This window comes from Pseudomonas sp. H3_D04 (assembly GCF_054669175.1).
Genome location: NZ_CP162801.1, coordinates 1309853 through 1540538, shown reverse-complemented (window position 1 = coordinate 1540538; position 230686 = coordinate 1309853). Strand labels below are relative to the sequence as shown.

The window sequence follows — 230686 nt, the reverse complement described above, 5'->3', positions numbered from 1 at the left end:
TTTTCACGCTTGCCGTTCGGGCCGAAAACCCGCGTGGTGGCGTTGGTCTCATAGGCCGGCTGCTTGATCCGGAACACCGCAGCGGTCATGGCAAACGCGCCGGCGTCATACTTGGCGCCGACCTCGACCTGGCGGCTGATGAATGGCGGGAAAATCTCGTCTTCGTTGATCGAGGTCGACGGCGCGATCTTGCCTTGGCTCAGGCCTTCCATGTAGTTCGCGTACAGCGACAGCTTATCGGTGGCCTTGAACAGGATGCCGCCCGACGGCGAAACCTTTTCCTCGTCGTAGGCGGTGTCGCCTTTGACGTTATCCGACCAGTCGTCGACCTTCACCCGCTGCCAGCGGGCGCCCAGGGTCAGCAGCAGCCGGTCATCGAAGAATCCCAGGGTGTCGGACAAGGCCACGCCGCTGAAGCGGTTCTCGGTATAGACCTTCGGATCCTGGCGCGTCGGCCTGACCGGCGTCGGCGTTTCCACAGGGTTGTAGAGGTTGCTGGGGGCCGCCGCGTAACGTGCGCCGCCATTTTCGAAGTCCATGTAGAAATAACTGGCCGCCAGGTTCACCTCATGGCTCACCGGGCCGGTATGAAACCAGTTGCGCACCCCAGCCGTGGCCGTCCGGACGTTTTCGTCGCGGGTGAAATCACGGGGTTGAACGCTGAAATCGCCCTTGTCGTTGGTGACCGCGACGGCATGCCGGAGAAAATCATGATTGCTTTTGCGCGCGCCCACACCGCCGTAGAGCATGACGGAATCGTTGACGTCGAATTCGGCGTTCACCGTGCCGAAAGTGTCGTTGGTACTCGCCTTGCTCCAGGGTTGCGCATAGTTGTGACGCACATCGCTGGCATGTGGAACCTGCGCGTTGGCGTTGACCTGCACCCGCTCCTGCGGCGCGTCGGTATCACGCTCGGTACGGCCGACGTCCGTCGAGAGACGCAGGCGTTCACCGCGAAAATCCAGGCCCAGCACGGCCATCTCGCGGTCGACATTCTGCTGATCCCATTCGGTGTCACCGGACTGCTTCACGCCATTGAAACGAATGCCGAACTTGTTGTCTTCACCAAAGCGCCGGCCAACATCCACTGCGCCGCCGACCTGGCTGTCGGAAGCGTACATACCGGTAAACGAAGTAATGGGCTTGTCGGTGGCGCGCTTGGCCACCACGTTGATCCCGCCACCCACGCTGCCCCGCGGCGAGATGCCGTTGATCAGTTGGCTCGGACCTTTGATCACATCGACACGATCGGCCATCTCCATATCAATCGTATAAGTCGGCAACACGCCGTAGAGACCGTTGTAGGCGACATCACTGTTGAACAGACTCAACCCTCGAATGGTGAACTGCTCATAGCGCCCACCCGCCGGGTTCGTGGCACGAACCGATGGATCGTTGGCGATCAGGTCGCCCAAGGTCCGCGCCTGCTGGTTCTTGACCACCTCGCTGGTGTAGGTGGTCATGCTGAACGGCGTTTCCATGAAATCTTTGGAGCCCAGCAAGCCTTGCGAACCGCGACGCGCAACCTGGCCGCCGGCATACGGATCACCGTCCACCGGGTCGATGGAACCGAGAATCGAGGTGGCGCCGAGTTGCAGACCACTGCCTTCGGGCGCCGGGGTCAGGATGTAGGCCTGCTCGCCCACCGGTTGCAGTTGCAGACCGGAACCCTGCAACAGCCGCGCAAAGCCCTCCTCCACGGCGAACTCGCCGGACAGACCGGGGCTGTTGCGACCGCTCACCAGCGCCGGGTCCACAGACAGATTGACCCCGGCCAGACCCGCGAAACGGGTCAGCGCTGCACCAAGGCTGCCTGCCGGCACCTGATAACTGCGTCGAGGCGCGTCTTCGGCCCAACCGGCGGTGATAAACAACGGACAGGCACTGAGGCTCAGCAACAGGCTCAAGTGTATTAACGGGCGCAGGCGGGATGAAGCCAAACGCGGACTCGACGGGAACACTGCGGGCATTGAAGAAGCTCTCTTGATTCGTTCACTTGCCTTGAATGACAAGCGACGCGAAAAAAGGGGACACCCTTCAAACACTATTTTTGCGCGGCAGCAGCGTGACCCAATAACGCGTACGCGAATGCACCTCCAGCGGCAAGCTGGCCGCTAACAGCGTGAGGATACGATCGGTGTCTTCCAGGCGAAAACTGCCGGTGACACGCAGGGATTCCAGTTCCGGCTCCCAGCGCAGCACACCCGGGCGATAGGTGCTGAGTTCACGCAGGAAATCACCCAGGGGCTGGTTCTGTGCCATCAACACACCGTCTCGCCAGCCTGGAGCAAGCACGTCGAAGGGCTCCACGGCGCCGGCACCTGCCGCCTGAAGGCTGACTTGCTGGCCTGCGCGCAATGAAAAGACCGGTCCGCGCAAAGGCTCCAACTGCACCGCGCCGTTGAGCACCGACACCCGGCAACCCGTCGGCCACTGGCGGACACACACTTCGCTCTGACTGACGACTACCTGGCCGAAGTGAGTCTGGATCGTCAGCGGCGACGAACCGGGGACTTTCAGGGCTATTTCGCCCTCCACGAGCTTCAGTAGCCGAGTGTTCAGATCGATATCGACGGCGCTCGCGGTGTTCAATTGCAGCGAGCTGCCATCGGCCAACCGGACTTTCTTGCCCTCGCCGGTCGCCGTGCGCAGGTCGGCGCCCCAGACATCCAAAGGCAACTGCCGACTGATCAGCCAGGCAGTCGGCACCAACGCCACCGCTCCCACGGCGCGCTTGAGCACCGCACGCCGGCTCGGCTGCGGCCTATCCAGACTGGCCATCGCCAATGCTGACGGCAGGTCGCTAAAACGTTGACGCAAGCGTTGCGCTCTCTGCCAGGCTTGTTCGTGACTGGAATGGCTGTCGCGCCAGGTCTGCAACTCGGCACGGTCCTGCTCATTGGCAGTGCCCGATTCCATCAGCGCCAGCCACTGCGCGGCAGCCCGCATGACTTGGCGGGCGTCGGCCGAAGGGGCTGAACCGATCACAGGTCCACCAGCAGGCAGTGCTCGTAGGCTTGGGCCATGTAGCGCTTGATCGTGCGTTCGGAGACTTGCAGGCGCTCGGCGATTTGCTGGTAACCCAGGCCTTCCAGTTGGCTCCAGAGAAATGCCCGTCGTACCGGGGTCGGCAATCCATCGAGCAATTCGTCGAGGGCTTGCAGGGTTTCCAGCAGAATCCAGCGCTGCTCGGGGGATGGCACGCAGTCTTCAGGCAGCAGCGCCAGGGCGTTGAGGTAAGCCTGTTCGAGGCTGCGGCGCTTGTAGAAGTTGGTCAGCAGCCGTTTGCCCACGGTCGCCAGGTAGGCGCGGGGCTCTTGCAGGTCAGCAATGTGCTGGGAGCTGGCGAGCACACGCACGAACGTATCCTGGCTCAGGTCCGCCGCATCATGACCATTGCTCATGCGCCGCCTCAACCAGTTTTCGAGCCAGCCGCGATGGTCGCGGTACAAGTCATGGAAGGTTTGCTCCTCCGGCATCGCTGCATCGCTCATTTCAAGAAGCCCTGTGCCAAGGAGTTATCGTAAATGAGAGTGATTCTAATTAATGTCAGGCGTGCGAAGGAAGCCCTTTATGCATCGACTGAGCAGAAAGGTTCATTGGGGAGGGTATGGATGAGAGAAAAGCCAAATCGCAGACACAAAAAACCCCGGTCTTTCGACCAGGGTCTTTGCTATCGACTCGAAGATTGCCAGCGGCTTTCTTCGTAGCTCCAAGGCGTTCAGCGGGCCTTGAGGCAGATATGGCGCAGCGGACGGGACTCGAACCCGCGACCCCCGGCGTGACAGGCCGGTATTCTAACCGACTGAACTACCGCTGCGTATCGCTTTGAGCTGACGCTCAATTAACTCGTCTGACTGAAAGCTCCGAGACTTTTCAATCTCTCTTTCAATCTCGAATCAGGTCAAGCCTGACTCGGAAAATATGGCGCAGCGGACGGGACTCGAACCCGCGACCCCCGGCGTGACAGGCCGGTATTCTAACCGACTGAACTACCGCTGCGCGTCGGTGGAGGCTTTTAACAGCTTCCATCTTGCTCTCGCAAGACTCTCGGATTTGGTGGGTGATGACGGGATCGAACCGCCGACATTCTGCTTGTAAGGCAGACGCTCTCCCAGCTGAGCTAATCACCCGTTTGCATCTCCGAGGCCGCGAAATTTACGCAGGTAGCGAACCTAAGTCAATAGCAGGATTGAAGTTTTTTCAAAACAGCTCCAAGTACAAGCTTCAAGCGGCAAGTAAAAGCAGGATCGCGTATTCAGGGCTTGCACGGGCTCGCATTTACTTGCCGCTTGTAGCTTGAGACTTGCAGCTTCTACTTGTAGACCATCTTCTTGGTCATGCCGCCATCGACCACAAATTCCTGGCCCGTGACGAACCCGGCATTCTTCGACAACAGCCACGCCACCATCGCCGCGACGTCTTCGACAGTCCCGACCCTGCCCGCCGGATGCTGGGCATGGTCGGCATCGGTCAGGGGGGCTGCACGTCGTGCCGCCGGGTCTCGCGCGTCGATCCAGCCAGGGCTGACCGCGTTGACGCGTATTTCCGGCCCAAGGCTGATGGCCAACGCGTGAGTCAGGGCCAGCAGGCCGCCCTTGCTCGCCGCGTAAGCCTCTGTATCAGGCTCTGATTGCCCGGCACGGGTCGAGGCCAGGTTGACGATCGCACCGCTGTGAGCGCGCAGATACGGCGCACAGTGTTTGGCTAACAGCATTGGCCCACTGAGATTGACCGCCAGCACCCGGTTCCAGTAAGCAAGATCGAGGCTTTCCAGCGTGATGTTGTGCGGGTCGGCCACCGCCGCGTTGCACACCAGCGCATCCAGACGCCCGAATTGACCCAGCACCTCGGCAACGCCCAGCGCCACTTGCCCCTCGTTCGAGACGTCCATGGCGACGAACCAGGCGTTTGCGCCCAGCACTTTTGTCACCTTGGAACCACGCTCTCGATCAAGATCGGTCAGCACCACCTGCCAGCCTTCGCTGATCAGCCAGGCCGCGATCCCCAACCCGATGCCGCGTGCAGCACCGGTGACCAGTGCAACGCGGCCATGGGTGCCGGTACCCGGCGTCGCCAACTCGATCACAAGGCCGCCAACCCGCGCGCCAGATCGGCTTGCAGGTCTGCCACGTCTTCCAGACCGACCGCGATGCGGATCAGGCTGTCACGAATGCCCGCCGCTTCACGCTCTTGCGGCGCCAGACGGCCGTGGGAGGTGGTGCTCGGGTGCGTGATCGTGGTTTTGCTGTCACCCAGATTGGCGGTGATCGAAATCAGGCGGGTCGCATCGATAAAGCGCCAGGCGCCCTCTTTGCCGCCCTTGACCTCGAAACTCACCACGGCGCCGAAACCTTTCTGCTGGCGCAGCGCCAGTTCGTGCTGCGGATGGCTCTTGAGGCCAGCGTAATGGACTTTCTCGATGCCGTCCTGCTGCTCCAGCCACTCGGCCAGTTGCTGGGCGTTGGCGCAATGCGCCTTCATGCGCAGGCTCAGGGTTTCCAGCCCCTTGAGGAAGATCCAGGCGTTAAACGGGCTCAGGGTCGGCCCGGCGGTGCGCAGGAAACCCACCACTTCTTTCATCTGCTCGCTGCGACCGGCGACAACGCCGCCCATGCAACGGCCCTGGCCGTCGATGAACTTGGTCGCCGAGTGCACGACGATGTCCGCGCCCATCTTCAGCGGTTGTTGCAACGCGGGGGTGCAGAAGCAGTTGTCGACCACCAGCATTGCGCCTTTGGCATGAGCGATTTTCGCCAGCTCGGCAATGTCTACCAGCTCTGCCAATGGATTGGACGGCGACTCGACGAACAGCAATTTGGTGTTGGCCTTGATGGCTGCGTCCCAACCGGACAGGTCCGCCAAAGGCACGTAGTCGACTTCGATGCCGAAGCGCTTGAAGTACTTTTCGAAGAGACTGATGGTCGAGCCGAACACGCTGCGCGACACCAGCACGTGATCACCAGCGCTGCACAGGCTCATGACCACCGCCATGATCGCTGCCATGCCGGTGGCCGTGGCGACCGCTTGCTCGGCGCTTTCCAGCGCGGCAATGCGCTCTTCGAACGCGCGAACGGTCGGGTTGGTATAGCGCGAGTAAACGTTGCCCGGCACTTCACCGGCAAAGCGCGCCGCCGCATCGGCAGCGGTACGGAATACGTAGCTTGAAGTGAAGAACATCGGATCACCGTGTTCGCCTTCCGGCGTGCGGTGCTGACCGGCGCGTACGGCCAGGGTATCGAACGCTACGCCTTCGAGGTCGCTGTCCAGCCGACCGGCATCCCAATCCTGACTCATGCTGTCACTCCTTGCCTTGTTCTTTATAAGTAGATACAAAACCGGCCCCTCAGGGCCGGTAGTTACTCAGTTGTTGTACAGATCAATGATCGCGCTGACGGCCTGCGTCTTGACCTTGGAGGCATCGTTACGTGCCTGCTCGATCTTGTTCAGGTAAGCCTCGTCGACGTCACCGGTGACGTACTGGCCGTCGAACACCGCACAATCGAACTTCTCGATCTTGATCTTGCCGCCACCGACCGCTTCGATCAAGTCAGGCAAGTCCTGATAGATCAGCCAGTCGGCGCCGATCAGGTCGGCAACGTCCTGGGTCGAACGATTGTGGGCGATCAGCTCGTGAGCGCTCGGCATGTCGATACCGTAGACGTTCGGGTAGCGAACGGCCGGTGCTGCGGAGCAGAAGTAGACGTTTTTCGCGCCGGCTTCACGGGCCATCTGGATGATCTGCTTGCACGTGGTGCCACGAACGATCGAGTCGTCCACCAGCATCACGTTCTTGCCGCGGAATTCCAGTTCGATGGCGTTGAGCTTCTGGCGTACGGATTTTTTCCGTGCGGCCTGGCCCGGCATGATGAAGGTCCGGCCGATGTAGCGGTTTTTCACGAAGCCTTCGCGGAACTTGACGCCCAGGTGGTTCGCCAGCTCCAGGGCCGCAGTGCGGCTGGTGTCCGGGATCGGGATGACCACGTCGATGTCGTGTTCAGGACGTTCGCGCAGGATCTTCTCGGCGAGCTTCTCGCCCATGCGCAGACGGGCCTTGTACACCGACACGCCGTCGATAATCGAGTCCGGACGCGCCAGGTAGACGTGTTCGAAGATGCACGGGGTCAGGGACGGGTTGGTCGCGCACTGACGGGTGTGCAGCTTGCCATCTTCAGTGATGTAGACCGCTTCGCCTGGTGCCAGGTCGCGAATAAGGGTGAAGCCGAGCACGTCCAGGGAGACGCTTTCGGAGGCGATCATGTACTCGACGCCTTCGTCGGTGTGACGCTGACCGAAGACGATCGGGCGGATGCCGTGCGGGTCGCGGAAACCGACGATGCCGTAACCGGTCACCATTGCCACGACCGCATAACCACCGACGCAACGGTTATGCACGTCGGTTACAGCGGCGAATACGTCTTCTTCGGTAGGCTGCAACTTGCCGCGCTGGGCCAGTTCGTGCGCGAACACGTTGAGCAGCACTTCCGAATCGGAGTTGGTGTTGACGTGGCGCAGGTCAGATTCGTAAATCTCCTTGGCCAGCTGTTCAACGTTGGTCAGGTTACCGTTGTGCGCCAGGGTGATGCCGTAAGGCGAGTTGACGTAAAACGGTTGAGCTTCGGCCGAGGTCGAGCTGCCCGCGGTCGGGTAACGCACATGGCCAATGCCCATGTGACCGACCAGGCGCTGCATGTGACGCTGATGGAACACGTCACGCACCAGGCCATTGTCCTTGCGCAGGAATAACCGGCCATCATGGCTGGTCACGATACCGGCAGCGTCCTGGCCGCGGTGCTGGAGGACGGTTAGCGCGTCATACAGCGCCTGATTGACGTTCGACTTACCGACGATACCGACGATGCCACACATGCGACGCAACCCCTACTTAATGGATCTGAACTGAACACAACTCACTGAGGCGTTTTGGCCGTCGGCAAGAGGTGCTCCTTGAACGGTATCTCAGCGGGTACGCTGATACCGCTGGCAAGCCACTGACTGCTCCACCCGAGGATCAGGTTTTTGGACCAGTCTGCGACCAATAGAAATTTTGGCACGAGCTGTGATTGTTGCCACCACCCGTCCTGCTGTACCGGCCCCAGGCTCAACAGCCCGACCGCCACGACCACCAGCAACACGCCACGCGCGGCGCCGAAGGCCATGCCGAGGAATCGATCGGTCCCGGATAGCCCGGTGACGCGTACCAACTCGCCGATAAGATAATTGATCATTGCGCCTACGATTAACGTGGCGATAAACATGATGGCGCAGCCCGTGATCACACGAGCTGATGGCGTTTCGATGTATCCGGCGAGGTGCTCGGACAATGCACCACCGAACATCCAGGCGACGACTCCTGCGATGATCCAGGTCACCAGCGATAATGCTTCTTTGACGAAGCCGCGGCTCAGACTGATCAATGCGGAGATGGCGACGATTGCAACGATCGCCCAGTCAACCCAGGTAAATGGCACAGTGCAGCCTACAGACGGATAAGGCGGCGCATTTTAGCAGAGCGCATGGCTATCGGTAAGCTGCGATTGTCAGTGCATTTCAAATCGGGGCGATAGTTTTAGTTGCGCTCAGGCTGGAAACGCACCACAAAACCCTTGAGGTTCTTCTGGCGGCCCAACAAGTCGCGCAGGCGATCCGCTTCGGCGCGCTCGATCAGCGGCCCGACAAACACCCGATTCTTGCCATCGGCCGTGCGGATATAGGCGTTATAGCCCTGACTGCGCAGGTCTTTTTGCAGACTTTCTGCGCTTGCACGGCTCGACAGACTGGCCAGTTGCACCGACCAACTGACCGACAGGCCATTGGCATCGACGCGGCTTTGAGTCGTGTCTGGCTTGCCCGGCGCGGCCGTAATCGGCTGGGCAGGCGGCGTGGTCGGCGCAGCAGGCTTGACCACAGGCGCAGGAGCGACCGGTTTGGTAGCAGGTGCAGCCGCGGCTGGCGCACTCGGGGTGATCGGCGCCACCGGTGCTTCTTGCTGAGCGATCTCGTCATCGCTTGGCACAGGTTCCTGAGGCAGCGCTTGTGGCTCGGGCACCACCACTGGCTCGACCTGCACTGGCGGTACCGAGGGTGCTTGCGGCGCAGCCGGGGCTTCGACCGTCACTTGACGCTGCTCATCCTGGCGGGAAAACAGCATCGGCAGAAAAATAACCGCCAGCGCCACCAGAACCAGGGCGCCAACCATGCGCTGTTTGTATGCCTTATCCAGCAATGCCATTTGCCGCTTCCTCCGTGGAGCGCCGGGCCAGCCATTCAAGGGCCTCGGCGACACAATAAAATGATCCGAACAACAGAATCTCGTCGTCGCTCGTTGCCAGTGCGCACTGCCCTTCCAGGGCGGCGGCCACACTGTCATAAGACGTTACCGCAGCGCCAAGGTTCTGCAACGCCGCCTGCAAATCGGCCACCGGGCGCGCACGCGGCGAATCCAACGGCGCGACAGCCCATTGCTGGACACTAGCATTCAATTCACTGACAACACCATCCAGATCCTTGTCCGCCAACAAGCCAAACACCGCCAGACGCTTGCCGACCGGCGGACGAACGGCCAGACGGCGCGCCAGATACTCGGCTGCATGCGGGTTATGCCCCACATCCAGCAACAGGTTCAGACGCTTGCCCTGCCAGTCGATTTGACGGCGGTCAAGACGACCTACCACCCGCGTCGCTGTCAGCGCATTGATTACTTGCGAATCGACCCACGGCAAACCGAGCAACAGGTAAGCCTGCAAGGCCAGTGCGGCGTTTTCCATCGGCAGATCGAGCAACGGCAGATCATGCAACTCGACCACTCGCCCTTGAGCGTCAAGACCGCGCCATTGCCAATTGTGATCGGTCACACCGAGGTCGAAATCGCGCCCACGCAGGAAAAACGGGCAATTGAGCTCGCGAGCTTTATCCAGCAGAGGTTGCGGAGGATTCAGGTCACCACAGAGCGCAGGCGCGCCCTGGCGGAAGATGCCGGCTTTCTCAAAAGCCACGGATTCGCGGGTATCGCCCAGGTAATCGGCGTGATCGACGCCAATACTGGTGACCAGCGCCATGTCGGCATCGACCACGTTGACCGTGTCCAGACGCCCGCCCAAGCCGACTTCCAGCACCACGGCATCAAGCCCTGCCTGTTGAAACAGCCAGAACGCCGCCAGGGTGCCCATCTCGAAGTACGTCAGGGACGTGTCGCCACGGCCCGCCTCGACCGCAGCAAAGGCTTCGCACAACTCGGCGTCCGTCGCTTCGACGCCGTTGACCTGCACCCGCTCGTTGTAACGCAGCAGGTGCGGAGAATTGTAGACACCAACGCTCAGGCCTTGAGCCCGCAGCAACGAGGCCACGAATGCACAGGTGGACCCCTTGCCATTAGTGCCGGTGACCGTGATCACCCGAGGCGCCATCTTGCCCAGTCCCATGCGGGACGCTACCTGTTGCGAGCGCTCCAGGCCCATGTCGATGGCCGAAGGGTGCAACTGCTCTAGGTAGGCGAGCCACTCGCCAAGGGTACGTTCGGTCATAGGTTGGCAGGTACCGGTGGAACCACGATCGGCTCAATGGGTGCGGCAACGAATTTTGGCGTCGGCAGACCCATCATTTGTGCCAGCAGGTTGCCCAGGCGCGGACGCAGTTCCTGGCGGTGAATGATCATGTCGATTGCACCGTGCTCCAGCAGGAACTCGCTGCGCTGGAAACCTTCCGGCAGTTTTTCACGCACGGTCTGTTCGATCACGCGTGGACCGGCGAAGCCGATCAGGGCTTTCGGCTCACCGACAATCACGTCGCCCAGCATCGCCAGACTGGCGGAAACGCCGCCGTAGACCGGATCGGTCAGCACGGAGATGAACGGAATGCCTTCTTCACGCAGACGCGCCAGGACCGCAGAGGTCTTGGCCATTTGCATCAGGGAGATCAGGGCTTCCTGCATCCGCGCACCACCGGAAGCGGCGAAACAGATCATCGGGCAACGGTTTTCCAGCGCGTAGTTGGCAGCGCGGACAAAACGCTCACCCACGATGGCGCCCATCGACCCCCCCATGAAGGAGAACTCGAAGGCCGAGACCACCACTGGCATGCCCAGCAGGGTGCCGCTCATGGAGATCAGTGCGTCTTTCTCGCCGGTCTGCTTTTGCGCAGCGGTCAGGCGGTCCTTGTACTTCTTGCCATCGCGGAATTTCAGACGGTCAACCGGCTCCAGGTCCGCGCCCAATTCTGCACGGCCTTCGGCGTCGAGGAAGATGTCGATGCGCGCGCGGGCGCCGATACGCATGTGGTGGTTGCACTTGGGGCAAACGTCCAGGGTCTTTTCCAGCTCCGGACGATACAGCACAGCCTCGCAAGACGGGCATTTGTGCCACAGACCTTCAGGCACCGAGCTCTTCTTGACCTCGGAACGCATGATCGAAGGGATCAGTTTGTCTACTAACCAGTTGCTCATGCTTTCTTTCTCCAGTACCGGCGGCCCGAACGCTCTGGTTCGCAGCCCCGCGTATGCCCTTGAGCTAAATTCATGTGTGTGGCGATGATCGATCGATTGCCGGGTCATTGAACGTGACCGGCGTACAACCCCTCAATCCTCAGCCGTGCCTGCTTTGTGCAGCGCAGTGCATTTTGGGACGGCGGCAGTCTGCCAGCCGTCACATCAACTACGTGCTACTACGTACCGCCTTAATGAATGCCTGAATCTTTGCGTGATCCTTGATGCCCTTGCTCGCTTCTACCCCGCCGCTGACGTCCACCGCATAAGGCCGAACCCGGGCGATTGCCTCAGCCACGTTATCCGGCGTCAGGCCACCAGCGAGGATGATCGGCTTGCTCAAGCCCTGCGGTATCAGAGACCAGTCGAACGCCTCACCGGTTCCACCGGGAACACCTTCGACATAGGCATCAAGCAGGATACCGCTGGCACTTGGAAACGCATTGCAGGCCGCCGCGATGTCGTCGCCGGCCTTGACCCGCAACGCCTTGATGTACGGGCGGTGCCAGCCTTCACATTCGGCTGCGGTTTCGTCGCCATGGAACTGCAACAGGTCCAGCGGTACGGCGTCGAGCAGCTCGCCCAACTCGCAGCGGCTGCTGTTGACGAACAACCCCACGGTGGTCACGAACGGCGGCAGCAACTTGATAATGTCGCGCGCCTGCTGGAACGTGACGGCCCGCGGACTCTTGGCGTAAAACACAAACCCGATGGCATCGGCCCCGGCCTCGACCGCCGCCAACGCATCTTCTATGCGGGTAATCCCACAAATCTTGCTGCGAACGGCTGACATGTCGATAAAACCTCAGGGCAAATCCGAGAAAGTCCCGGATGGTAACAAATGCGTTCGAGGGCGTCAGCCGTCAAGTTCAGAGAAGCCGGTGAGGAAGTGTGGGCCGATGTAACGCTCAGGCAATTGGAACTCGTCGCGATACTCGACCTGCACCAGATACAGGCCAAACGGATGCGCCGTCACCCCGCCAGAACGACGGATCCGACTCTCCAGCACTTCCTTCATCCACTCCACCGGCCGCTCGCCGGCACCGATGGTCATCAAGACACCGGCGATGTTGCGCACCATGTGGTGCAGGAAAGCGCTGGCGCGGATATCCAGGACGATCATCTTGCCGTGGCGCGTGACACGCAGGTGATGCAGTTCCTTGATCGGCGATTTGGCCTGGCACTGACCGGCGCGGAATGCGCTGAAATCATGGGTACCGACCAGGTACTGGGCGGCCTCGGCCATGCGCTCGACATCGAGCGGACGGTGGTTCCAGGTGATTTCTTCGTTGAGATGCGCCGGGCGGATCTGATCGTTGTAGATCACGTAGCGATAACGGCGGGCGATGGCCTTGAAGCGCGCATGAAAATGCGCCGGCATGACCTTGGCCCAGCTGACACTGACGTCGTGGGGCAAGTTGATGTTGGCGCCCATGACCCAGGCCTTCATCGAACGCTCGACCTGCGTATCGAAATGCACCACTTGGCCGCACGCATGCACGCCCGCGTCAGTGCGCCCGGCGCAGAGCAGCGACACCGGTGAGTCGGCGACTTTGGATAAGGCCTTTTCGAGGGTTTCCTGCACAGTGAGCACACCGGAGGCCTGGCGCTGCCAGCCGCGATAACGCGAGCCTTTGTATTCAACGCCCAACGCGATCCGGAAAAAGCCGTCGGCCGCCATTTCGGCAGCCGGGTTATCTATATTTGCCAAGGAGTCACAGCCTGCTGATGTGCGCAAAGGCGGGCATTATAAAGCTGTCCGGCGGGGATACCAGCACAACAGAAAGTACGATATTGAATGTTGGAGCCCTTTCGCGGGCAAGCCCGCCCCCACAGTGTTTCGGGGTGTTCTCAGGTTATGTGACCGCCACAAAACCTTGCGGGAGCGAACCTGCTCGCGATGGCGCCCTGACAGACGCCGTCGGACAACCACTGAAACAAAAACGGCAGCTTCAATGGGCTGCCGTTCTGTTTATTGCCTACCGATCACTCAAGCCAGATGCGAAAGCATCTCCTTGGCCTCGCTCTTCTGGCCAGCATTCCCCTCGGCCACAACCTCATTGAGGATGTCCCGAGCACCGTCGTTGTCACCCATGTCGATGTAGGCCTGGGCCAGATCGAGTTTGGTGGCGACTTCATCGGTGCCGGAGAGGAAGTCGAAGTCCGGCTCGTCCGCCGCAGAAGCCATAGCGTCTTCTGCAGTAAAGGTCGGCTCACTCATGCTCTGGGACAAACGATCCAGCTCGGCGTTGACGTCATCCAGTTCAGCGGCAAAGGCGTCCTTGACCTCAGGCTCGGCCGGGGCGGCATCCATTTCATCAGCCAGCGACAGGTCGAAATCGGCCGGCAGCTCCAGATCGTCCTGAGGCACTTCAGGTTTTACAGGCTCCGCAGGCAGGTCCTTCACGCCTTCGTCCAGATCCAGCAGGAAGTCATCTTCAGCGAGGATGGCCGGCGATGTATCACCGCCCAAATCCATGTCCAGATCGAAGTCCGACAGGTCGTCGAGGTTTTCCTTGATTTCGGTCTGTTCCTTCAATACCGATTCAAAGCTCAGGTCATCGTCCAGCGGAAACTCGTCAAGGTCAGCCGCAGCTTCCGGCTCTGGCGTGACCGCTGCGGGTGACGCGGCTTCCAGGTCATCCAGGCTCAGGTCGAAGGCACTGTCCAGGTCATCGGCCGGTGCTTGCGGCTCGTCCAGCAACAGGTCCTTGACGTACTGCGCGTCCAGCTCGGCAGCGAGGGCGGCGGCAGCAAGACCACCGGCAGCCGCGATAGCCATTGCCGGGAAGCGGCTTTTAAGCTGCTCGACCTGGGCGAAGTTGTCACCGTTGGCGACCAACTGACGCTCTTGGGCAACAAATGCATCGCGATCGCCCTGCTGACCGTAGACTTCCATCAGTTTCAGACGCAGGTCGCTGCGCTGTGGCTCTTGCTTGATGCCGTCTTCGAGCAACGCAGCGGCCTGGTTCAGACGACCGGCGGCAATGTGCGACTGAGCCTTGGTCAGTACGTCGTCATTGCGCTCGGCCGCTGGCGACACCAGCGGCGCGGCGATCGGCGTCGTCATTACATCCGGGGCTGGAGCTGGCGCAGGTGGTGGCGTTGGAATCGGCGCGGTAGCGAGTTTCACGCTCGGCGGCGGAACTTCCAAACCTTCGAAGCTGCTTTCTGGCAGGTCCTGCTCGGCAGAGAATTCCTTCTCTTCTTCCAGGGCACGCGCCATGCGCAGGTGTTTCTCGGCTTCTTGCTGCGCCTTGCGGCGACGCGCCAGCAACAGCAGCAGAAGCAGCAGAACCACTGCCCCACCGCCTACCAGACCCAGCAGGACCGGATTGGTCAGCAGTTCGTTGAATTTCTGCTCGTCGGAAGCTACCGGTGTCGGCTCGATTGGCGGCTCGGCAGGCACGGGTGCAGGAGCAGTCTCAGGCGCAGACGTTTCCGGAGCAGGAACCACTTCAGTCGGTGCTGCCGCAGGGTTCGCGGCCAGTTCAGCAGACATTGCCGGTGGGGTCGTCGCTGGAGTCGAAGCCGACGCTCCCGCTGCGCCTTCAGCCTGCAACTTGGCCAGTTGATTGTTCTTCAGCTCGATCAGGCGCTGCAGCTTATCCAGCTGACTTTGCAGATCGGTCATGCGGCTTTTCAGTTCAGCGTTGTCACGACGGGTCGTGTCGAGGCTTTCCTGGGTCACCGCCAGTTTGTTGTTCAAGGCTTTAGCATCACCTGCAGCGCCTTTGCCCTTGCCGGTTTCGGCAGAAACCAGGCTCAGGTTGTCTTTCGCCGTTTGCGATGGAGCTGCGTCAGCGCGGCCACGCTTGGTGGCATCGAGTTGCTGCTGCCCGGTACCGGGCTTCGCCACATAACGACGACCCTGGCGCCATGCGGTGTTCTGGGCAGCGACCTCAGCGATTGCCTTGGGTTGCGGCAGGCTGGTGCTCTGCGCCTGATCCGGCAAGCGCAGCACCTGACCGGTTTTCAGCCGGTTGATGTTGCCGTCGATGAAGGCATCCGGGTTCAGCGCCTGGATGGCCAGCATGGTTTGCTGGACCGAACCGCCATTACGCGCCTTCGCGGCGATTTCCCACAGGGTATCGCGCGGCGTGGTGGTGTATTGGGACGGCTGGGTGGCACCGGTCACCGGCGCAGTGACCGTTTCGGTCGGCGCAGGCTGCGCAGCCGCTTCAGCGGTCTGCGGGGAGAATTTGGAAGGATCGAGCAGCACGCTGTAATCGCGCAGCAAACGACCGTTGGGCCACATCACCTGAACCAGGAATTTCACCATGGGTTCGGACAGTGGTTTGCTGGACGTTACACGCAGGATACTTTTGCCGCTGGCATTGAGCACGGGCGTGAAGGTCAGGTCGTTGAGAAACGCCTGGCGATCGACACCGGCCTTGGCGAAATCTTCGGGTGACGCCAGGCTCGGCACCACTTCTGCGGCGGTGAGGTCCTTGACGTCGAGCAGCTCGATTTCCGCCACCAGAGGTTGGTTCAGCGTCGACTTCAGGGTCAATTCCCCGAGCCCGAGGGCATGCGCCATACCGGAGGACAGCGCCGAGGCGGCCGCTATTGCTAACACCAGTTTGCGAACTTGAACCATAGCCTCATCCTTTGTTTGAACATTCCTCGGCCAGCGAGAAGGTGTTGATAGCCGCTGCCGTAAGGCATTGCGCGCGGCGACGAAGGGTCGTCACGCGCGATCATTTCATAAATGCCCCGGAAAGCCCCGAAGAGTGGCTCGCCATCAGCAATCCGGCCAAGCATAGCGCTCGACTGGACTCATTCGAAAAATTGTTGCCAAGTATCTTTTACAGCAGGTCTTTTATCAACAATTCAGCCACCTGCACAGCATTGAGCGCAGCGCCTTTACGCACGTTATCTGACGTCAGCCACAAATTAAGTTCCGACGGGTCGTCGATTCCGGTGCGAACCCGACCAACGTAGACCACGTCCTGCCCTACTGCATCGCCTACTGCCGTCGGGTAATCGCCGGCTTCCACCAGTTCGATACCCGGTGCGTCTTCCAGCGCCGCGTTGACTTTCGCCAGGTCCACAGCGCTCGCTGACTGCAAGGTCACGCTAAAGCTATCGCCAAAAAACACCGGGGCTTGAATGCAAGTGACAGAAATCTTTAATAAAGGCAGCGCCATGACCTGACGCAGCTCACGCACCAGGCGTTTTTCCAGCAGCGTATGACCCTGCTCATCAGGCTTGCCGACCTGAGCCAACAGGTTGAAAGCCATCTGCCGATCAAAGAAAGTCGGCTCCAGCGGACGCACATTGAGAAGCTCGGCGGTCTGCCGGGCCAGCTCGGTCACGGCTTCGCGCCCCTGGGCGGAAACGGCCAGGCAGGCGGTCAGGTTGATGCGTTGCAGGTCGAGCAAACCCAGCAACGGCGCCAGCACCACGGCCAGCGTGGTGGCCGACGGGCTTGGGCTGCTGACCTGGAACGGTTTTTTCAAACCGGCCAAGACGTCGGCGTTGGCTTCCGGCACCACTTGCGGCGCCTGATTGGCCGGCAGAGCGCCGGACAGGTCGATCAGCGAACAACCGGCAGCGGTCGCGCGCGAGGCAAAACTCAGGGTCACTGCCGGACCGGCAGCGAAAAACACCAGCTGAACCTTGCTGAAATCGAATTCGTCGACTTCACGCACCCGCACGTTCTTGCCGCGAAACGGCACCGAATGCCCGGCGGATTCGCTACTGGCCAGCAAATGGAGGTTGCCGACCGGGAAGTCGCGTTCTTCGAGAATCTGCACGAGCGTTTCGCCGACAGTACCGGTGGCGCCGATCACGGCAATATCAAAGGACTGGCTCATGGTTCTACCTCTGGCGAAACGGGGGGAGCGGCACTTTACCGGGTGGGTGGCGCGCAGGCAATTCGGCTGGGGTTTTGTGGTGTATGCGCCGGCTTCTTCGCGGGCAAGCCTCGCTTCTACGGGTTGTGTGTCGGTCGCGAAATCTTGAAACAACCGCGATACCTGTAGAAGCGAGGCTTGCCCGCGAAGAGGCCCTTCCTGACGACATAACTTCCCAAAAAAAACCCGCACCTCTTTCAAGGCGCGGGTTCTTTGATTACTTCAATCGATCAACGCTCAAGCAGGATCCGCAGCATGCGACGCAGCGGTTCGGCCGCGCCCCACAGCAGTTGGTCGCCGACGGTAAACGCGCCGACGTACTGCGTGCCCATGTTCAGCTTGCGCAGACGGCCAACCGGTACGTTCAGGGTGCCGGTGACTTTCGTCGGGCTCAGTTCCTGAATGCTGGCTTCGCGATTGTTCGGCACCAGTTTGACCCAAGGGTTGTGCTGGCTGATCAGCCCTTCGATGTCGGCGATCGGCACGTCTTTGTTCAGCTTGATGGTCAGCGCCTGGCTGTGGCAGCGCATGGCGCCGATGCGCACGCAGATGCCATCCACCGGGATCGGGCTCTTGAAGCGACCGAGGATCTTGTTGGTCTCGGCCTGGGCCTTCCATTCTTCGCGGCTCTGACCGTTCGGCAGCTCCTTGTCGATCCACGGGATCAGGCTGCCGGCCAGCGGAACGCCGAAGTTTTCGGTCGGGTACGCGTCGCTGCGCATGGCTTCGGCCACACGGCGGTCGATGTCGAGGATGGCGCTGGCCGGGTCGGCCAGTTGATCGGCGACAGCGGCGTGGGTCGCGCCCATTTGCTTGATCAGTTCACGCATGTTCTGCGCGCCGGCACCGGAGGCCGCCTGATAAGTCATGGCGCTCATCCACTCGACCAGACCGGCTTCGAACAGGCCGCCCAGGCCCATCAGCATCAGGCTGACGGTGCAGTTGCCGCCGATGTAGTTCTTGGTGCCCGCGTCGAGCTGCTGGTCGATGACCTTGCGGTTCACCGGGTCCAGCACGATCACCGCGTCATCCTGCATGCGCAGGCTGGAAGCGGCGTCGATCCAGTAACCCTGCCAGCCGGCTTCGCGCAGCTTCGGGAATACTTCGCTGGTGTAGTCGCCACCCTGGCAGGTCAGAATCACGTCGAGGGTTTTCAGCTCTTCAATGCTGTAAGCGTCCTTGAGCGGAGCAATGTCCTTGCCCACGGACGGGCCTTGGCCACCGACATTGGAAGTGGTGAAAAACACCGGCTCAATAAGATCGAAATCCTGCTCTTCCAGCATCCGCTGCATGAGCACGGAACCGACCATACCGCGCCAACCGATCAGACCTACACGTTTCATCGCAACTACACCTTCTTTAAAAAGTGGGCCGCTGCTTTCAAGAGTGAAAGTGGCAGCGGGCCCGAGAGATTACAGATTCCGCAGCGCGGCGACTACTGCGTCGCCCATTTCCTGCGTACCGACTTTAGTGCAACCGGCCGACCAGATGTCGCCCGTGCGCAGCCCCTGATCCAATACCAGACTGACGGCTTTCTCGATGGCATCGGCCGCGTCCTGCAGATTGAAGCTGTAACGCAGCATCATCGACACCGACAGAATGGTCGCCAACGGGTTGGCAATGCCTTTGCCAGCGATGTCTGGCGCCGAACCGTGGCAAGGCTCGTACATGCCCTTGTTGTTGGTATCCAGGGATGCCGACGGCAGCATGCCGATGGAACCGGTGAGCATCGATGCCTGGTCCGACAGAATGTCGCCGAACATATTTTCGGTAACGATCACGTCGAATTGCTTCGGCGCACGCACCAGCTGCATGGCGGCGTTGTCGACGTACATGTGGCTCAGTTCGACTTCCGGGTAATCCTTGCCCACTTGCTCGACGATTTCGCGCCACAGTTGGCTCGAAGCCAGCACGTTGGCCTTGTCCACCGAGCACAGCTTCTTGCCGCGCACCATGGCCATGTCGAAACCGACACGGGCGATGCGGCGGATTTCGCTTTCGCTGTACGGCAGCGTGTCGTAAGCCTGACGCTCGCCGTTTTCCAGGGTGCGGGTGCCGCGTGGCGTGCCGAAATAGATGCCGCCGGTCAGTTCACGGACGATCAGGATGTCCAGGCCCGAAACGATTTCAGGCTTCAGGCTCGATGCCTCGGCCAGTTGCGGGTAGAGGATCGCCGGGCGCAGGTTGCCAAACAGGCCCAGTTGCGCACGAATCTTCAGCAGGCCGCGCTCAGGGCGGATGTCACGCTCGATGGTGTCCCATTTCGGGCCGCCCACGGCGCCCAGCAGCACAGCGTCGGCTGCGCGCGCACGGTCGAGGGTTTCGTCGGCCAATGGCACGCCGTGCTTGTCGATGGCGGCGCCGCCGATCAGGTCGTGGCTCAGTTCAAAGCCCAGGCTGTACTTGTCGTTGGCCAGCTCCAGCACCTTGACCGCTTCGGCCATGATTTCCGGGCCAATACCATCACCTGGGAGAATCAGAATCTGCTTGCTCATGCTTTCCTCATGTCATCAGTCGGTGCGCCCTTGAGCACACCCGGAAAAATTCTATCGTTCGGCCATCAGCACCAGCACATCGGTACTGAACGAACCATCGGCCTCAATCTCAAAATATTCGCGTACTTCATTGCCCATCGACTGCTGCAACTCGCGGATCGCCGCGCGCATCACTTCTGGCGTGCGCATGCGTTCGACCCAGGAGTTGTACTCCAGCCGCAACCGTTGACGCGTAGTGCTACGGGTATGCAACCCCGCTTCGCTGACCTGACGCAACCACTCGCCGGCGGAATAATCGCGCACATGACTGGTGTCGCGCAGCACTTCGACGCTTTGCAGGTAAGTGTCAAACATCGGACTGCCCGGTGACAACACGTCGATGAACGCCGCCACCCCACCCGGCTTCAGTACCCGCCGGACTTCGCGCAGGGCCAGGCCGAGGTCGCTCCAATGGTGCGCCGAGTAACGACTGAAGACGAAGTCGAACTCACCATCGGCAAACGGCAGGCGCTCGGCGGCACCGTTGACCGTGGTCACATTGCTCAAACCACGGTCCACAGCGGCGACGGTAACCACGTCGAGCATCTGCTGGGACAAATCGTAGGCCACCACTTCCTTGACCAGCGACGCCACGTGAAAACTGACGTGACCAGCGCCACACCCCAGGTCCAGCACCCGAGCATCGCCCTGCCCGGCCAGTTCGGCCTGTAGCAGCGCAAATTCGGTGCCTTGAGCGTGTACGGCGCTGCTCAGATAGGCCGAGGCCTGTTCACCGAATTGCTTTTGGACTACCTGGTTGTGCTGGGCGGTGCGGGTCATGGGGGACTTCCTTTTGGGGTTTAGCCTTGTGTTGTCTGGGCGGGCCTCTTCGCGGGCGAGCCTCGCTCCTACAGGGAGACGTATTTCAGCCGCAGGAGCGAGGCTTGCCCGCGAAGGCGTCATCACGCCTTGCGCAAACTTACGCGTCGCGAAACAACCAAGGCTGGCTCGCCCGGTGCTTGGCTTCAAACGTCGCAATCGCTTCATGGTCCATCAACGTCAGACCGATATCGTCCAGACCGTTGAGCAGGCAATGCTTACGGAAGGCGTCAATTTCAAAGCTCAACACCTTGCCATCCGGACGGGTAACGGTCTGGGCCTGCAAATCGACCTGCAACTGATAACCCGGGGTCACTTCCACCTGCTGGAACAGCTCATCCACTTCAGCGTCGCTCAAGATGATCGGCAGCAAGCCGTTCTTGAAGCTGTTGTTGAAGAAGATGTCGGCGTAGCTCGGCGCGATGATGCTGCGGAAACCGTATTCCTCCAGCGCCCACGGCGCATGTTCACGACTGGAACCGCAACCGAAGTTTTCGCGGGCCAGCAACACGCTGGCGCCTTGATAACGCTCGGCGTTGAGGACGAAGTCCTTGTTCAACGGGCGCTTGGAGTTGTCCTGATAAGGCTGCCCGACATCCAGGTAGCGCCACTCATCGAACAGGTTTGGGCCGAAACCCGTGCGCTTGATCGACTTCAAGAATTGCTTCGGGATGATCTGGTCGGTGTCGACGTTGGCACGATCCAGAGGCGCGACAAGACCAGTGTGCTGGGTAAAAGCTTTCATGCTGCGCTCCTTTAGATCAATTCACGGACGTCGACGAAACGACCGTTCACCGCGGCGGCGGCGGCCATGGCCGGGCTCACGAGGTGGGTACGGCCACCGGCGCCCTGACGGCCTTCGAAATTGCGGTTGGAGGTCGAGGCGCAATGCTCGCCCGACTCCAAACGGTCCGGGTTCATCGCCAGGCACATCGAGCAACCCGGCTCACGCCATTCGAAACCGGCGTCGAGGAAAATCTTGTCCAGGCCTTCCGATTCAGCCTGGGCCTTCACCAGACCCGAGCCCGGCACCACGATGGCCTGCTTGATGGTCGAAGCGACTTTGCGACCTTTGGCGATCACGGCGGCAGCACGCAAATCTTCGATCCGCGAGTTGGTGCAGGAACCGATGAACACGCGGTCCAGCTGAATGTCGGTAATTGCCTGATTGGCAGTCAAACCCATGTATTTCAAGGCGCGTTCGATGGAGCCGCGCTTGACCAGGTCCATTTCCTTCGCAGGGTCCGGTACGTTCTGATCCACGGCCAACACCATCTCGGGCGAAGTGCCCCAGCTGACTTGTGGCTTGATCTGGGTGGCATCGAGCTCGACGACGGTGTCGAACGTGGCGTCTTCATCAGTCACCAGGTCTTTCCACGCTTCGACGGCCAAGTCCCATTCCGCGCCTTTCGGAGCGAATGGACGGCCCTTCACGTAGGCGACGGTTTTTTCGTCAGCGGCGACCAGTCCTACGCGAGCGCCAGCCTCGATGGACATGTTGCAAATGGTCATGCGGCCTTCGACCGACAGATCACGAATCGCACTACCGGCGAACTCGATGGCATGGCCGTTACCGCCGGCAGTGCCGATCTTGCCAATGACCGCGAGAACGATGTCCTTGGCGGTCACGCCGAACGGCAATTTCCCTTCGACCGACACCCGCATATTCTTCATTTTCTTGGCGACCAGGCACTGGGTGGCGAGCACGTGCTCGACCTCGGACGTGCCGATACCGTGTGCCAACGCGCCAAACGCGCCGTGGGTCGAGGTGTGGGAGTCGCCGCAGACCACGGTCATGCCCGGCAAGGTTGCGCCCTGTTCCGGGCCGATGACGTGGACGATGCCTTGGCGCACGTCGTTCATCTTGAACTCGACGATGCCGTATTCGTCACAGTTGTCATCGAGGGTCTGGACCTGCAAACGCGAGACCTGGTCGGCAATGGCTTCGATGCCGCCCTTGCGTTCCGGGGTGGTCGGTACGTTGTGGTCCGGGGTCGCGATGTTGGCATCGATGCGCCAAGGCTTGCGCCCGGCCAGACGCAGGCCTTCAAAGGCTTGCGGCGAGGTCACTTCGTGAATGATGTGACGATCGATGTAGATCAAGGCAGAGCCATCGTCGCGCTGCTTGACCAAATGCGAATCCCAGAGCTTGTCGTAGAGCGTTTTGCCGGCCATCAGACGGTTTCCTCATCAGCTTGTTTCTATGCCCCGGGCCGTTTGTATAACCCTTTGGCTTGTGAGGTCGATCCTAGGGGGTTACATTAAATAACTCAAATTCATATTTTTCATGCTTTGGATAACCAACTGGAATACCGCAATGGACCTGGCCAATCTTAATGCTTTCATCGCCATTGCCGAGACCGGAAGCTTCTCCGGCGCGGGAGAACGGCTGCACCTGACGCAACCGGCGATCAGCAAGCGCATCGCCGGGCTGGAGCAGCAATTGAAGGTGCGGCTTTTCGATCGACTGGGCCGTGAAGTCGGCCTGACCGAGGCCGGTCGCGCCCTGTTGCCGCGGGCCTATCAGATTCTCAATGTGCTGGATGACACCCGCCGCGCCCTGACCAACCTGACCGGCGAAGTGACCGGGCGCCTGACGCTGGCCACCAGTCACCACATTGGCTTGCACCGCTTACCGCCCTTATTAAGGGAGTTCACCCGACGCTACCCACAAGTGGCGCTGGATATTCAGTTTCTCGATTCGGAAGTGGCCTACGAGGAAATCCTCCATGGCCGCGCGGAACTGGCGGTGATCACCCTAGCACCGGAACCTCATACCTTGGTCAAAGCCACGCCGGTGTGGGACGACCCCCTGGATTTCGTGGTCGCCCCGGAGCATTCGCTGATCAGCAACGGCCCAGTCAGCCTGGCGGACATTGCCCTGCATCCGGCGGTGTTTCCCGGCGGCAACACGTTCACTCATCACATTGTCCAGCGCCTGTTCGAGGCTCAGGGACTGACGCCGAACATCGCCATGAGCACCAATTATCTGGAAACCATCAAGATGATGGTCTCGATCGGCCTGGCCTGGAGCGTTTTGCCGCGAACAATGCTCGACGATCAAGTTGCGCGAATACCTTTGCCGGGCATACAACTGACTCGCCAGCTAGGCTATATCCTGCACACCGAACGGACGCTGTCGAATGCGGCACGGGCCTTCATGGCCTTGCTGGATGCACAAATCGATCTGCCAGGGATTCAAGGCTAACGTGTGCTACTGCCATAGAGCCGCGAACCCCTGTGCCTAACGCCCAATTCAGCCCAAGGCCTGCCAATGCCGAAATCTGTTGACCGTATTCCGCCGATGCCACGTATACAGGCGCTTGACCCGAAACGGTCCGAGCAGAGCTGGGAAAGCGCACCACAGTTGCTGGCCGCCCTCAACGGCGCGCGCCTGGGCGCCTGGTATTGGGACATCGAGCGCGGACAGATCAGCTGGTCACGGGGCACCCAGGCGTTGTTCGGCTTCGATCCCCGACAGCCGTTGCCGACCGATCTGGAATACCTCGACTTGCTGCCTCCGGAGGATCGGGCAAAAACCATTCGCGCCTTCCATGCGGTGATCGCCGGCGCCCCGCTGGAGCAGGCGATGCACCACCGCATCCGCTGGCCCGACGGCAGCCTGCACTGGCTGGAGATCAACGGCAGCTTGCTTCCGGACAAAGACGGTCGGCCACGGATGATTGGGGTCATTCGCGAAATCACCCATCAGCGCCAGCGCGAACAGGCCCTGAGCAGCTCGGAAAAACGCTTTGCCACGCTGTTTCACCTGTGCCCGAACATGGTGCTGCTGACCCGCCAGGAAGATGGCCTGATTACCGAAGCCAATCAGTATTTCGAAAGCCTGTTCGGCTGGCCGGTGCAGGACGCCATTGGCCGAACCACTGTCGAACTGGGCCTCTGGGTGCACCCGGAACAACGGGACGTGCTGGTCAAGGCAACCAAGGCCAAGGGCGAACTGACCAGCATGGAGGTGCAGTTTCGCGCCAGCAATGGCCAGATCCACGACGGCATCCTCAGCGCACAGAAAGTCGAACTCGAAGGCCAGCCCTACCTGCTGAGCACTTTCCTTGACACCACGGAACGCAAGGCCGCCGAACTCGCGCTGAAAGACAGCCAGGAACGCCTTGACCTGGCCCTGGATTCGGCGCAACTCGGCACCTGGGACTGGCACATTCCCAGCGGCATGCTGTACGGCTCGGCGCGGGCCGCGCAGTTGCACGGGCTGGAGGCCATACCCTTCCATGAGTCCTTCGACGCGTTTTTCGAAGGTGTGCCCGACGAAGAACGCGGCAGCATGCGCGACGCTTATCGCAGCCTGCGCGAAGGACCGGCCGGCAATTATCAGCTGACTTATCGCGTGCAGTTGCCGGACGGCAGTTCACGCTACCTGGAAAGTCGTGCCCGCCTCTACCGCGATGAAAACGGCACACCGCTGCGCATGGCCGGCACCTTGCTGGACATCACCGATCAAGTGGAGCGCGAACAACGGCTGGTGGCCTCCGAAGAGAAATTCGCCACGCTGTTTCAAGTCAGCCCGGACCCGATCTGCGTCACGCGCCAGGACACCGGCCAGTTCATCGAGATCAACTCCAGCTTTACCCAGACCTTTGGCTGGAGCGCCGCCGAAGTGATTGACCGCAGCGCCGACGAAATCGGCCTGTGGGACGCGTCAGCGAAAAGCCTGCAACGAATTGAACAAGTCATCCGCGAACAGGGGCTGAACAATGTCGCGATCATCGCCCAACACAAAGACGGGCAAGCCCTGACCTGCGTGATTTCCAGCCGGCAGATCAGCGTGGGCGACCAGCCGTGCATCGTCACGACCCTGCGCGACATTACCCAGCAACAGCGTTCCGAAGCGGCACTCAAGGCGAGCGAAGAGAAGTTTGCCAAGGCGTTTCACTCAAGCCCGGACGCGATCACCATCACCGAACGCGATACCGGGCGCTACCTGGAGGTCAACGATGGTTTTTGTCGCCTGACCGGTTACCGCGCCGACGAAGTGGTCGGCCGCACGGTGTATCAAGTCGGCATCTGGGCAGAAGAGAAACAGCGCTCGGCGCTGCTGGCCGAGTTGCAGCTTAAGGGTCGTGTGCATCACCAGGAAATGCTGGGCCGCAATAAGCGCGGCGAACTGCTGACCGTCGAAGTCTCGGTGGAGCCAATCACCCTCAACGAAACCGCATGCCTGTTGCTGACTGGCCGAGACGTCAGCCTGTTGAAAAATGCCGAAGCGCAGATTCGCCATCTGGCCTACCACGACCCGCTGACCAACCTGCCGAACCGCGCCCTGTTGATGGATCGCCTGAGCCAGCAGATCGCCCTGCTCAAGCGCCACAACCTGCGCGGTGCGCTGCTGTTCCTGGACCTCGATCATTTCAAGCACATCAACGATTCCCTGGGTCACCCGGTGGGCGACACGGTGCTGAAAATCATCACGGCTCGGCTTGAAGCCAGCGTGCGCATGGAAGACACCGTGGCACGCCTGGGTGGCGATGAATTTGTGGTGCTGCTCAGCGGCCTTGAGGGCTCGCGCAACGAAGTCAGCGCCCAGGTTCGGGAGTTGGCGGACACGTTGCGTGAACTGTTGTCGGAGCCGATGTTCCTCGACGGCCAGCGCCTGCAAGTGACACCGAGCATCGGCATCGCGCTGATCCCCGACCACGGCTCGACCCCGACCGACCTGCTCAAACGTGCCGACATTGCGCTTTACCGCGCCAAAGACTCGGGCCGCAACATGGCGCAGATGTATCACAACACCATGCAGAAGGCGGCCAGTGAACGCCTGCGCATGGAAACCGACTTGCGCCTGGCCCTTTCCCGGGGCGAGTTTCATGTGCATTACCAACCCCAGGTCGACGCTCGGGGCAACCGTATTGTCGGCGCCGAAGCGCTGGTGCGTTGGGACCACCCGGAGCTTGGCCCGCAATCGCCCACCGAATTCATCAAGGTGCTGGAGGACAGCGGGCTGATTCTGGAAGTGGGCACGTGGATCATCGACGAAGCCTGTGGGGCCTTCAAAAAGCTGGTTGCCAAAGGCCTGGTGAACCCGCTCAGCTTCAGCCTGTGCGTGAACATCAGCCCGAGGCAATTTCGTCAAAACGACTTCGTCGAACGCATCGAATACAGCCTCAGCAGCCACGGCCTGCCCTGCTCGTTGCTGAAACTGGAAATCACCGAAGGGATCGTCATCCAGAACCTGGAAGACACCATCAACAAAATGCGCCGCCTGAAAAAACTCGGTGTGAGCTTTGCAATGGACGACTTCGGCACCGGCTACTCCTCGCTGACCTACCTCAAGCGCCTGCCGGTCGACACGCTGAAAATCGATCAGTCGTTCATCCGCGATGCCACCACCGACCCCAACGACGCCGAAATCATCCGCGCCATCGTGGCCATGGCCCGCAGCCTGGAATTGAAAGTGATCGCCGAAGGGGTGGAAACGGCGGAGCAGCTGGAATTTTTGCAGGGGCTGGGGTGCCATTTTTATCAGGGGTATTTGCACAGTCGGCCGCTACCGGTGGAGGAGTTCCAGAAACTCCTCAAATAACGGGTACAAAAAAGGGCGCCGAATGGCGCCCTTCTCATTGCTCTGACTCGTTACTGCAGAGCGGGTTTTTGCGTCCCGTTGATCGGGATGCGTTTGGCTTTTGCCTCTTCCGGTATCACCCGCAACAGGTCGATGCTCAACAAACCGTTGCTCAGGCCGGCAGCCTTGATTTCGATATGGTCCGCCAGACGGAAGGACAGTTTGAAGGCGCGCTGAGCGATGCCTTGGTACAGATAGGTGACGTCTTCATTCGCGTCACGCTTGCCACCACTGATGGTCAGCACCCCTTTTTCCACTTGCAGATCCAGGTCTTCTTCCTGGAACCCGGCGGCCGCCACGACGATGCGGTATTGGTCATCACCGTGCTTTTCAACGTTGTAAGGTGGGTAGGTGCTGCCTGGCTCGTTGCGCAGGGCGGTTTCGAACAAGTCATTGAAGCGGTCGAAGCCCACCGAGGAACGGAACAGGGGCGCCATCGAAAATGCAGTACTCATGATTCAAATCTCCTGAAAACAGATCAGCAAGTTTTTTTGTCTCCGCGACCCGAATTCGGCATCGCGTAATCCCTAGATAGGGATCGCCGATTGCTTTTCAAGAGATTATTTTCAGATTTTTTTGCGTTTTTTTCAGGCCGCTTCCGACACCTGTAGCCCCAACAAACGCGAGACTTGATCCAGTTCGGTCTCTCGACGCAACACGGTAAACAGCTCCACCGCCTCAGGATAATTGCGGGTCAGCATCGCCAGCCATTGCTTCAAGCGACCCGGCGACTGGCGGGCAGTCATCTGCGCCTTGGCTTGCAGCCAGAAGTCCTGGATCAGTGGCAGCAACTCTGCCCACGTCATCTCGACCACGGCTTCACCGGCCCGCGCCGCCGCGATCTGCCGGGCCAGGTCCGGACGCGACACCAGGCCGCGACCGAGCATGATGTCTTCCACGCCGCTGATTTCGCGGCAACGGCGCCAATCTTCAACGCTCCAGATGTCGCCATTGGCGAACACTGGAACCTTGACCACGTCCTGCACGCGGGGGATCCATTCCCAATGCGCAGGCGGCTTGTAACCGTCGGTTTTGGTCCGCGCGTGCACCACGATGTGCGCCGCGCCGCCTTCGGCCAGCGCTGTTGCGCAGACCAGCGAACCGTCCGGGCTGTCGAAGCCCAGGCGCATTTTCGCGGTAACCGGAATGTGCGCCGGCACAGCGCGGCGGACGTGTTCAACGATTTGGTTGAGCAGTTCAGGTTCTTTCAGCAGGACCGCGCCGCCACGGGACTTGTTGACAGTCTTGGCCGGGCAGCCGAAGTTCAGGTCGATCACCTCGGAACCCAGCTCGCAGGCCAGCGCGGCGTTTTCAGCCAGACACACCGGATCGGAACCGAGCAACTGCACCCGCAGCGGCACGCCGGACGCGGTGCGGGCGCCGGTCAATAATTCCGGGCCGAACTTGTGGTAATAGGCGGGCGTGAGCAGTTGATCGTTGATCCGAATAAACTCGGTCACGCACCAATCGATACCGCCCACTCGGGTCAGCACGTCCCGCAGGATGTTGTCGACCAACCCCTCCATGGGCGCCAAAGCAATTTGCATGAAAAACACACTCAACGAAAAACGTGCGGCAGTTTACTGGATTCTCTGTCGAAAGACTTGCATCTGCCTCTGTGGCGAGGGAGCTTGCTCCCGCTAGAGTGCGTAGCACTCTCCATTGCAAGGGACCGCTTCGCGCTCCAGCGGGAGCAAGCTCCCTCGCCACAGGATCGCGTCAACCTGGAACTTGCAACGCCGGGCCGTAGCCTTCGATGAACTCGGCCGGCATGCGCTTGGGCTTGCCGGTGGACAGTTCGATGCAGACGAAAGTGGTTTGCGCGCGCAGCAACGTGGTGTTATCGCTGGGGCGCTTCAACTGGAAGTGGCGGGTCATTTTCAGGCGCTGATCCCAATCGACAATCCAGGTCGCCAATTGCAACTCATCGCCCTCATAGGCGGCGGCCAGGTAATCGATCTCGTGCCGCACCACCGCCATCGCCCGATCCAGCCGACGATACTCGACCAGGTCCAGCCCCAGCCGCTGCGAGTGACGCCAGGCGCAGCGTTCGAGCCAGGTCACGTACACCGCGTTGTTCGCGTGCCCCAGCCCGTCGATGTCCTCGGCGCCGACTTCCAGATCAATGATAAATGGCGTTGCCCGATCCCAGCCCATGCCCCACTCCCGGTCAGATGATGTCGACCGGGGCAGTGTAACGGATGCTCAGGCCGATTGGCGCGATTGCAGGCTGCGGCCAGCCAGCAGTGATAACACGCCATCAATCACCCGAGGATCGGCCAGCACGCGTTGATGCCCGCCCTCCTCCAGGCGTAACAGCCGGCTGTCGAACCACGCCTCATTGATCAACTGGGACTCCTTGACCGGAACAAAGCAATCATCTTCGGCGTGGACGATCAGGCCCGGCATGTCGAGCTGATAGTGCGCAACATCCAGCGTTGCAGCGCGCATGCCGACGTCTTTCTCGACCTGGCGAATAAACGCCGAACGCGCTTTGGGCGGCAGCCGCACGTAACGGGCAAAACCGCGCAACACCCCGAGAATCCGCGCCGGTGCGGCGATGGTGACCAGGGTTTCGGTGCGCAAACCCAACTGCACGGCGAGCATCGCACTGGCGCCGCCCATGGAGTGGCCAATGACGGCTCGCAGCGGCGGCAACTCGGCGGCCGCTTCGAGCATGGCCCGGGCAAACAGCACCACGTTGGCTTCACTGCCCGGTGAGCGACCATGAGCAGGACCGTCGAGCGCTACGACGGTGTAGCCAGCATCGACCAGCGCCGTGATGAGACTCGCAAACTGTGTCGGCCGCCCTTCCCAACCGTGCATCAGCAACACGGCCGGACCTTGCCCCCAGCGCAGCGCCGAGAGGCCGAAGCGCAAGGTTATCCGTTCGGATTTCGCCAGCAGCGGCAATTCCCAGTCACGCGGTGGCAACTCTCGCGGCGTCATGAACGCCAGTCGCATTTTGCTCGCGACCAGTTTCGGTGCAAACCAGCCCAAGGTGCCATTAACGCCACGAACCCACTTCAACGTGCTCATCGCTCTCACTCCTCAGGCCAATGCCTTCAGGTCATAGCACCGCCGACTTGGCGGCGCGCAGCAATCGATCGGACAACTCTCCTGGCCCCAGCGCCCTAGCCAGAGCCAGACCCCCGACCATCAAGGCCATGTCGGCCAGGGCTTTGTCGGTGTCTTCCGGGCTGGCCGCCAACTGCGCGACCATCATTTCCACATGCTCATTCAGCGCCACGCGAAACGCGTCCGGCAGGCGACCCAACTCACCGACAGACGCCGGGATCGGGCACGCGGAATCCGAGGAATCACGGTGTTTGCGCGACAGGTAAAACGCAGCCACCAACGCGCGACGCTCTTCGCCGGTCAATTCGGCGTCCATGTCAGCGATCAAGCCACGGCGGTGACCGAGCAGTTGCTTGAATGCTTCCAGCATCATGGCGTCCTTGCTTTCGAAGTGCGCATAGAAGCCGCCAACCGTCAGGCCGGCTGCGCCCATCACTTCGCCCACGCTCGGTTCGGCCGGGCCGCGCTGAATCAGCGCTGCGCTGGCGGCCTTGAGAATGCGTTCGCGGGTTTGAGCTTTTTTATCGTTCATCGTTGCCTCCGAATATTACGACTAGAATATTATTCTCATAATAATTTTCCGCAAGTCGTTGATGTGACCGCTGGTCTGAAGAACAGTTTGAAAGAAATGGGGGATTTGGCCAAACGCCAGACAAACAAAAGGGCCATTCAATAATTGAATGACCCTTATAAAATCCCGCAGAGCGGGTAATCGTGGCGTCCCCTAGGGGACTCGAACCCCTGTTACCGCCGTGAAAGGGCGGTGTCCTAGGCCACTAGACGAAGGGGACGCAAAACCTTCTATACAACTGATCAGTGCTGAGAGCTGATCGATTCAAGGCCGGTGTGGCCAGACCTTGAACTGTAAAATTGGTGGAGCTAAGCGGGATCGAACCGCTGACCTCCTGCATGCCATGCAGGCGCTCTCCCAGCTGAGCTATAGCCCCGGATTTTTCGCCTCGCGGCGGAGCGACATCTTGCAACATCGCTTCTGTAAAACTGGCGTCCCCTAGGGGACTCGAACCCCTGTTACCGCCGTGAAAGGGCGGTGTCCTAGGCCACTAGACGAAGGGGACGCAAACCCTTCTATACAACAGATCAACGCTGAGTGTTGATCGCTTCAAGGCCGGTGTGGCCAGACCTTGAAGTGTAAATTGGTGGAGCTAGACGGGATCGAACCGTCGACCTCTTGCATGCCATGCAAGCGCTCTCCCAGCTGAGCTATAGCCCCTCATCGCTGAGGACGGGGCGAATCTTAATGGCGCTTCGGAAAGCTGTCAAACTTATTTTTAACAATTTTCAAAATTTTTTGTCGCCATAACAATCACTTACCGCCCTCCCCCCGGAAAAACGGGGGCGGCGCCGAAGATCACGATCAAATGATCGCCACCTCCGGCAGCCCCTACGAGGTCAAACGTCCTCAGGCGATGTTGCCCAGGAGTTTTTCCCACTCCTTGTTTTCCTTCTTCGACACGCCGCCCAGCAGGTCGATGGCCTGGCGCAGACGGAAACGGGTCAGGTCCGGGCCAAGGATTTCCATCGCATCAAGCACCGACACCGAACTGGCCTGGCCAGTGATCGCGGCGAACATCAGCGGCATGGCGTCACGCAGCTTCAGCTCCAGGGATTCGACCACCGCCTGAATCGTCGCGGTGATGCTGTCCTTCTCCCACTGACGCAGGCTTTCCAGCTTCCACAGAATCAGCTGCATCAACTGACGAACCTGGTCGCCCGAGAGCTTCTTCGATTCGAACAGCTTGGCATCCGGGTTCACACCACCGGCGAAGAAGAAACCGGCCAGCGGTGCAACCTGACTGAAGGTCTCGACGCGCCCCTGCACGTGCGGCGCGATCTTCATCATGTATTCCGGGTTCAGCGCCCAGGTTTGCAGGCGCGAAGCGAACTCTTCCACCGGCAAGTCACGCAGCCATTGGCCGTTGAGCCACGACAGCTTCTCGATGTCGAAAATCGGCCCGCCGAGGGACACGCGGCTCAGGTCGAAATTGTCGACCATTTCCTGCAGCGAGAATTTTTCGCGCTCGTCCGGCATCGACCAGCCCATGCGGCCGAGGTAGTTGAGCATCGCTTCCGGCATGAAGCCCATGCGCTCGTAGAACGTCACCGAGGTCGGGTTCTTGCGCTTGGACAGCTTGCTCTTGTCCGGGTTACGCAACAGCGGCATGTAGCACAGCTCCGGTTGTTCCCAGCCGAAGTATTCATAAAGCAGGATCAGCTTCGGCGCCGATGGCAGCCACTCTTCACCGCGCAGAACGTGGGTAATGCCCATCAAGTGGTCGTCGACCACGTTGGCCAGGAAGTACGTCGGCAGGCCGTCAGTCTTCATCAACACTTGCATGTCCATGCGATCCCACGGGATCTCGACGTCGCCACGCAGCATGTCCGGTACCACGCAAACGCCTTCGCTCGGCACTTTCATGCGGATCACATGAGGCTCGCCAGCGGCCAGGCGCCGGGCGACTTCTTCTTTCGAGAGCAACAGCGCACGGCCGTCGTAACGCGGGGTTTCGCCACGGGCCATTTGTTCGGCGCGCATCTGGTCCAGCTCTTCGGCGGTGCAGAAGCACGGGAAGGCGTGGCCCATCTCGACCAACTGCTGGCAGTACTTCTGATAGATGTCGCCGCGTTCGCTTTGACGATACGGACCGTGCGGGCCGCCAACGTCCGGACCTTCGCTCCAGTCGATGCCCAACCAGCGCAAGGCGTCGAAAATCTGCTGTTCGGACTCCCGGGTCGAGCGCAACTGGTCGGTGTCTTCGATCCGCAGGATGAACTCACCGCCATGCTGCTTGGCAAAGCAGTAGTTGAACAAAGCGATGTAAGCGGTACCTACGTGGGGGTCCCCGGTAGGCGATGGCGCGATGCGCGTGCGGACGGTGGTCATGGCAAGTCTCGAAATGAAGATAAAACAAAGGGCGAATGGTAACAGGCGATACCCGCCCGGCTCCAGTCAGCAGGGCATTTAAGCCAAGGTTGCGTCTACAACGGGCCTGAGCCGCGATGAATGACGGATTATCAGCCGATGGCATTTACCCACTATCGACTGTATGCAAGATTCACCTGCTGATAACTTTCCTTACAATTTCTCGACTACAGTCTGCCCCATGCCTGCCCAACTCAAGCGACGCCTGTTTATTTTCCTGCTGATCGTCCTGCTGATTGCCGGGGGCTTCTTCGCCCAATGGTTCTTCAAGGGGCGGTTTTATGAAAGCACCGACAACGCCTATGTCCAGGGCGAGATCACCCGTGTCTCAAGCCAATTGGGCGCGCGCATCGATCAGGTGCTGGTGCAGGACAATCAGCACGTTGAGAAAGGCCAGTTGCTGATCAAGCTCGAAGGCGATGACTTCCACCTCGCCGTCGACCGCGCCAATGCCACCCTCGCTACCCGACAAGCCGAACGTTTGCAGGCGCAAAGCAAACTGACCCAGCAAGCCAGCCTGATCGCCGCCAGCGAGGCGCAAGTCGCCTCCAGCCAGGCCAGCCTTGGGCGTTCGCAGATCGACTTGTCCCGCGCGCAAACCCTGCGCAAACCCGGCTACGTCTCGGAGGAACGGGTGACCACCCTCTCCGCCGACAACCACATCGCCCGTTCGCAAGTGACCAAGGCCCAGGCCGACGCACAAAGCCAACGCCAGCAAGTCAATTCCTTGAGCGCCGAGATCAAGCGCCTCGACGCGATGATCGCCAATGCCAAGACCGACCTCGCCCAGGCCGAACTGAACCTGACCCGCAGCGAAATCCACGCGCCGATCAGCGGCCTGATCGGCCAGCGCGCGGCTCGACAAGGCCAATACGTGCAGGCCGGCGCTTATCTGCTGTCGATCGTCCCGGACCAGGACATCTGGATTCAGGCCAACTTCAAGGAAACCCAGATCGGCCACATGCAGCCCGGCCAGAAAGCCACGCTGACCTTCGACGCCTACAGCGACACACCGATAGACGCACGGGTCGACAGCCTGTTCGCCGCCTCGGGCGCACAGTTCAGCCTGTTGCCGCCGGACAATGCCACGGGCAATTTCACCAAAGTCGTACAACGGATCCCGGTAAAACTGACGTTCGCTGCGGACAACCCGCTGCACGGCAAGATTCGCCCAGGGATGTCGGTCACCGCCAAAGTGAACATCAAAGACGCCCCTGACGATGGCCGGTGATCAACTGAACCGCCCGGCCGGCGAACCGACCCGGCGGGACTGGATTGCGGTGATGAGCGTGATGCTCGGCGCCTTCATGGCCGTGCTGGATATCCAGATCACCAACTCGTCGCTCAAGGATATTCAGGGCGCGCTGTCGGCCACCCTGGAAGAAGGCTCGTGGATTTCCACGTCCTATCTGGTGGCGGAAATCATCATGATCCCGCTGACCGCGTGGCTGGTGCAGCTGCTGTCGGCGCGACGCCTGGCAGTCTGGGTTTCATTGGGATTTCTCGCCGCCTCGCTGCTTTGCTCCATGGCCTGGAGCCTGGAGAGCATGATCATCTTTCGGGCGTTACAGGGCTTCACCGGCGGCGCCCTGATTCCGCTGGCATTCACCCTCACGCTGATCAAACTCCCGGAACACCACCGCGCCAAAGGCATGGCCATGTTCGCCATGACCGCGACATTCGCGCCCTCCATTGGCCCAACCCTTGGCGGCTGGCTGACCGAAAACTGGGGCTGGGAGTACATTTTCTACATCAACATACCGCCCGGCCTGATCATGATCGCCGGCCTGATGTACGGCCTGGAGAAGAAAGAGGCGCACTGGGAACTGCTCAAAAGCACCGACTACATGGGCATCCTCACGCTTGGCGTCGGCCTCGGCTGTTTGCAGGTGTTTCTGGAAGAAGGCCATCGCAAGGACTGGCTCGAGTCGAACCTGATCGTGACCCTGGGCAGCATCGCGCTGGTGAGCCTGATCACTTTTGTAATCGTGCAGTTTTCCAAGCCCAATCCGCTGATCAACCTCGGCATTCTGGGTAATCGCAACTTCGGTTTGTCGAGTATTTCCAGCCTAGGAATGGGCGTCGGCTTGTACGGCTCGATCTTCCTGTTACCGCTGTACCTGGCGCAGATCCAGAACTACAACGCCCTGCAGATCGGCGAAGTGATCATGTGGATGGGGGTGCCGCAGCTGTTTCTGATTCCGCTGGTGCCCAAGCTGATGAAATACGTGTCGCCCAAATGGCTGTGCGCAATAGGCTTCGGGCTGTTCGGGTTGGCGAGCTTTTCGTCGGGGGTGCTGAACCCGGACTTTGCCGGGCCGCAGTTCAATCAGATCCAGATCATCCGGGCGCTGGGCCAGCCGCTGATCATGGTGACCATCTCGCTGATCGCCACCGCTTACATCCTGCCGCAGGACGCGGGATCGGCGTCGAGCCTGTTCAATATCCTGCGCAACCTCGGCGGCGCGATTGGCATCGCCCTCCTCGCGACCTTGCTGGACGCGCGAACCAAGACCTACTTTGATTACTTGCGTGAATCCATCGTGCCGAGCAATCCGCAGGTGGCGGAGCGAATGGCGTCGATGACGGACCGGTTCGGCAGTGAGACGGCAGCGCTGGGCAAGCTGAGCGAGATTGCGCATCAGCAGGCGTCGATCATGGCGTACAACGATGCGTTTCACTTTGTCGGGATTGCGCTGGGGATCAGCATGATTGCGGTGTTGTTGACCAAAGCGTTGCCGGTGGGGCTCAAGGCTGGCGAGGCGCACTAACCCCGATTGCGGTGGTGACCTTTCGGACGCCTTCGCGGGCGAGCCTCGCTCCTACAAGGTTTGTGGCGCGCCAGCGAGATGTGAACGGCACAAAATCAGAAGGCGCGAGGCTCGTCCGCGAAGGCGCCCGCACATTCACCGCAAATCTCAGACAGTAATCAATCGATCCCGCAACTTGCCAATCTCATCGCGCATCTGCGCCGCCGCTTCAAACTCCAGATCCCGCGCCAGCGCGTACATCTTCTCTTCCAGCGCTTTGATGCGCTTGGCGATCTCGCCCGGCGAGCGCAATTCGGCTTCGTACTTGGCGCTCTCTTCGGCGGCCTTGGCCATGCCTTTGCGCTTCTTGCTGCGCGAACCGGGGACGGTGGCGCCTTCCATGATGTCGGCCACGTCCTTGAACACACCCTTCGGCGTGATGCCATTGGCGAGGTTGAAGGCGATCTGCTTGTCGCGACGCCGTTCGGTCTCGCCGATCGCCCGCTCCATAGAACCGGTGATGCGATCCGCATACAGAATCGCCCGGCCATTGAGGTTACGCGCGGCCCGGCCGATGGTCTGGATCAACGAACGCTCGGAACGCAGGAAACCCTCCTTGTCTGCATCGAGAATCGCCACCAGCGACACTTCCGGCATGTCCAGGCCTTCACGCAGCAGGTTGATCCCCACCAGCACATCGAACGTGCCCAGACGCAGATCGCGGATGATTTCGACCCGCTCCACGGTGTCGATGTCCGAGTGCAGGTAACGCACCCGCACGCCATGGTCGGCCAGGTAATCGGTCAAGTCTTCAGACATGCGCTTGGTCAGCGTAGTCACCAGCACCCGCTCTTCCAGCGCCACACGTTTACCGATTTCCGAGAGCAGATCGTCAACCTGGGTCAACGCCGGACGGATTTCGATCTGCGGGTCCACCAGGCCGGTTGGGCGAACCAGTTGTTCGACCACGCGACCGGCATGTTCCGCTTCGTAATTGCCGGGCGTGGCCGAGACGAAAATCGTCTGCGGGCTGATGCTTTCAAATTCGTCGAAACGCATCGGCCGGTTATCCAGCGCTGACGGCAAGCGGAAGCCGTATTCCACCAGCGTCTCTTTACGGGAACGGTCGCCCTTATACATGGCACCGACCTGCGGCACGCTGACGTGGGATTCGTCGATCACCAGCAAGGCGTCGGCCGGCAGGTAGTCGAAGAGAGTCGGTGGCGCCTGGCCGGATTCACGGCCCGACAGGTAGCGCGAGTAGTTTTCAATACCGTTGCAGTAACCCAGTTCGAGGATCATCTCCAGGTCGAAACGGGTGCGCTGCTCCAGGCGCTGGGCTTCCACCAGTTTGTTGTTGGTTCGCAGGTAATCCAGGCGCTCCTGCAATTCGACCTTGATCCCTTCGACGGCACCCAGCAGGGTTTCCCGTGGCGTCACGTAGTGGCTTTTCGGGTAGAAGGTGAATCGCGGCAACTTGCGGATTACTTCGCCGGTCAGCGGATCGAAAGCCGACAGGCTCTCGACTTCGTCATCGAACAGCTCGATGCGGATCGCTTCGAAGTCGGATTCCGCCGGGTGGATATCAATCACATCGCCGCGCACCCGGAAGGTCGCCCGGGCGAACTCCATGTCATTGCGGGTGTATTGCAAGTCTGCCAGGCGACGCAGCAACGCACGTTGATCGAGCTTGTCGCCGCGATCCACGTGCAGCACCATTTTCAAATAGGTTTCCGGACTGCCCAAACCGTAGATGCACGACACCGTGGTGACGATGATCGCGTCCTTGCGTTCCAGCAGCGCCTTGGTCGCGGACAGCCGCATCTGCTCGATGTGGTCGTTGATCGAGGCGTCTTTCTCGATGAAGGTGTCCGATGACGGCACATAGGCTTCTGGCTGGTAGTAGTCGTAGTAGGAAACGAAGTACTCGACGGCATTGTTCGGGAAGAACGCCTTGAACTCACCATACAACTGCGCGGCCAGGGTCTTGTTCGGCGCCAGCACCAAGGTCGGACGCTGTACCTGGGCGATCACGTTGGCGATGCTGAAGGTCTTGCCCGAGCCGGTCACACCAAGCAACGTCTGGTGCGCCAGCCCGGCTTCGATGCCCTCGACCATCAGGCGGATGGCTTCCGGCTGATCGCCGGCGGGCTCGAAGCGGGTGACTAGCTGGAATTCAGACATGTATACCTCTGATATCGCGCCAGCGCGGTCAAACCGGCAGCAACGAGAAAGACCGCAAACGACTCACGCCGCCCGAGGAAAAAACAGGATTGTGCTCAATGTGGAGCCGATTGCCTGCGCTTTCAAGGCAAACGTCCTACATCCCTTGAAGTCTTTGATGCCGGCATTCGACTAACGGTCGAAAAATAATCGAAAAAACTTACCTGAAAAGCTGATTCGTCTGTCGCCATCAATCGCAGATGGCCTCTATACTAGCTCCCCGTTTGTGCACCGCTCTAGTGCATTCGGCTGGAGCGCGACACGTCCCTCCACACTCCACTCAGAGCCGCCGCAAAAATGAGCCTGTTCTCCGCTGTCGAAATGGCACCACGCGATCCAATCCTGGGCCTCAACGAAGCATTCAACGCCGATACCCGTACCAACAAGGTCAACCTGGGAGTCGGTGTTTACTGCAACGAGGAGGGGAAAATTCCACTCCTGCGCGCCGTTGTCGAAGCCGAGACGATTCGCGTCGCTCAACACGCTTCCCGTGGTTACTTACCAATCGACGGTATCGCCGCCTACGACCAGGCAGTGCAGAAACTGCTGTTCGGCAATGACTCGCCACTGATCGCCGCTGGCCGCGTCATCACCACCCAGGCCGTTGGCGGCACGGGCGCCCTGAAAATCGGCGCCGACTTCCTCAAGCAACTGCTGCCGAACGCCGTTGTGGCGATCAGCGACCCGAGCTGGGAAAACCACCGCGCCCTGTTCGAAACCGCTGGTTTCCCGGTGCAGAACTACCGCTACTACGACGCCGCGACCCATGACGTTAATCGTACCGGTCTGCTTGAAGACCTGAACGCCTTGCCTTCCGGCTCGATCGTTGTGCTGCACGCCTGCTGCCACAACCCGACCGGCGTGGACCTGAGCCCGGCGGACTGGAAAAACGTCCTGGACGTGGTGAAAGCCAAAGGTCACGTGCCGTTCCTCGACATGGCCTACCAGGGTTTTGGCGATGGCATCGACGAAGACGCCGCTGCCGTGCGCCTGTTTGCTGAATCGGGCCTGACCTTCTTCGTCTCCAGCTCGTTCTCCAAATCCTTCTCGCTGTACGGCGAGCGCGTTGGCGCCCTGTCGATCGTCAGCGAATCGAAAGAAGAAAGCGCGCGCGTGCTGTCGCAAGTCAAACGCGTGATCCGCACCAACTACTCCAACCCGCCGACCCACGGTGCCAGCATCGTCGCCGCGGTCCTGAACAGCCCGAAACTGCGCGCCCAGTGGGAAGAAGAACTGGCGGAAATGCGCCTGCGGATTCGTGGCATGCGCACCCAGATGGTCGACCTGCTGGCGAAAAACGCGCCACAGCGTGATTTCAGCTTCGTCGGTCGTCAGCGCGGCATGTTCTCCTACTCCGGCCTGACGGTTGAGCAAGTCACCCGCCTGCGCAGCGAGTTCGGCATCTACGCCCTGGACACCGGCCGCATCTGTGTGGCGGCGTTGAATCAGAGCAACATTGATGCAGTGACCAAGGCCATCGTTGCGGTGATCTGAGTCTCGCGCAGTACGGAAAACGGGAAGCCTTGGGGCTTCCCGTTTTTTATTCGTCGCAGATAAGTGTCAAAGCGCTATCGGCGCCCTCTAAACTCCACACAACGATGCACCTGCAGGATCGCCGCACCGCTCGCTCCTGCAGGTTTTGTGTACACCTGAGAATTCTTACGAGAACCCACATGAAAAACGATGACCTACGCGCCGACCGTGACGAACTGGACCATTTTGTCCCTCGCACACCGGCCAAACGCGGTAACAACCTGGTGCTGCAAGTGGCCGCTGGCGTATTTCTCGGCGGCCTGGCCTTGTGGCTGGTGCAACTGGCCGCCACGATGCTGTACGCCAAGCTGATGCTCGCCACGGTCACCTTCGGCGGTTAAGCCAGTTCGGTCGCACGCTGACTGGCGGCATCGTCATAGGCGACGTAGAGCGATTCGGCGACCTGACTCTTGATCGCTTTGGCGCTTTCCAGACCGAGGACGAAGCCCTCAGCCTTGCCGCCCGCGCGGTTCAGATCGTCAGCGGTGCTGGCTTGGGTGATCGCGTCAAACAGCTTCTCGGCATGCGGGCCGACACCTTTGGGCAGGCTGATCTGAGCGATGCTCATGCGAACACCCCGTTGTCTTGAGGGGTGAGGATTGGGTGATTCATGGCACGTACCTTTTCGGCGAATGGCCGGCAGCGCGTGTAACCACTTCCGGGCGGCCATGGTAGACCTCTGAGGCGATTCTGGTAACCGCCCACTGCCGATAAACCACCGTCCGTCTCCATGAATCCATCAAGTTGCTAACAGATGCTTGACTTCTCTTTCTGAATCAGTAACATACGCGCCATTCCGCGATAGCTCAGTTGGTAGAGCAAGTGACTGTTAATCACTGGGTCCCTGGTTCGAGTCCAGGTCGTGGAGCCAGACAAGGTTCCAGAGAAGGCTTTCAAAATCTCTGCCCCCCCGAAAAACCCGCCTTATGGCGGGTTTTTTCGTTTTGGCGTTCTGTTGGACTCCGGAGGGGTACCAGCCATTTTAAAGGTAGAGTTTGGGATAAAGGTCAGTTCGATAAAAGGGAGTTCCCTTATGTCGCGCACTACTGCTCCACTCTCCGACGCCGCTTGCCGTTCGGCCAAGCCCACAGACCGCGCCTATAAGCTTTTCGACGGCGACGGCCTTTACCTCTAGTCCAACCCAATGGCCGCAAAGGTTGGCGTCTCAGATACGTCAAACCTGATGGCCGGGAAGGACTGACCTCATTCGGCAACTACTCCATCGTTGGCCTCGCGGCTGCGCGCCGCAAGCGCTTGGAGGCCAAGCGAATGCTGGCGGATGGCATTGACCCTATAGGAGCCAAGAACCAAGCCAAGACGAACGCTCTGGTCAAAGGCGCACCTTTGAAAGCGCTGCCCTCGGCTGGCACACGGAAATGTCAGCCAAGTAGGCACCGGACTATTCCAAGACAATGATGAGTCGCCTCAAAACTCACCTCTTCACACTGATCGGCGCCCGCGCCATTGTCGACCTTGATACCCACGATCTTATGCAGCCCCTGGAAGCGATTAAGAAGCGCGGAACGGTGGACATTGCTTTAAGGGCAAAACTACCTGCGGAGCATCATGCGCGAGGCAAAGCGCCTCCGGCTTATCACCGTAAACCCTGCTTACGACCTCGTAGGCTCGATCAAAGCCTCGCGGGTCGTCCACCGTCCCGCTTTATCCTTATCGCGCCTGCCTGAATTGCAGGAACGGATCGCCACCTATAAAGGCCGGGCACTTACCCGGCTGACGGTCTTGCTGTCGCTGCACGTGTTTGTACGCTCCAGCGAGCTGCGCTTCGCCCGCTGGAGCGAGTTCGACCTCAAGCGCGGCGCCTGGGAAATACCCGACACGCGACCAGCGTTGGAAGGTGTACCCTTTTCCACAAGGGGTACGAAGATGGCAAGCGATACCAAGTCTTGGAAACCAATCTCCGAAAACACGGTGAACAGCGCGCTTCGGAAGATGGGGTACGACACCAAATCCGAGATCTGTGGGCATGGGTTTCGTTCGATGGCCTGCAGCGCACTGATCGAGTCAGGTTTGTGGACGGACACAGCCATCGAGCGGCAGATGAGCCACAAGGAACGCGGTAATCTCTGAAGGTGGGACAGCAGAAACAACTATTGCGCTGAGTTCACTGCACGCCAGGTAAAAATCGCTACGGTCTGGCGAGCCCACAATCCAGCCATGCCTCAAACAACACCGCCTGCAATGACAGGCTCGAGATAGCCCGTCAAACACAGTTCTTCCCTGGAGCCAGTTGGCCGGAGCCACAAAGGGCGCAGCGGGATCAAACTGCTAAGTAATCTGGGCCAACGAGCTCATATCGATTTTCCTTTTTGAGACGATCCAGACACGCAGGTATCAAGCAACATGAGTGTTCGCTGCAAGCTCATGCGCGGGCTCAGGCTTGATCTTGAACCAGAGGGCGTACATCGCTGGCAGGAACACCAGGGTCAGCACGGTGCCAGCAAACGTACCGCCAATCAGGGTGTAGGCCAGCGTTCCCCAGAACACCGAATGGGTCAGCGGAATGAACGCCAGCATCGCCGCCAACGCCGTGAGAATCACTGGCCGTGCACGCTGCACAGTGGCTTCGACCACTGCGTCATAAGGCGACAGTCCGGCTTGCTTATTAGAGTGAATCTGGCCAATGAGGATCAGCGTGTTGCGCATCAGAATCCCTGACAAGGCAATCAATCCCACCAAGGCGTTGATCCCGAACGGCTGCTGGAACAGCAGCAGAATTGGCACCACACCAATCAGGCCCAAAGGGGCGGTGGCGAACACCATCATCATTGCCGACATTGAGCGCACCTGAATGATGATGGTCAGCAACATCAGCGCGATCATGATCGGGAACAACGGCAGCAATGCCTTGTTTGCTTTACCCGACTCCTCGATCGCGCCGGCAAACTCGATGCGGTAGCCCGCCGGCAGCTTTTCGATGATAGGTTCCAACTGCGTTATCAAGGCGTTGGAGACATCGGGGGGCTGAAGACCTTCAGCCACGTCACCGCGCACGGTTATTGTCGGCGTACGATCACGACGTCGCAGGATGGGCTCTTCCATGCGCACATCCACCGCCCCTACCTGGGACAGCGAAACGCGCTGGCCTTGGACGCCGTTCAGCGTGAAGGCGGCAATTTTCGATGGATCCAGACGCGTCTCACCAGCGGAGCGAGCGACCACCTGAACCGAACGAATGTCCTCACGCACCTCGGTGACAGGCACCCCCGTGAGCAGAAATTGCAGCTGTTGCGCGACATCGGTCGAGGTCAAGCCGAATGCTTGCAGGCGATCCTGATCCAGCGTGAGATGAAGTGCCGGCACGCGCTCGCCCAAGTCGGTGTTGACGGTTCTCATCATGGGGCTGGCGGTCATGACCTCACGCACCTGCGCGGCGATATCCCGCAACACTGCGGGGTCGGCGCCCATCACCCGAAAGGCCACCGGATACGGTGAGTAAGGACCAAATACCAACTGCGTCACCCGCACGCGGGCTTCAGGCGCCAAACCATCGGCCGTGGCTTGCCTGAGCCGAATCTTGAGCGCCTCACGCTCTTGCTGATTCGCCGTCAGGACGACGATTTTTGCGAACGATGGATCGGGTAGCTCAGGGGCCATCGCCAAATAGAAGCGTGGCGCGCCCTGGCCAATGTAAGCGGTGACGATCTTGGCTTCCGGCTGCTGAGCCAACCACGCCTCGACCTTGGCCGCCGCCACATCAGTCTGTTCGATAGAGGTGCCGTAAGGCATCTGCACCTCAACCAGCACCTCAGGTCGGTCGGATGTTGGAAAGAACTGCTTCTTGACCACGCCCATGCCCAGAATCGCAACTACAAACAAGCCCACGACGGATGTCGCCACCAGGCCTTTGCGGCGGATCACACTGCCCAGCAGGCGCCTGAAACGCTGGTAGTTCGGTGTACCGTAAATCGCCGTATGCCCGCCTTCAGGCACCTTGATCTGCGGCAGCAGTTTGACGCCCAGGTAAGGGGTAAACACCACGGCCACCACCCAGGAAGTGATCAGCGCAATGCCAACGATCCAGAACATGTTCGCGGTGTACTCACCAGCGGTCGACTTGGCAAAACCGTTGGGCATAAAGCCGATCGCCGTCACCAACGTCCCCGACAACATCGGCGCGGCCGTGTGGCTCCAGGCATAAGCGGAGGCCTTGATTCGGTCGTAGCCCTCTTCCATCTTCACCACCATCATTTCAATGGCAATGATTGCATCGTCCACCAGCAGCCCCAGCGCCAGAATCAACGAGCCCAGGGTAATTCGATCGAAGTCTTTGCCCGTGGCCGCCATGACAATGAACACGGCCGCCAGAGTCAGCGGCACCGCTGCGGCAACCACAACGCCGACACGCCAGCCCATGCTGAGAAAACACACCAGCAGCACCACGCCCAAGGCAGCAAAAAACTTCACCATGAACTCGTTGACGGATGCGCCAATATTCACCGCCTGATCCGTGACCTTGGTCAGGCTCATGCCCAAAGGCATCTGCTCATTGATCGCTGTTGCCTCAGCATCCAGCGACTTCCCCAAATCCAGGCCGTTCCAGCCATCGCGCATGACCACGCCGAGCAACAGTGCCGGCTCGCCGTTGTTGCGTACAAGGAATGTCGCGGGGTCCTCATAACCGCGCTTGACCTCAGCCACATCGGACAACTTGAGGGTTCTGCCCTGCACTGTCAGCGGGGTATCGCGAATCTTCTGCAGGTCATCAAACGCGCCATCCAGGCGGATGAAAACCTGTGGGCCCTTCGCTTCTACCGAACCTGCCGGGGTTATCATGTTTTGCGTGTTCAGCGCACTGAAGATGTCTCGTGCAGAAATGCCCAGTGTCGCCAGACGCTCGTAGGACAGCTCGACAAAAACGCGCTCGGCCTGTTCACCGATGATGTTGACCTTCTTCACCCCCGCTACATGCAGCAAACGCTGGCGCAAGCTCTCGGCTTCGCGCACCAATAGACGTTGCGGCTCGCCCTTGGCCTTGAGCGCATAGAGCGCGAAGGTGACATCGGAATACTCATCGTTGACCATCGGGCCGATCACCCCAGACGGCAACCCCTTCTGCTCATCCAGAATTTTCTTGCGCGCCTGGTAAAACTCCTCCTGGACCGCTGAGGGCGGCGTGCTGTCGAGCAGGTACACCGTAGTGAATGCCAAACCGGGCCGGGTAAAGGTCTCGGTCCGATCGTACCAACGCAGCTCCTGCATGCGTTTTTCCAGCTTTTCTACCACCTGGTCTTGCATCTCCTGGGCCGTTGCCCCAGGCCAGGCAGTGACCACCGTCATTTGTTTAATGGTGAATGCGGGATCTTCCGCACGCCCCAGTTTGAAGAAGGCGTACAACCCACCCACAGAAATCAGCAGGATCAAAAACAGCGTGATTGAGCGCTCGCGTACGGCCAGCGCCGAAAGATTGAAGCCGCTCATCGACTTACCTCAACCACTGAATTTTGCGGAGCATCGGCGAGTTCAGTCCTGACCTTCTCTCCCTCGCTCAGCAAGTGAGCACCCAATGCGACAACACGATCACCCACCTGCAGATCACCCGTCACGCGCACGCTGGCCTCATTATTCAGGCCACGAACCTTGATCGGGCGCCATGCCACCTGCTCAGGTTCCCCGCCCACCACCCAGACCCCCGGGCCTTTACCGGCGTCGTAGAGGGCCCCCATGGGCACCTGTAATTCCTTGGCATCAGCAACATCCGTGTCAGCGATAACCACTGAGATCGTCGAACCCAGGGTGGCGTTGGAGAGCGCCCCCTCCAGCACATAACGCGCTTCAAACGTTCGGGTCTGTCGGTCGGCAGAGTCGGACAACTGGCGTAAACGCGCATTACCTGCAGTCTGGTGCTGGCCGTACAGCTCAACCCTCGCCGCCGAGCCCAGCGCAGGACGTAACGTCTCGGGCAACTGGATCACCGCCTCGCGCTGCCCTGAATGGGCAACGCGTACCACCACCTGCCCTGCGCCAACTACCTGCCCCGGCTCCGCCAAGGTATCCACTACCACCCCGTCAGCATCCGCCAGCAACGTCGAATAACCGGTCGCGTTTTTCGCCACATCAGCCTGGGCCTGGGCAGCGTTGAGTTGGGCTTTCGCCGAGTCGGCAGCTGCTTTGAACCCTGCATAAGCTGAAGCAGATACCGCTCCGACGGACACCAGATCACGGTAGCGAAGCTCGTCATCGGAGGCCTGCCGAGCTCGGGCCATGGCGGCCAGTACCGCTTCCTTCTGTGCCCGCGCGGTCAGCGTCAGGTCGTTGGCATCGATTCGCATAAGGGGCTGCCCGCGCTTGACACTCTGTCCAGCATCCACCAAACGCTCCAAGACCTTCCCTGGCACCCGAAAACCGAGGTCGCTCTGAACTCGGGCCGCGACGATACCGGTGAATACCCGTGCCGCAGGCGCGGAGGGTTGAACCACGCCGATGCGCACCAAGGGCGTTTGAAGGCGAGGATCGGCAGGCGTGGCCTCGTTGCAGGCCGCTAGGGCAAACGGCAACAAGACAATGAAAATGGCTGACATGCGGTGGCGCTGGATCATAAAGACCTCTCGCTAGCGGATGCATCATGCTTATTCAAGTGACCATTTCTGTCAATAGTCACTACCGAGACGAATGAACATCGCCCACTTGATCAGAGCAGAGCAAAGAGGCTCGATATCTAGTTTTTTCAGGCGCACACGCTGATACGGATGCGCAGCGCATCCGTCAGCAGAGGTTTAAGGCATCAGGCTGCGCAGAACAAGATTGGAGATGAGAGAAGGGGCTTCTTCAACAAAATCGAGGTTGTACTGCAATAGCAGAGGATTCATGAAAGGCCGCAGAGCGAGATGAATCGACTCTACCGTCTCGTCCAGCGGAGTCTTGCGTTCAAACTCGCCGAGCTCTCGCCCCTCACGCACGATTTGCAACACGAAGCTCTTAATCTGAGCGTCATAGACTTGTGAGCTGGGCCATCGCTCCGACGCGGAGAACGCTGCGATGTCGTAGAGTTTACGGTCGTTAAAGAACAGGCTCACACCTGTAGCGATTAAGGTTTTGACCAGGCGCCGAAAACGTTCAGTCGGGGAGATGCCGTCTACATTGATGGCTTGCTCCACTGCCGCAACGATTTCAGTCAGGCAATTTGTACAGATTGCTTCACCAATCGCCTGCTTGGATTCAAAGAATTTGTAGATGTAAGCCTTGGAAAAGCCGATGGCCTTGGCTAGGTCAGAAACCGTTGTTTTGCCATAACCGTATTGACTGAAATGTTCGTTGGCCGCCGCAACAATCTGGTCTCGAATGTCGTGATCGGCTGGGCCACGGGCGCTGGGCGAAGAAACTGATGGCTGATTCATGCGAGCAGCTTACTCATCCCAAAGGTGGTTGACAACTTGTGACCAAATTGTAATATCGTCACAAATCGACCCTTTCGCAGGCATCGCATGCACCCTCCTCCTCGTTTCGCCGTCTTACTGTGTTTGGGTATGGTTGCAGGTTGCTCAGTGGGCCCCGACTACTCAGAACCCCGCGTGGAATTGCCCGAGCATTTCTCGGCGCAAACGTCCAAGGCACGGCAAGTGGACGCTGCAAATGCCGATCTCGCCGCTTGGTGGAATGCATTTAATGACCCGATACTCAGTCAACTGATAAATCGAGCACTTGAACAGAACCTCGATTTAGCCCAGGCAAACGCAAGGATCGAGCAGGCTCGCGCCGGTTTGGGCGCAGCTAACGCAGCCCTCCTGCCGTCGGCTACCGTCAATGGTCAGGCGGCCCGAGCCCGTCAGTCTTTGGAGACGCCGTTGGGCCAAGTGCTGAATTCAGCCCCTTCCTATAATCGCTACGGCAGCGCCTATGAGGCGAACTTGAATGCCGGCTGGGAGCTGGACGTGTTTGGCGGGCTGCGCCGAGGTAAAGAAGCGGCTTTCGCCGATTATCAGGCCTCGCAAGCCGGAGCGATTGCCACACGCCTGGCAGTGGTCGCGCAAACAGCCGACCTTTACATCAGCATCCGTGGCCTGCAAGCACGTCTGGAAATTGCCCGGCAGCAAGTAGACACACGACAACAACTGCTCACCACCATCGAACATCTCTACGCAAAAGGCCTGGCGGCTGAACTGCAGTTGAACCAGACCCAGGGCGCGCTGAACCAAGCGCAGGCCACCGTGCCGGTACTGCAAGCAGGCATTGACACGGCAATGAATGCGCTGGATGTCATGTTGGGCAAGGCGCCCGGCACTTACAGTGCGCAGTTGACTAAGCTGGCGCCCATCCCTGAGGTGCCAGGCCTCTCGGACATGGGCGCTCCAGCCGACCTGCTGCGTCGGCGTCCAGACTTGATCGTCGCGGAGCGCCGTCTTGCAGCATCCAGCGCGCGCATCGGCGAAGCCATGTCCGAGTACTACCCCAAACTGTCTGTGGCTGCGCTGCTCGGCAGTGCTACATCGGTATCCAGCGCAAACCTGTTCAGCAACGGCGCCAGTCAGGCTTCGGCGGCACTGGGTTTACGCTGGCGGCTGTTCGATTTTGGCCGCATCAACGCCCAGATTGATTTGGCAAAGGGCCAGGAAGCCGAAGCCTTGGCCGCTTACCGCCAGTCCGTTCTGCGGGCCTGCGAAGATGTGGAAAGCGCTGTTTCGGCACGGATCAAACGCGAGCAACAATCGACCCAGCTCGCCCAGGGCGAGTCGGCGTATGCGAAAGCCAGAGCGACATCGTTTGCCGCCTATGAAAAAGGCGTGGTCAGCTTGATCGAAGTGCTGGATGCCGATGAACATCTCCTAGCGGCATCTGATGGCAGAGCCCAGGCACAAACTGAATCGGCTCGCGCTGCAGTGGCCACGTTCAAAGCCTTGGGTGGCGGTTGGCAGCGAGATGACTCAGATGCTCGCGTTGTCTCAAAAAGAGCGGAAACTCGAATGTTTTTTCCTGATCCAGGGATATCGAAAGAACTCCAATAAAATACGGGCTGGATTAGGGTAATCGTAGGGATATATATACTAAAAAGCAGAATAATTTCATTGTAGAACAAATGCTTATTTTTCTGTTCGAGTCCAGGTCGTGCCAGACAGCAATATCGAAAAGCCCCTGAATCGAAAGGTTCAGGGGCTTTTTTGTGGCCGCTGGAAAAGCAAAAGGCCGATCTGTCTATTCAACAGATCGGCCTGGTTAGCAGGTGCCGCCGTCAGACATGCTCACTGCTTTTAGCATGAGCCGCTCGATGCTCGCTCGATTCATGGGCCGCTTCCACCACCGGAATCTCGTTCCCGTCGCAGTCACGCAGTTTACCGTCGCTGAAGTAATCCCCTTCACGCAACGCTGCCAGATCCTGATATCGAAGAACCCGCTCGGTACCGGCCGCGAACACCGATTGCTGATCCGAGTTACCGGCAGTGAGGTGGTTGAAGGCCAGGTTGAGCACGATGGCCATGATCGCCGAGGAGCTGATGCCCGAGTGGAAGATGGTCGCGAACCAACTTGGGAAGTGGTCGTAGAAATTCGGCGCGGCGATCGGGATCATGCCGAAGCCGATGGAGGTGGCGACGATGATCAGGTTGACGTTGTTGCGGTAATCAACCTTGGACAACGTGCGAATGCCACTGGCCGCCACGGTGCCGAACAGCACGATGCCAGCGCCACCCAGTACCGAGGTCGGTACTGCGGCGATGACCCGGCCCATGAACGGCAGCAGACCGAGTATCACCAGGAACAAGCCGCCGGTGGCGACCACGAAACGACTCTTGATGCCGGTCACGGCCACCAGCCCGACGTTCTGGGCGAAGGCGCTTTGGGTGAAGGAACCGAAGATCGGCGCGATCATGCTCGACAGCATGTCGGCGCGCAGGCCGTTGCCCAGGCGTTTGGAGTCGACCTTGGTGTCGATGATTTCACCGACAGCAAGGATGTCCGCCGAGGTTTCCACCAGGGTCACCATGACCACGATGCACATCGACAGGATCGCGGCAAAATGGAAGGTTGGCATGCCGAAGTGGAACGGGGTCGGGAAGCCGAACATCGGGCCTTGCGTGACCGACGAGAAGTCCGCCATGCCAAGGAACACCGCGAGGATCGTGCCGATGACCATCGCCAGCAGGATCGACAAACGGGAGATGGTCGCGCTGCCAATCTTGCTCAGCAGCAGCACCAACACCAGCGTCACCGCCGCCAGACCGATGTTGGCCATGCTGCCGAAATCCGGGGCATGGCTATTGCCGCCCATGGCCCAGCGTGCAGCCACCGGCATGAGCGTCAAGCCGATGGTGGTAATCACGATGCCCGTCACCAGCGGCGGGAAGAACTTGGTGATTCGCGAGAACACCGGCGTGATCAGTAATCCGATCAACGACGCGGCAATTACCGCCCCGAGAATTGACTGAAAGCCGCCCTCCCCGCCGCTGCTGACAATCGCCACCATCGTCGCGACACCGGAGAAGGACACGCCCTGTACCAGCGGCAACTGACACCCGAAAAACGGTAAACCGAGGGTCTGCAGCAATGTCGCCAAGCCCCCCGCAAACAATGAAGCAGCAATCAACAAACCGATGTCCGCCGGCGAAAGCCCGGCCGCCTGGCCGATGATCAAAGGCACCGCGACGATGCCGCCGTACATGGTCAGAACATGTTGCAGGCCGTAAGCCATATTCGCGCCGACCCCGAGGTTTTCGTCCTCAGGCCGTTGGTGTGAAACATGGGGCGTTTTCATGGTTGGGGGGTTCCCTGGTTTTTTGTTATGCGCACACTGTATGCAAGAGTCAGGACAAATGTCTATAGAGTTGTATACAACTCACCAGTCAGATAATGGACACATGTCCATATCGCCCTTTAGCTGCGCGCCTTTCCCCTCCAAAAATCTTGAAATACATCCTTCATCTGCCTGCTCCCCTGCCCGCTAGTCTTTTGCATTCCAAGCGACCGCCGGCACGGACGCCCCCTCGCTTATACATATAAAGTATGCATAATGAAGTCATTCGAAATTCAGTATCACAAGGCAAAAAACGCAGCCAACAAATTAAAGCATCGCGGCATCAGCCTCGCCGAAACAGAACCGGTGTTTTACGACGAACGAGCACTGACGATTCGGGACTACCATCACGATGAACAGCGGTGGATCGTCATGGGCATGGATGCCAAAGCTCGCTTGCTGGTCGTTGCGTACACCTATCGCGATCCGAATTTCGTACGAATCATTTCCGCGCGCCTCGCCAGCAAAAACGAGCGCCGTCGTTATTTGGAGAATTGAACGATGAAAGACGAATACGACTTCAGCAACGCCAAGCGTGGAGCAGTTGCCTCCAGCAAAGGCAAAACCCGAATTACCATCATGCTCGATGATGTCGTCATCGAAGCAGCACGCGCCATGGCGGAGAGCGAGGGGTATGGCTACCAAACAGTGATCAACAACACGCTGCGCCAGGCGCTGCTCAACACCAAGGAAAAAACCACCGCGCACGATCAGTACGCCACGGTGGCGAATGGCGGGCATTTCAGGGAAGGCGTTACTGCATCTGAACTGAAGAGCCTGGAGAAAAAACTCTCAGAGGTCTTGAGCGAGATCCATCGTGTGATTGAGCCTTGAGGGTGTGCCGTTTCAAGACCCAAGGGGGGAACGGAGCCTGCCCCACGCAAAGAAAAAGGGCAGATGTTTTGAATCTGCCCTCTCGGGACGATGGCTATGTCACCTGAATCAACCGCCCAAGCACCTGCCGCAGCCCCGCATGCTCCGGCACACGAATCCCGAACTCTCCCTCCAGTAACCCGATCAACTCCTTCACATCTGCAACCTGCCGCCGTTCGCTCTCGGCGCCCACCCGATGAATCGCAAAACTGCCGTTGTTCAACGTGCGCCTCCAGCCATCCCCGGTGCGCGCGACCAACAGTTGCTTGGTAAACGACGATTCCGGATGGGTCGAGACGTACCAGTTACCGAGGACGTAGTCGATGTCTTCCTGGCGTTGCAGATCGAAAATGTACATCGGCCGCCACTCGCCGCCGACGTTGGCGCGAAGGGTGTAGCCGTCTGCATGGCGCTCGATGCGATACGGATCGTGGGGCGTGAGTTGTGCCGCATCGTTGTCGAGCAGGAGCGGTGCGGTCGGCACCATGCCGCCGAAGCCGACGTCGGTGATGTAGCGCACGCCGTCCAGCGTGACCAGGCTCAAGCGGTGCGTGCGGGCAGTCCAGGCACCTTCGGGCTGACCCATGACGACTCGGCCGGTAATGCCGCATGCGTCAAAACCCAATTCCTGAAGCAAGGCTAGAAACGCGTAGTTGAGCTCGTAGCAGTAACCGCCGCGCCCCTCATGCAGGATTTTCCGCTCGATGGATGGCAGGTCGATGCGTACCGGCTCGCCGGACAGCGTGGTGAGGTTTTCAAACGGGAAGGCCCCGGTGTGGCGCAACTGGAGTTGGCGCAAGGTGTCCAGGGTCGGCGCCGGGGGCGCGTCGAAACCCAGGCGCTGCAGGTATGCCGCACGGTTCGTCAGGCGTGGTTCGCTCATTGCTCGGTCCTTATGCAGGGGCCGCGGATCTCTCCGCCGATGGGCGCCATGTATAAGGGAAAAAGCGGTTCGACTGACAATTGATTTAGCCAATCGCCCACCCTCTGAACATCAACGCTGTTTGCGCGAACTCAAGCGAATCCACGTCGGCGCATGGTCGCTGGCGTGCGGTTCGTTGCGCACCCAGGCATCGACCCCGGCCTCGTGCAGATAGGGGCTCAGCGCCGGGTTAAGTAGCAAGTGATCGATGCGCAACCCCGAGTTCTTCTGCCAGTGCTGGCGGAAATAATCCCAGAAGGTGTAGAGCCGATCCTCCGGGTACAGATGACGCAGGGAATCGGTCCAGCCCTGATCCAGCAAACGCTGGTAACACTCGCGACTTTCCGGTTGCAGCAACGCGTCCTTGAGCCACGAGCGCGGGTTATAGATGTCCAGGTCGGTGGGCACCACGTTGTAGTCGCCGGCCAGCACCACCGGATGCTCGCTGCTTTGCAGGTCCTTGGCATAGGCGATCAGCCGTTCGAACCACGCCAGTTTGTAGTCGAACTTCGGCCCGGGTTGCGGATTGCCGTTGGGCAAATACAGGCAGCCCACCAGAATTCCGTGCACCGCAGCTTCCAGGTAGCGACTGTGCGTGTCGGTGTCATCTCCCGGCAGACCGCGCCGACTCTCCAAAGGCTGCGCATCACGGGCCAGAATCGCCACCCCGTTCCACGACGACTGGCCTTGCCAGATAGCGCCGTAGCCAATGGCCTCAAGCTCGGCGGCCGGGAATGCGCTGTCGACCGACTTGAGCTCCTGCAAACAGGCAATGTCCGGTTTTTCTCGCTCAAGCCAGGCCAGCAAATTCGGCAGCCGGGCACGCATGCCGTTGACGTTGAAAGTGGCGATTTTCAGGTTTTTCATAGGCCGGGGCTCGCAACGGATGGACGATATCCAGTTGTGACCGGAGTGCGCCGTGGCAGTTGCGACGACAACTGAAGCAGGCGACTAAAGGTCCCCCTCACAAAGGATGCTCATCACGCGACGCCTTGAGCAATGGCAGCAGCGCCTGGTTTTCCATCGGCCGGCTGAGGTAGAAACCCTGCACCTCATGGCACTCGTCCGAGATAAGGAAGTCCAGTTGTTCCAGGGTCTCGACGCCCTCTGCGGTCACCGTCAGCCCCATGGCCTTGCCCAGGTTGATGATCGCCTGCACCACCGCACGGTCGTTACCGGTGCCGCTCATGGACGAGATGAAGCGCTTGTCGATCTTGATCCCGTCGAACGGATACGTGCGCAGATAACCCAGCGACGAATAACCGGTGCCGAAGTCGTCCATGTTCAGTCGCACACCCAGCTCCTTCAGCGAGTTCATGGTCGCGAGCGCGCCGTCGACATCGTTGAGCATCACGTTTTCGGTGATCTCCAGCTCCAGTCGACTGGCCGGCAAACGACTCTGGATCAACGCCTCCCTGACATCCTCCACCACGTCACTGCGAATAAACTGCACGGGCGACAGGTTGACCGATACCATCAGCTCACCCGGCCAGGTCAGTGCCGTCTCGCACGCCTCACGTAAAACCCAGCGCCCCAAGGGCACGATCAGATCGGTCTGTTCGGCCAATGGAATAAACGAGTCGGGCCCCAGCAACCCCTGCACAGGATGCTGCCAGCGCAGCAACGCTTCGACCGAGACGATCTGCTTGCCATCGACGTGATAACGAGGCTGATAGTGCATCACGAACTCATTGTTCTTGATCGCCTGACGCAGGTCGTTTTCGAGTTTGCGGCGATGCTGGATCTGGTCGTTCATGTGCGGCGCAAAGTAGCACCAGGTTTTCTTGCCGTCGGATTTGGCCTGATACAGCGCGATGTCGGCACATCGAATCAACTCCTCCGGCATGTGCCCCTGACGCCGGCTCAAGGCGATACCGATGCTCGCACCGATGTGCAGCGCGTGATGGTCATAGTGGATCGGCTGGTGCAGGCTTTGGAGGATGCGTTCGCATATGCGGTCGATTTCCGTGTGGATGTCCATGCCATTGAGTACCAGCACAAACTCGTCGCCGCCCAGTCGGGCGACCAGGTCAATGTCCCGCGTGCACTCACGCAAACGGGTAGCCACCTCCAGCAACACCGCATCGCCCGCCGGGTGGCCGAGGGAATCATTGATCGGCTTGAAGTTGTCCAGGTCGATCATCAACAACGTCAGCGGCGCCGAATGCTCCTTCAGCACCAAAGCGTCTTCGAGGTAGCGCGCCAGCTTGTTGCGATTGGGCAGGCCAGTCAGCGCGTCGTGCAACGACAGATGCTGGATCTGCGCATGGGCGGCGACTTCATCGGTGATGTCACTGGCCGTGCCGCGGTAACCCACCACCGCGCCTTTGCTGAGGATCGGTCGCGCCGATACCCGACTGATCCGTTGCTGCCCCGACTGTTCGCGATAGGAGCAACGCAGGTGGCTGACGCTGTGCTCTTCGTCGAGCTTGTTCAGCCACAGCGACAAGGGCGTAGTGTCGCAATACAACAACTGCTCGATGCCCTGCCCCAGCCATTGCTGATCGGAAAACCCGGTGACGGCGCCAAAACGCCCCGACAGATACGTGATGCGATGCTGGTCATCGATTTCCCATATCCAGTCAGACGCGGCCTCGGCCACTGCACGAAAACGTTCTTCACTGGCCTCCAGCGCCTGGTTCGACAAATCGAGTTTGATGTAACTGGCATCCACGTGCCCGGACGTGCGCAACACGTAACGAAAGAAGTAAGCCGTCAACAACGCGAGAATCAACAGCGCGCCGCCCAGTGGCGGCAGCAGTGACCAAAGCAGCTGATGGCCTGGCTGCTCGAGCTGCGAGACCAAACTATAACCGGTGCCCGTGAGTCCGACCGCAGGCTGACCGGGAGCAAGGGTGTTGTCAGGTGCGAGACTCAAGTCATGCAAACCATAGTCGGCACTCAAGGCGCTGAGCTTCTGCGAACTCAATTGATCGACGAACACCAGCACCGACGTGCTTTGGGGATCGACCGCCGGCCTTTCGTCATTGGGCACGATCGCCGCCGCCGTCAATAGCGCGGGCTGCCCCTCGAAGAGCGTGAACCGGCTGATGGGGGCAAGCAGGCTTTCCTGGCCCTGCACCTCCTCGATCAGTGCTGCCATCGCTATCGACAGCCAGGCTGCCGCGTCGTCCTGGACCTGAAGGCCGCGCACCACGGCGTATTTGGTTCGCTGAGGGTCGACCACAAAAACGCCGTCGTAATGATCCAGGGTGAACAGGGTTTTGCCCATGTTCTGCTCAACGTAAGCCCACTGCGCGTCAACTTCGCCATTCAAATGATCGTAGGCCGTGGTCCAGTTTGCATAACTGGCAACGTAGTTTTTCGAGGCTGAGATGCGGTTTTCCAGCGCGCGCTGGGTGTAGAACGTGGTCTTGGCCAAGTCCTGGGCATCGAGCCGGCCGGCAATGTTGAACAACGCAACCAGAGCAATCAGCACCCCCAATACAAATACCAGCCCGACAGACCAGACCAGGTTCCGTGTGATCGGTGTATGGCGCGCTGGTGCGGCGGCGGTCGTGGCGGTCAATTCCATGCATGGGATCCTGTCAATCGATTGCCTGCGTCCATTGACCATAGCAGCCAGGGTCCAACATCGCGCCACGACTATTGCCAATCGGCAGCCGCTAGGATGTGATGGCGCGCGTCACCCTCCCCGCCCCCCCCTTCAAGTCTAAACAGACAAGTGAGCCTGCTCCGAACCCGAGAGGCAACGCACCATCGACCATTCGTCATCCCGCCAACACCCATCGCCCGGGCAGTCACACCATCAGAGGTAACAACTCATCTTGGGAGACGTGCACTGATGAACATCAACATCACCACCCTGTTGTTGACCAGTTTGCTGGCAGCAACAGGCACCACTTACGCAGCCTCCGGCGATCACACCGACGCGACCGAGACCGGTTCCTGGTATCGCGGCGGCTCAATCATGACCCCCAACAACTATCCGGACCAACCCTCTGGGCGATATACCCCTGAGCGGGGCACAGGCGGAGACGGATCGTCCAGAGAGGGCAATGGTGGAAATGCCGGTGCCAGCGGCTCGGGTGCAGGCGGCGGCACGGGAGCTGCTGGTGGGGGAACCGGCGGTGCGGGAGGCGGGACTGGCAGCTGGACACGTAGAAGCAGCCAATGAGGTGAAATCGTCGGCGGCTTTCTATTGAGTGCACTTAACGTAACAGCCCTGAACGCCGAGGGTATCGGCGCTCATCGACCCGCCGTGACCACTGGAGCATGGATAGCGACCGGCTCGGCTTTTTTACCAATCTGCGACAACGGCGTCACGGTGTAGCCCGCCTGAATCCTGTTCACCGTCGCATAGTCAACCATCCCGCCGACGTCGGTGCGACCGACGACCCAGACAAAGGGCGTGGACACCGGCAAATGATTCAGCCCGGCCGGCACCGTTCCTGTCCATCCCGGTGGCGTCACCAGAAACTCACCGGCCTGTGTGCCCGTCGCATACCCACCCGGCGAGACGAGAACATCGCTCCACATGTCGAGCATCGGCAACACGTATAAACGCCCGGCGGTGTCCGGCGCGGTAATCACCAGCGGCTCCTGGGTCAAATCGAGCCAGGCAATGGAATACAACGTGTCGACGTTCGACTGCACCACCTCTTTGAAATCTTCGGATGGGTACTGCGGCACAGTCACAAAGGCGTTGGCTTCTTGCGGCGTGACTTTCGATTGAGCCTGGCTGACCTGCGGCCAAACAATGGAAACTGCGAGGGTTAAAGCAACGGCTGTCAATGCTCGAGTTATCAACATTTTGGCGATCGTCCGTGCTGTGGGGAGCCCCGCCGGGTTCGGCAGGGCTACCGGAACTCTAGACGATGAAAACAGACGGATCTGACAGGTAGACAGACGGACAAGCGACTGTTGCAGGGCTGAAACAACGGCGCAAAGTGTCTCAACGGTCTGAGCGCATCAACGCCTCCACACCGCCCTCAAGCGACAACACGGCCGAACGGTTTCGACCCGAATGCTTGGCCTGATAAAGCGCCGCATCCGCTCGTTCGATGAACAGTTCGATGCTGTCACGCCCGGTCGGCACGAACGCGTAACAGCCAAGACTGACCGTCACATATCCCGTGGGTGAACCGTTGTGGGTGATGTTCTTGTCCATGACGCTGCGGCGGATCTGTTCGGCAATCACCAACGCACCGTGAATGTCGGTGTCAGGCAGCAGCACCGCAAACTCCTCGCCGCCATAACGCACCGCCAGGTCTGCTTTGCGGTGGCAGCAACCCTTGACCGCACGCGCCACTTCCGCCAGGCAGTGGTCCCCTGCGACGTGGCCGTAAGCATCGTTGTAGCGTTTGAAGTAATCGATATCGAGCATGATCAGGCTCAGCGAACTCGACTGCCGGGCGCCTCGGCCAAACTCGATGTCCAGCGCCTGCTCGAACAGTCGGCGATTGGCCAGGCCCGTCAGGCTGTCATGAGTCGCGATCAGCTTCAGTGCTTCCTTGGCCTTGCGCAAATCGGCCTCGACCCGTACGCCGACGCGCACCTGGCGAACGAACACCCAACCGAACAGACCGACACCCAGCACCACCAAGGCAACGATGACGCAGGATTGAAATGCGGTGTCGTACCAATCCTTGAGAATCGAATCCCTGGACGATGCCGCCGAGACCACCAGCGGATAGGCGTCGAGTTGACGGTAGCCATACAAACGTACAACGCCATCGATCACCGAGCTGATCATCGCGTTGCCGGCGGGCGCGTTGGGCAAGAGTTTATGAAAGATTTCGCCCTTGGCCAGGGATGTGCCGATCTGTGATTCCACAAACGGCCTTCGCGCCAGCAACGTGCCGTCGGTCAGCGCCAAAAACATCGAGCCGTTGTCATCGATGCTGAAGCTTTTGAAGAACTGATCGAAATAGGCCATTTTGATTCCGGCCAACACCACGCCCTGGAAGTTGCCGTTCTTGTCGTTCACCCGTTTGGAGAGCGGAATGATCCACTCTCCATTTTCCCGACTGCGAACCGCCGGCCCTATGTGCGCGAGGGTGGATGCGTTCTGCTGGTGGAACGTGAAGTACTCTCGATCCGACACGCCCGGACCGCGGGTCAAATCATCGAACGACGTCACGACCCACTGCCCTTGCTTGTCGAACAGAAATATCCCGTGCAATTGGTCGAGCGCCTGCGCCCGCCGGGCAAAAGTTTTCTGCAAGCGTGGCTTTTGTGCCGCGCCGTAGCCATCGACCTGAATCCAGTCCACCAGACTGGTCAACACCAGGTCGGCTTTCATGAAGGTGTCTTCGGCCTGCTGTGCCATGGCGCGAGCCAGGTTCGAAGACGCGACTTGCGCCACGTCCAGCGCGTGGCGCCGCGATTGCTCCAGTTGCAGATAAAGCAGACCACAGAGACACAGGCACACCGTCGCGATAAACAGCACCGCTGCCTTGAGCAGAGATAACCGTTTCAAAGCGCCGCCAGGAGTTTGCTGCGGGTCTTGAGTGAGGATAGGCAAAAGCTCGTCCTGTAAGGGCAAGGCATGGGCAAAGGCCCAAAGCCCTTAATTTTTGTGAGCTTAGTCTACCCGCTAGTGCGGGGCAATTGTCCTTTGGCCAGCCGCCGCATCGCACTGTGCAAATGCACCCGAGCACTTTCGGCATCGCCCAGGCGCATTTGCTCGTAGGCCCGCCGGGCAATGTCGTGGGGTACCGGTTTGAGTTCGCGCTGGGTCGCCATGGCTATCAGTTGCACTTGCGCGGCACGCTCCAGGTAGTACAAATCATCCCAGGCTTCGGCGATGGTCGGCCCCGCGACAATCACCCCGTGGTTCTTGAGGAACAAGATGTCGGCGTTGCCCATGACACCGGCGATCCGGTCGCCTTCGGATTCATCGAGGGCCAGGCCGTTGTAGTTTTCGTCCACCGCCGTGCGGCCGTAAAATTTCAGCGCCGTCTGGCCCAACCACAACAACGGCGGACCTTGCAGCAAACACAACGCCGTGGCGTGAGGCATGTGAGTGTGGAACGCCACTTTCACCCTCGGCAGCTGTTTGTGCAGTCGGGCATGGATGTAAAACGCGGTCGCCTCGGGCTGTCCTTCGCCGTCCACGACATTGCCGTGGAAGTCGCACACCAGCAGATTCTGCGCCGTCACCTCGGCGAATGCGTACCCGTAGGGATTCACAAAAAACAGATCATCCCGGCCCGGCACCATCGCCGAAAAATGGTTACAGATGCCCTCCTCCAGGCCATGCAGCGCGGCCAGTTGAAAACACGCAGCCAACTCGGTGCGGGCGGTGATGACGGCATGTGAATCGAGGTTGAGATCGGCATAACGCGCGGAACGCGAACCGCCTGCAAGGGTGTGTGCCATGACGAGGTCTCCGTGTTTTGTTACCAGCCGAGGGATGTGAATAAAGGCACGACCTGATCCAGCGTGCTCAATATCTCATCGGGTCGGTAATCCGGCAGCAATTGCCGACCGGTGCCACGGTCAACCCATACACAACGAAAGTGCATGTCTCGGGCGGCGGTGTGATCCAGTGTCGGGCTGGCGCAGATGTGCACTACTTGATCTCGACTGACACCGAGCTGCTCATGAGCGTAGTCAAACAGGCGCGGATTCGGCTTGTACGCCCCGGCCTGTTGCGCAGTGATGACTCGATCGATATGCCCCCCGAGTTGCGCGACGTTGCCGGCGATGATGTCGTCGTCGGTATTGGAGACGATGCACAGTTTGAAACCCATTGCCTTGAGTTTCGCGAGGGTCTCGATCACCTCAGGGAACGGCGGCATCCGCGGAATCGCGCCGGCCAACCGCTGACTGTCTTCGGGCCGACTCGTCAGCCCCAACTCCTCCAGGGCGAGCTGCAACCCGAGCGTACTCAGTTGGCGAAACGAGCGATGCGGTGGAGTCTGCTCCAGCCGATGTTCATGCCGGTCGTAGACCTCGATGAGGCGATCGGCTTCAACGCTGTGGTCGCCCTTGTCGTGCAGGATGTCGGCGACCACGGCCTTGAGGCCTTCATCCCACTGGATCAACGTGCCGTAACAATCGAAGGTTAGCCATTCGGGACGCGGGGTATTTTCGAGTGTCATGTTTGTATCCTCTGAAGGGGGATCTTCAGATTACGAGCCGCTAGTGATAGTGTGAAATTAAATTAATGTCGATTAGTCAGTAGAAAATCAAATATCAAGGAGATCGCCATGCTTGATCTTGAATTGCTCAAGACCTTCGTCTGCGTGGTCGATGAAGGCAGCTTCACCCGCGCTGCCGAACGCGTGCACCGAACCCAATCCACGGTGAGCCAACAGGTTCGCAAGCTGGAAGTTTTGGTCGGTCATTCCCTGCTCCTGCGTGACCGAACTGGCCAGAACGTCACCGTCACCGAGCATGGCGAACTGCTGATTCACTATGCCCGACGCTTGTTGGCCCTGTCCTCTGAAGCCGTTGAAGCCTTGGCCAGCGACCTGGATCTGGAGATCCTGCGCATCGGCGTACCGGAGGACTTTGATGCGAGGCGTATGGCGCTGATCCTTGCCGGTTTCAATCGCGCCCGCCCGCACGCCCGGCTGGAAACCGTCAGCGGCATGAGCACGGATCTGAAGCAGAAACTCGCATCGGGTGAGATCGACATCGCCTTGGTCAAACGCGAACCGGACAGCGGACCGTGCTGGGCGGCGTGGCCGGAAGTGCTGGTGTGGGTCAAAGGCGCGGGGGTGGACTCGGCCAACGGCGTGTTGCCATTGGCGTTGTTTCCGCAAGGGTGCATTTATCGGCAGCGGGCAATCCGCTTGCTGGACGTGGCACAGCGCCCCTGGCGCGTGGCGTTTGGCAGCCATAGCTTGACCGGTATCCAGGCGGCAGTCGCTTCGGGGCTGGGGGTGTCCGTGCTGCCGGCTTCGGCGGTGTTGCCGGAGCACAGCGTGTGCACCGATTTGCCGGAGTTGCCACCGACGGAGCTGGCGTTGATCAGCCGCGGGGGCGCGTTGACCGGGTTGCAGCGGGATTTGGTGGAGTTTTTGCGGGAGGAGTTGGCGGTCTTGGGCAATTGAGTGTGAATAGAAATGATTTGTCACGCTTGTGTCGCTGACATGACGCAGGGCAAAGCGCGGATAGCAGTGAAGGAGCTACGATTACTCTTACATCACGACAGGGAATCGAAATGAGTAAGGCAGACGAACTCGCGGCGAAGTTGAAACAGACCCGGTCTACCAGCGCAGATCAGATGATCGACAGTTGGCCCGGCCAAGTCTACGAGTTATATGAGCAGATCGAGGCGTGGCTGAAGCCGCTGACTGAGGTAGGCCTGATTCTGCGACGCAATCCGACACATGTCTTCGAGTGCGATTCAGAGGGTGCGACTTTCGATTACGCGATCGACCAGCTTCTGATCGAAGGCAATGAGCACGGCATCACCTTCGACCCTGTTGCGCGCTTCACTGAAGATGGCGCTGGGCGTGTCGAGATTCACTCGACGGGCAAAGAACTCGCGCTGTTGCGCACAGTGGACGCGGATGGCGAGACACATTGGTGGTTGCAGGTGATTGAGCAGGCCGGACAGCAACTGGATGCGGTTGCGTTGACGGAGAACAATTTACTTTCGGTGGTGCAGGAAGGTCTGCAGCTTTAACACCCAGACGAACAACGAAGACAGATCACCCACACCGGAAAGGGGACGGACTTACTATCAAGTCCAATCCCCTACTGCCGCGCCGGTCCCGCCGCCACCACCGATCCCACCGCCGAATGCAAATCCAGCACTGGCATCGGCGACGGCCGATTCAGCGCCCGCAACACCGGCGCATCGTAGCCATACACATCAGGCTTGAACGCCACTCGCCCGTCGCTGCCCAAATCCACGGTCCAGTACGCCAGCAACACCGGCACTTTCACCGGAAGCCGAATGTTCTCGGTCTTGCCGCTGGCCAACTGCTTTTGAATACCTTCGCTGTTCCACCGGACCGGGTCGTTGAACAACAATTCCACAAGCTGCAGCGGATTCTCTACCCGAATGCAGCCCGAGCTGGTCGCGCGGATGGTTTTGGCAAACAACTCGCGGTGCGGTGTGTCGTGGAGGTAAATCGCATAGTCGTTGGGAAAGCGGATCACCACCCGGCCCAGCGAACTGTCAGGCCCGGCGTCCTGGCGCAACGTGAGGCCGCGTGGATTGGTCCAGTCCACACTCGATGGATCGAGCACATTGCCTTCGCGATCAAGCACTCGAATGCGATTGGCGGCGAGGTAGCCGGGGTTGCTCTGGATCTTCGGCAACACATCCTCCTTGAGGATCGTCGGCGGCACTGTCCAGGTCGGGTTAAACGTGATGTAGGTAATCTGCGCCTGGAAGACTGGCGTATTGCGCGCCGCTTTACCGACCTGCACCCGGGATCGCCAGATCGGCACGCCATCGCGGTACATCGCCACCTTGTAGCCGGCGATATCAACGATGACGAATGTGCCCTGGAGTTTGTAGAGCAGCCAACGTGCGCGCTCCATGTTCACGCGGACCTGGTCGATGCGCGCATCAACGGGCACGTTCAGCGCTGCCAGTGTTGTCGCCCCTGCCATGCCGTCCGCACTCAGGTATTGCTCGTTCTGATACTTTTTCACCGCGGCGGTGACGGCGCCGTCGTACTGGGTGCCGTGGATCAATCGCGGATCGAGAAAACCGGCCGCGACCATCCTCGCGCGCAATTGCGCGACCGCCGGTTCGTCCATGCCGGGTTTGAGCGAATGGTCGACAATCACTTTCGGCCAGCCGCCCCGGTCCCGAATGCCGCGCAATTGCGCCAGGGCCTGACGCAAACCGACGTACACCGCTTCTTGCGGCGGTGCCTGGGCAAAAGCCTTGGCCACGTCGTGATTGTCGAGTGCGGCGAAGAAAGCATTGAAGTCGTCACGTGGATCGACGCCATTCGAATCAAAATTCCAGTGAATGTCGAGCCGCGAAGGGTCGACCTTGCCCCGCCGCAACTGCAGCAGCGCGGTGATAAACGTATGCGTGGTCGCCAAATCGAAAGCCGCCCGCTGCTCGGGCGTCACCGGTGTCGTATGCATCGTGGTTTGTGACCGGACCAATTCATCGATATGAAAGTCCGCCGGGGTCAAGCCGTCGGCCTCAGTCGCGTTCAGACTGGCGATCAATTGCGCGACATCGCTGTCATTGGTCCACGCCGCGCGATAGGCACGATGGGTATAAAAATCCATGACCAGACGGCTGACATCCACTCGACGATTGCGTGGTGCGGTCAGCAGCGGCGGAAAAGCGGTTTTCAGCGGTTCAAGCGTGGCCTGAATCGCTTGACCGACGTTATCATCCGCTCCAGCCTCGATAATGGAGGTAGGCGCATTTAGCGGCTCAATCGACGACGTTTGCCCAAGTGCTGTGCCGCTTATCAGAAAGCCCATAAAAAATACGCGGCTTATGACGAATAACCTTGTTAAAAGCACCATGAATAATCCTTAATCCCCCGCATTCAACGCCCGGCTGGCAACGCACTGCTAGACTCGAACTTAACATGATGAGACATCTGTATGGCGCCACTACGTTTTGGCTATCTATTCTCGGCCCTGCTACTGACTGCAATGTCCGTACCGTCAGCCTACGCCGATTCGCTCGCGGCCGCCCTCATCAAAGCGGCCCCGAAAGCTAACGCCAACGTCATCAACCTCGCCGTTCGCGCCTCGCAATGCAGCATCGCTCAAGGCAAAGCGCCTGTCCAAAGACTTGCGGTTATTGATTATTCGCTGCCTTCGACCGAGCAACGTCTATGGGTGTTCGATTTAAAGAAGCGCAAGTTGCTGTTTCATGAACTGGTCGCCCATGGACGCAATAGCGGCGAAAACATGGCCGTCAACTTCTCCAACCAGAATGAAAGCTTCGCCACCAGCCTCGGGTTGTATCGCACCCAGCAGAGCTATGTCGGACAGAACGGTTACTCGCTACGCATGGAAGGCCTGGAGCCGGGTTTCAATGACAACGCGTTTGACCGGGCCATCGTGATTCATGGCGCGCCTTATGTGAGTCCGGTCCTGGCCCGTGCGAATGGACGTATTGGCAGAAGCCTCGGCTGCCCGGCGGTCAGACCCGCGGTTGCTCGTCGGCTGATTGATTCGATGAAGGGAGGCCAACTGTTGTTTTCCTACTATCCGGATCAGCGTTGGTTGAAGTCTTCTTCGTATATCAATTGTGGCAACGGCACGGTGGCTGATACATCCGCGCCAAAAAAACACCTTTAAGAACAGGCGCCCGTCCAGTGGCGCCTGCCTCCTGCTTCACCGCGCCTACATCGGTGAAACTGTCAAAACTGTAATCTCAGCCTCAGCCTTCTGAAAGGCACCGCTCGTTAGCCTCATCGTCAAGCTAGCTCCAAGCTGACGGACGGGGAACACAACGGCATGCATTCCAACACTACAAGACGCACCTTCGTGAAAGGGCTGGCCGCAGGCGGACTGCTGGGTGGCCTCGGCTTATGGCGCACGCCGGTCTGGGCAATCACCAGCCCTGGCGAACCTCAGGTGTTGACGGGCACCGACTTCGATCTGTCGATCGGCGAAACCCCGGTCAACATCACCGGCAACCCGCGCACCGCCATGGCCATCAACGGCGGCATTCCCGGCCCGCTGCTGCGCTGGCGCGAAGGCGACACGGTGACGTTGCGGGTGAGGAACAAGCTCAAGGTCGACACGTCCATTCACTGGCATGGCATCTTGCTGCCGGCCAACATGGACGGCGTACCGGGCCTGAGTTTTCACGGCATCGAACCGGGCGGCCTGTACGTCTATCAATTCACAGTCCGGCAGAACGGCACCTACTGGTATCACAGCCATTCGGGCTTTCAGGAACAGTCCGGCGTTTACGGCCCGCTGGTCATCGATGCCAAGGAGCCAGAGCCATTCCAGTACGACCGCGATTACGTGGTGATGCTGACCGACTGGACCGACGAAACCGCCGTCGGCCTGATGAAGACGCTGAAAAAGCAGTCGGATTACTACAACTATAACAAGCGCACCGTGGGTGATTTCATCCATGACGTCAGCGAAAAAGGTTGGGGAGCCACCGTCGCGGATCGAACGATGTGGGCCGAGATGAAAATGAACCCCACGGACATCGCCGACGTCAGCGGCGCCACTTACACCTACCTGATGAACGGCCAGGCGCCGGACATGAACTGGACCGGTGTATTCCGCCCCGGCGAAAAGCTGCGGCTGCGGTTTATCAATGGCTCCGCCATGAGCTACTTCGACGTGCGCATCCCCGGGCTGAAAATGACGGTAGTCGCAGCCGACGGTTTGCACATCAAACCGGTGAGCGTCGACGAGTTTCGCATCGCAGTGGCAGAGACGTTTGACGTGATTGTCGAGCCGACCGAAGCGGCTTACACGCTGTTCGCGCAATCGATGGATCGCACGGGTTTTGCACGGGGTACGCTGGCAACGAAGCCAGGTTTGTTGGCGCCGATCCCGGCCCTGGACCCTCGACCGTTAGTGACCATGGATGACATGGGCATGGGCGGCATGGACCACAGCAGCATGGGCGATATGGCAGGCATGGATCACAGCAGCATGGCCGGCATGCAGTCTCATCCAGAGACGGAAAAGGACAACCCGCTGGTGGACATGCAAGCCATGTCCACCTCGCCCAAGCTCGACGATCCCGGACTGGGCCTGCGCAACAACGGACGCCGAGTCCTGACCTATTCCGACCTGCGCAGCACCTTCGAAGACCCGGACGGCCGCGAACCCGGCCGCACCATTGAGCTGCACCTCACCGGCCACATGGAGAAATTCGCCTGGTCGTTCAACGGCGTGAAATTCGCTGACGCCGAGCCGCTGCGCCTCAAGTACGGCGAGCGCGTCCGGATTGTGCTGGTCAACGACACGATGATGACCCACCCCATTCACCTGCACGGCATGTGGAGCGACCTCGAAGACGAGAATGGCGAGTTCATGGTGCGCAAACACACCATCGACATGCCGCCCGGCTCCCGGCGCAGCTATCGGGTCACCGCCGATGCGCTCGGCCGCTGGGCCTATCACTGCCATCTCCTGTACCACATGGAAATGGGCATGTTCCGTGAAGTTCGCGTGGAAGAATGAGGCGCATCCCATGACCCGATTGACTCCAATATCTTTAGCACTCGTGACCGCGGGCCTGACGCTCTCTTCGGCAATGGCCGCCACTGACGACATGCAGGGCATGGACCATAGCCAGATGACCGGCATGGACCACAGCCAGATGCAAAGCATGGATGACGGCCAGATGCAGCCCGCCGCGCCGACTGAAAGCCGCACGCCGATCCCGACGCTGACCGACGCCGACCGCGCCGCCGTGTATGCCAGCCCGACCGGCCACGGCGTGCATGACACCGCACTCAACTATTATTTCCTTGCCGACAAACTCGAATGGCAGGACGCGGACAACGGCAGCGTCCTGGCCTGGGATCTGTCAGGCTGGATCGGCGGCGACATCGACCGTCTGTGGCTGCGCTCCGAAGGCGAACGCACCAACGGCAAGACCGAAGACGCCGAAATCCAGGCCCTGTGGGGCCATGCGATCTCCCCATGGTGGGACGTGGTGAGTGGCGTGCGCCAGGATTTCAAACCCGGTGCCCCACAAACCTGGGCCGCCTTCGGTGTGCAAGGCATGGCGCTTTACAACTTTGAAACCGAAGCCACGGCCTTCATCGGTGAGGGCGGCCAAACCGCTGCACGACTGGAAGGCGACTACGACATCCTGTTGACCAATCGGCTGATTCTGCAGCCGACCGCCGAACTCAACTTCTATGGCAAAAACGATCCACAGCGGGGTATCGGCTCCGGCTTATCCAACACCGAGGCCGGCCTGCGGCTGCGCTACGAAATCCGCCGGGAGTTCGCGCCCTATATTGGCGTGACCTGGAACCGCACTTACGGCAAAACCGCCGATTACGCCAATGATGAAGGTGAGGATCGCAGCGAAGCGCGCCTGGTCCTCGGCGTTCGGCTGTGGTTTTAAACGCTTCAACTCAAAAAACCAAAAACCAACCGTTGAAAACGGTAAGAGGCCTCGCATGCGCATGATCAAAACCACCGTTGTTGCCCTGGGACTGCTGCTGAGCACATTCGCTCAAGCCCATCCGAAATTACTGTCCTCCACCCCCGCTGAAGGTGCAGTAGGCGCAGCACCCGCCAAAATCGAACTGCACTTTTCCGAAAATCTCATGACCCAGTTTTCCGGCGCGAAACTGGTCATGACCGAAATGCCCGGCATGGCCCACGCCCCCATGCCGATGAAAGCCAAAGTCTCCGGCGGCGGCGACCCGAAAACCATGGTTATCACCCCGCTTTCGCCACTGCCCATCGGCACCTACAAAGTCGAATGGCGCGCGGTGTCTTCGGACACTCACCCGATTACCGGCAATGTTACGTTCAAAGTGAAATGATGAATGAGCGACTCGATCGGCATTGCCCTGCGGTTTGGCTTGTATGTGGATTTGATGCTGCTGTTGGGCTTGCCGCTGTTTGGGTTGTACAGCCTTAAAGGGCGGGAACGCGTGTCGGGCGCGGTGTTGCCGTTTCGGTTGATGCTGGCGGGAACGGCGGCGCTTGGGTTGCTGTTGTCTATTGCGAGCATGGTAGTGATGGCGGGCGCCATGAGCGGTGAAACGGACTTTGCCGAGTTACGTCCACACCTCGAGATGATGGTGTTGGAAACGGACATGGGCCTGGCCTGGGTCGTGCGTATCGTCGCACTGGTTGTTGGTGGATTGGCGGTGATGCTCAATCATCGTGCCCCTGGCGTTGGCTTGCTGGTTGCGACGATTGCTGGCGGTATCGCCCTCGCCTCTCTCGCCTGGAACGGACATGGCGCGATGGATGAAGGCATCCGCCGTGTCTGGCATTTCACCACCGACATCCTGCACTTGCTGGCCGCAGGAGTGTGGCTGGGAGCGCTAGTGGCGCTTGCGTTGATGGCGAAAGCCAATGTTCTGCAAACCGAAGAGCGCATCCGGCTGCTGGCCCGCGCAGTGACAAAGTTTGAACTGGTGGGCGCGTTGATTGTGGTCGTCATCACCGTCACGGGTGTTGTGAACTACCTCTTCATCGTTGGGCTGGAGCTTGATGACTTATTTCTAAGCACCTACGGGATTTTGCTGTTTATCAAAGTCACCTTGTTTGCAGGGATGCTGGTGCTCGCCGCGTTGAACCGGTTTCACCTTGGACCGTTTTTGCAGAGGTCGTTGCGCAACGGGCAGTATTGGGTAGCGGCGAATGCACTGCGGCGCAGTGTGGTGTTGGAGTTGGCTGCGGCCGTTCTGATTGTTGGGCTGGTGGCCTGGCTGGGGACGTTGAGTCCAGAGATGGAAATGGCCGCGGAGTAACGTAAAGGGCGCCACTTGATATAGATCAACGACAGCCCCCTACACAGGGCTACGCTCAAAATAACCCTCAGATCGGATACCAGACATGCACGGGCTCCGCACCCATCTACCGCTGCTGATCCGCCAAGTGCTCGCACTGTGGCTGTTAGCCTTTGCGGTAGCGGCGAGCCAGGGTTGTCTTAGCCTGCCGCCCCATGATCTGAACGCCGCCCATGAAATCACCAGCAGCGCTGGCCATGACAATAGTCATGAGCAGCATGCCAGCAGCTGCCTGCAATACTGCGAACACAGCGCCACAGCACTGCCCCCCGCACAGACCTTGCCCACCTTCGAACACGCCCTTTGGGCCGTCCTGTTTCTGCTGCCTGCGCTGATTCTGAGTGTCCGCTCCCAGACTCCGTTCGCGTTTCTCACCTTACACCGACCGGCGCCACCCCGGCCGCCAGCGCGCCTGCGCTTCGTTCGCTTCAACGATTAAAACCATTCTCCGAGCGTCCGGAGTTCCGGCCGCCCCTCCTTTGGCTTCGCCTCTTTAGCGCGGCTCAATAGTTCCTGTACGTCCCTGACTCACTGGAGATTGCCATGCATACGCACTTCAAAGCACTCGTCGCCGCACTGCTCATCAGTAGCCCATTGGTTGCTATGGCCGTCGAGGAGCATCAACCCGACACACCGCCAACCACACCGGCCACCGCCACCGCCGCCACCACCACGCAAAACAAGGCCATGAGCGAACAGATGGAAAAAATGCAGGCGGCCCACGAAAAAATGATCGCCGCCAAAACCCCGGCCGAACGCCAGGCCGCCATGCAAGAAGGCATGGCCACGATGAAGGACAGCATGGGCATGATGCACAACCATTGCCAAGGCATGGGCATGGGCATGGGTATGGGTATGGGCAAAGGCATGTCCGGCGACAAGAACCACTCAGAACAGATGATGGACATGATGATGAAAATGATGGAACAGCAGTCGAGCATGATGAAGATGCCGATGGCGCAGTAACCGCCTGAAAGAAGCACTTGACCTTGCCATCGTGGCAAGGTCAACCATCGAACCCTGTCATCACACCACCGCCACTCATGGCGAAAGAGGTTTACGCAATGAACGGTACAGAATTGCAAGTCGAAGGCATGAGCTGCGGCAGTTGCGTCAAACACGTCAACGCGGCGTTGCTGCCATTGGCCGGGGTTGGTGAAGTGACTGTCGACCTGGCGTCTGGCCGGGTCAAAGTGACCGGGGACATCGACAGCGATGTCCTGTTATCGGCACTGAATGAGGCAGGGTATCCAGCAAGCGTGTTGAAGGGTGAACGCCCCCAAAGCGTCGAGAAAAAGTCGGGGTGCGGCGGCTCCAGTTGCTGCTGTCACTGAGTCCGAACGGCCAGGATGACATCGAGGCCAGACCGCATTTTGCAAACACAACAATGGGCGCTCCCACAATGAGCGCCCTTTTTCGTCGTGGATAGCAGCCGGGAAACTGTTTCACTACACTCCACTTTTTCTAACCCACCCGGATAAAAGCCCGCCAAAAATGAAAACCATAAAATGCACAATGATGCTCGGTGGCCTGCTCGCTCTATCCTTCGGCGCTCAGGCACAGGACGGCCCTTCGCATCTGGACAGCATCATCCAGCAAAACCAACTGCGCGTGTGTACGACGGGCGACTACAAACCCTATACCTCCAAAGCCGAGAACGGCGAGTACTCGGGGATCGACATCGCCATGGCCCGCACATTGGCCGACAGCCTCGGCGTCAAGGTTGAGTGGGTGCAGACCACGTGGAAAACGCTGATGCCCGACATGCTGGCCGGCAAGTGCGACATCGGCGTCGGCGGCATCTCGGTCACCCTGGAACGCCAGAAAAAAGCCTTCTTCAGTACCACACTGGATGTCGACGGCAAAATCCCGTTAGTGCGCTGCGAAGATCAGGCCCTGTACCAGACCGTCGAACAAATCAACCAGCCTTCGGTTCGCTTGGTTGAACCGGCCGGTGGCACCAACGAAGCGTTTGTCCACGCGTTTCTGCCCAAGGCGCAATTGAGCCTTCACGACAACGTGACGATCTTCCAGGAGCTGCTGGATAGGAGGGCTGACGTGATGATTACCGATGCGTCGGAAGCGTTGTATCAGCAGAAACTTAAACCCGGGTTGTGCGCGGTTAACCCGAGCCAGTTCATGCAGTACGGCGAGAAGGCTTACTTGCTGCCCCGCGATGACATGACCTGGAAGTTATACGTCGACCAATGGCTGCACCTGGCCAAGGTGACCGGTAACTATCAGAAAGTCCTGAGCGAGTGGATAGCAACGCCCGCCCCCAAATAACCGCCACACATCGTTCCACGCAAGCGCTGGCGAAGCCGCGTCCAGCTGAGAAACAGTCCCTCATTCAGCACTCGCGGTACATCAGGTAACAACGCGCCCCGACGGAAACATCTTCCGTCGGGGGCATTACGCCTTAGTCGTCGCGGAGCAACCCTGAGCTGTACTCGCTGAAATTGCTACCGATAGCGCTTCCGCCAAGGTTCAACTTGTTGGCGCCATGGCCGTCGAACGATTGGCAGCCATCTGAAAAACAGGTGCTGGTGCTGACGCCTGAGCAGGCGCTTAACAGCAAGGCACTCGTGATCATCATGACTTTGAAGAGATTTGAGATCATTTTTCAGGTTCCTGGGGGGCTGGAAGCTTGGCAGTTCGACTACGCCTCATCCTAGGACGCCAATTCGTCAGACATTATGAAACTTGGCTGGGCGACAGGATTGGTTCAGCCAAGGCGGTTTCTTGAGGCAAAAAAGGCGCTCTGTTCTGCTGCAACGCCACCCCAGTAAGACTCGTCTCCACCTCAAAAGCCCATTCCTGATAAACTCTCCCACCTCCCAGCCCCATCGATTCCAGACCCCCAATGCCCCCAATCACCGCCACACCCGCCCCGCTCTCCCGCCGTTTCTCCGTGGCGCCGATGATGGATTGGACTGACCGCCACTGCCGTTTTTTCCTACGTTTACTATCGAAAAACGCCCTCCTCTACACCGAAATGGTCACCACCGGCGCGCTCCTCAACGGCGATCACGACCGCTTCCTCCGTCACAACGAAGCCGAACACCCGTTGGCCCTGCAACTCGGCGGCAGCGTCCCTCTCGACTTGGCCGCCTGCGCCCGTATGGCTCAGGACCACGGTTACGACGAGGTGAATCTCAATGTCGGCTGCCCGAGTGATCGGGTGCAGAACAATATGATCGGCGCGTGCCTGATGGGGCATCCGCAGCTGGTGGCGGATTGTGTGAAGGCGATGCGCGATGCGGTGTCGATTCCGGTGACGGTGAAACATCGGATCGGGATTAATGGGCGGGACAGTTACGAGGAATTGGTTGATTTTGTTGGCACGGTTCGGGATGCAGGGTGCACGAGTTTTACGGTACATGCGCGGATTGCGATTCTGGAGGGCTTATCGCCGAAAGAGAACCGTGACATTCCGCCCCTGCGTTATGACGTGGCGGCGCGGTTGAAGGCGGACTTTCCGGAGTTGGAGATTGTTCTTAACGGCGGGATCAAGACGCTGGAAGCCTGTCACGCGCATTTGCAAACGTTTGACGGTGTGATGTTGGGCCGTGAGGCGTATCACAATCCTTATGTGATGGCTGAGGTGGATCAGCAATTGTTCGGCAGTACGGCGCCGGTGATTAGCCGGGCGGAGGCGCTGGCGAAGTTGCGGCCTTATATAGCGGCGCATATTGATGCGGGCGGTTCGATGCACCATATCACCCGGCACGTGCTGGGGCTGGGCACCGGGTTCCCGGGGGCACGCAAGTTTCGGCAGTTGTTGTCGGTGGATATCCACAAGGCTAAAGAGCCTTTGGCGTTGCTGGATCAGGCAGCTGAGTTGCTTGAAGGGCGTTAATCCGTTTTATCTTTTAAATACCAGGCTGGTGGGTCCGCAGCCTGGTTCACGTGTCAGAGCGCTGCTGCTTCAGTCCAATTAACCCAACCGAATGCCCATGTGGCCAGGATCACCAGACCGAATGCAATTCGGTAACAGGCGAACGCGGCGTAGCTGTGGCTGGCGATAAACTTGAGCAAGCCGCGCACGGCGATCATGGCGAAAAAGAACGCGGTGACGAAGCCTAAGGTGAAGACTGGCAGGTCGCCAGCCTGGAACAGATCCCGATATTTGTAGCCTGAGTAGACGGCGGCACCGACCATGGTTGGCATGGCCAGAAAGAACGAGAACTCGGTGGCTGCCTTGCGCGACAGTCCAAATAGCAACCCACCGATAATGGTCGATCCTGAGCGTGAGGTGCCCGGTATCATCGCCAGGCATTGAGCGAACCCGACCTTTAACGCGTCGGTCCAACGCATGTCGTCAACATGGTCGACATACACCCTATGTTCCCGCCGCTCAGCCCACAACATAACGATACCGCCCACTACCAATGCCACCGCCACGGTGATTGGATTGAACAGATATTCGTGAATCTTATCGGCGAACAATACACCTAATACAACGGCAGGCATAAAGCTGATCAATAAGTTCAAGGTAAACCGTTGCGCATTACGTTGGGTTGGCAAGCCTGTGACGATCTCGAGGATCTTTCGCCGAAACTCCCAGACCACGGCCAGGATGGCCCCAAGTTGAATGATGATATTGAAAGCCATGGCACGCTCACCGCCGAAGCCGAGCAGGTCCGCGACAATGATTTGGTGCCCTGTACTTGATATGGGTAAAAACTCTGTCAGCCCTTCCACCACGCCTAAAATCAATACCGTTACGGTAGTCCAAAAATCCATTACCCCCCTCATCCACAAAAGCAAAACTGCTGACGAACTGACGATTTTATCGCCAACGAGTCAGTAAAACGCATTCAGACCTGCATTAAAACTCAACGTTAATAATTGTCCATGAATGTCAACATCAACCAGAACGTTACATAACAAGAAAAATCAGCTAGTTCCAAACAAAACACATACTAAAACCGGCACTTAAAGCAGCCTAGTTGTGGTAACTCATTAGGCCTCCATAAAAAATCCAACTAAGGCAGCTTCAACCGCCCACCCAGGCTTATTGAACTGGAAAAGCGGGACATTGCGCGAAAAGATGGCACAATGATGCCTATTTGCCACTGTGCATACCAAGCATCAGGGGCACAAAGGATCTCGCCAGATTGCTCAACAATGTTAAAAAAATTGTGACACCTGCTTGAAAACCCGGGAAATGTTACCAATTGTCAGTCACAAATGAGAATTGGTGCTTTAACATCCAAATGTCAGCACCCAGCCGAGTCAAAGCATGATGCTTACAGGGAAATTAACGAATACCAGCCACAGCCACACAAAGGAGGTGACGGGTATTCTCACCATTGGGCGGACCCATAGTTTAGCTGAGGGTTTCAGGGCATTAGTTGCAAGCTATGTAGCGCATGATATACCCGTTGACACTATGTGCTTCAACAACTTGTTTAGAAAAAATAAGGGTTCCCATTCATACCGTGCAGTATTCATTGTCATTGACAGCCCTCAGGCGTTTGATGAAAGCATCGCCTTGGTGGAAAATATGCGTGCCGATAACCAGGCCCTTATTATCTTTGTAGCCATCACCGGCAAAGGCACCTACAACAAGATGAGATACTATCTTGCCGGCGCCGACCACTGCATTAAATTCAGTACGCTTCCTGAAGATAACCCGGACGTACTTTCCGAGTTTTTTAATAGCGCAGAATGGCACAAGCAACACAGTTTACTCTTGGACCCCACGCGTATGTGCCTGATTGGAGACTATAAAAAACTGGATGTTTCGTTTCCGGAAATGAAAATCCTGGAAGCCTTTGCCGAAACAAGAAATCAAATACTGAGCCATGATGAAATCGCCAGAATCATGGGTCTGAATATAACGTTTTATGACCCAAGGGCCTTGGAAAAATCTATCAGTCGCCTGCGCGGCAAGATAAAAGGCATGTATGGCACCAACGCCATTCAAAGTATTCGTGGGCATGGATATCGTCTCGTCAGGGGTCTCATCTCGACCGCCTGATGATTAATATGCAGGGAGTTATTGCATTATGAACGCAACGATGAGCGCGTCACACATCTATCGTGCGAGTCATTATCTGTCTCGACAATTGATCCTTACTCGTGATGACTGCCCATTTGGCAGCGAGATCAGAATACAGTTTGACGACAGTCCGGCTCAGCCAGCCCACGCATCTTTTGCGGCATCCATGCAGCAGATGAGCGGCATCTACAGTGAAGTGCTCATGCAGACCCGGCTGATTGCCTTTTCGCTGAAAGACCATAATATATCCAGCAAAAACAAATACTTAAGTCGTAGATTTGTCTGCGTCGGACAATCAGACCTCGCCGATTCAGCACTCGCGGAAGAGTTGATACAGTCCAGCGACGCCCTGCACAACTTTGGTCAGACGCTGGTTATCGCTTTCAATGAACTGCCTCTTTCGGCGGTCAGTTTCAGTGAAAAAAAGAAGATTCTCAACAATGTGTATCTGTTGAAAGACCACGGCATAGAAATCGCGTTCGATGGTTACAACATCGACAATGAAAGTATCGAGATCTTTACAACCCTGAATCTTTTCGACTATATCAAGATCCCTCTTTCAACCCTAGACTTAAGCCTTAAACTCACGGGCAACCCCGAATTATTCAATCGTCTCCACGAACGCATGACCATGCTGACCCACACCACTAAAGTCGCCTTCATAGCTGACAGAGTGGAGCATGCCGCGAGCCATATACTGGCGCGCGCGCTGCCGTTTGAATACTTTCAAGGGAGCCATTACTCCCCTGCCGACAACCTTTTGAATTAAAAACTGAGTATGCCCTTCAGGAGAGAGACATGGAAAGCAGTACACCCCTCCCCAGAAAATATTTTGTCGTCGTTACTCACAGCCCGGCATTACAACTAGAGCTTGAGGCATTATTATCGAGCGAGCGATATAACTCATTTGGTACGTCGCAGGCAAAGATGTTTGTCGAGGGTGTTGCCCTACCCTCATCCGCCCCTAAACTAATGGAATTTATTTCCCCTCACCTGGACAGAATTGTCCCTCCCGTTATCAGACATGATACACAGCGCATTCTCTCTTCATTCGAATCCGAGTGGCGAGCGGCCCAGTCCGATACGCGGTTCAGCAACATATCCTCACGGGCAGATGAAGACCGGGAAAACACCCAGGATTCACTCCTCAACGAGGCGGTAAAACCGCATTATCCCTATACAGAAGCCTGGCGATTGAGTCATGGCAATGGTGCGTTGATCAAAGATGACGTAGAGGTTGTCTTGACCGGGCTAGAAGCCACACTGGTCAAGAAAATGCTGCACCATGATGAGCGAGTCGTAAGTAAAGATGATCTTATTCGGAGCATCGGCAGAGAACCCGAGCATTATCGAGGCCTGGAAATGTGCTTGAGCAGGCTACAGGAAAAGTTCAAGAGTGCCAGCAATGGTGAACGTTTGTTCCGGGCCGTGAGGAATCGTGGCTATTGCCTGATTCAAAAAATAGTACGGGGGAAAAGCCTCACCTGAATCAATAAGATTGATCGCAATGGTAGTGCATACAAAAACAAAAAAGCACCCCACCATTTCACCCTCAGCCCCCTCCCCCTCCGCAGACAATCTCGCTTGCCCCTCCTGAAATCAACTTTCATTATCGACTATTTCTAACACTTCGCCGCCTCAATATAACCAGGACACCAACTTACCACTCGTTAAAAGTCGTCAGACAGCTTTCTGCCCAATAAATTAATCTATTCACTGACGAGCACGCCGCACAGTGGCATTTCGATCGTCAATGTTTTGCCCTCTTATAAAAATAATAATGTTTACCACATCAACTTGGCTCTTGTCTGTCGACACGCGAATGGACGTATTTTGGGGATATCGCATGGTTAACAATCTTCGTATCAATCGAAATACCCACCTCAAAGGATTGACCTTCTGGGGACAATGGGCACTGGGTCAGGGCTTTGTTGTAGCCCTGTTGTTTCTACTGGTTTATTACCACACCGGGACGGTGGAGTTCTATTACCGAGTGTGCGCAATTCTAACGGTACTTGCCTCGGTGCCCGCCTATACCTGGTGTGGCGTCTATGCAAAGAAAGATAATTACCTGGAGGGATTGGGGCGTTTGTTGGTGGGCTGGACAATGACCCTGGCGGCATTGGCCTGTGTGGCGTTCATCTGCAAGGCCGATGGACTGTTTTCCCGTCAACTGATCCTGATATGGGCAGCCTGCGGTTATCTCGGGCAGGCACTGTTGTACGTGCCGCTGCACGGATTCTCGCAATACTATCAACGGTCACTTCAAAGCGAGCATAAAACCCTGATCGTCGGTACGGGCGAGTTGGCGCTGGGTCTCGCCCGGAAGCTGCGTAGCCTTGAACACTTCCCGCTGGTGGGGTTGGTCAGCACCGACACAACGCTCCCGCTGGCGATGGGCTCACCGCCGATCGTAGGCCCGCAAGAGCATCTGCTGGCGCTGATCAAAACCCATGACATCCGCCGTTTGTACATCACGCTACCCCTGAGTGAAGCGGCAAACATTGAAGCCATGTATATCGATTTGCTGGGGGCCAACGTCGATGTGGTCTGGGTGCCGGACTTGAACAGCCTGATGCTGCTCAATCACTCGGTAAGGGTCGTGGACGGCTTGCCGGCGATCTACTTGAATGAAAGCCCGTTGACCAGCCAGCCAACCGCCGCACTCAGTAAAAGCCTGTTGGAAAAGAGCGTGGCGCTGTTGGCCCTGGTTCTTCTAAGTCCGTTGCTGTTACTGATTGCCCTGGCCGTTAAACTCAACTCTCCCGGCCCGGTGTTCTTCAAGCAGGACCGCCACGGCTGGAATGGCAAGGTGATCCAGGTCTGGAAGTTTCGCTCGATGCGCGTGCACGATGACCTTGAGGTCAAGCAGGCCAGCCGTAACGATTCTCGGATCACTCCGGTGGGACGCTTTATCCGCCGTACTTCGCTCGACGAACTGCCGCAGTTGATCAATGTGCTGCAAGGCCATATGGCTCTGGTCGGACCACGTCCCCACGCCGTTGCGCACAACGATTACTACTCCGGGAAGATTCTCGCCTACATGGCTCGCCACCGAATCAAACCGGGGATTACCGGGTTGGCTCAAATCAACGGTTGCCGTGGCGAGACCGACACCATCGACAAGATGCAAAAGCGTGTGGAGATCGATCTCAAATACATCAATAACTGGTCGTTGTGGCTGGATTTGAAGATCCTGGTGAAGACGCCTTTTACCTTGCTGTCAAAAGACATCTATTGATCACTTGAATACCAGGCACCGCAAAATGACAAGGGGACGCAAGTCCCCTTTTTCATGGGCGTCTATCAGGCGCTGAGTCGCACTTACGCCCCTGCCACACCAGGCTCCCTGACACACGGCAACACTTGTTCAAGCCGGGAGCTGAGTCAGCCCCCGGCTTATCATTGCAAGTGTGTCGTTTTAACGCAGAGAACCCTGCGCAAGATGGCGCTGCTTACTAAAAGACCTTCGAGGTTGTTCCCTTCCAGTCGACCGCGATGCGATCTACAGCGCTAATCGCCCTGCAGATCGCCCGCGTTCACTCAGTGATCTTGTCGAAGTTACGGTAGAACAAGTCGCTGTCACGGCTATCGGTCATCGAGTGCAGCCAGTAGCTGCGATTGAGCCGTGCACCGCCGTCCCGGGTCAGCGGCGACCAGACGATATTGGCCCTACGCATGGTCGACATGCTCATCAGTTCATCGAACGGAATGGAGATGTAGATGCCCTTGTCGAAACTGCCTTCACCGTATTCCGCTGTTGTCGCGGTGGTCAGCGTGGCCCAGGCACCGAATCGCACGCCATTGCGGAACTCCCGTGACAGATCGACTGTGGCGCCCCAATCCCGCGCCAGGTAACGGCCGACACTGACGGCGGCCTGGGTATCGAAAGGCAAGTCGGTATAACCGGTGATATGGCCGGTCACGGTCGAGTAATCGCGCAAGCCAAAACCCTGGTTGAACTCGCGCTGACGCACGTAGTTCAGGTCTGCACCCACCGACCAACGCTGGCCTGCCGGACGGAACAGTACCTCACCGCCCACACCGGCAAACATCGACTCCAGATAGCCGCCGTAGACCATGCCATACAGGTCTTTATCCAGTTGCTCGGCGTGGCTGAACTGGAACGTGGGCATGGTGACGTCAGAGGTCGTCAGGTACTTGCGCAGGTCGGTCCGCACCCGGGGCAAACCACTTGGTGCGTCGTAGGTAAAGTTGTCGTAGTTGTTCACCAGGTTGGCGCTCAGCAGGCCGCTCCACCAGGTATTGCGCGTGAAACGATACTCGGCGTCCGCATCGGCACTCAGCTGATAGAGCAAACCATCAGGGCCGCCGACGTTCTGTTTGTAGCCCAGCCCGACACCATAGCTGAAGGGATCGCGCGCGGCAGTATAGAGCGTGGTCTCGGTATGCGGCATCGCCCCGTTGACCTCAGTGGTTCGGTGCAAGGTTTGCAGCGGCTCCTCATTGTTGACTACTTCGCGGAAGGTCTCGCGCGGCACGCTGGTTTCTTCCAGCGACATGTCGTAGCGCTTGTTCACCAGGGTGAACCAGTCGATATCGTCGTTGACGCTGTTGTCCAGAATCCGGCTGGCGCGGCCGACGGCTTTGGCCGAATGGAAATAGTTCGTCTGCTCGCCGTACACAAACAACTCGGGACCGCGCTGAGCAATACGTTCGACTTTATAACCCGCATTGTTCTGCAGGCGTTGCGATACGTTGGCCCAGTTGACCTGATCCGGCGGTGTGGCGGGTGCCTGTGTCGGCAGACGCTCCGCGGGCGGATCGTAAGTCTTGGCCGGCGCCTTGCGGCTGACGAAGTTGGTGTGCAGGGTGATGCCGAACATCGCAGTATTGCCGCGCTCCCAACCCGCGCTGAGATCGACCGAATCGGTCAGCTTGAACACGGCGCCGATGTTGATGGGCGAGTCCTGCTTGATGGCATTGTCTTTCGGCTCGTTTTTGTAGTCGTTGCCTTCGTACTCAAGCTTCAGGCTGAGCGGCTCCCAGGGGGTCTGGTAGGTCACGCCGCCAAACAATGAAGGTCGCCCACGAAAATAGGCATTGGTGTTGACGTCACCGGTGCCCTCGCCGTCCGGCCGGGTATTGAAGCGATCAGCCGCCCAGCCCAACGGGTTGTCGAAATCGCCTCGATTGCCGATGTATCCCCAGGCAATACCTGCACTGAAATCAAAGTCGTCATAGCGTTTGTTGGCGACCAGGAATTCGCTGGAGAACAGTCCGGTACCGCCGACGTCGCGAAAACCCAGGGCCAGTTCAGGTGCCCAGTGGCTTTCTTGCCAAAGGCGTAGCTTGAGGTCCACAGCCTTGTCTTTATAACTCTGGTCGCCACTCAACGACTCGGGGCCATACCGGCGGTTGGTGATCGCTGTATAGCGAAACGAGCCTTCCAGCCATTCAAATGGCTGCAATGAAACGCTGTAACGGGTATAGGGCTCGGTTCGACTGGCATTCACACTCAACTCGCCGGCCGGTGCCATTCGAGCCGTCGGCGTTTGCATCAAGCCCACCCCGCCGAAATCATTTTGAGTCAATCGCGGCTCTGCATGAGCCAAACCACACGGCAACAACAGCACTGCAGCAAAACGTAAATTCAAGGAACCACCTCAGCCAGTTGCGTGGCAAGAAATTCGGCCAACTGCTGATTCAGTTCAGGTATAGGCGGATTAAGATCATCGGTTTTGACAGGGACCAGGATTTTGCTGCCGGCGGCAGGCACCTGCCCGCTTTCACGATTCCACGGCGCAATGCCGACACGGCGGGTGACCCCGTCGGGCTGAACGATCCAGAGGTAATCGGCTTCGGCATCGGTCAGCGATGAACACCCTTGCAGGTAATCCCGCGCCTCTTGCAGCGGGCGAAAGGCGAGCCGGCACGGTTCGGCGACAGCGCCCAGCACTTCAACCACATCGGAACGCTTCGGGTAGATAAGGCTGTCGCCGTCATCGAGGCGGAAGTTGCGAGCGAAGCCGACCTCCACCGCGATCGGATCAAGGACCGCCACCTGGCGCCCGGTAACCGGCATGCGGCTGACTTGCTCGTACAACTGCAACGCCAATGCCGCCCGGCTGGGCCGATCGAAGAGCAATGCGGTGCGTTGCAGCACCTTCAAGTCAAACAGGACCCCGGTCTTGAGTCGGGTCTGCTCCTCAAGCAATGGTTGTCGCAGCCAGGCGGCCGCCAGCCAGTAGCTTTCAGGATTGGGTTGCGCCAAACGCATCACGTCCAGCACGCGCCCCCCGGATTGCAGCTCGACCGGCCCCGGATTGCGCACATCACCGCTGACGTTGACTGCCGCATTCACGCCACCGCAGATCAACAACAGGCACGTCCATAACACCTTGGGAAACTTCAACGGACAGCCCCGCGCTCAGAGGTCAACTGCACGATCTTCACCCTGAGTTGCCCTGTCAGTTGCTGTTCACTCTGGAGGATGAAACCGTTATCCGGATCGACCCAATAATGATTGGTCGCGCGCAGGCCAATAGCCGGTGCCTCTATCTGCTCATCGACACGCAGCACGGCGTATGCCTTGTCCAGGATCCTGAGGGTTTCCATGGGTTTTCGGGTAAAGCGGCTGCTCACGGCAACACCCACTTCGTAACCTCGATAGAGATCGATCCAGCGCTGGCTGGTGTATCCATCGGGCAATCGGTGAAGGCCTTGCTTGAACGGCGATTGCGCTTCGATACGGGTCCCGTCCAGGTCACCTTCAAAGCCCAGGCCGACAGTGCGAACCGCCAGGCCGTCGCGCAGCAACAACACCTGCTTGCCGGACGCGACCCAGTACTGCAAGTCACCTCGCTCACGCACCATCGCCAACACCCCTTCTCCGGAAGGGGTGGTCAGCTTGAGTTGCGGATACTGAACCTCGGCCACTTGCGCCGGAGTCAACTCCAGGTCGTCAGGCCCGGTGGCCACGGCTTTGAAGTTCGCCAGTGTGGCCTTCATCAGCGGATTACATCCACACAACAGCAATGCCGCCATCAAGCAGACGCTAACGTTCAACGTTCTCACAGTGGGACCAGACCTTATCTGCTGTTGGCTTCACTTAAGTTGTTTTGTGCCGCCGCGCCCATACCGAGAATCGAGGCCGATGGCACCAATTGACTGATGAAGCGGTTCCAGCGGGTAACGTTGGCAGGGCCTACATAAACAATGTCCTGAGGGCGGACATCGAAGTGAGTGGCGAGCGCCATGGCGGACGGCGACTCGGCGTGTAATTGATAGATTTTGGCGGGTTCGACATCGAGGTTTTCTACACCGCGAATGACGTACACGGCGTTGCCGTTCGAGGTGGTCTGGTTCAACCCTCCTACCGAACCAATGACGTCGGAAAGATTCATGGTGCGGGTCTTGAAGGTCAATGCACGCGGCTGATTGACCTCGCCCATCACGTAGATCTTCTTGCTGTCGTTGTAGGGCAAATACAACTGATCGCCGCCTCTGAGGTAGACCTTCTGCAACTCGGCATTCTGTTGATTAAGCGCGTCTAGATTCAGCGGATAAACCCGCCCGTTTCGCGTCAACAGCAACCCGGACAAGTCCGCATTCAGCGGATCGACACCGGCCGAACCCAAGGCTTCAACCACATTGAGCGGATTGGTTGAAATCGCTTGAGGGCCTGCTCTCAATACGGCGCCCGACACCACCACTTTCTGACTGGCAAAGCGCAACACGGCGACATCCACTTGCGGGTCCGAGATGAAGGTCGACAACTTCTCGGCAATATCGGATCGCAATTGCTGGATGGTCTTTCCGGCGGCCTGGACTTCTTTGATGTAGGGGTAATACAGCGTGCCATCGGACCGAACAAGACGGCCGTTTGCATCGATCTGCTGTTGCGCGCCAGAAGGTGCGGTCAGCTCGGGGTGATCCCATACCGTGATGTACAAGACATCGTTGTTACCGATGCGGTATTCGTCGGGCGTGGTCAACAATTCCGGGGGTAATGACTCATGTACCTGAGTGGCCCTGTCCATGGCGATAAGCTTGGGGGTAATCGGAATAAGCTCGACCCGACTGTTTTCGCTTGAGCCTTCGCGAGTGATATCGCTGGTGCTCATATGTTGGCCCGGCGAAAACATACAACCTTGCAAAGCAATACTTGCCAGCATTAAAAAAGGAACGCTACGAATCATAATGGCACTACGCTATTCAAGGGCAAACCCAAAACAAGATCACCCAGTGTTAGCCGGGCAATCTTGGATGACACCTGCGGTATTTATCAGTGTGTGCCGGTGGTACCGGTGGTGCCTGTTGTGCCGGTACTTCCGGTTGTTCCGCCGTTGGAACTTCCGCCGCTGCTGGAGGCAGCCACTGCGCCTGAAACAATCGCAGTGCTGGCCAATGCAGCTTGTGCCGCCGTTACATCACCCAGCACTTTTGTATCCAGCGAAAGAGGTACTTCTACTGCGAAAGCCCCGCTGCTCATCATGGACAATACGGCAATCACCATCATCTTTTTCATATCAAACTCCTTCCTGCGTGTTCTTTATATCTACGGACTTGCGGGACGTGTTTCCAGTCAATTTTCCCGACCATAATTAACATTGCGTCCTGATATAACAGTTCAGCAGAAAAACCAGGGGCTGACGGCCTGTTTCAAGCCCTACTCGACGTAACCCCTGGGATGATTCGATTGCCAACGCCAGGTGTCTGTCATCATCTCCTGTAGATTTCGCGTGGCCTTCCAGCCGAGCTCCTTCGCCGCTTTGGAAGGATCGGCCCAACACTCGGCGATGTCGCCCGAGCGTCGTGGCATCACGCGATAAGGCACTGGACGCCCCGACGCCTGCTCGAACGCCCGCACTACCTCCAGAACGCTGTAACCATCGCCCGTGCCCAGGTTCCAGATATTGATTCCGGTACGCGTCGAGATCGTCTGTAATGCCTTGAGGTGCCCGTCCGCCAGATCCACCACGTGGATGTAGTCGCGCACGCCGGTGCCATCGACGGTGGGGTAATCGTCACCAAATATCGACAACTCCTTGAGACTGCCGACGGCCACCTGGCTGATGTAAGGCACCAGGTTATTGGGAATCCCGCTGGGGTCTTCCCCCATGTGGCCACTGGCATGAGCGCCGATCGGGTTGAAGTAACGCAACAGCGCGATACTCCAGCGCGGCTCTGCCGCACACAGATCCTGCAGCACGTTTTCGATGAACAGCTTGGATTGCCCGTAAGGATTGGTTGGCGTGCCGGTGGGGAAATCTTCCCGGATCGGCATCTGCTCAGGCGCGCCGTACACCGTGGCCGATGAACTGAACACCAACCGGAACACGCCCGCCGCCGACATCGCCTGGCACAGCGTAATGCTCCCGCAAACATTGGCCTCGTAATACTCAAGCGGCTTGCGCACGCTCTCGCCTACGGCCTTGAGCCCGGCAAAATGCAGGACAGCATCAATGGAATGCTCCTGAAAAGTCCGGTCCAGCAATGCCCGGTCGCACACATCCCCGCGAATCATCGATGCGGACTTGCCGCAGAGGGCTTCAATGGCGTGCAGGGACGCGTCAGAGCTATTGCAAAGGTTGTCCAGCACAACCACATCGAAGCCCGCCTCAAGCAGCGCAAGTGTAGTGTGAGAACCGATATAACCGGTTCCACCCGTTACCAGAATCTTCATAGAGCGGTCCATAGTGGGGTATTGAAGTGCTCAATTACAGGCAATGTTAAATGTGCACATCACCCATTGACGCCAAACACTTATTAGCACTTCAGAACAACCAACACTATTAACAGACACCGACTAAAATTAACTAAAAGGCATCAGCCCAGACAACTAATAACATTTGCCCCACTCTACGCCTGCTAATAATTGCCAATAAAGCCTCACTCAGGTATTAAAGTACAACCTCAGTAATACTTCAAAACTCACAGCCACACTCGATATTGTTTTTGCGCGGATGTGAATAATGACTTTCCAGGATATATCTATGATTCGTAAATGCTTGTTCCCCGCCGCCGGTTATGGCACGCGCTTCTTGCCTGCTACTAAAGCCATGCCGAAGGAAATGCTGCCGATCGTCAACAAGCCTTTAATCCAGTACGCCGTTGAAGAGGCACGGGACGCCGGTCTGCAGCACATGGCAATTGTGACCGGCCGGGGCAAGCGTGCGCTGGAAGACCATTTCGATATCAGCTATGAACTGGAACACCAGATTCGCGGCACCGAAAAGGAAAAATTTCTGGCCGGCACCCGCGAGCTGATTGAAACCTGCACGTTCGCCTACACCCGCCAGGTCGAAATGAAAGGCCTGGGGCACGCGATTCTCAGCGGTCGCCCCTTGATCGGTGACGAACCGTTCGCCGTGGTGCTGGCGGATGACCTGTGCCTGAACCTGCAAGGTGACGGCGTACTGGCGCAGATGATCCAGCTCTACAAAAAATTCCGCTGCTCGATCGTGGCCATTCAAGAAGTGCCTCGAGATCAGACTCATAAATATGGCGTGATCGCTGGGGAGTTGATTTCCGAAGGGATCTACCGGGTCAACAGCATGGTCGAGAAGCCGGCACCCGAGGACGCACCGTCCAACCTGGCGATCATTGGCCGCTACATTCTGACCCCCGATATTTTTGATTTGATCGCCGACACCCAACCGGGCAAGGGTGGCGAAATCCAGATCACCGACGCACTGATGAAGCAGGCTCAAAATGGCTGCGTGCTGGCTTACAAGTTCGAAGGCCTGCGCTTTGATTGTGGCGGTGCAGAAGGCTATATCGACGCCACCAACTTTTGCTATGAGCATCTGTATCTCAACGGTCTTTGACCCACTCACTCATCCAGGCAAGCCACTATGACCACTGCAAAACGCTCGGTAGACATCGAACAGAAAGCGGGCAACGTCGGGGTGATGGCCTGGCTGTCAAAAACCCCGTCGTTATCCTCCACTTCGGCGGCCTGGTTTGGCACAGCCTTGTTGGTTGAGCGCATCGGGGTGTTCCCCTCTTCGGGCGATATCCATCGCCCGGCCAGGGACCCTTTTGCACTCTTGAACCATCTGAAAAGTCTGTACGCCCACCAGGCCCTGGATATCGATGAAAGCGACGGGCTTAAAGTGATTTTCAATGATTGGCGATTCCGGGTTCGCGTGCGCTATAGCGACCCGGCAATTGTTATCAATATTGAAACGCGATGTGATCCTGACTTGATGCCTGTGAAAACCGCAGAGCTGCTGAGCCATCTGGAACGCTTTGAACGGTGAATGATTATTTCAAAGCGGAACCACACTGGCCCGGCGACTCACCGCCCCCTCCGACAATCAGGCGATACACGTAATCGGCAATAAGCCGACCGCCCGAACCCGGGATAGGGTGGATTTTGTCCGGACCGATCATGGGCGTCGGCCCGTCATTGGCGTAGCGCTTGAAGTCGGGACCGAACGTGCACTGCAAACTCGAATACACGATGTGCTCCGAACGCGCCCAAGGCTCAAGCACCTGGGCGTACTCCGACATCGGATACGCACTGGAGCGCGTTGTGTCCTGACGCAAGATCACGTTGATGCTCGCCGCCGGATGAACTTCGCGAATCATCCGCACCAACCCTTTCATGTTCTCCAGATAGTCGTTGGGCTTGACGCCAAACCCTTGGTCATTACCGCCTAACATGATCAGGTAAACGTCCGCCGGTATCTTGGAAACGATGGCCTTCCATTGGGTTTGCCATGGACGGTCGTTTTTATAAAAGTCACCTGAGGCGCCACCGGAAGCGGCGAGTTTGGAGACCCTGACGCCGCCCTGATTATTGGCCAGCCACAGACCAAACAACGTCGGCGCACCTTTCACTACTTCGAGCTTTAACGACCATTCAGCATTGGCGGGGATACTGAGTTGCACTTCCTGAACCCCGGAACCGGCCAACGTCAAAGGCTGCCAGGTGCCTGAAGGTGTCCACCGATAGCGCATCTCACTGGTTTTTCCATTGCCCAGGTAAAGCAACTTGGCGTCGGTAATGGCTGTGTTGATGGATGCCGTTTCTTTGGAATCCACTTCAAGAAAAGCGCCCGTTTGCCCGGTCACGGTGCGGCTGTCCGGACTCGCCTGGCCAAGACTGGAAACGTCCCAATCTCCACCGAAGTACTTCTTGCTGCTGCGGGTGTATTTGAAATTCGTACCGCCGAGCGCGGCACCGTGATTGAACCCGACATAACCAGGCCCGGCAAAACCAAAATCTTTCGCCAAGTGCTGAGTGAGGGCATTGAGATAAAAATCCTGCCCCGCGCTGTAACTGTCGCCAATTACCGAGATGGCCAGCACCTCCCCCGCTTTACCCTTGGTCATTGCAGCAAGCCGATCGCGTGAACTTCTCACTTCGACAACCTGAGCAGGAACGGGGCGCACATCATCGACATCTACCACTGGCTCATTCCTCTATCAGTAAGCCGGCTGAATGGGCACTCAGGATTGAGGCACCTTCAACCCGACCGCTGGAGTCTTTTTGCGGGTAACTCGCTCGCCCAGGAACAGAATGGAAGTCAGGGTGAAGCGGCTGAAAATGTTCGACAACAGCACGGGCCCCAACAATCCGCACAGCACGCCGCCTGCGACCAGAACGCTGTCGTCCGTGACGCCCAAACGACCCAAGGCAAACCGCGAACTGGCAGCAAACAGCACGTGAAAAAGGAAAATGGCGTAAGAATATCCACCCAGCCAGATCAGGGCTTTAGAGCGCATGTCAGTCGACAGTAGCGCGACACAGGACATACAGCCAACGAGCAAACCGACAACGCTTCTACGATCGACAATGAGTTCGCGATCCACGGCGGCGACATACAGCAGCACAGCCGATATCAAGACGAACACGACCGGCCCGATCACTTTCAGCGATTGCTTCAAGGCACTGACCTTTTCGTGGCAAATCATCCCTGTCACGAAAAACGGCAGCAAATAGATCGCGCCATTGATGCCAAACGCGTCAACCGGAAAAGGCGGCAACAAGAACACCAGCGCCGAAAACAAGAACAGCAGATACAGCCGCGTCGCCGTCTGCAACAGACCGCGCCACTGCAGAAAACCGACAAACACAAAGATGATGAAGACGGCCTGCAAAAACCAGAAATGGTTAACCGGTATGTAGAACGACAACAAGGCGTCGATTAACCCGACCTCCTTGTTAACGCCAGGCCCTACAACCTGCAGCACCGAAAATGGAATACCGACAAAAAACAACGGCACGATCAACCGTCTCACCTTGCCAACGCAGTAAGCGGAGAAGTCATTGCCTCTGATCTTGTATATCGAATAGATGTAGCCCGATATGAAGGTGAACAGCGGCATCCTGACGTACACCATCGAATCCGCCAACACCCGAAAAGGTGACCCCAGGTCGATTTTCAGTCCGCCGCCCAGCGGACCTATCACGTGATAGAGCACCAGCAGCAGGCATGCCAGACCTCTGAGCGTTTCTATTTCCAACGATTTTTTCTTGCTTTGCATAGACCACAAACCTCAGCGCTGAACGCTTGATTCAACCGACTCGGGTTTCTTTGAGCGCAGCTGCAATCCCAGCCCCAGAAACAGCACCGGAACCACCATGGAGAAATGTCGGGCAAACGAGCCGAAGTCAGGCTCGAACAACCCCTGCACCAATAAAAAGGACAGAGGGATCGCAATCAGCTCTTTGACTTTCGGCTCGATGGTTGAGCCCTTGTAGTGACTCGACGTCATCATTTTGAACATCAGTAACGAGGTCATCATCATCAGGACGACGAATATGATCTGCCCCAGGCCGGAGAGCAGGATCAACTCCACCGGGAAAGACAGCCTGAAAAAGATGCTCATCGAGTCCACTGCCTGGGACACGAAATCTCCGCCGTTAATCCATGAAACGATCAATGACTTCGAACCTTCTTCACCCAAAGTCCGCTGTTCATTGTTACTGGCGCGAATGGATGAAACCGAATAGCCGACCAGCAACTGAATGGCCGTCGCGATCACCAGGTAGAACATGAACAACATCACGAAAAAGCTGAAACGCGATACATGCTTCTTCATCACGCACACACCGACCCAGACCAGCGAAAACAATATCCAGTAGGGCCGGATCAGCACACCGTAAAACAGCGCAGAGAGGAAAAAGCCCGCGCCGTAGCGTTTCGAAAAGGAGAAAAACAGAATGGCGATCACCGCCACCGAGACAATGATTTCCTTGGTCAGGTTATCGAGAAAAAACGACCTGACTACTCCCCACAGGCACAAGGTCAGGAAGATCGTTATCGGTATTCTTTTGAAGATGAAGATCGGGATAGAGGTCAGAAACAGGTTGCACAACATCCCGTAGGCCCACGCATTGGTCAGGTTGATCCCGGTGGGACGCAGCAGGTAAGCGGAGCACTCATAAGAGGACCGATCTGGTGAAAACGGATTCCAGAAATTGCAGTTGTCTGAACGAACGTATGACGTCCACAAGGTCATCGCATCCGGGCCAGGATCGCGGTGCATCAGCAGCGGCATCGCAATAGACAGAAAAAGACCACACAGCAGAATCAGGAATGAAATGGGTGAATCGAGTTTTCTTCCGCGAAACTCTATGGACGGTAGCGAGATGGCCATTACAAGGCCCCCTTTGACCGGGCAAACCTGGTCAGCAAAGCAATGACGGCCAACTGCACCGTGATCGAAAAGACATTGCCCCACGCCGCGCCATAAATTGAATAGTGCTTGATGAGCACATAGCTGACGGGCAGTGAAACCGACAAACAGATCGCTGCACTGGCTACCGAAACCCGACTGTTCTTCGAGGCAATAAGACCGCCCCAGACGATATCGCCGACGGCGCGCAGGGCAAAAGAGAAAATCAGAATCGCTAAAATCCGGTTATCCGGACGCGGGACTGCTGCGTCCACATAATCGAGCAAAATATTGAAGAAAGCATAAATCAGCACAGCCACCGCGCAGGAAACCATCAGGGAGCGCAGCACCCATTGATTAACGAACAATTGCCGGACCGTCAGCGCCTGCTGGCTATTTTTATAACGCTTGGCGAGCACGGGAATGCCCACCACTGCAACAACAGCGTAGGACAGTGCTTGCAACGTGTTGGCGGCAGACCAGGAGTAAACGTATTTGCCGAGGCTGGCATACGGTTCAATGTCCAGAATCAGAAAACGTTCAGCGTACTGACTTAATGCGATCAGCCCGCCTCCCAGATAAAAGGGCAACCCTGCTCTCCAGACCGAAACCGTGGTGACGGCACTGACGCCCCGGCCCTTATGTACGTCAACCACAATGAAGTAACCGGCCACGATGACCAACAGATTGGTGGCCACCCATAACCAAAGCACACTGGCGATGGTGGACACTACGCCGGTCATCAGTCCGCCCACGGCAAGGAGCGCCCAGAGGCCGGTCTTGATGAAAAACAACAACGCGCCCCAGTTGGCCTTTTGTGCGGAAAAGACAAACGAGTTTATTTCGAAGGACAGATGCTCGGTGAGCAGCAACAGCGTGACGCACGCGATCAACGCGGCACTCGCCTCAACATCACTGAACAGTGAGTAGAGCGCGACCGTGACCACCGATAACAGCAAACCAACGGCCAGGTACAGAATCAGTACCTTATCAACGACAAGCTTCGAACTGCCCCCCACGCTGATCAGCCGGTTGATTTCAGAACTGAACCCGACGCTGTAAAACTTGGAAGCGATCAATGAAGCGGCCACCACCACCCCGTAGAAACCCAAAGCCTCATAACCCAGGTAATGCGTGATGGCCAACACCAGCAAGAACTTTGCGCCTAAAGCACCTCCGCGTAGCAACAGCCGAAATATCATCGAACAATCCCTTTGATGATCGTGTCCATCAGCTCCGTTTTGGCTTCGATTTCTTTGCAGGTGTCCGTCAGTTTTTTACCGAATCTGGACAACGCATTCGGCGCGTAAACAGTGTCGATGATGGTGTCGACATTGATGTCCCCGCCGTTGATCACCCAATCTTCCACGCCCATATCCTGATAGGCGCCAAAACCTTTGCGTTCATAGCTGATATGAAACGCAGGCACGCCGGCGAGCAGAGACTCGATGGCTCCGTGCAGCCTTACGGAAATGACCAGGTCGGGCTGATACTTGGACAGGGTCGCCTTCAAGGGCAAGAGATCCTCGGTAATGCCAAGTTCCCGATAGAACGCCCCGTCATCGTTGCCACGAACGGCGCTTTGAACAGCGCAGACCACTTTGCTTTTCGCCCTTAGTCTCTTCAAAAGAAGCTTCAAGTTGGCAACGTAGGCGATCTTTTTCTCTTTGCTCCATTCCGGCGGCTTGCGTAAAACCACGCAGACCACGGCCGGCGATGACGCACAGCGGGTGAACTTGGGTTGCACCAGAATCTTTTTCGCCAACGCCTGGACCGCCAGGTCTGGCGCTCGATAGACATTTTCATTGGATTGGAAAATAGCCGACGACCTGTTGTCACGGACAAACACCGCATCGGCACTGGCGTAGTGTTTTACGATCGCGCTGCTCTCACCGTGGAACGGGCCGATACTTTGCGGCAGGTAAACCGACGGCACCTTACTCAAGATCGCCGTTTCGAGCTGTTTGGCATGGCCCAGTTTCAGCTTGATGTGTTCAAAGGCGCTCTTTGACCGCATGTACCCACCGCCCACCCCGACGATCAGATCGCTGGTGCTCAAGAGGTCGGCGAGTGGCGCGTAAGACTGTTTAAGGAAAACCGCTTCCTTCACGCGTCCCAATCCTTTAGCCGCCATGACCGGCGCGTCATACCGCTTATAGGGAAGGTAACTAAATGATTGGGGGTCTGACGCAACGACATTGATTAACGTGTCAGCACCAAAGTTTCGCAGCACCAAGGCGATTGCCAAATCCACCAGGAGGCCATCACCGGAATTGGATGCACTGTAGCCATGCAAAATAGTTACGTTCATATCTTGATATCTACTTAATAAGTTTGAGCGGAATACACGTCATAGGTTTTCTGGATCATCAGCGTAGCGCTGAACCGTTCGCGCACCCGCTTGCGGCTTTCGGTGCCGAGTTCCAGTAACTTCTGTTTCTTGATGTTCACTAAGATGTTACTGAGCGCCTGGTGATCGCCCGTCGAAAATATGTAACCCGTGACGTTGTGCGTGACCAGTTCAGGGAGCGAAGTGCAGTCACTGGCAATAACGGGCACGCCCATGGCCATGCCCTCAAGGGGAACCATGGCAAAACCTTCCCAGCGGCTGGGGACAATCAGGGCATCGGCGGTTTTATAGAGGGCATTGACTTCGGCCGGGGTCACCCAAGGCAGGTATTCAACAGCGTCAATGACGGGGCACTCTACCGGTTCCTCATTCACCGCACTGCCAACCACGGTCAGTTTCAAGTCGGTGCGCTCAACTTCCGTGAATGCCTTGAGCAAGACATCAAAGCCCTTCTGATAGTCCAGTCGACCCACAAATAAAAGTTGAATATCCGTGCACTGACTGGACAGGCTCTCATCGTTTTTATAATGAATGCCGTTGTAGATCAGTTTCATACGGCGGCGGTCGATACCAAACGAGGCCGCTTTATCCAGTTCATACTGGCTGACACAGATAATGACATCCGTGACTTTTTGCAAAAGCCGCTCAATCAGAGAATACACTTTCTGTTTGGCAGGAGAACTTTCCATCAAGAACGAAAACGCATGCGGGCAGTAGATGATTTTCGGAGACCGCCAAGGCCGCAAGATTAAACACACACATCGGCCAATAACCCCGGAAAACGTGCTGTGCAAGTGCACGACATCCGGTTTTTCCTTGAAGATCACTCGAATGAGTTGCCAGGCAAAGCGCAGCAGGGAGACGACATCTCTCTTGTTTCGGGAGAAGGTCCTGATGTCTTTTTCATCAATGCCATGCAGTTCTTTCTTCTGGTCGAACGGAATCAAATACACCAGTTCATACTGCTGGGCGTCGCCCTTGGGAGGGGTTGATATCGTCCGGATGACCGTCGCAACGCCACCTTTAATCGTTTCCGCCACATGTAGTATTTTTTTCACAGTTCACCCAACTCCATTATCGTAGTCGCAAGGCGACAGGGACCGGAGAATGGTGAGTCCACTCTCAGTCCATGACCTGGCAAATAGAACCCGCATTTACGACTTGTCAGAGGCGTACTCGTAGTTGTAATAGCCATAACTGCCATTACCGTAATAGCTGGACGCTCGCTTCTCGACACCGTTGAAAATCGCGCCTTTCAATTCGATGCCGTTTTGAGCAAACCGACGAATCGTCAATTCGATCTCTTTGGCCGGATTGACGCCGAAGCGCGTCACGATCAGATTAATGGCGGCTTCACGTCCAACGATGGCCGCATCTGTCACGGCCAGAAGAGGTGGCGTGTCGATGATTACCACGTCGTAGAGTTCACTCAGTTCAGCGAGGAGTTCTCTGAAGTTGGCATGCATCAACAGTTCGGACGGGTTGGGCGGTACTTGTCCCCGACTGATGAAATGCAGGTTATCGACTTCGAGTTTATTGATCGCTTGCTCGATGCTGCAGCGCTTGGTCAACAGATCGGACAAGCCATTGCTGATCGGTGTCGCCAAGGTCTTGTGCAGATGACCTTTGCGCATATCGGCATCGATCAGTACGACCGTCTGCCCACTTTGAGCGATGACCGCGGCCAAGTTGGAAGAGACAAATGTTTTGCCTACCTGGGGACTCGGACCGGAGATCATGATCCGGTTGTTGGTGGCATCCAGCCCTGCAAAATGCAGACAGGTCCGCAAGCTGCGGATCGATTCGATGGACAGGTCCGTGGGGTTACGCAGGGCCAATAGGAAAGACTGGCTGTTGGCTCCGTCGCCCTGTCTGACTTTTTTAGTATCTTCTTCTTGTTGCAGGGTGCTGTAAGGAATGGAGGCATAAACAGGCAGACCCAGTTGCTCGATGGCTTCCGGCCCTTCGAGTCCTCTGCTCAGCGATTTACGCACTAACACCAGCGCTACACCGACAAAGCCACCCAGCAACGTCGCAATCAATACGATCAGGGCTTTGCGCGGTTTGACCGGGGTGGTGATGTCGACGTCCGCCGTATCAATCAGCCGCGCATTGCCGACCGCCCCGGCCCTGACAATGTCCAGCTCCTGGGATTTGTTCAGCAACTGGGTATAAATCTGTGTCGCCACTTCCACATCACGGGTCAGGTTCAACAGTTCCTGTTGTGTCGCCGGAAGTCCTTGGACTTTCTTTTCCAACCCTTGTCGCTGTTTGTTCAAATCCCCCATCTGCGCCATCAATGCGCGGTAGGCCGGATGCTCCCGGGTGAACTTTCGGTCCATGTCGGCTTGCTGGAGTTTGAGATCCGAGATGCGCGTATCCAGCACCACCATCTGTTCCAGCACAGACTTGGTTTCGAGGGAGATGTTGACTGTATTTCCGTGGGTCTGATAGCTGTTCAGCGCGTTGCTGGCCTTGACCAGATCTTCTTTGACTTGCGGGAGTTGCGCCTGCAGGAACTCAAGGCTCTGGGCCGCCTCGGCAGAGGTGCGTTGCACATTCTGCTGCACATAAAGCCTTGAAATCTTGTTGAGAATCTTCACCGCCAAGGTGTAGTCGGTGCTGGCCAGGGCCAGACTTATAATGCCCGACTCTTTACCTTGCTCGGATACATCGAGGGCGTCCTGGTAATTCTGAATGGTGACAATGCGTGGATTGCGCACGACTTCGAATTTAGTGCCCGGATTCGCGGCCATGCTCGCGATAAGGACTTCGACACCCTCCTGTGCGATGGCTTCGCCTGTGGCACCTTCGGCCAACAAACCGCCGTTGTCATCGTAGAGCTTGAATCGATTGCGCTCTTCGGCGACCAACATCAATTTCTTGCCCAACAGTTCAGCCGGCAGATCGAGCTGTTCGATATAAAGGCGCTCGCCGCCCCAGGCATAACTGTTCATGCCAAAGCGCGGTGGCGAGACACTTTCCGCAGGGCTGCTTTTATAGCGCCGAGCAAGAAAGCCGCCGATAACGGGAAAGGTGTTGGGCGTAATCACAATATCAAGATGCAGATCATCGACCGTTTTACCGATAACCGCACGAGACTTGATAATGCCGATCTCGGTAGCCGCCGGTGATTGTCCACCGAGCATGCTGCTGATATCCGAGAACCCCAGCATGTCGTTCTTTTTCGGCTCGACCTGGACCAGGGCGTTCGCCAGATACACGGGCGGCGATAAAATCGAATACGCGGCACCGGTCACCATGAACGCCCCGGTGATGGCACCTATTAACCATTTATGGTCAATCAATGTGCCTAATAAACCGAGCAGATCAATCTCGTCTCTGTCTTTATCCCGGGTGCTGACTACTGACGGTAACTGCATAAGGTCTATTCTTTTACCATTATTACTAATCTGAAAATCATCCATCAACGTCCGAGGCGCTGCGCCCATGAGCAAACGGCATCTTCAATCAATGCATGGGCATGGACAAACGCAGCTTTTCCTTGACGATACGGGTCCTTTATTTCGCGTTCACTCTGCCACTTCCCCAGAAGAAACACTTTGCCCCTGGCGTGTGATGCAATCTTTAGTACGCCCTGTACATGCTCTTTTTCCATGACTAGGATGAGGTCTGATTCATTGACAATGGCAGGCGTAATCTGCCGCGCTTTAAACCCTTGGTCTTCGTGACCCTGTTCTTCAAGAACCCGAAGTGCATCGGGCTCCATAGACTCACCCACCCGCGCGTTCAATCCCGCGGAGGTCACTGAGATACCTGAAGGTTGCAGCGCATGGCGAAGCAACAGTTCAGCGGTCGGGCTTCGGCATATATTGCCGACGCAGACCACAAGAATCTTTCTGAACAAGGCTACTCTTCCCGTGTAGTGTCGATTCGGTCCACGTATAGCGAGGCTATAAGTGAGCCAACAAGACCGTCCCGCATTCAGAGTGGGATCCATCATGAAAATACTTTCGTATTAAATACCACGACACACAAAAAACGCCCAACCAGAAAACCGGACCATAAATAACACTCGCGATAGGAAAGTTATTTATCCGACCAATATTAACAATGGACGTCTGGGCGGAAAGATTAATGGTATCGCTGTATTAACTGACTAATGCTATGTTCCCCTGCCCTCTACTCTGGACGACTACAGGAACTGCCCGTTATGCCCTCCATGTGTTTTCGACTGATTGCCACTTCAACGCTATTTATACTTGGCGCCTTCAGCCCTGTTTACGCCAGTCAGGCTTTTTCAGCGCTGGCCCAGGACAACAAGACAATAGGCGTTCAGGTGAAGATCCAGAATTTCTCGACCGCCGACGCCCATGAGATCAAGGCGTCAGGGTTTGGATTCGTGCGCTTTGGCGTATGGACGAACAGCCTGGGTAACCCGGCGTATCAACAACACATCAGTGAAGCCTTCGCAGCGGCCAAATCCGCCGACCTGCCAGTATTGATGACCGTTCGCTCCACCAAAGCGTTAACCCACAAAACGCAAAGCAGTGGGATAGATCTCGCCGCTGCGGGAGATTCATTCGCCAACTCGGTGATCGGTCTGGAAAACGCCTTCAGTACGCAGCTTGTCGCCATTGAAATCTGGAATGAACCGGACTTGCCAAAATACTGGCCTACCCAGGATTTTGAAGTAACGTTTGTGCCGTTCATGAGCGCAGTGTGCAACGCGTTACAAAAGCGGGATCACTCAACACCCCTGATCGGCTTTGGATTCGCGAAGGCGCCCACCAAAGACTCCAAGGCGACCGTCGCACTGACTGAGATCCTGAGGGAACACCCACGGTGCCTCAGCGCTGTTTCTTATCACCCGTATGGCATGTCGGGCACCGAAATCAGCCGTACTCAAGCGTTTATCCTTGATAACTTCCATGTGCCGGGGGTCATTACCGAATGGGGAGTGCCATCGCTCAGTTCCATCGGAGGCACCGCCGGACAAGCATCACGCATTACAAGATTTATCTCGGACGTCAAAAAACTGAATATACCGCTGACGTCCCTTTACGAATGGAAAAACAGCGACTCTGGCAGCAATTATCGCGAGCGAAGTTTTGGATTAAAGTCGTCCGATGGAACATCAAAACCTGCGGAAGCTGCCGTCAAAATGTTATTGAAGTGACCCTGATGAATGACCGCGCCCACCATCAACCGGCGCTTTTATTAATCCACTCTGCATAACTTGCGGCGTCCATGGCCAGCGACTCTTCCACCAGCACCTCGAACAATACGGCTTGCGCTTCAAAACGCAGGTCATGTTTGGACTTCTGTGAGTCGCTCATTTGTTCCAGCAACACGCGAGTGACTTGGCTGGGCATGCTGTGTTTCACGCGATTGAGCCAAGCGGGAATTTTCTTTGCGGCTTTCACCCTTCCCATTTCAACCAGACCCGTCATATTGTCCGGATGGTTCTTCTTTGATGCGGCCATCAGCGCTTCAAATACTTCGGTCAATTTTTTCAAGACATAACCGAGAATAATGTCATCAAAGGCCTCCACAATTGCAGACACCCGCTCACCTTGTGAAGTCATTTCCCCATCCAATACCTACATTTATCCGCGCCACATTACACGCCATCCGAGTGGCACTAATTGACATCTTATAACGGCTGAACCCGACCCTTTTTAACACCCGTTGGCGTGCGAATGCAGGCATGCCAGCTCAGGCGCCAGAGTTGCCATAGAGCCGTCAACGGTCAGTTGCTTTGAACCTGCGCGCGGTTTTGGCATCGTATTTACCGAGACCCGCGCCCCACCTTTCAAACATCCGTTCTCCGGTTGTTGCCAACGGGGCCACCGATACGTACATGCGCCCTTGAGTGGCTGTCAGCGCTCGGGTAATGTCATTAGACCCATAGGACAGAGCACGCCCATGACTTCCAAGCTGGAACAACTCAAACAAATGACCACCGTAGTTGCCGACACCGGCGACTTCGAAGCTATCGCTCGCGTAAAACCCGTCGACGCTACCACCAACCCTTCCCTGCTGCTGAAAGCGGCGGCCATTCCCGGTTATGCCGAGTTGCTGAACGCCTGCGTCCACGACTGCAAGGGCGATGTGGGCCTGGCCAGCGACCGCTTCGGCGTGGCGGTAGGCCAGGAAATCCTGAAGGTTGTACCGGGCCGCATTTCCACTGAAGTGGATGCACGCCTTTCGTTCGACACTGACGCCGTATTGAAGCGTGCGCACCGTCTGATCGAGCTGTACGACAAGGCCGGCATCGGCCGTGACCGCGTGCTGATCAAAATCGCCTCCACCTGGGAAGGCATTCGCGCCGCCGAGAAGCTTGAAAAGGAAGGCATTCAGACCAACCTGACGCTGCTGTTCTCGTTTGCTCAGGCGGCGGCATGTGCTGACGCCGGGGTGTTCCTGATTTCGCCGTTCGTAGGCCGCATCTACGACTGGTACAAGAAAGCCAACGGCAACGACTACACCGGCGCGGATGATCCGGGCGTGCAGTCGGTGACGCGTATCTACAACTACTACAAGGCCAATGACTACAAGACCGTGGTCATGGGTGCGAGCTTCCGCAATCTGAATCAGATTGAGCAGTTGGCCGGGTGTGATCGCCTGACCATCAGCCCGGACCTGTTGGAAAAGCTGGCGGCGGACACTGGCAAGCTGGAGCGCAAGTTGGCCCCGGGGCATGCGGGTGAAGGGCGCTTGAGCCTGAATGAAGCGCAGTTCCGCTGGTTGTCCAACGAGGACGCGATGGCGACCGAGAAACTGGCTGAGGGGATTCGTCAGTTCGCTCGCGACCAGGAAAAACTCGAAGCACTGCTGCAAGCCAAGCTGTGATCTAGTCCAGCGCAATGCAAAAAGGGCGACCCCTTACAGGTTCGCCCTTTTTCATGCTTTGGATTCGGGGATTCGCGATGGAGCCCGCCTTCCCTACATCCCCCTCAGGGGATCAATGACGCTCTAAAGCATTCACCAGGTCATGGAAGGCTTCACGATTGGAGTCGTTCAGGCCCATGAGGATTTTGTGTGCCTCGAGCACTTTGATCCGCACGACTTCCTCGGACTGATCCTGGTCTGGCAGGTCGGTCAGGCATTCAGGGCACGGGATCGGGCGGTCAACGATGTTGAACACTTGCTCGAAGCCCATGGACTGCAGCAGACGGGTGATGTCTTCGTGGGTGGTGACGACGGTCGGCAGCAGGCCGACCTTTTGCCGCGACAGGATCGACAGTTTGGCCAGCAGGCCCAGGGTGGTGCTGTCGATGCTGCGGGTTTCGGTCAGGTCGATCACGATCGCGTTGAAGTTCAACGCGGTGAAGATCCGCTCAATAGTCGCATCCAACGCCGAACACAGGGTCAGGCGAACTTCACCGACGAACTTCAGGACGAAGGTGCCATCCTGCTCGGCGAACTGGATTCTACCGGTACTCATTAAAGATTCCTGCTCAACACCAACAGGGCGATATCATCCGGCATCTCCCCTAGCGTGGCCAATCCAAAAACCTGCCGCAGACCATCCAGGCTGCCGCCCGCTGCCTTGACCCGTTGGGGCAAAGCCGCTTCTTTTTCTTTGAGTGTAGGTTCTGGCAAAAGGTCCAGAATGCCATCGGACATCAGCGTCAGGCTGAACGTCGGCGGCAGTTCCAGCACGTGGTCTTCATAGGTGGCTTCATTGAAGAGGCCCACCGGCAGACCACGACCTTCCAGATAACGAACACTGTCTGGCGTGTACAACACAGGCAACGGCAAATGACCACCGATGCTATAGGTCAACAAACCTGTCTCCTCGTCGATGACACCACCGACCATTGTGACGTGTTTACCCAGCTTACAACTGATCAGGCCTCGGTTGATATGACCAAGGACCTCTGAAGGCTTGAATTCCGGCAATGTGCCGCTGCGCTTGGATTCGAACAGCAAGCGCGTGGTCATGAACTTCAGCAGCACGGTGACGAAGGCTGAAGAGGCGCCATGGCCGGAAACGTCGGCCAGGTAGAAGGCTACGCGACGCTCGTCGACCCGAAAGTAGTCAACGAAATCACCCGACAGGTACAACGACGGGATGATCTGGTGGGCGAACTGGAAGTCGTCGATGGTCCAGGGGCTGACCGGCAGCATGTTCATCTGCACCTGGCGACCGGCGTTCTGGTCTTCCTGGAGCAGGTTCAAGCTGGCGGCGAGTTCGCGGTTGGCCTTTTCCAGCTTCTCGCGGTAGCGCTGGTTCTCCAGCAGCAGGCGCGCACGATCCAGGGCACGGCGCACAGAGTGCTCGAGCACAGCCAGATCTTCGAGAGGCTTGATCAGGTAATCCGCCGCACCCAGGCGCAAGGCCTCGACCGCGTCGTTCATCACGCCGGCACCCGAAACCACGATCACCGGGGTTTGCGGCGACAGCTCGGTGACCTGGCGAATGAGTTCGAGTCCGCCCATCTGCGGCATGCGCAGATCGCAGATGACCAAGTCAGGCTTGTCTTGCTCGAATACCTGAAGACCCTGCTGGCCATTGCTGGCTTGCAGGACACTGAAACCACTGTCTTCCAAGTAGGCCGCGAGGCTCGCGCGCACTACTTCGTCATCATCGATTATCAGCAGCGTGGCACTGGTTTTTGGCATGTGGGCAAACGGCGCCAGAATTAGGTTGGCGTAGCAGGCACGGGGTTTAGCCCCGGCTCACACTACTGGATTCGCTTTCTAGCCTCTCTGTCGCACTGTTTTCGGGCGTTTGCCCTACACACAGGTACACCAGAGGTGCCCTTCTAAGGCGCAGACGGTACTCCCATCCGCGGGGCGTTTCAAGCTCACGCCGATGGTCGCTTGACGTCTTTACTTGTCAAATCACCGGGAGTTATAAGAACAGGCAAAACCGTAACCCAATGGAAGGATGAAGCCCATGAGTCAAACCGATCGGGACTACAGCGAAAAGCGCGATTTCATCCGCATGCGGGTCGATGCCGATGTGTCGCTGATTCACGAAGGCGATGAGGTGCCAGCCGTCTGCATCGACCTTTCCAGCAGTGGCATGCAGGTCGAGGCACCCCGCCTTTTCAAGGTCGGAGACCGGCTCAGCGTGCGCATTGATTCCGATCACGTAGCGCTCAAAGGCCTTGAAGCCGACACCGAAGTGGTCTGGGTGAAGGAACAGGACGGTGGCAGTCAGAAACTCGGGCTTACAATCTTGAAGATGAAATAAGCCCTGATCCAAACGAAAGAAGGCGGCCAATCGGCCGCCTTCTTCATTTCACGGGTAGAGATCAAAAATCGTCTTCGACCTGGCCGTCTTTGACCTTGAACTCGCGGTTCTGCAAATACGCATTGCGAATGAACGTGTATTTGTCGCCAGTGATCAACTTCTCGCTCGACAGCAAGCTGGCGCGGGTGTCGACGATGTTCAGGCCGAAGATCGAGTTACGCACGGGCACGTCGTTGATATAGCGATACGGGCCGGTGTAGCCGTCGACGTACTTGGATGGCGCATCACGCAACGTGCTTGGGCCCAACAGCGGCAACATCACATACGGGCCGCTGCCCAAGCCCCAGTAACCGAGCGTCTGGCCGAAGTCTTCGTCGCTACGATTCAGGCCCATTTTGGTGCCGACGTCGAAGAAGCCCAGCAGGCCGAAGGTAGTGTTGAAGATCAGACGCGCAGTATCGACGCCAGCCGCGGCCGGTTTAGCCTGCAAGACGTTGTTGGCAAGGTTGGTGACATCACCGACGTTGCGGAACATGTTGTGAATGCCGTCTTCCAGAAACTGCGGCGTCACGAACTGGTAGCCTTGAGCGATTGGCTTGAGTGCATAGGTGTCGACGAAGTCGTTGAACTGGAAGATTGGACGGTTGACGCTTTCCCAAGGGTCTTCTTCCGTGGCAGCCTGGGCTGCGAACGGAACCAGCAACACGCTGGCACACACACAAAGCTGAGCTAGACGATTGCTCCAGCGCATAGAAAACTCCTTGGATTGTACTGGCATGGGCACTTGGCCCAGGCGATAAGCTGGCTAGTATAAGACGGAAAAGCCGGTTTAGGGCAGCCTCGCGCGTGAGGACTTACAGATGATTCGTCCTGACTGAGCGCGCTTCACATCAGTGTCATGCAACTGTCACCGGCAACACATAGCCTTGTCGTTATTTCAGGGACGTTGATATGCCGCACGCCGAAGCCTTGCCCGTTGCCGCACCCAGCCTGACCGCCGTACTGTTCGGGCTCAGCGGTTGCCTGGTGGATTTCGGCGCCCGGATGCGCCAGCACGATACTCACACACCAGCGCATGCCGAGGTCACCCCCGGCGCGCTGGACAGTCTGAACAGCTTGCAGCGCCAGCAGATTCCTTGCGCCTGGCTCGACGAGTTGCCCCCCGCCCTCACCCATTCGCTGGCCGGCGCCCTGCCTGCGTGGATCAAACCTTCGCAACACCCCGCAACACTCAATCCATGGCCGGCGCCGAACGCTTGCTGGCAAGCCTTGATGGCATTGAATGTCGAACGACTCGATGGTTGCGTGCTGGTCAGTGGCGAACCGCGACTGCTGCAATCGGGACTGAATGCCGGGTTATGGACGATCGGCCTGGCGTCCTGCGGTTCGCTCTGCGGGTTGGCGCCCAACGAATGGCAGGCCTTGAGCCAAAAGGAGCGCGAACACCTGCGTGGTAAAGCGACCGTGCAGTTGTTCAGCCTGGGTGTGCATTCGGTGATCGATCACCTCGGCGAGCTCGACACCTGCCTGGCGGACATCAGCCTGCGTCGGCTCAAGGGCGAAAAGCCCTGATCGAGATCATGCAGGTTGCGCGGGAGTGGATTAATCTAAAGGCAAGCCATAGACCTTTGGCACGCTGCTGCGGTCTATGCCAGTGCCTATTGATAAAAGGAAGAACGCCATGCCTGCCCGCGAACTGCAACAACAGCTCAATACTCTGCGCGAGCAATTGGAACAGAATCCGCCGCTGACGGAAGCCGAGCGCGAAGACCTGCACGCGCTGATGCAACAGATCGAACTGGAGCTTGAGCTCGAAACCAAAACCCAGGATTCCAGCCTCGTCGACGGCGTCAACCTGGCCGTCGAACGCTTTGAAGTCGAACACCCCACCCTCGCTGGCACCTTGCGCAACATCGTGCAAGCCTTGGCCAACATGGGGATCTGAATACGCCAGATGCAAAAAAAGCCCCGCCAGTGATGGCGGGGCTTTTTCATACCCGGGAAGTGCACTGCAATCCTTGTAGGAGCGAGCCTGCTCGCGATGACGGCAGCACATTCAACATCGATGGTGCCAGACACTCCGCCATCGCGAGCAGGCTCGCTCCTACAGGAGTATTTTACTGACGGACCAGACGATGGTTCGGCAGCTGCACGTCTTCAGTGCTGCGATACGGGTTGATGTCCAACCCACCACGCCGCACATACCGCGCATACACCGTCAACCTCTCCGGTTTCAACAACCGCTGCAAGTCGAGAAAAATCCGCTCCACGCACTGCTCATGAAAGTCCGAGTGCTGACGGAAGCTCACGATGTACTCCAGCAAACTCGCGTGATCCAGGGCCGCGCCACGGTATTCCACCGCCACGCTGCCCCAGTCCGGCTGGCTGGTGACCGGGCAGTTGGATTTGAGCAGATGACTGTGCACGCTCTCTTCGACAATGCGCGAATCATCGCAACGCAACAGCTCCGGGCGCGGATGTTCGTAGTTGCTGACGCTGATCTCCAGATCATCGATACACACACCCGGCAACGCCACGACGCCTTCGGCTTCGACATCCTTGAGGCTGCGAATCCGCACGCCAACCGGCTTGCCGGCAGCGGCCGACAGGTCTTTGACCAGCGTCGCTTCAAGGGTCGCGCTATCGGCAAACGGTGTCTGGTTCAACGAGTTCAGGTACAGCTTGAACGACTTCGACTCGATGATGTTCGGCGAATCCGCCGGGATGCTGAATTCGCCAATCGCCACCACCGGCTTACCGGACGGCAACAGCCACGACAGCTCGAAGCAGTTCCAGAAGTCCACACCCTTGTAAGGCAGGGTTTGCGCCGTCAGGCCCAACTCGGCCCATTTCGCGGTGCGCGGGATCGGGAACAGCAAGGACGGCGTATAAGTGGCGATGTATTCGCTGGATTTGCCCAGCGGCGAGTGTTCGGCTGCGGGATGCATGGCGGAAACCTGACTGAAGAATCAGCGGATTCTACCAGCCTTTGCGCCCGCCTTTGAGTGCTTACTGACTGACAGTCAGTTTGCCGACCATGCCCGCCTGGTAATGGCCGGGAATGTTGCAGGCAAATTCCAGGTTGGTGGCCTTCGTGAAGGTCCAGGTCAGCTCGGCCGTTTTTCCCGGCTCGACGAGGACACTGTTCGGGTCATCGTGCTTCATCATCCCGTGATCCATGCCTGCCATCGAACCGTGGTCCATTTCCTTCATGCCTGTAGGCGTGAGCATGCCGCTCTGCTGCATCTTCATCATTTCCTGCTGATGACGGGCATGCATCGCCGCATCGCCGAGGTTGAATTCGTGCAACAACTGGCCTTTATTCACCAGCACAAAACGAATCGTCTCACCCGTTTTGATATCGATCGCCTTGGCCGTGAATGACATGTCATCCATCACCACCTCGACACTTCGGGTAGCCTTGGTTGCCGGGGCTGGCTGACCGAAATCCCGGGGCTGCGCCGACGAGGCCCACACTGGCGAGCTTAACGCCAACAAACACGCGGCCAGCCCCTGATATTTACGCAAAAACATAGTCGTACTCCAACAAGATAAGGTTCAGCCTGTGGAAAACTCTAAACTGTCGCCACTGCCCGCGACCTGACAGCCAAATTACAACTTTGTCAGGTTGGCCTGTATCAACGCTGCCCACGGTATAAAGCCTTCGTTCCACTTGCCTCGAGTTGCCCATGAAGCTGCTGATCGTCGAAGACCAACCGAAAACCGGCCACTACCTGCGCCAGGGCCTGACTGAGGCCGGTTTCAACACCGAACTGGCGGCCGACGGCATCACCGGCCAACAACTGGCCTTGAGTGGTGATTACGCGTTGTTGATCCTTGATGTGATGCTACCCGGTCGCGATGGCTGGCAAATCCTGCAGGCGGTGCGTGGCGCCGGTCTCGATACACCAGTCCTTTTTCTGACGGCGCGAGATGCGGTTGAGGACAGGGTCCACGGCCTCGAACTCGGCGCAGACGATTACCTGGTCAAGCCGTTCGCCTTTTCCGAATTGCTGGCTCGGGTCCGCAGCCTGTTGCGACGCGGCAGCGCTTCGCCTCAGGAAACCAGCCTGCAACTGGCCGACCTGCGCCTGGATTTGATCCGCCGCCGGGTGGAGCGCGGCGGTCAACGCATCGACCTGACCGCCAAGGAGTTCGCCCTGCTGGAAATGCTCCTGCGGCGCCAGGGTGAGGTGCTGCCCAAATCACTGATTGCCTCCCAGGTCTGGGACATGAATTTCGACAGCGACACCAATGTCATCGAGGTCGCGATCCGCCGTTTGCGCCTGAAGATCGACGATGAATTCCCCAACAAGCTGATTCATACCGTGCGCGGCATGGGTTATGTCCTTGAAGAGCGACCTGCCTGATGCGTCGACTCTCGCTGAGCAGTCGCCTGGCGCTGCTGTTTGCGGCCTGCACCGCCGTGGTTTCATTGTTTGCCGGAGTGTTGTTCAGTCGTGCCAGCGAGGCGCACTTCGTCGAACTCGATCAGCAGTTGCTGGACGGCAAATTGATGGGTTTGCGCCGCGCGCTGCATGACGTTCAGCCGAGTGAGAGCGAAGTCAGACTGGCGGATGAACTGAGTCGGCAGGCCGACCTGTCGCTGCGAATCACTGGCAGCGATGGCCAGCGCTGGTATGACAGTTCGCCGCACCTGCCCCGGGAATTACCTACCCAGGCGGGTTTGTCCACGGTGAGTAGCGAAGGTACCGACTACCGCGTCCTCAATGCTCCGTTGTATCTCGACAAACCTGACTCACCGCAATTGACCTTGCTGCTGGACATCACCCATCACCAGCACTTTCTGCAACGCATGCAGCGCCTGATCTGGATGACCGTCGGCTTGTCGGCGCTGGCCACCGCGTTGCTCGGTGCGTGGGCGGCACGCAGTGGTTTGCGCCCGTTGCGACGCATGAGCGCGATCGCCAGCGGCGTTTCAGCGCAATCGCTCAATGCCCGGCTGCCCGACGAGAATATGCCGTCGGAGCTCGAGGAATTGGCACACAGCTTCAACGCCATGCTCGGACGCCTGGACGACTCTTTTCAACGGCTCTCGGCGTTTTCCGCTGACATCGCCCATGAGCTGCGCACGCCGTTGTCGAACCTGCTGACCCACACTCAGGTCACCCTCACTCGCCCTCGGCCTATCGAGGACTACCGCGAAGCGCTGCACAGCAACCTCGAAGAACTGCAATGGATGGCGCAACTGGTCAACGACATGTTGTATCTGGCCAAGGCTGACCATGGGTTGTTGATGCCCAAGCGCGAACCGCTGGAGCTGGCGGGAGAAGTGGATCTGTTGCTGGAGTTTTTTGCGCCGTTGGCGGAGGACGCGCAGGTCAGGTTGAGTCGTGAAGGCAGTGCGCGCATGGAGGGTGATCGCAGCATGTTGCGTCGGGCACTTTCCAATCTGCTGGACAACGCGTTGCGGTTTACACCAGCCGAAGGCGAGGTTCGGGTGCGGATTGTCGATCAGGTCAAAGCCTTGAGTTTGACGGTCGAGAACAGTGGGGACGGGATTGACGGGGCGTTGCTGCCGCGATTGTTTGACCGGTTTTATCGGACCGATCCGGCGCGCCAGGAAGGCAGTAGTGAACATGCGGGATTGGGATTAGCGATCACTCAGTCAATCATCCGCGCCCATGGCGGACAGATTCATTGCGAATCGAATGATGGGTGGACGCGGTTTGTGATTGAGTTGCCAAAGGGAGATTAAGGCCAGCAGAGCCGGCCCCATCGCGAGCAGGCTCGCTCCCACAGTGACCGAGTTGAATCAGATCCAATGGGCGCGAGCCTGCTCGTGACGGCGGTGTAACGACTTACGAATACCGCAACGCGTGTGCTGGCTCGATCTTCGCCGCACGCCAGGCCGGGTAGACCGTCGCCAGGAAGCTCAGGACGAACCCCGCCGAGCAGATCAACAACACATCCCCACCCTGCAACTCCGACGGCAGGTTACTGACGAAATACACGTCAGAACTGAAGATGTGCTGGCCACTGACCCGCTCCATCCACCCCACCAGCTCGCTGACGTTCAGCGCCGCTATCACGCCCAGAACGCCACCGATCAAGGTGCCGACAACCCCGATCACCGTGCCCTGCACCATGAAGATCGCCATGATCTGCCGCGGTGTGGCGCCAATGGTGCGCAGGATCGCGATGTCCGCGCCCTTGTCGTTCACCACCATGATCAACGTTGCGATGATGTTGAACGCCGCCACGGCGACGATCATCAGCAACAGCAGGCCGATCATGGTTTTTTCCATCTTCATCGCACTGAACAGACTGCCCTGGGTGTGGGTCCAGTCATCAGCCTTGTAAGCGGTGCCCAGCCCGCCCGCGATATCGCTGGAGACCTTCGGCGCCGCGTACAAATCCTTCACCGCCAATCGCACGCTCTGCACCTGGTTCGGTTCCCAGTGCTGCATCTGCGCGGCATCGGCGACGTGGATCAGCGCCATCGAGCCATCCAGCTCGGCACCGACCTTGAACACGCCCACTACGTTCAGCCGCTGCATGCGCGGGGTAATGCCGCCCGGTGCGTTGCTGACTTCCGGCACGATCAGGGTGATCTTGTCGCCGACATTCAAGCGGAAACGCCGCGCGGTGATTTCGCCGATCACCACGCCGAACTCGCCCGGTTTCAACGCATCGAGACGGCCCTGAACGATGTGCTGGGCAACGATCGACACCTTGCCTTCCAGTGCGGGATCTACACCGCTGACCTGAATTGGCTGCATCGTGCCTTTATAGGAGAGCATGCCTTCCATCTCGGTGAACGGCACGGCGGCAGTGACTTCCGGGTTTTTCATCGCGGCGGCGGCCACGGGCTGCCAATCGTCGATCGGCTTCACGCCGACGATGGTCGCGTGCGGCACCATGCCGAGGATGCGCGAGCTCATTTCGCGCTGGAAGCCGTTCATCACCGACAGCACCACGATCATCGCCAGCACGCCGAGGGCGAGGCCGATCATCGAGGTCATCGAGATGAAGGAAACAAAGCGATTGCGGCGCTTGGCGCGGGTATAGCGCGTGCCGATAAAGATCGATAACGGTCTGAACATTCGCTGGGGCACCGTATAAAAATAAAAGACCCGACGTACTGTTCAGCACGCCGGGTTTCGGCCAATCAGATGGGCGTCAGGCAACCTTCCTGCAAATGCAGGACGCGATCCATCTGGCGAGCCAGGTTCATGTCGTGAGTCACCACCAGGAACGCCGTGCGCATCGAGGTGCTGAGTTCCAGCATCAAATCCTGAATGCCCTGGGCGGTGTGGGAGTCGAGGTTGCCGGTCGGCTCGTCGAGCATCACCAGGCCTGGCTTGTTCACCAGGGCGCGGGCGATGGCAACGCGCTGACGTTCGCCGCCGGACAGTTCAGACGGTTTGTGCTCCAGGCGATGGCCAAGCCCTACCCGCTCCAGCAACGCAGTCGCACGCTGGCGCGCTTCCGGAATCGCAGTCTTGCCGATCAGCAGCGGCATGCAGACGTTTTCCAGCGCGGTGAACTCAGGCAGCAAATGGTGGAACTGGTAGACGAAACCCAGCGACCGGTTGCGCAGCAGGCCGCGATTCTTCTCGCTCAGGGCCGACAGCTCTTCGCCATCGAGCCAGACGCTGCCCTTGGTCGGCGTGTCGAGACCGCCCAACAGGTTGAGCAAGGTACTTTTGCCCGAACCCGAGGTGCCGACAATCGCCACGCGCTCACCCGGATGCAACTCCAGTTGCAGACCGGCCAGCACTTCTACCGACTCCGGGCCTTCCTCGTAGGACTTGCCCAGGTTGCGGCAGCTCAAGATTGCTTTATCACTCATACCCAACTCACTCATAACGTAGCGCCTCCGCAGGCTGGGTGCGCGCGGCACGCCAGGCTGGATACAGGGTGGCGAGGAAACTCAGGACCAACGCGGCGGCGCAGACCATCAACACGTCCTGGCTCTGCACTTGCGACGGCAGGTAATCGATGAAATACACGTCGGCGTTCAGGAATTTGTGGCCGATCAACCCTTCGAGGGCCGAGATCGCAGCGCTGACGTTCAACGCGGCGAAGATCCCGACCACGGCGCCGATCAGCGTGCCGATCACGCCAATGACCGTGCCCTGGACCATGAAGATCGCCATGATCTGCCCCGGCGTGGAGCCCAGGGTTCGCAGAATCGCGATGTCACCCTTCTTGTCGTTCACCACCATCACCAGCGTGGAAATGATGTTGAAGGCCGCAACGGCGACGATCAGCAGCAACAGCAGGCCGATCATGGCTTTTTCCATGCGGATCGCCTGATACAGATTGCCGTGGGTACGGGTCCAGTCGCGGGCGTAGAAATGGTCCTCACCGAGTTGCTGGGCGATATTCCACGCCGTGCGCGGGGCCTGGAACAGGTCATCGAACTTCAGGCGGATGCCCTGGACCTGATCCGGCTTCCAGCGATGCATTTTCGCCAGATCCTGCAGGTTGGTGACACCCAGGTACCCGTCGATCTCACCGGCGCCGACATGGAAAATGCCGACCACGGTAAAGCGTTTCATGCGCGGGAACATCCCGGCCGGGGTCACCGTGACTTCCGGTGCCACGAATGTCAGCTTGTCGCCAACCGCGGCGCCAAGCTTGGCGGCCGCCTTGTCACCGATGACAATGCCGAAGCTGCCCGGCGTGAGGTCGTCGAGTTTGCCCTGCTGCATGAAGTTATCAATGATCGAGACCTGGCGTTCCAGCGCAGGGTCGATGGCATTGAGCAGGACTTTGGAGACCTTGCCGTTGTTGGTCAGCAAACCCTGCATCTGGGTGAACGGCGCAACGGCCGTCACCTGCGGGTTCTGCTTGACCTTGGCGGCCAGGCTTTGCCAGTCGCTGATCGGTTCACCGGACTCGATGGTCGCGTGGGGCACCATGCCCAGCACGCGGGTGCGCATCTCATGATCGAAGCCGTTCATGACCGAAAGCACGACGATCATCACGACCACGCCGAGGGCGAGTCCGATCATCGAGGTCAGGGAAATGAATGACACAAAATGATTGCGGCGCTTTGCACGGGTATAACGCGTGCCAATAAATACGAAGAGAGGTCTGAACATGTCGGGGCTTGTTCGGAGGGAAAAGGAACGTCCTTGTGGCGGGGGTCGATAACCAGCTTTACACTCAGACCACCGCCGCTACCATGGGTTCGCCATGTCGACATTAGATGAAGAAGATCGCCGCGAATACTACCGTATCGAGGACACGATCGCACTGGAAATTCGGCCCCTGTCCGCTCCCGAAGCCGCAGGCCAGGAAGTGTTGCAGGATGCTTCCCCACTGTTCAACTTGCTCAGCGAACTGCACCTGAGCGAATTCGAGTCGCAACACCTGCTGCGCCAGATCAGTGAGCGCGACCGCAACCTCGCTGCGTTCCTGAAATCCCAGAACAAACGCATCGATCTGCTGAGCCAGGTGATCGCCATCACCGTACTCGGGCAGATCGGCGAGCCGCAGCCGGTGATCATTTCCGAAGGCGGTATCGACTTCCAGCATCCGACGCCCATCGCCGTGGGCGCGCACCTGTCGGTCAAACTGGTGCTGATGCCACAAGCCCTCGGCCTGTTGCTGCGGGCCAAGGTCACGCATTGCGATCGCAAGGCTGGCGCCTACGACGTTGGCACCGAGTTCGAATACCCGACCGACGCCCAGCGCCAATTGCTGGCCCGCTACATTTTGCAGAAGCAGGCCCAGGAACGACGTCTGGCCCGCGAAAACGAATCAGGCATTTAATTTAAGGAAGAACCGTGACCCTCATCTACGGCCATCGCGGCGCCAAGGGCGAAGCACCGGAAAACACGCTGACCAGTTTCCAGCAATGCCTCAAGCATGGCGTGCGCCGCTGTGAACTGGACCTGCACCTGTCCATGGACAACGAGTTGATGGTCATCCACGACCCGACACTCAAGCGCACCACCGACCGACGCGGCAAGGTCGTCGAGCACACGGCGGCCGAGCTGGTGACCTACGACGCACGCAAGGGCGGGCCGGGCTGGATCAAGCCTTGCCCGATCCCCACGCTGGAAGAGTTGTTCGAGAAATGCGATTTCGAGCATTGGCAGCTGGAAGTCAAAAGCGCATCTCGCACCCGTGCCGCAACGACCGTGCTGGCGATACGCGAAATGGCTCAGCGTTTCGGCCTGCTCGACAAGGTCACGATCACATCGAGTTCACGCGAAGTGCTGAAAGCCGCGCTGGACCTGGTGCCGGACGTGTCTCGTGGATTGGTGGCTGAATATGCATGGCTCGACCCGTTGAAAGTCGCCCAGAGTTACGGCTGTGAGATTCTGGCGCTGAACTGGACCCTGTGTACGCCGGAACGCCTGCAGAAGGCGCAGCGTCAGGGGCTGCATGTGTCGGTATGGACAGTCAACGAGCCCGCGCTGATGCGCAGACTCGCCGACTTCGGCGTTGACAGCCTGATTACAGACTTTCCCGGTTTGGCCAGCGCCACCCTCGAGAATTGCTGAAATCGGTCTCCCCGGCCGGCTCAGGCCACCGGCCGGAGCCACTCAAAAAAGCCGGTTGAGGCCATCGTAAGCCGCTACCCGATAGGCTTCGGCCATGGTCGGGTAGTTGAACGTCGTGTTGACGAAGTACTTCAGGGTGTTCAGTTCGCCCGGCTGGCTCATGATCGCCTGACCGATGTGAACGATCTCCGACGCCTGATAACCGAAGCAGTGAACGCCCAGCACTTCCAGGGTCTCGCGGTGGAACAGGATTTTCAGCATGCCCTGGGGCTCGCCGGCAATCTGTGCACGCGCCATGCCCTTGAAGAACGCCTTGCCCACTTCGTAGGGCACCTTGGCCTGAGTCAGCTCCTGCTCGTTCTTGCCGATCGAGCTGATCTCCGGAATGGTGTAGATACCGGTCGGCACGTCGTTGACGAAGCGCCAGCTGTTGTTATCGACGATGCTGCCAGCGGCCGAACGACCCTGGTCGTGGGCGGCACTGGCCAGGCTCGGCCAGCCGATCACGTCACCGGCACCGTAAATGTTCGGTACGCAGGTGCGATAGGCTTCGTCGACTTCGATCTGGCCACGGCTGTTGACCTTCACGCCGATGTTTTCCAGACCCAGCTGGTCGGTGTTGCCGGTACGACCGTTGCACCAGAGCAAGGCATCGGCCTTGATCTTCTTGCCGGACTTGAGGTGCAGGATCACGCCGCTGTCCACGCCTTCGACGCGGTCGTAGTCTTCGTTGTGGCGAACCGTGATGTTGTTGTTGCTGAAGTGGTAGCTCAGGGCCTGGGAAATTTCCGAGTCCAGGAAACTCAGCAACTGACCGCGGTTGTCCACCAGTTCAACCAGCACACCCAGGCCACTGAAGATCGACGCGTATTCGCAACCGATCACGCCAGCGCCGTAAACGATGAGTTTGCGCGGGGTGTGGCCGAGGCTGAGGATGGTGTCGCTATCGTAGATGCGCGGGTGATGGAAATCGATGTCCGCCGGGCGATAAGGACGCGAGCCGGTGGCGATGATGATGTGCTTGGCCACCAGTTTTTCGACCACACCGTTGGCGCAGACCACTTCGATGGTTTGCTCGTCGGCGAAGCTGCCGGTGCCAAAGAACACGTCGACGCGATTACGGGCGTAGTAGCCGGTGCGCGAGGCGACTTGTTTGGAAATGACTTTTTCGGCGCTTTTCAGCACGTCCGGAAACGAGAACCAGCGCGGCTCACCAATGGCCCGGAACATCGGGTTGGTGTTGAACTGCATGATCTGCCGGACCGAGTGACGCAGTGCCTTGGACGGGATGGTACCCAGGTGGGTGCAGTTGCCGCCGACCTGGCGACGGCTATCGACCATCGCCACCTTGCGCCCTGCTTTGGCGGCGTTCATTGCCGCGCCTTCTCCCGCCGGGCCGGAACCCAGTACCACCACGTCGTAGTTGTAGACAGCCATGCGTACTCCTCAGAACAGGCCGCAGTGCCCTCGGCACCTGCGGCTAAATCACGCCGATCTGTGGCGTGAAGGAACAATTTGGGGCCAATGCAGAACCCGGACACAGTCTATAGAAGCGTCAACGCCGGGCACATTAACCCTTGGTCGCGTCGTAGGCTAGTTTTGCCTGCACTACAACGCCAGTCTTCGATGCGCGAACCGTCGCAATCATTCAGTTTTGCCGCCACTGAGGCGCTCAAAAGCCTGATTGGTTCGTGTGACGAAACCTGTATCGGCACGGATCACAAAAAATGCGCCGATATCGTGTTTTTCTGCGTAGTCCCAACCGCGCTCCGGTCCGAGAATCAGCAACAGCGTCGATAAGCCATCGGCCATTAACGCTGAAGGATTAATCACTGTGACCGACGCCAGGGTGTGTGAGACCGGCGCACCGGTGCGGGCATCGAAGGTGTGGGAATAGCGCCGACCGTCCTGCTCGAAATAGTTACGGTAGTCGCCGGAAGTGGACACTCCGTAGCCGTCGACAACAATCACACGCTCGGCCACTTGCTGATCATCCCGAGGCTCTTCCAGAGCGATGCGCCATGGCGAGCCATCGTGTTTCTTGCCGGCCGCCTTGAGTTCGCCGGTGACCTCGACCAGGTAGCTGCGGATGCCCATCGCTTCGAGTTTTTCGGCAATGGTATCGACGGCGTAACCGGCGGCGATGCTGTTGAAGTCGACTTCGACGGCTGCGTCCTTGCACAGCTGATCGCGATCGATGCGCAGGTGTTGGTAGCCAACCCTCTGCCTTACTTCGGCGAGCGACTGGGCGGTGGGGACTTTTTCCTCACGGGCTTGCGGGCCGAACCCCCAGAGATTGAGCAGCGGTTCCACAGTCAGGTCGTAGGAGCCTTCGCTTTGTTCCGACAGCAGCTGAGCAACGCGGATCAGTTTGAGGATCGACGCGGGCATTTTCTGACAGCGATTGGCGGGGAGATCGTTGAAGCGCTCGATGTCCGAATCGCTGCGGTAGGTCGAGAATTGTCGATCCACTTCAGCAAGGATATTTTCTACTTCAGCCTGCACCGCTTTCGGCCCGAGCGTGTAGGAATGCCTCACGTATTGAATGGAATAACGACTGCCCATGGCTGGGCCGTCGAAGCGTTCCAGACTGTCGCCGTTGCCACAACCGGACAAAACACCGACCAGCATCACAATCCCAGTCCACCGTCCAGTTAACAAATCTTCATCTCCCCCCAAAACCGCGCCCGCCATTATGGGCTTCAGAGCGCATGGGAGCCAGACCTGCCTCATCTGCCTGTCAGACGCAAAACCTGTGGGAGCCTCACTTCGCCACACAGGCTCGCGCAGGTGCAGCGCGTTCAAACAAGACTTACCAGAGTGAGTATCTACAAATGTCCTCCAACACGAGCAAAGGCAAGGCGATTTTTCGCGTTGTCAGCGGTAACTTTCTCGAAATGTTCGACTTTATGGTCTACGGCTTTTACGCCACGGCCATCGCGAAAACGTTCTTTCCTGCCGACAGCGCTTTCGCCTCCCTGATGTTGTCGCTGGCCACTTTCGGTGCTGGATTCCTGATGCGCCCGCTGGGCGCGATTTTCCTCGGCGCCTACATCGACCGTCATGGCCGCCGCAAAGGCCTGATCATCACCCTCGCAATGATGGCTGCCGGCACGGTGCTGATTGCCTGCGTGCCGGGTTACGCCACCCTCGGCGTGGCCGCGCCGCTGCTCGTGCTGTTCGGCCGCCTGCTGCAAGGCTTCTCGGCCGGCGTGGAACTGGGCGGCGTGTCGGTGTACCTGGCAGAGATTTCCACGCCGGGTCGCAAGGGCTTCTTTGTCAGTTGGCAATCCGCCAGTCAGCAAGCCGCGGTAGTGTTCGCCGGTCTGCTGGGAGTCGGTTTGAACCATTGGCTCAGCCCCGAAGAAATGGGTGACTGGGGCTGGCGTGTTCCATTCCTGATCGGCTGCATGATTGTGCCGGTGATTTTCGTGATTCGTCGTTCGCTTGAAGAAACCCCGGAATTCCAGGCGCGCAAACACCGCCCTACCCTGCGGGACGTCGTCCGCTCGATCAGTCAGAACTTTGGCATCGTCATCGCCGGCATGGCATTGGTGGTGATGACCACGGTGTCGTTCTACCTGATCACCGCCTACACCCCGACCTTCGGCAAAGCCGAATTGCACCTGTCGGATCTGGATGCGTTGCTGGTGACGGTCTGTATCGGTCTGTCGAATTTTTTCTGGCTGCCGGTCATGGGTGCCGTGTCCGACAAGATCGGGCGCAAACCCCTACTCCTGGCGGCGACCATTCTGGCGATCCTTACGGCCTACCCTGCCCTGTCATGGCTGGTGGCGAACCCGAGCTTCAGCCATTTGCTGATCGTCGAGTTGTGGCTGTCGTTCCTGTACGGCTCGTACAACGGCGCCATGGTGGTGGCGCTGACCGAGATCATGCCGGTGGAAGTTCGTACCACCGGCTTCTCCCTGGCCTACAGCCTGGCGACTGCAACGTTCGGCGGGTTTACACCTGCGGCGTGTACGTACTTGATCCATGTGCTGGATAACAAGGCAGCGCCGGGGATCTGGCTCACTGGCGCGGCGGTGCTGGGGTTGATTGCGACGCTGGTGTTGTTCAAAGGCAATCGGCATGAACTGCGGACTGCGCAAGCCGCGGTGGTCGGCGGCGCCTGACAAATCGCTTTCGCGGGCAAGCCTCGCTCCTACAGGTCATTTGCCAGTTTTGAGCGGGCGCATGCCCGCGTAAAGGCCGGCACAAACCACACCTCTGGAAACTGACAAATTGCACAAACAAAAACGCCCCGACCAAAGTCGGGGCGTTTCATGTGCAGCTAAGGCTTAGCGCGGGAATGCTGGCGGGTTTACACCGGCCATGTCTTCCATCACGCGAACCACCTGGCAGCTGTAACCGAACTCGTTGTCGTACCAGACGTACAGAACAACGCGGTTGTCTTGGGTGATGGTTGCTTCAGCGTCCACAACGCCTGCGTGGCGCGAGCCAACGAAGTCGGTGGAAACCACTTCCTGCGAATTGACGTAGTCGATTTGCTTATGCAGATCGGAGTGCATGGCCATCTGGCGCAGGTACTCGTTGATCTCTTCACGAGTGGTGGCTTTCTCAAGGTTCAGGTTGAGAATGGCCATCGACACGTTTGGCGTCGGAACGCGGATCGCGTTACCGGTCAGCTTGCCGGCCAGCTCAGGCAGTGCCTTGGCAGCAGCAGTGGCAGCACCGGTCTCGGTGATCACCATGTTCAGCGCGGCACTACGGCCACGGCGATCGCCTTTGTGGAAGTTGTCGATCAGGTTCTGGTCGTTGGTGTACGAGTGAACGGTTTCAACGTGACCATTTACGATGCCGAACTTGTCGTTCACAGCTTTGAGCACCGGCACGATGGCGTTGGTGGTGCAGGAAGCGGCGGAAACGATCTTGTCGTCAGCAGTGATATCACCGTGGTTGATGCCGTGAACGATGTTCTTCAGCTTGCCTTTACCCGGCGCGGTCAGAACAACGCGGTCGATACCTGGGCAAGCCAGGTGTTGACCCAGGCCCTCGGCGTCGCGCCATACACCGGTGTTGTCCACCAGCAGCGCGTCTTTGATGCCGTACTGGGTGTAATCCACTTCAGTCGGGTTCTTCGCGTAGATCACCTGGATCAGGTTGCCGTTGGCGGTGATGGTGTTGTTGGCTTCATCAATAGTGATGGTGCCATCGAACGGACCATGAACCGAGTCACGACGCAGCAGGCTTGCACGCTTGACCAGATCGTTCTCGGCGCCCTTGCGGACAACGATGGCGCGCAGACGCAGGCCGTCGCCACCACCGGTTTTCTCGATCAGGATGCGCGCCAGCAGACGGCCGATACGACCGAAGCCGTACAGGACAACGTCGGTGCCTTTGCGAGCGGAAACGTTCTGCTGACCAACGACATCAGCCAGTTCTTCGCGGACGAACTGCTCGGCAGTGCGGCCATTGCCTTCGGCTTTGAACTTGACCGCAAGCTTGCCCAGGTCAACCGAAGCGGCGCCGAGCTTGAGCTCGCTCATCGCCTTGAGCAGCGGGAATGTTTCGTGGACGGACAATTCGCTGTCATCGGACTGACGATGACGAGCAAAGCGGTGAGCTTTGAGAATCGCAATGACTGAACGATTGATCAGGCTGCGGCCATAGATCGAGCTCACCACGTTGTTATTGCGGTAGAGCTGACCGATAAGCGGAATCATCGCTTCTGCGAGTGCTTCACGGTCGATCCATTCACCAAGACACTGGTCGGGCTTCTGAGTCACGGGAACCTTCCACATGTAGGGGCAGAAAAAAGGGGCTACATTATGCCGCCGAGTGCCTCCCGTAGCAATGCGCGCCTGTCGTGCGATCCGTAACAAAATCAGGTTCAAAAAAATCACGCAGCGATGCAGCCCAGTAAAACCGGGGCTTTCAGCGCAGTCAATTTTTTGGAGATACCGCTGTCTTATCCGTAACCCTCCGTAACACTCGGTCGTTTTGCCACTACATAATCATCAATTTCCGGTAAAAAACCGGCGAATTTTGTCTTTACCACTACATTTCGCCAAACCTGCGTAATAGACACAGTCTGCAACTGACAGGCGGCACCCGGGGCCGCTACAATTACCGACTTTGTCGCAACGCTTGGAGCTCAACCTTCCGTGCCCGTTCTGCGTCTACCGCTTCTCCCTGCCGCGGCAGGTAAACAGCACTGGGGCAACCTGCCCGGTGCCGCCCTTAGCCTGGCCATCGCCGAGGCTGCCAGCGCTGCCAAGCGCTTTACCCTGCTGCTGACCGCCGACAGCCAAAGTGCCGAACGGCTGGAACAGGAGCTGAGTTTCTTCGCCCCGGATTTGCCTGTGCTGCATTTCCCGGACTGGGAAACCCTGCCTTACGATCTGTTTTCACCCCACCAGGACATCATTTCCCAGCGCATCGCGGCCTTATATAGGTTGCCGGAGCTGAGCCATGGCGTATTGGTCGTGCCGATCACCACTGCGCTGCACCGCCTCGCGCCGACCAAATTCCTGCTCGGCAGCAGCCTGGTGCTGGACGTTGGCCAGAAGCTCGACGTCGAGCAAATGCGCACCCGACTTGAAGCCAGTGGCTATCGCTACGTCGACACGGTGTACGAGCACGGCGAGTTCACGGTGCGCGGCTCGCTGATCGACCTGTTCCCGATGGGCAGCAAACTGCCCTTCCGTATCGACTTGTTCGACGACGAAATCGAAACGCTGCGTACCTTCGACCCGGAAAACCAGCGCTCCATCGATAAAGTCGACACCGTTCGCCTGTTGCCCGCGCGGGAATTCCCGCTGCAGAAAGATGCGGTCACCCGCTTCAAGGCACGCTTTCGCGAGCGTTTCGATGTCGACTTCCGTCGCTGCCCGATCTTTCAAGACCTGAGCAGCGGGATTACACCGGCCGGTATCGAGTACTACCTGCCGCTGTTCTTCGACGAAACCTCGACGCTGTTCGATTACCTGCCCCAGGACACACAAGTGTTTTCCCTGCCGGGCATCGAGCAGGCGGCGGAAAACTTCTGGAACGACGTGCGCAATCGCTACGAAGAACGCCGCGTCGATCCGTCCCGTCCGTTATTACCTCCGGCCGAACTGTTCCTGCCGGTGGAAGACTGCTTTGCGCGCCTGAAGAACTGGCCGCGGGTAGTGGCCAGTCAACAGGACGTGGAAACCGGCGTCGGTCGCGAGCGCTTCCCGGCGCGCGAACTACCGAACCTGGCCATCGAAGCCAAGGCCACCCAGCCGTTGGCGGCGCTGGCCGGCTTCCTCGACGAGTTTCCCGGGCGCGTGCTGTTTACCGCCGAGTCCGCGGGTCGTCGTGAAGTGCTGCTGGAATTGCTCGAACGCCTGAAGCTGCGACCGAAAACCGTCGACAGCTGGCCGGACTTTGTCGCAAGCAAGGAGCGATTGGCGATCACCATCGCGCCGCTCGACGAAGGCCTGGTACTCGACGACCCGGCCCTGGCGCTGGTGGCCGAAAGCCCGTTGTTCGGTCAGCGGGTGATGCAACGTCGTCGCCGCGAAAAACGCGCCGATGCCAACAACGATGCAGTCATCAAGAACCTTACCGAGTTGCGCGAAGGCGCGCCGGTGGTGCATATCGATCACGGCGTCGGTCGCTACCTGGGTCTGGCGACCCTGGAAATCGACGATCAGGCTGCCGAGTTCTTGACCCTGCAATACGCAGAGGGCGCCAAGCTCTACGTGCCTGTGGCCAACCTGCACCTGATTGCTCGCTACACCGGTAGCGACGATGCCCTGGCCCCGCTGCACCGCCTCGGCTCGGAAACCTGGCAGAAAGCCAAACGCAAAGCCGCCGAGCAAGTGCGCGACGTCGCGGCCGAGCTGCTCGACATCTATGCCCGTCGCGCCGCTCGCGAAGGTTATGCCTTCGAAGACCCGAAAGCCGACTACGCAACCTTCAGTGCCGGTTTCCCGTTCGAAGAAACCCCGGATCAGCAAACCACCATCGACGCCGTCCGCGCCGACATGCTGGCACCGAAGCCGATGGACCGCCTGGTCTGCGGCGACGTGGGCTTCGGCAAGACCGAAGTGGCGATGCGCGCGGCGTTCATTGCGGTGCATGGCGGTCGCCAGGTGGCGATCCTGGTGCCGACTACCCTGCTCGCCCAGCAGCATTACAACAGCTTCCGCGACCGCTTCGCCGACTGGCCGGTGAGCGTGGAAGTGATGAGCCGCTTCAAGTCGACCAAGGAAGTCAACGCTGCAGTGGCGGACCTCGCCGAAGGCAAGATCGACATCGTCATCGGCACGCACAAGTTGCTGCAGGACGACGTGAAAATCAAAAACCTCGGGTTGGTCATCATCGACGAAGAGCATCGTTTTGGTGTCCGTCAAAAAGAACAGCTCAAGGCCCTGCGCAGTGAAGTCGACATTCTTACCCTGACCGCCACGCCGATTCCGCGCACGCTGAACATGGCGGTGTCGGGCATGCGCGACCTGTCGATCATTGCCACGCCGCCAGCCCGTCGCCTGTCGGTGCGGACCTTCGTCATGGAGCAGAACAAGAGCACGGTCAAAGAGGCCCTGCTGCGTGAGTTGCTGCGCGGCGGTCAGGTCTATTACCTGCACAACGACGTCAAGACCATCGAGAAGTGCGCCGCCGACCTCGCCGAACTGGTGCCGGAAGCGCGGATCGGCATCGGCCACGGGCAGATGCGCGAACGCGATCTCGAACAGGTGATGAGCGACTTTTATCACAAGCGCTTCAACGTGCTGATTGCCTCGACCATCATCGAGACCGGCATCGACGTGCCGAGCGCCAACACCATCATCATCGAGCGTGCCGACAAATTTGGCCTGGCGCAGCTGCACCAATTGCGCGGCCGCGTCGGTCGCAGTCACCACCAGGCTTACGCTTATTTGCTGACCCCGCCACGCCAGCAGATCACTCCCGACGCCGAAAAACGTCTGGAAGCGATCGCCAACACCCAGGACCTCGGCGCAGGCTTCGTGCTCGCCACCAACGACCTGGAGATCCGTGGCGCCGGCGAACTGCTGGGCGACGGTCAGAGCGGTCAGATCCAGGCGGTCGGTTTCACCCTGTACATGGAAATGCTCGAGCGCGCGGTGAAGTCGATCCGCAAGGGCGAACAGCCGAACCTCGACCAACCGCTGGGCGGTGGTCCGGAAGTCAATCTGCGCGTCCCGGCGTTGATTCCCGAAGCCTACTTGCCGGACGTGCATGCCCGACTGATTCTCTACAAACGCATTGCCTCGGCCACCGATGAGGAAGGCCTCAAAGACCTGCAAGTGGAGATGATCGACCGTTTCGGCCTGCTGCCGGAACCGACGAAGAACCTGATGCGCATCACGGCATTGAAGCTGCAAGCCGAACTGCTGGGCATCAAGAAAGTCGACGGCGGCCCGCAAGGCGGCCGGATCGAGTTCGCCGCGCAGACGCCGGTCGACCCGCTGACCCTGATCAAACTGATCCAGGGTCAGCCCAAACGCTACAAATTCGAAGGTGCCACGATGTTTAAATTCATGGTCCCGATGGAGCGCCCGGAAGAGCGCTTTAATACTGTAGAGGCGCTGCTTGAGTGCCTCATTCCGAAAACTGCTTGAAGGACGCCGCATGCGCCTGTTTTGTTTACTGACCTTGCTGACCACCCTGGTCGCTCCTACGGCGTTTGCCGATGACCTGTACCAGGTTGAAATGATCCTGGTGCGGCAAAACGCCGTGCCAGCCATTGTCAGCAAAGCCGCACCGGAAGACTGGGCTGCCGGTGCAAAAAGTATCAGCAAGGACAACCTGCGCACGCCGAGCCTGAATAATGAAGTGCAAAAACTCAGCGCCAGCAGCGATTACACGGTGTTACTGCACAAGGCCTGGCAACAGAACCTGGGCGAAGATGCCCGCAAGATCGCCATCAGTGAGGGCAAGGAACAGTTCGGCCAGTTCCCGATCGAGGGCACGTTGAGCTTGAAACTGGGACGTTTCACCGACGTCGACGCGGATTTCTGGGTCAACCAGATCGACGCCAATGGTTTGGTCACCGCCAGCGAACGCCTGAAGCAGGAAAGCCACACCAAGAACGGCCAGCTGAACTTCCTCGACAACGGCCACCTCGGCCTGCTGATCAAGATCACCTCGCTCACCGCCCCTGCGCCTCGGCCAGTCCCCGATGAAATTCCGGACTGATTGAGTCCCTATGTCAGCGACCCTGAGCAAACCCCTGGCACCTTCCTGGGTCAGCCGATTCAAGGAACAGAGCCTGGAGCGTGGCCGTCGCTACGCGCTGGAGAACCGCGTCAGGATCGTCGAGGCTGGCGATGCCACGATCGTCGCCGCTTGCGAAGGCTCTGGCGGTAACGTGTACCGCCAGACCATCCGCCTGCGCGAGTCGGCCAAAGCGACCTTGCTGATGGTCGACGCCACGTGCACGTGCCCGGTTCACGTCAACTGCAAACATTGCGCGGCGGTGCTGCTGAAGGTGCAGGAAACCCTCGCCTACCCCGCCGCCGCACAAGACGCCGAACTGCTGGAAAAACTTCAGGCGGTATTGGAAAACCGCAGCCCAAAGGCGCCACCCCAAGTCCTTGTGGACAACGTGCAACCGATACCGCGCCTGTGGCTGGCGAGCATCGAGTTCAGCGCCTTCGAACCACGCAACGGCAAGATGCAGCGCTACATCCAGCATCGGGCGGCGCTGTCGTTCAGCTATCTGGATGAGTACGTTTCCGGGCAGAAGAACGCCGATGTACTGATTCGCCAGGAAACCCAGACGCTACGGATAAAACGCCACCCGGAAGTCGAACAGGCCTACCGGGAGCAGCTGCGAATTCTCGGTTTCAAGATCGCCACCCGACAAAGCAAGGCCTTGCCGGAAAGCGCTGGCGAACTCTATGAAATGGTCAACGACAGCGCCTGGCTGACCTTCACCCTCAATGAATTGCCGAAACTGCGCACTCAAGGTTGGGAGCTGCAGATCGACGAAGATTTCGGCTTCGACCTGACCGCCGTGGACGATTGGTACGCCACCGTCGAGCAGGCACCGGAGCGCGACTGGTTTGATCTGGAGCTGGGGATCATCGTCAACGGCGAGCGCTTGAGCTTGCTGCCGATCCTGCTGAACCTGATGCGCTCCCACACCGAAATCCTCAATCCGGAACGCCTCGCCCGCCGACGCGACGACGAACTGATTCTGGTGAACATTCCCAACCGCCCGAATTCCCAGCACGGCCCCTTGCAGGTCGCCCTGCCCTTCGGCCGCTTGAAACCGGTGCTGGCGACGCTTGGCGAGTTCTACCTGCAAGAGCCCGGCGAAACCACGCTACGCCTGAGCAAGGCCGACGCCACTCGCCTGAATCCGCTGGAAGGCATGCCGCTGCTTTGGGAAGGTGGCGAGCAGATCCGCACGTTTGCCCAGCGCCTGCGGGACATCAAGGATTACACCGCAACAGCCCCCGAAGGCTTGAACGCGACCTTGCGCCCATATCAGCTGGAAGGCTTGAGCTGGATGCAGTCGCTACGGCAACTGGAAGTCGGCGGAATTCTCGCGGACGACATGGGCCTGGGTAAAACCCTACAGACGCTGGCGCATATTCTTAGTGAGAAGAACGCCGGACGCCTCGATCGGCCGTGCATGGTGGTGATGCCCACCAGCCTGATCCCGAACTGGCTCGATGAAGCCGCGCACTTCACGCCACAGCTCAAAGTGCTGGCGCTGTACGGCGCCAGTCGCAAAAAACACTTTGATCACCTGGTCGATTACGACCTGATCCTCACCACCTATGCACTGCTGCCAAAGGACGTCGAACGCCTGGCCGCGCAGCCGCTGCACGTGCTGGTACTGGACGAAGCGCAATACATCAAGAACCCCAACAGCAAGGCCGCCCACGCCGCCCGCGAGCTGAATGCGCGCCAGCGCCTGTGCCTGAGTGGCACGCCGCTGGAAAACCACCTCGGCGAGCTGTGGTCGCTGTTCCACTTCCTCTTGCCTGGCTGGCTTGGCGACGTGAAAAGCTTCAACCGCGATTACCGCGTACCGATTGAAAAACGCGCCAGTGAAGTCAGACTTCAGCACCTCAACGGTCGGATCAAACCGTTCCTGCTGCGCAGGACCAAGGAGCAGGTCGCGACGGAATTGCCGCCGAAGACCGAGATCATCCATTGGGTCGAACTCAACGAAGCCCAGCGCGATGTGTATGAAACCATGCGCCTGGCGATGGACAAGAAAGTCCGCGACGAGATCACTCGCAAAGGCGTGGCGCGCAGCCAAATCATCATTCTTGAAGCGCTGCTGAAACTGCGCCAGGTGTGCTGCGACTTGCGCCTGGTCAACGATGCCGTGCCGCCGACTCGCGGCAGCACCTCGGGCAAGCTCGACAGCCTGATGGAAATGCTGGATGAGCTGTTTGAGGAAGGTCGGCGAATTTTGCTGTTTTCGCAATTCACCTCGATGCTGGCGTTGATCGAGGTCGAACTGAAGAAACGCGGTGTTGAATACGCGTTGCTGACGGGACAGACCCGTGACCGCCGCGCCCCCGTGAAGGACTTTCAGAGCGGCAAGCGTCAGATCTTTCTGATCAGCTTGAAGGCAGGCGGTGTCGGTTTGAACCTGACGGAAGCGGATACGGTGATCCACTACGATCCTTGGTGGAACCCGGCGACGGAAAATCAGGCGACAGATCGGGCGTATCGCATCGGCCAGGAGAAGCCGGTGTTCGTCTACAAGATGATTGCCCGAGGCACGGTGGAAGAGAAGATTCAGCACCTGCAAAAGGAAAAATCCGACCTGGCGGCCGGTGTGCTGGATGGGCGCAAGACTGGCGACTGGAAGTTGCAGAGCGATGATATTGAAGCGTTGTTTGCGCCGTTGCCGGATAAGCTCGAGAAACGCTGAGGTCTGCGGCGCCCGGCAGATCGATTTCGCGGGCAAGCCACGCGCCCACAGGTTCAGCGATCATCCTGTGGAAGCGTGTCTTGCCCGCGATAGGGTCAACTCGTTTTCAGTCAAGAGATCGGAAATCAGGACTTGAGATTTGGCAACGGTGCAAACAGCGCTTCAATGTCACTCTGCTCAAGCTTCCAGCCACCCGTCGCTCCACCTTCAAGCACCGCCCCGGCCAGCGCGGCCTTCTCCAACTGCAATGCCTGAATTTTTTCTTCTACGGTGCCACGGGCTATCAGCTTGTAGACGAACACAGGTTTGTTTTGCCCGATCCTGTAGGCCCGATCAGTCGCCTGGTTTTCGACCGCAGGGTTCCACCAGGGATCAAAATGGATGACTGTATCCGCAGCTGTCAGGTTCAGACCTGTGCCGCCAGCCTTCAAACTGATCAGAAACAGCGGCACTTTACCGCTCTGAAAGTCCTTGACCGGTGTGCGCCGATCCGTTGTCTCACCCGTCAACAACGAGTAACCCTGACCACGTTGCTGCAACTCGTCCTCAATCAAGGCGAGCATCGAAGTGAACTGAGAAAACAGCAGCACCTTGCGGCCTTCGCTGAGCAACTCTTCCAGCATCTCCATCAGGCTGACCAGTTTCCCGCTGCCAGAACGAAGGGCTTTGGCGGTGAGCGGCGTTTTGATCAACCGTAGATCGCAGCACACCTGACGCAGCTTGAGCAATGCATCGAGGATGATGATTTGACTGCGCCCGACACCACTGCGGGCAATTTCGTCACGCACCTTCTTATCCATTGCTACGCGCACGGTTTCATACACATCCCGCTGCCCATCGCTGAGATCAACCCAATGCACAATCTCGGTTTTCGGTGGTAATTCGGTTGCCACCTGATCTTTCTTGCGACGTAGCAAAAAGGGCTTTATCCGGGCCGTCAGATGTTGCATCCGTTCGTTATTGCCGTGCTTCTCGATCGGCGTGCGGTAGTCGCGATTGAAGGTTTTGCTGTCGCCAAGCCAGCCAGGCAGCAAAAAGTGAAATTGCGACCACAACTCGCCGAGATGATTTTCCAGCGGGGTGCCGGACAGACACAATCGCTGGCGGGCCTGCAGGTCTCGGGCTGCTTGAGCCGCTTTGCTGACCGGATTCTTGATGTTCTGCGCCTCATCGAGAATCAGCACACTCCAGACCTGAGGCTGTAAAACCTCCAGATCGCGCGGCAACAGCGCATAGGTGGTCAATACCAAGTCGTATTCGGCAAGACTGGCAAAGTCTTTTTGCCGCGCCGCACCATGCAGTGCCAAGACCTTCAACTGCGGGGTAAAGCGCTGCGATTCGTCGAGCCAGTTGGGGATCAGACTGGTGGGCATCACAGCCAGCGCCGGACGATCAAGCCGTCCGGCCTGTTTTTCTGTCAGCAGATGAGCCAGGGTTTGCAGGGTTTTTCCCAGGCCCATGTCGTCGCCGAGAATACCGCCGACCTCCAGTTCTCGAAGGGTTTGCATCCAGTTCAGCCCTTCCAGCTGATAAGGTCGTAGCGTCGCGTTCAGGCCCTCGGGCGCCGGGACATGAGCATGGATCGACTCCCGTAAACGCTTTGCAAAACTGCGCAGTCGTTCACCGCCCTGCCAGACCAGCGGAATGCCTTCCAGCGCACTCAGCCGCGCCGCATCCGGAGCACTCAAACGCAACGAGTCGCCCAGATGTTTACCCAGGTACAACTCGCCAAGGGTCGCCATCAGCGGTTTTATCCGGCCAAAAGGGAGTGCGACTTTGCCATGGGATTTACCACCGAAACGCCCATCGCCAAGTTCAATCAGTAGCTGTTCGTCATCATTGCGCTGGGCCAAGCTCGCATGTTCCATCAACTGTGGCTGGCTACGTAGCAAATGCAGCAGGATGGGCAACAGGCTATGACGCTCGCCGTTGACGACGATGCCCAGCTGCAAATCGAACCACTGGCGCCCCGACTCCTCCTCGACTTCTGCATACCACTGTTCGACGGGGTGCACGTTGAACTCAAAGTTATCGCTGATATCGATCAGCCAGTTTTTCTCCCGCAGCGCCGGGATGCCATGGCGCACAAAAGCAAGCCAGGCCGCGTCATCCGGCAGGGCGAACATTTCGCCTGGACGATCCAGGTTGCTTTTGCGTGTGGCCTTTTTAAAACCATGTTTTTGCAGGGCTTGGCGCAAGGCTTTTTCGGCGACAGGGTTGCGCTGGATGCGCTGGATTTCGGTACCCGAAAGGATCAGCACCTCCGGGTTTCGGTCCGACGTCGGATGGCCGTTGTAGGTAAACGCCAATGCAGCCCGGTGCTCTGGCTCGTACTGCCAGCGGACGTAACGCTTGCCGCTGGCGAGCGCCAGGTGAGCCTGAGGAAAAATGCCTTCGACGACCCGTTCCGTCAGGGCGTACGGAGGTGGTGCTGCCCGGGTCGCAGCGGTCATCCGCTGGCTGAACTGCATCGCCTGACCTGCAGGAATATCGGGAGCCAATGACAAGTGACGGGCCAGCTTTTCGTCCAGCTCGCTGAACAGCGGTCCGACTTGCAGCCGCTCGCGATCCAGATAATACAAGGGTTCCAGGGCCAGGATCGTTTCCACTGGCGCTTCGTCGCTGCCCCATTGAGGACGGAAACTGCCATTGGATTGTTCGGCCCAGGAAAATTGACCTGTTCTTCTCATTCCCGGCGTCAGGGGTTTTGGCTGATCGAGGTCAAGGAAAAAGCGCGAGGTTCGCAACAGCATTTCGATAAGTTCCACCCCACTGCTGCCTTCCAAGGGGTAGCCAGCGTAATGGGCGTGGTGGGAGTGAACGGCGACCAACAATCTGGCGATCCGCAGATCCAGTTCGGTCAGGTAACCGGGTTGCCGAATCAGCGTATCCGACAGCGAGTACACCGGCTTGATGTCTTGCAGGCGGCCGTCCTTGAGCTGATGGGCCTTGAAAATTTCCAGCGTCCATTTCCCGGCAGAGGATGTTGCCCTGAGTTTGTAAAACAGGCGCGTGCCTGCTCCCTGCGCCGACTCGTCAGGGGGATTGCTTGCAGAAGGAATACCGTCGATCCAGCGTTCCAGTTCACGATTCAAGTGAACCTGGACGGCACTTTCAGGTGTGTTAACGGGATGTTCTTGCAGGTGATAGATGACTGCGGCGCAGTGCTTGCAATTGAACATGACAGGGCAGGAGCAAACGCATTGGAGCTGCGCTTGCCCACGCCGATCTTCAGTGAGCTCAATGACCTGCTCGTATGCCTGCGCCTGGGAGCCGATGCACGTAGCGATAACCATGAGGTCATCAATTTGACGGATCGTTATCCGATCCTCATCCGCGTACCTGCGAGCTTTTTCCAGAGCACGATGGCTGAACACCTCTGCCCAGGGTAGCGCATGAAGTTGCTCAGTTATTGTGGTCACGACATCAACACCGCTTGAAACTCATTGAATCGTAAAGCAGCCAGGCACCTAATCCGACCGCTGATACTCAACCCGCCAACACCCGCGCCAACGTGGACTTGACCTTGCCCATCCCGTCCTGCAACGCCTGCTCGATCTCGGCCATGGTGATCACCGCCGTGGACTTGCCGGCTGCCGGGTTCACCACCAGCGCCAGACACGCATAATCCAGTTCCAGCTCACGGGCCAACGCCGCTTCCGGCATGCCGGTCATGCCGACGATGTCGCAGCCGTCGCGTTCCAGTTTTGCGATTTCAGCGACGGTCTCCAGACGTGGGCCCTGGGTGCAGGCGTAGATGCCCTGACTGCTGTAATCGACGCCTTCAGCCGCCAATGCCGCGATCAATTGCTGGCGCAGTGGTTCGCTGTAGGGATAGCTGAAATCGATGTGGGTGACGTGATCCAGGTCGCCAGCGAAATAGGTGTGCTCGCGACCGCTGGTGTAGTCGATCAACTGATGAGGCACACAAAAGTGCCCAGTACCCATTGCAGCATGAATTCCGCCCACGGCGTTGACCGCGAGGATCGCCTCGGCACCCGCCTGTTTCAGCGCCCAAAGGTTGGCGCGGTAATTCACCTGATGCGGCGGAAAACGGTGCGGGTGACCGTGACGGGCGAGGAACAGCACTTCCTTGCCGGCGTATTCACCAATCTGCACGTCGGCCGAAGGCGCGCCATAGGGCGTGTCCACCGCCAGCGACTGACGAATGTTCAGGCCTTCGAGCTGGGTCAGGCCGGTGCCACCGATAATCGCGTAAACCGTCATAACGAAAAGTCCTTATTCAATCAGTTGAGCTTCTTTAAGCGCGCCTATGGCAGTCAGCCAGCGCGGGTTCTGACGGTATTCAGTGTTGGCATACGACTGGCCACGCATCCGCGCAATGCGCTCGGATGGCTTGACCTTCAAGCGCTGGGCAGCGCTCAAGGCCAGCTCCGCTGCAGCGCGGTCGTTACACACCAGGCCCATGTCGCAGCCAGCGGTCAGCGCGGCCTCGATACGGCTGGCGGCATCGCCTACCACGTGGGCACCGGCCATGGACAGGTCGTCACTGAAGATCACACCATCGAATTGCAGCTCACCGCGCAAAATGTCCTGCAACCAGCGGCGGGAAAACCCGGCCGGCTGGGAATCGACTTGCGGGTAAATAACGTGGGCTGGCATGACGGCAGCCAGTTGTTTGCTCAATCTGGCGAACGGCACCAGGTCGTTGGTGCGGATTTCATCGAGGCTGCGTTCGTCGTTCGGGATCGCGACGTGGGAATCCGCCTCGGCCCAGCCGTGACCGGGAAAATGCTTGCCGGTGGCAGCCATGCCGGCACTGTTCATGCCGCGAATGAATGCACCCGCCAGCAGCGCTGCGCGCTCCGGGTCACCTTCAAACGAACGGGTGCCCACGACGGCGCTGCGCTGGTAATCCAGGTCCAGCACCGGGGCGAAACTCAGATCGAGGCCAACGGCCAGCACTTCGGTGGCCATGATCCATCCGCACTGCTCGGCCAGGTATTCGGCGTTCGGATTGTCGGCGATGGCGCGCATGGCCGGCAGCCGCACGAAGCCTTGGCGCAGACGCTGAACGCGACCGCCTTCCTGATCCACCGCCAGCAGCAGGTCGGGACGAATGGCGCGGATCGCAGCGCTCAACTCGCGCACCTGACGCGGATTTTCGATGTTACGGGCGAAAATGATCAGGCCACCCACTTCGGGCTGACGCAACAATTGGCGATCTTCGGCCGTCAGCCAGGTACCGGCGACGTCCACCATCAACGAGCCTTGCAGGCCAGCAGTCATAGAGATTCCTTGATAACGAAAAACCCGGCGCGCACGCGTTCGCCGCCTTGGGCTGTGCCCGGCAGGTCGGCGACATCATTGGGAAGCGGGTTCAGAACGAGAGTCGGCATGGGCGGCTAGCTTAGCGGATGTCAGTCGCCGCGCCCACCCGTGCGCGGCTAAACCTTGGCGGCAGCCGGGGCCGACTTGCTGCGCGGACGCAGTTGTGCGGTGGCCATGGCCACATCGGTGACGCCTGTTTCGGCACGCATGCCTGCGGCCAGGAACGGCACCATCAGACGCATCACTTGCTCAATGGAGGTGTTAACGCCGAAATCGGTCTCGGCAATGGCGCGCAACGCCTTGATACCGGACATGCTGAACGCCGCAGCGCCGAGCATGAAGTGCACGCGCCAGAACAGTTCGATCGGCGGAATACGCGGCGCGGCTTCGTTGACCAGCATCATGTAGCGGCGGAACACCTTGCCGTACATGTCTTCCAGATAACGACGCAGGTGGCCCTGGCTTTGACTGAACGCCAACCCCAGCAAGCGCATGAAGATAGACAGATCGTTGCCGCTGCGCGGCTGCACGACGAGGGCTTGCTCAACGAGAATCTCGAGCAACTCTTCGAGTGTCGGCTTGTTTTCAGGCTTGGACTGACGCCGCTCCAGCTCTTTATCAAGGCTCAGGCAAAACGGCCCGAGAAAGCGCGAGAAGACAGCCTGGATCAGCGCCTTCTTCGAACCGAAGTGATAATTCACCGCCGCCAGATTGACACCGGCTTTGCTGGTGATCAGACGCAACGAGGTTTCGGCGAAACCTTTTTCCGCGAACAACTGCTCGGCAGCATCAAGAATGCGTTCAACGGTTTCCGACTGGGCCATGGCTACTCCGCCTGACAAACACTTGTTTGAAACATACGTTTCAGCCTGTGCATTGTCAAGCCTGCCGGTTCGTTTTGGGAATGGTCGGTCAGCTATTTAACCATACAACGGCGAGGCTTTAATCAGCTGGCTGATCGACCGTCCAGCGGCCGGCGAAAAAAGGGGCATTGCCAAGACCGTTCCACTGTATATAATCCCAGTCACTGTATAAAAAGACAGAGCGATCAATATGCTAAAGCTGACGCCACGCCAAGCAGAGATTCTGGCCTTCATCAAACGCTGCCTCGAAGACAACGGCTACCCGCCGACCCGTGCGGAAATCGCTCAGGAACTGGGTTTCAAGTCGCCTAACGCGGCGGAAGAACACCTCAAGGCGCTGGCCCGCAAGGGTGCAATCGAGATGACCCCGGGCGCTTCCCGTGGCATCCGCATTCCGGGCTTCGAAGCCAAGGCCGACGAGTCTACTCTGCCGATCATTGGCCGAGTGGCTGCCGGTGCGCCGATTCTGGCCCAGCAGCACATCGAGGAGTCCTGCAACATCAACCCTGCCTTCTTCCATCCGCGTGCTGACTATCTGCTGCGCGTTCATGGCATGAGCATGAAGGACGTCGGCATTTTCGACGGCGACCTGTTGGCCGTCCACACCACCCGGGAAGCCCGCAATGGCCAGATCGTCGTGGCGCGGATCGGTGACGAAGTGACCGTCAAGCGCTTCAAGCGAGATGGCAGTAAGGTCTGGTTAATTGCCGAAAACCCTGAATTCGCCCCTATCGAAGTCAACCTGAAAGATCAGGAACTGGTGATTGAAGGCTTGAGTGTCGGCGTCATTCGCCGCTAAAGGAGGCTTTATGCAGTTCCCACACACATCGCAGCAAGCACAACTGCCGTTGTTCGAGGCATTCATGGTGCAGCCGTTGGCCCCGATCCTGAAAGACGTGGTCGAGTCGCCCTGGAACGCCGAACCCGAAGTCTTCAGCGAGCTTTCACTGCGTGGTGCGGCCGGGAATTGCTTGAACCTTTTGGCGCCGATTCTTCGTGAATTGAGTCAGGATCAAGACGCGCGGTGGCTGACACTGATCGCCCCGCCCGCCAGCCTGACTCAGACGTGGTTGCGGGACGCCGGTCTTAACCGCGAACGCATCCTGCTGCTGCAACCTCGCGGCACTCAGAGCGCTCAGCAGTTGACCTGCGAAGCCTTGCGCTTGGGCCGCAGCCATACGGTTGTCAGTTGGCTCAACCCATTGAACGCAAACTCACGGCAACAGTTGATCAGCGCAGCCCGTACCGGAGATGCGCAGAGCCTGAATATTCGCTTGGGTTAATGTATCAATAATGCGCGCAACGCAAAGCGCGGGGCTTCTCAAAGGATAGAGAAGCCAGTTCGTAACCGTATTAGCAGAAAGCGACGAATGGGATCAGTGGAGGACCCGCGAACTCTCATCCGTATTAAATTCGCCTTCAACCAGGCGTCCTGCCATCTGAACACCCACGCTCAACATCGCCTTGGCGACTTCCACGTGTTGGCCCTGCAGGAAAGCCTTGGCATCCTCGGAGAAATCCAAAGTAACCAGAGAACCCTCGTCCTCGGCCCTGCGCAGCTCAATCCGGCCGTCTGGTAACTCGACAATTTCTAGAAAGGACGTTGGCATAAAGGTCTGTTCTCCACGAAAGGCGGGGATTATATAGGCATCGGCCAGGCTTCGCTCGGTAACTTGACCAGCAGCGCTTTTAATCGCGCCGCCGGCTCTCAGTCGATCAGCACTCGTTCAAACCTTCGCGAAACCGGATCGCCAACCCTTTGAGGTTCTGACGCCAGCTCTCCAGCTCTTCGCGACTCAATTCCTCAGGCGCGTCTTCCTCATCCAGGTTAACGGCCAGGATGAGCGGCTGAGTCACGTCGCCCTTGGGCTTATGCGGAGCGCGAGGCGGTTGAAACATCGCCGCGTGAGCCGCCAGCAGCTTCGCCAGCCAGGTTTCCGGATTCTGGGCCAGCTCGAACATCTCAGCCATCTCGGGAATGGCGATGGCTTCCAGCACTTCGCGGGTCAGCAACATTTCTGCCCGAGGTGCATTGGCCTGAGGCAAGCGGTAGAAGCCAGCGATTTCATGGCACAGCCCCAGCAACGCACCGTACAGGTGAAACAACGTCGACTCGCGCCCAGCCTGAATCAGCGCCAGGGAGTTCATCGCCCGCCCCTCTTCAGCCTTGGCTAGCGCTTCCAGCGACAGGCCGGCGAAATAAATCTTCTGGTTGGTACGGGTATAGAGTTCGTGGGCCATGACGGCAGCCTCCACAACGAAATAATTGCTTCACGCAGGTCAGACAGTGTCGTGGATCCGCCGATCCTACCGCAAGCACAAAACAAAAAGGCCGCATGAAAACCAGTAGGTTGTCATGCGGCCTTTTCAGTACAGCACCTGTTAAGCCTTAGCGACCTTCGCTGGACGCTTGTCTTCGACCGTCCATTTACCGCCGTCGTAGTACGCCTTCCAGCCAGTCGGCTTACCGTCGACTTCAGTCTGCACGTACTGCTCTTTAGTCTTGCGGCTGTAGCGGATCACCGCAGGCAGGCCGTCCGGATCTTTCTTCGGTGCTTCGCAGAGGAAGTGGTACTTCGGATCGATCTCATCCTTGTGCGGCACAATTTCCATGACCAGCGGAGCACGTGTCTCGCGGTTTTTCGGGAATTGACTGGCCGCCAGGAACAGGCCGGAAGCACCGTCGCGCAGGATGTAGGTGTCGTTGACCTTTTCGCATTTCAGCTCAGGCATCTTCACCGGATCCATCTTCGGCGGCGCCGCATCACCGCTTTTCAGCAGTTTGCGGGTGTTCTTGCACGTCGCGTTGGTGCAACCGAAGAACTTGCCGAAACGGCCGGTCTTGAGCTGCATCTCGCTGCCGCACTTGTCGCATTCCAGGCTCGGACCTTCGTAGCCCTTGATGCGATAGGTGCCCTCTTCGATTTCATAACCAGCGCAATCCGGGTTGTTACCGCAGATGTGCAGCTTGCGCTTCTCATCCAGCAGGTAGGCGTCCATCGCCGTGCTGCAGATCGGGCAACGGTGCTTGCCGCGCAATACCAGGGATTCCGATTCACCCTCGTCGTCCGCCGCGATTTCATCGCCCGGTACCAGGTTGACGGTGGCCTTGCAGCGTTCTTTCGGCGGCAGGCTGTAACCCGAGCAACCCAGAAACACGCCGGTCGATGCGGTACGAATCTGCATCGGACGCCCGCACAACACGCACGGGATATCAGTCATCACCGGCTGGTTGGCGCGCATGCCGCCTTCGGCGCTTTCGGCTACTTCGAGTTTCTTCTTGAAGTCGCCGTAGAATTCGTCGAGCACGTTTTTCCAGTCGCGTTCGCCCTGGGCCACGTCATCGAGGTTCTCTTCCATGCCGGCGGTGAAGCCGTAGTCCATGAGATTGGAGAAGCTCTCGGCCAGACGCTCGGTCACGATGTCGCCCATCTTTTCCGAGTAGAAACGACGGTTGTGCAGCGCAACGTAGCCACGGTCCTGAATGGTGGAAATGATCGCGGCGTAGGTCGAAGGACGACCGATGCCGCGTTTTTCCATCTCCTTGACCAGGCTCGCTTCCGAGTAACGCGCCGGCGGCTTGGTGAAGTGCTGGGTCGGATCAAGCTTGATGAGCTTCATCGCGTCGCCCTGGGCCATGTCCGGCAGCACGTCGTCATCGCCAGGCTTGGCAATCTGCGGCATGACCCGGGTGTAACCGTCGAACTTCAGGATACGGCCCTTGGCGCGCAGCTCGAAATCGCCGGCACCGACGGTGACCGTGGTCGACAGGTATTGGGCTGGCAGCATCTGGCACGCGAGGAACTGGCGCCAGATCAGCTCGTAGAGCCGCTCTGCATCACGCTCCATGCCCGACAGCTTGCTTGGCTCGGTATTGGCGTCAGACGGACGAATCGCTTCGTGAGCCTCTTGTGCGCCTTCCTTGCTGCTGTAGACATTCGGGTTTTCCGGCAGGTACTTCTTGCCGAACTCGCCTTCAATATAGGTGCGCGCCATCGTCACGGCATCGGCCGAGAGGTTGGTGGAGTCGGTACGCATATACGTGATGTAGCCGGCTTCATACAGACGCTGGGCCATCATCATGGTTTTCTTCACGCCGAAGCCCAGGCGGTTACTCGCAGCCTGTTGCAGGGTGGACGTGATAAACGGCGCCGACGGCTTGCTGCTGGTCGGCTTGTCTTCGCGCTTGACGATGCTGTAGCTGGAAGCCTTGAGCTTCTCCAGCGCGGCCATGGCCTGGGCTTCGTTGAGCGGCTTGAAGGCTTCGCCTTTCTCGCGAGCCACGTCGAAGCGCACGGTGGCGCCCTTGGCGGTGCCGAGGTCGGCGTGGACTTCCCAGTATTCTTCGGGGTTGAACGCGCGGATTTCACGCTCACGCTCGACCACCAGCTTCACGGCTACCGATTGCACGCGACCGGCGGACAGGCCACGGGCGACTTTGGCCCACAGCAGTGGCGAAACCATGTAACCCACCACGCGGTCGAGGAAACGACGCGCCTGTTGTGCGTTGACACGGTCAATGTCCAGCTCGCCCGGTTTGGAGAAGGCTTCCTGAATCGCTTTCTTGGTGATTTCGTTGAACACCACGCGCTTATAGCGGCTGTCATCACCACCGATGGCTTCGCGCAGGTGCCAGGCAATGGCTTCCCCCTCGCGATCCAAGTCGGTTGCGAGATAGATGGTGTCAGCATCTTTGGCGAGCCGGCGCAGCTCTTCGATGACCTTTTCCTTGCCCGGGAGGATCTCGTACTTGGCTTTCCAGCCATGATCGGGATCGACACCCATGCGCGAGACCAGCTGCTTGCGCGCCTTCTCTTTCGGCGTGAGCACCGGACCTTCACCCGCGGCGGCCTTGCCGCGCTTGGCGGCAGGCTCTTTGCTGGCGCTAGCCGAACCGCTGGTGGGCAGGTCTCGGATATGGCCGATACTCGACTTCACCACGTATTGGTTACCCAGATACTTGTTGATGGTCTTGGCCTTAGCCGGGGATTCCACAATGACCAGCGATTTGCCCATGGATCAGAAAATTCCTGAATTCTAGAAGTGAAAGGCGGTTGGCGCCTGACGCGGCACCGCTATATATAGTGGCTACAAGGTGAGGTCAAGCGCAGGGTCCTGCGCGCACTCAGCTTATGCCTTCGAAAAAAGGCTCGGTTCGGCTTCCACCAAAGCAAAGCGTGGCACCTGTTCGCCGTCAACCTCGACCGACTCCAGGAACATGCTCAAGGGACGCACCCAAAAGCCGTAATCGCCATACAGGGCTTGGTAGAAGACCACTTCTTCCTCGGTTTCCGAATGCCGCGCGATACTGAATACGCGGTACTGCGGACCTTTGTAATGCTGGTAGAGCCCAGGTTGTATCGGCATGGTTTGGCCCTCACTCAAATCTTTTAAAAATAAAAACAAAAAATAAATTCAGAAAAACAAAAACCGGGGCACTTGGCCCCGGCTTCCGTCAACGAAACGCTTAAACGCGTTCGAAGACGGTGGAGATGCCTTGGCCGAGACCAATGCACATGGTGGCAACCCCGAAGGTGCCGCCATTCTGCTTCATCACGTTCAGCAGGGTGCCGGAAATACGGGCACCGGAGCAACCGAACGGGTGACCCAGGGCGATCGCGCCGCCGTGCAGGTTAACCTTCTCGTTCATCTTGTCGAGCACTTTCAGATCTTTCAGCACTGGCAGGGCCTGTGCAGCGAAAGCTTCGTTGAGCTCGAAGAAGTCGATATCGTTAATGCCAAGGCCCGCACGTTTCAGTGCTTTCTGAGTGGCCGGTACTGGACCATAGCCCATGATCGCCGGATCCACACCTGCCACCGCCATCGAGCGGATAACCGCCAGCGGCTGGATGCCCAGGTCCTGTGCACGCTGTGCCGACATCACGATCATGCACGAAGCACCATCGGTGATCTGCGACGAAGTACCGGCTGTCACGGTGCCGCCCTTGGGGTTAAACGCTGGCTTCAGAGCCGCCAGGCTTTCCAGGGTAGTTTCCGGACGAATGGTTTCGTCGTAGTCGAACAGTTTCAGGAAACCGTTCTCGTCGTAGCCTTGCATCGGGATGATTTCGTCTTTGAACTTGCCTTCCAGGGTCGCCTTGTGAGCGAGCTGGTGGGAGCGCACGCCGAAAGCGTCCTGTTGTTCGCGAGTGATGCCGTGCATTTTACCCAGCATTTCAGCGGTCAGACCCATCATGCCCGAGGCTTTTGCCGCGTACAGCGACATGTGCGGGTTCGGATCGACACCGTGCATCATGCTCACGTGGCCCATGTGCTCGACGCCGCCGACGACGAACACGTCACCGTTGCCAGTCATGATCGCTTGTGCGGCAGTGTGCAGCGCGCTCATCGACGAACCACACAGACGGCTGACGGTCTGGCCGGCGGCAGTGTGCGGGATCTGCGTCATCAGGGACGCCATGCGAGCGATGTTCCAGCCCTGCTCCAGGGTCTGGTTTACGCAGCCCCAGATCACGTCTTCGACTTCGTTCGGATCAACCTTGACGTTGCGTTCCAGCAATTTGCTGATCAGGTGCGCCGACATGTCTTCGGCGCGGGTGTTGCGGTGCATGCCGCCCTTGGAGCGGCCCATCGGAGTACGACCGAAGTCGACAATCACGACGTCTCTTGGATTCAAGCTCATAAAATTTCACTCTCGCTCAAGTGTTGGGACGCTTAACCGAAGAACCGTTGGCCGGTTTTGGCCATTTCACGCAGTTTTGCGGTCGGGTGGTACAGCGCGCCCAAATCAGCGTACTGGTCAGCCAGGGCAACGAACTCGGCAACACCGATCGAATCGATGTAGCGCAGCGCACCGCCACGGAATGGAGGGAAACCAATACCGTAGACCAGGCCCATGTCGGCTTCGGCGGCGGTTTCGACAATGCCGTCTTCCAGGCAACGCACGGTTTCCAGGCACAGCGGGATCATCATCCAGTTGATGATGTCTTCGTCAGTGACTTCGCGCTGCTCGTAAACAATCGGCTTGAGCACTTCCAGCACCGACGGATCGGCCACTTTCTTTTGCTTGCCTTTCTTGTCGGTCTCGTAAGCGTAGAAACCCTTGCCATTCTTCTGGCCCAGGCGCTTGGCTTCGTAGAGCACGTCGACAGCCGAGCGACGGTCGTCTTTCATGCGGTCCGGAAAACCTTCAGCCATCACGTCACGACCGTGGTGGCCGGTGTCGATGCCGACCACGTCCATCAGGTACGCCGGGCCCATTGGCCAGCCGAATTTTTCCATGATCTTGTCGATACGGACGAAGTCCACACCGGCGCTGACCAGCTTGGCGAAACCGCCGAAATACGGGAACAGGACGCGGTTGACCAGGAAGCCCGGGCAGTCATTGACGACGATCGGGTTCTTGCCCATTTTCTTGGCGTAGGCAACGGTGGTGGCCACGGCCAGCTCGCTGGACTTCTCGCCACGAATCACTTCAACCAGCGGCATCATGTGCACCGGGTTGAAGAAGTGCATGCCGACGAAGTTTTCCGGACGCTTGAGGGCTTTGGCCAGCAAGGTGATGGAAATGGTCGAGGTGTTGGACGCGAGGATGGTGTCCTCTTTGACCTTGTCTTCGACTTCGGCCAGAACGGCTTGCTTGACCTTCGGGTTTTCGACGACTGCCTCGACGACCAGGTCAACGTGACCGAAATCACCGTAGGACAGGGTCGGACGGATGCCGTTGAGCACTTCAGCCATTTTCGCTGGGGTCATGCGACCTTTATCAACGCGGCCGACCAGCAGCTTGGCGGCTTCAGCCAGGCCTTGCTCGATACCGTGCTCGTTGATGTCCTTCATCAGGATCGGCGTACCTTTGGAGGCCGACTGATAAGCGATACCGCCACCCATGATGCCGGCGCCCAATACGGCGGCCTGCTTCACATCCTTGGCGATTTCATCGTAGGCCTTGGCCTTTTTCTTCAGCTCCTGATCATTCAGGAACAGACCGATCAAGCTCTGCGCAGCAGAGGTCTTGGCCAGTTTGACGAAACCGGCGGCTTCGATTTCCAGCGCCTTGTCACGACCGAAGTTCGCGGCTTTCTGGATGGTCTTGATCGCTTCGACCGGTGCCGGGTAGTTCGGACCGGCTTGACCGGCCACGAAACCCTTGGCGGTTTCGAAGGCCATCATTTGTTCGATGGCGTTCAACTTCAGCTTTTCCAGCTTCGGCTGACGCTTGGCCTTGTAGTCAAACTCGCCAGAGATGGCGCGCTTGATCAGCTCCAGGGCCGCTTCCTGCAATTTCTCAGGGGCAACCACGGCATCGACGGCGCCTACTTTCAGCGCGTCTTCAGGACGGTTTTCCTTGCCGGCGGCAATCCACTCGATAGCGTTGTCGGCACCGATCAGGCGCGGCAGACGCACGGTACCGCCGAAGCCCGGGTAGATGCCCAGCTTGACTTCCGGCAGACCGATCTTGGCCTTGGTGGACATGACGCGGTAATCCGCCGCCAGGCACATTTCCAGACCGCCACCCAGAGCGATGCCGTTGATCGCGGCGACAGTCGGGACGTTGAGGTCTTCGAAATCGCTGAAAATCTTGTTGGCTTCCAGGTTGCCAGCAACAAGCTCTGCATCAGGCAGCTTGAAGTTCTCGACAAATTCGGTGATGTCGGCGCCGACGATGAAGACGTCCTTGCCACTGCTGACGATCACACCCTTGATCGAAGCATCTGCCTTGATGGTGTCTACGGCCTGACGCAGTTCGTTCAGGGTTAGACGGTTGAACTTGTTGACGGACTCACCCTTGAGGTCGAATTTCAATTCGACGATGCCACTTTCAAGAGCCTTAACCGTGATGGCTTTACCTTCGTAAATCATCAACTGATCTCCACGATATGGAAGCTGAACAGTACACGTCGGACGCAGGCAAATGGCTTGGCAGGGACGCTTAACGTCAATGCTACGCCCATCTACCCGGCACACCCGCCAACGCGATAGTCGGGATTCTGTAGGAGCGATGTTAAATACAAACGCTCAATTCATACGCCCGTTTGATTTGGGTACGCCACCTTCACGGAATTTCCGGCAATTGTCAATCGCCCAAAATGCGGGTTCAAACGCGACTTTGCGGTCACTTCCGTACTACGAAGATCTTCAACACGCCCCTGCATGTGAAGCCATTCATAGAATCAATAGTTAGAAAAGTCGCCCTAATTCTCTGCAGCCTTTGTTTAACAGACTACGCTGGCGGGACCTTGAGAAAAAAAATTGAACACTTTTGGCGAACGCCAAGCGTAAGATCGGCGGCACAAAGAATTACCGGCCTGCCTGGCCAACCCCAGCCCGATGATGATGTCGGGCTTTTTATTGCCTGTCTGTCGGAGGTTTCGCGCCATTGCAGCGCGAAATGTCCGTGAGTCACGCCAGTGCTTTCAGCACCGCATCGATGTCTTGCAAAACCGTCGCTTCGCCCTTCTCGCCCCAATACAGAGTGATCATCTGTTTGTCCGCTTCAACCTTGTAGACGTTGGCTGGCAATTTTTCGAAATGATTGAGCAGCGCTCGATCTTCGCAAATCTCCTGCCACTGGTTCACCCACACACCCGGCGACTTTTGCCAGTAACTCCAGCACGCCGGTTGATTGCCACGACGTGGCCGATGGTACTGGGCGCAAGGGCTCGGCGGCTCCTGGCTCAGCCAGTGCGGCCACTCCTGGGGCGCAAGCTGCATGGCGAGGCCGATACGCCGCGCTTCCATGCGCAGAGCCATGCGCCCGCTCTGTCCACGGGACGGTCGCAACCATGCCAGCGGACTCAGCACCACCAGCAGGATTGACACCACTATCCAGACCGTCATATCTGTACTCCCGATTCTTGATGAGCGCTTTGAGTCACTTTGGAACCATTGCGCTTGAAACCAGCCATACTTACCAATATTGCAATCCTCAGGAGGAGCACCTCATGCCCTACCACCATATTCTGGTCGCTGTAGATCTAACCGAAGAGTGCGACCCTGTAATCCACCGTGCTCGCGAGCTTTCAGTGAGCAATGGCGCGAAACTGTCCCTGGTCCATATCGTCGAACCGATGGCCATGGCCTTTGGCGGTGACGTCCCCATGGACCTGTCACAACTGCAACAGCAGCAGTTCGATCAGGCCAAGGAACGCCTGGACCGACTGATCCTGAAATATCCGGAACTCTCCAAAGAATACAGCCACCTGACCTACGGCCAGCCACGCCAGGAGATTCACCACCTGGCCAAGGAACAGACCTGCGACCTGATCGTGGTGGGCAGCCATGGCCGACACGGCCTGGCATTGCTGCTGGGCTCGACGGCCAACGACGTGCTGCACGGCGCTCCGTGTGATGTGCTCGCGGTGCGCCTGATCAAAAGCTGAAAACCCGTACCCTGTGGGAGCGACCCTTCTCGCTCCTACAGGGGATCTATAGCAACGTGTAGATCGCATTCCATACGAAAAGCCCGGCGCTCATCACTGAACGCCGGGCTTTTTTGTTACAGCATCAATCAGGCATCCAGCTCAGCCCAACGCTCGACCATCACGTCGAGTTCAGCCTGCAACTGCTCAAGCTGAGCGATCACGGCAGCGGTCTCGACCGCAGGACGCTGATAGAAACCGGCATCGGCCATCTGGGCCTCGACGGCAGCGATCTGCTGTTCCATGGCTTCGATCTGGGCCGGCAACATTTCCAGCTCACGCTGCAATTTGTAGCTGAGCTTCTTCTTCGCCACCGGTGCTTCGACTGCCGCAGCAACCGGGGCCGCTTCCGCCGTCACGACCGCAGAGGTCAGGTCGGCCTTGCCGGATTTACTCTCGGTCACGCCCAGCAGGCGCGGCGAGCCGCCCTGACGTAGCCAGTCCTGATAACCGCCGACGTACTCGCGCACCTTGCCTTCACCTTCGAAGACCAGGGTGCTGGTGACCACGTTGTCGAGGAATGCCCGGTCGTGGCTGACCATCAGCACGGTGCCGTTGAAGGTCAGCAAGACCTCTTCCAGCAGCTCGAGGGTTTCGACGTCGAGGTCGTTGGTCGGTTCGTCGAGAACCAGCAGGTTCGCCGGTTTGCTGAACAGTTTCGCCAGCAACAGACGCGCACGTTCACCACCCGACAGCGCCTTGACTGGCGTGCGGGCACGCTGAGGGCTGAACAGGAAGTCGCCGAGGTAACTCAGCACGTGACGGCTCTGCCCATCGATATCGATGAAGTCGCGACCTTCGGCCACGTTGTCGATCACGGTCTTTTCCAGGTCCAGCTGATGGCGCAACTGGTCGAAGTAGGCCACGTCGATGCGCGTCCCCTCTTCCACTGTGCCGCTGGTTGGTTGTAGACCGCTGAGCATCAGCTTCAGCAGCGTGGTTTTGCCGGTACCGTTGGCGCCGAGCAGACCGATACGGTCGCCCCGCGTCAGGACCATCGAGAAATCCTTGATCAGGAACGGACCGCCCGGGTGAGCAAAGCTCACGTTCTCGAGGACCATCACCTGTTTGCCGGACTTGTCAGCGGTGTCCAACTGAATGTTGGCCTTGCCGGTGCGCTCACGACGCTCACTACGCTCAACACGCAGGGCTTTCAATGCGCGGACGCGGCCTTCGTTACGGGTACGACGGGCCTTGATGCCCTGGCGGATCCAGACTTCTTCCTGGGCCAGCTTCTTGTCGAACAGCGCGTTAGCGGTTTCTTCAGCGGCCAGGGAGGCTTCTTTGTGCACCAGGAAACTGGCGTAGTCGCCGTTCCAGTCGATCAGGCCGCCGCGATCCAGTTCCAGAATGCGGGTCGCGAGGTTTTGCAGGAATGAACGGTCGTGCGTGATGAACAGCACGGCGCCCTGGAAATCCTTCAGCGCCTCTTCGAGCCAGGCGATTGCACCGATGTCCAGGTGGTTGGTCGGTTCGTCGAGCAGCAGCAGGTCCGGTTCGGAAACCAGGGCCTGGGCCAGCAGGACGCGACGACGCCAGCCGCCGGACAATTCGGCGAGAGTCTTGTCGGCCGGCAACTGCAGACGGCTCAAGGTGCTGTCGACCAGTTGCTGCAAACGCCAGCCATCGCGGGCTTCGAGGTCGTGCTGGACGTGCATCAGCTTGTCCAGGTCGGCGTCGGTGACGATGTTCTGGCTCAGGTGGTGATACTGCGCGAGCAGCTCGCCGACACCGTCCAGGCCTTCAGCCACTACGTCGAACACGGTCCGCTCGTCGGCTACCGGCAGTTCTTGCGGCAATTCGCCAATCTTGAGGCCGGGCGCGCGCCAAACGGAGCCTTCGTCGGGCTTCTGGTCGCCCTTGACGAGCTTCATCATGCTGGACTTGCCAGTGCCGTTGCGGCCGATGATGCACACCCGCTCACCACGGGCGATCTGCCAGGACACCTTGTCCAACAACGGCATAGCGCCGAAAGCAAGGGACACATCGCTGAATTTGAGCAGGGTCATGAGCTTCTCCAAAAACCGGGCGCGCATTCTACCTGACTTGAGGCTTCAGAAGGCCGGCAATTTCAATGTCGAAGCACTCTGCATGACAATTGTTGCGAACTTGTGCCGAGAGGCCCGCAAAGCTTTCGCCCGTTGCTGGCAAAAGGCTAAGCTACAGATAATTCGGTGCAGGTTAAGTCTGCACTTGTCGTGATTTCTATGCCCGGACGTCTCATGCGCAGCCGCCTCTTCAGTTTTTTATCTTGCTTGCTTCTTTCTGCCGCTGCCGCTCAAACCGCCCAGGCGGTGGACCTGTCCACCCAGCGCCAATATTACGATGAGGCCAAGCGAGCCTTGGCCAAGGGCGATACCGGCCCATATTTTCGCTACAGCCAGGCCCTTAGTGATTATCCACTGGAGCCGTACCTGGCCTACGACGAACTGACCGCTCGGCTGAAAACGGCCAGCAATGCCGAAATCGAAAAATTCCTCGCCGAACACGGTGACCTGCCCCAGGCCAACTGGATGAAATTGCGCTGGTTGCGCTGGCTGGCCGAACGCGGCGACTGGGCGACCTTCGTTAAATACTACGACCCCAAGCTCAATTTCACCGAACTGGACTGCCTCAACGCGCAGTACCAGATTGGTCACAACCAGAAAGCCGAAGGCTACGCCAACGCCAATAAACTCTGGCTGACCGGCAAATCCCAACCCGCCGCCTGCGACGCGCTGTTCGGGCAATGGGCCGCCGAAGGTCAACTGACCGAACAGAAACGCTGGGAGCGCACGAAGCTCGCCGCCCAGGCGCGCAACTATCCGCTGGCCAACAGCCTGGTCAATGGCCTGACCACCCTCGCCCCTCGCGGTCGTTTGCTGGTGGATGTGGCGCAAAAACCTGAACTGCTGAATCAGCCGTCGCGCTTCACCCCTGCCGACGAACCGATGTCCGACGTGGTCAGTCTCGGTCTGCGCCGCCTGGCCCGCCAGGACCCGGACAAAGCCATGAACCTGCTCGACGGCTACGCCAGCAGCATGCACTTCTCCCGCGACGAAAAAGTGGCGATCGCCCGTGAAATCGGGTTGACCCTCGCCAAACGTTTCGACCCTCGCGCACTGGAAATGATGACCAGGTACGACCCGGAACTGCGCGACAACACCGTGTCCGAATGGCGCATGCGCCTGCTGTTGCGTCTGGCCCGCTGGGACGATGCCTATCAGCTGACTCGGCGCTTGCCGCAGGACCTGGCGACCACCAACCGCTGGCGCTACTGGCAGGCCCGCAGCCTGGAACTGGCGCAGCCGCAGAACCCGGAAGTACAAAACCTGTACAAGAACCTGGCCCGTGAGCGCGACTTCTACGGTTTCCTTGCCGCTGACCGTTCACAATCGCCCTACTCGCTAAACAACAAACCGCTGGTACTGAGCCAGGCGCTGATCAACAAGGTGCGCAACACGCCAGGCATTCGTCGCGCCCTCGAGTTCCACGCCCGCGGGCAGATCGTCGACGGTCGTCGCGAGTGGTACCACGTCAGCCGTCACTTAAACCGTGACGAAATGGTCGCCCAGGCAAAACTGGCCTACGACCTGAAATGGTATTTCCCGGCGATTCGCACCATCAGTCAGGCGCAATACTGGGACGATCTGGACATCCGCTTCCCGATGGCCCACCGCGAAACCCTGGTGCGTGAAGCCAAGGTCCGTGGCTTGCACTCGAGCTGGGTGTTCGCCATTACCCGCCAGGAAAGCGCCTTCATGGCCGACGCCCGTTCCGGCGTCGGCGCCAGCGGCCTGATGCAGCTGATGCCCGGCACCGCCAAGGAAACCGCACGCAAGTTCAGCATTCCGCTGGCCTCGCCGCAGCAAGTGCTCGACCCGGACAAGAACATCCAGCTCGGCGCCGCGTACCTGAGCCAGGTCCACAGCCAGTTCAACGGCAACCGCGTCCTCGCCTCCGCCGCCTACAACGCCGGCCCCGGCCGTGTACGCCAGTGGCTGCGCGGTGCGGATCACCTGAGCTTCGACGTGTGGGTGGAAAGCATCCCGTTCGACGAAACCCGCCAGTATGTGCAAAACGTACTGTCGTACTCGGTGATCTACGGCCAGAAACTCAACTCGCCACAGCCGCTGGTGGATTGGCATGAGCGGTACTTTGACGATCAGTGATCCTGATGTTGAAGTCCGAATAAAAATGCCCGCATCGATTGATGCGGGCATTTTTTTTGGCGTATCCAGAAGGCCTATGCAGACTTGAATCGTGCGGCAGTCTGTTTGCCATGCCGGGTCAGACGATATTTTTGAGCCGGACTGCTTGGTGTCTCGGGGCTGGTCATTTCAATCAAATCGGCAGCCAATGCGGGCCTGAGGTAGTTAGCCCGAAAGGTCGCCTTGTGAGCCAAACCGACCTCAGCCATCAAGTCGCTGATTTTAAGCGGACCATTAACCTGGAGTGCTGAAAGCAATCTCCCTACTGGGTCGGTTACTGGGTCGGTTACTGGGTCGATTATTGATTCGGTATTGCCTGCCTCCTCAAGCGCAATACTCAACGCTTGCAGCATGAACTCGACAAAAGGCGTCGACTCAGCCAACTGGTCCGCAGCCGACAACGCCGCGTAATAAGCGTCTTGCTGCTCTCGAATCACCGCTTCGACTGGCAGATAAGCCAACACCGGCCGCCACTGACTGAGTATCAAGGTTTGCCAGAGTCGCCCCATCCGCCCATTTCCATCGGCGAAAGGATGAATAAACTCGAACTCGTAGTGGAAGACGCAGCTGACGATCAATGGGTGCCAATCCGATTGACTGAGCCACGCCAGCAAATCGTCCATCAAATGCCCAACACGACTCGGCGGCGGTGCCATGTGGACTAATTTTTCACCACGATAAATACCGACACCCGCTTGGCGAAACCGCCCACAGTCGTCAATCAATCCGCCCATCAGCAACTCATGCGCCCGTAGCAGGTCGGCCCGGGCGCTCGACCGCCACTCAGGCATGGCTTCATACGCCGCAAAAGCGTTACGCACTTCCTGGATTTCTCGCGGCAGGCCAAGTACTCGTCGCCCAGCCAGGACTGCGGTCACCTGCTCGATGCTGAGCGTGTTGTTCTCGATCGCCAAGGAAGCCTGAATCGTGCGAATTCGATTACTACGACGCAGTTGAGGCGTCTGCAGGCGTTCGTCCACAGCCGTCAGCTGACCGATTTGTTCGCTGATCCCGGCGATCAACGCCAGCATTCTGGTGGTCAGGGTCAACGGTGGTTGATAACGGCTCATATCCTCATCCAGGCTCGCAACTGAGGCCGACATAATGCCCGAACCTCGCAGTGTTCAGCAGCTCTCATTCATGCCGCGTCGTGCCCGTCACTGAATTGCAACGCCGCCAACCGCGCATACAGCGCATTGCTCGCAATCAATTCCTGATGCGTCCCTATTGCCACCAGTTTCCCATGATCCATCACCGCGATCCGGTCGGCATTTTTTACCGTGGCCAAGCGGTGAGCGATGACCAGGGTGGTGCGGTTTTTCATCAGGCTCGGCAGGGCTTGCTGGATCAGGTGTTCGCTTTGGGCGTCGAGGGCGCTGGTGGCTTCGTCCAGCAACAGGATCGGCGCGTCCACCAGCAGCGCCCGTGCGATGGCCAGGCGTTGGCGCTGGCCGCCGGACAACCCGAGGCCACCGTCGCCAAGGTGGGTCTGATAGCCGTTAGGCATCTGCTCGATAAAGTCGTGGGCGTAGGCGATTTTCGCCGCTTCCTGAACCTGGGCCAGGGTCGCCGACGGGTTGCCGTAGCGGATGTTCTCTTCGATGCTGCCGAAGAACAGGGCCGGGTTTTGCGAGACCAGGGCGAAGCAGCGACGCAGGTCGAGCGGATCGAGTTGGGTCAGTGGCACGCCATCCAGCAGGATCTGCCCCGAGGCAGGATCATAAAAACGCAGCAGCAGGTCATACACAGTGGATTTCCCGGCACCGGACGGGCCGACCAGGGCGAGGGTTTCGCCTGCATTGATGGTCAGATTCAAGCCATCGACGGCGTAACTTTCTGGACGTGAAGGGTAGGAAAAGCGCACGTCTTGCAGCGTCAGATTGCCCTTCACCCGATCAGGCAAGGTCACCAGCCCTGTGGTGGGCGGCTGGATGATGTTCTCGGAGCGCAGCAATTCGGCAATCCGCTCGGCCGCACCCGCCGCTCGCTGCAATTCGCCGATCACCTCACTCAAGGTGCCAAAGGCGCTGCCGACGATCAGGCTGTAGAAGACGAAGGCTGCCAGTTCGCCCGCCGAGATCCGTCCGGCGATCACGTCCATACCGCCGACCCACAGCATCACGCCCACCGCGCCCAGCACGAGCACGATCACCAACGTAATTAGCCAGGCGCGCTGGAAAATGCGTTTGCGCGCCGTGTCGAACGCCTCCTCCACGGTCACGGCGAAGCGTTGCTCGTCCTGGACCTGATGGTTGTAGGCCTGCACGGTTTTGATCTGGCCGAGGGTTTCGGAGACGTAGCTGCCGATGTCGGCAATCCGGTCCTGACTCAGGCGCGACAGACTGCGTACCCGACGGCCGAAAACAAGGATCGGCGCGATCACCAGCGGCAACGCCACGACCACGATGCTGGTGAGTTTGGGGTTGGTGATAAACAGCAAGACGATCCCGCCGATGACCATCAGCAAATTGCGCAAGAACAGCGACAACGAAGAGCCGATCACTGATTGCAGCAACGTGGTGTCGGCGGTCAGCCGTGACTGGATCTCGGAGCTGCGATTGTCTTCATAGAAACCCGGATGCAGATAAACCAGGTGGTTGAATACTTGCTTGCGGATGTCCGCGACCACACGTTCGCCGATCCACGACACCAGATAGAAGCGCGCAAAGGTGCCGATCGCCAGCCCGACCACCAGCACCATGAACAAGCCGATGGTCTGGTTGAGCAAATGCGCCGATTGGGTCATGAACCCTTGATCCACCAGCAAGCGAATGCCCTGCCCCATCGACAAGGTGATGCCGGCGGTGATGATCAGCGCGAGCAATGCGCCAAGGGCCGGCCAGCGATAAGGTGCAAGAAAACGGCTGGTCAGGCGAATCGCACGGCGGTGACGGGCAGAGAGCATCGGGTTATCCAGTACGCAAATGATGGGACCAGCTATATCGCTTAAATGGGGTGGAACTCTGTAAATCACAATGAGTCAGGTTAATTATGACCACAAAGACTAGCCGCTAGACGCTATTGGTCTAATGTCCGGGTGGCAACACTGCGGTATTTCTGGTGGACTGATGTTGCCGCCTTGGAGAGATCGCAGGGAGTTGTCACAGACTGGTCACCTGGCGGTTTTAAAGTAGGCACACAACCTGATGAGGAGACAGGCCATGTCCTTGCAAAACAGCAGCGAAGACAAGATTCAAGTGATCCGCACACAACCAGACCAGTCTCTGGGTTGCTCAATTATTGATAAGGATGGGCGCGAAGTACCGATCACTGAAGACATGATCCAGCAAGCCTGCAGCGAACTGGAAAAGCGATTGGTCAAGCCTGCCGAACAAGAGTGATATAGCCACCGTCTTCTTGACCCGGCCCTGATGGCCGGGTTTTTTGTGGGTGCTTATCCGGGAAATGCGGTGCAGCCATTCGCGGGCAAGCCTCGCTCCTACAGATTTTGCGTCGTCAACCTACTTAGCGAACACCCAAATCCTGTAGTAGCGAGGCTTGCCCGCGAAAGGGTCAACCCGGTCTCTAGACCGCCGTTGCGCCCAGTGCCGCCACTATCTTCAGCAACTCAGGCGAATCCCCCTCAATCCGCACCTGCAACCCGTCAATCTCCCTGCGCGCAGGATAGTTCTTGCGCAACGCATCAAACGCCGCACGCTGCTCGCTCACATTGCCTACAAGGCTGCGACGAAAATCCGCATCGTCACGACGCGGGTCGTACACGCCGCGGCACAGCATCGCCAGCGCCCAGGCCGGATCGCTCTTCGCGTGAAGGGTCACGTGCGACAACCACGGCGCCGGCAGCAGATCGCTCAAGCTGACCTGGGCCGGTTGCCCGATGAATTCGCAATACGCCTGATAGATCTGCGCCGTCCCCCGTTGTTTGCCATCCAGGCTATAACCGGCAATGTGCGGCGTCGCCAGCACGCAGAGTTCGGCCAGCGTCACATCGACTTCAGGTTCGCCTTCCCACACGTCGAGCACCGCTTGCAGGTCTTCACGCTGCAACAACACCTGGCGCAGGGCGGCGTTGTCCACCACCGGGCCACGGCTGGCGTTGATCAGCCAGGTACCAGGCTTGAGTTGGTTCAGGCGATGTTTATCGAACAGATGCCAGGTCGACTGTGAGCCGTGTTTCTTCAAAGGGGTGTGCATACTGATGACATCGCACTGCTCGATGATCTGCTCGAGGCTGACGTAATCGCCACCTTCGGCCGCTTGCCGTGGCGGATCACACACCCGCACGTTCCAGCCCAGCCCCTTCAAGACCTTGACCAGGCGACCGCCCACTTCGCCGGCACCCACGATGCCGTAAGTGCGCTGAGTCAGGTCGACGCCTTCGATTTCGGCCAGGGTCAGCAAACTGCCGAGCACGTAGTCGACCACGCCCCGGGCATTGCAGCCGGGCGCGCTCGACCAGGTGATGCCGGCCTGCTGAAAATAATCCAGATCCAGGTGATCCGTGCCGATGGTGCAAGTGCCGACAAAGCGCACCTTGCTGCCTTCGAGCAACGCGCGATTGACGTTGGTCACCGAGCGCACCAGCAGCACATCGGCCTGCTCGACGGTGGCGCGGTCGATGGAACGTCCCGGCACCCGGCGAATTTCGCCGAAAGTTTCGAAGAAGGCATCGAGCAGCGGGATATTTTCGTCGGCAACAATCAACATGGCAGGCTCCTTTGGCGGGTTGGCAGTGTAGGCGGAGATGACTGTGGTGGGCCAGCGGGCATTAAGGTCACTCCATACCCTGTGGTGAGGGAGCTTGCTCCCGCTGGGTCGCGCAGCGGCCCCAACCCTAGCGATCCGGTTTTGACAGGCTTATCACTTGCAAGGCTATGGGACTGCTGCGCAGTCCAGCGGGAGCAAGCTCCCTCGCCACACAGTGATCAGCATTAACCCGGATCGGTGATTACAAATAGCTAACACAGGATTTTTCCTGACCACTGCGTCAGGGCGTAGAATGCGCCGCCTTGCGCATCAACATCTCTGGACGTTTCGCCCTTGAATTCCGTGACTGACCGCCCCGCCGCTACTTCCCTCACCCGCCCGGCCCGGGTTCGCCTGGAGCTGAAAAACCTGCTTGGCCTGGCGCTGCCGATCATGATCGCGCAACTGGCGACCACCGCCATGGGCTTCGTCGATGCGGTGATGGCGGGACGGGTCGGCCCGCGCGACTTGGCGGCCGTGGCGCTCGGCAACTCAATCTGGGTTCCAGTGTTTCTGTTGATGACTGGCACCTTGCTGGCCACTACTCCGAAAGTCGCCCAGCGCTTCGGTGCCGGCACCCACAGCGAAATCGGCCCGATTGTGCGTCAGGCACTGTGGCTGGCCTTGGTGGTGGGTTTGATGGCGACCGGCATGCTGCTCAGCGCCGAACCGATCCTGCACATGATGAAGGTCGATCCCGAGCTGATCGGCCCGTGCATGCAGTATCTGCACGGCATCGCCAGCGGTCTGCCCGCCGTCGCCTTCTATCATGTGTTGCGTTGCTTCAGTGACGGCCTGGGACGCACACGTCCAGCGATGGTGCTGGGCCTCTGCGGATTGGCGTTGAACATTCCGCTGAACTACATCTTCATCTATGGCCACTTCGGCGTGCCGGCCATGGGCGGGGTCGGGTGCGGCTGGGCCACGGCGATCGTGATGTGGGTGATGGCGCTGGGCATGGCCGGTTGGGAGCGTTGGGCACCGGCGTACCAGTCGAGTCAGTTGTTCAGCCGTTTCGACTGGCCGCAATGGTCGGTAATCAAACGCCTGCTCGGTATCGGCCTGCCGATCGGCATCGCAGTGTTCGCCGAGTCGAGCATCTTCGCCGTAATCGCCCTGCTGATCGGCAGCCTCGGCGCCACCGTGGTGGCCGGACATCAGATCGCCCTGAACTTCAGCTCGCTGGTGTTCATGATCCCTTACTCCCTCGGCATGGCCGTCACGGTGCGGGTCGGCCAGGCGCTCGGCCGCCAGGAGCCGCGCGAAGCACGCTTCGCTGCCGGGGTCGGCATGGGCACGGCGCTGGCGTATGCCTGTGTTTCGGCGAGCATGATGCTGTTGCTGCGCGAACACATCGCTACGATCTACACCGCCGACCCGACGGTCATACGCGTGGCAGCGATGCTGATTGTGTATTCGGCGCTGTTCCAGTTCTCCGACGCGATCCAGGTCACGGCGGCCGGCGCACTGCGCGGTTACCAGGACACTCGGGTGACGATGATCCTGACCCTGTTCGCCTATTGGGGCATCGGTTTGCCGGTGGGCTACGCCTTGGGCCTGACCGACTGGTTCGGCACGCCGAGCGGCCCGAGCGGGCTGTGGCAGGGTTTGATCGTGGGCTTGAGTTGCGCGGCGCTGATGCTGTCGATCCGCCTGACGCGCAGTGCACGCAAGCGAATCCGCATCAGTCATTCGGCGGGTTAAGCGAGTTTCTTGCGGATCCAGTAGAGGTAGGTGCCTGCCTCTTCGTGCTGCGCGACCAGTTCGTGGTCGAGGAATACGCAGAACTTGGGAATATCGCGACGGGTCGAGGGATCGGTCGCGATTACCTTGAGCAGGCCACCGGGCACCAGGTCACGGATGTGCTGGTGCAGCATCATCACCGGTTCCGGGCAGTTGAGGCCGGTGGCGTCGAGGGTGCCGTCTACCGGCGTATCAATCATTTCACTCATGATTCACTCCTGAAGCTGGCCGGCATTGTCGCGCATTGCCGGGGGTTCGGTCATCTGTGTCGTACACCGCCCCCCCTGTAGGAGCGAGGCTTGCCCGCGAAGAGGCCCTTGAGGACGCCAAAAGCTTCGCGGGCAAGCCTCGCTCCTACACGGGGGTGCGGTGTGTATCAGCGGGATTTCGGTTTCTTCACGTCGATCCGGCGCAAGTGGCACGTCACTTCTTCACGGTCGTGATACAGCTGCTTGCAGCCGATCTCGACCCGAATGCCGCGCTCCTTGAAGCCCTCGGCAATGCGTTCCAGCAAGCGTTTCACTTCGGCGTAACGCTGTTTCATCGGCAACTTCAGGTTGACCACCGCTTCGCGGCAATGTCCCTCGCCAATCCATTCTTCCAGCATCGCGGCGTTGCGCGCCGGTTTCTCGACGATGTCGCAGACCATCCAGTCCACCGGTTGCTTGGGCTTGAAGGTGAAACCGTCGGCCATCAGGTGCTGCACTAAACCAGTGTCCATCAAGCTTTCGGCCATCGGACCGTTGTCAATCGCCGTCACCAGCATGCCGCGGTTGACCAGTTGCCAGGTCCAGCCGCCGGGGGCGGCACCGAGGTCGACGCCGGTCATGTCGCTGTGCAGGCGCTCATCCCACTGATCGCGGGGGATAAAGTGGTGCCACGCCTCTTCCAGCTTCAACGTCGAACGGCTCGGCGCCTCACGAGGAAACTTCAGGCGCGGAATGCCCATCGGCCACATCGCCGAGTTGTTGGACTCGGCCAGCCCCATAAACACTTCGCGGCCGCTTTTGAAGGTCAGCAGCAGACGCGGCTTGTGCGCATCCTCGACCAACTTGCCGGCCGCCATCAGCGCCTTGCGCAGGTGCCCTTCGAATTTCTTGCAGAAGTTCGACAGTTCCTTGCCATCGTTGGTGTCGACCATTTCCAGCCACAGGCTGCCGCACAGCGGGAAGTCCGCCATGTGCGCAAGGATCACGCTGATGCGGTCGGTTTCCGGCAGGTCGATGAAAATTCCGCGCGCCCATTGGCGGGGGAAGATCAGCTCGGCGAAACGCTGGCCACGCATCAGGCGCTCGGCGCCGTCTTCTTCGGTGCAGATGAATTCAGCGCAGGCGCTGGCGGTCTTGGCTTTGGCATAACCGGCCACGTTCAGCCGCGCGGCGTGTTCGGAAATCTCGGAACAGACTTCGCCTTCGAAGCCCGGCCGGCAATGCATAAAGAGGGTGTTCATTCTTACTCCTGGGCAGTTGGCGAAGAATTCAGCCACTGCGCGATGCCCAGGCTTGCGTTGAAGCAAAGCCTGTCACGAAAACCGGCGCATGATAGCCGAGTTCGGAACCTTGGACTTGGCCATAGAGTCCAGTTATTAGCTTTAACATTCAAACAGGGCTAGGTTGAAAGCTCTGTCCGTCCCCTCAGTCCGTAGCCGTGCGGACTCAAAGGAGTGATCGCAATGCCGTCCCTCGATAGCCTAAACACCCTTAAAACCCTGCAAGTCGACGACAAGACCTATCACTATTTCAGCTTGCCCGATGCCGCCAAAAGTCTGGGCGACCTGGACAAGCTGCCGATGTCGTTGAAAGTGCTGCTGGAAAACCTGCTGCGCTGGGAAGATGAAAAAACCGTCACCGGCGCCGACCTCCGGGCGATTGCCGCCTGGCTCAAGGAGCGTCGCTCCGACCGAGAAATTCAATACCGCCCCGCACGAGTATTGATGCAGGACTTTACCGGCGTGCCTGCCGTGGTCGACCTGGCCGCCATGCGCGCCGCCATGGCCAAGGCGGGTGGCGACCCGCAGCGGATCAATCCGCTCTCCCCTGTGGATCTGGTGATCGACCACTCGGTGATGGTCGACAAATTCGGCAGTTCCAGCGCCTTCGAACAGAACGTCGACATCGAAATGCAGCGCAACGGTGAACGTTACGCGTTCCTGCGCTGGGGCCAGAGCGCCTTCGACAACTTCAGCGTGGTGCCACCGGGCACGGGCATTTGCCACCAGGTCAACCTGGAATACCTCGGTCGCACGGTCTGGACCAAAGACGAGGATGGCCGCACCTACGCCTTCCCCGACACCCTGGTCGGCACCGACTCCCACACCACCATGATCAACGGTCTCGGCGTACTCGGCTGGGGCGTCGGCGGGATCGAAGCGGAGGCGGCGATGCTCGGCCAGCCGGTATCGATGCTGATTCCGGAAGTGATCGGCTTCAAACTCACCGGCAAGCTCAAGGAAGGCATCACCGCCACCGACCTGGTGCTGACCGTCACGCAGATGCTGCGCAAGAAAGGCGTCGTCGGCAAGTTCGTCGAATTCTATGGCGACGGCCTAGCCGACCTGCCGCTGGCCGACCGCGCGACCATCGCCAACATGGCCCCGGAATACGGCGCCACCTGCGGCTTCTTCCCGGTCGACGACATCACGCTGGAGTATCTGCGGCTCTCGGGTCGCCCACTGGCCACCGTGAAACTGGTCGAGGCCTACAGCAAAGCTCAGGGCCTGTGGCGACTGCCGGGCCAGGAACCGGTGTTCACCGACACCCTGGCACTGGACATGGCCAGCGTCGAAGCCAGCCTGGCCGGGCCGAAACGCCCACAGGACAGGGTTTCGCTGCCAAATGTCGCGCAAGCGTTCAGTGACTTCATCGACCTGCAATTCAAACCCACCAGCAAGGAAGTCGGTCGCCTCGAAAGTGAAGGCGGCGGTGGCGTCGCGGTGGGCAATGCCGATCTGGCGGGCGAAGCCGACTACGAATACGACGGCCAGACCTATCGGTTGAAAAACGGCGCGGTGGTGATCGCCGCGATCACCTCTTGCACCAACACCTCCAACCCGAGCGTGATGATGGCCGCCGGTCTGGTGGCGAAAAAAGCCGTGGAAAAAGGCCTCAAGCGCAAACCGTGGGTCAAGAGTTCGTTGGCCCCTGGCTCGAAAGTGGTCACCGACTACTACAAGGCTGCCGGCCTGACCCCGTATCTGGATGAGCTGGGTTTTGACTTGGTCGGCTATGGCTGCACCACTTGCATCGGCAACTCCGGCCCCTTGCCGGAGCCGATTGAAAAAGCCATCCAGGCCGCAGACCTGACCGTCGCCTCGGTGCTGTCGGGCAACCGCAACTTCGAAGGCCGCGTGCATCCGCTGGTGAAAACCAACTGGCTGGCCTCTCCGCCGCTGGTCGTCGCCTATGCGTTGGCCGGCACGGTGCGGACCGACATCAGCAGCGAACCGCTGGGTAACGACAAGGATGGCAATCCGGTGTACCTGCGGGACATCTGGCCGAGCACCCAAGAGATTGCCGACGCCGTGAGTCAGGTCAACACCGCCATGTTCCACAAGGAATACGCCGAGGTGTTTGCCGGCGACGAGCAATGGCAAGCGATTGAAGTGCCGCAGGCAGCGACGTATGTCTGGCAGGACGATTCGACTTACATCCAGCATCCACCGTTCTTCGATGACATCGGCGGTCCACCGCCGGTGGTCAAGGACGTTTCCGGCGCCAGGGTCCTTGCGCTGCTGGGCGACTCGGTGACCACCGACCACATCTCCCCCGCCGGCAACATCAAGGCGGACAGCCCGGCCGGTCAATACCTGCGCGATAAAGGCGTGGAGCCGCGGGACTTCAACTCCTATGGTTCACGTCGCGGCAATCACGAAGTGATGATGCGCGGCACTTTCGCCAACATCCGCATTCGCAACGAAATGCTCAGCGGTGAAGAAGGCGGCAACACAATCTACATCCCGACCGGGGAAAGGATGCCAATCTACGACGCGGCCATGCGCTATCAAGCGTCGGGCACGCCGCTGGTGGTGATCGCAGGGCAAGAATACGGCACCGGTTCGAGCCGCGACTGGGCGGCCAAGGGCACTAATCTGCTGGGCGTGAAAGCGGTCATCGCCGAAAGCTTCGAGCGGATTCACCGTTCCAACCTGGTGGGCATGGGCGTGCTGCCGTTGCAGTTCAAGCTGGATCAGAACCGCAAGAGCCTGAACCTGACCGGCAAGGAGACGCTGGATATCCTTGGGTTGACCGGCGTCGAGTTGACGCCGCGAATGAACCTGACACTCATCATCACCCGCGAGAACGGCAGCCGCGAGAAAGTCGAGGTGCTGTGCCGGATCGATACGCTCAATGAAGTGGAATACTTCAAGGCAGGGGGGATTTTGCATTACGTGTTGCGGCAGTTGATTGCGTCGTAACCGCCTGCCGACACAGACACCGCCTTCGGGCGGTGTTTTTGTTTGGGCCTGTTTATAATCGCGCCCCGCAAACAGTGCACACTTTGTGGCGAGGGCGCTTGCTCCCGCTCGACTGCGAAGCAGTCGTAAAACAGCCGATGCGATCTGATTGAAGTATCGGGTCACCGGGTTTGGGGCTGCTTCGCACCCCAGCGGGAGCAAGCTCCCTCGCCACAAAAGCGCTTCAGCCTCAAAGGACTAATTTATGCTCGCCCTGCCATGGACATACCTGGCCCTTCTCTCCCTCGGCTACGCCCTCGCCCTGACCTACGGCCACCTCGGCTGGCTGGCCGGCATCTCCGTCGCATTGCTGCTCGTCGCTGGTTTCGCGGTCCGTCAGCAAAAAATCCCCATCGCTCGCTTCCTCGGTCACGGCGTGTTCATCATCCTCGCCGTGGCCCTGGCGATGCATTGGCTGCCCGGTTTCTACAACGGTCGTGGCATCGACCCGCATCGCATCACCGACGATGCCGCGCCGTTTACCATGTACCTGAATCAGGACAAGCCCCTGATCGGCTTTTGGCTGTTACTGGTGTGTCCGTGGATTGTCGGCCGGCGCTCTTTGCGCCTTTCGGTTTATGCCACCGCACTCGCCCTGCCCCTGAGCGCCATCCTGGCCTTGGGTGGCGCACTCTTGCTGGGGATGATCAGTTGGGCGCCGAAGTGGCCGGACCAAGCCGGGCTGTGGGTGCTGAACAATCTACTGCTGGTGACGCTGGTGGAGGAAGCGCTGTTTCGCGGTTACGTCCAGGGTGGGCTGAGCCGGCACTTCAAACACCTGCCTTACGGTGAAAACCTGGCATTGCTGCTCGCCTCGCTGTTGTTCGGCGTGGCGCATGCGGGCGCGGGTTGGCAATGGGTGCTGCTGGCGGGTCTGGCAGGTGTCGGCTATGGTCTGGCCTACCGTTTCGGCGGATTGGGGGCGGCCATCGCCACCCATTTCGGCTTGAACCTGCTGCATTTCGCACTGTTCACGTACCCGATGCTCGCCGGCTGATGCAATGGCCGTTTTGCGACGCGCCACTGATTATTGAAAAATATTTTCAATAAATTCCTGACGCCGCCGACAACCTCTCAAAGCCTTGCGGATTGAAAAAGCCATGCGTAACAACCAGCCCACCACACAACGCGAACGGACCTTTCCGGCTCAGCAACGGTTGATTTCCACCACCGATGCCAAGGGCGTGATCACCTACTGCAACGACGCCTTCGTCGAAATCAGCGGATTTTCTCGTGAAGAACTGATCCGTGCGCCGCATAACCTGGTCCGTCACCCCGACGTTCCGGCAGCGGTGTTCGCGCACATGTGGGGCACACTGAAACAAGGCTTGCCATGGATGGGCATTGTCAAGAATCGCTGCAAGACCGGTGACCACTACTGGGTTAACGCCTATGTCACACCGGTGTTCGAAGGCAATCAGGTGATCGGCTACGAATCGGTGCGGATCAAACCCACCGCCGAGCAGATCCGCCGTGCCGAAGCGCTCTACCAACGCATCAACCAGGGCAAGTCGGCCATTCCTTCGACAGACAAATGGCTGCCAGTCCTTCAGGACTGGGTGCCGTTCATTCTGGTCAGTCAACTGAGCTTCATGATCGGTGCGTCGCTCAACTCCCACTGGGGTTTCGCCCTGGCCGCCGGCCTGTCGGTGCCGCTGGGCTTGCTGGGCTTGAGCTGGCAACAGCGCGGCCTCAAGCGCTTGCTGGTGCTGGCGGGGCAAACCACCTCCGACCCGTTGATCGCGCAGATGTACACCGACAGCCGTGGCGCCCAGGCACGTCTGGAGATGTCGATTCTCAGCCAGGAAGCACGTCTGAAAACCTGCCTGACCCGCCTGCAGGACACCGCCGAGCACCTGACCGAACAAGCCAGGCAGTCCGACACCCTGGCCCACAACAGCTCCACGGGCCTGGAACGTCAACGCGTCGAAACCGAGCAAGTGGCCACCGCCGTCAATCAGATGGCCGCCACCACGCAGGAAGTCGCCAGCCACGTGCAGCGCACCGCCGATGCGACTCAGGAAGCCAATCGCCTGACCGGTCGCGGTCGCGACATCGCCGGGGAAACCCGCGAAGCCATCCAGCGCTTGTCGGTGGTGGTCGGTGAAACCGGGATGACCGTAACCCAGCTGGCCAAGGACAGCGACGAAATCGGTGGCGTGGTCGATGTCATCAAGGGCATCGCCGACCAGACCAACCTGCTGGCCCTGAACGCCGCCATCGAAGCGGCCCGTGCCGGCGAGATGGGCCGTGGTTTTGCCGTGGTGGCTGACGAAGTGCGTCAACTGGCGCAACGCACCAGCGAATCCACCGGACAGATTCACGCCCTGATCGCCAAGCTGCAACAAACCGCCAGCACCGCAGTGCAAACCATGGAAGCCGGGCATCGTCAGGCTGAAGAAGGCGTGGCGCGGGTACTGGAAGCGGATCAGGCGCTGGTAGGGATCAGCGAAGCGGTGGCCAACATCACCGACATGACCACCCAGATTGCGGCGGCGACCGAAGAGCAAAGTGCGGTGGCTGAAGAGATCAGCCGCAACATCAGCAACATCTCGCAGCTGGCTGACCAGACGTCGGAACAGGCACAGCACTCGGCGCTGTTGAGTGAAGAGCTGACCAAGACGGCGAATACCCAGTATTCGTTGGTGGAGCGGTTTAACCGCTGACAGTCACTGGAAAGACAAAAACCCGGACGGTGAAAACCTCCGGGTTTTTTTATTTTTGCAAATCGTGAAATGTTTTTAAGGAAGCACCTGTCAGTTCTGACAGTAGTCGAAAAAACCCAGGAGGCTTATCAAGGAGACGGTCGCTTTGTCCATCGGACAATGGCTACCGAACTCTTACCAGCAAAAGGATTTCATCATGACAACCCACGCGACCTTTATCCCTAAAAAATGCGCAACGTTCGCAAACGAAAACATCTTTCAGTGGAAATACGGAACCATCAAGAAAACTGCAGAATTCAGTGATTTTTACCAAGGTGAATTTTTCGGTGAGTTTTATTGGTCTATTGGTGGAGGAATGGGTACGGCTGCGGAGGAAAACACGTTTGTTTTCAGTATGACGCTACCCTACAACGGTGACGATGCACTGCCAGGTGTCTATACGCTAGATAACGGGCTGAGCTTTCTCCATGGCCACTGGATTCCCGCGCCTCCCGGCTTCAATGGCTTTCGAACGGTGGATGCAGACTCTGCCACGCTGAACATTATCAACTACAATCCCGTGACAGACATCGTCGAAGGCACATTCGAAGCCCTGTTCAAAAGCCATGGTTATCGTCTGAATCCAAAAGGCACATTCACCATGAAAAGACTGCGGCCTTCAACGCAAATGCCAGACGCACAACGGGAAAGCACTCCGTGACTTTTAAACACTCAAAATAATCAGACACAACCCCGCCCCCCATAAGTTTTCGGTGTTGAAGATCTCACTCACAACACAATAAAAAGTGGGGAGCGGGTTTGCCCGCGAAGCGGCCCAAACGGGCACCACCTCTTTCACTGAAGAAATGCAGCCACCCGACTCGCCGCCGAAGCCAAATGCTGCTCATGGGTCAACCCGGAAGCTTTCAATGGCTTCAAGTCATGATCCCCTGCCACCAGCCAGAACACCTCGATGCCCGGCGCCAACGCATAACCTTCGACCGCCTCGCGATTGCCCAGGGCATCGCGCTCGCCCTGTACGATCAACGTCCGGGTCTTGAGCCCGGCCAAATGCTCGACCCGAGGTTTCTCCGGTTTACCCACCGCATAAAACGGATAACCCAGGCACACCAACGCATCCGCCCCCAACTCATCCGCCAAAAGACTGGCCATCCGCCCGCCCATGGACTTGCCGCCAATCGCCAGACGCCCAGTGACATGGCGTCGCACCTCGGCGTACACCTCACGCCAGCACTCCAGCAGTTTCGGCGCCGGATTCGGTGGGCGCTTACCCCCGTCGACACGCCGCTGCGCCATGTACGGAAACTCGAAGCGCAACACGTTGACGCCTTGATCGGCGAGGCGTGCAGCCATGTCGTTCATCCAGACGCTGTCCATTGGCGCACCGGCGCCATGGGCGAGAATCAGCGTCACAGGATCCGCCGAAGCCTTTGAAGCCGCTTCATTCCACAACCATCCATGTTCCCGCACACACCGCGCCCATTGATCCCCGTCAATACTGGCCTTGTGCTCTTTGTCCATGCTTGCCTCGCTTTTAGTCTGCCTATAACTCCAGGCGAAGGGAGCGTTGCCTTGCGCAAACGCCTTCACTTCGGCTGAACCGTGGATGGGGAACCATGAACACTTCTATCAGTACCGCCTACAACTACAAGGTGGTCCGCCAATTCGCCATTATGACGGTGGTGTGGGGCATCGTCGGCATGGGGCTCGGGGTTTTTCTCGCAGCCCAATTGGTCTGGCCTGAACTCAACTTCGATTTGCCGTGGACCAGTTTCGGCCGGTTGCGCCCTCTGCACACCAACGCGGTGATCTTCGCCTTCGGCGGTTGCGCCCTGTTCGCCAGTTCGTTCTATTCGGTGCAACGCACCTGTCAGACCCAGTTGTTCGCGCCGAAAATCGCCGCGTTCTGCTTCTGGGGCTGGCAACTGGTGATCCTGCTGGCGGCCATCAGCCTGCCGCTGGGTTACACCAGCTCCAAGGAATACGCCGAGCTGGAATGGCCGATCGACATCCTGATCACCATCGTCTGGGTCGCCTACGCCATTGTGTTCTTCGGTACGCTGGCCAAGCGCAAGACCAAGCACATCTACGTCGGCAACTGGTTCTTCGGTGCGTTCATCATCACCGTGGCGATTCTGCACATCGTCAACAACGTTGAGCTGCCGGTGAGTTTCACCAAGTCCTACTCGGTCTATGCCGGTGCTACCGATGCCATGGTCCAGTGGTGGTACGGCCACAACGCCGTGGGCTTTTTCCTCACCGCCGGTTTCCTCGGGATGATGTACTACTTCGTGCCGAAACAGGCTGAGCGCCCGGTGTACTCCTATCGCTTGTCGATCGTGCACTTCTGGGCGCTGATCACCCTGTACATCTGGGCCGGTCCGCACCACTTGCACTACACCGCGCTGCCAGACTGGGCACAGTCGCTGGGCATGGTGATGTCGCTGATCCTGCTGGCACCAAGCTGGGGCGGGATGATCAACGGGATGATGACGCTCTCGGGCGCCTGGCATAAATTGCGCAGCGACCCGATCCTGCGCTTCCTTGTCGTGTCGCTGGCGTTCTACGGCATGTCGACCTTTGAAGGGCCGATGATGGCCATCAAAACGGTCAACGCCCTCTCCCACTACACCGACTGGACCATCGGCCACGTTCACGCCGGCGCCCTCGGTTGGGTGGCGATGATTTCCATCGGCGCGCTGTACCACATGATCCCGAAAATCTTCGGTCGCCCGCAGATGTACAGCATCGGCCTGATCAATGCGCACTTCTGGCTCGCGACCATCGGCACCGTGCTCTACATCGCTTCGATGTGGGTCAACGGCATCGCCCAGGGCCTCATGTGGCGCGCAGTCAACGAAGACGGCACGCTGACCTACTCCTTCGTCGAAACCCTGGTGGCCAGCCACCCAGGCTTCGTCGTGCGACTGGTGGGCGGTGCGATCTTCCTCAGCGGGATGTTCCTGATGGCTTACAACACCTGGCGCACCGTGCGGGCCTCGCAGCCTGCCGAAGTCGCCGCTGCCGCGCAGATGGCCTGAGGAGTCCGCCATGAAACACGAAACAATCGAGAAAAACGTCGGCCTGCTGATGCTGCTGATGGTTCTGGCGGTGAGCATCGGCGGTCTGACCCAGATCGTCCCGCTGTTCTTCCAGGACGTGACCAACAAACCGGTGGAAGGCATGAAGCCCTACACCGCCCTGCAACTGGAAGGTCGCGACATTTACATCCGCGAAGGCTGTGTCGGTTGCCACTCGCAGATGATCCGGCCGTTCCGTGCCGAGACCGAACGCTACGGGCACTACTCGGTGGCAGGGGAAAGCGTGTGGGATCACCCGTTCCTCTGGGGTTCCAAGCGTACCGGTCCGGACCTGGCCCGGGTCGGCGCACGTTACTCCGATGACTGGCACCGTGCGCACTTGTACAACCCGCGCAACGTGGTGCCGGAGTCGAAAATGCCTGGCTACCCATGGCTGGTCACGCAAGCGGTCGACAGCAGCCACACCGAAACCAAGATCCGCACCATGCGCACCCTTGGCGTGCCATACAGCGATGACGACATCAGCGGCGCGGTCGCCAGCCTCAAGGGCAAGACCGAAATGGACGCACTCGTTTCTTATCTGCAAGTGCTCGGCACTGCCATCAAGAGCAAGAGGTGAGCCATGACCATGCCCTTCGAAATAGTGAGCGAGATAAGCAGTGGAATGATCCGCGGCCTGGGCACGGTCGTGGTGTTCGTGGCCTTCGTCGGCCTGACGCTATGGGTGTTCAACAGCAAGCGCAACCCGGAATTCGCCGAAGCGCGTTTGCTGCCGTTCGCCGATGAACCCCTGGCCGACGACGCCACCCAAGAACCTGAAACAAGGAGTACCCGGCCATGACCACCTTCTGGAGTACGTGGATCTGCGTACTGACTATCGGCAGCCTGATCGGCCTGACCTGGCTGCTGGTCGGCACCCGCAAGGGTGAAACCAAGGGCAGTGTCGACCAGACCATGGGCCACAGCTTCGACGGCATCGAGGAGTACGACAACCCGCTGCCGCAGTGGTGGTTCATGCTGTTCGCCGGCACGCTGGTGTTTGCCGTGGGCTACCTGATTCTTTATCCGGGCCTGGGCAACTGGAAAGGCGTCCTGCCGGGTTACGAGGACGGCTGGACCGGCGTCCACGAATGGGAAAAGGAGATGAACAAGGCAGACGCCAAGTTTGGCCCGATCTTCGCCAAATTCGCGGCCATGCCCGTTGAAGAAGTGGCGAAAGACCCGCAAGCGCTGAAAATGGGCGGTCGTCTGTTCGCGTCCAACTGCTCGGTGTGCCACGGCTCGGATGCCAAGGGCGCTTTCGGCTTCCCGAACCTGGCCGATAGCACCTGGCGCTGGGGCGGTGACGCCGAGATGATCAAGACCACGATCATGGGCGGTCGCATGGCGGCAATGCCGGCCTGGGGGGAAATCCTCGGTGAGGCCGGTGTGAAGAACGTGGCCGCGTATGTACGTCATGAACTGGCGGGCCTGCCATTGCCGGCTGGCGACACCGCCGACCTGCAAGCCGGACAGCAAGCGTTCAGCACCACGTGCGTAGCCTGTCATGGTGCAAACGGCAAGGGTACTGAAGCCATGGGCGCGCCGAACCTGACGCAACCGGCCGGGTTCATCTACGGTACAAGCCTGGCGCAACTCCAGCAGACCATCCGCCATGGCCGCCAGGGCCATATGCCGGCGCAGAACGAACTGCTCGGCAACGACAAGGTGCAACTGCTGGCCGCTTACGTTTACAGCCTGTCCCACGGTCTGAGCACCGAGCGTTTGCAAGCAGAAGGCAAACGCGAATAAATCTCGACCGCTCTACTGCCGCATTCGCCCGGATGCGGCAGTTCCCTGCCTCTTTGCGACCAAGTGTCGCACCCCTCCGTTGGTCCTCCTTTCGGTTCACCAGATTCGGGTCTAAGCTTGCTCCGATGCGGACTGGCATGAGCCGGTTCCAGGTCGACATTGCCCGATGTGTTCAACGAATCTGCTCGATGACAGGCCGCAAAGGCTGGTAGATACCGGCTGTCGTGCCAATTGCCGTCGGTCACCCGATCGTTGTGTTTGAACACACCCCGTAACAACTGACCTGCCCCCCTCACCCTTTTCGTTCGCTGCGACATTTTGTCCGAGGTCAATTTTGTCCTTACGCGGCGCATGGAAAGGCCGCAGAATCAGCTTTTGAAAGCATTGACCCAGGTCATGGCGCGTTGCAATGACCCCCCGCTTTCTACATACTTGCGGCCGATTTTTACTCCTAATAAAACACCCAAACCGTGGAACCTTAGAATGAGCACAGCAATCAGTCCGACTGCTTATAACTATAAGGTAGTCCGCCAGTTCGCCATCATGACGGTGGTCTGGGGGATCCTTGGCATGGGGCTTGGTGTCTTCATCGCCTCACAGCTTGTATGGCCGGAATTGAACTTCGGTCTGCCGTGGACGACTTTTGGACGCTTACGCCCGTTGCACACCAACCTGGTGATTTTCGCCTTCGGTGGTTGTGCTCTGTTTGCCACTTCTTATTACGTCGTGCAGCGAACCTGCCAAACGCGACTGATTTCCGACAGCCTCGCGGCCTTCACCTTCTGGGGTTGGCAAGCGGTGATCGTCGGCGCGATCATTACCTTGCCGCTGGGTTACACCACCACCAAGGAATACGCGGAACTGGAATGGCCCCTGGCTATTCTGCTGGCCATCGTCTGGGTATCCTACGGTCTGGTGTTCTTCGGCACCATCACCAAGCGCAATACCAAGCACATCTATGTGGGTAACTGGTTCTACGGTGCCTTCATCGTCGTGACGGCGATGCTGCACATCGTCAACCACGCGTCCCTGCCGGTCAGTTTCTTCAAGTCCTACTCGGCCTACGCCGGTGCGACTGACGCAATGATCCAGTGGTGGTACGGCCACAACGCGGTCGGTTTCTTCCTGACCACCGGCTTCCTGGGGATGATGTACTACTTCGTTCCGAAGCAGGCCGAGCGTCCGATCTACTCCTATCGCCTGTCGATCGTGCACTTCTGGGCGCTGATCACCCTGTACATCTGGGCCGGTCCGCACCACCTGCACTACACCGCGCTGCCGGACTGGGCTCAGTCGCTGGGCATGGCGATGTCGATCATCCTGCTGGCGCCAAGCTGGGGCGGCATGATCAACGGCATGATGACCCTCTCGGGCGCCTGGCATAAGCTGCGCACCGACCCGATCCTGCGCTTCCTGGTGGTGTCGCTGGCCTTCTACGGCATGTCGACCTTTGAAGGCCCGATGATGGCCATCAAGACCGTGAACTCGCTGTCGCACTACACCGACTGGACCATCGGCCACGTACACGCCGGTGCCTTGGGCTGGGTTGCGATGATCTCGATCGGCGCCATCTACCACATGATCCCGAAACTGTTCGGTCGCGCGCAGATGCACAGCATCGGCCTGATCAACACGCATTTCTGGCTCGCGACCATCGGTACCGTTCTGTACATCGCTTCGATGTGGGTCAACGGCATCACCCAGGGTCTGATGTGGCGTGCAATCAACGACGACGGCACCCTCACCTACTCGTTCGTCGAAGCCCTGCAAGCCAGCCATCCTGGTTTCATCGTTCGCGCCCTGGGCGGTGCGTTCTTCGCCAGCGGCATGCTGTTCATGGCCTACAACGTATGGCGTACCGTACGTGCCTCGAACCCGGCTGAAGCCAAAGCTGCTGAACAGATTGCTGTAGTTGGAGCTCACTGATGAAGCATGAAGCAGTCGAGAAGAATATTGGCCTGCTGGCCTTCTTCATGGTTATCGCCGTCAGCGTCGGCGGCCTGACCCAGATCGTTCCGCTGTTTTTCCAGGACGTCACCAACAAGCCGGTCGAAGGCATGAAGCCTCGCACCGCCCTTGAACTGGAAGGCCGCGATATTTACATCGCCAACGGTTGTGTCGGCTGCCACTCGCAGATGATCCGCCCGTTCCGTGCTGAAACCGAACGTTACGGCCACTACTCGGTTGCCGGTGAAAGCGTCTGGGACCACCCGTTCCTGTGGGGTTCCAAGCGTACCGGTCCGGACCTGGCCCGTGTCGGCGGTCGTTACTCCGATGACTGGCAGCGTGCGCATTTGTACAACCCGCGCAACGTAGTGCCCGAGTCGAAAATGCCGGCCTACCCGTTCCTCGTGGAAAACAAGCTCGACGGCAAAGACACCGCCAAGAAAATGGAAGTCTTGCGCACGCTCGGCGTCCCTTACACCGACGAAGACATCGCCGGCGCCAAGGATGCTGTGAAGGGCAAAACCGAAATGGACGCGCTGGTGGCCTATCTGCAAGGCCTGGGCACCATCATCAAAAGCAAACGGTGATTTAGATGGATATCGGGATGATTCGTGGCCTGGGCACCGTTGTTGTGATGGTGGCCTTCATCGGTCTGGCGTTGTGGGTATTCAGCCCCAAGCGCAAGTCGGAGTTTGAAGACGCGACCTTGCTGCCTTTCGCGGATGATCCCGAAGCCATCAAGCACGTCGAGCAAGCTTCTAGGAGTAACAAAGAATGACTACGTTCTGGAGTCTGTACATCACAGTCCTCAGTCTCGGCACGATCTTCGCCCTGACCTGGCTGCTGCTGTCCACCCGCAAGGGCCAGCGCAGCGAAGCCACCGAAGAAACGGTTGGCCACTCCTTCGACGGGATCGAGGAGTACGACAACCCACTGCCGAAATGGTGGTTCATGCTGTTCGTGGGCACCATCATCTTCGCCCTGGGCTATCTGGTGCTGTACCCGGGCCTGGGTAACTGGAAAGGCCTGTTGCCGGGTTACAACTACCTGGATAACGAGAAGCAGACCGCGTTCGCCAACGGCCAGACCGGCTGGACCGGCGTTCACGAGTGGGAAAAGGAAATGGCCAAGTCGGACGCCAAGTTCGGCCCGATCTTCGCCAAGTTCGCTTCGATGCCGATTGAAGAAGTCGCCAAGGACCCGCAAGCCCTGAAGATGGGTGGCCGCCTGTTCGCCTCCAACTGCTCGGTCTGCCACGGCTCCGACGCCAAGGGCGCTTATGGCTTCCCTAACCTGACCGACGCCGACTGGCGCTGGGGCGGTGAGGCAGAAACCATCAAGACCACCATCATGGGTGGCCGCCACGCGGTCATGCCGGCATGGGCTGACGTGATCGGCGAGCAAGGCGTTGCGGACGTTGCTTCGTTCGTACTGATCAACCTCGATGGCCGCAAGCTGCCGGAAGGCACCAAGGCCGATCCGGTTGCCGGTCAGAAGCTGTTCGCCGCCAACTGCGCGGTGTGCCACGGTCCGGAAGGCAAAGGTACGCCAGCCATGGGCGCGCCGAACCTGACTCACCCGGCTGCGTTCATCTACGGTTCGAGCTTCGCTCAACTGCAGCAGACCATCCGTTACGGCCGTCAGGGCCAGATGCCTGCGCAAGAACAGCTGCAAGGCAACGACAAGGTTCACCTGCTGGCCGCTTACGTCTACAGCCTTTCTCACGGTGAGAAAGCGCCGGCGGAAGACGCTCAGTAAGGCCAACGCCTGACGCAACAAACAAGGCCCCGCCAGTGATCTGGCGGGGCCTTTTTCATGGGCGACTGGCCCAGATCGATTTTACCGGTACCGTATCCAACAGCTTTCGGCTCTGCCATTGGTTGTCCGTCACCAGGTTGATCTGCAACTGCTTGCGATCCTCCGAGAAACTGGCAACCAGGTAGGTTTGCTGAGAAGTGGCACCGCTCAGGTACATCGGCACGCCATTCACTTCATAGGCATCACCACCTTGATCATGGAGATGGCCGGCGAAGATGGCAGTGACCTCATACTTCCTGATCATCTGATAAAAGCGCCACTCTTGCTCACTATTACCCATCATTTCGAGTGGCTTGTGCATGTTGATAATGATGGCGTAACCCTGAGTCCGAGCGACTCTCAAATCGTTTTCAAGCCAATCCAGGGTACTGGTGATGTCGAACGTCGTCGGGTTTAACGCATGAGCAATCCTGGTGGCATAGGTCGGCTCATTATTGAGTTGCACCATATGGACGTCCCCTATGTTCTTGGAATAGGCGAGACTGCCGGAATACAGCCGACTCAGAAAATTGCCGGTAATTTTCAAATCAAAATTATCAACCTTATTTTCATGATGCTCTTTAAACTCCACGATACTGCCGGCCGCACAGTTATTGCTGAAGCAATCATCCACGTTGTTCTCATAGTCGTGGTTACCCAGGCCATACAAGAAATCGCCATTGAAGTATTTTTTCAACATGGAGTTCATGTAAGAGCGCTGCCAGCCGTGGCCGAAAGCGGTGATGTCGCCATTGATCATCAGCGGCACGTGGGATTGCGCATGGTTCTTGCGGAAGTCGGCAATACTCGCAAACTGAGTCTCCACCAGCCATTTTGAACGTGTCTTGAAATCCGCATCGGACTCGGGTTCCCTGCGGTCGAGTTTGTCCGTCCACGGGTACTGCGTATCCGAAGCGAAGATCATATGACGTGGGGCACCTTCGATTGAATAGGCCAAAGGCGCCATAGACAGCAGGCACACGCCCAGCACAAACCGCTTAACTTTCTTAGAAATCATAGAATTCCGTTTCCATTAGTATTAGATAAAGTGTGCAACTAACAAACCGCACCCAATCAACCTATTAGAAACAGACAAAAACTTCAAACAACTCATAAAGACCAATTAAATAAATATATTTCCGCTGCACGTCGTAAAACAACAACTTACCCAACCTCAAGTTGGTTAGTTCAACGCATTGCAAGTTTCAAAACGGCGCCTGAAATGACGGCGGCCATGGCGTAAAGTGCTGCGGCAGGCTTGTGGCATGACTGAGGTCAGCAGTTCTGCTCCCGTCGGCCACGCACCGGCCAGGAATCGCCCCATCCTCTGACTCTACATCACGAAAAACCGTCCATAATCCACAAGTCAATTGATTCAAGTCACTACACCATCAATTGAATTTGCCCAACGCGACCAAAGGTCGCACCCTTGAGCCAGAGCGACAGGCGTATCATTGCGCCACTGCAACACCTCTTTTTGACCGCGGTCGGCATGTACTGACCGAGGCATTTTTCCACTGCCGTGGGATGCAATGATGAGCAATCAGATTCCGGTACACGACGTCACACCGCCTGCCAAAGACGCAAACAACAGCGTCGATCTTTACGCCTCTCGAGAAAAAATCTACACCCGTGCCTTCACCGGCCTGTTCCGCAACCTGCGGATGATGGGCGGTGCCGGGTTGTTTCTGCTGTATTTCGGTACGGTCTGGCTGAACTGGGGCGGTCATCAAGCCGTCTGGTGGAACCTGCCGGAACGCAAATTCTTCATCTTCGGCGCGACCTTCTGGCCCCAGGATTTCATCCTGCTCTCCGGGATCCTGATCGTCAGCGCCTTCGGCCTGTTCTTCATTACCGTGTACGCCGGTCGGGTGTGGTGCGGTTATACCTGCCCGCAAAGCGTCTGGACGTGGATTTTCATGTGGTGCGAAAAGGTCACCGAAGGCGACCGCAACCAGCGCATCAAGCTCGACAAGGCGCCGATGAGCGCCAACAAATTCCTGCGCAAACTCAGCAAGCACTCGATGTGGTTGTTGATCGGCTTCGTCACCGGCATGACCTTCGTCGGGTACTTCTCGCCCATTCGCGAACTGACCATCGACTTCTTCACCGGCGAAGCGGATGGCTGGTCGTATTTCTGGGTCGGTTTCTTCACCCTCGCCACCTACGGCAACGCCGGCTGGTTGCGTGAGCAAGTGTGCATTTACATGTGCCCGTATGCGCGCTTCCAGAGCGTGATGTTCGACAAGGACACGCTGATCGTGTCCTACGATCCTCGCCGTGGTGAAAGCCGCGGCCCGCGCAAGAAAGGCGTCGACTACAAGGCTATGGGCCTGGGCGATTGCATCGATTGCACCATGTGCGTCCAGGTCTGCCCGACCGGCATCGACATTCGCGACGGTCTGCAGATCGAATGCATCGGCTGCGCGGCGTGCATCGATGCCTGCGACAGCATCATGGACAAGATGGACTACCCGCGCGGGTTGATCAGCTACACCACCGAGCACAACCTGTCCGGGCAAAAAACCCATAAACTGCGCCCGCGGCTGATTGGCTATGCCCTGGTGTTGCTGGCCATGATGGGCTTGCTGGCGGGCGCGTTCTTCATGCGTTCACTGGTCGGTTTCGACGTCAGCAAGGACCGCGTGCTGTATCGCGAGAACGCCGAAGGCCGGATCGAGAACGTCTACAGCCTGAAGATCATGAACAAAGACCAGCGCGACCATACCTACGTACTGGAAGCCTCCGGTCTGCCGGACCTCAAGCTGCAAGGCAAGCGCGAGATCAAAGTCGCCGCCGGGGAGATTTTCAGCCAGCCAGTGGAACTGTCCATGGCACCGGAAAAACTGCCGTCGAGCACCAACGAGGTGAAATTCATCCTCAAGGATGCCGACGACGACAGCATCCACGTTGAAGCCAAGAGCCGATTCATCGGCCCACAAATTCGTTGAGAGAAGTAATCATGCCCGCAGCAAACGCCGCAAGCCCTTGGTACAAGCATCTTTGGCCATGGATCATCATCGCCATCCTGGCTTGTTCCGTGACGTTGACCCTGTCCATGGTGACCATCGCGGTGAACAACCCGGACAACCTGGTCAACGACAACTACTACGAGGCCGGCAAAGGCATCAACCGCTCCCTTGATCGTGAGCTGCTGGCCCAGACCCTGCTGCTGCGGGCCAGCGTTCACCTGGATGACGTAACCGGCGAAGTCGACCTGCGCCTGAGCGGCAACAGCCAACCTGAAACCCTTGAGCTGAACCTGATCTCGCCGACCCAGCCGGAAAAGGATCGCAAGATCACCTTGGCCCGCAGTGAAACAGAGCAGGGTCGCTACATCGGTCAATTGAGCGACAAGATTGAAGGCCGTCGTTTTGTCGAATTGCTGGGCACTCAGGACGACCACATCTGGCGCATGTTCGAAGAAGAGCTGGTCAGCCATGATAAGGACCTGCTGCTCGGGGATGAGCCGCTGCAAGGCGCGGAAGACCTGAAGAAGTAAGTTCCAGTGAACACGGTCAACTGTGGCGAGGGAGCTTGCTCCCGCTGGGTGCGAAGCGCCCCCTGAAACCAGCAAACCGATTCTTTCAGTCATAGCGCGTTCGCAGGTTTACGACTGCTGCGCAGCCGAGCGGGAGCAAGCTCCCTCGCCACAATGGTTTCCATGGCAGCACAGATGACCACGCCAACCCCCTGCTACCACTGCGCCCTGCCCGTCCCGGCCGGCAGCCGCTTCACCGCTGCGGTCCTCGGTGAAACCCGCGAGTTCTGCTGCCCGGGGTGCCAGGCCGTGGCTGAGGCGATCGTGGCCGGCGGACTGGAAAGCTATTACCAGCACCGCAGCGAGTCATCGGCCAACCCCGAAGCCTTGCCGGTGCAGTTGGTGGATGAGTTGGCGCTCTACGACCGCGCCGATGTGCAGAAGCCTTTCGTGCGCCACGACGGCGAACTCGCCGAAACCACCCTGTTGATGGAAGGCATCAGCTGCGCCGCCTGCGGCTGGCTGATCGAAAAACACCTGCGCGCCTTGCCGGCGGTGGCAGAGGCGCGACTGAACCTGTCCAACCATCGTCTTCACGTGCGCTGGGCCGACGCGCAATTGCCATTGAGTCAGGTGCTCAGCGAACTGCGCCACATCGGCTACGCCGCGCACCCGTACCAAGCCGACCGCGCCAGCGAACAACTGGCCAGCGAAAACCGCCTGGCCTTGCGCCAACTGGGCGTCGCCGGGTTGCTGTGGTTCCAGGCGATGATGGCGACCATGGCCACTTGGCCGGAATTCAACATCGATTTGAGTCCCGAGCTGCACACCATCCTGCGCTGGGTCGCACTGTTCCTCACCACGCCGATCGTGTTCTACAGCTGTGCGCCGTTCTTCAAAGGGGCGATGCGCGATTTGCGCACCCGACATCTGACCATGGACGTGTCGGTGTCGCTCGCCATCGGCAGTGCCTACATCGCCGGAATCTGGACCTCGATCACCGGCGTCGGCGAGTTGTATTTCGACGCGGTGGGAATGTTCGCGCTGTTCCTGCTGGCCGGTCGATACCTGGAACGCCGCGCCCGGGAGCGCACCGCCGCCGCCACTGCACAGCTCGTCAACCTGTTGCCGGCCTCGTGCCTGCGCCTGGATGCCGACGGCCAGAGCGAACGAATCCTGCTCAGCGAACTGCGTGTCGGCGATCAGGTGCTGGTGCATCCGGGCGCCATTCTGCCGGCCGACGGCAAGATCCTCGATGGCCAGTCAAGCATCGACGAATCGCTGCTGACCGGCGAATACCTGCCACAACCGCGCACCCAGGGCGACGCGGTCACCGCCGGCACCCTGAACGTCGAAGGCGCGTTGACCGTGCAAGTGCTGGCGCTGGGTCAGGACACGCGGCTGTCGGCCATCGTCCGCCTGCTGGACCGCGCCCAGGCCGAAAAGCCGCGACTGGCGGAAATCGCTGACCGCGCTGCGCAATGGTTCCTGTTGCTGTCATTGATCGCAGCAGCGGCAATCGGCCTGTTGTGGTGGGAGCTGGATTCGTCGCGAGCCTTCTGGATTGTCTTGGCGATGCTGGTTGCGACGTGCCCGTGCGCCTTGTCGCTGGCCACGCCGACCGCCCTCACGGCCGCCACCGGCACGTTGCACAAACTCGGTTTACTGCTGACCCGTGGCCATGTGCTGGAAGGCCTGAATCAGATCGACACGGTGATTTTCGACAAGACCGGCACGTTGACCGAGGGGGCGATTGGCCTTGCGTTCGATCCGCCCGCTCGGCGCGCTCGACAGCGATCAATGCCTGAGTCTCGCCGCCGCCCTGGAAAACCGCTCCGAACACCCGATTGCCCGGGCATTTGGCCGAGCGCCGCTGGCGGCCGAAGAAGTCCTCAGCACGCCGGGGCTTGGCCTCGAGGGCCTGGTCGGCACGCAACGCCTGCGCATCGGCCAGCCGGGTTTTGTCTGCGAACTCAGTGGCGCGGCGACACCGGTCATGCCCGATGAAGCCGGGCAATGGCTGCTGCTCGGCGACAGCCAAGGGCCACTGGCGTGGTTTGTCCTCGATGACCGTTTGCGTGCCGATGCCCCGGCACTATTGGAAGCCTGCAAGGCCCGTGGCTGGCGCACCTTGCTGCTGTCGGGCGATACCTCACCGATGGTCGCCAGCGTGGCCGCCGAATTGGGCATCGACGAAGCCCGGGGCGGTTTGCGTCCGGATGACAAATTGCAGGTCCTGCAACAGTTGCACAAGGAAGGCCGCAAGGTGTTGATGCTCGGTGACGGCGTCAATGACGTGCCAGTGCTGGCCGCAGCCGACATCAGCGTGGCGATGGGTTCAGCCACCGACCTGGCGAAAACCAGCGCCGATGCGGTGTTGCTGTCCAACCGCCTCGATGCGCTGGTGCAGGCCTTCAGCCTGGCGCGGCGCACCCGTCGGGTAATCATCGAGAACCTGCTGTGGGCCGGGCTGTACAATGGCCTCATGTTGCCGTTCGCCGCCCTCGGCTGGATCACGCCGGTATGGGCCGCGGTCGGCATGTCCATCAGTTCGTTGACCGTGGTGCTGAACGCCCTGCGCCTGACTCGCCTGCCGAGCGCGCCTGGCGTCCGGCCCACGCCAGAAACCCGCCCGCTGCCGGCCTGAGCCGCGCGGGCATGGAGTCCAGATGCCAGCTCTCTACGTGATGATCCCGGCCGCGCTGCTGATCGTGGCCATCGCTATCTATATCTTCTTCTGGGCGGTCGACAGCGGTCAGTACGACGACCTCGACGGCCCGGCCCACAGCATTCTGTTCGACGACCAGGACCCGAACCACCAAGCCGCAGTCGACGAAGCCAGCGGCCATCCGGCCAAACCGGACGACAAGGCGCCTCCGCATGCTTGAGTTGGCGCCACTGCTGGTGTCTGCGGTGATTCTCGGCCTGCTCGGCGGTGGGCATTGCCTGGGCATGTGCGGCGGCTTGATGGGCGCGCTCACCCTGGCGATTCCCAAGGAACAGCGCAGCCGCCGTTTTCGCCTGCTGCTGGCGTACAACCTGGGGCGAATTCTCAGCTATGCAACGGCCGGTCTTTTGATCGGCCTGGCGGGTTGGGCAGTGGCCAACAGCCCGGCCGCCATGTTCATGCGCGTGATCGCCGGATTGTTGCTGATCGCCATGGGCCTGTACCTCGCCGGCTGGTGGAGCGGCCTGACCCGTATTGAGAGCCTTGGCCGCGGCCTGTGGCGGCATATCCAGCCGGTTGCCAACAAACTGCTGCCGGTGTCGAGCCTGCCCCGCGCCTTATTGCTGGGCGCGCTGTGGGGCTGGTTGCCGTGCGGGTTGGTTTACAGCACGTTGCTGTGGACGGCGAGCCAGGGCAATGCGCTGGACAGTGCGCTGCTGATGCTCGCGTTCGGGCTCGGCACCTGGCCGGTGCTGCTGGCCACGGGGTTGGCGGCTGAGCGGGTCACGGCGTTGTTGCGCAAGCGCAGTGTGCGCATGACCGGTGGGTTGCTGGTGATCCTGTTTGGCATCTGGACTTTGCCGGGGCCGCATCAGCATTGGCTCATGGGGCATTAGATCGGTGGTGCGGCCTTCGCGGGCAAGCCTCGCTCCTACATTGAAATGCATTCCCCTGCTAGCGAAGAGGCCCTGACTGGCCACACATATCCTGACCGTTGATGCAAATCAAGATGCCCCGGCGTCGCCCCCCATAGACTTGCGAACACTGCCAGCCTATCCGGGGGAATGCCCGCATGATGCTCGACGCCATTCGTTGGGATACCGATCTGATCCGCCGTTACGACCTGGCGGGGCCGCGCTACACCTCTTACCCCACTGCCGTGCAATTCGACGGGCAGGTCGGCACGTTTGACCTGTTCCACGCCCTGCGCGACAGCCGTAAGGCCCAGCGCCCATTGTCGCTGTACGTGCACGTGCCGTTCTGCGCGAACATTTGTTACTACTGCGCGTGCAACAAAGTCATCACCAAGGACCGAGGCCGCGCCCTGCCCTATTTGCAGCGTCTTGAGCAGGAAATCCAGCTGATCGCCTGCCACCTCGACCCGGCGCAAAAAGTCGAACAACTGCACTTTGGCGGCGGCACCCCGACCTTTCTCAGCCACGACGAACTGCGCCAGTTGATGGCTCAGTTGCGCAAGCACTTCAACCTGCTGGACGACGATTCCGGCGACTACGGCATCGAGATCGACCCTCGCGAAGCCGACTGGTCGACCATGGGACTGCTGCGTGAACTGGGTTTCAACCGGGTCAGCATTGGCTTGCAAGACCTCGACCCGGCGGTGCAACGGGCGGTCAATCGCCTGCAAAGCCTGGAAGAAACCCGCGCCGTGATCGACGCCGCCCGGACCCTGCAATTCCGCTCGATCAACATCGACCTGATCTACGGCTTGCCGAAGCAGACCCCGGAAAACTTCGCGCGCACGGTTGACGAAGTCATTGCGCTGCAACCGGATCGGCTTTCGGTGTTCAACTACGCGCACCTGCCGGAACGCTTCATGCCGCAGCGGCGAATCAACAGCAACGAGTTGCCGACACCGGCGCAGAAGCTGGAAATGCTGCAGCGCACCATCGAACAACTGACCGCTGCCGGCTACCACTACATCGGCATGGACCACTTCGCCTTGCCCGACGATGAGCTGGCGATTGCCCAGGAAGAATCGACCCTGCAGCGTAACTTTCAGGGCTACACCACTCACGGTCATTGCGACCTGATCGGGCTGGGGGTCTCGGCCATCAGTCAGATCGGCGACCTCTACTGCCAGAACAACAGCGATTTGAACCAGTACCAGAACACCTTGGCCACCGCGCAACTGGCAACCAGCCGAGGCCTGATATGCAATGCTGATGACCGCGTGCGACGGGCGGTAATTCAGCAGTTGATCTGCACGTTCAATCTGGAGTTCGCGCAGATCGAACAGGCCTTCAACATCGATTTTCGCGGTTACTTCGGTGACCTGTGGCCTCAGCTACAGACCATGGCCGAGGACGGCTTGATCAGCCTCGACAATGAGCGGATCAGCGTACTGCCCGCCGGTCGCTTGCTGGTGCGCTCGGTGTGCATGGTGTTCGATGCCTACTTGCAACAGCACAATCACCAGCGATTTTCGCGAGTGATTTAGTCATCCGTTCACTTGTCGGTTAACAAAATGCTGGCTTTATGACCCTGCGGCAAAATCGCCGCGTGCCTGAATGTCCTCCCGTGAGTTACCCTTACGGCTTATGTGTGTTTTCCCACAAGGATTGAAGAAATGTCCGAGCCAGTAAAACTGCGCGCTAACGGCCAGGCCCATTGCAAGGATTGCAGCCTGGCCCCCCTCTGCTTGCCACTTTCTCTGAATCTGGAAGACATGGAAGCGTTGGACGAGATCGTCAAACGGGGTCGCCCGTTGAAAAAAGGCGAGTTCCTGTTCCGCCAAGGCGATACTTTCGATTCCGTTTATGCAGTGCGCTCCGGCGCCCTCAAGACCTTCAGCCTCAGCGATGGCGGTGAAGAACAGCTCACCGGCTTCCACTTGCCGAGCGAACTGGTTGGCCTGTCGGGCATGGACACTGAGAAGCACCCGGTTTCGGCGCAAGCCCTGGAAACCACGTCGGTGTGTGAAATCCCCTTCGAACGCCTCGACGAACTGGCCCTGCAACTGCCACAACTGCGCCGTCAGTTGATGCGGGTGATGAGCCGCGAGATTCGCGACGATCAGCAAATGATGTTACTGCTGTCGAAAAAAACCGCCGACGAGCGCATCGCCACGTTCCTGGTCAACCTCTCGGCACGTTTCCGCGCCCGGGGCTTCTCGGCCAACCAGTTCCGCCTGAGCATGTCGCGTAACGAAATCGGCAATTACCTGGGCCTGGCGGTGGAAACCGTGTCCCGGGTGTTCACACGCTTCCAGCAAAACGAACTGATCGCCGCCGAGGGCAAGGAAATCCACATCCTCGACCCGATCCAGCTCTGCGCCCTGGCCGGTGGCTCGCTCGAAGGCTGACGGAGATAATTGCGGCTGAGCGAAACGGTTCAGCCGCCGTTATACTGCGACGTTTGCAGCCTGCCAGGACACCTCGACGATGCTCATCGAATCCTTCGACATCAAATCCCTGATCCGCCCCGTGATCGACTTCCCCAAGCCGGGCGTGATCTTTCGTGACATCACCCCGTTGTTCCAGTCGCCTACGGCCCTGCGCCTGGTGATGGACAGCTTTGCCCACCGTTATGTCGAGGCGGACTTCACGCACATCGGTGCGATGGATGCGCGCGGCTTCCTGATCGGCTCGGTCCTGGCCTATCAGCTGAACAAGCCGTTGGTGCTGTTCCGCAAGCAAGGCAAACTGCCGGCCGACGTGTTGGCCGAAGGTTATGCGACCGAATACGGCGAAGCCTTTCTCGAAGTGCACGCCGACAGCTTGTGCGAAGGTGACTCGGTGGTGATGTTTGATGATTTGATCGCCACCGGCGGTACGCTGATTGCGGCGGCGAACCTGATTCGGCGCATGGGCGCGCGGATTCATGAAGCGGCGGCAATCATTGACCTGCCGGAGCTGGGTGGGTCGCAGCGGCTGGAAGAGCAGGGAATTACGACGTTTTGCCTGACGCAGTTTGCGTTGAGCGAGAAGTAAGGCGGCGCCTTCACTGACGCCTTCGCGGGCAAGCCTCGCTCCTACAAGATCAGAGTCGTGTCAGAAACTCGGCTTCGACCGAAAACCGTAAGAGCGAGGCTTGCCCGCGAAGGCGCAAGCCGACACACCGCAAAATTCAAAGCCCCATCTGCTTGCTGATGATCTCGTTCATCACTTCCCGCGTCCCGCCGCCGATCGACAGAATCCGGTTATCCCGATACAGCCGCTCCACCAGGCTCTCGCGCATATACCCCAAACCGCCCAAAATCTGCACCGCATCCGTGGTAATCCGGTCTGCCGTGTCGGTCGCGAAGTTCTTGGCCATGGAAATCTCCTTGATTACGCTCTGCCCCGCCGCCATCTTCGCCGCCTGACGGTAAGTGAACTCGCGCGACACCTCCAACGCCGTGGCCATTTCCGCAAGGCGATGCTTGAGTACCTGGAACTTGCCGATGGGTTTGCCAAAGGCCTCGCGCTGACGCGCCCATTTCAGGCTTTCCTCCAGCGCCAGCTGCGCCGTCATGTTGGCCATCAGCGCCAAGGCCAGGCGTTCGCTCTGGAAGTTGCCCATGATGCAGGCGAAGCCCATGTTCTCGGCGCCAATCAGATTTCCCACAGGCACCCGGCAATCATCGAAGAACAATTCGGCCGTGTCCGACGCCCACCAGCCCATCTTCTTCAACTGCCGGCCGACGGTGAAACCGGGTGTACCTTTTTCGATCAGCAGCAGACTGATGCCACCAAAACCCGGCTCACCGGTGCGCACCGCCACGGTGTAGAAATCCGCGCGCACACCACTGGTGATAAAGGTTTTGCTGCCGCTGACCCGGTAAAAGTCGCCGTCACGCACAGCGCGGGTTTGCAGGTTGGCCACATCGGAGCCGCCGCTGGGCTCGGTGACCGCCAGCGCGCTGATCTTCTCGCCAGCCAGCACTTGCGGCACCACACGATCACGAATTTCGGGGCGGGCCCACTTGAGAATCGGCGGCAGTCCGATGTCCAGCGAACCGAGGCCGGCCACCAGACCGCCGGAGCCACAACGCATCAACTCTTCGCTGGCGGCGACCTTGGCAAACAGATCGCCTTCGTGACTGCCGCCCAGGGAGTCGGGATAGCCGATCCCGAGGATGCCCGCCGCACCGGCCTTGAGATAGAGTTCGCGGGGAAAGCTCTCCGCTTCTTCCCACTGATCAATGTCGGGAAGGATCTCGCGCTCGACGAAACGTCTGACGCTGTCGCGGACCAATTGGTGGCTGGGATCGAAGTATTCCTGAAAGGTAGGCATCGGCGAACTCCACTGAAGGTTCAGCGAAGTTAACCGAGCGCTTGCTTGGTTTTCAACAGGATTGTTGTGAATCTGATGGACCGAGGCGCTTGGCTTGCTGGCGATGGCGTCGGTTCAGACGCTACAAAGCGATCGGCTTACGCCCGGCAAACGAATGCGCCAACGTCCCGCCATCCACCAGTTCCAGCTCACCCCCCAACGGCACGCCGTGGGCAATACGCGAAGCGACCAGGCCTTTGTTACTCAACAACTGCGCGATGTAATGCGCCGTCGCCTCACCTTCCACGGTCGGGTTGGTGGCCAGGATGACTTCAGTAAAGGAGCCCGCCTCTTCAATCCGCGCCAACAGCTGCGGAATGCCAATGGCCTCCGGCCCGAGGCCGTCGAGCGGCGAGAGATGGCCCTTGAGCACAAAGTAGCGACCCCGGAACCCGGTCTGCTCCACGGCGTAGACGTCCATAGGACCCTCCACCACGCAGAGCAAGGTGTCGTCACGGCGCGTATCGGCACATTGCGGGCACAGGTCGTCTTCGGTCAGCGTGCGGCATAACCGGCAATGGCCCACCCCTTCCATGGCGTGGCTCAGTGCCGACGCCAGTCGCGAACCCCCGCTGCGATCACGCTCAAGCAGTTGCAGCGCCATACGCTGGGCGGTTTTCTGACCGACACCTGGCAAAATTCGCAGGGCATCGATCAGTTGGCGAATCAAAGGGCTGAAGCTCATGGGGAAACGTCCGACAAATCAACGAGACGCGGTTTATACCCGCGCCTCTGTATAGCGTCAATTATTCAGTCCTGGGCGACCCGCACCACCAGTTTGCCGAAGTTGCGTCCTTCCAGCAGACCGATGAAGGCCTCAGGCGCATTCTCAAGGCCATCGACCACGTCTTCGCGGAACTTGACCTTGCCGTCACGCACCCACGGCGCCATGGCACTGACGAACTCCGGCTGACGATCACCGTAGTCGTCGAATACGATAAAGCCCTGAATGCGCACGCGCTTGGTCAGCAAGGTGCGTTGCAATTGCGGCAGGCGATCCGGGCCGGTCGGCGCTTCGTGGGCGTTGTAGGAAGCGATGAGGCCGCACAGTGGAATCCGCGCCTTGGCATTGAGCAACGGCACCACCGCGTCGAACACCTTGCCACCGACGTTCTCGTAGTAAATATCGATACCCTCGGGGCACGCCTGGGCCAGTTCATCGGCGAAGTTCGGGCTCTTGTGGTCAACGCAAGCGTCGAACCCCAATTCCTCCACCACGTAGCGGCATTTTTCCGCACCGCCCGCCACGCCCACGACGCGCAGGCCTTTGATCTTCGCCACCTGGCCGACCACCGAACCCACCGCGCCCGAGGCGGCCGCGACCACCAGGGTTTCGCCGGCCTTGGGCTGACCGATGTCCATCAGGCCCATGTACGCAGTCATGCCCGGCATGCCCAGCACACCCAGGGCCATGGACGGGGACGGCAAACCGCTTGGCACCGGAATGATGTTGCGACCGTCGCTGATGCTGTGGCTCTGCCAACCGGTGGCGCCCACCACCAGATCGCCTTCGTGGAATTTTGGATTCAGCGAGCGCTCGACGCGGCTGACAGCGCCTCCGGTCATGACCTCGCCGATTTCCACCGGTGCGGCGTAGGAAGGCGCGTCACTCATGCGGCCGCGCATGTAGGGGTCCAGCGAGAGGTATTGAGTCTTGAGCAGGACCTGGCCTTCGGCAAGTTCCGGCAGTGCTTCCCGTTCCAGGCGGAAATTCTCCGGTGTCGGCGCGCCTACAGGGCGGGACGCCAGGACGATACGTTGGTTGAGGGTCAATGCGTCTGGCATGTGAGCGTCTCCTGTGATCGATGAATTTCGGCGGTATAGGGAGCAGACCGTTGTGGAGGTGTGGCGTTCGATGTTTCGTCCGTTGGACCGAGGTGACTTCTTCGCGGCACCTGCAAGGTCAGCGATGCTTCTGTAGGAGCGAGGCTTGCCCGCGAAGGCTGCCTCACAGGCACCGCGTTTCCAACGGGCAGAAACAAAAATGCCAGGCGCGATGCCTGGCATTTTTTTGTAGCTCATCCGACGCGCTTTGGCGAATCAGAACGGCAGTTTCATACCCGGTGGCAGTTGCATGCCAGCGGTCATGCTGCCCATTTTGTCCTGGCTGTTGGCTTCGATCTTGCGCACGGCGTCGTTGACGGCGGCGGCGAACACGGCTTCGAGCATCTCTTTGTCGTCTTCGCTCAGGCCTTCAACCAGGCTCGGGTCGATGGTCACGCGCTTGACGTCGTGACGACCGGTCATCACCACGGTGACCATATCGCCGCCGGCTTTACCGGTGACTTCAGCGTTGGCCAGTTCTTCCTGCATCTTGGCCATTTTTTCCTGCATCTGCTGTGCCTGCTTCATCAGGCCGGCCATGCCACCTTTCATCATGGGAATCACCTCAAAAGTACTTGGATTTAAACAGCGCCCGGCCCTTGGGGCCAAACGCCTTCAGTTATTAGCCCTGACTGACCAGGGCTTCGACAGGTTCAATAGTATCGTTGCGAACCACCGCACCGAACTGCTGCATCATTTGCTGGATGAACGGATCACCGTGAATCGACTCCTCGGCCTCGCGCTGACGGTTCGCACGACGACGGGAAGCGGCCTGGGCCGGGGTTTCCTGCTCCGGCTTGATCAGCTCCATGCTCAGGGTCAGGGTGCGCCCGTGAAACTGGTTCAACGCATCGTTGAGACGCCGTTGCTGGGTCGCGTTGAACAAGGCGCTGTGGGCCGGGTCCAGGTGCATCAGCCAGTGGTCACCATCGACGGCGATCAGCGTGCAGTTGGCGGCGATGCTGCCGGTCATGCCAGAGATCGGCAGTTTCGGGAACAGTTCCAGCCATTGCAGGGCCAGGCCGGTGGCGGGCATGGCGGCCGGCTCAGGCTCGGGCTCCGGTGCTGGCTCGGCAGCGTGTTCACTGGCCAGTTCATCGAGGTAGCTGTAGGCCGAATCCATGTCCGGCTCGATGTAGTCTTCGTCCAGCGGCGGCTCGTCATCCAGGTCCACGCCCGGGGTGGCGGCATCGACGTCGGCCACCGACGGTTCCGGGATCGGCGCTGCGGCCCACTCCGGCGCGTCCGGCACCACGCTGTCCGGCGTCGGCAACGGCATGGGCGGCAGATCAGGTTGTTCGCTGGCGGTTTCCAGGACCGGCTCGACGGCGGGTTGCTGGACGGGTTCCGGCTCGACCGGGTCATTCCACGGCAAGTCGACCGCCGCCTCGACCGCGACCGGCTCAACCACAGGCTCGGCCACCACAACGGGCGCCACCGGTTCAGGCGCTGGGGCAGGAATCGCCGCCGCGACGGGCTCAGGCGCTGGCGCAACGGGCGCAACGGGTGCAACTGCCGCAGCGACTACCGGTGCCACCACCGGCGCGGCAGCCACTGAATTTGCGGAATCAACTGTGGCCTGGCTGATCCCCACTGGCTTTAGCGGTTGCCTCGGGGCGTCCGCGGTGTCCGCCGGTCGGAACGCGAGCATTCGCAGCAGGACCATTTCGAAGCCACCACGAGGGTCCGGCGCCAGCGGCAAGTCGCGGCGGCCGATCAGACCCATCTGGTAATAGAACTGCACATCTTCGGCCGGCAAGGCCTGGGCCAGTGCCAGCACCCGATCGCGGTCGCCATGACCGTTGTCGACGCCTTCAGGCAATGCCTGGGCGATGGCGACACGGTGCAGAACGTTGAGAATTTCCGAGAGCACGCCATTCCAGTCCGGGCCTTGTTCCGCCAGATGGCGGACACCTTCGAGCAAGGCCTTGGCGTCGCCTTCGATCAGCGCATGCAGAACGTCGTAGACCTGACCATGATCGAGCGTGCCCAGCATCGCCCGCACGTCGGCAGCCATGACCTTGCCTTCACCGAAGGCGATAGCCTGGTCGGTCAGACTCATGGCGTCACGCATCGAGCCGTCGGCGGCGCGGCCCAGCAGCCACAGTGCGTCGTCTTCGAACGGCACGTTCTCGACGCCCAGGACGTGGGTCAAATGCTCGACCACACGCTCCGGGGTCATGTTCTTGAGAGAGAACTGCAGGCACCGCGACAGAATGGTTGCAGGAAGTTTCTGCGGGTCGGTCGTCGCCAGGATGAACTTGACGTAGGGCGGCGGCTCTTCAAGGGTTTTCAACAGCGCATTGAAGGAATGGCTGGAGAGCATGTGCACTTCGTCGATCAGATAGACCTTGAAGCGGCCACGGCTCGGCGCGTATTGCACGTTATCGAGCAACTCGCGGGTGTCCTCGACCTTGGTCCGGCTCGCGGCGTCGATCTCGATCAGGTCGACAAAGCGGCCCTCATCGATTTCGCGGCACACCGAACACTCGCCGCACGGCGTCGAAGTGATACCTGTTTCACAGTTCAGGCATTTGGCGATGATCCGTGCGATGGTGGTCTTGCCGACCCCGCGCGTACCGGTGAACAGGTAGGCGTGATGCAGCCGCTGGCTGTCCAAGGCATTGATCAGAGCCTTGAGCACATGGGTCTGGCCGACCATTTCGCGGAACGAGCGCGGACGCCATTTACGTGCAAGAACCTGATAACTCATCGAAAACCGTCGCAACGAAGGAACAGAAGCGGCTAATGCTAGCGGAGCAAGGCCAAAATTGCATCCGGTGCGCTCGTCTAATCTGGCTAAGATGCACTTTGGGGGGCTTTTATCGGCTCAGGTTTGCGACGTACCGGAGCGTTTATGCGTTTTGCCTTGGGGGCACTGCTGTGGATAAGTCTGAGCGTCGCCGCCGCCGAAGCGCCGCTGCGTTTTGTGGTGCCCGACAGTTGGGCGATGCCGATGGTGCAACTGGAACGCGGGCAAGTGACCCAGGGCATCCTGTATGACGTGATGCTCAGCCTGGCGACCCAGGTCGGCTTGCCGGCCGAATTTCATGTGTTGCCCCGGGCGCGGGTGCAAAGCGCCATGGAACACGGCGAGGTCGATATCCGCTGCTATGCCGCGCAGTCCTGGCTGCCGAATCAGTCCGGCGACTACCTCTGGAGCATTCCCCTCTGGTTTCAGCGCGACATGCTGATCAGCCGGCAGGATCCGCAGCCTTTGGTGGTGCCTGCGAACTTGTCGCGGCAAGCCATCGGCACCGTGCTCGGCTACTCCTACCCCACCTTGCAACCGCTGTTCAATGCCGACCGTTTGCGCCGCGAAGACGCGCGCAACCAGGAACAAGTGCTGGAAAAACTCCACGCCGGGCGCTATCGCTACGCCGTGAGCAATCAATGGACACTGGACTGGTTCAATCAGCGCCTGTTACCCGACAAGCAACTCAAAGGCGTGGCGGTGCTGGAAGAACAGAGCGTCGGCTGCTACGTGCGCAACGACCCCAAGGTGCCGGTGCAACGCATACTGCGCACGTTGCTGCGGATGAAAATGTCGGGGGAGATTGATGACATTATCCGGCTTTATATCGGTTCGGGGCCTGGCACACTTTAAGCAAATCTTCTGATCAACACGAACCCCGTGGAAGCGAGCCTGCTCGCGATTGCGGTTTGCCATTCAACACTGATGGCGACTGCCAGATTGCTATCGCGAGCAGGCTCGCTCCTAAAGGGGATAAGTGTCGATTACAGAACTTCAGCCAACCTGATCCAGCGCTTGCCATTGCGGCGGCGCGACGAACCCCGCGACCCAACCCGGCACGTCGGCGGGGGGCATTGGCCGGGCGATGAAATAGCCTTGAGCCACTTCACACCCCAGTCGCAACAGCAACTCACCGTGCTCGATACTTTGCAGTCCTTCAGCAATCACCTGCCGGCCAAACGCCCGGGCCAGACCGATCACCGCCGTGGCCAGCGCCAGGTCATCGCGATCGTCCAGAATGTCACGCACAAACGACTTATCGATCTTGATGGTTTGGGTGCGCAATCGCTTGAGGTAGCTCAGCGACGAATAGCCAGTGCCGAAGTCGCCCAGTGAAAACTGCACCCCCAGCGCCTGACAGGCCTGCAAACAGTCGCTGACGTGCTGGATATTCTCGACCGCCACCGACTCGACGATTTCCAGGTCGAGCATCTGCGGCGCAATGTCGGCATGCCGGGCGAGGACGTGCCTGAGCCGGTCGACGAAATCCGCGCGCTGAAAATGCCGTGCCGCGATATTAATGCTGATCGGCCAGCCCTGCCCCGCCTGCTGCCAGTGGTGCAACTGCGTCAGCACCTGATCCATCACCCATTCACCGATGTCGACGATCAGGTCCGTCTCTTCCACAAACGGCAAAAACTCCCGGGCCGGCACCATGCCGTTTTGCGGGTGTTCCCAGCGCAACAGCGCCTCGAAGCCGACCACCACGCCAAGGCGCATGTTGACCTTGGGCTGGAAATGCAGACGCAACTCATCGGCGGCCAGCGCCTGGCGCACGCGCTCGACCGTCTGGTGAGTGGCCTTGACTTCCTGATCCCTGGACACGTCGAACAGATGGAATCGGTTGCGCCCGCGCTGCTTGGCCACGTACATGGCTTGATCGGCGTGACGCAGCAGGGTTTCAGCATCTTCATGGTCGAGTGGGAACAGCGTAACGCCGATGCTGGCGAACACATTGATGTCCTTGCCGTGCAAGGTATACGGCGCCGAAATCGCCCCCAGCACCCGGTTCAGCGCCGCGCGCAACTCCGGCAGATCCCGCACGTAACGCAACACCAGCACGAACTCGTCGCCGGCCAGCCGCGCCACGACATCTTCGCCACGCACGATGTGGCGCAAACGCTTGGCCACTTCAACCAATAATTGATCGCCACTGGCGTGACCGTAGCCGTCGTTGACCGCCTTGAACCCGTCAAGGTCGAGCATGCACACGGCGAGCGGGATGTTTTCCTTTCGGGAGAACTCCAGCGCCTGATCCAGCAGATCCGAGAGGAACGCGCGATTGGGCAGCCCGGTCAGCACGTCGTGCCCGACCCGCCATTGCAGGGAATGCAACAACTGGCGTTTTTCGCTGATGTCGAAACGAATCGACAGGTATCGGTCGACCCGTCCGGTGTCGTCATTGAGCACGGGCACCATGGTGCTTTCGACCCAGTACAGACTGCCATCCTTGGCGCGATTGCAGATTTCGCCCTTCCAGACGTTGCCCAGCGCGATGGTGCGCCACATACCGGCGAAGAAATCAGCGGTGTGCACGCCGGAGTTGAGGAGACGGTGGTTCTGCCCGAGCAACTCGTCGCGGCTATAACCGGACACGGCGCAGAACTGATCATTGACGTGGGTGATCCGGCCACTCAGGTCCGTCTCGGAAAAAATGGCGGCGGCATCCACGGCCCTGCGGTATTTCTCATCCATGAATCAGGCTCGCTGTCGCTAGCGGTGGGACTGCGCAAACACGTGTTCACTCCATGACCCGCATTTGATGACCGCGCAGAACCGAAGATCGGCTAGTCTCAAAAACCTCGTGCAAGGCCGGCAAAGGAGCGCAATGCTGGCGGTTTGGCGTTGCCCATTTTCTGGAAACAGATCACCAATCACCCCTTATTGGCGGCGATTCTACGAAACGCATCACATTTTGCAAAGCAAGGTGATGGATCATGCGGTTGTCTAATGCGAAAATCTATCGTTAAGTTCTTGATTCTAAATGGGAATTGAGCGATGCAAATTTCAAGTTTGGGTCCGGCCATCCGACGCTACCGCAAGGTCGCGGGGCTTACTCAGGCTGAACTCGGCGAAAAAACCGGTTTTGACCCCAAAACCATCAGCCGCTTTGAAACCGGAACCTATACCCCCAGCGTCGAAGCCTTGTTCTTGCTTGCCGACGTGCTGGACGTAAAGCTGAAAGCCTTTTTCGCCGATATGGGTGATGAAGATGAACAGCGGGCGTATCTGTTCGGTGTCATCCATAAAGCCACCCCGAAGGATCTGGGAAAGCTGATCGCAGCGGTTGACCAGGCCTTGTCCAAGCCTTAGTGGTGGAAATGAAAAAGGAGGCCGACGTGTCTGATACGACACATCGGCCTCCTTTTTTATATTCATTCTAAAAATCAGGAACGACAAAAAACCGCCTGGATCAAGGGCCATGGCAGCAACACACACTAAGTATTTTCAGACAGAAAACGCGAGAGAGGGCTCGCGGTGCGTTATGGAGGCAACCCCACCAGCCACACCCCGGCACACAATGTTCCCGCTGTGGCTGCTTCCTTCCGGATCTGACCAGGTTCACGGGTAATCGTTGCGGGGGGACCGATGGGGTCACCATAACGACGCTCACCTGACAGCGAGCCGCGCCATTGTACCTATCTGGGACGAAGTTACAACCGTTCGGGGGGATTAAAAAATATGTGTTGGTTCAAGGACATGCAAAGTCTGCAGAACACCGTAGTCATGTAGCAGCTGTCGAGCTTGCGAGGCTGCTGCAAGTGAATGCAGGCGGCTACAGGTCTTGCAACACCTCATCCGCCCTGCCGCCCTCCTGCTGGATCACCAGATGGATGAAGTGCAGTTTGGCGATAACCGCTGGCGGCAGCACAAACGGATAGAAATCCGGCTGCCCCATGCTCCGCGACAGCTCGTTGAGCATGCCGGCCAGTTCGATCCATGCGTTGACGAACGACAGGAACGCCGCGCCGCCGGGATGCTGTGGATCGTAGAGCGTGTCGAGCGGGAATGGCTGGTAGTCGAAATCCATCTCGCGCGCGCTCATGCCAAACCCCAGCGCCGTGTCCACCGCGTCCATCATGTGCAGGTAATGCGCCCAGGTTTCCGCCCAATCTTCCCATGGATGCATGGTGGCGTAGGCGCTGACACATTGCTGCTGCCAGTCGAGCGGTGCGCCTTGCTGATAATGGCGTTCGAGGGCGTCGGCGTAGCTGAGACGCTCGTCGCCGAACAGGCTGCGAAACGGTTCCAGCCAATGACTCTTGGCGATCAGCCGGTCCCAGTAGTAATGCCCGACTTCATGACGAAAATGCCCGAGCAGCGTGCGATAAGGCTCGTGCATTTGCACCCGGACCTTTTCGCGGTGGGCGTCATCGGCCTCCTTGATATCGAGGGTGATCAGGCCATTGGCGTGCCCCGTGGTCGGCGGTTTGCCTTCCAGGTCAACACCGATGAAATCGAAGGCGAGACCGGTCTGTTCGTCGACGCTTTTGGGAATCACCTGCAATCCCAGGCTGATCAACTGCGCGACCAGACGCCGCTTGGCGGTTTCGACCTGACGCCAGCGTTCGTGGTTTTCGGCAATTGAGAGGTCAGGGATGGTGCGATTCAGGCTACAGGCGATGCACAGCGAATCATGGTCATTGGCGGCCAGCAGCCAATTACACGCCGCCGGGGAATCGAGGTTGGCGCAGCGCCGGAACAGGCCGGCTTCGGGGTCGGCGTCAAGCAACCAGGTATCCGCCAGCACACCCGGCTGCAGCGAGGACAGGCGACTCTGCTCCGGCTGATAGCCCAAGGCTGCCGAACAGGCCAGGCACTGGCTGTTGCGAAAGAAAAGCGACTGCCCGCAGCGGCACTGCCAGACCTTGCTGTTGCGCGAACTTCCACCCATGAAGGGCGCGGCGATGCGTGAGCTGAGCTGTTCGAAGAAGCGGTACATGGCGATCTCTCCCTGGGGCTTGCCAAGACTAGATCATTCCCCAGCGAGGATCGTTCCGTTTTCTGTGGCGAGGGAGCTTGCTCCCGCTCGGCTGCGAAGCGCTGCCCGAAGTCTTGGCGACTGCTGCGCAGTCGAACGGGAGCAAGCTCCCTCGCCACAGGTTGGGTGTCAGACAGAGATGCCGTGTTTTTTCAGGAAATCGACAAACGCCTCTTCATCGAGCACTTTCAGTCCCAATTCATTGGCCTTGGCCAACTTCGAACCGGCACCCGGCCCGGCCACCACGCAATGGGTCTTGGCCGACACCGAACCGGCCACCTTGGCCCCGAGGCTTTCGAGTTTGTCCTTGGCGATATCACGGCTCATCAATTCCAGCGAACCGGTCAGCACCCAGGTCTGCCCAGCCAGCGGCAGGCCTTCGACGACTTTTTTCTCGCTCTGCCAATGCATGCCGAAATCACGCAACTGCTGTTCAGCCGCCTCAGCTATCTGACGGTTTTCAGCAACCGCGAAAAACGCTCGAACCGAATTCGCCTGCTTCTCCGGCAAGGCCTGGCGCATGTCCAGCCAATCGGCGTTCATGACCGATTCCAGCGAACCAAACTTGTCCGCCAGCTTCTGCGCCCCGCCCGGCCCGACCGACGGAATGTTCAGCTTGTCGAGGAAACCGCCCAGCGTCGTGCTGGCAGCAAATTCGGCCCCCAGCTCGCCCTGATCCTGAATCTGCAGGCCGTGCTCGAGCAACTTCGCAATAACCTGCTGGTTATGCGCATCTTCAAAGAAGCTGTGAATCTCGTGAGCCACTTCCAGGCCGACATCCGGCAAGTACGTGAGCACTTGCGGCAACGCCTGCTGAACCCGCTCCAGTGAGCCGAGAGAGCGCGCCAGGACCTTGGCCGTCTCTTCGCCGACGTCAGGAATACCGAGGGCATAGATGAACCGTGCCAGGCTCGGTGTCTTGCTGTCCTTGATCGCGGCGAGCAGTTTATTGCTCGACAGCTCGGCAAAGCCTTCGAGATCGACAATGTCCTCGAACTTCAAGGCATACAGATCGGCGGGAGAACTCACCAGCCCCTCATCGACCAATTGCTCAACGCTCTTGTCGCCCAGGCCTTCAATGTCCATCGCACGACGGGAGACGAAGTGAATGATCGCCTGCTTGAGTTGCGCACCGCAGGCCAGACGACCGACACAGCGGTAAACCGCCCCTTCGCTGACGGTCTCGCGACCCTTGCTGCGCTTGACCAGCTGCGTGCGCTCGACATGCGAGCCGCACACCGGGCACTGCTGCGGAATCTGTACCGGACGCGCGTCGTCCGGGCGGCGATCCATGATCACTTGCACCACTTGCGGAATCACGTCGCCCGCGCGGCGGATGATCACGGTGTCGCCGATCATCAGGCCCAGGCGAGCCACTTCGTCCATGTTGTGCAACGTCGCATTGGCCACGGTGACACCGGCGACCTTGACCGGCCTCAAGCGCGCCACGGGCGTAACGGCACCGGTGCGGCCGACCTGGAATTCGACGTCGAGCAGTTCGGTGAGCTCTTCCATGGCCGGGAATTTGTGGGCAATTGCCCAACGCGGTTCGCGCGCGCGAAAACCGAGCTCACGCTGGGACGCGATGCTGTTGACCTTGAACACCACGCCATCGATTTCATAGGCCAGGCCGTTGCGGCGCTCACCGATGTCGCGGTAGTAATCCAGGCATTCATCAATGCCGTGCGCCAGTTTCAGCTCGCGACTGATCGGCAGGCCCCAGGTCTGCAGCTGCTTGAGATTACCGATGTGCGTATCGGCGATATCCGCCGAAATCTGGCCGATACCGTAGCAGCAGAACTCCAGCGGACGGTTGGCGGTGATCTTCGAATCCAGCTGCCGCAAGCTGCCCGCCGCCGCGTTGCGCGGGTTGGCGAAGGTCTTGCCGCCGACCTCCAGCTGCGTGGCGTTCAGGCGCTCGAAACCGGCCTTGGACATGAACACTTCGCCGCGCACTTCCAGGGTCGCCGGCCAGCCGGTTCCCTGTAGCTTCAGCGGGATGTTGCGCACGGTGCGCACGTTGACGCTGATGTCTTCGCCGGTGGTGCCGTCGCCGCGCGTCGCACCGCGCACCAACATACCATCCTGATAAAGCAGGCTGACCGCCAGGCCATCGAGCTTGGGTTCGCAGCTGTATTCCACCGCCGCGCCGCCGCCAAACAGGTCGCCGGCCGGCAAGTCGAGACCTTCCGTTACCCGGCGATCGAACTCGCGCATGTCGCTTTCTTCGAAGGCGTTGCCGAGGCTGAGCATCGGCACTTCGTGGCGTACCTGGGTGAACGCCGACAGCGCCGCGCTGCCGACGCGCTGGGTCGGCGAGTCGCTGGTGACCAGCTCGGGATGGGCGGCTTCAAGGGCCTTGAGTTCATGGAACAAACGATCGTATTCGACGTCCGGAACGCTCGGCTCGTCCAGCACGTGGTAACGGTAGTTGTGCTGATCCAGCTCAGCGCGCAGCTCGAGAATGCGGGTTTTGGCGGCGGTCATGGGTGTTCTCTCATAAAGCAAAAGAGCAGCCGAGGCTGCTCAATCTATTTTGCTGATCGTCCCGCGCACCGCGCGGGGACAACCTTTTGAATCAACGTTTCTGAGTCAGGGCGCGACGTTCGAATTCGACGATGCGCTGACGGTAATGCTCGATCGTCTGGGCGGTCAGCACGCTGCGCTGGTCGTCTTTCAGTTCGCCGTTCAGCTCCTGGGACAATTTGCGCGCCGCGGCCACCATCACGTCGAAGGCTTGCTTCGGATGACGCGGGCCTGGCAGACCGAGGAAGAAGCTCACCGCCGGCGTGCTGAAGTGGTCGATGTCGTCCAGATCGAAGACGCCCGGCTTGACCGCATTGGCCATGGAGAACAACACCTCACCGTTGCCGGCCATGCTCTCGTGACGGTGGAAAATATCCATTTCGCCGAAACGCAGACCGCTCTCCAGAATGTTCTGCAACAACGCCGGGCCCTTGAAGCCGGCAGCGTCACGGCAGATCACGCTGATCACCAGCACTTCTTCGGCTTGCGGTTGTTCCTTGTCGCTGACCGACGGCGAGGACTTGGTGTCATCCGGGAAGTCGTCGTCACGGCTGCTGAAGCTCGGGCCGCCGTCCAGGTCCAGGCTGAGGTTCATGTCGCCCTGGGAAGGCTCGCCATGGCCACGCTTGCCGCGCTTGGAACCCGATTCACGCGGTTCACGGGCAGGCATGCTCACCGACGGCAGATCATGCTCGTCCAGTTGCGGTTCCTTATGCGTGTCCAGCACGCGGGGCGGGCCCAACAGCTCGGCGCTGGTGTCCTCGTCCGGCAGGTTGGACAAACTTCGGTCAAGACGGAATTTCAGTTTTCCCTTGCCGCCGCGCATGCGACGCCAGCCATCGAAAAGAATACCGGCAATGACAATAATGCCGATGACGATCAGCCACTCGCGCAGACCGATTTCCATGTAATCCCGTGCCTCTATAAAAAATGCTGAAAAATAAGGGGTTTACAACTCGCAAACCGCTTTAAAACGTGGCGCCAACTCTATGTTCTGACAGGCGTTTTGCCCACGTATACGAAAAATTGACATTAAACTAGCACGACCAAAGGCAACTTTACACCGTCTGTCACAATGGCTCGCGCGAATATGTCGATTGGCCAGCAAGTCAAGACAGGTAAAAAAGTCCTACAGACCAAAAATACTTGCCCTACAGGCACCGGCTCAGGCCTCCACCATCGCCATCGCCTCCTCGACATCCACTGCCACCAGACGCGAACAACCCGGTTCGTGCATCGTTACCCCCATCAGTTGATCGGCCATTTCCATGGCGATCTTGTTGTGGGTGATGTAGATGAACTGAACCGTCTGCGACATCTCTTTGACCAACCGTGCGTAGCGTCCAACGTTCGCGTCGTCCAGCGGCGCGTCAACTTCATCGAGCATGCAGAACGGTGCCGGATTCAACTTGAAGATCGCAAAAACCAGGGCCAATGCGGTCAGGGCTTTTTCGCCACCGGAGAGCAAATGGATGGTGCTGTTCTTCTTTCCTGGCGGCTGCGCCATGATCGTTACCCCTGTATCGAGTAGATCTTCGCCCGTCAGTTCCAAATACGCGCGCCCTCCACCGAAAACTTTTGGGAAAAGGGCCTGTAATCCGCCATTGATCTGATCAAAGGTATCTTTGAAGCGGTTTCGGGTTTCCTTGTCGATCTTGCGAATCACGTTTTCCAGAGTGTCCAGCGCTTCCACCAGATCGTCGTTCTGCGCATCCAGATAACGTTTACGCTCGGATTGTTGCTGGTATTCGTCGATGGCCGCCAGGTTGATCGCACCGAGGCGCTGAATGCGCGCGGCAATGCGTTCGAGTTCTTCTTCAGCGTCTTTCTCGCTGGCCTCGGCGGTCAGCGTGGCGAGCACGCCATGCAGGTCGTAGCCATCCTCAAGCAACTGATCTTCGAGGGTCTTGCGTCGCACGGTCAGGGCCTGCCATTCCATGCGCTGGGTTTCCATCTGGCCACGGATCAACTGCGATTGCTGCTCGGCCTGGCTGCGTCGTTTTTCCGCATCACGCAATTCACGGTCAGCGTCTTCCAGAGCGATCTGAGCCGACTTCATTTCTTCGTCGACCGTCATGCGCTTATCGAGCAACTCTTCGAGTTTCAGGCGCAGCTCTTCCAGCGGTGCCTCGCCCTCCTCCAGATTGAGGCTCAGCTGTTCGCGTTTCTCGGTCAGGCGCTCGGACTGCATCTCCAGGCGTTCCAGCGCCTGACGCGTCGAGTCATGTTGCGCCTTGAGCGAGCCGAGGCGTACCGCCAACTGATGGGCGTGATCCTTGTGTTGCCGGGCTTCCTGACGCACGCGATCGAGTCGCTCGCGCAAGCTGTCGCGCTGGGCCAGCAGCAACTCGCGCTGCTCGGTGTCCAGCGCCATGGCGTCGAGGGCATCCTGCAATTGCAGGCGCGCTTCGCCGATGTTTTCGTGCTCCAGCGCCCGTTGCTCGGCCAGCTCGGTGAGTTCTTCATCGAGGCGGGTTCGACGCAACGTCAGCTGCTCAACCTTGGCCTTGCCGGCCGACAACTGAGCTTTCAATTCGCCTTGCTGACGCGCTTCGTCTTGCAGCAAACGGCGCAAATGTTCGCGACCGTTTTCCTGCTGGCGCTGCTGCGCCCTGAGCGTCTGAAGTTGGGTTTCCAGGGTTTCGACCGTGGCCTCGCGCTCTTCGCGCTCGATGCTCAGACGCTGGATTTCCTGCCCACGGGCGAGCACGCCGCTTTCCGCTTCGCTGGCCCGGCGAACACGTAGAAAGTGTCGGCCAACCCAATAGCCGTCGCGACTGATCAAGCTCTGGCCGACACTTAGCTGACTGCGCAGGGCCAACGCTTGCTCAAGATTCTCAACCGGTTTGACCTGTCCCAGCCAGGGCGACAGATCGATCTGCGCTTCAACCTTGTCAAGCAGGCTGCCCGGTACGCGCACGCCATCACTGGCCGGGCTGAGCAAACGCAAATCGCCTTGGGCAAAACCGGCCAGATCGAAATCGCCGAAGTCGTCCACCAGCACCGCCTGGAGGTCGGCACCGAGCACGGTTTCCACCGCCAGCTCCCAACCCGCCTCGACTTTCAGTCCTTCGGCCAGACGCGGGCGGTCCGCCAGGTGCTGTTCGCGCAGCCATTGCGCGGTGCCGGTGCCCGGATCGAGCGCGGCTTGCTGCAAGGCTTCAAGGGACGCAAGGCGACCGTTGAGGCGCTGCAAATCACCCTGGGCCTGCTGCTGATTTTGCAGCGCTAATTGCAATTCCTGACGCAGTTGCTCAAGGCGTTCGACCTGAGCCTCTTCGCTGGCCTGTAAATCTTCAAGCGTCGCTTCGCTCGCAGCCAGTTGCTCGCTGAGCTCCATGATCGCCGCATCTTCCGGGTCCGCCGAGAGCAACGCGCGCTCTTCGCCAAGTCGCTTCTGGCGATCGGCCAGACGCTCCATGCTGGTTTCGAGTTGCTGAATGCGTGACTGCTGAACCTCGGACTGGCGACGCGGCTCGGCGGCCGTGAGGTTGAAGGTGTCCCACTGCTCCTGCCAGCCGTGCATGGTGGTTTCGGATTCTTCCAGCGCAGCGGCGGCTTCTTCGGCGGCGGCGCTGGTGACTTCCTGCTCCGGCGTGAGCATGTCCAGCTCTTCACCCAGGGTCAGCAGCAAGGTGCGGTCGTGGCCGAGGTGAGATTCGGTTTCCAGTCGCGCACGCTCGGCTTCTTTAAGATCATCCTGCAACTGCCGCAAACGCTGCTGACCGTGCTGGATGCTCTGCTCGACCCGGGCGATGTCGCCGCCGACCGAATAGAAGCGTCCCTGCACCAGATTGAAGCGCTCGGACAGATCATGGTGCCCGTCACGCAAGCGCTCGATGGCCGCATCGGCGTTGCGCTGTTCAGCGACCAACGCTTCGAACGTGACTTCCTGATTGCCAATGACTGCTTCGCGCTGCCCGACCTGTTCGTTCAAAGCCTGCCAGCGCAGGGCTGACAGCTGGGCCTTGAGCTGACGCTCCTCGCCTTTGTATTCCTGATACTTCTTAGCGGCCTCGGCCTGGCGATGCAAACGCTCAAGCTGACGCTCGAGTTCTTCACGCAAATCGGTCAGGCGGGCCAGGTTTTCATGGGTGCGACGGATACGGTTTTCGGTCTCGCGCCGACGCTCCTTGTACTTGGAGATGCCCGCCGCTTCTTCGATGAAGTTGCGCAGGTCTTCGGGCTTGGACTCGATCAGCTTGGAGATCATCCCCTGCTCGATGATCGAATAGCTGCGCGGGCCCAGGCCTGTGCCCAGAAAGATGTCGGTGATATCGCGACGACGGCATTTGGTGCCGTTGAGGTAGTAGGTGGTCTGGCTGTCGCGGGTCACTTTGCGGCGAATGGAAATTTCCGCATAGGCGGCGTATTCGCCAAGCAGCGTGCCGTCGGAGTTATCGAACACCAGCTCGATACTCGCCTGACTCACGGGCTTACGGCTGGTCGAACCGTTGAAGATGACGTCGGTCATCGACTCGCCACGGAGGTTCTTCGCCGAACTTTCGCCCATCACCCAGCGAACGGCGTCGATGATGTTCGACTTGCCGCAGCCATTGGGCCCTACCACGGCCGCCATGTTGCTGGGGAAGTTCACGGTGGTCGGGTCGACGAAGGATTTGAACCCGGCCAGTTTTATGCACTTGAGCCGCACGCTTAAGCGTCCGTCAGGGCAGAAACCACCAGATCGCAACTGCGCTGGGCATAGGCCGTCAGCACTTCGCGGATCAGCGGAAAGTCACGGGCCAGCACGGCGGCCAGCAAACGTTCGAACAACTCCAGGAACTCGCTCATCGACGCCTTGCGCTGGTCCAGGGCGAGGAAGTACGCACGGCTCATCGCCGGTTGCAGGTTCTCGACGGTTTCCTGCAAGTACGGATTGTTGGCAAACGGGTACGCGGCGCGCATCACATTGAAGCTGTCGTCGACGAAGGTGCGGATGTCCTGACGCTCATAGCTGGCGGCCAGGCGCTGCTGGATCTGCACGAACGGCGCCATGTCAGACTGGACCTGCCAGCCTTTGGCGACGGCGTTGCCGAGCAAGATGTACAGCTCGCTCATCAGCGTGCACAGGCTCTGCACCTTGTGTGCGGTGAGTTCGGTAACGTGGGCACCGCGGCGCGGCAGGATCGCGATCAGGTGGCGGCGCTCGAGGATCAGCAAGGCTTCGCGGACCGAACCGCGGCTGACATTGAGGGCCAGCGTGACCTTCTGTTCCTGGATGCGCTCCCCGGGCTTCATTTCGCCACGAATGATGCGTTCGGCGAGGTGGTGAGCAATTTGCTCGGCGAGGCTGTCCGGCGCCTTGAACGTCATGGTTGTCCTTCAAACTCTTCGATCTGCACAAGCGGCGCAGTGTAGCGCACATGAAGGGTCATGGCGGAGTGCCCACTCAGCGGTTTTTGGCACGAATCAAGCAAAAAGCAGGCTAACCCGCGAGGGTCAATAATGAAGGAACGAGTCGTTGATCGACAAAATGGCGTTTCCTGACCTTTAAGTCAGAAAATCATTGACCGCAAAGTCAGACCTGATAAATTCGGTCCAAGTCGGTTAACAACAATAATGAGTCTGCGAGGCCTTCCGTGATCCAGTTTTTACTTAACCAGGAACTCCGTAGCGAGCACGCCCTGGACCCAAACCTGACCGTGCTCAATTATCTGCGCGACCATGTGGGCAAACCCGGCACCAAAGAAGGCTGCGCCAGCGGTGACTGCGGCGCCTGTACCGTGGTGGTCGGCGAGCTGCAAACGGATGACGATGGCCGCGAATACATTCGCTATCGCAGCCTCAACTCGTGCCTGACGTTCGTGTCGTCATTGCACGGTAAACAACTGATCAGCGTCGAAGACCTCAAGCACCAGGGCGAGCTTCACAGCGTGCAGAAAGCCATGGTCGAGTGCCACGGCTCGCAATGCGGCTTCTGCACCCCGGGCTTCGTGATGTCGCTGTTCGCGCTGCAAAAGAACAGCGATCAGCCCGACGCCCACAAGGCCCACGAAGCGCTGGCCGGCAACCTCTGCCGCTGCACCGGCTATCGGCCGATTCTGGCCGCCGCCGAACAATCCTGCTGCGGCAAGCAAGCGGATCAGTTCGATGCGCGCGAAGCCGATACCATCGCCCGCCTGAAAGCCATCGCCCCTACCGATATCGGCGAACTCAACAGTGGCGACAAGCGCTGCCTGGTGCCGCTGACCGTGGCCGATCTGGCCGACCTCTACGATGCTTATCCACAGGCCCGGCTGCTGGCCGGCGGTACGGATCTGGCATTGGAAGTCACCCAATTCCATCGCACGTTGCCGGTGATGATCTACGTCGGCAACGTCGCCGAAATGAAGCGCATCGAGCGCTTCGATGATCGTCTGGAAATCGGCGCCGCCACCGCCCTCTCCGATTGCTACGAAGCCTTGAAAGCCGAATACCCGGACTTCGGCGAATTGCTGCAACGCTTCGCCTCCTTGCAGATCCGCAACCAGGGCACCCTCGGCGGCAACATCGGCAACGCCTCGCCGATTGGAGACTCGCCACCGCTGCTGATTGCCTTGGGGGCGCAGATCGTTTTGTGCAAAGGCGAAACCCGTCGCACCCTGGCGCTGGAAGATTACTTCATCGATTACCGCGTCACCGCGCGCCAGGAAAGCGAGTTCATCGAGAAGATCATCGTGCCGCGTGCCAGCGCGGAACAATTGTTCCGCGCCTACAAAGTGTCGAAACGTCTGGACGATGATATTTCCGCCGTTTGCGCCGCGTTCAACCTGCGCATCGACAACGGCGTGATCGCCGACGCCCGCGTGGCGTTCGGCGGCATGGCCGCGATTCCGAAACGTGCGAATCACTGCGAAACCGTATTGCTCGGCGCGCCGTTCAATCACGCCACCGTCGAACGCGCCTGCGCCGCACTGGCCGAAGATTTCACGCCGCTCTCGGACTTCCGCGCCAGCAAGGAATATCGCCTGCTCAGCGCGCAGAACCTGCTGCGCAAATACTTCATCGAACTGCAAACGCCGCACATCGAGACTCGGGTGACCGCTTATGTCTAACCATCACGCCGTAGAGAAGACCCAGGCCGAACTGGCTGAACTGTTCGCCAAGGACCTGACCACCGGTGTCGGCCGCAGCGTCAAGCACGACAGCGCCGCCAAACATGTGTCCGGGGAAGCGCAGTACATCGACGACCGTCTGGAATTTCCGAACCAGCTGCACGTTTACGCCCGCCTGTCGGACCGCGCCCACGCGAAAATCATTAGCATCGACACCAAGCCCTGCTACGCCTTTGAAGGCGTGCGCATCGCCATCACCCACAAAGATGTGCCAGGCCTGAAAGACATCGGCCCATTGCTGCCGGGCGATCCATTGCTGGCCATCGACGATGTGCAATTCGTCGGTCAACCCGTACTGGCCGTTGCCGCAAAAGACCTGGAAACCGCACGCAAAGCCGCCATGGCGGCGATCATCGAATACGAAGATCTCGAGCCGGTGCTGGACGTGGTCGAAGCCCTGCGCAAACGCCACTTTGTGCTCGACAGCCACACCCATCAGCGCGGCGATTCGGCCGGCGCATTGGCGACTGCCGAACACCGCATTCAAGGCACGCTGCACATCGGCGGCCAGGAACACTTCTACCTCGAAACCCAGATCTCGTCGGTGATGCCGACCGAAGACGGCGGGATGATCGTCTACTGCTCGACCCAGAACCCCACCGAAGTGCAGAAACTGGTGGCTGAAGTGCTGGATGTGTCGATGAACAAAATCGTCGTCGACATGCGCCGCATGGGCGGTGGTTTCGGCGGCAAGGAAACCCAGGCTGCGAGCCCGGCGTGCCTGTGCGCAGTCATCGCCCACCTCACCGGCCAGCCGACCAAGATGCGCCTGCCGCGGGTCGAAGACATGTTGATGACCGGCAAGCGTCACCCGTTCTACGTCGAGTACGACGTCGGCTTCGACAGCACCGGTCGCCTGCACGGCATCGCCCTGGAACTGGCCGGCAACTGCGGTTGCTCGCCGGACCTCTCGGCGTCGATTGTCGACCGCGCGATGTTCCATGCCGACAACTCGTACTACCTGGGCGATGCGACCATCAACGGTCACCGCTGCAAGACCAACACCGCGTCGAACACCGCATACCGTGGCTTCGGTGGCCCGCAAGGCATGGTCGCCATCGAAGAAGTGATGGACGCGATTGCCCGCCATCTGGGCCTCGATCCGCTGGCAGTGCGCAAGGCCAACTACTACGGCAAGACTGAGCGCAACGTCACCCATTACTACCAGACCGTCGAGCACAACATGCTCGAGGAAATGACCGCCGAACTGGAAGAAAGCAGCCAGTACGCCGAACGCCGCGAAGCGATTCGTCGCTACAACGCCAACAGCCCGATCCTGAAAAAAGGCCTGGCGCTGACCCCGGTGAAATTCGGCATTTCCTTCACCGCCAGCTTCCTCAACCAGGCCGGTGCGCTGATCCACGTCTACACCGATGGCAGCATCCACCTGAACCATGGCGGCACGGAAATGGGCCAGGGTTTGAACACCAAGGTGGCGCAAGTCGTAGCCGAAGTGTTCCAGGTGGAAATGGACCGCGTGCAGATCACCGCGACCAACACCGACAAGGTGCCGAACACCTCGCCGACCGCTGCCTCCAGCGGTGCCGACCTCAACGGTAAAGCCGCACAGAACGCCGCGGAAATCATCAAGAAACGCCTGATCGAATTTGCCGCCCGGCAGTACAAGGTCAGCGAAGAAGACGTGGAGTTCCACAACGGTCACGTGCGGGTTCGTGATCACATCCTGACCTTCGAAGCGCTGATCCAGCAGGCGTATTTCGCCCAGGTGTCGCTGTCGAGCACCGGCTTCTACAAGACCCCGAAAATCTTCTACGACCGCAGTCAGGCCCGTGGTCGACCGTTCTATTACTACGCCTTCGGTGCAGCCTGTTGCGAGGTGATCATCGACACCCTGACCGGCGAGTACAAAATGCTGCGCACCGACATCCTCCACGACGTCGGCGACTCGCTGAACCCGGCCATCGACATCGGCCAGGTCGAGGGCGGTTTCATCCAGGGCATGGGCTGGCTGACCATGGAAGAACTGGTGTGGAACAACAAAGGCAAACTGATGACCAACGGCCCGGCCAGCTACAAGATCCCGGCCGTGGCCGACATGCCGCTGGACCTTCGGGTGAAGCTGGTGGAAAACCGCAAGAACCCGGAAGACACGGTGTTCCATTCCAAGGCTGTGGGTGAGCCGCCGTTCATGCTGGGTATCGCATCGTGGTGTGCGATCAAGGACGCCGTGGCGAGTCTGGGCGACTACAAGCATCAACCGAAAATCGACGCACCGGCGACTCCGGAGCGGGTGTTGTGGGGCTGTGAACAGATGCGGCAGCTGAAGGCGGCGAAGGCCGTCGAGGCAGAGCCGGCGTTGGCTTCGCTCTAGACCGAGGCGCGCCCTTCGCGAGCAGGCTCGCTCCCACAGTTGATCGCATTCCCCTGTGGGAGCGGGCTTGCCCGCGAAGAGTCCCGAACAGACAACAGAGATGTCGAGGTGAAACATGTACAACTGGATCGACGCCCTCGCCGACCTGCAATCCCAGGGTGAACCCTGCGTGCTGGTGACCATCATCGAAGAGCTCGGCTCGACGCCGCGCAATGCCGGATCGAAAATGGTCATCAGCGCCACCCAGGCCTACGACACCATCGGTGGCGGGCACCTGGAATACAAGGCCATGCAGATCGGCCGCGAGATGCTGGCCAGCGGCAAGCAGGACACGCACCTGGAGCGCTTCAGCCTCGGCGCCAGCCTCGGCCAGTGCTGCGGCGGCGTGACCGTGTTGCTGTTCGAACCGATGGGCCAGGTCCAGGCGCAAATCGCTGTGTTCGGCGCCGGCCATGTCGGCCGGGCGCTGGTGCCGCTGCTCGCCAGCCTGCCCTGCCGGGTGCGCTGGATCGATTCGCGGGAAGCGGAATTCCCCGAGCAGATCCCCCACGGCGTGCGCAAAATCGTCGCCGAAGAACCGGTGGATGAAATCGACAATCTGCCCGCCGGCAGCTACTGCATCGTCATGACCCACAACCACCAGCTCGATCTCGAACTCACCGCCGCGATCCTCAAGCGCAACGACTTCGCCTACTTCGGCCTGATCGGTTCGAAGACCAAACGGGTGAAGTTCGAACACCGCCTGCGGGACCGTGGTTTCGACAGCGCCGTGCTGCAACGCATGCGCTGCCCGATGGGCATCGGCGAAGTCAAAGGCAAGTTGCCTGTGGAAATCGCCATCTCCATCGCCGGCGAAATCATCGCCACCTATAACGCCAGTTTCGGCCAGCAAACTGCCCGCGCCGGATCATCGATCGCCAAACTGCTGCCTGCATCACGCCGCAGCCAAGCCTCCCACTGAGAAAGCTCATGCCTCTGACTCGCAAAGCCTACCGCGCCGCCATCCTGCACAGCATCGCCGACCCCGCCGAAGTGGGCATCGAAGCCTCGTATGAGTATTTCGAAGACGGCCTGCTGGTGGTCGATAACGGCCAGATAAGCGCCCTTGGTCACGCCAGCGACTTGCTGCCGACCCTGCCCGCCGATATCGAGATCACTCATTACCAGGACGCGCTGATCACCCCGGGTTTCATCGACACTCACATTCATTTACCGCAAACCGGCATGGTCGGCGCTTACGGCGAGCAGCTGCTGGACTGGCTCAACACTTACACCTTCCCGTGTGAAAGCCAGTTCGCTGACAAGACTCACGCTGATGAAGTCGCGGACATTTTCATCAAGGAACTGCTGCGTAACGGCACCACCACGGCGCTGGTGTTCGGCAGCGTCCACCCGCAATCGGTGAACTCGTTTTTTGAAGCCGCCGAGCAGCTGGACCTGCGGATGATCGCCGGCAAGGTGATGATGGACCGCAACGCCCCGGACTACCTGACCGATACCGCCGAATCCAGCTACGTGGAAAGCAAGGCGCTGATTGAGCGCTGGCATGGCAAGGGCCGCCTGCATTACGCGGTGACCCCGCGCTTCGCCCCCACCAGCACCCCGGAACAACTGACCCTCGCCGGCCAGTTGCTCAGCGAGTACCCCGACCTGTACATGCAGACCCACATCAGCGAAAACCTCAAGGAAATCGAGTGGGTCAAGGAACTGTTCCCCGAGCGCAAGGGCTACCTCGACGTTTACGACCACTACCAATTGCTCGGCGAGCGCTCGGTATTCGCCCACGGCGTGCACCTGTGCGATGACGAGTGCGCGCGGCTGGCGCAGACGGGTTCGGCGATTGCTTTCTGCCCGACCTCGAACTTCTTCCTCGGCAGCGGCCTGTTCAATTTGCCGATGGCCGAGAAGCACAAACTCAATGTCGGCCTGGGCACCGACGTGGGCGGCGGCACCAGTTTCTCGCTGCTGCAAACGTTGAACGAAGCCTACAAGGTCATGCAGCTGCAAGGTGCGCGCCTGAGTCCGTTCAAATCGCTGTACCTGGCGACCCTGGGCGGTGCGCGTGCGCTGCGCCTGGAAGACAAGATCGGCACGCTGAATCCGGGCACCGACGCGGACTTCCTGGTGCTGGACTACAACGCCACGCCGCTGCTGAGCTATCGCTTGAAGCAGGCCAATAACATTGCCGAGACGTTGTTTGTATTGATGACGCTGGGGGATGACCGGACTGTGCTGCAGACCTATGCGGCGGGGAATCAGGTGCATCAGCGCTAAGCTATTCCGGGCATAAAAAATCCCCCGCAATCGATGGTTGCGGGGGATTTTTTTGCTTTTGAAGCCGCCTTCGCGGGCAAGCCTCGCTCCTACAGGTTTAACGCGAAGCCCTTGTAGGAGCGAGGCTTGCCCGCGAAGGCCGCACCTCGATCTTTCAGAGCTTGACCGCTGGCCGCCCTGGCTTTTTGGTCTGCAATAAATGCGAGAACACCGCATGCAAATCATCCGACGCGCTTTCCTCGTCGAGGTTGAGTTTGCTGTCGATGTGATCCATGTGATGCATCATCAGGTTCACCGCCAACTCACCGTTGCGCGCTTCGATGGCGTCGATCAGTTGGGTGTGCTCGTCGTAAGAACAGTGGGAGCGGTTTCCGCTTTCGTACTGGGCGATGATCAACGACGTCTGGGACACCAGGCTGCGCTGGAAGCTGATCAGCGGCGCATTCTTCGCCGCTTCCGCCAGCTTCAGGTGAAACTCGCCCGACAGGCGGATGCCGGCACCGCGATCGCCACGGGAGAAGCTGTCGCGCTCATCGTTGACCATTTGCCGCAACTCGGCAATCTGCTCGGCAGTCGCGTGTTGAACCGCCAGTTCAGTGATCGCCCGCTCCACCAGACGCCGCGCCAGGAACACCTGACGGGCCTCTTCAACACTGGGGCTGGCAACCACGGCGCCACGGTTCGGACGCAGCAGCACGACGCCTTCATGAGCCAGGCGCGACAGTGCACGGCGAATGATGGTGCGACTGACCCCGAAAATTTCCCCCAGCGCTTCTTCGCTCAACTTGGTGCCGGGCGCCAGACGCTGTTCGAGGATGGCCTCGAAGATATGCGCGTAGACAATATCGTCCTGGGTACCGCTGCGGCCGGCTTTGCCTGCTCGCGGTTGTTTCTTTAGGGGCTGCAACTGTTCGTTCATGGGCACTCGAGTCGGGAGAACTGCGGCGAATTGACCGTGACTGTAATACGGCACAGTGGGTCGCTGGCAAGTATCGCGTAATAAACAGCGCGATTGTACACAATGGATGGTGGCAACACGACTGTACGGCTGTTTGTCGCTTCTGCTGTATCGCAACGGTTGGTTACTTTTGAGTTTAGGCTTGATCCCGGAATTCGCCGCTTCCACATAATCCCTTGTAGGAGCGAGGCTTGCCCGCGAAGGCGTCCTATCATTCAACTTTGATGTCGACCGGTACGACGCCTTCGCGGGCAAGCCTCGCTCCTGCACGGGGGTCGGCGGCGTTTCGGCATTTTTACCAGAACAAGGAACACCGCTGTCATGAACGACGCCACGCACACGCAGCTTCGCCCCTTGGCCGATACGTCACCGTCGGCGATTGTCGCCGGCTTCATCGCGATGATGACCGGCTACACCAGCTCCCTGGTCCTGATGTTTCAAGCCGGACAAGCGGCGGGCCTGACCAGCGGGCAGATTTCGTCGTGGATCTGGGCGATCTCGATTGGCATGGCGGTGTGCTCGATCGGCCTGTCCCTGCGTTATCGCACGCCGATCACCATCGCCTGGTCGACCCCCGGCGCGGCGTTGCTGATCACCAGCCTGGGCGGCGTGAGTTACGGCGAGGCCATCGGTGCCTACATCACGTGCGCGGTGCTGGTGACGATTTGCGGCCTGACCGGCAGCTTCGAACGGCTGGTGAGAAAGATTCCGGCATCATTGGCCGCCGCCCTGCTGGCGGGGATTCTGTTCAAGATTGGCAGTGAAATCTTCGTCGCCGCGCAGCATCGCACCGGGCTGGTGCTGGGGATGTTCTTCACTTATCTGATAGTCAAGCGCCTGTCGCCTCGCTACGCGGTGCTCGCAGCGTTGCTGATCGGCACGGCGCTGTCCGGGTTCATGGGGCTGCTGGACTTCAGCGGTTTCCATCTGGAAGTGGCGACGCCGGTCTGGACCACGCCGCACTTCTCCCTGGCCGCGACCATCAGCATCGGTATTCCGTTGTTTGTGGTGGCGATGACTTCGCAGAACATGCCCGGCATCGCGGTATTGCGCGCCGACGGCTACACCGTGCCCGCCTCGCCATTGATCACCACCACCGGCATCGCCTCGCTGCTGCTGGCGCCTTTCGGCTCCCACGGGATCAACCTGGCAGCCATCAGCGCGGCGATCTGCACCGGGCCGCATGCCCATGAGGATCGCAACAAGCGCTACACGGCTGCGGTCTGGTGCGGGATTTTCTACGGGATTGCCGGGGTGTTCGGCGCAACGCTGGCAGCGTTGTTCGCGGCGCTGCCTAAAGAGCTGGTGCTGTCGATTGCGGCGCTGGCACTGTTCGGCTCGATCATCAATGGCCTGAGCATTGCCATGACCGAAGTGAAAGAGCGGGAGGCGGCGTTGATTACCTTTATGGTCACGGCGTCGGGGCTGACGCTGTTTTCCATTGGGTCGGCGTTCTGGGGGATTGTCGCGGGGGTGTTGACGCTGGTGATTCTGAATTGGCGCAAGGGCTGAGGGACCCGACATCGACTTCGCAGGCCAAGCCATGCACCTGCAAAAAAGCAGGCATAAAAAAACGGCGACCCTTGGGTCGCCGTTTTTCATGACATCAAGCTACCGGATTGATCGGCTTTTCCGGGTACCAGACGTCGATCAGCGGGCTGACGGTTGCTTCGGTCAGTTCGCTGCGGCCCTTGAGCCAGGCTTCAACAGCAGCGCGCTGCTCTTCGGACACCGAGCCACGCTTCTGCAGGCAAACCAGACCGAAGTCGTCGCCGCCAACATAACCCAGACCGTTGGCTTCCATGGCTTCTTTCAGGAACGCGTCGAGGAAAGCATCAATGGCTTCATCAGCCAAATCTTCTTTGAAATCCAGGTTCAGTTCGAAACCCAGCTCTTGAAATTCATCGACGCACAGTTTTTTGCGCAGACGCTGGGAACGGTTAGTCGCCATTGGAACAATCCTCATAAGTAATAACGGGCGGCACTTTAGCAGTTTAAGCCGCTAATTGCCCGACTCTCTGGGGCGCGTCGCTGACCGTCGGTAAAAAAATTGCGGATTAGAAGGCCACGGCAAGGCACAAGCCGTTGCACCTTGGGGCATAATGCCGACACTTTCATGACCACTGAGGGAATTTATCTTCATGCCCTCGCCTTTTTTCCCCTCGAATGCAGGGTTCAATTTCACATGATCAAATCTTTGCGTCCCTTGTTACTGGCCGGCTTCCTTCTTCCTCTGGCCTTCTCCGTTTCCGCCGCCACCATCAACACCGGTCTGTCACCCAACGTAGAAAAGGCCCTGAAGGCCAGCAAGCTTCCGGACAACGCCCTGTCGCTGGTGATGATCCCGCTGAACGGCCCGGGTACACCGACCATTTACAACGCTGACGTTTCGGTCAACCCGGCCTCGACCATGAAGCTGGTAACCACCTATGCGGCGCTGGAAATGCTCGGCCCGAACCATCAGTGGAAAACCGAGTTCTACACCGACGGCACCCTCAGCGGCGGCATCCTCAACGGCAACCTCTACCTCAAGGGTGGCGGCGATCCGAAACTGAACATGGAAAAGCTCTGGCTGCTGATGCGTGATTTGCGCGCCAACGGCGTGACGCAAATCACCGGCGACCTGGTGTTGGATCGTGGCTTCTTCGTGCAACCGCAACTGCCTGAGTTCAACGACGATGGCAATGACGACAACAAGCCGTTCCTGGTCAAGCCTGATTCGCTGATGGTCAACCTCAAGGCCTTGCGCTTCGTGGCACGCAACGACAATGGCCGGGTCCTGGTGTCGGTGGAACCGCCGATTGCCAGCATCAAAGTTGAAAACCAGGTCAAAGCAGTCAATTCCAAGCAATGTACCGGTGGCGTGCGTTACAACCCGGTGACCCAGGCCGATGGCAGCGTGACTGTGACGGTCGGCGGTCAGTTGGGCGAAGGCTGCAGCTCGCAGACTTATCTGTCGCTGCTTGACCACGCCACCTATACCGCGGGTGCCGTGCGGGCGATCTGGAAAGAACTGGGTGGCAGCATCCAGGGCAGGGATCGTCTGGCGCCAACGCCGAGCAACGCCAAGGTGCTGGCCCGGGCCTACTCGCCGGATCTGGCGGAAATCATTCGCGACATCAACAAATACAGCAACAACACCATGGCTCAGCAGTTGTTCCTGAGCCTGGGCCAGAAATTCCGCACCGACGCCGACGGTGACGACGCTAGGGCTGCCCAGCGTGTGGTGCGTCAGTGGCTGGCGAAGAAAGGCATCACCGCGCCGCACCTGGTGATGGAGAACGGCTCCGGCCTGTCTCGCGCCGAACGCGTGAGCGCTCGTGAAATGGCGGCGATGCTGCAAGCCGCGTGGCGCAGTCCCTACTCCGCCGAGTTCATCAGCTCGATGCCGATTGCTGGCACCGACGGCACCATGCGTAAACGCCTGAAAACCACGGCGATGCGCGGCGAAGCTCACGTCAAGACCGGCACCCTGAACACCGTGCGCGCGATCTCCGGTTACAGCCGTGACGTCAACGGCAACACCTGGGCGGTGGTGGCGATCCTCAACGACAAGGCCCCGTTTGGCGCATCGTCGGTGCTGGATCAGGTGCTGCTGGACCTGTATCGCCAGCCGAAAGTGCCGGAAACGGCTTCGGTGCTCTGACCCCGATCTACACGACACCACAGATCCAATGCAGGAACGAGCCTGCTCGCGATGACCTCGGCACATCCAGCAATGATGTGACTGACAGACCGCCATCGCGAGCAGGCTCACGCCCACAGGGGTCAGCATGAAGGCTTAGTTCATCTCTGCTTCAACGCGATCCCGTCCCGCCTGCTTCGCCGCATAAACCCCAGAATCCGCCCGCAGCAACAGCGCATCCGCGCCCTCCCCGACTCGCCAACTGGCGATCCCGAAACTCGCGGTCACGACCCCGACGCCTTCGATCGGTGAACTGCGCAAGGCTTGCCACAGTTGCAAGGCCAGCACGTGAGCCTGTTCGCCGCCGATGTCCGGGCACAGCACCATGAATTCCTCGCCACCCAGGCGGCAGAACACGTCGGTACGTCGCAGACGATGGCCGATGCGCTCGCACACGGCCTGCAACACCCGATCACCCACGGCGTGGCCATGCTGGTCATTGATGCGCTTGAAGTGGTCGATGTCGAGCATGATCACCGACAACTCGCCACCCCCGCGCTCGACCCGAGCCATTTCGGTGGTCAGGCGCTCTTGAAAGTAACGGCGGTTGTGAATTCCGGTCAGGGAGTCGGTGATCGACAGCGCCCGCAGTTCTTCTTCCACCCGTTTCAGGTCGGAAATGTCCGAGATATAGCCATGCCAGAGCACGCCGCCGCCCGGCAGTTCCTCCGGGGTCGCCTCGCCGCGAACCCAGCGCAGACCGCGCTGCGGCAGTTGTACCCGGTACTCCTCGCGCCACGGGCTGAGCGTATTCGCCGATGCGCGTATCGAGTCGCGAACGCGGGTTGTGTCCTGGGGATGAATCCGCGTGAAAATCGCTTCGGCATTGAGCAGCAAAACGTCCGGCTCGAGTTCATAGATCTCGCGAATCCCGTCGCTGGCGTAGATCACACTGAATCGGCCGTCGAATTCCATCTTGAATTGATAAATGCCACCGGGCACATGGGCGCTGAGCTTTTTCAGCAACAGGTCTCGGGCGGCCAGGGCCTCGTGGACACGCTTGCGTTCGGTGATGTCGATGCAGATCGCCAGATGCCCGACCCACAGGCCTTGCTCGTCGAGCACCGGGGTCGCGAGCATGTTCACGGTCAAATGGCTGCCGTCCTGACGGACCAGCGTCCACTCCCGCGCTTCATGACCGCCCTCTTCTCCACCTTCGACCAACATCGCCTGGCAGGTCGGAATCGGCTTGCCATAGCGCGCACTCAATTCCGCCGAGCGTGCGACCAGCTCTCGGGGAAAGTGAAGGTTTTCCAGGGTCATGCGCCCCACCACTTCAGCGCTGGAGTACCCCAGCATTTGCTCGGCCCCGGCGTTGAAGGTGTTGATGACACCTCGCAGGTCGGTGGCGATGATCGCCACTTGCGTCGCAGCATCCAGCACGCCGCGCAACTGGCCGTGAGTGCCGCGCAATTCCTGCTCGCGGGCGTGCAGCTCCTGGGTGCGCTGCTCGACCATTTTCAGTGCGCGCTGGCGTTGGCTGACCAGCACGTAGAGCAACGCACTGAGCAGCACACTGAGCAAGCCACCGAGCACCACCAGGCTGGTCACCGAGGAATGGTTGGCTTTCAGAAAGGCTTCGCTGGGCAGGATATCGACTTGATAATCGTGGTCGGCCATACGCAACAGGCGTGTCGCGGACAATTCACTGGGCGCAGGCGGGTTAGAGGACTCGTAAAGCACTTCGTGCTGATCGTCGGTGGACAGATCGAGGATGCGTACCGAGAGATAGTCATAACTGGCCTCCGGCAACCCGTCCGCCAGCAACTGGCGCATGCTGATCACGGCCATGACATATCCGTAGGGTTTCATGTCCGCCGTCGCCGCATCGCGCTGACGCTTCACCGGCGCCACCAGCAGCACGCCACGCGCATACGCCGGCTCGATGCCGACCAGATGCATCGGCTGCGAGACGGCCATGCTGCCCAGTTTGTCCGCCCGATCAAGGGTGGCGCGGCGTAACGGCTGGGCAAACAAGTCGTACCCCAGCGGCGAGCCGAGTCGGCTTCGGGTCTGGCTGTAGCGCACCGCCACGTATTCATCCCGCTCGGCAGCCAATTGCAGCTGGCCCTCGGCATTGAGCTCACGCAGAGTGAAGTCGCTCAAACCGTCTTCTTCACGCACCTTGCGCTCGAACGCCGCCCGCTCGGCACGGGTGACCCGCGCCGCGAATGAATACGCCTGCGTGCGGTGCAGCAGCGGTTGGGTGTAACCGTCGAACTCCGCGCGGGAGACTGACTCGGAATTGGCGAAGAACCGGCGCAGGCCGTCGAGGCGCTGCTCCTGATCTTCGAAACGTTCTTCGATGCGGCTGTAACGTTCGCTGGCGAGCAGTTGGAAACGTTGCCGTAATTGATGGTGATACAGATTCAGCGTCGACCAGGCCAGCAATCCAGTGAGAACCCCACCGACGAGCAATACCAGCAGCGCGACCAGCCAGGCCGAGACATCTTCACTGATAAAACCCAGGATCTTGGGGCGCACGGCGTGCAACGACATAAACGCAACTCAAAACGCCAGGTGCGGGAAAGCCCATTGGCCATGCGTTGAGTTATAGCTATTAGCCATCAATTTGACCAGCACAGAAAGAAGCCAAGAGCCTTTAAAATCAAGGCTCTGTGGATCCAATCCCTGCAAGTGTCAACGAGCCGTGATTTTCCAGGCTCGGTGGATCTTGCCATTACGGGCGAAATCCGGATCGATGGTCTGGGCGGTGATTTCTTCAACGGCATAACGCGCGCTGAGGTTTTCCTCGAGCGTGAACTTGCGGAAGTTGTTGGAGAAGTACAACACGCCACCGGGCGCCAGGCGCGCCATGGCCAGGTCGATCAACTGCACCTGATCGCGCTGCACGTCGAAGATCCCTTCCATGCGCTTGGAGTTGGAGAACGTCGGCGGGTCGATGAAGATCAGGTCGTACTCGTCTCGGCAGGCATCGAGCCACGCCATCACGTCACCCTGCTCCAGACGGTTCTTGTCGGAGAAACCGTTCAGTGACAAGTTGCGACGCGCCCAGTCCAGGTAGGTTTTCGACAGGTCGACGCTGGTAGTGCTGCGCGCGCCGCCCTTGGCCGCGTGAACGCTGGCGGTCGCGGTGTAGCAATACAGGTTGAGGAAGCGCTTGCCGGCCGCCTCTTTCTGGATGCGCATACGCATTGGGCGGTGGTCGAGGAACAGTCCGGTGTCGAGGTAGTCGGTGAGGTTGACCAGCAGCTTCACGCCGCCTTCGTTAACCTCGACAAACTTGCCCTGGGCCGCTTGGCGTTCGTATTGCTTGGTGCCGCTCTGACGCTCGCGGCGCTTGACCACCACGCGGCTCTTGTCGATGTTCAGGGCCTGCGGAATCGCCGCCAGGGCATCGAACATGCGCGCCGAGGCTTTTTCCGGGTCGATGGACTTCGGCGCGGCGTATTCCTGGACGTGGACCCAATCGTGATACAGGTCGATGGCCATGGAATATTCCGGCATGTCGGCATCGTAGACGCGGTAGCAATCAATGCCCTCGCGCTTGACCCACTTGCCCAACGCCTTGAGGTTCTTTTGCAGGCGGTTGGCGAACATCTGCCCGCCTTCGCTCAAGCGCGGTTGCTCGATCACTACCGGGGCCGGTTTGATCGGGTTGCCGTTCTTGTTGTACTTCTCGTATTTGCCCGGCGCTACGTCGTTGTCGGCGACTTCGACTTCGGCTTGAACTTGTTCACGCTCGACCTGACGCTGTTCCGGGGTGCGACGCTCGCCGGTGACGAACTGGTCCGGCGTGACTTTGATCAGCAGCAATTTGCACGGCAAGGCGCCGTTCCAGAACGAATACTGTTTGTGGCTGCGGATGCCCATGCGCTTGCCCAGGTCCGGCGCGCCGGTGAACACCGCCGCTTCCCAGTTCAGGCAGGCCTGACGCAGACGCTCGCCAAGGTTCTGGTAGAGGTAGAGCAGGCTCGCCTCGTCGCCCAGACGCTCGCCGTATGGCGGGTTGCAGATCACCAGACCTTTCTGGTTCTGGTCCGGACGTGGCTCGAACGTGCCGACTTCGCCCTGGTAGATCTTGATCCACTCGCTAAGGCCCGCACGTTCGACGTTGTTGCGGCCCGGTTGAATCAGGCGCGGATCGGCTTCGTAACCGCGAATCCACAGCGGTGGCTTGGCCAGGCCGGCGGCGGCGCGTTCGGTGGCTTCTTCGTGGAGCTTTTTCCACAGCGCCGGCACGTGGCCGAGCCAGGCGGTGAAGCCCCACTGTTCGCGACGCAGGTTCGGCGCCATGTCGGCGGCGATCATCGCCGCTTCGACGAGGAACGTACCAACACCGCACATCGGGTCAGCCAGTGCGCCGCCTTCGGCCGCAATGCGTGGCCAGCCGGAACGGATCAGGATCGCGGCCGCGAGGTTTTCCTTCAGCGGCGCCGCGCCCTGCTGCAAACGATAACCGCGCTGGTGCAGGCTGTGACCTGAGAGGTCGAGGGAGAGAATCGCTTCGCCACGGTCCAGGCGCAGGTGAATGCGCAGGTCCGGGTTGAGCTTGTCGATGGACGGACGATCGCCCTGCGGAGTGCGCAGTTTGTCGACGATGGCGTCTTTGACTTTCAGGGCGCCGAAGTGCGTATTGTCGATGCCCGAGCCGTGGCCGCTGAACTCGACGGCCAGGGTGCCGTCATTGAGCATGTGGTCTTGCCACTCGATGTCGAGTACGCCGTGGTACAGGTCTTCGGCGTCCTTCATCGGGAAACGCTTGAGCACCAGCAGCACCCGGTTCGCCAGACGCGACCACAGGCACAGGCGATAAGCGGTTTCCATGGTGGCCATGCCGCGCACGGCAGAGGTGTGCTCACGTGCTTCTTCAAGGCCAAGCCCGACGGCTTCCTCGATCAGCAGGCCTTCAAGGCCTTTGGGACAAGTGAGGAAGATTTCGAATTGATCGGACATTGGAATCTCAGAGCCTTTAGCTAAGTGAACCGGCAACGCATTGCCGGCCCGGTTTTCAATCAGGCGCTTTTCTAAAAGAGCGCCCGCGTGGCACGAAGGTGTGCCGTCCCACCTGTGCTGCTCAGGTTAGAAGAGCTTAGATGCACAGGCAGATAAAAAAGTTGATGCAACAAAATGTCATAAGTCGACCCTTCGTCGAATAATCGTCCTGCTTAACAGGAGCCATTCTCACAAAGGATTAACTCCATCATTCTGTGGGGGGCCGATCATACAGGGCTTTGACCAAGAAACACGGGACAAACATCGAGTTACTTATGGCCTTAGCATCTTTATGGTTACGTTCTTATGACAAAACGATCATTCCCTCGATGTGACGCATTGGTTAGAACTCAACACAGGTTGACGCCGCAACGACGTCAACACCTTGGCTCGCGACGCCGGCAGCGAGCCCCAACGGCAGGAGTTTTTCTGCCAGACCTCAATTGAGGTCGACGCGATAAATACAGTCAACAAGTGAGGGCAACACCCTATGAGAAGACTTAAGCGTGATCCGTTGGAAAGAGCATTTTTGCGCGGATATCAATATGGCGTTGGTGGCAAATCCCGTGAGCTTTGCCCATTTACTCTACCGTCGGTACGCCAAGCCTGGATTAACGGCTGGCGAGAAGGACGCGGCGACAACTGGGACGGTATGACCGGCACTGCGGGAATCCACAGACTCAACGAACTTCACGCCGTCGGCTAACACAGGGCACAACACTCCGACACGACAATCTGATTACGTAACGACTTACCACGCACGCCCCATCCGGGCGGCGGGCTCCGGCCCAGGGGCTCCTTCGAGGAGCCCTTTTTTATGCCCGCCAATTACCTGGAATCTGAACACTGCTTTTGTGGCGAGGGTGCTTGCTCCCGCAGGGCTGCGAAGCGGCCCCAGAACCAGTCACAACTCGGAGTGTCAGGTAAAACGCGGTTGCGGGGTTTACGACTGCTTCGCAGCCGAGCGGGAGCAAGCTCCCTCGCCACAGAAAACCTCAGCGCCAGGACCTGCTCAGCCCTTCAGCGCAGCGCCGCGATGGCGTCGACGGACTCGCGAATCAGCGCCGGGCCTTTGTAGATGAAGCCGGAATAGAGCTGCACCAGGCTAGCACCCGCAGTGATTTTCTCAGCCGCATGCTTGCCTTCGGTGATGCCGCCCACGGCGATGATTGGCAAGCGACCCGCCAGTTCCGCCGCCAGCACCTTCACGGTATGGGTGCTCTTGTCGCGAACCGGTGCGCCGGACAGACCGCCCGCCTCATCACCATGCTCCATGCCTTCAACGCCCACACGGCTCAGGGTGGTGTTGGTGGCAATCACTGCGTCCATCCCGGTTTCGATCAGCGCTTGCGCGACCTGAGCGGTTTCTTCATCGGTCATGTCCGGCGCGATCTTGATCGCCAGCGGTACATGTTTACCGTGGCGCAGGGCCAGTTCCGCGCGACGGGTCGCCAGATCAGCCAGCAATTGCTTGAGCGAATCGCCGAATTGCAGGCTGCGCAGGCCCGGGGTGTTCGGCGAGCTGACGTTGACCGTCACGTAACTGGCGTGGGCGTAGACCTTGTCCAGGCAGATCAGATAATCGTCGACCGCACGCTCAACCGGTGTATCGAAGTTCTTGCCGATGTTGATGCCCAGCACGCCCTTGTACTTGGCCGCCGCCACGCGTGCCAGCAGGTGATCGACGCCGAGGTTGTTGAACCCCATGCGGTTGATGATCGCCTCGGCGTCCGGCAGACGGAAAATCCGTGGCTTGGGGTTACCCGGCTGCGGACGCGGGGTGATGGTGCCGATTTCGACAAAGCCGAAACCCAGCTGGGCAAACCCGTCGATGGCCGCACCGTTCTTGTCCAGACCGGCCGCCAAACCGACCGGGTTCGGAAACTCCAGGCCCATGACGCTCACCGGCATTTTCGCCGGCGCCTTGCACAGCAGACTGTTGAGGCCCAAACGCCCGCCCGCGCCGATCAGGTCCAGGGACAGATCGTGGGAGGTTTCCGGGGAAAGTTTGAACAACAGCTGACGGGCCAGGGTGTACATGGGCGGTTTTGACTCGAATGGCGGCGAAATGAGGCGGCGATTATAGCCGGGCATCGGTGCCGCAAGCGAGGCGCGCAACAAAATCAGCGGACGATGGCATATGCCTTGCACCCTCACTGACATCAGCACTCATGCCAACGGCGGGATGAGTCGAAAGACAAAGGCGTCGTCACTTGGCCTTGCCCTGGCAAGCAGCCCGGTACGACGCTTTTTTTTGGAAGGTGTTTAACCATGAATGAAACCACAGCGGGCCCACTGGCCTGGGTCAATGGCAGCGATGCCCCGGAAAAGACTGAGATCAACCTCGGCTTCATGGCCCTGAGTGACTGTGCCTCAGTGGTGGTCGCGGCCACGCAGGGTTTCGCGCAGCCTTACGGCCTGACCCTGAACCTCAAGCGCCAGTCGTCCTGGGCCAACCTGCGGGACAAACTGGTCAGCGGCGAACTCGACGCCGCCCACAGCCTGTACGGCCTGATCTACGCCGTGCACCTGGGCATCGGCGGCGTGGCGCCGACCGACATGGCGGTGCTCATGGGCCTGAACCAGAACGGCCAGAGCATCAACCTTTCTCATGGCTTGCAGGCCTTGGGGGTGACCAGTCCTGAAGCACTGGACCGGCACGTGCACCAAAGTCGCCCAAAACTGACCTTTGCCCAGACATTTCCGACAGGCACCCACGCCATGTGGCTGTATTACTGGCTCGCGAGTCAGGGCATTCATCCGTTGCAGGACGTCGACAGCGTGGTGGTGCCACCGCCACAGATGGTCGCGCACCTGCAAGCCGGACGCATCGACGGCTTCTGCGTCGGCGAACCGTGGTCCGCCAGCGCGGTGAAGCAGAATCTGGGGTTCACCATGGCAACGACCCAGACCATCTGGCCCGATCACCCGGAAAAAGTCCTCGGCTGCACTCGCGCCTTTGTCGAGCAGTACCCCAACACCGCCCGGGCGTTGGTGATGGCGATCCTCGAAGCCAGCCGTTTCATCGAAGACGGCAGCGAAAACCGCCGCAGCACCGCGAAGCTGTTGAGCGCGCCCGAATACCTTGATGCACCGCTCGATTGCATCGAACCGCGCTTGCTTGGCGACTACGCCGATGGCCTCGGCAATCGCTGGCAGGACCCGCACGCGCTGCGTTTCCATGCGGGCGGTGAGGTCAACGTGCCGTACTTGTCCGATGGCATGTGGTTCATGACCCAGTTCCGCCGCTGGGGCTTGTTGCGCGACGACCCGGATTACCTCGGCGTGGCCCGTGAGGTCCAGCAACTAGACTTGTACCGTGAGGCCGCCAGCGCAGTCGGTGTTGCCGCCGAGGGTGAGGACATGCGCAGCAGCCAATTGATCGACGGCAAAGTCTGGGATGGCTCCGACCCGACCGGCTATGCCCGCAGTTTCAAGCTGCACGCCATGAGCGAAAGCTCGCACCGAATCGCCAGCCGCTGACAGGAGACTGCGAATATGTTGCGTATCCTGCTGATCAACGACACCGCGAAGAAAGTCGGTCGCCTGAAAGCAGCCCTGACCGAAGCCGGGTTCGAGGTGATCGACGAATCCGGCCTGACCATCGACCTGCCCGCGCGCGTCGAAACGGTGCGTCCGGATGTGATTTTGATCGATACCGAGTCACCCAGCCGCGATGTGATGGAGCAAGTGGTGCTCGTGAGCCGCGACCAACCGCGACCGATTGTGATGTTTACCGATGAACATGACCCCGATGTGATGCGTCAGGCAATCAAGTCCGGGGTCAGTGCCTACATCGTCGAAGGCATTCATGCACAACGCTTGCAGCCGATTCTCGACGTGGCCATGGCGCGCTTTGAAAGCGACCAGGCCCTGCGCGCCCAGCTCAACGCCCGCGACCAGCAACTGGCCGAGCGCAAGCGCATCGAGCTGGCCAAGGGGCTGTTGATGAAGATGAAGGACTGCAACGAGGAAGAGGCTTACACCCTCATGCGCCGCCAGGCCATGAGTCGGCAGCAGAAACTGATTCAGGTGGCGGAGCAGATTATTGCCATGAGTGAATTGCTCGGCTGAAGCCTTGCGAAGTCTGTGAAGACGCCTTCGCGGGCAAGCCTCGCTCCTACAGGTGCCCACGACATCTGAACTCACCACAAAACCTGTAGGAGCGAGGCTTGCCCGTGAATGGCCGCAACGCGTCATCAAGGTGTTGGCACAGATCTCGCTAAGTAATCCATACAGGTAACCAACGGCGGTTGCCCCACCTACGACAAAGACGTCGCTCACCTCATTTGCCCACGGCGAATCGGGTGGCGGCGTTTTTTCGTTTTGGCCCCAGAGATCGGGGCCGGTGGTGCGGCCGAGGCGGCGCCCCACCTGCAAGCTTCTGACTCCTTCTCGAGACTCCCTACAGCTGAGGTGCGCGATGAATTCAAGCTTCTGGAAATCTGGCCATACCCCGACATTGTTCGCGGCCTTCCTCTATTTCGACCTGAGTTTCATGGTCTGGTACCTGCTCGGCCCACTGGCGGTGCAGATCGCCACCGACCTGCAACTGACCACCCAGCAACGCGGGCTGGTGGTGGCCACGCCGATTCTCGCCGGGGCCATACTGCGCTTTTTGATGGGCTTGCTGGCTGATCGCCTGTCGCCCAAGACCGCTGGCCTGATCGGCCAGGTGATCGTCATCTGCGCCCTGTTCGTTGCCTGGAAACACGGCATCCACAGTTACGAACAAGCGCTGCTATTGGGCTTGTTTCTCGGTGTGGCCGGCGCATCCTTCGCCGTCGCCCTGCCGCTGGCCTCGCAATGGTATCCGCCGCAACACCAAGGCAAGGCCATGGGCATCGCCGGGGCCGGCAACTCGGGCACCGTGCTTGCCGCATTGATCGCCCCGGTGCTGGCGGCCGCCTTCGGCTGGAGCAACGTGTTCGGTTTCGCCCTGATCCCGCTGATCCTGACCATCATCGTGTTCGCCTGGCTGGCCAAAAACGCCCCTGAACGGCCGAAAGCCAAGTCCATGTCCGACTACTTCAAGGCCTTGGGCGACCGCGACAGTTGGTGGTTCATGTTTTTCTACAGCGTGACCTTCGGTGGCTTCATCGGCCTGGCCAGCGCCCTGCCCGGCTATTTCAACGACCAATACGGCCTGAGCCCGGTCACCGCCGGCTACTACACCGCAGCTTGCGTGTTCGGTGGCAGCCTGATGCGCCCATTAGGCGGCGCGCTGGCCGACCGATTCGGCGGGATTCGCACGTTGCTGGGGATGTACACAGTCGCAGCGATCTGCATCGCGGCGGTGGGTTTCAACCTGCCGAGTTCCTATGCAGCGCTGGCACTTTTCGTCTGCACCATGCTCGGTTTGGGTGCGGGTAACGGCGCGGTCTTCCAATTGGTCCCGCAACGTTTTCGTCGGGAAATCGGTGTAATGACCGGCTTGATCGGCATGGCCGGCGGCATCGGCGGTTTCGCACTGGCAGCGGGCATGGGCGCGATCAAGCAAAGCACTGGCAGTTATCAAATGGCCCTGTGGTTGTTCGCCAGCCTTGGCGTGCTCGCCTGGTTCGGCCTGCACGGGGTGAAACGTCGCTGGAGAACCACCTGGGGTTCGGCCGCTGTGACCGCTGCCCGGGTCTGAGACCGCAATGAGCCTGCAATTGAGTTTTGCCGAAGCGAGCGCCATCGGCCCTCGCGAGGAAAACCAGGACGCCCTGCGCCTGGTCACTCCGGCCCCGGCGCTGGCGGCAAGCAAGGGTTACCTGTTCGCCATCGCCGACGGGGTCAGCCAGTGCGCCGACGGCGGTCTCGCCGCCCGTTCGACCTTGCAGGCCCTGGCGCTGGACTATTACGCCACCCCGGAAACCTGGGGTGTCGCGCAAGCGCTGGATCGCCTGCTGCTGGCGCAAAATCGCTGGTTGCAGGCCAATGGCGGTGGGCAACCATTGCTCACCACTGTCAGTGCTTTGGTCATGCGCGGCAGGCGTTTTACCTTGGCCCATGTCGGCGATTGCCGGGTGTATCGCTGGCACGCCGACACCTTGCAGCGGGTCAGCGAAGATCACGTCTGGGACCAGCCGGGCATGCAGCATGTGCTCAAGCGAGCGCTGGGGCTCGATCAGCATCTGGTCCTGGATTTTCTTGACGGTGAACTTCGCCTCGATGAGAGCTTTGTGCTGCTCAGCGACGGCATCTGGGCGGTGCTGGGCGACACCGCCATTGCGGCGATTCTGCGCGACCAACCGGACCTGCACAGCGCGGCGCAAACCCTGGTCAGCGCAGCGCACCTGGCGGGCAGTCAGGACAATGCCAGCGCCCTGTTGGTGCGAGTCGATGCCCTCGGTGAGACGAGCATTGGCGATGCGCTGATTCATCTGCAGCAATGGCCACTGCCACCCGCATTGAAACCGGGCCAGATGTTCGAGGGCTGGCAGGTCGAAGGGATGCTCGGCCAGAGCCAGCAGTCGCTGCTTTATCGGGTTCGCGACAGCCAACAACACCCCTGGCTGCTGAAAACCTTGCCCGGCGCACTGCGCGACGATCACCTCGCCGGTCAGGCTTTGCTGTCGGAGGAATGGTTTCTCAAGCGCGTGGCCGGACGGCATTTCCCTGAAGTTCATGCCGCCAGTCAGCGTCAGCATTTGTATTACGTGATGCGCGAGTATTCCGGTTCCACTCTGGCGCAGTTGCACGAACGGGTTGCCGCGCTGCCGCTGGCGCAATGGCAGGATCTGGCCGAGCGTCTGCTCAAGGCCGTCGGCATGCTGCATCGCCGGCAGATTCTTCATCGCGACATCAAACCGGAGAACCTGTTGCTGGGCGACGACGGTGAATTGCGCTTGCTGGATTTCGGCCTCGCCTACTGCCCCGGTCTGTCAGAAGATCAACCCACGACCTTGCCCGGCACGCCGAGCTATATCGCGCCGGAAGCCTTTGCCGGTGAGGCACCGACACCGCAACAGGATCTGTACGCAGTCGGTGTCACCCTGTATTTCCTGCTGACCGGGCATTATCCCTACGGCGAAATCGAAGCCTTCCAGCGTCCACGCTTTGGCGTGCCCGTCAGCCCCAGCCGTTACCGCCCAGACCTGCCGGACTGGATCGCGCAAAGCCTGGAGCGCGCGGTCGCGGCGGATCCGGGTCAACGGTTTGAAACGGCGGAAGAGTGGTTGCTGTTGCTGGAGCAGGGAGAGCGACGCAGTTTGAGTGTGCGGCCCAGACCGCTGCTGGAGCGCGAGCCGTTGAAGGTCTGGCGGACACTGGCGCTGGTGATGTTGGTGGTGAATCTGGTGCTGCTGGTTTTGCTGTTTCATGGCTGATTCCGCGTCGTGCCCATCGCGAGCAGGCTCGCTCCCACAGGGGATCTCCAGTGTCCGGGAGACCATTGTGGGAGCGAGCCTGCTCGCGATGGCGGACTGACAGCCCCGCCTGCCCCATCAGCAACTCGCTCCATTAATGGGCAACGCGCTTTGATTCGGTGCAATAAATCGGACGCTTTGACTCAAAACTGTTATTTCCCGCTCTAAACCCGGGTTCTGACGACTTGGCACAACCACTGCATTACCTCTCCCAACAGACATAAAGCCCAGCCTTCAACGATGAAGGGTGTGCTTCCCGAGAGAACGGGACCAGGACAAAGGCGTCCTCGCTAGGCAACTAGCGGGACGCCTTTTTTTGTTTGCGCAAAATATGTCGAGCAAGACCTGACAGCCCTGATGAGGCGGGTCCGAGCTCCCCGGAGAACCTGATGAAAAAACTAAAACTGGTGATGATCGGCAACGGCATGGCCGGGGTTCGTACCCTGGAAGAACTGCTCAAGTTGAGCAACGAGCTGTACGACATCACGGTCTTCGGCGCCGAACCCCATACCAACTACAACCGCATCCTGCTGTCCCCGGTACTGGCCGGTGAACAGACCTTCGACGAGATCGTACTGAACGATCTCGACTGGTACCTGGACAACAACATCAAGTTGCTGCTCAACCGCAAAGTAGTGGAGATCGACCGGGTCAAACGCCGCGTGATCGCCGACGACGGCACCGAGGCGGAATACGATCGCCTGCTGATCGCGACCGGCTCGACCCCGTTCATCCTGCCGATCCCCGGCAACGCTTTGCAGGGTGTGATCGGCTATCGCGACATCGCCGACACCCAGGCCATGATCAACACCGCGAAAACTCACAAGCACGCAGTGGTGATCGGTGGCGGTCTGCTCGGCCTGGAAGCTGCAAACGGTCTGATGCTGCGCGGCATGCACGTCACCGTGGTGCACATCGGCGAGTGGCTGCTGGAGCGGCAGCTGGACAAAACCAGTGGCGAACTCCTGCAAACCGCCCTGGAAGCCCGCGGCCTGCATTTTCGTCTGAGCGAACAGACCCAGGCCCTGCACGATGCCGGCAACGGCCGGGTCGGCTCGGTTGAATTCAAGAATGGCGACATCATCCCCGCCGACCTGGTGGTCATGGCCGCCGGCATCCGCCCAAGCACCGAACTGGCGGAAAAATCCGGCATCCCCTGCCATCGCGGGATTCTGGTCAATGACACCCTGCAAACCTATGACCCACGGATCTACGCCATCGGCGAATGCGCCAGCCACCGCGGAACCGCCTACGGCCTGGTCGCGCCGCTGTTCGAGCAAGCCAAGGTCTGCGCCAACCACCTCGCGCAACTGGGCTTCGCCACCTACAAAGGCTCGGTGACCTCGACCAAATTGAAAGTCACAGGCATCGACCTGTTCTCCGCCGGCGACTTCATGGGCGGCGAAGGTACCGAAACCATCACCCTCTCCGACCCGATCGGTGGGGTCTACAAAAAACTGGTGATCAAGGATGACGTGCTGGTCGGCGCCTGTCTGTACGGCGACACGGCCGATGGCGGGTGGTATTTCCGGCAGATTCGTGAAAATCACGACATCGACGAGATCCGCGATCACCTGATGTTCGGCGACGCTTCGTTCATGGAACAGGCCATCGGCGACGCAGGACACTCCGGCAGGGAAGCAAGCTGATGAACCAGATTACCGCTTCCACCTGCTGCTACTGTGGGGTCGGCTGCGGCGTGCTGATCGAGCATGACGGCGAGCGCATTCTCGGCGTCAGCGGCGATCCGAGCCACCCGGCGAACTTCGGCAAGCTGTGCAGCAAGGGGTCGACCTTGCACCTGACGGGCGACTTGACCGCGCGAGCGTTGTACCCCGAACTGCGCCTGGGCAAAGGCCTGGCCCGCAGCCGCACCGACTGGGACACCGCCCTCGACCACGCGGCCAATGTCTTTGCCCGAACCATCGCCGAACACGGCCCGGACAGCGTGGCGTTCTACATTTCCGGGCAGTTGCTGACCGAGGACTATTACGCCTTCAACAAACTGGCGCGAGCGCTGGTGGGCACCAACAACATCGACAGCAATTCGCGGCTGTGCATGTCATCCGCAGTGGTCGGCTACAAGCGCAGCCTCGGGGCCGATGCGCCGCCATGCAGCTACGAAGACCTGGAACTGAGCGACTGCGTGATGATCGTCGGCAGCAACATGGCCTACGCCCACCCGGTACTGTTTCGTCGCCTGGAAGAAGCCCGGTCCCGCCGCCCGCAGATGAAAGTCATCGTCATTGACCCCCGTCGTACCGACACCTGCGATTTGGCCGACCTGCACCTGGCGATTCTTCCCGGGACCGATGTCGCCTTGTTCCATGGGATTTTGCACCTGCTGCTGCTGTGCGAAGACTGGGTCGACCGCGATTTCATCCAGGCTCATACCGAAGGTTTGGCCGAACTGACCAATCTTGTACGCGATTACACGCCGTCAATGGTGTCGCAGCTGTGTGGGATCGAGATAGAGCAATTACAGGAATGCGCCAGATGGGTCGGCACCTCCCCGAGTTTTCTGTCGCTGTGGTGCATGGGATTGAACCAGTCCACCGCCGGTAGCGCCAAAAACAGCGCACTGATCAATCTGCACCTGGCCACCGGGCAAATCGGCCGTCCCGGCGCAGGACCGTTCTCCCTGACCGGTCAGCCAAATGCCATGGGTGGACGGGAAACCGGCAGCCTGTCGAACCTGCTGCCGGGCCATCGCGAAGCGGCCAATGCCGAGCATCGCGCGGAAGTGGCGGCCTATTGGGGCGTTGATCAACTTCCGGAAAATGCCGGGCTTACCGCGATCGAGTTGTTTGAACAGGTTCGCAGCGGAAAAATCAAAGCCCTGTGGATCGCCTGCACCAACCCGGCCCAATCGTTGCCGGACCAGACCGCCGTGCGCGCTGCCCTGGAGGCCTGCCCGTTCGTGGTGTTGCAGGAAGCCTTTCGCACCACCGAAACCGCCGCGTTCGCCGACCTGCTGTTGCCTGCCGCCAGTTGGGGCGAAAAGGACGGCACGGTGACCAACTCCGAACGGCGCATTTCCCACGTTCGCCGGGCCATCGTCGCACCGGGTGAAGCGCGTTCCGACTGGGCGATCACGGTGGATTTCGCACAACGCCTGGAAAAACAGCTGCGCCCCGGGCAAAACAGCCTGTTTGCCTTTGAAACGCCGGCGCAGGTCTTCGACGAATACAAACACCTGACCCGCGGGCGTGATCTGGACTTGTCCGGCATCAGTCATGCGCTGATCGACCGCCTCGGCCCACAGCAATGGCCTTTCCCCTCTGGCGCCAGCGAAGGCACTGCACGCCTGTATCTCGACGGTATTTTCCCGACCGCCAGCGGACGTGCTCAGTTTGTGGCCGATCCGTATCGCGCGGCCAGGGAACAACGCGACGCACACTTCCCGCTGACGCTGATCACCGGTCGCTTGCGCGATCAATGGCACGGCATGAGCCGCACCGGCACCGCCGCGCAGCTGTTCGGGCATGTCAGCGAGGCCGTGTTGAGCCTGCATCCGGATGAAATGCGTCGGCATCGTCTGCAACCCGGCGATCTGATCAGCCTGAAAAGTCGGCGCGGCGCGGTAATCGTGCCGGTCGCCAGCGACGACAGCGTGCAGCCTGGCCAGGCCTTTCTGCCCATGCATTTTGGTGACCGTTTCCTCAAGGGCGGCGTGAACACCCTCACCCTGCCCGCTTTCGATCCGCTGTCAAAACAACCGGAACTCAAACACAGCGGCGTGCGACTTGAGCCGGTGCAGTTGCCGTGGCAGCTGTTCGCCCTGGTCGAAGGAAATGTTCAACAACATTTTGAGACGCTACGACCGCTCTGCGAGGCGTTTTCCTACGCCAGCCTCAGCCTGGTCGGCCGTGAACGCCCTGCGCTGCTGATACGCGCTGCCAGCGCCACCGCGCCTGATCCGCAACTGCTGCGTGACATCGATCAGTGCCTGGCGCTCAACGACGGTCCCGTACTGGCCTACGACGACCCACGACGCTCCATCGGCAAACGCGTGCGGATCGAGAACGGTCGGATCACCGCGATTCGCCTGGCCGGCGAAACACTCGCCCAACACTGGCTGCAAAACCTCTGGCTTGAGGGACGCGTCGACGAACAACTGCGCCGTTGGCTGCTGGCACCACTGAGCGCGCAGCCGGGTAACGCGGGCACGGCGGCAGCGGGCACCAAAACCCTTTGCAACTGCAAGAACGTCAGTCAACGCGCGGTCTGCGCCGGCATCAGCCGTGGCCTGGACTTGCAGGGCCTGAAACAAGAATTGGGCTGCGGCACGCAATGCGGCTCCTGTGTACCTGAAATCAAGCGTCTACTGGCTGCCACTGCGCAGCCGATCGCCGTTATCGCGAGAGGAAAATACGATGAGCGCAAAAGTCTGGCTGGTGGGTGCAGGTCCCGGCGACCCTGAATTGCTGACCCTCAAGGCTGTTCGGGCGTTGAGAGAAGCAGATGTGGTGCTGATCGACGATCTGGTCAATGACGCGGTGCTGGAGCATTGCCCCGGCGCGCGGATCATTCCTGTGGGCAAACGCGGCGGCTGTCGTTCCACGCCTCAAGCCTTCATTCATCGTCTGATGCTGCGTTATGCCCGCCACGGCAAATGCGTGGTACGGCTCAAGGGCGGCGATCCGTGCATCTTCGGTCGCGGCGGTGAAGAGGCACAGTGGTTGCGCGAGCACGGCGTTGAGGTCGAACTGGTCAACGGCATCACTGCCGGGCTGGCGGGTGCGACGCAATGCGATATTCCGCTGACCCTCAGAGGCGTTGCCCGTGGCGTGACGCTGGTCACCGCCCACACTCAGGACGGCAGCAGCCTGAACTGGCAGGCCCTGGCCCAGGGCGGCACGACGCTGGTGATTTATATGGGCGTGGCGAAGCTGAGCGAGATCCGCGAGCAGCTGCTGGCCGGGGGGATGGCGGCGGATATGCCGGTAGCGATGATTGAAAACGCGTCCCTGGCGCACCAACGGGAATGTCGGAGCAATTTGACGGCCATGGAACAGGATGCCTCAGCATTCGAATTGAAAAGCCCGGCGATCCTGGTCATTGGCGCGGTAGCAGCCCGCTCTGCGCTTTACTGTGGGAACGAGTCTGCTCGCGAAGCGGACTTGTCCGTCGACATCAATGCTGGATATCAACGCGCCTGACGGCTCGCCCCTCACCAAATCGCAGACAAAGAAAAGCCCGGCCTAAGCCGGGCTTTTCTCAGAGCTGCGGGCTAATTACTTAGCTTGAGCTTCAACCTGCGCTTCTACGCGACGGTTTACAGCGCGGCCAGCTTCAGTTTTGTTGTCAGCAACTGGGCGGGATTCGCCGTAGCCAACAGACTGAACGCGGGTCGATTCAACACCGTACTGGTTGGTCAGAACTTGCTTAACGGCGTTTGCACGACGCTCGGACAGTTTCTGGTTGTAAGCGTCAGGACCGACGGAGTCAGTGTGACCTTCAACAGTAGTGGTGGTGGATGGGTACTGTTTCATGAAATCAGCGAGGTTTTTGATGTCGCCGTAGCTGTTAGGCTTGACTACCGACTTGTCGAAGTCGAATTTCACGTCCAGTTCAACACGAACAACTTCAGCAACTGCTGGGCAGCCATCAGCGTCAACAGTTACGTTGGCTGGGGTGTCCGGGCACTTGTCAACGTTGTCGCAAACGCCATCGTTGTCGCTGTCGGAGCAGACTTCAGCTGGTGCTGGAACTGGAGCAGCAGCAGGCTTGGAGCCGCCACCGAAGTTCACACCGATACCGACGCTTGGAGCCCACTCGGTGTCGCCTTGGTCGATGTTGTACTGAGCTTCAACGCCAGCACGGGCATAGAAGTTGTCAGTGAAGTACAGCTTGGCACCGCCGCCAACGTTGGCGAAGGTCGAACGGTTGCGGCCGTTGCTGCCATTCTGGTCGATGCTCTGGTCCGAGAAACCGGCAGAGACGTAAGGACGCAGCATGTCACCTGGGTTGTTGAAGTGGTACAGAGCGTCCAGAGCGGTGTTAGCGCCCTTGATGTTACGACCGTCGTCGGAACGAACGTTGTGCACTTCGTCGTAGCCCAGACGCAGTTCAACGTCGTCGGTCAAGAAGTAACCGATCGAGCCGCCGAACAGGTTGCCGTTGTTCTTGAAGTTACGAGCGCTGTCGAATTGTTCTTTCTTAGCGAAGCCTTCGATTTCAACTGCGCCTTGGCCTTGTGCCAGAGCGCCGAACGAAGTGGCGGCAATCAAAGAACCAATGGCCAAGCCCAAGGTGTTTTTCAGTTTCATCCGTTAAATCCCCATCTGGTGATTGTGAAGCAGTCCCGCAAACCGGGGGACAACTCGGCGGCAAGTCTATCAGAACTTGCCTACACGTAAGAGATATTTGCGCCGAACTAAGTTTCAGCAATGCCTGCAAATTTCTCACGCAATTTGTCTAGAGCGCGTTTGTACCGCATTTTTGTTGCACTCAAACCCATGTGCATGATGTCTGCGATCTCCTGAAACTCCAGCTCTGCGACAAATCGTAGCACCAGAATTTCACGGTCAATCGGGTTCACATACACCAGCCAGCGATCAAGTCCACCCTTATCCTCGGGTTTCGGCGTCTTTTCTTCAGACGCTTCCTCGAGGGGGTCCAGACTCAAAGCGTCCATCAAGCGACGCTTTCGCCGTTCCTTCCGATACTGTGTGATGCATTCGTTGTACGTGATGCTGTAGAGCCACGTTTTGAACTTCGATTTTCCCTCGAAGTTCTTCAGGCCATACAACACCTTCAACATCACTTCCTGACAGACATCGTCCGCGTCGCGATCGTTCCCCAGATATCGTGCGCAGACGTTAAATAATGTTCGTTGGTAACGCCGCATCAGTTCTTCATAGGCGCGTGTTACGTGAAACAGCTCGGTATGCGAGCGCGCGACCAACTCCTCATCAGAGAGCTCGCGGGGGTCGTAGCGCGTGGAGAGCGATTGAGCTTTATTCAAAACAAGTCGGGCCGACAGTCAGGTCAATGTCCGCCGCAGCCCTTACAGGGCACTTTGCGGCGGCATACATTAGCAGGGTTTGCCGGGTTAGCGGCTACTCACATGCTGCTCCAGGAGGATCCGATTGGAGAGAGAGACTAGCTCACCCTCATCGGTCAGCAATGTGGTTTTAACCGTGCCGATCTCTTCGATCTGACCTTCGACCTCGCCAACACGCACTTGTTGCCCAACCTGATACAACTCACGCACATAGATTCCCGCAAGAATCTGACCGGCAATTTCCCGGCTTCCCAATCCCATGGCCAGCGCAACTGCCAGACCAACGGTAATCAAAACGATCACAATCACGTGGTTGAGCAGGTCAGTCTTGACCTCCAACTGGCTGATCGCGACCGAAATACTGATGATAATTACCAGCCCCTGGGCAATTCGCCCAAGTCCCGCAGCGTAATCCAGCCCTACGCCCTCTGCGGCACCACGCACCAGCCCATTGGCCAGTTGCGCCAGCAACACACCCACCAGCAGCACCAGCGCGGCGCCAAATACTTTCGGCAAATACAGCGCAAGCATGTCAAGCGTAGCCGAAACTCGCTCAAGTCCAAGGGACTCTGCGGCAGAAACCAGAAAAATCAGCAGAACGAACCAATAGACAATCTTTCCGATCAGGGTCGAGATCGGCACTTGCAAGCCGGCCCGGGACAGCAATTTAGTCAGACCGGTGCCGCCCATCAGACGATCAAGGCCCAGCTTGGCGAGCAACTTCGACAGCAAAGTATCCAAAAGTTTCGCAACGACGAAACCCAACAGCAGCACAACCAGCGCGCCGAACAGGTTCGGGATGAAATTGGCCACCTTGGTCCATAACGCAGTCATTGCAGTGACGAGGCTCTGTGTCCAGAGATCAAGTTCCATATTCAATCAGCCTTATCAGCGGTGCGAACGGTAGGTTTACGGTGGCGGGATACCGGCGAGACGTGGGCCGAGCCGTTATTGAGGGCAATCATCAGCGCGGGCAACCAGCGGCCCAGCAGGCTGAACAGATCGCCAGCGCCGACCTGGCGGTTGGCGGTTTTCAGGACACGCCCAAGGCACGCATCGTCGTCACGGGTGGACGGCGAGGCGTTCAGCATGTCGCGCAAAGACTGTTCAAACGGATCGTGCATACGCACCTCTCGTGATGTCTGTGAAAGACGCGGTCAAATTTGCCCGGGTCACATGGCTCATCGTCACACCCAGCGCAAACGTCTAAATAACCACCACTGTCCGAGCGCTACCGAAACCATCATCAGGCACGCGATCAGGAACCCATAAGGGCTGGCGGAGAATGGAATTCCACCGACGTTGATGCCCAGAAGACCGGTCAGAAAACTCATCGGCAAAAAGATCCCGGTGATGATCCCGAAGCGGTACATCGTGCGATTCATGCGCACGCTCAAACGTCGGTCTTCAGCCTCGAGGACCAGCCCCACCCGCTCCCGGGTCAATTCCAGCTCCTCAAGATATCGGGTCAGGCTGTTGTTCAATTCGTTCCAGTAATCGCCATCGTCTTCGACGAACCAGGGCAGTTTTATCCGCGTCAGCTGTCCGAAAATTTCCCGCTGCGGAGCAAGGAAACGTTTCAGTGCAGCAGCCCGTCGACGGATCTGCAAAATGGCGCCGTGCTCGGGTGTATACCGTTCGTCGGCATCCAGTTTTTCTTCTTCCTCATCGACCACTTCCGAGAGGCAACTGACCAGATCCTGCACCTTGTGGGTGAGGTACTGAGCCATATAAAGGATGAGTTCGGAGGCGGTTTTCGGCCCTTTGCCTTCGGCCAGCGTCACCAGCAACTCATCAGTGGCGCGCAATGGACGCAGGCGAAGGGAAATCACACGCTGGGCTGAGGCGAAGATACGCACCGAGACCATGTCTTCCGGTTCTGCGCCCGGGTTCAGGTTGACCCCGCGCAGAAACAGCAGGAGTTCGGAGTCCGGCAGCGGCAGAAGGCGCGGACGGGTGTTCTCTTCGAGCAGCAGGTCACAGCTGAATTCACTCAGACCGCTGGATTTGCGCAGCCAGGTCTGGGTTTGCGGGTGACTGCGATCCCAGTGCAGCCACAGGCTTTCATGGGCCTGTAGCTGCAAGTCATCGAGTTCAGTCCGGGCTATCGAACGCGCACCGCCTTTACCATCCAGCACCAGGGCATGCACCAGCCCCCACTGCGCGTTTTCTTCCTCGAACATCCTCACCCCTTTGTTGGTCTTGCGCTTTATTCAGGCATCTTCAGCGGGCTTGGCGAGATGATCACGCCGTTGTTGTCCGCGTAGATGTAATGGCCTGGATGGAAGGTCACGCCCGCAAAGGTCACCGCCACGTTGAGATCGCCGACACCACGCTTGTCGGTCTTCATGGGATGGCTCGCCAGTGCCTGAACCCCCAGGTCGGTTTGCGCAATGACGTCGACGTCACGGATGCAACCATAGATCACCAGCCCTTCCCAGCCGTTGTTCGCGGCTTTCTCGGCGATCATGTCGCCCAGCAGGGCACGACGCAGGGAACCGCCACCGTCGACCACCAGCACCTTGCCATTGCCCTTGAGCTCGGCTTGTTCCTTGACCAGCGAGTTGTCTTCGAAGCACTTGATGGTCACGATTTCGCCGCCGAAAGAATCACGGCCGCCGAAATTGCTGAACATCGGTTCCAGCACCTGCACCAGCTCCGGGTAGGCGTCGCACAGGTCAGGCGTGAGGTAATGGTTCATCGAGAAACTCCTGTAGAGAGGAAGACAATCGAGTGTGTCGCAAAGTGACCGGAACAGCTCAATGCGTCATATCTTAGCCTCAAGCCGAACAGAGCGAAATGCCCTTGTTAGAGCATCAGGCTCAGATTGCCGTGGCCAAATCCGGCTTTTCTCCCAGTAAAGGCGTTTGCTGATCAGCCAGCCAGCGCGCTACCAACGGCCAGACTTCAGTTTGGGCGGCTTTGCTGACGAGCATTTCCACGTGACCGAAATTATCGCCAAAGCCCTGCTCGCGGCCAAGGTTGATGAATTGCTTGTGTTCGGAACCCATTTGATCGAACAACTTGCGGCACGCCCATGCCGGATCCTGGTGATCGCCAGCGGCACTCACGGCCAGCACCGGTAATTGAACGTCGGCCAATCCCGCCCACCAGTCCTTCTCCGAATCGCCGAAGCGCCCGAACAGGCCATACCAACGCATGCTTTCCAGGGCCAGGCCAATCGGCTCGTCCTCCGGGCCACGCTTGAGCCGTGAACCGGACAGTTGGGCGAAACGCTTGAGAATGAAGCGCCCGCTCCACTCCACCGGTGGAATTTTCAACGGCCAGTAGGTGCGACTGACCTGCGTGCCGAAGAACGCCGCCGACGCCACGACAGGCTCGCCGATGTATTCACCACCCAGTGCCGCCGCCAATGTGATGCCGCCCAGCGAGTGACCGATCCAGTGCGGGACCTGACCACTCTGCTCGCGTACGAACGCGCCAATGGCCGGCAGATCGTAACGGGCGTAGTCGGCAACACGGTTCTTGCGGTAGTTCTGATTACGCTGGGACAGGCCGTGACCGCGCATTTCGGGAATCCAGACATCGAATCCCAGGCGCGTCAGGTAGGCGCCCAGCCCAAGTCCTTTCGGCGAGAACCAGAACCGGCGATTGGAAAAGCTGCCGTGCAACAAAATCACCGGCACGCCACGCACGGACGATTCATCAGCCATGCCAAGACGCGTCACAGCCAGTTCGACGGTGCCGTCAGGGCTGTTGCCAGGTTTCAAACGATAGACATCTTCGCTCAGATCGCCGCGACGCTCGGCGCTGATCAGGGCGACAGGAAATAGGTTGCTGCTGCTTTGCATAATGCTCTTGCACAAAAAAGGGCGGCTTCCAGAGGAGCCCGCCCTACTTGAATCTTAAAGCCCCAGCCACTAAAGCGGCCGGGGCTTCACTCACACCATCAAGCCGAAGCCTGACCTTCAGCCAGGAAGAACCAGGTTTCCAGTACGGAATCGGGGTTCAGCGAAACGCTTTCGATGCCCTGCTCCATCAGCCACTTGGCCAGATCAGGGTGGTCCGAAGGGCCCTGACCGCAAATACCGATGTACTTGCCAGCCTTGTTGCAGGCCTGAATCGCGTTGGCCAGCAGCTTCTTGACCGCCGGATTACGCTCGTCGAACAGGTGCGCGATGATCCCGGAGTCACGGTCCAGGCCCAGGGTCAACTGGGTCAGGTCGTTGGAGCCGATGGAGAAGCCGTCGAAGAACTCGAGGAACTCTTCAGCGAGGATAGCGTTGGACGGCAGCTCGCACATCATGATGATGCGCAGACCATTTTCGCCACGCTTCAGACCGTTCTCCGCCAACAGATCGATAACCTGGCTGGCTTCGCCGAGAGTACGGACGAAGGGCACCATGATTTCGACGTTGGTCAGGCCCATCTCGTTGCGCACGCGCTTGAGGGCACGGCATTCGAGTTCGAAGCAGTCGCGGAACGATTCGCTTATGTAACG

190 protein-coding genes, 8 tRNA genes, 1 other RNA gene and 4 pseudogenes (2 of these 203 cut by a window edge) are annotated in these 230686 nt (G+C 59.1%); 85 read left to right on the top strand and 118 right to left on the bottom strand.

All coding sequences use genetic code 11. From position 1 onward, the window contains the following. The 22 genes from AB4N91_RS07295 to leuC form a co-directional block, all read right to left on the bottom strand. Positions 1-1970: the 5' portion of a TonB-dependent siderophore receptor gene (locus AB4N91_RS07295; RefSeq protein ID WP_460112219.1), read on the bottom strand. The gene continues 454 nt to the left of window position 1, outside the view; only the first 1970 of its 2424 coding nucleotides appear in the window; its start codon is at positions 1968-1970; the stop codon falls past the left edge of the window. 67 nt (positions 1971-2037) lie between these two features. Then, on the bottom strand, positions 2038-2988 hold the full coding sequence (locus tag AB4N91_RS07290) for a FecR domain-containing protein (protein WP_411959904.1): 951 nt from the start codon (positions 2986-2988) through the stop codon (positions 2038-2040). Then, the gene (locus tag AB4N91_RS07285; protein ID WP_042932721.1) at positions 2985-3494 is read right to left on the bottom strand and encodes a sigma-70 family RNA polymerase sigma factor; all 510 of its coding nucleotides are present in this window, start codon (positions 3492-3494) and stop codon (positions 2985-2987) included. The genes AB4N91_RS07290 and AB4N91_RS07285 overlap by 4 nt, the downstream gene beginning before the upstream one ends. 249 nt (positions 3495-3743) lie before the next feature. Then, positions 3744-3820 (bottom strand) — tRNA-Asp (locus AB4N91_RS07280). A 105-nt stretch (positions 3821-3925) separates the two neighbouring features. Next, positions 3926-4002, bottom strand: a tRNA-Asp gene (locus tag AB4N91_RS07275). 55 nt (positions 4003-4057) lie between these two features. After that, a tRNA-Val gene (locus tag AB4N91_RS07270) sits at positions 4058-4133 on the bottom strand. Between the two features lie 182 nt (positions 4134-4315). Continuing rightward, a complete protein-coding gene (locus AB4N91_RS07265) occupies positions 4316-5089 on the bottom strand; it encodes an SDR family oxidoreductase (RefSeq protein ID WP_010456018.1) in 774 nt (257 codons plus the stop codon). Then, on the bottom strand, positions 5086-6297 hold the full coding sequence (locus AB4N91_RS07260) for an O-succinylhomoserine sulfhydrylase (RefSeq protein ID WP_010456020.1): 1212 nt from the start codon (positions 6295-6297) through the stop codon (positions 5086-5088). The genes AB4N91_RS07265 and AB4N91_RS07260 overlap by 4 nt, the downstream gene beginning before the upstream one ends. A 66-nt stretch (positions 6298-6363) precedes the next feature. Next, positions 6364-7869, bottom strand: a complete 1506-nt coding sequence (gene purF, locus AB4N91_RS07255; protein WP_010456022.1) for an amidophosphoribosyltransferase — start codon at positions 7867-7869, stop codon at positions 6364-6366. Positions 7870-7910: 41 nt separating this feature from the next. Next, positions 7911-8471, bottom strand: coding sequence for a CvpA family protein (locus AB4N91_RS07250; RefSeq protein WP_010456024.1), 561 nt, complete (start codon positions 8469-8471; stop codon positions 7911-7913). Positions 8472-8569: 98 nt separating this feature from the next. Next, entirely contained in the window at positions 8570-9232 is a 663-nt protein-coding gene (locus AB4N91_RS07245) for an SPOR domain-containing protein (RefSeq protein ID WP_010456026.1), read from the bottom strand. Next, positions 9216-10523 carry a bifunctional tetrahydrofolate synthase/dihydrofolate synthase gene (gene folC, locus AB4N91_RS07240; RefSeq protein WP_460112218.1) on the bottom strand — a complete coding sequence of 436 codons (1308 nt, stop codon included), beginning with the start codon at positions 10521-10523 and terminating at the stop codon, positions 9216-9218. The genes AB4N91_RS07245 and folC overlap by 17 nt, the downstream gene beginning before the upstream one ends. After that, entirely contained in the window at positions 10520-11440 is a 921-nt protein-coding gene (gene accD, locus AB4N91_RS07235) for an acetyl-CoA carboxylase, carboxyltransferase subunit beta (protein ID WP_010456031.1), read from the bottom strand. Before accD ends, folC begins: the two co-directional genes overlap by 4 nt. Positions 11441-11648: 208 nt before the next feature. Then, on the bottom strand, positions 11649-12272 hold the full coding sequence (locus tag AB4N91_RS07230; protein WP_154501288.1) for a phosphoribosylanthranilate isomerase: 624 nt from the start codon (positions 12270-12272) through the stop codon (positions 11649-11651). Positions 12273-12335: 63 nt separating this feature from the next. Further along, entirely contained in the window at positions 12336-13160 is an 825-nt protein-coding gene (gene truA, locus AB4N91_RS07225; RefSeq protein WP_010456035.1) for a tRNA pseudouridine(38-40) synthase TruA, read from the bottom strand. Between the two features lie 309 nt (positions 13161-13469). Then, complete coding sequence (locus tag AB4N91_RS07220) at positions 13470-16079, bottom strand: FimV/HubP family polar landmark protein (RefSeq protein ID WP_460112216.1); 2610 nt, start codon at positions 16077-16079, stop codon at positions 13470-13472. Positions 16080-16287: 208 nt separating this feature from the next. Then, positions 16288-17298 (bottom strand): aspartate-semialdehyde dehydrogenase, encoded by a 1011-nt coding sequence (locus AB4N91_RS07215; protein WP_102594060.1) that lies wholly within the window; start codon positions 17296-17298, stop codon positions 16288-16290. 269 nt (positions 17299-17567) lie between these two features. Further along, positions 17568-18680, bottom strand: coding sequence for an aspartate-semialdehyde dehydrogenase (gene asd / locus AB4N91_RS07210; RefSeq protein ID WP_054052925.1), 1113 nt, complete (start codon positions 18678-18680; stop codon positions 17568-17570). A gap of 69 nt (positions 18681-18749) precedes the next feature. After that, positions 18750-19832, bottom strand: coding sequence for a 3-isopropylmalate dehydrogenase (gene leuB / locus AB4N91_RS07205; protein WP_458725033.1), 1083 nt, complete (start codon positions 19830-19832; stop codon positions 18750-18752). A gap of 51 nt (positions 19833-19883) precedes the next feature. Next, positions 19884-20651: a class I SAM-dependent methyltransferase gene (locus tag AB4N91_RS07200; protein ID WP_154912772.1), complete on the bottom strand. Its 768-nt coding sequence runs from the start codon at positions 20649-20651 to the stop codon at positions 19884-19886. Positions 20652-20790: 139 nt separating this feature from the next. Beyond that, on the bottom strand, positions 20791-21435 hold the full coding sequence (leuD, locus tag AB4N91_RS07195; RefSeq protein ID WP_010456042.1) for a 3-isopropylmalate dehydratase small subunit: 645 nt from the start codon (positions 21433-21435) through the stop codon (positions 20791-20793). 11 nt (positions 21436-21446) lie between these two features. Further along, complete coding sequence (gene leuC / locus AB4N91_RS07190; protein WP_010456043.1) at positions 21447-22865, bottom strand: 3-isopropylmalate dehydratase large subunit; 1419 nt, start codon at positions 22863-22865, stop codon at positions 21447-21449. 142 nt (positions 22866-23007) lie between these two features. Here leuC and AB4N91_RS07185 point away from each other — a divergent pair, with 142 nt between their 5' ends. Both AB4N91_RS07185 and AB4N91_RS07180 read left to right on the top strand, forming a co-directional pair. Further along, complete coding sequence (locus AB4N91_RS07185; protein ID WP_010456044.1) at positions 23008-23898, top strand: LysR family transcriptional regulator; 891 nt, start codon at positions 23008-23010, stop codon at positions 23896-23898. Positions 23899-23964: 66 nt separating this feature from the next. After that, on the top strand, positions 23965-27243 hold the full coding sequence (locus AB4N91_RS07180) for a PAS domain S-box protein (protein WP_154912773.1): 3279 nt from the start codon (positions 23965-23967) through the stop codon (positions 27241-27243). A 50-nt stretch (positions 27244-27293) separates the two neighbouring features. Here the strand turns inward: AB4N91_RS07180 and AB4N91_RS07175 are convergent, their stop codons facing one another. The 10 genes from AB4N91_RS07175 to gltX all read right to left on the bottom strand — a co-directional run bounded on the left by AB4N91_RS07175 (position 27294) and on the right by gltX (position 33262). Continuing rightward, positions 27294-27737, bottom strand: a complete 444-nt coding sequence (locus tag AB4N91_RS07175; RefSeq protein WP_010456046.1) for an Hsp20 family protein — start codon at positions 27735-27737, stop codon at positions 27294-27296. Positions 27738-27869: 132 nt separating this feature from the next. Beyond that, complete coding sequence (locus AB4N91_RS07170; RefSeq protein WP_010456047.1) at positions 27870-28829, bottom strand: tRNA dihydrouridine synthase; 960 nt, start codon at positions 28827-28829, stop codon at positions 27870-27872. A 172-nt stretch (positions 28830-29001) separates the two neighbouring features. Further along, entirely contained in the window at positions 29002-29439 is a 438-nt protein-coding gene (locus tag AB4N91_RS07165) for an acyl-CoA thioesterase (protein WP_010456048.1), read from the bottom strand. Positions 29440-29487: 48 nt separating this feature from the next. Further along, positions 29488-30321, bottom strand: a complete 834-nt coding sequence (locus tag AB4N91_RS07160; RefSeq protein WP_010456049.1) for an alpha/beta fold hydrolase — start codon at positions 30319-30321, stop codon at positions 29488-29490. Between the two features lie 31 nt (positions 30322-30352). After that, entirely contained in the window at positions 30353-30892 is a 540-nt protein-coding gene (locus tag AB4N91_RS07155; RefSeq protein ID WP_008151286.1) for a TetR/AcrR family transcriptional regulator, read from the bottom strand. A 183-nt stretch (positions 30893-31075) separates the two neighbouring features. Beyond that, positions 31076-31151 (bottom strand) — tRNA-Glu (locus AB4N91_RS07150). An 80-nt stretch (positions 31152-31231) separates the two neighbouring features. Further along, a tRNA-Ala gene (locus AB4N91_RS07145) sits at positions 31232-31307 on the bottom strand. 53 nt (positions 31308-31360) lie between these two features. Further along, a tRNA-Glu gene (locus AB4N91_RS07140) sits at positions 31361-31436 on the bottom strand. Between the two features lie 79 nt (positions 31437-31515). Then, positions 31516-31591: transfer RNA gene (locus AB4N91_RS07135), tRNA-Ala, on the bottom strand. A 189-nt stretch (positions 31592-31780) separates the two neighbouring features. Continuing rightward, on the bottom strand, positions 31781-33262 hold the full coding sequence (gene gltX, locus AB4N91_RS07130; protein ID WP_008037650.1) for a glutamate--tRNA ligase: 1482 nt from the start codon (positions 33260-33262) through the stop codon (positions 31781-31783). 220 nt (positions 33263-33482) lie between these two features. Here gltX and AB4N91_RS07125 point away from each other — a divergent pair, with 220 nt between their 5' ends. Together AB4N91_RS07125 and AB4N91_RS07120 are read left to right on the top strand one after the other, a co-directional pair. Then, positions 33483-34532, top strand: a complete 1050-nt coding sequence (locus AB4N91_RS07125; protein ID WP_010456052.1) for an HlyD family secretion protein — start codon at positions 33483-33485, stop codon at positions 34530-34532. After that, positions 34522-36072 carry an MDR family MFS transporter gene (locus AB4N91_RS07120; protein WP_077750245.1) on the top strand — a complete coding sequence of 517 codons (1551 nt, stop codon included), beginning with the start codon at positions 34522-34524 and terminating at the stop codon, positions 36070-36072. Before AB4N91_RS07125 ends, AB4N91_RS07120 begins: the two co-directional genes overlap by 11 nt. A gap of 147 nt (positions 36073-36219) precedes the next feature. Here the strand turns inward: AB4N91_RS07120 and uvrB are convergent, their stop codons facing one another. After that, complete coding sequence (uvrB, locus tag AB4N91_RS07115; RefSeq protein ID WP_010456056.1) at positions 36220-38235, bottom strand: excinuclease ABC subunit UvrB; 2016 nt, start codon at positions 38233-38235, stop codon at positions 36220-36222. Between the two features lie 336 nt (positions 38236-38571). On the opposite strand from uvrB, the gene AB4N91_RS07110 reads away from it, so the two are divergent. Beyond that, complete coding sequence (locus AB4N91_RS07110) at positions 38572-39768, top strand: amino acid aminotransferase (RefSeq protein ID WP_010456058.1); 1197 nt, start codon at positions 38572-38574, stop codon at positions 39766-39768. Positions 39769-39947: 179 nt separating this feature from the next. Continuing rightward, positions 39948-40148: a hypothetical protein gene (locus AB4N91_RS07105; RefSeq protein WP_010456060.1), complete on the top strand. Its 201-nt coding sequence runs from the start codon at positions 39948-39950 to the stop codon at positions 40146-40148. Here the strand turns inward: AB4N91_RS07105 and AB4N91_RS07100 are convergent. Next, positions 40145-40375 carry a hypothetical protein gene (locus tag AB4N91_RS07100; protein ID WP_010456061.1) on the bottom strand — a complete coding sequence of 77 codons (231 nt, stop codon included), beginning with the start codon at positions 40373-40375 and terminating at the stop codon, positions 40145-40147. The two genes, AB4N91_RS07105 and AB4N91_RS07100, sit on opposite strands and share 4 nt — an antisense overlap. Positions 40376-40602: 227 nt before the next feature. On the opposite strand from AB4N91_RS07100, the gene AB4N91_RS07095 reads away from it, so the two are divergent. After that, a tRNA-Asn gene (locus tag AB4N91_RS07095) sits at positions 40603-40678 on the top strand. Between the two features lie 162 nt (positions 40679-40840). Further along, positions 40841-41892: pseudogene (locus tag AB4N91_RS07090) on the top strand (tyrosine-type recombinase/integrase); the annotation flags it as partial. 267 nt (positions 41893-42159) lie between these two features. On the opposite strand, the gene AB4N91_RS07085 reads toward AB4N91_RS07090, so the two are convergent. The 3 genes from AB4N91_RS07085 to AB4N91_RS07075 form a co-directional block, all read right to left on the bottom strand. Next, complete coding sequence (locus AB4N91_RS07085; protein WP_154912789.1) at positions 42160-45246, bottom strand: efflux RND transporter permease subunit; 3087 nt, start codon at positions 45244-45246, stop codon at positions 42160-42162. Beyond that, entirely contained in the window at positions 45243-46364 is a 1122-nt protein-coding gene (locus AB4N91_RS07080) for an efflux RND transporter periplasmic adaptor subunit (protein ID WP_077750247.1), read from the bottom strand. Before AB4N91_RS07080 ends, AB4N91_RS07085 begins: the two co-directional genes overlap by 4 nt. 177 nt (positions 46365-46541) lie before the next feature. After that, positions 46542-47162 (bottom strand): TetR/AcrR family transcriptional regulator, encoded by a 621-nt coding sequence (locus AB4N91_RS07075; protein ID WP_010456071.1) that lies wholly within the window; start codon positions 47160-47162, stop codon positions 46542-46544. A gap of 87 nt (positions 47163-47249) precedes the next feature. Between AB4N91_RS07075 and AB4N91_RS07070 the strand changes: the two genes are divergently transcribed. Continuing rightward, positions 47250-48767, top strand: coding sequence for an efflux transporter outer membrane subunit (locus AB4N91_RS07070; protein ID WP_077750248.1), 1518 nt, complete (start codon positions 47250-47252; stop codon positions 48765-48767). 224 nt (positions 48768-48991) lie between these two features. Here AB4N91_RS07070 and AB4N91_RS07065 read toward each other — a convergent pair whose 3' ends face one another. Then, entirely contained in the window at positions 48992-50509 is a 1518-nt protein-coding gene (locus AB4N91_RS07065) for a nucleobase:cation symporter-2 family protein (RefSeq protein WP_154912790.1), read from the bottom strand. Positions 50510-50764: 255 nt separating this feature from the next. Between AB4N91_RS07065 and AB4N91_RS07060 the strand changes: the two genes are divergently transcribed. Beyond that, complete coding sequence (locus AB4N91_RS07060) at positions 50765-51046, top strand: BrnT family toxin (protein ID WP_154912791.1); 282 nt, start codon at positions 50765-50767, stop codon at positions 51044-51046. Between the two features lie 3 nt (positions 51047-51049). Next, positions 51050-51382 (top strand): BrnA antitoxin family protein, encoded by a 333-nt coding sequence (locus AB4N91_RS07055; RefSeq protein WP_010456079.1) that lies wholly within the window; start codon positions 51050-51052, stop codon positions 51380-51382. A 94-nt stretch (positions 51383-51476) separates the two neighbouring features. On the opposite strand, the gene AB4N91_RS07050 is transcribed toward AB4N91_RS07055, so the two are convergent. The 7 genes from AB4N91_RS07050 to AB4N91_RS07020 all read right to left on the bottom strand — a co-directional run bounded on the left by AB4N91_RS07050 (position 51477) and on the right by AB4N91_RS07020 (position 60412). Further along, complete coding sequence (locus AB4N91_RS07050) at positions 51477-52304, bottom strand: arylamine N-acetyltransferase family protein (protein ID WP_460112212.1); 828 nt, start codon at positions 52302-52304, stop codon at positions 51477-51479. 111 nt (positions 52305-52415) lie between these two features. Next, the gene (locus AB4N91_RS07045) at positions 52416-53210 is read right to left on the bottom strand and encodes an exodeoxyribonuclease III (protein WP_010456084.1); all 795 of its coding nucleotides are present in this window, start codon (positions 53208-53210) and stop codon (positions 52416-52418) included. Positions 53211-53307: 97 nt separating this feature from the next. Beyond that, a complete protein-coding gene (locus AB4N91_RS07040; protein WP_154912793.1) occupies positions 53308-55878 on the bottom strand; it encodes a bifunctional diguanylate cyclase/phosphodiesterase in 2571 nt (856 codons plus the stop codon). A gap of 674 nt (positions 55879-56552) precedes the next feature. Continuing rightward, positions 56553-57116 carry a DUF1254 domain-containing protein gene (locus AB4N91_RS07035; RefSeq protein WP_154912794.1) on the bottom strand — a complete coding sequence of 188 codons (564 nt, stop codon included), beginning with the start codon at positions 57114-57116 and terminating at the stop codon, positions 56553-56555. A gap of 142 nt (positions 57117-57258) precedes the next feature. After that, positions 57259-58830: a sensor domain-containing diguanylate cyclase gene (locus AB4N91_RS07030; RefSeq protein ID WP_154912795.1), complete on the bottom strand. Its 1572-nt coding sequence runs from the start codon at positions 58828-58830 to the stop codon at positions 57259-57261. A 65-nt stretch (positions 58831-58895) separates the two neighbouring features. Next, positions 58896-59687 (bottom strand): aldolase, encoded by a 792-nt coding sequence (locus AB4N91_RS07025; protein WP_154912796.1) that lies wholly within the window; start codon positions 59685-59687, stop codon positions 58896-58898. A 20-nt stretch (positions 59688-59707) separates the two neighbouring features. Beyond that, a complete protein-coding gene (locus AB4N91_RS07020) occupies positions 59708-60412 on the bottom strand; it encodes a haloacid dehalogenase type II (protein ID WP_154912797.1) in 705 nt (234 codons plus the stop codon). Positions 60413-60520: 108 nt separating this feature from the next. Here AB4N91_RS07020 and AB4N91_RS07015 point away from each other — a divergent pair, with 108 nt between their 5' ends. Beyond that, positions 60521-61369, top strand: a complete 849-nt coding sequence (locus AB4N91_RS07015; RefSeq protein WP_460112209.1) for a LysR substrate-binding domain-containing protein — start codon at positions 60521-60523, stop codon at positions 61367-61369. A gap of 110 nt (positions 61370-61479) precedes the next feature. Further along, positions 61480-61947: a hypothetical protein gene (locus AB4N91_RS07010; protein ID WP_077750256.1), complete on the top strand. Its 468-nt coding sequence runs from the start codon at positions 61480-61482 to the stop codon at positions 61945-61947. A 71-nt stretch (positions 61948-62018) separates the two neighbouring features. On the opposite strand, the gene AB4N91_RS07005 is transcribed toward AB4N91_RS07010, so the two are convergent. Then, on the bottom strand, positions 62019-63770 hold the full coding sequence (locus AB4N91_RS07005) for a L,D-transpeptidase family protein (protein ID WP_169856852.1): 1752 nt from the start codon (positions 63768-63770) through the stop codon (positions 62019-62021). 81 nt (positions 63771-63851) lie between these two features. On the opposite strand from AB4N91_RS07005, the gene AB4N91_RS07000 reads away from it, so the two are divergent. The 9 genes from AB4N91_RS07000 (at position 63852) to AB4N91_RS06960 (ending at position 71005) form a co-directional block, all read left to right on the top strand. Further along, positions 63852-64556, top strand: a complete 705-nt coding sequence (locus tag AB4N91_RS07000) for a murein L,D-transpeptidase catalytic domain family protein (protein ID WP_154912799.1) — start codon at positions 63852-63854, stop codon at positions 64554-64556. 159 nt (positions 64557-64715) lie between these two features. Continuing rightward, positions 64716-66416, top strand: coding sequence for a copper resistance system multicopper oxidase (locus AB4N91_RS06995; RefSeq protein WP_169856850.1), 1701 nt, complete (start codon positions 64716-64718; stop codon positions 66414-66416). A 10-nt stretch (positions 66417-66426) separates the two neighbouring features. Then, positions 66427-67314, top strand: a complete 888-nt coding sequence (locus AB4N91_RS06990; protein WP_042932716.1) for a copper resistance protein B — start codon at positions 66427-66429, stop codon at positions 67312-67314. 55 nt (positions 67315-67369) lie between these two features. After that, complete coding sequence (gene copC / locus AB4N91_RS06985; RefSeq protein WP_010456110.1) at positions 67370-67741, top strand: copper homeostasis periplasmic binding protein CopC; 372 nt, start codon at positions 67370-67372, stop codon at positions 67739-67741. A gap of 3 nt (positions 67742-67744) precedes the next feature. Next, a complete protein-coding gene (gene copD, locus AB4N91_RS06980) occupies positions 67745-68680 on the top strand; it encodes a copper homeostasis membrane protein CopD (protein WP_460112208.1) in 936 nt (311 codons plus the stop codon). 85 nt (positions 68681-68765) lie between these two features. Then, positions 68766-69158 (top strand): hypothetical protein, encoded by a 393-nt coding sequence (locus AB4N91_RS06975; RefSeq protein WP_083376260.1) that lies wholly within the window; start codon positions 68766-68768, stop codon positions 69156-69158. A gap of 104 nt (positions 69159-69262) precedes the next feature. Then, on the top strand, positions 69263-69685 hold the full coding sequence (locus tag AB4N91_RS06970; RefSeq protein WP_083376259.1) for a hypothetical protein: 423 nt from the start codon (positions 69263-69265) through the stop codon (positions 69683-69685). Positions 69686-69783: 98 nt separating this feature from the next. Beyond that, positions 69784-70053, top strand: a complete 270-nt coding sequence (locus AB4N91_RS06965) for a heavy-metal-associated domain-containing protein (RefSeq protein ID WP_010456118.1) — start codon at positions 69784-69786, stop codon at positions 70051-70053. 160 nt (positions 70054-70213) lie between these two features. Next, positions 70214-71005: a transporter substrate-binding domain-containing protein gene (locus AB4N91_RS06960; protein WP_427700794.1), complete on the top strand. Its 792-nt coding sequence runs from the start codon at positions 70214-70216 to the stop codon at positions 71003-71005. Positions 71006-71138: 133 nt separating this feature from the next. Here AB4N91_RS06960 and AB4N91_RS06955 read toward each other — a convergent pair whose 3' ends face one another. Further along, on the bottom strand, positions 71139-71339 hold the full coding sequence (locus tag AB4N91_RS06955; protein WP_077750262.1) for a hypothetical protein: 201 nt from the start codon (positions 71337-71339) through the stop codon (positions 71139-71141). 243 nt (positions 71340-71582) lie between these two features. On the opposite strand from AB4N91_RS06955, the gene dusA reads away from it, so the two are divergent. Continuing rightward, complete coding sequence (dusA, locus tag AB4N91_RS06950) at positions 71583-72578, top strand: tRNA dihydrouridine(20/20a) synthase DusA (RefSeq protein ID WP_154912803.1); 996 nt, start codon at positions 71583-71585, stop codon at positions 72576-72578. Positions 72579-72631: 53 nt separating this feature from the next. On the opposite strand, the gene AB4N91_RS06945 is transcribed toward dusA, so the two are convergent. Next, positions 72632-73465 carry an undecaprenyl-diphosphate phosphatase gene (locus tag AB4N91_RS06945; protein ID WP_077748253.1) on the bottom strand — a complete coding sequence of 278 codons (834 nt, stop codon included), beginning with the start codon at positions 73463-73465 and terminating at the stop codon, positions 72632-72634. Between the two features lie 499 nt (positions 73466-73964). Here AB4N91_RS06945 and AB4N91_RS06940 point away from each other — a divergent pair, with 499 nt between their 5' ends. The 4 genes from AB4N91_RS06940 (at position 73965) to AB4N91_RS06925 (ending at position 77967) form a co-directional block, all read left to right on the top strand. Next, on the top strand, positions 73965-74705 hold the full coding sequence (locus tag AB4N91_RS06940) for a winged helix-turn-helix domain-containing protein (protein WP_010456243.1): 741 nt from the start codon (positions 73965-73967) through the stop codon (positions 74703-74705). Between the two features lie 28 nt (positions 74706-74733). Further along, on the top strand, positions 74734-75495 hold the full coding sequence (locus tag AB4N91_RS06935) for an EAL domain-containing protein (RefSeq protein ID WP_010456245.1): 762 nt from the start codon (positions 74734-74736) through the stop codon (positions 75493-75495). Between the two features lie 29 nt (positions 75496-75524). Next, the gene (locus AB4N91_RS06930; protein WP_010456247.1) at positions 75525-76214 is read left to right on the top strand and encodes a winged helix-turn-helix domain-containing protein; all 690 of its coding nucleotides are present in this window, start codon (positions 75525-75527) and stop codon (positions 76212-76214) included. Between the two features lie 358 nt (positions 76215-76572). Beyond that, entirely contained in the window at positions 76573-77967 is a 1395-nt protein-coding gene (locus tag AB4N91_RS06925) for an undecaprenyl-phosphate glucose phosphotransferase (RefSeq protein WP_042932702.1), read from the top strand. A 298-nt stretch (positions 77968-78265) separates the two neighbouring features. Here AB4N91_RS06925 and AB4N91_RS06920 read toward each other — a convergent pair whose 3' ends face one another. The 6 genes from AB4N91_RS06920 to galE form a co-directional block, all read right to left on the bottom strand. Continuing rightward, positions 78266-80344: a YjbH domain-containing protein gene (locus tag AB4N91_RS06920; RefSeq protein ID WP_460112206.1), complete on the bottom strand. Its 2079-nt coding sequence runs from the start codon at positions 80342-80344 to the stop codon at positions 78266-78268. Continuing rightward, complete coding sequence (locus AB4N91_RS06915) at positions 80341-81102, bottom strand: capsule biosynthesis GfcC family protein (protein ID WP_077748249.1); 762 nt, start codon at positions 81100-81102, stop codon at positions 80341-80343. Before AB4N91_RS06915 ends, AB4N91_RS06920 begins: the two co-directional genes overlap by 4 nt. Further along, the gene (locus tag AB4N91_RS06910) at positions 81099-81764 is read right to left on the bottom strand and encodes a YjbF family lipoprotein (protein WP_077748248.1); all 666 of its coding nucleotides are present in this window, start codon (positions 81762-81764) and stop codon (positions 81099-81101) included. Before AB4N91_RS06910 ends, AB4N91_RS06915 begins: the two co-directional genes overlap by 4 nt. A gap of 14 nt (positions 81765-81778) precedes the next feature. Further along, positions 81779-82888, bottom strand: coding sequence for a polysaccharide biosynthesis/export family protein (locus tag AB4N91_RS06905; RefSeq protein ID WP_460112205.1), 1110 nt, complete (start codon positions 82886-82888; stop codon positions 81779-81781). A gap of 86 nt (positions 82889-82974) precedes the next feature. Then, positions 82975-83217 (bottom strand): hypothetical protein, encoded by a 243-nt coding sequence (locus AB4N91_RS06900; RefSeq protein WP_083376201.1) that lies wholly within the window; start codon positions 83215-83217, stop codon positions 82975-82977. A gap of 141 nt (positions 83218-83358) precedes the next feature. Then, positions 83359-84375: a UDP-glucose 4-epimerase GalE gene (gene galE, locus AB4N91_RS06895; RefSeq protein ID WP_172791370.1), complete on the bottom strand. Its 1017-nt coding sequence runs from the start codon at positions 84373-84375 to the stop codon at positions 83359-83361. Between the two features lie 310 nt (positions 84376-84685). Here galE and galU point away from each other — a divergent pair, with 310 nt between their 5' ends. Further along, positions 84686-85519: a UTP--glucose-1-phosphate uridylyltransferase GalU gene (galU, locus tag AB4N91_RS06890; RefSeq protein WP_010456264.1), complete on the top strand. Its 834-nt coding sequence runs from the start codon at positions 84686-84688 to the stop codon at positions 85517-85519. Positions 85520-85546: 27 nt separating this feature from the next. After that, the gene (locus AB4N91_RS06885; RefSeq protein ID WP_172791371.1) at positions 85547-85954 is read left to right on the top strand and encodes a phosphohexomutase domain-containing protein; all 408 of its coding nucleotides are present in this window, start codon (positions 85547-85549) and stop codon (positions 85952-85954) included. Positions 85955-85958: 4 nt separating this feature from the next. On the opposite strand, the gene AB4N91_RS06880 is transcribed toward AB4N91_RS06885, so the two are convergent. The 8 genes from AB4N91_RS06880 to AB4N91_RS06845 all read right to left on the bottom strand — a co-directional run bounded on the left by AB4N91_RS06880 (position 85959) and on the right by AB4N91_RS06845 (position 95539). Then, positions 85959-87110 (bottom strand): SGNH/GDSL hydrolase family protein, encoded by a 1152-nt coding sequence (locus AB4N91_RS06880; RefSeq protein ID WP_460112204.1) that lies wholly within the window; start codon positions 87108-87110, stop codon positions 85959-85961. 39 nt (positions 87111-87149) lie between these two features. After that, positions 87150-88187: an acyltransferase family protein gene (locus AB4N91_RS06875; RefSeq protein ID WP_154501325.1), complete on the bottom strand. Its 1038-nt coding sequence runs from the start codon at positions 88185-88187 to the stop codon at positions 87150-87152. A 12-nt stretch (positions 88188-88199) separates the two neighbouring features. Then, positions 88200-89303 (bottom strand): hypothetical protein, encoded by a 1104-nt coding sequence (locus AB4N91_RS06870; RefSeq protein ID WP_460112647.1) that lies wholly within the window; start codon positions 89301-89303, stop codon positions 88200-88202. After that, the gene (locus tag AB4N91_RS06865) at positions 89303-90523 is read right to left on the bottom strand and encodes an MATE family efflux transporter (RefSeq protein ID WP_154501326.1); all 1221 of its coding nucleotides are present in this window, start codon (positions 90521-90523) and stop codon (positions 89303-89305) included. Before AB4N91_RS06865 ends, AB4N91_RS06870 begins: the two co-directional genes overlap by 1 nt. Beyond that, entirely contained in the window at positions 90520-91632 is a 1113-nt protein-coding gene (locus tag AB4N91_RS06860; protein WP_042932696.1) for a polysaccharide pyruvyl transferase family protein, read from the bottom strand. Before AB4N91_RS06860 ends, AB4N91_RS06865 begins: the two co-directional genes overlap by 4 nt. 14 nt (positions 91633-91646) lie before the next feature. After that, entirely contained in the window at positions 91647-92729 is a 1083-nt protein-coding gene (locus tag AB4N91_RS06855) for a glycosyltransferase (RefSeq protein ID WP_010456278.1), read from the bottom strand. A 96-nt stretch (positions 92730-92825) separates the two neighbouring features. Beyond that, a complete protein-coding gene (locus AB4N91_RS06850; protein ID WP_169856821.1) occupies positions 92826-95054 on the bottom strand; it encodes a polysaccharide biosynthesis tyrosine autokinase in 2229 nt (742 codons plus the stop codon). A 44-nt stretch (positions 95055-95098) separates the two neighbouring features. Further along, the gene (locus AB4N91_RS06845) at positions 95099-95539 is read right to left on the bottom strand and encodes a low molecular weight protein-tyrosine-phosphatase (protein WP_042932693.1); all 441 of its coding nucleotides are present in this window, start codon (positions 95537-95539) and stop codon (positions 95099-95101) included. 306 nt (positions 95540-95845) lie between these two features. On the opposite strand from AB4N91_RS06845, the gene AB4N91_RS06840 reads away from it, so the two are divergent. Then, a complete protein-coding gene (locus AB4N91_RS06840; RefSeq protein ID WP_460112203.1) occupies positions 95846-96811 on the top strand; it encodes a glycosyl hydrolase family 5 in 966 nt (321 codons plus the stop codon). 25 nt (positions 96812-96836) lie between these two features. On the opposite strand, the gene AB4N91_RS06835 is transcribed toward AB4N91_RS06840, so the two are convergent. Next, entirely contained in the window at positions 96837-97220 is a 384-nt protein-coding gene (locus AB4N91_RS06835; RefSeq protein WP_077748237.1) for a hypothetical protein, read from the bottom strand. Between the two features lie 340 nt (positions 97221-97560). On the opposite strand from AB4N91_RS06835, the gene tal reads away from it, so the two are divergent. Beyond that, positions 97561-98487, top strand: coding sequence for a transaldolase (gene tal, locus AB4N91_RS06830; RefSeq protein ID WP_010456288.1), 927 nt, complete (start codon positions 97561-97563; stop codon positions 98485-98487). A gap of 112 nt (positions 98488-98599) precedes the next feature. Here the strand turns inward: tal and rssC are convergent, their stop codons facing one another. Both rssC and rssB read right to left on the bottom strand, forming a co-directional pair. Beyond that, positions 98600-99082, bottom strand: coding sequence for an anti-sigma factor antagonist RssC (rssC, locus tag AB4N91_RS06825; protein ID WP_007935262.1), 483 nt, complete (start codon positions 99080-99082; stop codon positions 98600-98602). After that, entirely contained in the window at positions 99082-100263 is a 1182-nt protein-coding gene (gene rssB, locus AB4N91_RS06820; protein ID WP_460112202.1) for a two-component system response regulator RssB, read from the bottom strand. The genes rssC and rssB overlap by 1 nt, the downstream gene beginning before the upstream one ends. A gap of 277 nt (positions 100264-100540) precedes the next feature. On the opposite strand from rssB, the gene AB4N91_RS06815 reads away from it, so the two are divergent. Continuing rightward, complete coding sequence (locus AB4N91_RS06815; RefSeq protein WP_077748235.1) at positions 100541-100840, top strand: PilZ domain-containing protein; 300 nt, start codon at positions 100541-100543, stop codon at positions 100838-100840. A 61-nt stretch (positions 100841-100901) separates the two neighbouring features. On the opposite strand, the gene AB4N91_RS06810 is transcribed toward AB4N91_RS06815, so the two are convergent. Next, positions 100902-101591, bottom strand: a complete 690-nt coding sequence (locus AB4N91_RS06810; protein WP_010456300.1) for an MlaA family lipoprotein — start codon at positions 101589-101591, stop codon at positions 100902-100904. Positions 101592-101791: 200 nt separating this feature from the next. Here AB4N91_RS06810 and AB4N91_RS06805 point away from each other — a divergent pair, with 200 nt between their 5' ends. Next, a complete protein-coding gene (locus tag AB4N91_RS06805) occupies positions 101792-102412 on the top strand; it encodes a phosphatase (protein WP_077748234.1) in 621 nt (206 codons plus the stop codon). 109 nt (positions 102413-102521) lie between these two features. Then, complete coding sequence (locus AB4N91_RS06800) at positions 102522-102785, top strand: DUF4404 family protein (RefSeq protein ID WP_102594409.1); 264 nt, start codon at positions 102522-102524, stop codon at positions 102783-102785. Between the two features lie 172 nt (positions 102786-102957). On the opposite strand, the gene queF is transcribed toward AB4N91_RS06800, so the two are convergent. Next, positions 102958-103788, bottom strand: coding sequence for an NADPH-dependent 7-cyano-7-deazaguanine reductase QueF (queF, locus tag AB4N91_RS06795; protein WP_077748233.1), 831 nt, complete (start codon positions 103786-103788; stop codon positions 102958-102960). 61 nt (positions 103789-103849) lie between these two features. Continuing rightward, the gene (copI, locus tag AB4N91_RS06790) at positions 103850-104374 is read right to left on the bottom strand and encodes a copper-resistant cuproprotein CopI (RefSeq protein ID WP_010456308.1); all 525 of its coding nucleotides are present in this window, start codon (positions 104372-104374) and stop codon (positions 103850-103852) included. 155 nt (positions 104375-104529) lie between these two features. Between copI and AB4N91_RS06785 the strand changes: the two genes are divergently transcribed. Both AB4N91_RS06785 and AB4N91_RS06780 read left to right on the top strand, forming a co-directional pair. Then, positions 104530-105210, top strand: coding sequence for a heavy metal response regulator transcription factor (locus AB4N91_RS06785; RefSeq protein WP_010456310.1), 681 nt, complete (start codon positions 104530-104532; stop codon positions 105208-105210). Beyond that, positions 105210-106559 carry a heavy metal sensor histidine kinase gene (locus tag AB4N91_RS06780; RefSeq protein WP_460112201.1) on the top strand — a complete coding sequence of 450 codons (1350 nt, stop codon included), beginning with the start codon at positions 105210-105212 and terminating at the stop codon, positions 106557-106559. Before AB4N91_RS06785 ends, AB4N91_RS06780 begins: the two co-directional genes overlap by 1 nt. 103 nt (positions 106560-106662) lie before the next feature. On the opposite strand, the gene AB4N91_RS06775 is transcribed toward AB4N91_RS06780, so the two are convergent. The 3 genes from AB4N91_RS06775 to AB4N91_RS06765 all read right to left on the bottom strand — a co-directional run bounded on the left by AB4N91_RS06775 (position 106663) and on the right by AB4N91_RS06765 (position 109914). After that, on the bottom strand, positions 106663-107907 hold the full coding sequence (locus tag AB4N91_RS06775; RefSeq protein ID WP_010456313.1) for a lipoprotein-releasing ABC transporter permease subunit: 1245 nt from the start codon (positions 107905-107907) through the stop codon (positions 106663-106665). A gap of 65 nt (positions 107908-107972) precedes the next feature. Next, positions 107973-108656: a lipoprotein-releasing ABC transporter ATP-binding protein LolD gene (gene lolD / locus AB4N91_RS06770; protein ID WP_167360488.1), complete on the bottom strand. Its 684-nt coding sequence runs from the start codon at positions 108654-108656 to the stop codon at positions 107973-107975. Between the two features lie 7 nt (positions 108657-108663). Next, positions 108664-109914, bottom strand: coding sequence for a lipoprotein-releasing ABC transporter permease subunit (locus AB4N91_RS06765; protein WP_010456317.1), 1251 nt, complete (start codon positions 109912-109914; stop codon positions 108664-108666). 94 nt (positions 109915-110008) lie between these two features. Between AB4N91_RS06765 and AB4N91_RS06760 the strand changes: the two genes are divergently transcribed. Further along, complete coding sequence (locus AB4N91_RS06760; protein WP_010456319.1) at positions 110009-110587, top strand: PilZ domain-containing protein; 579 nt, start codon at positions 110009-110011, stop codon at positions 110585-110587. Between the two features lie 14 nt (positions 110588-110601). Then, entirely contained in the window at positions 110602-111324 is a 723-nt protein-coding gene (locus AB4N91_RS06755; RefSeq protein WP_010456321.1) for a glycerophosphodiester phosphodiesterase, read from the top strand. A 42-nt stretch (positions 111325-111366) separates the two neighbouring features. On the opposite strand, the gene sthA is transcribed toward AB4N91_RS06755, so the two are convergent. Both sthA and AB4N91_RS06745 read right to left on the bottom strand, forming a co-directional pair. Next, complete coding sequence (gene sthA / locus AB4N91_RS06750; RefSeq protein WP_010456323.1) at positions 111367-112761, bottom strand: Si-specific NAD(P)(+) transhydrogenase; 1395 nt, start codon at positions 112759-112761, stop codon at positions 111367-111369. Between the two features lie 207 nt (positions 112762-112968). Then, the gene (locus tag AB4N91_RS06745) at positions 112969-113955 is read right to left on the bottom strand and encodes an FAD:protein FMN transferase (RefSeq protein ID WP_460112200.1); all 987 of its coding nucleotides are present in this window, start codon (positions 113953-113955) and stop codon (positions 112969-112971) included. Positions 113956-114158: 203 nt separating this feature from the next. Between AB4N91_RS06745 and tcuC the strand changes: the two genes are divergently transcribed. Next, a complete protein-coding gene (gene tcuC, locus AB4N91_RS06740; RefSeq protein ID WP_010456327.1) occupies positions 114159-115457 on the top strand; it encodes an MFS transporter in 1299 nt (432 codons plus the stop codon). Positions 115458-115622: 165 nt separating this feature from the next. On the opposite strand, the gene AB4N91_RS06735 is transcribed toward tcuC, so the two are convergent. Next, entirely contained in the window at positions 115623-117086 is a 1464-nt protein-coding gene (locus AB4N91_RS06735; RefSeq protein WP_042932690.1) for a glyceraldehyde-3-phosphate dehydrogenase, read from the bottom strand. 363 nt (positions 117087-117449) lie between these two features. Between AB4N91_RS06735 and mfd the strand changes: the two genes are divergently transcribed. From mfd to AB4N91_RS06720, 3 genes are read left to right on the top strand one after another with little or no spacing between them, the layout of a single operon-like run. Next, complete coding sequence (gene mfd / locus AB4N91_RS06730; protein ID WP_010456331.1) at positions 117450-120899, top strand: transcription-repair coupling factor; 3450 nt, start codon at positions 117450-117452, stop codon at positions 120897-120899. Positions 120900-120909: 10 nt separating this feature from the next. Then, positions 120910-121476, top strand: coding sequence for a CsiV family protein (locus AB4N91_RS06725; RefSeq protein ID WP_010456333.1), 567 nt, complete (start codon positions 120910-120912; stop codon positions 121474-121476). Positions 121477-121486: 10 nt separating this feature from the next. Next, a complete protein-coding gene (locus tag AB4N91_RS06720) occupies positions 121487-124180 on the top strand; it encodes a DEAD/DEAH box helicase (RefSeq protein ID WP_010456335.1) in 2694 nt (897 codons plus the stop codon). A gap of 125 nt (positions 124181-124305) precedes the next feature. On the opposite strand, the gene AB4N91_RS06715 is transcribed toward AB4N91_RS06720, so the two are convergent. Further along, entirely contained in the window at positions 124306-127362 is a 3057-nt protein-coding gene (locus AB4N91_RS06715; RefSeq protein WP_460112199.1) for a DEAD/DEAH box helicase, read from the bottom strand. Between the two features lie 21 nt (positions 127363-127383). On the opposite strand from AB4N91_RS06715, the gene AB4N91_RS06710 reads away from it, so the two are divergent. Further along, positions 127384-127572 (top strand): hypothetical protein, encoded by a 189-nt coding sequence (locus AB4N91_RS06710; RefSeq protein WP_229801687.1) that lies wholly within the window; start codon positions 127384-127386, stop codon positions 127570-127572. A 97-nt stretch (positions 127573-127669) separates the two neighbouring features. Here AB4N91_RS06710 and AB4N91_RS06705 read toward each other — a convergent pair whose 3' ends face one another. The 3 genes from AB4N91_RS06705 to AB4N91_RS06695 all read right to left on the bottom strand — a co-directional run bounded on the left by AB4N91_RS06705 (position 127670) and on the right by AB4N91_RS06695 (position 130296). Next, positions 127670-128407 carry an S-methyl-5'-thioinosine phosphorylase gene (locus AB4N91_RS06705; RefSeq protein WP_083376188.1) on the bottom strand — a complete coding sequence of 246 codons (738 nt, stop codon included), beginning with the start codon at positions 128405-128407 and terminating at the stop codon, positions 127670-127672. A 12-nt stretch (positions 128408-128419) separates the two neighbouring features. Beyond that, positions 128420-129418: a beta-N-acetylhexosaminidase gene (gene nagZ / locus AB4N91_RS06700; RefSeq protein WP_460112646.1), complete on the bottom strand. Its 999-nt coding sequence runs from the start codon at positions 129416-129418 to the stop codon at positions 128420-128422. 170 nt (positions 129419-129588) lie between these two features. Continuing rightward, positions 129589-130296 (bottom strand): TetR/AcrR family transcriptional regulator, encoded by a 708-nt coding sequence (locus AB4N91_RS06695; protein WP_010456345.1) that lies wholly within the window; start codon positions 130294-130296, stop codon positions 129589-129591. A 229-nt stretch (positions 130297-130525) separates the two neighbouring features. Here AB4N91_RS06695 and lexA point away from each other — a divergent pair, with 229 nt between their 5' ends. Then, entirely contained in the window at positions 130526-131134 is a 609-nt protein-coding gene (lexA, locus tag AB4N91_RS06690; protein ID WP_007944149.1) for a transcriptional repressor LexA, read from the top strand. A gap of 10 nt (positions 131135-131144) precedes the next feature. Then, a complete protein-coding gene (sulA, locus tag AB4N91_RS06685) occupies positions 131145-131618 on the top strand; it encodes an SOS-induced cell division inhibitor SulA (protein ID WP_010456350.1) in 474 nt (157 codons plus the stop codon). Between the two features lie 93 nt (positions 131619-131711). Here the strand turns inward: sulA and AB4N91_RS06680 are convergent, their stop codons facing one another. The 7 genes from AB4N91_RS06680 to AB4N91_RS06650 form a co-directional block, all read right to left on the bottom strand. Beyond that, positions 131712-131945, bottom strand: coding sequence for a hypothetical protein (locus tag AB4N91_RS06680; protein ID WP_010456352.1), 234 nt, complete (start codon positions 131943-131945; stop codon positions 131712-131714). 106 nt (positions 131946-132051) lie between these two features. Further along, positions 132052-132576, bottom strand: a complete 525-nt coding sequence (locus AB4N91_RS06675; protein WP_010456354.1) for a DUF6586 family protein — start codon at positions 132574-132576, stop codon at positions 132052-132054. Between the two features lie 141 nt (positions 132577-132717). Then, positions 132718-135351, bottom strand: coding sequence for a type I DNA topoisomerase (gene topA, locus AB4N91_RS06670; RefSeq protein WP_010456356.1), 2634 nt, complete (start codon positions 135349-135351; stop codon positions 132718-132720). Positions 135352-135465: 114 nt separating this feature from the next. Next, positions 135466-135702 carry a DUF1653 domain-containing protein gene (locus AB4N91_RS06665; RefSeq protein WP_010456358.1) on the bottom strand — a complete coding sequence of 79 codons (237 nt, stop codon included), beginning with the start codon at positions 135700-135702 and terminating at the stop codon, positions 135466-135468. A gap of 100 nt (positions 135703-135802) precedes the next feature. Beyond that, a complete protein-coding gene (fadA, locus tag AB4N91_RS06660) occupies positions 135803-136978 on the bottom strand; it encodes an acetyl-CoA C-acyltransferase FadA (RefSeq protein ID WP_010456360.1) in 1176 nt (391 codons plus the stop codon). Positions 136979-137010: 32 nt separating this feature from the next. After that, on the bottom strand, positions 137011-139158 hold the full coding sequence (fadB, locus tag AB4N91_RS06655; protein ID WP_083376184.1) for a fatty acid oxidation complex subunit alpha FadB: 2148 nt from the start codon (positions 139156-139158) through the stop codon (positions 137011-137013). A gap of 540 nt (positions 139159-139698) precedes the next feature. Then, on the bottom strand, positions 139699-140136 hold the full coding sequence (locus tag AB4N91_RS06650; protein ID WP_010456364.1) for a hypothetical protein: 438 nt from the start codon (positions 140134-140136) through the stop codon (positions 139699-139701). Between the two features lie 104 nt (positions 140137-140240). Between AB4N91_RS06650 and AB4N91_RS06645 the strand changes: the two genes are divergently transcribed. Then, complete coding sequence (locus tag AB4N91_RS06645) at positions 140241-140678, top strand: universal stress protein (protein ID WP_077748224.1); 438 nt, start codon at positions 140241-140243, stop codon at positions 140676-140678. Positions 140679-140806: 128 nt separating this feature from the next. Here AB4N91_RS06645 and AB4N91_RS06640 read toward each other — a convergent pair whose 3' ends face one another. Beyond that, on the bottom strand, positions 140807-142726 hold the full coding sequence (locus AB4N91_RS06640) for an ATP-binding cassette domain-containing protein (protein WP_010456369.1): 1920 nt from the start codon (positions 142724-142726) through the stop codon (positions 140807-140809). A 213-nt stretch (positions 142727-142939) separates the two neighbouring features. Between AB4N91_RS06640 and AB4N91_RS06635 the strand changes: the two genes are divergently transcribed. Then, positions 142940-144868: a transglycosylase SLT domain-containing protein gene (locus tag AB4N91_RS06635; protein ID WP_200666697.1), complete on the top strand. Its 1929-nt coding sequence runs from the start codon at positions 142940-142942 to the stop codon at positions 144866-144868. 74 nt (positions 144869-144942) lie between these two features. Here the strand turns inward: AB4N91_RS06635 and AB4N91_RS06630 are convergent, their stop codons facing one another. Together AB4N91_RS06630 and AB4N91_RS06625 are read right to left on the bottom strand one after the other, a co-directional pair. Further along, positions 144943-145977, bottom strand: coding sequence for a Fic family protein (locus AB4N91_RS06630; RefSeq protein ID WP_042933041.1), 1035 nt, complete (start codon positions 145975-145977; stop codon positions 144943-144945). A 68-nt stretch (positions 145978-146045) separates the two neighbouring features. After that, positions 146046-147812, bottom strand: coding sequence for an ABC transporter transmembrane domain-containing protein (locus AB4N91_RS06625; RefSeq protein WP_010456377.1), 1767 nt, complete (start codon positions 147810-147812; stop codon positions 146046-146048). A 256-nt stretch (positions 147813-148068) separates the two neighbouring features. On the opposite strand from AB4N91_RS06625, the gene AB4N91_RS06620 reads away from it, so the two are divergent. Continuing rightward, positions 148069-148248, top strand: a complete 180-nt coding sequence (locus tag AB4N91_RS06620; RefSeq protein WP_010456379.1) for a PA1571 family protein — start codon at positions 148069-148071, stop codon at positions 148246-148248. Between the two features lie 184 nt (positions 148249-148432). On the opposite strand, the gene pdxB is transcribed toward AB4N91_RS06620, so the two are convergent. After that, positions 148433-149575 (bottom strand): 4-phosphoerythronate dehydrogenase PdxB, encoded by a 1143-nt coding sequence (gene pdxB / locus AB4N91_RS06615; protein ID WP_154912817.1) that lies wholly within the window; start codon positions 149573-149575, stop codon positions 148433-148435. Between the two features lie 333 nt (positions 149576-149908). On the opposite strand from pdxB, the gene AB4N91_RS06610 reads away from it, so the two are divergent. Beyond that, positions 149909-151318: an MATE family efflux transporter gene (locus tag AB4N91_RS06610; RefSeq protein ID WP_200666699.1), complete on the top strand. Its 1410-nt coding sequence runs from the start codon at positions 149909-149911 to the stop codon at positions 151316-151318. Here the strand turns inward: AB4N91_RS06610 and tusA are convergent. Together tusA and rlmM are read right to left on the bottom strand one after the other, a co-directional pair. Beyond that, a complete protein-coding gene (gene tusA / locus AB4N91_RS06605; protein WP_007907805.1) occupies positions 151315-151566 on the bottom strand; it encodes a sulfurtransferase TusA in 252 nt (83 codons plus the stop codon). The genes AB4N91_RS06610 and tusA overlap by 4 nt on opposite strands. Positions 151567-151733: 167 nt before the next feature. Beyond that, a complete protein-coding gene (gene rlmM / locus AB4N91_RS06600; RefSeq protein ID WP_010456393.1) occupies positions 151734-152807 on the bottom strand; it encodes a 23S rRNA (cytidine(2498)-2'-O)-methyltransferase RlmM in 1074 nt (357 codons plus the stop codon). Positions 152808-153029: 222 nt separating this feature from the next. Between rlmM and acnA the strand changes: the two genes are divergently transcribed. From acnA to AB4N91_RS06580, 4 genes are all read left to right on the top strand, one after another. Then, a complete protein-coding gene (gene acnA, locus AB4N91_RS06595; protein WP_010456394.1) occupies positions 153030-155771 on the top strand; it encodes an aconitate hydratase AcnA in 2742 nt (913 codons plus the stop codon). Positions 155772-156015: 244 nt separating this feature from the next. Then, positions 156016-156807 carry a CPBP family intramembrane glutamic endopeptidase gene (locus tag AB4N91_RS06590; protein WP_145305937.1) on the top strand — a complete coding sequence of 264 codons (792 nt, stop codon included), beginning with the start codon at positions 156016-156018 and terminating at the stop codon, positions 156805-156807. A gap of 103 nt (positions 156808-156910) precedes the next feature. After that, positions 156911-158476: a methyl-accepting chemotaxis protein gene (locus AB4N91_RS06585; RefSeq protein ID WP_010456398.1), complete on the top strand. Its 1566-nt coding sequence runs from the start codon at positions 156911-156913 to the stop codon at positions 158474-158476. 196 nt (positions 158477-158672) lie between these two features. Further along, on the top strand, positions 158673-159176 hold the full coding sequence (locus AB4N91_RS06580; protein ID WP_229801688.1) for a hypothetical protein: 504 nt from the start codon (positions 158673-158675) through the stop codon (positions 159174-159176). A gap of 134 nt (positions 159177-159310) precedes the next feature. Here AB4N91_RS06580 and AB4N91_RS06575 read toward each other — a convergent pair whose 3' ends face one another. Continuing rightward, positions 159311-159997 carry an alpha/beta family hydrolase gene (locus tag AB4N91_RS06575; RefSeq protein WP_077748215.1) on the bottom strand — a complete coding sequence of 229 codons (687 nt, stop codon included), beginning with the start codon at positions 159995-159997 and terminating at the stop codon, positions 159311-159313. Positions 159998-160092: 95 nt separating this feature from the next. Here AB4N91_RS06575 and ccoN (AB4N91_RS06570) point away from each other — a divergent pair, with 95 nt between their 5' ends. The 8 genes from ccoN (AB4N91_RS06570) (at position 160093) to ccoP (AB4N91_RS06535) (ending at position 167013) form a co-directional block, all read left to right on the top strand. Next, a complete protein-coding gene (ccoN, locus tag AB4N91_RS06570; protein WP_010456403.1) occupies positions 160093-161517 on the top strand; it encodes a cytochrome-c oxidase, cbb3-type subunit I in 1425 nt (474 codons plus the stop codon). A gap of 10 nt (positions 161518-161527) precedes the next feature. Beyond that, the gene (gene ccoO, locus AB4N91_RS06565) at positions 161528-162136 is read left to right on the top strand and encodes a cytochrome-c oxidase, cbb3-type subunit II (RefSeq protein WP_010456405.1); all 609 of its coding nucleotides are present in this window, start codon (positions 161528-161530) and stop codon (positions 162134-162136) included. Between the two features lie 21 nt (positions 162137-162157). Next, on the top strand, positions 162158-162358 hold the full coding sequence (locus AB4N91_RS06560; protein WP_102594714.1) for a cbb3-type cytochrome oxidase subunit 3: 201 nt from the start codon (positions 162158-162160) through the stop codon (positions 162356-162358). Continuing rightward, the gene (gene ccoP / locus AB4N91_RS06555) at positions 162355-163308 is read left to right on the top strand and encodes a cytochrome-c oxidase, cbb3-type subunit III (protein ID WP_102594704.1); all 954 of its coding nucleotides are present in this window, start codon (positions 162355-162357) and stop codon (positions 163306-163308) included. The genes AB4N91_RS06560 and ccoP (AB4N91_RS06555) overlap by 4 nt, the downstream gene beginning before the upstream one ends. A gap of 483 nt (positions 163309-163791) precedes the next feature. Then, a complete protein-coding gene (gene ccoN / locus AB4N91_RS06550; RefSeq protein WP_010456410.1) occupies positions 163792-165234 on the top strand; it encodes a cytochrome-c oxidase, cbb3-type subunit I in 1443 nt (480 codons plus the stop codon). Further along, the gene (ccoO, locus tag AB4N91_RS06545) at positions 165234-165842 is read left to right on the top strand and encodes a cytochrome-c oxidase, cbb3-type subunit II (protein WP_010456412.1); all 609 of its coding nucleotides are present in this window, start codon (positions 165234-165236) and stop codon (positions 165840-165842) included. The genes ccoN (AB4N91_RS06550) and ccoO (AB4N91_RS06545) overlap by 1 nt, the downstream gene beginning before the upstream one ends. A gap of 5 nt (positions 165843-165847) precedes the next feature. Next, on the top strand, positions 165848-166033 hold the full coding sequence (locus tag AB4N91_RS06540) for a CcoQ/FixQ family Cbb3-type cytochrome c oxidase assembly chaperone (RefSeq protein WP_003175465.1): 186 nt from the start codon (positions 165848-165850) through the stop codon (positions 166031-166033). Beyond that, on the top strand, positions 166030-167013 hold the full coding sequence (gene ccoP / locus AB4N91_RS06535) for a cytochrome-c oxidase, cbb3-type subunit III (protein ID WP_460112198.1): 984 nt from the start codon (positions 166030-166032) through the stop codon (positions 167011-167013). Before AB4N91_RS06540 ends, ccoP (AB4N91_RS06535) begins: the two co-directional genes overlap by 4 nt. Before the next feature lie 55 nt (positions 167014-167068). Here the strand turns inward: ccoP (AB4N91_RS06535) and AB4N91_RS06530 are convergent, their stop codons facing one another. After that, positions 167069-168070, bottom strand: coding sequence for a metallophosphoesterase family protein (locus AB4N91_RS06530; protein WP_010456416.1), 1002 nt, complete (start codon positions 168068-168070; stop codon positions 167069-167071). Positions 168071-168587: 517 nt separating this feature from the next. Between AB4N91_RS06530 and ccoG the strand changes: the two genes are divergently transcribed. The 8 genes and pseudogenes from ccoG to AB4N91_RS06490 all read left to right on the top strand — a co-directional run bounded on the left by ccoG (position 168588) and on the right by AB4N91_RS06490 (position 177151). After that, the gene (gene ccoG, locus AB4N91_RS06525) at positions 168588-170003 is read left to right on the top strand and encodes a cytochrome c oxidase accessory protein CcoG (RefSeq protein ID WP_010456417.1); all 1416 of its coding nucleotides are present in this window, start codon (positions 168588-168590) and stop codon (positions 170001-170003) included. A gap of 11 nt (positions 170004-170014) precedes the next feature. Next, entirely contained in the window at positions 170015-170554 is a 540-nt protein-coding gene (locus AB4N91_RS06520) for a FixH family protein (protein ID WP_010456420.1), read from the top strand. Between the two features lie 174 nt (positions 170555-170728). Then, a pseudogene (locus AB4N91_RS06515) lies at positions 170729-173180 on the top strand (heavy metal translocating P-type ATPase). A 22-nt stretch (positions 173181-173202) separates the two neighbouring features. Next, positions 173203-173421 (top strand): cbb3-type cytochrome oxidase assembly protein CcoS, encoded by a 219-nt coding sequence (gene ccoS / locus AB4N91_RS06510; protein WP_042932684.1) that lies wholly within the window; start codon positions 173203-173205, stop codon positions 173419-173421. After that, complete coding sequence (locus AB4N91_RS06505; RefSeq protein ID WP_460112197.1) at positions 173414-174097, top strand: sulfite exporter TauE/SafE family protein; 684 nt, start codon at positions 173414-173416, stop codon at positions 174095-174097. Before ccoS ends, AB4N91_RS06505 begins: the two co-directional genes overlap by 8 nt. A 179-nt stretch (positions 174098-174276) precedes the next feature. Next, positions 174277-175659: an oxygen-independent coproporphyrinogen III oxidase gene (gene hemN, locus AB4N91_RS06500; RefSeq protein ID WP_460112645.1), complete on the top strand. Its 1383-nt coding sequence runs from the start codon at positions 174277-174279 to the stop codon at positions 175657-175659. A gap of 129 nt (positions 175660-175788) precedes the next feature. Beyond that, positions 175789-176523, top strand: a complete 735-nt coding sequence (fnr, locus tag AB4N91_RS06495; protein ID WP_010456431.1) for a fumarate/nitrate reduction transcriptional regulator Fnr — start codon at positions 175789-175791, stop codon at positions 176521-176523. A gap of 79 nt (positions 176524-176602) precedes the next feature. After that, complete coding sequence (locus AB4N91_RS06490) at positions 176603-177151, top strand: adenine phosphoribosyltransferase (protein WP_221106847.1); 549 nt, start codon at positions 176603-176605, stop codon at positions 177149-177151. A gap of 136 nt (positions 177152-177287) precedes the next feature. Here AB4N91_RS06490 and AB4N91_RS06485 read toward each other — a convergent pair whose 3' ends face one another. The 5 genes from AB4N91_RS06485 to dnaX all read right to left on the bottom strand — a co-directional run bounded on the left by AB4N91_RS06485 (position 177288) and on the right by dnaX (position 183012). Beyond that, positions 177288-178436 carry an acyl-CoA dehydrogenase family protein gene (locus tag AB4N91_RS06485; protein WP_460112196.1) on the bottom strand — a complete coding sequence of 383 codons (1149 nt, stop codon included), beginning with the start codon at positions 178434-178436 and terminating at the stop codon, positions 177288-177290. A gap of 121 nt (positions 178437-178557) precedes the next feature. Further along, positions 178558-179160 carry a recombination mediator RecR gene (recR, locus tag AB4N91_RS06480; protein ID WP_460112195.1) on the bottom strand — a complete coding sequence of 201 codons (603 nt, stop codon included), beginning with the start codon at positions 179158-179160 and terminating at the stop codon, positions 178558-178560. A gap of 65 nt (positions 179161-179225) precedes the next feature. After that, positions 179226-180260: an NADP-dependent oxidoreductase gene (locus AB4N91_RS06475; RefSeq protein ID WP_077748210.1), complete on the bottom strand. Its 1035-nt coding sequence runs from the start codon at positions 180258-180260 to the stop codon at positions 179226-179228. 255 nt (positions 180261-180515) lie between these two features. Beyond that, positions 180516-180854, bottom strand: a complete 339-nt coding sequence (locus AB4N91_RS06470) for a YbaB/EbfC family nucleoid-associated protein (RefSeq protein ID WP_007933349.1) — start codon at positions 180852-180854, stop codon at positions 180516-180518. 67 nt (positions 180855-180921) lie between these two features. After that, positions 180922-183012 carry a DNA polymerase III subunit gamma/tau gene (dnaX, locus tag AB4N91_RS06465; RefSeq protein ID WP_154912825.1) on the bottom strand — a complete coding sequence of 697 codons (2091 nt, stop codon included), beginning with the start codon at positions 183010-183012 and terminating at the stop codon, positions 180922-180924. Positions 183013-183156: 144 nt separating this feature from the next. Between dnaX and AB4N91_RS06460 the strand changes: the two genes are divergently transcribed. Further along, positions 183157-183906 carry a substrate-binding periplasmic protein gene (locus tag AB4N91_RS06460; RefSeq protein ID WP_424478891.1) on the top strand — a complete coding sequence of 250 codons (750 nt, stop codon included), beginning with the start codon at positions 183157-183159 and terminating at the stop codon, positions 183904-183906. Between the two features lie 141 nt (positions 183907-184047). On the opposite strand, the gene AB4N91_RS06455 is transcribed toward AB4N91_RS06460, so the two are convergent. Next, complete coding sequence (locus AB4N91_RS06455; protein ID WP_083376170.1) at positions 184048-185748, bottom strand: putative bifunctional diguanylate cyclase/phosphodiesterase; 1701 nt, start codon at positions 185746-185748, stop codon at positions 184048-184050. 303 nt (positions 185749-186051) lie between these two features. On the opposite strand from AB4N91_RS06455, the gene AB4N91_RS06450 reads away from it, so the two are divergent. Continuing rightward, entirely contained in the window at positions 186052-186366 is a 315-nt protein-coding gene (locus AB4N91_RS06450) for a helix-turn-helix domain-containing protein (RefSeq protein WP_010456454.1), read from the top strand. A 182-nt stretch (positions 186367-186548) separates the two neighbouring features. Here the strand turns inward: AB4N91_RS06450 and ffs are convergent. The 6 genes from ffs to AB4N91_RS06420 all read right to left on the bottom strand — a co-directional run bounded on the left by ffs (position 186549) and on the right by AB4N91_RS06420 (position 195877). Further along, positions 186549-186645: signal recognition particle sRNA small type (gene ffs / locus AB4N91_RS06445), an RNA gene on the bottom strand. A 184-nt stretch (positions 186646-186829) separates the two neighbouring features. Continuing rightward, a complete protein-coding gene (locus tag AB4N91_RS06440; RefSeq protein WP_460112194.1) occupies positions 186830-187996 on the bottom strand; it encodes a zinc-binding metallopeptidase family protein in 1167 nt (388 codons plus the stop codon). A 168-nt stretch (positions 187997-188164) separates the two neighbouring features. Next, entirely contained in the window at positions 188165-190522 is a 2358-nt protein-coding gene (ligA, locus tag AB4N91_RS06435; protein ID WP_282411499.1) for an NAD-dependent DNA ligase LigA, read from the bottom strand. A 91-nt stretch (positions 190523-190613) separates the two neighbouring features. Further along, positions 190614-191468, bottom strand: coding sequence for a cell division protein ZipA (gene zipA, locus AB4N91_RS06430; protein ID WP_010456461.1), 855 nt, complete (start codon positions 191466-191468; stop codon positions 190614-190616). 258 nt (positions 191469-191726) lie between these two features. Continuing rightward, entirely contained in the window at positions 191727-195215 is a 3489-nt protein-coding gene (smc, locus tag AB4N91_RS06425; protein ID WP_460112193.1) for a chromosome segregation protein SMC, read from the bottom strand. A gap of 2 nt (positions 195216-195217) precedes the next feature. Then, positions 195218-195877, bottom strand: a complete 660-nt coding sequence (locus AB4N91_RS06420) for a GntR family transcriptional regulator (protein ID WP_010456464.1) — start codon at positions 195875-195877, stop codon at positions 195218-195220. Between the two features lie 266 nt (positions 195878-196143). Between AB4N91_RS06420 and xdhA the strand changes: the two genes are divergently transcribed. The 4 genes from xdhA to guaD all read left to right on the top strand — a co-directional run bounded on the left by xdhA (position 196144) and on the right by guaD (position 202264). After that, on the top strand, positions 196144-197598 hold the full coding sequence (gene xdhA / locus AB4N91_RS06415) for a xanthine dehydrogenase small subunit (protein WP_460112192.1): 1455 nt from the start codon (positions 196144-196146) through the stop codon (positions 197596-197598). Then, positions 197591-199990, top strand: a complete 2400-nt coding sequence (gene xdhB, locus AB4N91_RS06410) for a xanthine dehydrogenase molybdopterin binding subunit (RefSeq protein ID WP_077748204.1) — start codon at positions 197591-197593, stop codon at positions 199988-199990. Before xdhA ends, xdhB begins: the two co-directional genes overlap by 8 nt. 115 nt (positions 199991-200105) lie before the next feature. Further along, complete coding sequence (xdhC, locus tag AB4N91_RS06405; RefSeq protein WP_010456471.1) at positions 200106-200951, top strand: xanthine dehydrogenase accessory protein XdhC; 846 nt, start codon at positions 200106-200108, stop codon at positions 200949-200951. Between the two features lie 8 nt (positions 200952-200959). Beyond that, positions 200960-202264: a guanine deaminase gene (guaD, locus tag AB4N91_RS06400; RefSeq protein ID WP_010456473.1), complete on the top strand. Its 1305-nt coding sequence runs from the start codon at positions 200960-200962 to the stop codon at positions 202262-202264. Positions 202265-202418: 154 nt separating this feature from the next. Here guaD and AB4N91_RS06395 read toward each other — a convergent pair whose 3' ends face one another. Beyond that, positions 202419-203183, bottom strand: a complete 765-nt coding sequence (locus tag AB4N91_RS06395) for a GntR family transcriptional regulator (RefSeq protein WP_010456474.1) — start codon at positions 203181-203183, stop codon at positions 202419-202421. Between the two features lie 360 nt (positions 203184-203543). On the opposite strand from AB4N91_RS06395, the gene AB4N91_RS06390 reads away from it, so the two are divergent. Further along, the gene (locus AB4N91_RS06390; RefSeq protein ID WP_010456476.1) at positions 203544-204734 is read left to right on the top strand and encodes a benzoate/H(+) symporter BenE family transporter; all 1191 of its coding nucleotides are present in this window, start codon (positions 203544-203546) and stop codon (positions 204732-204734) included. A gap of 94 nt (positions 204735-204828) precedes the next feature. On the opposite strand, the gene AB4N91_RS06385 is transcribed toward AB4N91_RS06390, so the two are convergent. Next, on the bottom strand, positions 204829-205173 hold the full coding sequence (locus AB4N91_RS06385; RefSeq protein ID WP_007896965.1) for a YggL family protein: 345 nt from the start codon (positions 205171-205173) through the stop codon (positions 204829-204831). Between the two features lie 234 nt (positions 205174-205407). Between AB4N91_RS06385 and dacB the strand changes: the two genes are divergently transcribed. Beyond that, positions 205408-206868: a D-alanyl-D-alanine carboxypeptidase/D-alanyl-D-alanine endopeptidase gene (gene dacB, locus AB4N91_RS06380; protein ID WP_010456483.1), complete on the top strand. Its 1461-nt coding sequence runs from the start codon at positions 205408-205410 to the stop codon at positions 206866-206868. Between the two features lie 135 nt (positions 206869-207003). Here the strand turns inward: dacB and AB4N91_RS06375 are convergent, their stop codons facing one another. Both AB4N91_RS06375 and rlmKL read right to left on the bottom strand, forming a co-directional pair. Beyond that, positions 207004-209406, bottom strand: a complete 2403-nt coding sequence (locus tag AB4N91_RS06375; protein WP_083376062.1) for a sensor domain-containing diguanylate cyclase — start codon at positions 209404-209406, stop codon at positions 207004-207006. A 141-nt stretch (positions 209407-209547) separates the two neighbouring features. Next, positions 209548-211824, bottom strand: coding sequence for a bifunctional 23S rRNA (guanine(2069)-N(7))-methyltransferase RlmK/23S rRNA (guanine(2445)-N(2))-methyltransferase RlmL (rlmKL, locus tag AB4N91_RS06370; protein WP_010456487.1), 2277 nt, complete (start codon positions 211822-211824; stop codon positions 209548-209550). Positions 211825-212353: 529 nt separating this feature from the next. Here rlmKL and rmf point away from each other — a divergent pair. Beyond that, positions 212354-212569, top strand: coding sequence for a ribosome modulation factor (rmf, locus tag AB4N91_RS06365; RefSeq protein WP_003223300.1), 216 nt, complete (start codon positions 212354-212356; stop codon positions 212567-212569). Between the two features lie 314 nt (positions 212570-212883). On the opposite strand, the gene AB4N91_RS06360 is transcribed toward rmf, so the two are convergent. Continuing rightward, entirely contained in the window at positions 212884-213903 is a 1020-nt protein-coding gene (locus AB4N91_RS06360; protein WP_458368786.1) for a quinone-dependent dihydroorotate dehydrogenase, read from the bottom strand. 231 nt (positions 213904-214134) lie between these two features. Here AB4N91_RS06360 and AB4N91_RS06355 point away from each other — a divergent pair, with 231 nt between their 5' ends. The 7 genes and pseudogenes from AB4N91_RS06355 (at position 214135) to cobA (ending at position 224377) form a co-directional block, all read left to right on the top strand. Then, positions 214135-215346 (top strand): CmpA/NrtA family ABC transporter substrate-binding protein, encoded by a 1212-nt coding sequence (locus AB4N91_RS06355; RefSeq protein ID WP_010456499.1) that lies wholly within the window; start codon positions 214135-214137, stop codon positions 215344-215346. Positions 215347-215361: 15 nt separating this feature from the next. After that, positions 215362-215937: an ANTAR domain-containing response regulator gene (locus tag AB4N91_RS06350; RefSeq protein ID WP_008146285.1), complete on the top strand. Its 576-nt coding sequence runs from the start codon at positions 215362-215364 to the stop codon at positions 215935-215937. A gap of 349 nt (positions 215938-216286) precedes the next feature. Then, positions 216287-217498 carry a nitrate/nitrite transporter gene (locus AB4N91_RS06345; RefSeq protein WP_077748200.1) on the top strand — a complete coding sequence of 404 codons (1212 nt, stop codon included), beginning with the start codon at positions 216287-216289 and terminating at the stop codon, positions 217496-217498. Between the two features lie 7 nt (positions 217499-217505). Further along, positions 217506-219176, top strand: a complete 1671-nt coding sequence (locus AB4N91_RS06340; protein ID WP_077748199.1) for a bifunctional protein-serine/threonine kinase/phosphatase — start codon at positions 217506-217508, stop codon at positions 219174-219176. 428 nt (positions 219177-219604) lie between these two features. Beyond that, positions 219605-220861 (top strand): annotated as a pseudogene (locus tag AB4N91_RS06335) (NAD(P)/FAD-dependent oxidoreductase); the annotation flags it as partial. Between the two features lie 2 nt (positions 220862-220863). Next, positions 220864-223578, top strand: a pseudogene (locus AB4N91_RS06330) (nitrate reductase); the annotation flags it as partial. A gap of 13 nt (positions 223579-223591) precedes the next feature. After that, on the top strand, positions 223592-224377 hold the full coding sequence (cobA, locus tag AB4N91_RS06325) for a uroporphyrinogen-III C-methyltransferase (RefSeq protein WP_460112191.1): 786 nt from the start codon (positions 223592-223594) through the stop codon (positions 224375-224377). A 75-nt stretch (positions 224378-224452) separates the two neighbouring features. Here cobA and AB4N91_RS06320 read toward each other — a convergent pair whose 3' ends face one another. The 8 genes from AB4N91_RS06320 to ppsA form a co-directional block, all read right to left on the bottom strand. Continuing rightward, positions 224453-225487: an OmpA family protein gene (locus AB4N91_RS06320; RefSeq protein ID WP_010456516.1), complete on the bottom strand. Its 1035-nt coding sequence runs from the start codon at positions 225485-225487 to the stop codon at positions 224453-224455. A 107-nt stretch (positions 225488-225594) separates the two neighbouring features. After that, entirely contained in the window at positions 225595-226185 is a 591-nt protein-coding gene (gene sigX / locus AB4N91_RS06315; protein WP_010456518.1) for an RNA polymerase sigma factor SigX, read from the bottom strand. Positions 226186-226272: 87 nt separating this feature from the next. Next, complete coding sequence (locus tag AB4N91_RS06310) at positions 226273-227097, bottom strand: mechanosensitive ion channel family protein (RefSeq protein WP_008027407.1); 825 nt, start codon at positions 227095-227097, stop codon at positions 226273-226275. A gap of 2 nt (positions 227098-227099) precedes the next feature. Beyond that, the gene (locus AB4N91_RS06305; RefSeq protein ID WP_007944521.1) at positions 227100-227348 is read right to left on the bottom strand and encodes a hypothetical protein; all 249 of its coding nucleotides are present in this window, start codon (positions 227346-227348) and stop codon (positions 227100-227102) included. Positions 227349-227411: 63 nt separating this feature from the next. After that, the gene (locus AB4N91_RS06300) at positions 227412-228407 is read right to left on the bottom strand and encodes a zinc transporter ZntB (RefSeq protein ID WP_083376059.1); all 996 of its coding nucleotides are present in this window, start codon (positions 228405-228407) and stop codon (positions 227412-227414) included. Between the two features lie 26 nt (positions 228408-228433). Then, positions 228434-228925 (bottom strand): ribonuclease E activity regulator RraA, encoded by a 492-nt coding sequence (rraA, locus tag AB4N91_RS06295; RefSeq protein WP_077748195.1) that lies wholly within the window; start codon positions 228923-228925, stop codon positions 228434-228436. Between the two features lie 121 nt (positions 228926-229046). Next, positions 229047-230036, bottom strand: a complete 990-nt coding sequence (locus tag AB4N91_RS06290) for an alpha/beta fold hydrolase (RefSeq protein ID WP_460112190.1) — start codon at positions 230034-230036, stop codon at positions 229047-229049. Between the two features lie 98 nt (positions 230037-230134). Beyond that, positions 230135-230686 carry the 3' portion of a phosphoenolpyruvate synthase gene (gene ppsA / locus AB4N91_RS06285; RefSeq protein WP_010456532.1) on the bottom strand. Its footprint extends 1824 nt past the window's final position, so only the last 552 of its 2376 coding nucleotides appear in the window; the start codon falls outside the window, past its right edge; it ends in the stop codon at positions 230135-230137.

What these genes read in the sequence shown, in the direction of transcription:
- AB4N91_RS07065 (WP_154912790.1), bottom strand. Translation starts at nt 50,509, where the DNA reads ATGAAAACGCCCCATGTTTCACACCAACGGCCTGAGGACGAAAACCTC.
- purF (WP_010456022.1), bottom strand. Translation starts at nt 7,869, where the DNA reads ATGTGTGGCATCGTCGGTATCGTCGGTAAGTCGAACGTCAATCAGGCG.
- AB4N91_RS07175 (WP_010456046.1), bottom strand. Translation starts at nt 27,737, where the DNA reads ATGAGTACTGCATTTTCGATGGCGCCCCTGTTCCGTTCCTCGGTGGGC.
- AB4N91_RS06490 (WP_221106847.1), top strand. Translation starts at nt 176,603, where the DNA reads ATGCTCATCGAATCCTTCGACATCAAATCCCTGATCCGCCCCGTGATC.
- AB4N91_RS06955 (WP_077750262.1), bottom strand. Translation starts at nt 71,339, where the DNA reads ATGATCTCAAATCTCTTCAAAGTCATGATGATCACGAGTGCCTTGCTG.
- AB4N91_RS07015 (WP_460112209.1), top strand. Translation starts at nt 60,521, where the DNA reads ATGCTTGATCTTGAATTGCTCAAGACCTTCGTCTGCGTGGTCGATGAA.
- AB4N91_RS07120 (WP_077750245.1), top strand. Translation starts at nt 34,522, where the DNA reads ATGGCCGGTGATCAACTGAACCGCCCGGCCGGCGAACCGACCCGGCGG.
- AB4N91_RS06300 (WP_083376059.1), bottom strand. Translation starts at nt 228,407, where the DNA reads ATGTTCGAGGAAGAAAACGCGCAGTGGGGGCTGGTGCATGCCCTGGTG.
- AB4N91_RS07260 (WP_010456020.1), bottom strand. Translation starts at nt 6,297, where the DNA reads ATGAGTCAGGATTGGGATGCCGGTCGGCTGGACAGCGACCTCGAAGGC.
- AB4N91_RS06320 (WP_010456516.1), bottom strand. Translation starts at nt 225,487, where the DNA reads ATGAAACTGAAAAACACCTTGGGCTTGGCCATTGGTTCTTTGATTGCC.
- sthA (WP_010456323.1), bottom strand. Translation starts at nt 112,761, where the DNA reads ATGGCTGTCTACAACTACGACGTGGTGGTACTGGGTTCCGGCCCGGCG.
- AB4N91_RS06440 (WP_460112194.1), bottom strand. Translation starts at nt 187,996, where the DNA reads ATGTACCGCTTCTTCGAACAGCTCAGCTCACGCATCGCCGCGCCCTTC.
- ccoN (WP_010456410.1), top strand. Translation starts at nt 163,792, where the DNA reads ATGAGCACAGCAATCAGTCCGACTGCTTATAACTATAAGGTAGTCCGC.
- AB4N91_RS06340 (WP_077748199.1), top strand. Translation starts at nt 217,506, where the DNA reads ATGAGCCTGCAATTGAGTTTTGCCGAAGCGAGCGCCATCGGCCCTCGC.
- AB4N91_RS06345 (WP_077748200.1), top strand. Translation starts at nt 216,287, where the DNA reads ATGAATTCAAGCTTCTGGAAATCTGGCCATACCCCGACATTGTTCGCG.
- AB4N91_RS06775 (WP_010456313.1), bottom strand. Translation starts at nt 107,907, where the DNA reads ATGTTCAGACCGTTATCGATCTTTATCGGCACGCGCTATACCCGCGCC.
- rraA (WP_077748195.1), bottom strand. Translation starts at nt 228,925, where the DNA reads ATGAACCATTACCTCACGCCTGACCTGTGCGACGCCTACCCGGAGCTG.
- AB4N91_RS06990 (WP_042932716.1), top strand. Translation starts at nt 66,427, where the DNA reads ATGACCCGATTGACTCCAATATCTTTAGCACTCGTGACCGCGGGCCTG.
- AB4N91_RS06725 (WP_010456333.1), top strand. Translation starts at nt 120,910, where the DNA reads ATGCGCCTGTTTTGTTTACTGACCTTGCTGACCACCCTGGTCGCTCCT.
- AB4N91_RS06675 (WP_010456354.1), bottom strand. Translation starts at nt 132,576, where the DNA reads ATGGCCCACGAACTCTATACCCGTACCAACCAGAAGATTTATTTCGCC.
- cobA (WP_460112191.1), top strand. Translation starts at nt 223,592, where the DNA reads ATGAGCGCAAAAGTCTGGCTGGTGGGTGCAGGTCCCGGCGACCCTGAA.
- AB4N91_RS06905 (WP_460112205.1), bottom strand. Translation starts at nt 82,888, where the DNA reads ATGATTCGTAGCGTTCCTTTTTTAATGCTGGCAAGTATTGCTTTGCAA.
- AB4N91_RS06995 (WP_169856850.1), top strand. Translation starts at nt 64,716, where the DNA reads ATGCATTCCAACACTACAAGACGCACCTTCGTGAAAGGGCTGGCCGCA.
- fadB (WP_083376184.1), bottom strand. Translation starts at nt 139,158, where the DNA reads ATGATTTACGAAGGTAAAGCCATCACGGTTAAGGCTCTTGAAAGTGGC.
- dacB (WP_010456483.1), top strand. Translation starts at nt 205,408, where the DNA reads ATGATCAAATCTTTGCGTCCCTTGTTACTGGCCGGCTTCCTTCTTCCT.
- tusA (WP_007907805.1), bottom strand. Translation starts at nt 151,566, where the DNA reads ATGAGTGAAATGATTGATACGCCGGTAGACGGCACCCTCGACGCCACC.
- AB4N91_RS06305 (WP_007944521.1), bottom strand. Translation starts at nt 227,348, where the DNA reads ATGCACGATCCGTTTGAACAGTCTTTGCGCGACATGCTGAACGCCTCG.
- AB4N91_RS06745 (WP_460112200.1), bottom strand. Translation starts at nt 113,955, where the DNA reads ATGCTGGTCGGTGTTTTGTCCGGTTGTGGCAACGGCGACAGTCTGGAA.
- dnaX (WP_154912825.1), bottom strand. Translation starts at nt 183,012, where the DNA reads ATGAGTTATCAGGTTCTTGCACGTAAATGGCGTCCGCGCTCGTTCCGC.
- gltX (WP_008037650.1), bottom strand. Translation starts at nt 33,262, where the DNA reads ATGACCACCGTCCGCACGCGCATCGCGCCATCGCCTACCGGGGACCCC.
- tcuC (WP_010456327.1), top strand. Translation starts at nt 114,159, where the DNA reads ATGTCCTCCAACACGAGCAAAGGCAAGGCGATTTTTCGCGTTGTCAGC.
- copD (WP_460112208.1), top strand. Translation starts at nt 67,745, where the DNA reads ATGAGCGACTCGATCGGCATTGCCCTGCGGTTTGGCTTGTATGTGGAT.
- AB4N91_RS07200 (WP_154912772.1), bottom strand. Translation starts at nt 20,651, where the DNA reads ATGACCCGCACCGCCCAGCACAACCAGGTAGTCCAAAAGCAATTCGGT.
- AB4N91_RS06805 (WP_077748234.1), top strand. Translation starts at nt 101,792, where the DNA reads ATGCCGCACGCCGAAGCCTTGCCCGTTGCCGCACCCAGCCTGACCGCC.
- galE (WP_172791370.1), bottom strand. Translation starts at nt 84,375, where the DNA reads ATGAAGATTCTGGTAACGGGTGGAACCGGTTATATCGGTTCTCACACT.
- AB4N91_RS06360 (WP_458368786.1), bottom strand. Translation starts at nt 213,903, where the DNA reads ATGTACACCCTGGCCCGTCAGCTGTTGTTCAAACTTTCCCCGGAAACC.
- hemN (WP_460112645.1), top strand. Translation starts at nt 174,277, where the DNA reads ATGCTCGACGCCATTCGTTGGGATACCGATCTGATCCGCCGTTACGAC.
- AB4N91_RS06975 (WP_083376260.1), top strand. Translation starts at nt 68,766, where the DNA reads ATGCACGGGCTCCGCACCCATCTACCGCTGCTGATCCGCCAAGTGCTC.
- AB4N91_RS06900 (WP_083376201.1), bottom strand. Translation starts at nt 83,217, where the DNA reads ATGAAAAAGATGATGGTGATTGCCGTATTGTCCATGATGAGCAGCGGG.
- AB4N91_RS06970 (WP_083376259.1), top strand. Translation starts at nt 69,263, where the DNA reads ATGCATACGCACTTCAAAGCACTCGTCGCCGCACTGCTCATCAGTAGC.
- AB4N91_RS06530 (WP_010456416.1), bottom strand. Translation starts at nt 168,070, where the DNA reads ATGATTTCTAAGAAAGTTAAGCGGTTTGTGCTGGGCGTGTGCCTGCTG.
- AB4N91_RS06580 (WP_229801688.1), top strand. Translation starts at nt 158,673, where the DNA reads ATGACAACCCACGCGACCTTTATCCCTAAAAAATGCGCAACGTTCGCA.
- AB4N91_RS06645 (WP_077748224.1), top strand. Translation starts at nt 140,241, where the DNA reads ATGCCCTACCACCATATTCTGGTCGCTGTAGATCTAACCGAAGAGTGC.
- ccoN (WP_010456403.1), top strand. Translation starts at nt 160,093, where the DNA reads ATGAACACTTCTATCAGTACCGCCTACAACTACAAGGTGGTCCGCCAA.
- AB4N91_RS06485 (WP_460112196.1), bottom strand. Translation starts at nt 178,436, where the DNA reads ATGCCTACCTTTCAGGAATACTTCGATCCCAGCCACCAATTGGTCCGC.
- AB4N91_RS06870 (WP_460112647.1), bottom strand. Translation starts at nt 89,303, where the DNA reads ATGGCCATCTCGCTACCGTCCATAGAGTTTCGCGGAAGAAAACTCGAT.
- AB4N91_RS06965 (WP_010456118.1), top strand. Translation starts at nt 69,784, where the DNA reads ATGAACGGTACAGAATTGCAAGTCGAAGGCATGAGCTGCGGCAGTTGC.
- AB4N91_RS07100 (WP_010456061.1), bottom strand. Translation starts at nt 40,375, where the DNA reads ATGAGCATCGCTCAGATCAGCCTGCCCAAAGGTGTCGGCCCGCATGCC.
- AB4N91_RS07110 (WP_010456058.1), top strand. Translation starts at nt 38,572, where the DNA reads ATGAGCCTGTTCTCCGCTGTCGAAATGGCACCACGCGATCCAATCCTG.
- AB4N91_RS06520 (WP_010456420.1), top strand. Translation starts at nt 170,015, where the DNA reads ATGCCCGCAGCAAACGCCGCAAGCCCTTGGTACAAGCATCTTTGGCCA.
- AB4N91_RS06460 (WP_424478891.1), top strand. Translation starts at nt 183,157, where the DNA reads ATGCGTTTTGCCTTGGGGGCACTGCTGTGGATAAGTCTGAGCGTCGCC.
- AB4N91_RS06310 (WP_008027407.1), bottom strand. Translation starts at nt 227,097, where the DNA reads ATGGAACTTGATCTCTGGACACAGAGCCTCGTCACTGCAATGACTGCG.
- AB4N91_RS06800 (WP_102594409.1), top strand. Translation starts at nt 102,522, where the DNA reads ATGCCTGCCCGCGAACTGCAACAACAGCTCAATACTCTGCGCGAGCAA.
- AB4N91_RS07060 (WP_154912791.1), top strand. Translation starts at nt 50,765, where the DNA reads ATGAAGTCATTCGAAATTCAGTATCACAAGGCAAAAAACGCAGCCAAC.
- AB4N91_RS06355 (WP_010456499.1), top strand. Translation starts at nt 214,135, where the DNA reads ATGAATGAAACCACAGCGGGCCCACTGGCCTGGGTCAATGGCAGCGAT.
- AB4N91_RS06640 (WP_010456369.1), bottom strand. Translation starts at nt 142,726, where the DNA reads ATGACCCTGCTCAAATTCAGCGATGTGTCCCTTGCTTTCGGCGCTATG.
- uvrB (WP_010456056.1), bottom strand. Translation starts at nt 38,235, where the DNA reads ATGTCTGAATTCCAGCTAGTCACCCGCTTCGAGCCCGCCGGCGATCAG.
- AB4N91_RS07025 (WP_154912796.1), bottom strand. Translation starts at nt 59,687, where the DNA reads ATGGCACACACCCTTGCAGGCGGTTCGCGTTCCGCGCGTTATGCCGAT.
- AB4N91_RS06395 (WP_010456474.1), bottom strand. Translation starts at nt 203,183, where the DNA reads ATGAACGAACAGTTGCAGCCCCTAAAGAAACAACCGCGAGCAGGCAAA.
- AB4N91_RS07075 (WP_010456071.1), bottom strand. Translation starts at nt 47,162, where the DNA reads ATGAATCAGCCATCAGTTTCTTCGCCCAGCGCCCGTGGCCCAGCCGAT.
- AB4N91_RS06785 (WP_010456310.1), top strand. Translation starts at nt 104,530, where the DNA reads ATGAAGCTGCTGATCGTCGAAGACCAACCGAAAACCGGCCACTACCTG.
- AB4N91_RS06505 (WP_460112197.1), top strand. Translation starts at nt 173,414, where the DNA reads ATGCTTGAGTTGGCGCCACTGCTGGTGTCTGCGGTGATTCTCGGCCTG.
- AB4N91_RS06840 (WP_460112203.1), top strand. Translation starts at nt 95,846, where the DNA reads ATGCCCTCCATGTGTTTTCGACTGATTGCCACTTCAACGCTATTTATA.
- AB4N91_RS06455 (WP_083376170.1), bottom strand. Translation starts at nt 185,748, where the DNA reads ATGGATGAGAAATACCGCAGGGCCGTGGATGCCGCCGCCATTTTTTCC.
- AB4N91_RS07035 (WP_154912794.1), bottom strand. Translation starts at nt 57,116, where the DNA reads ATGTTGATAACTCGAGCATTGACAGCCGTTGCTTTAACCCTCGCAGTT.
- AB4N91_RS06695 (WP_010456345.1), bottom strand. Translation starts at nt 130,296, where the DNA reads ATGGCCCAGTCGGAAACCGTTGAACGCATTCTTGATGCTGCCGAGCAG.
- AB4N91_RS06390 (WP_010456476.1), top strand. Translation starts at nt 203,544, where the DNA reads ATGAACGACGCCACGCACACGCAGCTTCGCCCCTTGGCCGATACGTCA.
- AB4N91_RS06935 (WP_010456245.1), top strand. Translation starts at nt 74,734, where the DNA reads ATGAACGCAACGATGAGCGCGTCACACATCTATCGTGCGAGTCATTAT.
- AB4N91_RS07215 (WP_102594060.1), bottom strand. Translation starts at nt 17,298, where the DNA reads ATGAGCCAGTCCTTTGATATTGCCGTGATCGGCGCCACCGGTACTGTC.
- AB4N91_RS06760 (WP_010456319.1), top strand. Translation starts at nt 110,009, where the DNA reads ATGTCGACATTAGATGAAGAAGATCGCCGCGAATACTACCGTATCGAG.
- fadA (WP_010456360.1), bottom strand. Translation starts at nt 136,978, where the DNA reads ATGAGCTTGAATCCAAGAGACGTCGTGATTGTCGACTTCGGTCGTACT.
- ccoS (WP_042932684.1), top strand. Translation starts at nt 173,203, where the DNA reads ATGCCAGCTCTCTACGTGATGATCCCGGCCGCGCTGCTGATCGTGGCC.
- asd (WP_054052925.1), bottom strand. Translation starts at nt 18,680, where the DNA reads ATGAAACGTGTAGGTCTGATCGGTTGGCGCGGTATGGTCGGTTCCGTG.
- dusA (WP_154912803.1), top strand. Translation starts at nt 71,583, where the DNA reads ATGCCCCCAATCACCGCCACACCCGCCCCGCTCTCCCGCCGTTTCTCC.
- leuC (WP_010456043.1), bottom strand. Translation starts at nt 22,865, where the DNA reads ATGGCCGGCAAAACGCTCTACGACAAGCTCTGGGATTCGCATTTGGTC.
- rlmKL (WP_010456487.1), bottom strand. Translation starts at nt 211,824, where the DNA reads ATGTCCGATCAATTCGAAATCTTCCTCACTTGTCCCAAAGGCCTTGAA.
- ligA (WP_282411499.1), bottom strand. Translation starts at nt 190,522, where the DNA reads ATGACCGCCGCCAAAACCCGCATTCTCGAGCTGCGCGCTGAGCTGGAT.
- AB4N91_RS06810 (WP_010456300.1), bottom strand. Translation starts at nt 101,591, where the DNA reads ATGCGCTGGAGCAATCGTCTAGCTCAGCTTTGTGTGTGTGCCAGCGTG.
- acnA (WP_010456394.1), top strand. Translation starts at nt 153,030, where the DNA reads ATGCCGTCCCTCGATAGCCTAAACACCCTTAAAACCCTGCAAGTCGAC.
- tal (WP_010456288.1), top strand. Translation starts at nt 97,561, where the DNA reads ATGACTTCCAAGCTGGAACAACTCAAACAAATGACCACCGTAGTTGCC.
- rlmM (WP_010456393.1), bottom strand. Translation starts at nt 152,807, where the DNA reads ATGAACACCCTCTTTATGCATTGCCGGCCGGGCTTCGAAGGCGAAGTC.
- AB4N91_RS06865 (WP_154501326.1), bottom strand. Translation starts at nt 90,523, where the DNA reads ATGATATTTCGGCTGTTGCTACGCGGAGGTGCTTTAGGCGCAAAGTTC.
- truA (WP_010456035.1), bottom strand. Translation starts at nt 13,160, where the DNA reads ATGGCGGCCGACGGCTTTTTCCGGATCGCGTTGGGCGTTGAATACAAA.
- AB4N91_RS06625 (WP_010456377.1), bottom strand. Translation starts at nt 147,812, where the DNA reads ATGCTCTCTGCCCGTCACCGCCGTGCGATTCGCCTGACCAGCCGTTTT.
- AB4N91_RS07040 (WP_154912793.1), bottom strand. Translation starts at nt 55,878, where the DNA reads ATGGAATTGACCGCCACGACCGCCGCCGCACCAGCGCGCCATACACCG.
- AB4N91_RS06780 (WP_460112201.1), top strand. Translation starts at nt 105,210, where the DNA reads ATGCGTCGACTCTCGCTGAGCAGTCGCCTGGCGCTGCTGTTTGCGGCC.
- AB4N91_RS07285 (WP_042932721.1), bottom strand. Translation starts at nt 3,494, where the DNA reads ATGAGCGATGCAGCGATGCCGGAGGAGCAAACCTTCCATGACTTGTAC.
- AB4N91_RS06630 (WP_042933041.1), bottom strand. Translation starts at nt 145,977, where the DNA reads ATGAGCCGTTATCAACCACCGTTGACCCTGACCACCAGAATGCTGGCG.
- accD (WP_010456031.1), bottom strand. Translation starts at nt 11,440, where the DNA reads ATGAGCAACTGGTTAGTAGACAAACTGATCCCTTCGATCATGCGTTCC.
- ccoO (WP_010456412.1), top strand. Translation starts at nt 165,234, where the DNA reads ATGAAGCATGAAGCAGTCGAGAAGAATATTGGCCTGCTGGCCTTCTTC.
- xdhB (WP_077748204.1), top strand. Translation starts at nt 197,591, where the DNA reads ATGTCTAACCATCACGCCGTAGAGAAGACCCAGGCCGAACTGGCTGAA.
- AB4N91_RS07165 (WP_010456048.1), bottom strand. Translation starts at nt 29,439, where the DNA reads ATGGGCTGGGATCGGGCAACGCCATTTATCATTGATCTGGAAGTCGGC.
- AB4N91_RS07080 (WP_077750247.1), bottom strand. Translation starts at nt 46,364, where the DNA reads ATGATCCAGCGCCACCGCATGTCAGCCATTTTCATTGTCTTGTTGCCG.
- AB4N91_RS06735 (WP_042932690.1), bottom strand. Translation starts at nt 117,086, where the DNA reads ATGTGGAAGGTTCCCGTGACTCAGAAGCCCGACCAGTGTCTTGGTGAA.
- copI (WP_010456308.1), bottom strand. Translation starts at nt 104,374, where the DNA reads ATGTTTTTGCGTAAATATCAGGGGCTGGCCGCGTGTTTGTTGGCGTTA.
- AB4N91_RS07050 (WP_460112212.1), bottom strand. Translation starts at nt 52,304, where the DNA reads ATGAGCGAACCACGCCTGACGAACCGTGCGGCATACCTGCAGCGCCTG.
- ccoO (WP_010456405.1), top strand. Translation starts at nt 161,528, where the DNA reads ATGAAACACGAAACAATCGAGAAAAACGTCGGCCTGCTGATGCTGCTG.
- AB4N91_RS06350 (WP_008146285.1), top strand. Translation starts at nt 215,362, where the DNA reads ATGTTGCGTATCCTGCTGATCAACGACACCGCGAAGAAAGTCGGTCGC.
- AB4N91_RS07070 (WP_077750248.1), top strand. Translation starts at nt 47,250, where the DNA reads ATGCACCCTCCTCCTCGTTTCGCCGTCTTACTGTGTTTGGGTATGGTT.
- AB4N91_RS07230 (WP_154501288.1), bottom strand. Translation starts at nt 12,272, where the DNA reads ATGTCAGCCGTTCGCAGCAAGATTTGTGGGATTACCCGCATAGAAGAT.
- AB4N91_RS07085 (WP_154912789.1), bottom strand. Translation starts at nt 45,246, where the DNA reads ATGAGCGGCTTCAATCTTTCGGCGCTGGCCGTACGCGAGCGCTCAATC.
- AB4N91_RS06470 (WP_007933349.1), bottom strand. Translation starts at nt 180,854, where the DNA reads ATGATGAAAGGTGGCATGGCCGGCCTGATGAAGCAGGCACAGCAGATG.
- AB4N91_RS07000 (WP_154912799.1), top strand. Translation starts at nt 63,852, where the DNA reads ATGGCGCCACTACGTTTTGGCTATCTATTCTCGGCCCTGCTACTGACT.
- AB4N91_RS07220 (WP_460112216.1), bottom strand. Translation starts at nt 16,079, where the DNA reads ATGGTTCAAGTTCGCAAACTGGTGTTAGCAATAGCGGCCGCCTCGGCG.
- copC (WP_010456110.1), top strand. Translation starts at nt 67,370, where the DNA reads ATGCGCATGATCAAAACCACCGTTGTTGCCCTGGGACTGCTGCTGAGC.
- AB4N91_RS06420 (WP_010456464.1), bottom strand. Translation starts at nt 195,877, where the DNA reads ATGACGTTCAAGGCGCCGGACAGCCTCGCCGAGCAAATTGCTCACCAC.
- AB4N91_RS06540 (WP_003175465.1), top strand. Translation starts at nt 165,848, where the DNA reads ATGGATATCGGGATGATTCGTGGCCTGGGCACCGTTGTTGTGATGGTG.
- AB4N91_RS07045 (WP_010456084.1), bottom strand. Translation starts at nt 53,210, where the DNA reads ATGAAAAACCTGAAAATCGCCACTTTCAACGTCAACGGCATGCGTGCC.
- AB4N91_RS06705 (WP_083376188.1), bottom strand. Translation starts at nt 128,407, where the DNA reads ATGACGGTTTACGCGATTATCGGTGGCACCGGCCTGACCCAGCTCGAA.
- AB4N91_RS07185 (WP_010456044.1), top strand. Translation starts at nt 23,008, where the DNA reads ATGGACCTGGCCAATCTTAATGCTTTCATCGCCATTGCCGAGACCGGA.
- AB4N91_RS06815 (WP_077748235.1), top strand. Translation starts at nt 100,541, where the DNA reads ATGAGTCAAACCGATCGGGACTACAGCGAAAAGCGCGATTTCATCCGC.
- ccoG (WP_010456417.1), top strand. Translation starts at nt 168,588, where the DNA reads ATGAGCAATCAGATTCCGGTACACGACGTCACACCGCCTGCCAAAGAC.
- leuD (WP_010456042.1), bottom strand. Translation starts at nt 21,435, where the DNA reads ATGAAAGCTTTTACCCAGCACACTGGTCTTGTCGCGCCTCTGGATCGT.
- fnr (WP_010456431.1), top strand. Translation starts at nt 175,789, where the DNA reads ATGTCCGAGCCAGTAAAACTGCGCGCTAACGGCCAGGCCCATTGCAAG.
- rssB (WP_460112202.1), bottom strand. Translation starts at nt 100,263, where the DNA reads ATGCCAAAAACCAGTGCCACGCTGCTGATAATCGATGATGACGAAGTA.
- AB4N91_RS06680 (WP_010456352.1), bottom strand. Translation starts at nt 131,945, where the DNA reads ATGCCAACGTCCTTTCTAGAAATTGTCGAGTTACCAGACGGCCGGATT.
- AB4N91_RS06290 (WP_460112190.1), bottom strand. Translation starts at nt 230,036, where the DNA reads ATGCAAAGCAGCAGCAACCTATTTCCTGTCGCCCTGATCAGCGCCGAG.
- AB4N91_RS06650 (WP_010456364.1), bottom strand. Translation starts at nt 140,136, where the DNA reads ATGACGGTCTGGATAGTGGTGTCAATCCTGCTGGTGGTGCTGAGTCCG.
- rmf (WP_003223300.1), top strand. Translation starts at nt 212,354, where the DNA reads ATGAGAAGACTTAAGCGTGATCCGTTGGAAAGAGCATTTTTGCGCGGA.
- AB4N91_RS06575 (WP_077748215.1), bottom strand. Translation starts at nt 159,997, where the DNA reads ATGGACAAAGAGCACAAGGCCAGTATTGACGGGGATCAATGGGCGCGG.
- AB4N91_RS06925 (WP_042932702.1), top strand. Translation starts at nt 76,573, where the DNA reads ATGGTTAACAATCTTCGTATCAATCGAAATACCCACCTCAAAGGATTG.
- galU (WP_010456264.1), top strand. Translation starts at nt 84,686, where the DNA reads ATGATTCGTAAATGCTTGTTCCCCGCCGCCGGTTATGGCACGCGCTTC.
- AB4N91_RS06835 (WP_077748237.1), bottom strand. Translation starts at nt 97,220, where the DNA reads ATGACTTCACAAGGTGAGCGGGTGTCTGCAATTGTGGAGGCCTTTGAT.
- AB4N91_RS07005 (WP_169856852.1), bottom strand. Translation starts at nt 63,770, where the DNA reads ATGGTGCTTTTAACAAGGTTATTCGTCATAAGCCGCGTATTTTTTATG.
- AB4N91_RS06885 (WP_172791371.1), top strand. Translation starts at nt 85,547, where the DNA reads ATGACCACTGCAAAACGCTCGGTAGACATCGAACAGAAAGCGGGCAAC.
- leuB (WP_458725033.1), bottom strand. Translation starts at nt 19,832, where the DNA reads ATGAGCAAGCAGATTCTGATTCTCCCAGGTGATGGTATTGGCCCGGAA.
- AB4N91_RS06860 (WP_042932696.1), bottom strand. Translation starts at nt 91,632, where the DNA reads ATGAACGTAACTATTTTGCATGGCTACAGTGCATCCAATTCCGGTGAT.
- AB4N91_RS06945 (WP_077748253.1), bottom strand. Translation starts at nt 73,465, where the DNA reads ATGGATTTTTGGACTACCGTAACGGTATTGATTTTAGGCGTGGTGGAA.
- AB4N91_RS06590 (WP_145305937.1), top strand. Translation starts at nt 156,016, where the DNA reads ATGCTCGCCCTGCCATGGACATACCTGGCCCTTCTCTCCCTCGGCTAC.
- AB4N91_RS06850 (WP_169856821.1), bottom strand. Translation starts at nt 95,054, where the DNA reads ATGCAGTTACCGTCAGTAGTCAGCACCCGGGATAAAGACAGAGACGAG.
- AB4N91_RS06715 (WP_460112199.1), bottom strand. Translation starts at nt 127,362, where the DNA reads ATGTTCAATTGCAAGCACTGCGCCGCAGTCATCTATCACCTGCAAGAA.
- topA (WP_010456356.1), bottom strand. Translation starts at nt 135,351, where the DNA reads ATGGGCAAATCGCTGGTCATTGTGGAATCCCCGGCTAAGGCCAAGACC.
- AB4N91_RS07055 (WP_010456079.1), top strand. Translation starts at nt 51,050, where the DNA reads ATGAAAGACGAATACGACTTCAGCAACGCCAAGCGTGGAGCAGTTGCC.
- ccoP (WP_460112198.1), top strand. Translation starts at nt 166,030, where the DNA reads ATGACTACGTTCTGGAGTCTGTACATCACAGTCCTCAGTCTCGGCACG.
- AB4N91_RS06930 (WP_010456247.1), top strand. Translation starts at nt 75,525, where the DNA reads ATGGAAAGCAGTACACCCCTCCCCAGAAAATATTTTGTCGTCGTTACT.
- lolD (WP_167360488.1), bottom strand. Translation starts at nt 108,656, where the DNA reads ATGAGTGATAAAGCAATCTTGAGCTGCCGCAACCTGGGCAAGTCCTAC.
- AB4N91_RS06940 (WP_010456243.1), top strand. Translation starts at nt 73,965, where the DNA reads ATGATGCTTACAGGGAAATTAACGAATACCAGCCACAGCCACACAAAG.
- AB4N91_RS06960 (WP_427700794.1), top strand. Translation starts at nt 70,214, where the DNA reads ATGAAAACCATAAAATGCACAATGATGCTCGGTGGCCTGCTCGCTCTA.
- AB4N91_RS07020 (WP_154912797.1), bottom strand. Translation starts at nt 60,412, where the DNA reads ATGACACTCGAAAATACCCCGCGTCCCGAATGGCTAACCTTCGATTGT.
- AB4N91_RS07125 (WP_010456052.1), top strand. Translation starts at nt 33,483, where the DNA reads ATGCCTGCCCAACTCAAGCGACGCCTGTTTATTTTCCTGCTGATCGTC.
- AB4N91_RS06665 (WP_010456358.1), bottom strand. Translation starts at nt 135,702, where the DNA reads ATGCCGATACAACCTGGGCTCTACCAGCATTACAAAGGTCCGCAGTAC.
- sulA (WP_010456350.1), top strand. Translation starts at nt 131,145, where the DNA reads ATGCAGTTCCCACACACATCGCAGCAAGCACAACTGCCGTTGTTCGAG.
- AB4N91_RS06450 (WP_010456454.1), top strand. Translation starts at nt 186,052, where the DNA reads ATGCAAATTTCAAGTTTGGGTCCGGCCATCCGACGCTACCGCAAGGTC.
- pdxB (WP_154912817.1), bottom strand. Translation starts at nt 149,575, where the DNA reads ATGTTGATTGTTGCCGACGAAAATATCCCGCTGCTCGATGCCTTCTTC.
- lexA (WP_007944149.1), top strand. Translation starts at nt 130,526, where the DNA reads ATGCTAAAGCTGACGCCACGCCAAGCAGAGATTCTGGCCTTCATCAAA.
- AB4N91_RS07010 (WP_077750256.1), top strand. Translation starts at nt 61,480, where the DNA reads ATGAGTAAGGCAGACGAACTCGCGGCGAAGTTGAAACAGACCCGGTCT.
- AB4N91_RS07155 (WP_008151286.1), bottom strand. Translation starts at nt 30,892, where the DNA reads ATGAACGATAAAAAAGCTCAAACCCGCGAACGCATTCTCAAGGCCGCC.
- guaD (WP_010456473.1), top strand. Translation starts at nt 200,960, where the DNA reads ATGCCTCTGACTCGCAAAGCCTACCGCGCCGCCATCCTGCACAGCATC.
- AB4N91_RS06720 (WP_010456335.1), top strand. Translation starts at nt 121,487, where the DNA reads ATGTCAGCGACCCTGAGCAAACCCCTGGCACCTTCCTGGGTCAGCCGA.
- rssC (WP_007935262.1), bottom strand. Translation starts at nt 99,082, where the DNA reads ATGAGTACCGGTAGAATCCAGTTCGCCGAGCAGGATGGCACCTTCGTC.
- AB4N91_RS06765 (WP_010456317.1), bottom strand. Translation starts at nt 109,914, where the DNA reads ATGTTCAGACCTCTCTTCGTATTTATTGGCACGCGTTATACCCGTGCA.
- queF (WP_077748233.1), bottom strand. Translation starts at nt 103,788, where the DNA reads ATGCATCCCGCAGCCGAACACTCGCCGCTGGGCAAATCCAGCGAATAC.
- AB4N91_RS06475 (WP_077748210.1), bottom strand. Translation starts at nt 180,260, where the DNA reads ATGCCAGACGCATTGACCCTCAACCAACGTATCGTCCTGGCGTCCCGC.
- AB4N91_RS06875 (WP_154501325.1), bottom strand. Translation starts at nt 88,187, where the DNA reads ATGCAAAGCAAGAAAAAATCGTTGGAAATAGAAACGCTCAGAGGTCTG.
- AB4N91_RS07180 (WP_154912773.1), top strand. Translation starts at nt 23,965, where the DNA reads ATGCCGAAATCTGTTGACCGTATTCCGCCGATGCCACGTATACAGGCG.
- AB4N91_RS06635 (WP_200666697.1), top strand. Translation starts at nt 142,940, where the DNA reads ATGCGCAGCCGCCTCTTCAGTTTTTTATCTTGCTTGCTTCTTTCTGCC.
- recR (WP_460112195.1), bottom strand. Translation starts at nt 179,160, where the DNA reads ATGAGCTTCAGCCCTTTGATTCGCCAACTGATCGATGCCCTGCGAATT.
- AB4N91_RS07105 (WP_010456060.1), top strand. Translation starts at nt 39,948, where the DNA reads ATGAAAAACGATGACCTACGCGCCGACCGTGACGAACTGGACCATTTT.
- xdhC (WP_010456471.1), top strand. Translation starts at nt 200,106, where the DNA reads ATGTACAACTGGATCGACGCCCTCGCCGACCTGCAATCCCAGGGTGAA.
- zipA (WP_010456461.1), bottom strand. Translation starts at nt 191,468, where the DNA reads ATGGAAATCGGTCTGCGCGAGTGGCTGATCGTCATCGGCATTATTGTC.
- ccoP (WP_102594704.1), top strand. Translation starts at nt 162,355, where the DNA reads ATGACCACCTTCTGGAGTACGTGGATCTGCGTACTGACTATCGGCAGC.
- AB4N91_RS06620 (WP_010456379.1), top strand. Translation starts at nt 148,069, where the DNA reads ATGTCCTTGCAAAACAGCAGCGAAGACAAGATTCAAGTGATCCGCACA.
- AB4N91_RS06375 (WP_083376062.1), bottom strand. Translation starts at nt 209,406, where the DNA reads ATGTCGTTGCACGCCGTGCGCCCCAAGATCCTGGGTTTTATCAGTGAA.
- AB4N91_RS06585 (WP_010456398.1), top strand. Translation starts at nt 156,911, where the DNA reads ATGCGTAACAACCAGCCCACCACACAACGCGAACGGACCTTTCCGGCT.
- AB4N91_RS07245 (WP_010456026.1), bottom strand. Translation starts at nt 9,232, where the DNA reads ATGGCATTGCTGGATAAGGCATACAAACAGCGCATGGTTGGCGCCCTG.
- AB4N91_RS07170 (WP_010456047.1), bottom strand. Translation starts at nt 28,829, where the DNA reads ATGCAAATTGCTTTGGCGCCCATGGAGGGGTTGGTCGACAACATCCTG.
- AB4N91_RS06385 (WP_007896965.1), bottom strand. Translation starts at nt 205,173, where the DNA reads ATGGCGACTAACCGTTCCCAGCGTCTGCGCAAAAAACTGTGCGTCGAT.
- folC (WP_460112218.1), bottom strand. Translation starts at nt 10,523, where the DNA reads ATGACCGAACGTACCCTTGGCGAGTGGCTCGCCTACCTAGAGCAGTTG.
- AB4N91_RS07160 (WP_010456049.1), bottom strand. Translation starts at nt 30,321, where the DNA reads ATGAGCACGTTGAAGTGGGTTCGTGGCGTTAATGGCACCTTGGGCTGG.